Origin of the sequence: Duganella sp. P38 (assembly GCF_050859475.1) — a bacterium.
Lineage (GTDB): Bacteria > Pseudomonadota > Gammaproteobacteria > Burkholderiales > Burkholderiaceae_D > Rugamonas.
Window position 1 is genome coordinate 1,196,678 of sequence record NZ_CP193936.1, and the last position, 223,504, is coordinate 1,420,181.

Here is a 223,504-nt window from a genome sequence, read left to right on the forward strand (position 1 = left end):
GTCAACGCCTACAAGGCGGCCAGCCTGATACCGAGCGCGCTCGGTCTGGTGATGGCGGACAGCCAGCCGTGGCAAATCGTGTTCTGGACCGTGGCGGCCTTCATGCTGCCAGGTTTGCTCTGCACGCTGCTGGCGAAGGAGCCGGTGGTGTACGGCGAGCCGCCGAAAAACCTGCAGGAGGCGGTGGTGCTGCCGTTCCGCGAATTCGTGCTGCGCGACGGCTGGAAGCAGGCCATGTTCATCATCGCCTTCGTCCTGCTGTACAAGATCGGCGACACCATGAGCACCGCGCTGTCGACCAAATTCTTCCTCGACATCGGCTTCTCGACCAAGGACATCGGCCTGGCCGCCAACGCCACCGGCTGGTGGGCCAGCCTGGCCGGCGGCGCCGTGGGCGGCATCTGGATGATCAAACTGGGCATCAACCGCGCGCTGTGGGTGTTCGGCGTGTTGCAGGCGATCGCCATCCTCGGCTTTGCCTGGCTGGCGCAGGTGGGACCGGACAAGCTGTTGCTGAGCGCCGTGTTCGGCTTTGAAGCGTTTGCCAGCCTGGGGCTGGGGTCGGCGGCGCTGGTGGCTTTCATGTCGCGTGCGACCGATCCGCGCTACACCGCCACCCAGTACGCGCTGTTTTCCAGCCTGGCTGCGGTCCCGCGCACATTCATTAATTCTTCGGTAGGGTATATTGTGGCCGAAACCGGGTGGTTCTGGTTCTTTATCGTGTGCTTTATCCTGGCCTTCCCGGCGATGATGATGCTGCCGAAAATCGCTCCATGGAACAGTCCAAATGAAAAAGCTTAAATTGACGAGCGCCGTGCTGGCGCTGCTGCTGTGCGCCGGCGCGATGGCGCAGGACGATGGCATTCCGGTGTCCAAGCTGTCGCGCATGCGCGGCCTGGCCGGCGCCGATGCCGCGCAATTCGATCAACAGTCGAAACTGCAATACAACCAGATGCTGGCCGAGGCGCACAAGAAGGACGCCGTCGCCACCGACAGCAATCCGCAACTGATCCGCCTGCGCGCCATCGCCAAGCGCATCATCCCGTTCACCGCGCGCTGGAATCCGGACGCCGCCAAGTGGGACTGGCAGGTCAACCTGCTGCGCTCCGACACCGTCAACGCCTTCTGCATGCCGGGCGGCCGCATCGCCTTCTACAACGGCATCCTGACCAAGCTGAATCTGACCGACGACGAGGTGGCGATGGTGATGGGCCACGAAATCGCCCACGCGCTGCGCGAGCACGCGCGCGAGCAGGCCGGCAAGAACAACGTCACCTCGCTGCTGGGCCGCGTGGCTGGCGCCGCCGGCGCCGCCTACTTCGGCCTCGACCCGCGCCTCGGCGACGCGGTCGGCAGCGGCGCCGCCAAGGTGGCGTCGCTGAGCTTCTCGCGCACCGATGAAACCGAGGCCGACCTGGTCGGCATGGACCTGGCCGCGCGCGCCGGCTTCGACCCGCGCGCCGGCATCGCGCTGTGGCAGAAAATGGGCGCGATCAACAAGAACCAGCCGATCAGCTTTTTGTCGACCCACCCGGCCGGCAAGGACCGCATCAAGGAAATGAACGCCAATATGCACCTGGTGCTGCCGGTGTACGCGCGCGCCAAGGGACTCGATCCGAACAAGCTGCCGGCCTACCACTCGATTGCCCTGCCGAAGTCCTGATATGTCGCGTCACCCGCTGCCCATGCGCGACGGCGTCGCGCCCAGCTACCTGTATCTGCCGGAGGGCGACTGGCCGGACATGATCACCTTCCTCGCCGCGCGCTTTCCGGACGTATCGGAAACGTCGTGGCGCGAACGCATGGCGCGCAACGACGTGGTGGACGGCGACGGCAAGCCGCTGCTGCCATCGAGCCGCTTCAAGCGCGGCATGCGCATCTTTTACTACCGCGAGCTGGAGGCGCCGGAAACGCCGATCCCGTTCCGGGAAGAGATCCTGCACATGGACGAGCACCTGGTGGTGGTCGACAAGCCGCACTTCCTGCCGGTGATCCCGACCGGCCGCTTCCTGCACGAGACGCTGCTGGTGCGCCTGCGTAAAACGCTGGGCGAAGAGGACCTGGCGCCGATCCACCGGCTGGACCGCGAGACGGCCGGCGTGGTGATCTTCTCGCGCAACGCCGCCAGTCGCGGCACTTATCAATCGATGTTCCAGAAGCGCGTGATCGACAAGGAATACGAAGCGCTGGCGCCGCGCCTGCACGACGTGCAGTTCCCGTTCAGCCATCGCAGCCGCATGGTCGAGGGCGACAAATTCTTCACGATGAAGGAAGTCGAGGGCGAGCCGAATTCGGAAACGCTGATCGACCTGATCGAGCATCGCGGCGAGCTGAGTCTGTACCGCCTGTATCCGCACACGGGGCGCCAGCACCAGTTGCGCGTGCATTTATCGTCGCTCGGCATCCCGATCGTCAACGACGCGTTCTACCCGGTGGCGCTGCCGTGCAAACAGGACGACGTCTCGCAACCGCTGCAACTGCTGGCCCGCGCGATCAGCTTCATCGACCCGATCAGCGGCGAATGGCGCGAGTTCCGCTCGAAGCGTCAACTGTAGCCGCCTGCGCGGCCAGCAAGTCCCGCAGCCACGATTGGGCTGCATGCGTGTCGCTGCGGCGATGCCACATCAGGTCAAACACGATTTCCGGCAGCGCCAGCGGCGGTGGCAATATCGCCAGTTGATGGCTGGCCTGGGCATGTAGCGCCGCGCGCTTGAGTATCGTCGATGTCATGCGCGTTTGCGCGATGATGGGTGGCACCGCGAACATATGCGGCAGCGTCAGCGCCAGCCGGCGTTTCAGGCCTTGCTCAGCCAGCGCCCGATCGACCAGCCCGTACAGGTGGCCTTCGGGTGACACCAGCACATGCTGTAATTCCAGATAGGCCGGCAGATCCAGGCCGGCCCGCGCGGCCGGATGGTCGCTGGCGAGCACCGTCACAAATTCATCGCGCAGCAGCGGGCGCGCCTTGATGCGGCCATCTTCCTCGGCCGCCGGCACGCTGATGGCGGCGTCGATGACACCGGAGTCCAGCAACTCGATGGCGGCATCGCGGCCGTTCACCGCGTGCACATTCAGCGTTACGCCGGGCGCTTGTACCTCCAGTGCGCTCAACAGCGTTGGCAGCAACACGAAGCTTGGATAATCCGGCAGGCCCAGATTAAAGGTCAGCACGGCGTTGGCGGGATCGAAGGCCGGCTTGCTCATCATGGCAGATTCGATCTGGCGTAGTGCCGCAGCCACCGGCCCGGCGAGGTCGCGTGCGCGTTGCGTCGGCAGCAGCCCGTTGGCGCTGCGCAGGAACAATGGGTCGCCCAGCAGCGTGCGCAGGCGGGACAGGGCGGCGCTCATGGCCGGCTGGCTCACGCCGACCCGCGTTGCCGCGCGGGTCACATTACGCTCGCTCGCCAGCGCGTCAAACGCCACCAGCAGATTCAGATCAATGCCATGAAAATCCATAATGCAAATAAAGACATATACAGGTTATTTGTTGGACTGATTTTACTGCGGAGCGCAAACTGAGGCCATCTCAAATCAACACGGAGCAGGTCATGAGCCTCATCGAACAACTGCGCTCGGAGCGCATTGCTGTCGAAACCCTGTATCGCGCCTTCAACGAAAAGAATCCGGACTTGGTGGATGCTGTGCTGGCGCCACAATGGGACGATATCCCGCTCGGGCCCGGCCAGCAGCCAGGCCCGCAAGGTATCAAGCCCATTATTCGCAGCTTTGCCGCCGCGTTCCCGGATGTGCGGATCATCATTCATGACATGGTGCAGGAGCCCGGCAAAATCGGCGTGCGCGCGGAAATCACCGGCACGCACCAGGGAGAGCTGTTCGGCATGGCGCCGACTGGGAAAAAGATCAGTTTCCGCCTGCATGAATTCCACAAGGTCGTGGACGGCAGGCTGGTCACGACCTGGCATATGGAAGACTGGTTCGGCCTGTTTCTCCAGCTGGGCCAGTTCCCGCCGCAGCCCTAAGCGTTACAGCGCGCCGTACTCGATGGTCAGCGGCGCGTGGTCGGAGAACTTTTCTTCCTTGTAGACGGCGACCGTGGTGGCCTTGGCGGCGATGCCCGGGGTGGCGACCTGGTAGTCGATGCGCCAGCCGACGTTCTTGGCGTAGGCCTGGCCGCGGTTGCTCCACCACGTGTATTGCTCTTCGCGCGGGTCGAGGCCGCGGTGCACGTCGACGAAACCCACTTCGTCGAAGATGCGCGTCATCCAGGCGCGTTCTTCCGGCAGGAAGCCGGAGTTCTTTTTATTGCCCTTCCAGTTCTTCAGGTCGATTTCCTTGTGGGCGATGTTCCAGTCGCCGCAGATGACCACTTCGCGGCCCTCGGCGTGCAGCTGTTGCAGGTGCACCAGGAACAGGTCCATGAAGCGGAATTTGGCTTCCTGGCGCTCCGGACCCGACGAGCCCGACGGGCAGTAGACCGAAATCACGGTAAGGTTGCCAAAGTCGCAACGCACGTAGCGGCCTTCGGCGTCGAATTCCGGCGAGCCGAAGCCGATCACCACGCGGTCCGGTTCGATCTTGCTGTAGACGCCGGTGCCCGAATAGCCTTTTTCTCGGCATAGTGGAAGTGGCCATGGTAGCCGCCCGGATTGAGGAATTCCGGCGTCATGTCCGGCGCTTGCGCCTTCAGTTCCTGGACGCAGACGAAGTCGGCATCCTGCTTGGCCAGCCAGGTGAAGAAGCCCTTGGACGCGGCGGAGCGGATGCCGTTGAGGTTGGCGGAGATGATTTTTGGCATAGAAGATTCGGTGCAGAAATAACGGAATGCGCTAGTGTAGCGGTAAAATACCGGCACTTTAAAGAAATGAGGCATCATGGAAAACTTACGTCAGGAATTTATTGCGTTTTCGGTAAAAAGCGGTGTGTTGCGCTTCGGCGAGTTCACCACCAAGGCCGGGCGCCAATCGCCGTACTTCTTCAACGCTGGCCTGTTCCATGACGGCGCGACGCTGGCCCAGGTGGCGCAGTTCTACGCGCAGACGCTGCTGGACTCCGGCGTGCAGTTCGACATGCTGTTCGGCCCCGCCTACAAGGGCATCACGCTGGCCTCGGCCACCGCCGTGGCGCTGGCCGGCAAGGGCCGCAACACCTCGTTCGCCTTCAACCGCAAGGAGGCCAAGGACCATGGCGAAGGCGGCACCATCGTCGGCGCCAAGCTGCAGGGCAAGGTGGTCATCATTGACGACGTGATCTCGGCCGGCACCTCGGTGCGCGAATCGGTGGAAATGATACGCGCCGCCGGCGCCGAGCCATGCGCCGTGCTGATCGCGCTGGACCGCATGGAGCGCGGCGGCAAGGACGGCCAGATTTCCGACCTGTCGGCGGTGCAGGAAGTGATGCAGAAGTATGGCATTCCGGTCATTTCCATCGGCAACCTCGACGACCTGTTCGGCTTCCTCAACGGCGCCGGCGCCGACCCGCAACTGGCGCAGTACAAGGACGCCGTGGCTGCCTACCGCAGCCAGTACGGCATTGTCTGATTGGCTACGTTGCTAGACATTGATATTTCTATGGTGTAACCTTCCTGAAGGTAGGAGACCCATATAAGGTAGACCATGAATATCGCAACATTGAAGGTGCACGGTGACCCGGAAGGCCTGGCGGACGTCCGCGACGGCCTGCCAACCGAGCCGCACGGCGACTGGCAAAAGGGCGACGTCAAGCCCAACGGCCGGGTACGCATCGACTCGGGTTTCTACGTGGCCATCGGCACCGAGCAGAACCCGACCGAGCTGCTGAAGCAAATCCGTTTCTACCTGGGCGAGTGCCGTGCGCGCGGCATTCACTTCGAGCGTTCCGACGTCGACGCCGAGCTGCGCATTTCCTTCCCGTGCGAACAGGGCGCGGACGTCCCGTCACTGGACCTGTCGCTGGCCGACATGGCCATGCTGGTCGAGATGGGCATCAATCTCAGCATCACCGCCTGACCCGCAACATGCGGTTTGGCGAGGACCGGCTGACCGAATTCACCGCAGCGCAGGGCGTTCCGCGCCGCGTGCACGTGTGGGAGCCGGCCGCGCCGCGCGCGGTCATCCTCGCCATCCACGGCGGCATGGCGCACGGCGGCGACTATGTGACGCCGGCGCGCTATTTCCGCCAGCACGGCATTGCCACCGTGGCCTACGACCTGTGCGGCCACCAGGACGCGCGCCGCGTCGACATCCCCAGTTTCCATGTCTTCCTCGACGACAGCCAGTTGTTCCTGCGCTGGGTGAAGCAGCAGTATCCCGGCTTGCCGGTGTACGTGATGGGCCACTCGATGGGCGCGCTGATCGCCACGCACCTGGCGCTGGGCGGCTTCGCCGGCGACGCGGTGGTGAAAGGCTTCATCCTGTCGTCGCCGTATTACGTCAACGCCATCAAGGTGTCGCCGCTGCTGCTGGCGCTGTCCGGCGTGCTGGGCGCGCTGGCGCCGCGCATGAAGGTGCCGCTGGCCTCGCTCACGCACCAGCTGACACACGACCGCGCCATCACCGAACGCCACTATCAGGATGAGCGCGACGGCATCCGCGCCACCGAAATCACGGTCCGTTTCGGCAACGCGCTGACGGCGGCCCAGCAAAGGCTGGACGCGCGCATGCCGCAGTGGACGCAGCCGCTGTTCGCGGTAGTGGCCGGCGACGACAAGCTGGCCGACGCCGACGCGGCCGAGGCGATGCTGAAGTCGGTGCCGGCGCATCTGCTGACCTATCAGCGCCACCCGCAAAACTTCCACGAAAACTTCAACGAGCTCAATCGCGAGCAGATCTTTGCCGACATCCTGGCATGGATCGACCGTTAATCCGTTGGCAAGCCCGCTTATCGCCGCGGGGCCGCAATACTGGCTCCTGTTCAGGGAGCGCTCCCAATGGTATGAAGTCGGTGAGGACAGTAGTACCGGCAAGGCGATACCTCACATCCGCTACGTGGCCGGCGATGGCTCCGCGTTTGGCATGCTGATTGGACATGCAGGCTGAAAACTGCCCGGGCAGGCGCGTGCGCTTTCCGGCCATGATCAAGCCATAAGATGTCAGAACCGGGACGATATGTGGAGGGCGTCGACAGCGTTACCAAGCCGGCGACGTCTGCGGCTGTAAGGTCAGCGGCGACGCAGCCATGTAGCGCTTCCCCACCACGCCGCGGCGGGAAGTAACCAAAGCAGAACCACGGTGTAGATCGGCGGGTTGATGGTGTGTGACGCCAGCAAGATCACCTGCAACAGTACCGTGGCGGCGATGGCGATCGCCATCCACAGTTTGTGCAGCCACGGCGCGCGCGTGATGAAGAGGCTGAGGAGGAATGCGGCCAGCAACACCAGCAGCGGTACCACGCCGAAGCCGAATACGATGCCCACGCCATCCCAGCCGTTGTCCGCGCGCGCGCCGCACAACGGCGTCGCGCTGAGCGTAATGGCATAATACAGCCGGGGTGCAAGGTTCATGACGGGGCGCGATGGATGGACGATGGCTGAGGATAGCACACGGCAGATCTGAGGCGTAGTCCGGGACGTTCGACGGCAAAGTAGAGCAGCGCCGCCGCCGCCAGCGATGCGGCGAGGTAGACGGCGAGGGCGGCCAGCGGCATGTCCTGTCCCAGCGCCGGCAGCAGGCCGTCAAGCCAGGCGTAGACTTGTTTGTGCGTCAGATAGAGGCTGAAGGCAAGCATCGCCAGCGGCCGGGCGCCGGGCACTGGGTGGCGTCCTATCCACGTGGCAGGGCTGATGGCGCCGGCCAGCAGCAGCGCGCATCCGAGGGCAACCAGCGGGAACATCAGGATGGCGCCGGCCGCGCGGTCCAGCGCTATCTGTGTGCAGGCGGCCAGCACGACGACGCCCGCAGCCAGCAGCATGCGGCCATGGCGCAGCAGCGCGTTCCACCACGCGGGTCGGAAGGCGCGGCACGCGGCAAGGCTTACGCCCATCAGCAGGCCGTCGAGCCGCGCATAGGTCGGATTGTAGATCATGCTGATGAAGGCGTGCATCGCCGCGCCGGCGTCATTGGCGAGTAGCGGTTCGACACGCGTGTGCCACAGCCAGCCGCGCAGCAGCATGCCGCCGGCGACCAGCGCCACCGCCAGCATGATCGCGCGGCGCGCGTTGAGGCGGCGTGCCAGCAGCCAGGCGGCCAAAGGGAACAGCAGGTAGAAGTGCTCTTCGACGCACAGCGACCAGGCGTGCGAATACGCTGCGCCCTGGCGCCAGTCCGGCGCGAGATTGAGCGTGAATGTGAGGTACTTCCACAGCGGTTGCAGCGCGCCGCCTTCGGGCGACGGCAGCATTACGTACAGCGCCAGTACTGCGTAGTAGGCTGGCAGGATGCGCAGCGCGCGGTGCACCATGAAGCGGCGCCACTGCGGCTGCTCGCCCTGCGCGTAAGCGCGCAACAACTGCCAGCCGATCAGGTAGCCGCTGAGCACAAAGAACAGGTCGACGCCCATCCAGCCATGTTCCACCAGCGCCGGCATGGGAATGCCATGGCTGCTGACGTGGTACAGCATTACCGCAGCGATGGCGCATGCGCGCAGCAGATCGATTCCCGGAGCGCGTGTCATCGCTGGGTGCCTTGTGTGAAAAAGGACGCCGTAGCGTCCTTGGGGTTTTAGCCGGCCAGCTTGGCCTTCAGCAGCTCGGTGAGCTGCGCCGGGTTGGCTTTGCCGCGCGAGGCCTTCATCGCCTGGCCGATCAGCGCGTTGATCGCTGCTTCCTTGCCGGCGCGGTACTGCTCGACCGACTTGGCGTTATTGGCAATGACCTCGTTGACGATGGCTTCCAGCGCGCCGGTGTCGGAGATCTGCTTCAGGCCTTTCGATTCGATCAGCGCGTCGACCAGGTTGTCGTCATCCGACTTCGCTGCCCACATGTCGCCGAACAGTTCCTTGGCGGTCTTGTTGTTGATGGTGCCGTCGGCGATGCGCTTCAGCATCAGCGCCAATTGCGCAGGTTTTACCGGCGCGTCGGCGATGTCCACGCCCTCGCGGTTCAGCGTCGACGAGACGTCGCCCATCAGCCAGTTGGCGGCGGCTTTCGCGTTGTCCTTGCCGGCGGCGTCCACCACGGCGACGAAGTAGGTGGCCATGGCTTTCGATGCGGTCAGCACCAGCGAGTCATATTCCGGCAGCGCGTATTCGCTGACGAAGCGTTCACGCATCGCGGCCGGCAGTTCCGGCATGGTGCCTTTCACCTGTTCGATCCAGGCGTTGGAGATGACCAGCGGCGGCAGGTCCGGGTCCGGGAAGTAGCGGTAGTCCTGCGCGTCTTCCTTGCTGCGCATTTCGCGCGTCTCTTTGCGATCCGGGTCGTACAGGCGAGTCGCCTGCACCACCTTGCCGCCGTCCTCGATCAGCTCGATCTGGCGGCGCACTTCGACGTGCACGGCCTCCTCGATGAAGCGGAAGGAGTTCAGGTTTTTGATTTCGCAGCGGGTGCCGTATTCCTTCTGGCCTTTCGGACGCACCGAGACGTTGATGTCGCAGCGGAACGAGCCTTCCTGCATATTGCCGTCGCAGACGCCCAGCCACATCACCAGCGAGTGCAGCGCCTTGCAGTAGGCGACCGCTTCGGCGGCGCTGCGGATCTCCGGCTCGGAGACGATTTCCAGCAGCGGCGTGCCGGCGCGATTCAGGTCGATGCCTGACATGCCGGCATAGTCTTCGTGCAGCGATTTGCCGGCGTCTTCTTCCAGGTGGGCGCGCGTCAGGTTGACGGTTTTGGTGACGAATTCGCCGTCCTTGTCGTAGCCGAAGGTGATGGCGCCGCCTTGTACCACCGGGTCTTCGAATTGGCTGATCTGGTAGCCCTTCGGCAGGTCAGGGTAGAAGTAGTTTTTGCGGGCGAAGATCGAGGCTGGCGCGATTTTGGCGCCGACGGCGAGGCCGAAGCGGATTGCGCGGTCTACGGCCTGCTTGTTCATCACCGGCAGCACGCCGGGCAGCGCCAGGTCGACCGGGCTGGCCTGGGTGTTGGCTTCTGCGCCGAAGGTGGTCGGCGAGCCGCTGAAGATTTTAGATGCGGTAGTGAGCTGTACGTGGTTCTCAATACCGATGACGACTTCCCATTCCATATTATTCTCGCTTAGTGTGCCCGTCATTCCCGCGCGGGCGGGAATCCATACTCAGCATGGGTTCCCGCCTGCGCGGGAACGACGGTGGTTGTTCTTAGATGCCGGCCGGAGCGCGGGTGTGCCAGTCGGTCGCTTGCTGATATGCGTGCGCCACGTTGAGCAGCCTGGCCTCGCCAAAGTGCTTGCCGATGATCTGCAGGCCGACCGGGCGGTCCTTGGCGCCGAAGCCGACCGGGATCGACATGCCCGGCAAGCCGGCCAGGCTGGTCGACAGCGTGTAGATGTCGGCCAGGTAGGCGGCCACCGGATCGTCCGACTTGTCGCCCAGGTCCCACGCCACGGTAGGCGCCACCGGTCCCATGATCACGTCGCAGACGGCGTCCGGGCCGTTCAGCACTTTCTCGAAGTCCTGCGCAATCAGGCGGCGGATCTTCTGCGCCTTCAGGTAGTAGGCGTCGTAGTAGCCGTGGCACAGCACATAGGTGCCGACCATGATGCGGCGCTTGACCTCATTGCCGAAGCCCTGGTCGCGGGTCTTGCGGTACATGTCCTGCAGATCCTTGTAACCCTCGGCGCGGAAGCCGTAGCGCACGCCGTCAAAGCGCGACAGGTTGGACGAGGCTTCGGCCGGCGCGATCATGTAGTAGGCCGGGATCGACAGCTTGGTGTTCGGCAGCGAGATATCGACCAGCGTCGCGCCCAGTTCCACGTACTTGGCCAGCGCGGCGCGCACCGCGTCTTCCACGTCTTTCGACAGGCCTTCGCCGAAGTATTCCTTCGGCACGCCGATGCGCAGGCCGGTCAGCGGCTGGCCCAGCTCGCGGGTGTAGTCTTCGTCCACGCCGCCCAGTTCCGGCGTCAGCGAGGTCGAGTCGCGTTCGTCGAAGCCGGCCATGGCGTTCAGCAGCAGCGCGCAGTCTTCGGCGGTCTGCGCCATCGGGCCGCCCTGGTCCAGCGACGAGGCGAAGGCGATCATGCCGAAGCGCGAGACGCGGCCGTAGGTCGGCTTGATGCCGGTGATGCCGCAGAACGAGGCTGGCTGGCGGATCGAGCCGCCGGTGTCGGTGCCGGTGACGCCCGGCGCCAGGCGCGCGGCCACGGCGGCGGCCGAGCCGCCCGACGAGCCGCCCGGCACGGCGCTTTTGTCCCACGGGTTTTTTACCGCGCCGAAGGCCGAGTTTTCGTTGGCCGAGCCCATGGCGAATTCGTCGCAATTGAGCTTGCCCAGCGTGACCATGCCGGCCTGCTGGAACTTTTCAACGACGGTGGCGTCGAACGGGCTGACGTAGTTGGCCAGCATCTTCGAGCCGGCGGTCGAGCGCCAGCCCTTGGTGACGAAAATGTCCTTGTGGGCGATCGGCACGCCGGTCAGCGGCGTGGCGGTGCCGGCGGCGATGCGCGCGTCGGCGGCGGCGGCTTGGGCCAGGGTCAGGTCGCGGTCGACGTGCAGGAAGGCGTTCAGGTCGCTTTTCTCGATGCGGTCGAGGAAGTGCGTGGCCAGTTCGGTGGCGGTGATCGCTTTGCTTTGCAGGAGGGCGGACAGCTCTTTAATGGTTTTGGTGTGCATGGCGTTTCAATTCATTGTTACAGCGTCGTCCCCGCGCAGGCGGGGACCCATAGAACGCTGACTCAGTATGGATTCCCGCCTGCGCGGGAATGACGGCGGCGTGTTATTCGATCACTTTCGGCACCAGGTACAGGCCGTCCTGGGTCTTCGGCGCGACGGCCTGGTAGTCGTCGCGGCGGTTCGGTTCGGCGGCCACGTCTTCGCGCAGGCGCAGCGCGATGTTGTTCATGTGCGCCGCCAGCGGGTGACTCAGCGGGGCGACGCCGTCGGTGTCCACCGCCTGCATCTCTTCGGCCAGCGCGAAGATGCCGTTCAGCTGCTCCAGCGCGGTGGCGCTTTGCTGCTCGTTCATCTCAAGTTGGGCCAGTTTGGCAATGCGGGTTACGTCGGTTAAGGTCAGGGACATGGCGCGGGCTTATTGTGATATTGATAAAAAACTTGAAATTCTGCCTATTGGCCGGCAATTGCCGACGAATGCCGCTTAAATCGCGGTCTCAGGCATCACACTTTTGGGTGGATTTTCGATAAATCGCAGTCAAATTATAAGGTAGAATGGCGGGTTGATGCGTTGTCGGCGCTGAATCATTGCTGCCGCCGCATTTCGGACAGAATTTTTTACTCAACGGTTTACGCGCACGCTGGTGGCGCCACAGGACACTTTAATGTTTGGTTTTTTACGTCGTTACATTTCCTCCGACCTGGCCATTGACTTGGGCACGGCCAATACCCTGATCTACGTTCGCGGCCAAGGCATCGTTCTGGATGAACCTTCGGTGGTGGCGATTCGCCAGGAAGGCGGCCCGAATGGCAAGAAGACCATTCAGGCAGTTGGTAAAGAAGCAAAGCAGATGCTGGGCAAAGTCCCAGGCAACATCGAGGCGATCCGCCCGATGAAAGACGGCGTGATCGCCGACTTCACCGTCACCGAACAAATGCTGAAGCAGTTCATCCGCATGGTGCACGATTCCAAGTTCTTCCGTCCTTCGCCGCGCATCATCATCTGCGTGCCGTGCGGCTCGACCCAGGTGGAGCGCCGCGCGATCCGCGAATCGGCGCTGGGCGCCGGCGCCTCGCAGGTGTACCTGATCGAAGAACCAATGGCGGCGGCCATCGGCGCCGGCCTGCCGGTTTCCGACGCCACCGGCTCGATGGTGGTCGACATCGGCGGCGGCACCACCGAGGTGGGCATCATCTCGCTGGGCGGCATGGTGTACAAGGGTTCGGTGCGCGTGGGCGGCGACAAGTTCGATGAAGCCATCGTCAACTACATCCGCCGCAACTACGGCATGCTGATCGGCGAGCAGACCGCCGAGGCGATCAAGAAGGCCATCGGTTCGGCCTTCCCTGGCTCCGAAGTCAAGGAAATGGAAGTCAAGGGCCGCAACCTGTCCGAGGGTATTCCGCGCTCGTTCACCATCTCGTCGAACGAGATCCTGGAGGCGCTGACCGACCCGCTCAACAACATCGTGTCGGCAGTTAAGAACGCGCTGGAACAAACCCCGCCGGAACTGGGCGCCGACATCGCCGAGAAGGGCATGATGCTGACCGGCGGCGGCGCGCTGCTGCGCGACCTGGACCGGCTGCTGATGGAAGAAACCGGCCTGCCGGTGCTGGTGGCCGAAGATCCGCTGACCTGCGTGGTGCGCGGTTCGGGCATGGCGCTGGAGCGCATGGATCAACTGGGCTCGATCTTCTCCTACGAATGATGTGACTAGACCGGGGCCGCCAAACAGCGGCCCCGGTTCTTTAGGGTGAGTTGACAGTCTCGTTGGCGCGCGAGCGCCGGATTATTTGGAAGTCATGGAATACAGTCCTCCGCCACTTTTCAAGCAAGGCGCTTCGGCCCGCGTCAAGATGATGGTGTTCGCATGCATTTCGATTGCACTGCTGTTGGTCGACTCGCATATGCGCACCCTGGTCATGGTGCGCAAGGTGGCCGCCACCGTACTGTATCCGCTGCAAATGGCGGCTTTGCTGCCGCGCGACGCGATCTACGGCGTCGGCGATTATTTTTCTACCCTGTCGTCGCTGGAAAAGCAGGTGCGCGAGCTGAAGACGCAGCAGATCGCCAATTCGCAAGCCTTGCAGCAGGCGCAGCTCCAGGCCGTCGAAAACGCGCAGCTGCGCCGTCTGTTCGAGGCGCGCCAGCAGGTGCCGGTGAAGTCGATGCTGGCCGAGGTGCTGTACGATGCGCGCGACGTCAATAGCCGCAAGATCGTTCTTGATCGCGGCAGCCGCCATGATGTGGCGCTGGGCCTGCCGGTGATCGATAACCAGGGCGTGGTGGGGCAGGTGACCCGTGTGTTTCCGTTCACGTCCGAGGTGACGCTGCTGTCCGACAAGGAGCAGGCGATTCCGGTGCAGCTGCTTCGCAATGGCTTGCGCAGCGTGGCGTATGGACGCGGCAAGTCGGGCAATCTGGAATTGCGCTTTACCGCACCAAATGCGGATATCCAGGTGGGCGATATCGTGGTTACTTCCGGCCTCGATGGCGTGTATCCGGCCGGCCTGGCAGTGGCGCGCGTGACGCAGGTGGAGAGCAGCGTTAGCGGTTCGTTCGGCGGCGTGATCTGCCAGCCGCTGGCCGGCATTTCTAACAATACCCAGTTGCTGATCTTGATGTCGTTGCCGGAACTGCCTCCGCGTCCGCCGGCCGAGGAGCCGCGCGCGCCGCGCAAGGGCAATAACAAGATGGCGCCGGTCAAGGATACGCCGAAAGAGGGCGAGGGCCAGCCTGCCGCCGCTACACCAACCGGCGCTGCCGCTGCGACAGCCACACCGGCCGCCAACGGCGCCCCCGGCCTGATTCCCGTGCAGCCGCCGCCACCAGCGCCCAAGCCGGCCGTCACCGACGCCGCCGCAACGGCGCCCGCCGCGCAAGCCGCCGGCGCAGCCACGCCGGCCGCGACACACACGTCGCCCGCCGCCGCAACGCCGGCCGCGCAAACCACTGGCGGAGCCAAGCCGGCCGCGCAAGCCACTGGCGCAGCTAAGCCACCCGCCGCCGCAACGCCGGCTGCGGCGCGTACCTCGCCTGCGACTGCCGCAGCCACCGCGCCGGCCGCGCAGGCGCCGGTCCCCGCCAACCAAATTAAGGAGCCGGCACGATGAATCGCCCGCACTACATCCTGCTTCCGGTCAGCCCGCTGTTCATCGCCTTCAGCCTGTTCTGCGCCTTCCTCCTGAACCTGCTGCCCTGGGGCCAGTTCATCGGCGTGCCGGATTTTGTGGCGCTGCTGCTGGTGTTCTGGGGTGTGCACCAGCCGCGCAAGGTCGGCATCGGCACCGCCTTCGTGCTTGGCCTGCTGATGGACGTCCACGACGCCACGCTGCTCGGCGAGAACGCATTGTCCTACACGCTGCTGTCCTACTTCGCCATCATGATCCACCGCCGCATGCTGTGGTTCCCGATCTGGACCCAGGCCATGCACGTCTTCCCGCTGCTGCTGATGGCGCAATCTGGTGCAGCTGCTGGTGCGCTTCTTCGTCTCAGGTAAATTCCCCGGCTGGTTCTACTTCATCGAGAGCGTCGTGGCGTCGGTCCTGTGGCCGGTGATTACCTGGCTGCTGCTGGCGCCTCAGCGCCGCGCGGTGGACCGCGACCACACCCGCCCAATCTAGAACAGCGGCACAGCATGACGGAAATTAAGGACAACCAGCGCGAACTGCAGCAGTTCCGCCTGCGCCTGACGGTGATAGGCGGCCTGGTATTTTTCTGCTTTGGCCTGCTGCTGATGCGCTTCATCTGGCTACAGGTCATCAAGTACAACGACTTCGCCGTCAAGGCCGAAGAGAACCGCATCGCCATCGTGCCGATCGTGCCCAATCGTGGCCTGATCTACGACCGCAACGGCGTGCTCCTGGCGCGCAACTACTCGGCCTACACGCTGGAAGTCACGCCGTCCAAGCTGCATGCCACGCTGGACGAAACCATCGACGAGTTGTCCAAGCTGGTGTCGATCGACGTCAAGGACCGCCGCCGCTTCAAGAAGCTGCTGGACGAATCGAAAAGCTTCGAAGGCGTGCCGCTGCGCACCCGCCTCACCGACGAAGAGGTGGCGCGCTTCAGCGCGCAGCGCTTCCGCTTCCCCGGCGTGGAAGTGCAGGCGCGCCTGTTCCGCCAGTATCCGCTGGGCGAGACGGCGTCGCACGTCATCGGCTACATCGGCCGCATCAACCAGTCCGAAATCAAGGCCATCGACGCGGCAGACGACTCGGCCAACTACAAGGGCACCGACCATATCGGCAAGGAAGGCCTGGAGAAAAGCTACGAGAAGCACCTGCACGGCCAGACCGGCTACGAGGAAGTGGAAGTATCGGCCGGCGGCCGCGCCATCCGCACGCTGTCGCGCACGCCCGCCACGCCGGGCAATAACCTGATTCTGTCGATCGACATCGAATTGCAGAAAGTGGTCGAGGAAGCCTTTGGCGAATGGCGCGGCGCCTTCGTCGCCATCGAACCGGAGACCGGCGACATCCTGGCCTACGTCTCGCGTCCGGGCTACGATCCCAACCTGTTCGTCGACGGCATCGACACGCAAAGCTGGAACGAACTCAATACCTCGCTCGACCGGCCGATGGTCAACCGTCCGCTGTCCGGCGTCTACGCGCCCGGCTCCACCTTCAAGCCGTTCATGGCGCTGGCCGCGCTGGAACTGGGCAAGCGCAACGCCGCCACCGCCTATCCCGACCCGGGCTTCTTCTACCTCGGCGGCCACAAGTTCCGCGACGATAAAGTCGGCGGCCACGGCAACGTCGACCTGCGCCGCTCGATCATCGTCTCCTGCAATACCTACTACTACCAGCTGGGCAACGACATGGGGATCGACTCGATCACCAAGTTCATGGCGCCATTCGGCTTCGGCCAGAAAACCGGCATCGACCTCGATAACGAAAAGGTCGGCGTGCTGCCGTCGAAGGAGTGGAAGGCCAAGCGCTTCAAGGGCAACGCCGGGCGCTGGGTCGGCGGCGACACCATCTCGGTGTCCAACGGTTCCGGCTACAACTCGTACACGCCGCTGCAGATCGCCCACGCCATGGCCAATCTGGCCAATGACGGCGTGGTGATGAAGCCGCACTTGGTCAAGATCATCGAGGACGGCGGCACGCGCGCGCGCAGCCTCACGGTGCCGAAGGAAAGCTATCGCATCCCGCTCAAGCAGGAAAACATCGACATCGTGAAAAGCGCGATGGTCGGCGTGAACAGCGAACCTGGCGGTACCGCCTTCCGCGTGTTCGCCAACGCCGGCTATACCTCGGGCGGCAAGACCGGCACCGCGCAGGTGGTCGGCATCAAGGCCAACGAGAAGTACAACAAGGCGGCGCTGGCCGAGCGCCTGCGCGACAACGCGCTGTACGTCGCCTTCGCGCCGGCGGACAAGCCGAAGATCGCCATCGCCATGGTGGTGGAAAACGCCGGCTGGGGCGCGGAGATCGCCGCGCCGATCGCGCGCAAGGCGCTCGACTTCTACCTGCTGGGCAAGCGCCCGACCGACAAGGAAACCACCAAGGTGCCGAAAGAGGACGCGGCGGAATTCGTGCCGATCGAAGACCCGGAAGCAGCGGAAGCCGCCGCCGCCGCGCGCGAGGCGCAGCAGCCGGCGCCAGCGCCGAACGCGCCACAGACACCACAGACACCGGCCGCCGCGCCGGCGCCGCAGCCGGCCACGCCGGAACGCAAGAAACAATAAGGACACCTGTACCATGCGCATCCACGAAAGACGCTCGCTGTGGCGTCGAATGCGGCCTTACTTTACCGTCTTCGACGTGCCGCTGACCATCATCCTGGTCCTGCTGCTGACGGTCAGCATGATCACGCTGTACTCGGCCAGCATCGGCATTCCGGGCAAGATGGAAGACCACATGCGCAACATCCTGCTGTTCTTCTTCGTGATGTGGGTGGTGTCGAACATCTCGCCGCAGCTGATGATGCGGATCGCGGTGCCGGCCTATACGGCCGGCGTGTTCCTGCTGGTGTGCGTGGCGCTGTTCGGCATCATCAAGCTGGGTGCGCGGCGCTGGCTGCATGTCGGCATCGACATCCAGCCGTCCGAATTCATGAAGATCGTCACGCCGATGATGCTGGCCTGGTACTTCCAGAACCGCTCCGGCCAACTGACCTGGCAGTCGTTCGGCGTGGCGACGCTGCTGCTGGCGGTGCCGGTCGGCCTGATCGTGCGCCAGCCCGACCTGGGCACGGCGCTGCTGGTGGTGGCCGCCGGCTTCAGCGTCATCTTCCTCGCCGGCCTGGCGTGGAAAGCGCTGGTGGCGCTGTTCATCGCCGGCGCCGCCGCGCTGCCGATCATCTGGTCCGTGTTGCACGATTATCAGCGCGAGCGCGTGATGACGCTGATCGATCCGACCACCGACCCGCTGGGCAAGGGCTTCCACATCATCCAGTCGACCATCGCGGTAGGCTCGGGCGGCTTGACCGGCAAGGGCTGGACCCATGGCACGCAGGCCCACCTGGAGTTCATCCCCGAGCGCACCACCGACTTTATCTTCGCCGTGTATTCGGAGGAGTTCGGCCTGGTGGGCAATCTGATCCTGATGGTGCTGTACCTGCTGCTGATCGGCCGTGGCCTGATGATCGCCGGGAACGCGCCCAATCTGTTCACCCGCCTGCTGGCCGGCGCCATGACGATGATTTACTTTGCCTACGCCTTCGTCAACATGGGCATGGTCAGCGGCATCCTGCCGGTGGTCGGCGTGCCGCTGCCGTTCATGAGCTACGGCGGCACCGCGCTGGTGACGCTTGGCCTGGCTGGCGGCATTCTGATGAGCGTCCAGCGGCACCGCAAGCTGGTGCAGACGTGATTGACTGAGCTCACCGACAAGCAGGCCGAGATACGCGCGTTTCGCGTGCGTGTCACGATGCTGGGCGCACTGGTGTTCCTGTGTTTCTCCCTGCTGCTGGCGCGCTTCGTCTGGCTGCAGGTGGTCAAGCACGACGCCTATGCCGTCAAGGCCGAAGAGAACCGCATCTCGCTGGTGCCCATCGTGCCGACCCGCGGCCTGATCACGGACCGCAACGGCGTGGTCCTGGCGCGCAACTACTCGGCCTATACGCTGGAGATCACGCCATCCCGGCTGACCGCATCGCTCGACGACACCATCGCCGAACTCTCCAGGCTGGTGGCGATCGACGCCAGGGACCGCCGGCGCTTCAAGAAGCTGCTGGAAGACGCCAAGGGCTTCGAGAGCGTGCCGCTGCGCACCCGCCTGACCGACGAGGAAGTGGCGCGTTTCAGCGCGCAGCATTTCCGCTTTCCCGGCGTGGAAGTGCAGGCGCGCCTGTTCCGCCAGTACCCGCAGGGCGAGACGGCGTCGCACGTGGTTGGCTATATCGGTCGCATAAGCCGTGCCGAAGCCGATGCGCTGAGCGCCGGCGACGATGCTGCCAACTATCGCGGCACCGACCATATCGGCAAGGAAGGGCTGGAGAAAAGCTACGAAAAACTGCTGCACGGGCAGACCGGCTACGAGGAAGTGGAAAAAACCTCCGGCGGCCGCGCGGTGCGCACGCTGTCGCGCAGCGCCGCCCGTCCGGGCAGCAACCTGGTGCTATCGATCGACATCGAGCTGCAGAAAACCGTCGAGGAAGCCTTTGGCGACAGGCGCGGCGCGCTGGTGGCGATCGAGCCGTCCAGCGGCGACATTCTCGCCTACGTTTCGCGGCCCGGCTATGACCCGAACCTGTTCGTCGATGGCATCGACACGCAAAGCTGGGATGAACTGAATAACTCGCCGGACCGGCCGATGATCAACCGCCCGCTGTCCGGCACCTACGCGCCGGGTTCCACCTTCAAGCCGTTCATGGCGCTGGCCGCGCTGGAACTGGGCAAGCGCACGCCATCGCAGACGACCTACGATCCGGGTTTCTACATGCTGGGCGGGCACCGCTTCAATGACGACGTGCCCGGCGGCCATGGCACGGTGGACATGCGCAGGTCCATCATCGTCTCCTGCAACACCTACTATTATGAGCTGGGCCACGACATGGGCATCCAGGCGATTCACGATTTCATGCGGCCCTTCGGCTTCGGCCAGAAGACCGGCATCGACCTGGAAAACGAGAAGACCGGCGTGCTGCCGTCGCCGGCCTGGAAAAGCGCGCGCTTCAAAGGTGCGGCGGGCCGTTGGGTCGGTGGTGATACTATCTCGGTCAGCAATGGCTCCGGCTACAACGCCTACACGCCGTTGCAGATTGCGCACGCTGTGGCCAATCTGGCAAACAACGGCGTGGTGATGAAGCCGCACCTGGTGAAAACAGTGGAAGACGGCGTGTCGCATGCGCGCCGGCAGACGGTAACGAATGAAAGCTACCGCATCCCGCTCAGGCGGGAGAACATTGATTTCATCAAGCAGGCCATGGTCGGCGTGACCAGCGAGCCGGGTGGCACCGGCTACCGTGTGTTCGCCGGCGCGGGTTACACGGTGGGCGGCAAGACCGGCACCGCGCAGGTGATCACGATCCGCAAGGGCGAGAAGTACAACGCCGCCAGGCTGGCCGAGCGCCTGCGCGACAATGCGCTGTTCACCGCCTTTGCGCCGGTCGACCAGCCACGCATCGTGCTGGCCATGGTGGTGGAAAACGCGGGCAAGGGCGGCGAAGCTGCCGCGCCGATTGCGCGCAAAGCGCTGGATTATTACCTGCTGGGCAAGCGCCCGCAGGAGAAGGACAAGAGTAAAGTGGAAAAACAAGATACGGTGAATGGCAATGCGCCTCCGACGTAACCATCTCCTCAACCTGGGCGCGCTGGCCGCCGCGCTGGCGCTGGTGGGCTGCGGCACGGCGCCGGTGGCGGATCGCACGCCGCGCCCGGTGCAGATTCCGCCGTCGTCGATCAAGCCGCCGACGGTGAAGAAGGTCGATCCCTCGCTGCCGGCGCTGCCGCCGGCCAATTCGGGGCGCGGCGGCTACTACCAGGACGACGGCCCCGGCGACGCGCCGCCGGAGAACCTGATGGACACGCCGGACGCCGATGTGCGCAACGACCCGCTGCTGCCGCGTTCCAACCGCCCGTACAAGGTGTTCGGCAAGACCTACACGCCGATCACCGACGACGAACCGTTCACGCAGATCGGCATCGGCAGCTGGTACGGCAAGAAATTCCATGGCCAGCGCACCTCGTCCGGTGAACTGTACGATATGTACAAGATGACCGCAGCGCATCCGACGCTGCCGATTCCATCCTACGCGCGCCTGACCAATATGGTCAGCGGCGCCACCGTCATCGTGCGCATCAACGACCGCGGACCGTTCCATGCCAACCGCGCCATCGACGTGTCGTACACGGCGGCGCTGAAACTGGGGCTGCTGGGCAAGGGGAGCCACGAGCTGAAAATCGAACGCATCCTGCCGGAGGAAATCGAGCGCATACTGGCCACGCGCGAAGGCTTGTCCGGCACCACCAAGCCGCGCCTGACGCAAGCACCGAAGGAGCGCCTGCCGTCGTCCGAGCCGGGTGCGCCGGCGCCAACGCCGACGGTCACGGCAAAGATGATCGATACGCCGCTGGTGCTGACGCCGACGGCGCCAGCATCGGCGCAGGGCGGCGCGGCCGCCCCGGCCAGCGCGCCGCCGAAGGACATCGAGTCGCTGATGCTGGCCGACCGCGCCCCGGCCGATTATGCCGCGCCGAACTCACCGGCCGCCGCCGGTGGCTTTTACCTGCAACTGGGCGCCTACTCGCGCGCGGAAAACGCGGAGGCGATGCGCAGCAAGCTGGGGGCGAAATTCAACATCATGGAAGTGGTGCAGGGCGGTTCGGTGTTCCGCCTGTTCGGCGGCCCGTTCGCCACGCGCCAGGAGGCGCAGCAGGCGGCGCAAGGGCTGCCGTCGTCGTTGGGCCTCAAGCCCATCGTCGTGCAGCGCTAGTTATTTGCAGTTGCGGATTTCCGCGTTGGGGAACCCGGCGCGGATTTTTTCCAGTTTGGCCTTCAGCTCCGCATCGACGTCGCGGAACTGGAAGCCGAGCTGCTTGCTGCCGCTCAGGCGCGGCGCCACGCGCGCGGTGCGCACACCTTGCTTCATCAGCGCCGCCAGCTGGTTTTGCGCCGCGCTCTCGGTCTTGAACACGCCCAGCGAAATCGCCCAGCGCAGCGGCGTGTTGTCGGACATGATGAAGTAGCTGCTCACGCCCAGGCCGCGTAGCTCGGCGGCCTTCTTGTCGGCGGCCTCCTTGCTGCCCTGCGGCGGAATATAAACGATATAGCTCGATATCTCGGTGCCCGGCATGTTGTGGCGCGACTGGCGGTCGCCCAGGTTCAGCGGCTCCAGCTGCGCCTCGAAGCGGCGCGCGTCGGCCAGCACGAAGCTGGCGATTTCCACGCAGGCCTGCACCGGCGCCGCCGGCTTGGGTTCGGCCATGGCGGCAAGCGTGGCTTCCGCCGCGCGGCTGGCCTTCTCCGCCGAGATGATGGACAGCTTGTCGGCGTTGAGCTGATTGAGCATGCGCTCCGGCTCGCGCTCGTTGCCGCTGAAGTTGCCCAGGTAGCCGCGTCCATACGCGAACAGCGCGGCATTCACGGCCAGCAGGGACCAGAAAATAAACTTCAGCACGAGGCATGTTCCTTCGAGGCGTGTAGACCGGTCAAGACGATGTTTTCAACGCTACGGTACGGCACTTTCAGCATCGGCGCGATGTAGGGCGCGGCGCCGCCGGAGATGATGCATGCCGCGCCGCGGTGCGCGGCGCAGGCATGCTCGATGGCGCCGCTCTGCGCGGCCAGGATGCCGCTCAGGATGGCGTCGTCGGTGTTGTCGGCGAATCCGTCGGGCAGCTTACCGTCTTGCGCGATCTGCGGCAACTGCGCGGTGTTGCGCGCCAGCGAACTGGCCATCAGCCCCAGGCCCGGCAGGATCATCCCGCCCAGGAATACGCCGTCGGCCGTCACCGCGTCGATGGTGGTGGCGGTGCCGCAGTTGACCACCACCACCGGCACGCCGGGCGCCAGCGCGTGGCCGGCGATGGCGGCGGCAAAACGGTCGCAGCCCAGTTGCGCCGGATTGCGGTAGCCGTTGGTGACGCCGGCCAGCGCCGGCAGCGAGGCAAACCACTCGGGCGTGACATCGCCGATGCAGCGCCGCAGCACATACTCCAGCTGCACGCGCAGCGCGTTGCCGGCGACGTTGGCGATCAGGATGCTGTCGATCCGGTTGATGGCCGAGGCCTCGCACCATGCCAGTTCCAGCTGCGGCATGTCGGCGTGGGTGGCGGCGCCGCTGGCGATCCACTGGCCCAGCGGCGCGCCCGGCGCGGCCAGCGCCCATTTGACGCGGGTGTTGCCGGCGTCGATCAGTAACATCATGGTTGTGCTCCGGATAAGCGCAGCGAGACATCGCCGGACAGGATTTCCACGCGCCCGGCATCGGTGTCGAGCAGCAGGCGGCCGATGTCGTCGACGCCGGCGGCGCGGCCCTGCTGCACCACGGCGCCCTGGTCGAGCAGCACCACTTCCTTGCCCTGCCATGCGTGCAGCGCGTTCCAGCGCTCGGCGAACGGGGCGAAGCCGGTGTCGTCGAATTCCGCCAGCACGGCGGCCAGGCGGCTGAGCAGGGCGGCCATCAGCTGGTTGCGGTCCATCTGCGCCAGCCATGGCGCGCTCGCCACTTCGCGGCCAATCTGCGCTTCCAGTTCATCCGGCATCAGCAGGTTGACGCCGCAGCCGATGACGGCCCAGATGGCGTCGTCGGTCTTTTGCGTCTCGACCAGGATGCCGGCCAGCTTGGCGCCGTCGCGCAGCAGGTCGTTGGGCCACTTGATCTGCACCGGCACGCCCAGCGCGGTGATGGTTTCGGCCAGCGCCACGCCTACCGCCATCGGCAGCCCGGTGATCCGGTGCAGCGGTCCTTTGAACGGCCAGGTCAGGGAGAACATCAGCGCGGCGCCGGGTTTGGAAAGCCACGAACGGCCGGCGCGGCCGCGTCCCGCCGTCTGGTTGGCGGCGATGCGCAGCAGCGGGCCAGGCAGGCTGCCGATGCGCGCCAGCAGGTCGGCGTTGGTGGAGCCGGTTTCGTCGACGGTTTCGATGGCCACATGCGTGGCCGAGCTGGCGCAATGCGCGGTGATGGCGGACGCGGACAATTGCGGCGCGGCGGCTGGATTCATGGCGGTACTCATATCAGTGCGCATATCAATGCGGCGCGGCGGCGCCGGCGGACTTGCGGGGTTTGTGCGGCGCCTTGCTGAAGGCCCGGTCGAACACGCTGTTGGGCAGCACCCGCAGCAGCTTGGCGACGACGCCCATCTGCCAAGGAATGACGGCATAGCTGCTGCCGGCGTCGATGACGCGCAGCGCGCGCGCGGCGAATTTTTCTGGCGCCATCAGGAACGGCATCGGATATGGATTTATCTGCGTCATCGGCGTGTCGATGTAGCCGGGGCAGATGGTGACCACGCGGATGTCGTAGCGCTTGACCTCCAGCCGCAGCGCTTCGCAATAGCTGATGACGGCGGCCTTGGAGGCGCTGTAAGCGCCGGCGCCCGGCAGGCCGCGAATGCCGGCCACGCTGCCGATGCCTACCAGCCTGCCCGGCGTTCGCTGCGCGCGCATGGCGGCGATGAAGGGCGCGAAGGTGGCAGCGGTGGCGGTGACGTTGGTGGCGATGATGTCGGCGAAGACCGGCATGTCTTCCGCGTACTCGGTCAGCGTGCCGGCCGAGATGCCGGCGTTGGCGATCACCACATCGACGCCGCCGGCGTGCGCCAGAAAGGCTTGCGCGGCGTCGTCGATGGCGGCGTGGTCGCGCACATCGGCCGGGTAGGCGCGGTGCTGTTGCGGGTTGGGGAGGGTGGCGATCAGCGCGGCAAGCGCTTCGCCGCGGCGGGCCAGCAAGCCGAGGGTGGCGCCTTGCGCGGCGTACTGGCGGGCCAGCGCGGCGCCCAGGCCGCTGGAGGCGCCGGTGATGAAGACGCGCAAAGGCGTCATGCTTACTTCTTCTCTGCCTTGGCCTTGACGACCAGCGCGTCCAGCACGCGCGTGACGTCTTCGTTCAGCTGCGCTTCGGTGGTCGCGTTTGCATTGGCCATCGACGGCGCGGTCTGGTATTTGCCGTCGACGATCAGCAGCGGCCAGAATTCGACCTGGTAGGCGTCCATTTGCGCCAGCGACTTGCGCACCTGGGCGGCCACGCCGAAGCCGCGATAGGTGTCGATGAATTTCTGCTTGTCGACGCCCTGCTTGGCGACGAAATCGAACACCAGCTCATCGCGGTTCATGCGGTTGCGATTGACGTGGATTTCGTTGAAGGCCTTGGTGTGCAGTTCCGGCGTCAGCACGCCCATGGCCTGCAGGGTGTAGAACATGCGCGCCTGCGGCACGTCGCCGCCCTGGCGGCCGATGTGCACACGTTTGAAGACGATGTTGTCGCCCTGTTTCTTGACCCACGCGTTCAGCGTGCCGTCGAACGCGGCGCAGTGCGGGCAGGCGTAGTCGAAGAATTCGATGACTTCGACTTTTTTGCCGGTGTCCACCGGCTGCGGCTTGGCCAAGGTTTTGTATTCCACGCCTTCCTTCGGGTCGGTCGGCGAGGCCGAGGCGGTGAACGCCACGGCGCTCAGGGTGATGGCGGTGAGGAGGAACTTCAGAAAGCGCATGGTGATTCCTTATTTCTGGTTGCGGACGACGGCCACGTCGATACCGTTTTCGGACAGCTTGCTGACGGACTTTGTTCATCGCTTCCACCTGGTTGTAAGGCCCCAGGCGCACGCGGTGCAGCACACCGGTGTCGGTGGTACGGTCAGAGATGTTGGCTTCAAAGCCCAGCAAGGCCAACTTGGCGCGCGCGCTTTCGGCGTCGGCCGTTTCGCGGAAGGCGCCGGCCTGCAGATAGTAGATGTATTTCTCGTCGCCGCCGGCGTCGCTCTTGGCCGCCGGTTGCGGTGTGACGTTGGCGGCATTCGGCGTTGCATGCGCGGCCGCTGGCTTGGCTGGCGCCGCCGGCGTGTTCTGGATCTTGTCGACCATCGCCTGCAACTGATCGGCCGCCGCCGGCGCCGGTGGCGCTGGCGTGGCCGGCGCGGGCGCCGCTTGTTCGCGCCCCAGGTCCTTGGCCGCTTCGCGCGCCGCGTCCTTGTTGCCGTACATAGGCTTGTTTGGATCGGCGACTTGTCCCGCAGTCGGTTCCGTCGCTTTGCCCGGATGGCCCTTGTCCGTGAACGGCGTCGCGCCCTTGGTAATCATCAGCGCCACCACGACGGCGATACTCAGGCCGATGACCAGACCGATGATGATGCCGACGAAGGTGTTGCCCTGCTGTTTGCTGTGCGGAGTAAAGCTGGAACGGAAATTCATTGTGCGGGATGTCCTTCGCGATTACATTTTGTTGGGTGCCGAAACGCCGATCAGCGCCAGGCCGTTGCGCAGCACCTGGCGGGTGGCGACCATCAGCGCGATGCGCGCGGCCTTCAGCGCTTCGTCGTCAACCAGCACGCGCTCGGCAAAGTAGAAGCTGTGCAGGTTGGCGGCCAGGTCGCGCAGGTAGAACGCGATCTGGTGCGGGCCGAGTTCCGCCTGCGCGCGCGCCAGCGCTTCAGGGTAGGCGGCCAGCGTCGCCAGCAGCGCTGCCTCGGTCGGTGCGGTCAGCGGCGACAGGTCGACATTGGCCAGCGACGCTTCGTCGCCGGTCCACTGTTCCAGCATGCGGCAGATGCGCGCGTGGGCGTACTGCACGTAGTAGACCGGATTCTCGTCCGAGGTTTTCAGCGCGACGTCGACGTCGAACACGAATTCGGTGTCGGCCTTGCGCGAGATGAGGAAGAAGCGCACGGCGTCGCGGCCCTTGGTGATGTCGCCGCCGCCCGACCATTCGATCAGGTCGCGCACGGTGACGTAGGAACCGGCGCGCTTGGAAATCTTGACCTCTTCGCCGCCCTTCATCACGGTGACCATCTTGTGCAGCACGTAGTCCGGGAAGCCTTGCGGGATGCCCAGGTTGACGGCCTGCAGGCCGGCGCGCACGCGGGCGATGGTGCCGTGGTGGTCGGAGCCCTGGATGTTGATGGCCTGGTTAAAGCCGCGCTGGAATTTGACGATGTGGTAGGCCACGTCCGGCACGAAGTAGGTGTAGGTGCCGTCCTTCTTGCGCATCACGCGGTTCTTGTCGTCGCCGTAGTCTTCGGTTTTCAGCCACAGCGCGCCTTCTTCCTCGTAGGTCTTGCCGGACTTGTTGAGCAGGTCGACGGCGGCGTCGACCTTGCCGTCCGAGTACAGCGACGATTCCAGGTAGTAGTTGTCGAACTTGACGCCGAAGGCTTGCAGGTCGATGTCCTGCTCGTTGCGCAGGTAGGTCACGGCGAAGGCGCGGATCGATTCGATGTCCTCGATGTCGCCGGAGGCGGTGGCCGGCGAGCCGTCGGAGGCCGACACAGTCTTCTTGGCCAGGAAGTCGGCGGCGATGTCGGCGATGTAGTCGCCGTTGTAGGCCGATTCCGGCCAGGCCGCGTCGCCCGGCTTGTGGCCGCGCAGGCGCGCCTGCACCGAGTTGGCCAGCGTCTGGATCTGCACGCCGGCGTCGTTGTAGTAGAACTCGCGGGTGACGTCGTAGCCTTGCGAGGCGAACAGCGACGACAGCGCGTCGCCCAGCGCCGCCTGGCGGCCGTGGCCCACGTGCAGCGGGCCGGTCGGGTTGGCGGAGACGAATTCGATGATGACTTTTTTGCCGGCGCCGGCGTCGCCGGAACCGAAGGCGGCGCCCTGCGCCAGCACGGCCTTGACCACGGCCTGCTTGGCGGCGGCGCTGACGCGCAGGTTGATGAAGCCCGGGCCGGCGATGTCGGCGCTGTCGATCAGGCCGTTGCGGGCCGGGTTGGCCAACAGCGCGTCGACCAGTTTGGTGGCCAGTTCGCGCGGGTTCATTTTCAGCTGCTTGGCCAGTTGCATGGCGATGTTGCAGGCGACGTCGCCGTGCGACGGGTCGCGCGGACGCTCCAGCACAACGTTGGCGGTGACGTCGGTAGCGGCCAGGATCGGGGCGAGGGCGGCCTGGAACAGGGCCGTGATATCTTGTTTTTGTTGGGCTAGCATGCGCTTAAAAATTCATCAGATAGTGGAAACGGCGGGCGCATGGGCGCCGGCCAAACAGCATTAATTATACTGTGTTGACCGGGCGTGGGGGCGGACTGTGAGGTAGCGGGGTGTTGCTAATGAAGAAACCTTGCCACGGCGAAGGCGATGGTGCCCACGACAGCGGACAGCGTGATGGCGGTGCCGACGAACCATTTGATGAGGCGGGTTTCCATTTGCGCCATCTTGGTTTCCAGTCCCGCGATGTCGGCCTTGGTCGCGTAGTTTGATTTCACCACAGCGAGATCGGTCTCCACACCGGTGAGGCGCGTTTCCACACCGGTCAGGCGCGTTTCCACACCGGTCAGGCGCGTTTCCACCCCTGTCAGGCGTGTCAGAACCTGAACGGTATCGGATTCGTCAAATTTTGGTTGGGTAGCCATGCGTCGATCATACGCCCGCCGGTGGCGGCACGTTTGATCTAAATTAAGCAAATACCGCTGTCGCCTTGCCTGTGGCGCTAATGGATACTGCGCGATCACGGCCGTCACCCACTCTGGAATTAGCATATGAACAAGCGTCCAACGCTCTCTTTGAAGTCTCCCGCCAAGCCGGCCGCGCCGAAACTGCGCGCCAGCCATGCCCGGGAGCTGAAACCGGCGTTGCAGACCCACTTCCAGACCAACCTCAAACCCGACTCGCTGGCCTACAGCCTGATCGGCGCCGCCACTGCCATCGCCCAGGTCAAGACCGGCACCAACCTGCCGCAGGCCTTGGCCCAGGTGTGGGCGAAACAGCCGGACGCCACGCCGCAAGCGCGCGGCGCCATGCAGGACCTCGCCTACCGCGCCATGCGCCAGCTGGGCCAGAGCGAGGCGCTGACCAGCCTGATGGCGCCCAAGGCGCCGGAGCCGCTGGTCTCGGCGCTGCTGTCGTGCGCACTGGCGCTGATGACCGCGCCGGACGAGACGGCGCCGTATGAAGAATTCACCATCGTCGACCAGACCGTCACCGCCGCCGGCGCCCACCCGGACACCGCGCGCGCCAAGGGCATGATCAACGCCGTGCTGCGCCGCTTCCTGCGCGAGCGCCAGGCGCTGCTGGACACCGCGCTGCTGCAGCCGGTGGCCAAATGGAACTACCCGCAATGGTGGATCGATGGCGTGAAAACGGCGTGGCCGCAACAATGGCAGGAAATTCTTGCCTCGGGCAATGCGCCGCCGCCATTGACGCTGCGCGTCAACACGCGCAAGAACACGGTCGAACAGTACCTGGCCAAGCTGCAAGCGGCCGGCATGGCCGCCACCCGCATCGGCCCGTATGCCGTGCGCCTGGAAAAACCGGTCGGCGTGCACCTGATTCCGGGCTTCGCCGACGGCGAGGTGTCGGTGCAGGACGCCGGCGCCCAGCTGGCCGCGCCGCTGCTGGACGTGCAGGCCGGCATGCGCGTGCTGGACGCCTGCGCGGCGCCCGGCGGCAAGACCTGCCACATCCTGGAACTGGCCGACGCCGACGTCACCGCGCTGGACGCCGATCCGAAGCGCCTGGCCCGCGTCGGCGAGAATCTTGATCGCCTGCAACTAAAAGCCGCGCTCAAGCCGGCCGACGCGCAACACCCGGACTGGTGGGACGGCCGGCCGTTCGACCGCATCCTGGCCGACGTGCCGTGCACCGCCTCCGGCATCGTGCGCCGCCATCCGGATATCCGCTGGCTGCGCCGCAAGGCCGACACGCTCCAACTTGCAACACTTTCCGGAAAAATCCTGGACAATCTATGGCAGATGCTGGCACCGGGTGGTAAATTGCTATTCGTGACATGTTCCTTGTGGCCGCAGGAATCCGAGGCGCAGGCGGCCGCTTTTGCTGTTCGTAATCAGGCTGTCCGACTGGATGCGCCCGGTCAATTGCTCCCCGCCGGCGGCTCCGGGCAGGATCACGATGGTTTGTTTTACGCGCTGTTCCAGAAAAATGCGTAACCTCTTGAGCACTTGCCCACCCGTGACGCTACGATTTTTCGACTTCTGATCGCTCCGATACTGCTGATGCTGGCGCTGCTGCCGCAGCCCTCGCACGCGGCCGAAGGCGTGGAGATCCGCCGCGCGCTGGTCGAGGCCACCGAAGACGGCTACCGGCTGTCGGCCACCTATGGCTTCGAACTGAGCCACGAGATGGAGGACGCGCTGCAATACGGGCGCACGCTGTATTTCTATACCGAAATTGAATTCACCCGCCCGCGCTGGTACTGGTTTGACGAAAAAGCCATCACCGCGCGCCAGACCATCAGCCTGTCCTACAACGTGCTGACCCGGCAGTACAACGTCGCCGTCAGCGGCAGCGTGCACCAGAGCTTCTCGTCGCTGGAAGACGCGCTGTTCCTGATCCGCCGGCCGAACCGCTGGATCGTTGCCGGGCGCGACAAGCTGAAGCCCGGCGAGACCTACACGGTCAAGCTGAGCATGGGTCTGGACCCGAACTACGTGCCCAAGCCGCTCAAGGTCAACGCCCTGAATAACAGTGAATGGCGCCTGGCGTCGGACAAGAAAACCTTCCAGTACAGGGCTGAGTAAGTGAAGACGGCCTTGCGGTATTTTGCTGTCGTTGGTGGCGCCATCGTCAGCATCCTGTTGTTCCTGCTGGCCTCGGCCTCCGACAATTCCGGCTTCTTCGACCGCTCCTACGCCTGGCTGCTGGGCCTGAACGCGGCGGTGGCCGCCGGCCTGCTGCTGCTGGTGGCGGTGTCGCTGTTCCGCCTGTATTCCCGCTACAAGGCCGGCAAGTTCGGCTCCCGGCTGATGACCCGGCTGGTGCTGTTGTTCGCCGCCATCGGCGTGCTGCCGGGGCTGGTGATCTTCCTGGTGTCCGTGCAGTTCGTCTCGCACTCGATCGAGTCCTGGTTCAATGTGCCGGTGGAAGAAGCCTTGAATTCCGGCATCAACCTCAGCCGCGCCGGCCTGGACCGCGCCGTCGGCGAACTCAACGCCACCGCCCAGCGCACCGCGCGCGACCTCGCCGAGCGCCCGTTCGGCACCGAGCGCGCCACGCTGGCGGCGCTGGTCAAGAGCGATCCCGGCATGCAGAACGCCATCATCGTCGACGCCGAGGGCGGGCTGGTGGTCAGCGCCCGCGCCAGCCGCAGCGGCAATCTCAGCGCCGACCTGCCGACGCGCGACATGATGGCCAGGGTCAAGCAGGACGCCGCCTATGGCGCACCCGAAGGCGGCAACGAGCTGCATAGCGACCTGGTCAGCGCGCCGGTGACCCCGGTCGACCCGGTCAACCAGCTGCGGCTGCGGGTGGTGATCCCGATCCCGGACCCGGTGCAGCCGAACGGCGCCCACCTGGCGCCGCGCTACCTGCAACTGATCCAGCTGGCGCCGGCGCAGCTGGCGGCCGACGGCGAAACCATCCGCCGCGCTTACGCCGACTACAAGGAGCGCTTCGACGCCCGCGTCGGCCTGCGCAAGATGTATATCGTGACGCTGACGCTGACCTTGCTGCTGGCGGTGTTCGGCGCCATCGCCAGCGCCTTCCTGATCGCCAGCGACCTGGCGCAGCCGCTGCTGCTGCTGGCCGAGGGCACGCGCGCGGTGGCCGAGGGCGACTTGTCGCCGCGGCCGATCGTCGCCACCTCCGACGAGCTGGGCACGCTGACGCAATCGTTCAACACCATGACGCGCCAGTTGTCGGACGCCCGCAGCGCCGTCGAGCGCAACCGCGCGGCGCTGCAAAACGCCAAGGCCCACCTGGAGTCGGTGCTGGCCAATATGTCGGCCGGCGTGATGGTGCTGGACCATGAGTTCCACCTGATCAGCTGCAACGACTCGGTCGAACGCATCCTGCAGCAGGCCGGCGTCACCATGATCGGCCAGAAGCTCGACGAGATCGACGGCTTGCAGGAGTTCGGCGCCGCCATCGTGGCCGGGTTTGCCGCGCAGAACGCGCAGTCGGCGGCCGGCCGCAATCCGGCGCGGCTGCACTGGCAGCGCCAGATCGAGGTGCCGCGCCCGGCCGCCGTCGGCGTCGAGGACAACGACCTGACGCTGCTGACGCGCGGCTCGCGCCTGCCGGTCGAGGGCGGCAGCGGCTACCTGGTGGTGTTCGACGATATCTCCGACGTGATTTCGGCGCAGCGCTCGATCGCCTGGGGCGAGGTGGCGCGCCGGCTGGCGCACGAGATCAAGAACCCGCTGACGCCGATCCAGCTGTCGGCCGAGCGCATGCAGATGAAGCTGGAAGACAAGCTGCTGCCGCCGGACGCCGCGCTGCTCAACAAGGGCACCAGCACCATCGTCAACCAGGTGGCGGCGATGAAGCGCATGGTCGACGATTTCCGCGACTACGCCAAGACCCCGCCGGCGGTGCTGGAAGCGCTGGACCTGAACGCGCTGGTCGACGAAATCCTGCACCTGTACATCAGCGGCGAGGGCAACGACATCATCCACCCGCAGCTGGGCGCCGGCCTGCCGCTGGTGATGGGCGACCCGACCCAGCTGCGCCAGGTGATCCACAACCTGCTGCAGAACGCCCAGGACGCGATGGCCGAACTGCCGGCCGGCGCACCGCAGCCGCGCATTGACGTGATCACCGAAGCGATTCATTATCAGGGCGCGGATGGGAGTTCGCGCACAGCCGTGCGGCTGGCGATTAGCGATAATGGCCCCGGCTTCGCGCCGAAAATCCTGGCGCGCGCGTTTGAACCGTATGTCACGTCGAAGACGCGCGGCACCGGCCTGGGCCTTGCGATGGTGAAAAAAATTATCGAGGAACATGGCGGACGGATCGATATTCAGAACCATGTCGATAGAAGTGGCGCGTCAGTGTTGATTTTGCTGTTAAAGTTAGCACCGGCGTCGCAAAATAGCTAACGGCTATGACTACAAACATCATTGCCGTCCATCGACGGCGAAATGAGGACAAGGGAAGATGGCAAACATTCTGGTAGTTGACGATGAAATGGGTATCCGCGAGTTGCTCTCGGAAATCTTGAGCGACGAGGGACATGCAATACAACTGGCGGAAAACGCCCAGCAGGCCCGCGAAGCGCGCGCCCAGGGCGCGCCGGACCTGGTGCTGCTCGATATCTGGATGCCCGATACCGACGGCGTCACGCTGCTCAAGGAATGGCAACGCGACGGCCTGCTGACCATGCCGGTCATCATGATGTCGGGCCACGCGACTATCGATACGGCAGTCGAGGCGACCCGCATCGGCGCGCTCAATTTCCTGGAAAAGCCGATCGCGCTGCAAAAGCTGCTGAAGGCGGTGCAGGCCGGCCTGACGCGCGCGCAGGAAACCGTGCGGGCGCCGGCGCTGGCGCCGCGTCCGGTGGTGGCGCAGCCGGAAGAGGCGCAAAGCGCGCCCGGCGCCGGCTTTGCCGCGCCCAATCCGGTGGCCGGCATCGCCGTGCGCGGCGGCGCCACCGTGGCCGGCACCGACAACCACATCAGCCTGTCGTTCGACCTGCCGTTGCGCGAGGCGCGCGACGCCTTCGAACGCATGTATTTCGAGCACCACCTGGGCCGCGAAGGCGGCAGCATGACGCGCGTGGCCGAGAAAACCGGCCTTGAACGCACCCACCTGTACCGCAAGCTGAAACAGCTGGGCGTCGAGCCCGGCAAGCTGGCCAAGAAAAACGCCTGATCGTGGCCGCCACACCGGAGCCCGGCGCCGCCCATCACCGGCCGCCGGTGCCGACGTGGCTGGTCACCGGCGCGCGCGCCGGCGCGCGCGAGGCGGCCATCGCCGCCCATCTGCCCAACGACGGCGCCAGCGTCATCATTCTGGAGGGCTTGTCGGACGGCGGTTCGGCCCTGGCCTTCGATCCTGCCGATGGACCGTTTCCCTACGAAAATGTGCCGCAAGTGTTGCGTATCGCACCAGGCTGCCTGCATTGCAGCGGTAATCTGATTTTGCGCGTAACATTGAACCGTGTGCTGCGCCGTCCCCCCGCGCGGCTCTACATCAGCCTGGCCTCGGCCGAGCATCTGGCACAGCTGCGTTCCTGGTTGTCCGAGGCGCCCTACGGAGACTTGCTGGCACTGCAAGACACTCTGGTGGCCTCGCCCCAGCCCGCTGACAGGCCTTGAAAACGGCCGCTTTCAACCCCAGTTGCGGATTGAAAGCGAAAACGCAGGTGTTTCGCCCTTGAGAAAGGAAGCAGAATGAACCTCATCTACAACAGCGAGCAATACAGTGTTGTCGAATTCGGTGCCGACCGCAATCTCGAGGCATTACGCTTCGGCGGCTATGAAATCGTCGACAAAGGCGGCAAGCGCGAGATCTTCATCGCCGGCGTGCTGGCGCAGAATTTCCGCCGCGACGTCAACGAGCTGATCGCCAATGAACCGACGATGGCGGAAATCGATGAATTTTTAGGCAGCTATGATGTGCTGATGAGCCAGCCCGTGCTGCTGCATTAAGTTCTCCCCGGCGCACATGGCGTGGTTATAATCACGCCATGTGCCAACTTCTAGGAATGAACTGCAATGTCCCGACCGACATTGTGTTCAGCTTTACCGGCTTTGCCATGCGTGGCGGCCAGACCGATACCCACCACGACGGCTGGGGCATCGCCTTCTTCGAGGGCGCCGGCGTGCGCCATTTCGTCGATCACCAGGCGGCCATCGCCTCGCCGATTGCCGAGCTGATCAAGCGTTACCCGATCAAGTCCACCAACGTCATCGCCCATATCCGCAAGGCCACGCAGGGCCAGGTGGCGCTGGAGAACTGCCACCCGTTCGTGCGCGAGCTGTGGGGGCAGTACTGGGTGTTCGCCCATAACGGCGACCTGAAGGATTTCCAGCCGCTGCTGAACGGCGCTTTCCGCCCGGTCGGCAGCACCGACAGCGAGCGCGCCTTCTGCTATATCCTGCAACAGCTGCGCGCGCGTTTCGGCGAGCAGCGGCCGGCGCTGGCGGAACTGCGTTCGGTGCTCAGTTCGCTGGTGCACGAGATCGCTACGCACGGCACCTTCAATATGATGTTGTCGGCCGGCGCCGAGCTGTTCGCGCATTGCTCGACCAATCTGTTCTACCTGGTGCGCCAGCATCCGTTCGAGACCGCCAAGCTGTCGGACGAGGATGTTAGTGTGGATTTCTCCAAGGTAACGACACCCAACGACCGCGTGGCCATCATCGTCACCCAGCCGCTGACCACCAACGAGCGCTGGACCGCCTTCCTGCCGGGCGAGCTGAAGCTGTTCATCGACGGCTGCCCGCAGCCATGAGCCCGCAACGGCCGGTGCCGCTGCGCGGATAAATTATCCAAGACACCGCCATTCTTTGCTGTCAGAATAGCTTAGCGCCTTTCATTTTGGACATGCAATGATCGATCTCTCCCTACATGACAGCGGCAGCCAGAGCTTGCGCGTGCGCGAGTTCTATCTGGGACGCCAGCCCATCCTGGACCGCAACCAGGCCCTGTTCGGCTACGAATTGCTGTTCCGCAATGCACCGGTGGGGCCGGCCCATGTCACCAATGATCTGAACGCCACTGCGGCCGTCATCGCCCATGCCTCGCAGCTGGGCCTGGAGAAAACCATCGGCGACGCGCTGGGCTTTGTCAATGTCGGGGACAGCGTGTTGATGAGCGATATCTTTTCCTTTCTGCCGCGCGAGAAGGTGGTGCTGGAAATCATCAACACGATGCAGGCCACGCCGCTGGTGGTCGCCCGCATCCGCGAGCTGCGCGGCCTCGGCTTCAGCTTCGCGCTGGACGACGTCACCGGCGAAACCGAGGCGGTGCAGGCGCTGTTGCCGCTGGTCGATTACGTCAAGATGGACATGCGCAACATGCCGCTGTCGACGCTGAGCAAGCTGGCGCCGCGCTTCCGCCAGGAGAAGAAAAAGCTGGTGGCGGAAAAAGTCGAAACGCGCGAGGAATTCAAGAATTGCCTGGACCTCGGCTTCGACTTTTTCCAGGGCTATTATTTTTCGCGGCCGGTCATCATGAGCGGCAAGAAGCTGTCGCCGTCGCAGCTGGCGGTGATGGAGCTGATGACGCTGGTGACGTCGGACGCCGACAACGCCGACATCGAGCGCGCCATCAAGCGCGACGTTTCGCTGGCGCTGAACCTGCTGCGGCTGGTGAACACGCCGGCGGTCGGCGCGCGCCAGCGCATCGATTCGCTGAGCCAGGCCGTGACCATCCTCGGCCGCCGCCAGTTGCAGCGCTGGCTGCAGATCATGCTGTACGCCGAGCCGGGCAAGCGCGGTCACAGCATGACGCCGCTGCTGATGCTGGCCACCACGCGCGGCCGCCTGCTGGAACTGCTGGCCGGCAAGCTGCGCCAGGGCCAGCGCGAAGCGGCCGACGTTGCCTTCACGGTCGGCATCATGTCGCTGATGGACACGCTGTTCGGCATGTCGATGGCCGAGATCCTGGAGCAGATTCCGGTCGGCGACGAGGTGCGCGCCGCGCTGCTGCATCGCGGCGGCTTCTACGGCGACCTGCTCAAGCTGGTCGAATGCATCGAGCGCATCGAGGACATGGACAACCACATCGTGCCGACGCTGCGCGATCTGGCCATGTCCACCGATGAACTGGTGGAGCTGGAAATGGCCGCCTTCGAGTGGAGCGACAACGTGGTGCGCTACGCGCTGTAAAAGCAGCACGCCATGCACCACGCCATGCGCCGCCTCAGGTGACGTGGCCGGCCCCCGGCCAGTGCTTGACCAGTTCCGGATCGGTGCGCATTTCCCACAACGCCAGCACGGCGACCGCGATGCCGACCACCAGCGAGTTCCACATCAGGTCGGGGTTATCGGCCATGCGCAGCACCCACGGCGACACCGCCACCCAGACGCCCACCAGCAGGTTGAGCACCACGGCCCAGAAGTAGGTTTTGTACAGGTCGAACGCCGCCAGCAGCACCATGACCGCGCCCGAAATGAACGCGGTCCAGGCCTGGACCGACGGCATCGGGTAACCGAACACCCATGGCGTGATGAAGAACCACAGACCCAGCAGCAGGATCACCTGATCCCGCCAGCGCTTGACGGATGGTTTGTTTGCCATATTGCCTCCCTTGGTAGTCAGGCCGCCGGCTGGCGGCGTTCTACTTAGTCCGGCCGGCGGCCGCAAAAGTTCATCCCGGCTTGCCAATTTAATATGGCAGGGCTATGCTGCAAGCCGGTTCGAATCATTCGGAGGCGGCGTGTTACTGAGCGTGCAGCAAATTTCCAAGTCCTACGGCGCGCGCAAGGCGGTCGATGGCGTGTCGTTCCAGGTGCGTCCGGGCCAGACCGTGGGCCTGATCGGGCCGAACGGCGCCGGCAAGTCCACCACCGTCGCCATGATCTGCGGCCTGCTGCGCGCCGATGCCGGCAGCATCACGCTCGACGGCGCGGCGGTCGGCCTGGGCGCCAGCGCCGCCAAGCGCAAGATCGGCTTTGTGCCGCAGGATCTGGCGCTGTACGAGGACTTGTCGGCGCTGGAAAATCTCAAGCTGTTCGGCGGCTTGTACGGCCTCAAGGGCGCGCTGCTGAAGGCCCGCTGCGAGCAGGTGCTGGCGCTGGTCAGGCTGAACGACCGCGCGGCCGACCTGCCATCCAGTTTTTCCGGCGGCATGAAGCGGCGTTTGAATATCGCCGCCGCGCTGCTGCATGAGCCGCAGCTGTTGATTCTCGACGAGCCGACCGTCGGCGTCGATCCGCAAAGCCGCAACGCCATTTTCGATACGCTGGAAGCCTTGCAGGCGCAGGGTCGCTCGCTGATTTACACCAGCCACTACATGGAGGAGGTGGAGCGGCTGGCCGACCATATCGTTATCATCGATCACGGCAAGGTGCTGGCCGACGAGACGCCGGCCGCGCTGTATCAGCGGCTGCCGGCGCAGGCGGCGTTGCATGTCGAGCTGGCGCAGGCGCCGCCGGACACGCTGCTGCGGCAGGTGCGGGCGTTGCCGGGCGTGACCGGTGTCGAGCGTGCCGGCGCCAGGCTCGACATCGGCCTTGGTGACGCCGTTCATGCGGCGCCGGTGCTGGCGTGGTTCAACGCCGAAGGCCTGGCGCTGCTGCATTTTTCGACGGCCCGCACATCGCTGGAAAACATCTTCCTCAACCTTACCGGCCGCAGCCTGCGCGACACCCCACCATGACCGCATTGATCGCCCTGATTCGCAAAGACCTGATCCGCTACCTGCGCGACAAGCGCGCGCTGATGCTGCACCTGCTGATGCCGGTGGTGCTGGCGGCGTTCTTCGGCTCGCTGTTTGGCGGCAGTCCAGATTCCAGCACCAGCAAGATCGATGTCGGCCTGGTGCTGCTGGACCAGTCGGCGGTCGGGCAGAAGATCGCCGCCGGCCTGAGGCAGGATGCGACGCTGCGGATCATCGAACTGGGCGCCGGGGAGGCGCAGGCGCGCGTGCGCGCCGGCAAGTTGCCGGTGGCGGTGGTGATACCGGACGGCTTCGGCCAGAAGGCGTCCGACGCGCTGTTCGGTGGCCGCAACAAGCCGGAGCTGCCGGTGTATTACGATCCGTCGCAATCGACGGTGCTGGCGATGGTGAAGGGACTGCTGACGCAGCATGTGATGCAGCAGACCAGCGCCGCCGTCATGGGCAGCGACGGCGCCGCCACCACGGAGCGCCATCTGGCCGAGCTGCCGCCCGCCGCGCAGCGCACGCCCGCGCAAGCGCAGCTGGGCGAGTTCCTCGGCAGCCTGCAGAAGTTCCAGCAACAGCGCGCCGTCTCCGCAAGCGAGCCGCCGCCAGCCACCGGCGCCGCCACGGCGGCGGCCGAGCCGGACGCCGCGGCGGGCGGCATGAGCATGCCGTTCAGCACCAGCGACCAGGCCTTGAGCAGCGGTCCGAAATACAACGGTTATGCGCACTCGTTTGCCGGCATGGGCGTGCAGTTCATCCTGTTCATGGGCATCGACATGGGCATCGGCGTGCTGCTGGCGCGCCAGCTCGGCATCTGGAACCGCCTGCTGGCCGCGCCGGTATCGCTGACCACGGTGCTGATGGCGCGCGCCATCTCCGGCGCCATCATCGCCACCGCGCTGATGTGCGCCATGTTCGCCTGCGCCATGTTGATCTTCAAGGTGCAGATCGCCAGCATCGGCGGCTTCGTCGGGCTGGTGGTGTGCTTCGGCCTGATGACGGCCGCCTTCGGCCTGTTCATCGCCGCCTTCGGCAAGACGCCGGAAGCGGCGCGCGGCATCGCCGTCTTTGCCACGCTGATCCTGGTGATGCTGGGCGGCGCCTGGGTGCCGTCGTTCGTCTTCCCCGCATGGATGCAGACGCTGACCCTGGTGGTGCCGACCCGCTGGGCCATCGACGGCCTGGACGCCGTCACCTGGCGCGGCCTCGGCGTGGAGGCGGCGCTGCTGCCGATGCTGGTGCAGCTCGGCTTCGCGCTGGTGTTCGGCGGCCTGGCGGTCGCCAGGTTCCTCAGGGATCAGCGCAGCTGAGCGATGAACGCCGCCAGGTCGCGATTGAAGCGCTGCGGCTCCTCCAGGAACGGCGCGTGGCCGGACCGGGCGTAGCGCTTGCTTTGAATGCGCGGGTTCAATGCCACCGCGCGCGCGATGGCCGGCCCGGTGCGCACCAGCGCATCCTGTTCGCCGTACAGCAACAGCAGCGGCACGCGGGCGGCGCGCAAGCCCTCGGCCGCCGGCACCGTCATCGATTGCACGCCGCGCTGCATGTCCCATGACGCCATGGCCGCATTCGCCAGCAGGCGCTCCAGCACCGGCGCCGGCGGCGGTGTCTGGAAGCACAGGCGCAGGAAGGCGTTGATGGCGTCCAGATGCGTGCGCAGATCGCTGGAGATCAGGTCGCGGTAAATGTCCGGATGCGCGGTAATCTGCTCGGGCGCCAGCTCGATCACGCCGTCCACATACACCGCGCCGGCGAGGTCCTGGTCGCCGTAGGCCGCCAGGTAATTGGAAATCACCGCGCCGCCCAGCGACCAGCCGACCAGCACCGGCTTGTGCACCTGCGCCGCCTGCATCACGGCGCGCAGGTCATCGGCCCAGCGGCGGCCGTCGCTGTAGGCCCGCGTGCCGGCCGGCTTGGCGGACAGGCCATGGCCGCGCAAGTCATAGGTAATCAGGCGATAGCCCTGCAATTGCGGACTGGCCAGTTGCTCAGACCAGTTCAGCCGGCTGCCCAGCAGGCCGTGGATGAAGATCACCGGCACGCCGTCCGGGTTGCCGCTTTCCTGCACGGCGAGGGTAACGCCGTCCGGCGCGGTGGCGATGTAGTCGCGCGCCTGCGCGTGCAATGTGACGAGCAGCAGCAGCGCGGCCAGCAGGCGGAATGGATGGATGGTGAACATAAAGGCCCCGTGAATGATATGAGCCTTCAGTGTGGACCCTGACACCGGTGTCAGGGTCAAGCGGAAAAGTGATATGCTGTCCGGCATGGATAAACAAGCACTGACCATCGGCAAGCTGGCCGCCGCCACTGGCGCCAGCGTGCGTTCGATCCGCCATTACGATCAACAGGGCCTGCTGACGTCCATGCGCGGCAGCAATGGCTACCGCATGTTTCCGCCGTCGGCGGTCACGCAGGTGCGGCAGATTCAGCGCATGATCGCCACCGGTTTCAGCCTGGAGGAAATCCGTTCCTTCCCGGATTGCATGCGCATGATCGAGGGCGCGGCCGCGTGCAGCCAGACCAGCGAGGCGCAGCGCAAGCGGCTGGCCTCGATCGAGCAGCAGATCGCCGATCTGGAACGCCGCCGCGCGCGCCTGCTGAAGACGCTGGCGGACGGCGCCGTGCCGCCGCTCGATTAAGACAGGTTGGGCGCCAGCCAGCGTTCCAGCTCTTCCCTGGCGACGCCACGGCGCGCAGCCATGTCGTCGAGCTGGTCGGTGCCGATCTTGCCAACCACGAAGTATTTCGATTCCGGGTGGGCGAAGTAGAAGCCGGACACCGCCGCGCCAGGATACATCGCGAACGAATCGGTCAGCTCCATGCCGATCTCCTCGGCCTGCATGGTGTCGAACATTTCGCGCTTGACGGTGTGCTCGGGGCAGGCCGGGTAGCCGGGCGCCGGGCGGATGCCGATGTATTTCTCGGCGATCAGGTCCTCGTTGCTCAGCGACTCGTTCGACTGGTAGCCCCACAGGTCGGTGCGCACGCGCTCGTGCAGGTATTCGGCGAACGCTTCGGCCAGGCGGTCGGCCAGCGATTTCAGCATGATCGACGAGTAATCGTCGTGCGCGTCCTCGAAGCGCTTCTCGTGCTTCTCGATGCCGAGGCCGGCCGTGACGGCGAACATGCCGATGTAATCCTTGACGCCGCTGTCCTTCGGCGCGATGAAGTCCGACAGGCACTGGTTAGGGCGCTGCACGCCATCGACCACCGGCTTGACGCCTTGCTGGCGCAGGCCGTAATAGGTGAAGCCGACCGTCGTGCGCGTATCGTCGGTGTAGACCTCGATATCGTCGTCGTTGACGGTGTTGGCCGGCAGCAGCGAGATGACGCCGTTGGCGGTCAGCCAGCGGCCGTCGATCAGCTTCTTCAGCATCGCCTGGCCTTCCTCGAACACCTTGGTGGCAGCCTCGCCGACCACTTCATCGGTCAGGATGGCGGGGAAGGGGCCGGCCAGGTCCCAGGTCTGGAAGAACGGGCCCCAGTCGATGTACCTGGCGATGGTGGCCAGGTCGACGTTCCTGAACTCGCGGCGGCCGATGAACTTCGGCTTGACCGGCGCGAACGCCAGCTTCATCTTGTTGGCGCGGGCCTCGGCCAGCGACAGCATCGGCAGCGCCTTCTTGTTGGCGTGCTGCTCGCGGATGCGGGCGTAGTCCTGTTCCAGCTCGTCGATGTACTGCTCGCGCGACTCCGGCGTCAGCAGCGACTGCGCCACCGACACCGAACGCGAGGCGTCCGGCACGTAGACCACCGGGCCGTCGTAGTTGTGGGCGATCTTCACTGCCGTGTGGGCACGGCTGGTGGTGGCGCCGCCGATCAGCAGCGGAATCTTCAGCATGCGGAAGTGCTCGTCGCGCTGCATTTCCTTGGCCACGTGGGCCATCTCTTCCAGCGAGGGCGTAATCAGGCCGGACAGGCCGATGATGTCGGCGTTCTCGACCTTGGCGCGCGCCAGGATTTCCGAGGCCGGCACCATCACGCCCATGTTGACCACTTCGAAGTTATTACATTGCAGCACCACCGAGACGATGTTCTTGCCGATGTCGTGCACGTCGCCCTTGACGGTGGCGATGACGATCTTGCCCTTCGGCTTGGCGACGATGCCGGTGCGTTTTTCTTCGGCCAGCTTTTCCTCTTCGATGAACGGAATCAGGTGCGCCACGGCCTGCTTCATCACGCGCGCCGATTTCACCACCTGCGGCAGGAACATCTTGCCCTGGCCGAACAGGTCGCCGACGATGTTCATGCCATCCATCAGCGGGCCCTCGATCACGTGGATCGGGCGGCCGCCCCTGGCGTCGACGGCGGCGCGCATTTCCTCGGTATCCTCGGTGATCCACTGCGTGATGCCGTGCACCAGCGCGTGCGCCAGGCGCTTTTCGACCGGCGCGTTGCGCCATTCCAGATTGGCGGCGTCCTGCTTGCCGGCGCCGGCCTTGAGCGTGCCGGCGAATTCGATCATGCGCTCGGTGGCGTCTTCGCGGCGGTTCAGCACCACGTCTTCCACGCGCTCGCGCAGTTCCGGCTCCAGGTCGTCGTAGACGCCGACCATGCCGGCGTTGACGATGCCCATGGTCATGCCGGCCTTGATGGCGTGGTACAGGAACACGGTGTGGATCGCCTCGCGCGCCGGGTCGTTGCCGCGGAACGAGAACGAGACGTTGGAGACGCCGCCGGAAATTTTCGCGTGCGGCAGGTTGTCCTTGATCCAGCGGGTGGCGTTGATGAAGTCGACCGCGTAGTTGTTGTGCTCTTCGATGCCGGTGGCGACCGCGAAGATGTTCGGGTCGAAGATGATGTCTTCCGGCGGGAAGCCGACCTTTTCGGTCAGCACCTTATAGGCGCGGCCGCAGATTTCGATCTTGCGCTCGTAGGTGTCGGCCTGGCCGGTTTCGTCGAAGGCCATGACGATGACGGCGGCGCCGTAGCTCAGGCACAGCCTGGCCTGGCGGATGAATTCTTCCTCGCCTTCCTTCATCGAGATGGAGTTGACGATGGACTTGCCCTGCACGCACTTCAGGCCGGCCTCGATCACCGACCACTTGGACGAGTCGATCATGATCGGCACGCGCGAGATGTCCGGCTCGGAGGCGATCAGGTTGAGGAAGCGGGTCATGGCGGCCTGCGAGTCCAGCATCGCCTCGTCCATGTTGATGTCGATGACCTGGGCGCCGTTTTCCACCTGCTGGCGCGCCACGCTCAGCGCCTCGTCGTACTGCTCGTTGAGGATCATGCGCGCGAACGCTTTCGAGCCGGTGACGTTGGTGCGCTCGCCAACGTTGACGAACAGCGAGTCGTCGTCGATGGTGAACGGCTCCAGGCCGGACAGGCGCTGCGCCACCGGCACTTGCGGCACGGCGCGCGGCTTGACGGTGGCGAGGATCTCGCCGATGGCCTGGATGTGGTCGGGCGTGGTGCCGCAGCAGCCGCCGGCAACGTTGATGAAGCCGGCTTCGGCGAATTCCTTCAGCAGCGCCGAGGTGTCGGCCGGCAGCTCGTCGAAGCCGGTGTCGCTCATCGGGTTGGGCAGGCCGGCGTTCGGGTAGATGCAGACGAAGGTGTCGGCGATCTGCGACAGCTCCTCGGCATACGGGCGCATCAGCGCCGCGCCCAGCGCGCAGTTGAGGCCGATGGTCAGCGGCTTGGCGTGGCGCACCGAGTTCCAGAACGCCGGCACGGTCTGGCCGGACAGGATGCGGCCGGAGGCGTCGGTGACGGTGCCGGAGATCATCAGCGGCAGGCGTTCCTGCGCCGGATGGTCTGCGTAGAACTTGTCGATGGCGAACAGCGCGGCCTTGCAGTTCAGCGTGTCGAAGATGGTTTCCACCAGCAGCAGGTCGACGCCGCCTTCGATCAGGCCCTTGGTCTGTTCGTAGTAGGCGTCCACCAGCTGGTCGAAGGTGATGTTGCGCGCGGCCGGGTCGTTGACGTCCGGCGAGATCGACGCGGTTTTCGGCGTCGGGCCGAGGGCGCCGGCGACAAAGCGCGGCTTGTCCGGCGTGCTGTACTTGGCGGTGGCGGCGCGCGCCAGTTTGGCCGCCTCGACGTTCATCTGGTAGGCCAGGTGGCCCATGTAGTAATCGTCCTGGGCGATCCAGGTGGCGCCGAAGGTGTTGGTTTCGATGAGGTCGGCGCCGCCGGCCGGTAGCGCTCGTGGATTTCCTGGATCACGTGCGGCTGGGTCAGCGTCAGCAGCTCGTTGTTGCCCTTGACGAAGAGTTCGCGCGCGCCGGCTTCCGGCGGCGCGGCGAAGTCGATGAATGCACCGTCGGGGCCGCCGCGATAGGCGGTTTCATCCAGCTTGTACTGCTGGATGATGGTGCCCATCGCGCCGTCGAGAATCATGATGCGGCGGGCGAGAATCTCGCGCAGCTGGGCATCGGTCTTGGACATGACGGGACGGGATACGGTGTTATTCATTTGCTATCTCAGGGATCGTGGGCGGGCGCGCCCGAAGCGGCGGGCGGTCTGAGATTATACGGCATACCTGAATATGCTTCAGCCAAGCGCGGCATTGCCGCAACAATCTGCTGTTTCGCCTCCCTGATCTATCTCAACGGCCGCCTTGCGCAGTGGCGCACCATAAACAGTGCGCGTTTGGTCGCTCTCTATACTGAGATGGAGCGGACACGGATTTCGAGTGGGATGAGCGCAAGAATCAAAGCAATATGAAGAAGCATGGCGTGAGCTTTGATGAGGCAGAATGTTCTACGCGGATCAGTATGGTTTTGCATGTCTACATGGAGAGATATCAGGCTAGGTTAGCGACGGTTGGCCAAAGCCAACGCATCGGCTAGGCGGTCGTTGCCCCAATACATGTCGGCGCCGACGAAGAAAGTGGGGGCGCCGAAGATGCGCAGCGCGCGCGCCTCGTCATTGCGGGCGCGCAGGCGGGCTTTGTTGTCGTCGGACTGGGCGGCGGCCAGCAGCGCCGTGGCGTCCAGGCCGATGCTGGTGAGGACTGCGGCGATGACTGCCTCGCTGCCGATGTCTTCGTCGTGCTCGAAGTTGGCCAGCATGACGCGGGCGCAGAACTCCGCCATCCACGGCTGATGCTCGCCCAGCAAGGCCACGCGCGCGGCCAGCAGCGAGCGGCGCGGAAACTCGGACGGCCGGCGCCACGGCAGTTGATACTTGGCGCATTCGCGCGGCATGTCCTGCCACACATAATCCCCCTTGTCCGGTTGCAGCACAAACGGCGAGTTGTCCCAGCCCTGCGCCGCAAAAATCGGCCCCAGCAGGAAGGGCTTCCAGTGCACGATGACGTCGCGTTGCCGCGCCAGCCGCAGCACGCTCAGGTAGCTGTAGTTGCTGGCAAAGTCGAACCAGCAGGCGATTTCAGGTGCGGGCATGGCGATCTCCTTTTATACTGCTTTATTTGCTCAGTTGAGGAAGTGTAGATGAATATCACTTTGACCATGCGATTGCTCTGCGCCGTTGGCGCGCTGGGGCTGGCGTTGAGCGCGCGGGCCGAGAGCATCGCGTCGTCGGCGTCCAGCGCCGGCTCGGCCTCCAGCGGCAGCGTGTCCGATTCGCTGGCCGGTTCCAGCAACAGTTCCAACAACGGCAACAAAGTGGCCGACGCCGATTATCGCATCATCGACATCGCCGCCACGCCCGGGCACGAGGGCCGCGCGCGCATCACCATGCAGACCGAGGACGCGCAGCAGCGCGTGGTGCTGGACCTGCCGCAAACCACATTCGCCCAGCAGCGGCTGGCGGTGGGCGATGCGATGTATGCGCACAACCGCGTCTACGGCATCGAGTTCGGCCGCGCCGACAATCGCCAGCCGTTCTATCTGGTGCTGGCCGATGCGTGGTACGGCGAACTGGCATCGCGTCCGCTGGGCCGTTGAAGCCGCTGCGCGCGCTGGCGCTGGGCCTGCTGCTGGCGGCGGGCGCTGCGCAGGCGTCGTCGTCGCGCTTCTGCGACCGCACACAGGAGCTCACGGCCGCCGAGCAGGACCGCCTGCTGCGCTTTGCCGCCGTGCTGCGCGAGGAACTGGCTTCCAGCGAGGAAAGCGTGGCGCTGGTCAGCCGCTCCGGCCTCGACCTGTCGCGCTTCAACATCCGCTATTCGCACGCGGCGCTGGCCTGGCGTTCCGATGACGGCCTGTGGGCGGCGCGCCAGTTGTACTATGCCTGCGACGAGGGCCGTCCGCGCATCTACGACCAGGGCCTGGCCGGTTTCGCCATGGGCACCGACTCGCCGAAAATCGGCTACCTGAGCATCGTGCGCCTGCCGCCGCAGGCGGTGCTGGCGCTGCGCCCGGCGCTGCTCGACACCTCGCGCGCGCTGCATCTGCTGGCGGCGCAATACAGCGCCAACGCCTATGCCTATGGCTTGCGCTATCAGAACTGCAATCAGTGGCTGGTCGAGATGCTGGCCGCCGGCTGGGGCGATCTGGCCGATGGCGACGATTTACGCGAACGCGCGCAAGGCTGGTTGCGCGAGGCGGGCTATGCGCCGCAGCCGGTCGATGTCGGCTCGCGCTGGTGGCTGCTGGCGTCGTACTTTGTGCCGCTGGTGCACCTGAACGATCATCCGGAGCAGGACCGCGCCGCGCTTCAGCTGCAGGTCAGCCTGCCGACGACGGTGGAGGATTTTGTGCGCGCCCGCTTTCCGCAAAGCGAGCGCGTCGAGCTATGCCACGATGAACAGCGGATCGTCATCCATCGCGGCTGGACGCCGGTCGCCGACGGCTGCATACCGGCCGGCGGCGACCGCGTGCTGTCGCTGCGCGATTAATTCAGTTCGTTGATGAACTGCTCGCGCGGACGGCGCACCTTCTTCAGGTTGACCAGCCAGTCGGTATCGGGCTTGCGGTAGCCCAGCGGCAGGATCACCACGCTGCGCAGCTTGCGCTCGTGCAGCGACAGGATCTGGTCGACGGCTGCCGGGTCGAAACCTTCCATCGGCGTGCTGTCGACGCCTTCGGCGGCGGCTGCCACCAGGCCCACGCCGAGGCCGATGTAGGCCTGGCGCACGGCGGCGTCGAAGTTGGCGGCGTCGCCGCGCGCGGCAACGATGCCTTGCAGCTGCTTGCGGTAGGCTTCCCAGCCTTCGTTCTTGAAGCCGCGCACTTCATTGGTGTAATCGAACATCGCGTCGATGCGTTCCGGCGTGATGTTGTCCCAGGCCGCGAACACCAGCAGATGCGAAGCATCGGTCACTTGCGCCTGGTTCCACGCCACCGCGCGGATCTTCGCGCGCAGCTCTGGATTGTTCACCACGAAGACTTCAAACGGTTGCAGGCCGCTGGAGGTCGGCGCCAGGCGGATCGCTTCGAGGATGCGGTTCAGTTTTTCGTCATCGAGCTTTTTGGCGGCGTCGTAGCTCTTGGTGGCGTAGCGCCAGTTCAGGTGTTGAATCACGTCGGTCATATCGATACTCCTATTTGTAATAACGCCTCTGCAAGCAGGCTCGGGCGGACCATCTTATAATAAGTTTCAAGTCAACTTGAGGGTCAAGCAAAAAATGAAAATCGGTGAACTCGCCCGCAAGTCAGGCATTGCTGCCTCGGCAATCCGTTTCTATGAAGAGCAGGGGTTGCTGGCGCCTGTGTCGCGCACGCCGTCCGGCTACCGCCAGTACGCCAGCAACGCGCCGGACCGGCTGCGCCTGATTCAAGGGGCCAAGCGGCTGGGCTTTTCGCTGGAAGTGATACGCGACATGCTCGATGAAAACGGCAAGTGCTCGGTCGAGAAGACCATGCGCCAGTCGGCCATCCTGCTGCGCCAGGTTGAGGAGCAGCAGGCCGCGCTGGAGCAACGCCGGCAGTCGCTGTTGATATTGCGCGCCAACCTGAACGGCTACGGCAGCGCGGCGCCGTGCCGCGACAGGCTGGCGGTGAACTGATTACGCGAAGGCCAGGCCTTCGAGCGGGAAGCCCTTGATGAACTCGGCCGCGGGCAGGCGCTTGCCGCCGGGCTTTTGCAGCGAGGTCAGACGCAGCGCGCCGCTGCCGCAGGCGACCACGATGCCATGCTGGGCATCGGCCGACAACACCTTGCCGGCGGGGCCGCTGGCGTCGACCAGTTCCGCGCCCCACAGCTTGACCACCACGCCGTTGACCGTGCCGTGCGCGCCGGGGAAGGGATTGAAGGCGCGGATCTTGCGGCCGATGTCTTGCGCCGGCTGGCTGAAGTCCAGTGCCGCTTCTTCCTTGCTGATCTTGCTCGCGTAGCTGACGCCCGCTTCCGGCTGAACCACCGCTTCCAGCTGGTGGTGCTCGTATTTGCGCAGCGCCTCGACAATCATCTTGCCGCCCAGCGCGGCCAGCTTGTCGTGCAGGCTGCCGGTGGTGTCGCTGTCTTCGATGGCGACTTTCTCGATCAGCAGCATCGGGCCGGTGTCCAGGCCTTCCTCCATCTCCATGATGGTGATGCCGGTTTCAGCGTCGCCGGCCTCGATCGCGCGGTGGATCGGCGCGGCGCCGCGCCAGCGCGGCAGCAGCGAGCCGTGGATGTTCAGGCAGGGCTTGATGTCCAGCGTGCTGCGCGGCAGGATCAGGCCGTAGGCGGCCACCACCATCACATCGTACGGTGTCGACAGCAGGCGCTGGTGCGCGGCCGTCGCTTCCTCGGCGCGCTGCGGGTCCTTGCTGTCCATGCGCAGCGACAGCGGTTGCAGCACCTCGATGCCTTTCGACACGGCGTACTGCTTGACCGCCGACGGCTGCAGCTGCATGCCGCGGCCGGCGGGGCGGTCCGGCTGGGTCAGCACCAGCGGGATCTCAAAACCGGCCTCGTGCAGCGATTGCAGGGCCACGGCGGCAAATTCCGGCGTGCCGGCGAAGATGACTTTCATGGGCGCCGGCGATCAGTAGCGGCGGCCCTGGGCGCGCAGCTGGGCTTCGCGCTGCATGCCGCGCTCTTCCTTCTGCAGCTTGGCCTTGATGCGGTTGCGCTTCAGCGGCGACAGGTATTCGACGAAGACCTTGCCTTTCAGGTGGTCCATCTCGTGCTGGATGCACACGGCCAGCAGGCCGTCGGCGTCCACTTCAAACGGCTGGCCCTTGACGTCGAAGGCGCGCACCTTGACTTTCGACGGCCGCTCGACGCCATCGTAGATGCCCGGCACCGACAGGCAGCCTTCGTCATACACCTGCTTGTCGTCGCTGGCCCACAGGATTTCCGGATTGATGTAGGCCACAAGGCCGCTCTTGTCTTCGGTGACGTCGATCACCACCACTTGTTCGTGCACGTCCACCTGCGACGCGGCCAGGCCGACGCCGGGCGCGTCGTACATGGTCTCGGCCATGTCGGCCACCAGTTTTTCCAGACGCTCATCGAATACGGTGACCGGCGCGGCCACTTTGTGCAAACGCGGGTCCGGGTAACGCAGAATATTTAAGATAGCCATGATAACTTTGTGAAAACGGTATGTTTGCGGTAGGTTTGCCCCGCCAATGCAACAAGCGCGCCGGTCAGGTAGCGCGGTTTCGCTTGCTAGTTCAGGGGTTTATGGGCAGAATTTGATTCAAATTGGCAAGCTTTACTGCTTGCTGCCGTGTGCTTGCGGCGCACTTACTGGATCTATTATTGGATCTGTTATGAAAAATTTTAGCACAGTCGGTACATGCTTAGCATGGGCAGCCCTGTTTGCTGCCTCCGGCGCCGGCGCCGCGCCGCCGGAGTGTGCGTTCCGGCCCGACGCGCCCGACCAGCATGTGGTGGTCCGGGGCGACACGCTATGGGAGATTGCCGGCGCCTTCCTGTACCGGCCCTGGTGCTGGCCCACCGTGTGGGACCTGAACCGGGACGAGATCGCCAACCCGCACTGGATTTATCCGGGCCAGATCATCTGGTTCGACCGCGGCGCCGGCCGCCTGCGGCTGGGCCAGCGCCTGCAAGACGGCCTCAACGATCCGGCCACGCAGCGGCTGCAACCGCGCGTGCGTTCCGGCTTGGTGGACCAGAACGCCGTGCCGTCGATCGCGCCGGGCGCCATCGAGCCATTCCTGACCCAGCCGCTGGTGATCGAGAATGACGAGTTCAAGGCCGCGCCGCGCATCGTCGCCACGCGCGAGGGGCGGGTGTTCCTCGGCAAGGGCGACCAGGCCTATGTGCGCGGCGAGCTGGGCGGCCATACGGCGTTCCAGGTGTTCCGCCCCGGCGCGCAGCTGAAAGATCCTGTCACCAGACAAGTTATCGGTCATGAAGCATTTTATTTAGGCACGCTGCGCTTGCAGGCGTCCGCCGCCGCCGGCAGCGACGTGCATACATTCACGGTGGACACGGCCGTGCAGGAAATCGGCGTCGGCGACCAGTTGCGCGCGGTGCCGCCGGCGCCGCTGCGCAACTACGCGCCGCATGCGCCGGCGCAGCCGGTCGAGGCGCGGGTGGTGGCCATCTATGGCGGCGTTACCCATGCCGGCCAGAGCCAGATCGTCAGCCTTAATCGCGGAAAGCTTGACGGACTCGATATCGGCGCCGTGTTGCAGCTGTACCATGCGGGAAGAACTGTGCGCGATTCCACGGCAGAACAAGGCTGGTTCGGGCGCGCGCAGCAGGTCAGGCTGCCGGACGAGGAAGTGGGCAGCCTGTTTATCTTCCGCACGTTCAAGCAGATTTCCTACGGCTTGATCATGCAGGTGACAGCGCCGGTGGCAGTCGGCGACGTTGCCCGATCGCCGGAGTAAGCCGCGCCGTGCAAGCCACGGATACCCCCGCCGAATTGACCAGGCCAGCGCTGGCGGGCTGGCTGCGTCTGCAACAGACCGACGGCGTCGGCCTGATGACCGCGCACAAGCTGCTGGAACGCTTCGGCACGCCGGAAGGCGTCTTTGTCGCCAGCCGCGCACAGCTGCTGGAGGCCGTTTCCGCGCGCCAGGCCGAGGCGCTGCTGGCCGCGCCGCCGGCCACGCTGGCGGCGGCCCTGGACGCCGTGCAGGCTTGGCAGCAGCAGCCGGGCAACCGGCTGCTGGCCTGGGGCGATCCGGCGTATCCTGAATACCTGCGCAACATCAGCGCCGCGCCGCTGCTGCTCTACCTCAAGGGGCGGGCGGGGCTGCTGCCGCAACGCTCGGTGGCGGTGGTCGGCTCGCGCAACGCCAGCCGCCAGGGCGTGCTGAACGCCGAGGCGCTGGCGCAGGCGCTGTCCGCCGCCGGCCTGGTCATCGTGTCCGGGCTGGCGCTGGGCATCGACGCCGCCGCCCATGCCGGCGGCTTGAACGGCCCGGGCGGCACCATCGCCGTGCTCGGCACGGGCATCGACCGTATTTATCCGGCGCGCAACGGCGCGCTGGCGCGCCGCATCGCCGAGGAGGGCTGCATCGTCAGCGAGTACCCGCTCGGCACGCCGCCGTCGCGCGACAATTTTCCTCGCCGCAACCGCATCATCAGCGGGCTGGCGCACGGCGTGCTGGTGGTCGAGGCGGCTGCGCAGTCCGGTTCGTTGATCACCGCGCGGCTGGCCGCCGCCCAGGGGCGCGATGTGTACGCCGTCCCCGGCTCGATTCATGCGACACTGTCCAAAGGCTGCCACCAGCTGCTGCGCGAGGGCGCGCGGCTGGCGGAAAGCGCGGCCGACGTGTTGCAGGCGCTGCACATGGCGGACGCCGCCGCGGCCGGCCCGCGCGCCGGCTTCGACGACAGCTTTGTCGACCGGGTGCTGGCGGCGATGGGTGCGGACCCGGTGCAGGCCGAGGTGCTGGCGCTGCACCTGGGCGAGGCGCCGGGCGTGTTGCAAGGGCAGTTGCTGGCGCTGGAGCTGGCCGGCCTGCTGGAACGCTTGCCAGGCGGCATGTTCCAGCGGCTGCGTGGCTGAGCCGCACAGCCGACTTGTATCGTTTTCGAGTTAACTGATAGAGTAGAGCCATGTTCGACGTCCTTGTTTATCTCTACGAGACTTATTACCGTCCCGATGCCTGCCCGGAACCGGCCGCATTGGCCAAGAAGCTGTCGGCTGTCGGTTTTGACGATGTCGAGATCTCCGAGGCCCTGGTCTGGCTGACCGACCTGACCGCCATGGCCGGCGTGGAGCATGCGCTGACCGCTTCCTCGACCGGCACCCGCTTCTACGTGGAGGAAGAGCAGGACGCCCTGGGCGCCGCTGCCATCGGTTTCATCCAGTTCCTCGAATCGGCCAAGGTGTTGTCGCCGCTGCAACGCGAAATCGTCATCGAGCGCGCGCTGGCGCTGGACGAGATGCCGGTGTCGCTGGGCAAGCTCAAAGTCATCGTGCTGATGCTGCTGTGGAGCCAGGGCAAGGAACCGGACGCGCTGATGTTCGACGACCTGTTCGGTTCCGACGAAGACCAGGCGCCACGCCTGTTGCATTAAGTCTGCCCAGGATTTTCCCTTTAGGCAACAAATGGCGGGCGTGCTTGCGGTGCGCGCGCCTCTCCGCGTATTATTTGCGCTTTGACAAGACTGTGACAGAAATGTGCAGACTGCCGCGCGATCCATGTATGATGCGCATCTGTCCCCCTCAAGTGTTACAAACGAGATACTAAAATATGAGCAAAACCCTCATCATCGCCGAGAAGCCGTCTGTCGCGAACGACATCGCGAAGACGCTTGGCGGCTTTACCAAGCACGATGAGTACTTTGAATCCGACGAGTACGTGTTGTCCTCCGCCGTCGGTCACCTGCTGGAAATCGCCGTCCCCGAAGAGCATGACGTCAAGCGCGGCAAATGGAGCTTCGCGCACCTGCCGATGATTCCGCCTTACTTCGCGCTCAATCCGATCGCCAAGACCGAGGCGCGGCTCAAGGTGCTGAACAAGCTGATCAAGCGCAAGGATGTCACCACCCTGATCAACGCATGTGACGCGGGCCGCGAAGGAGAACTGATCTTCCGCCTGATCGCGCAGAACGCCAAGGCCAAGCAGCCGGTCAAGCGCCTGTGGCTGCAGTCGATGACGCCGGCCGCGATCCGCGACGGCTTCTCGCACCTGCGCAGCGACGACGAAATGATGCCGCTGGCCGACGCCGCGCGTTGCCGCTCGGAAGCGGACTGGCTGATCGGCATCAACGGCACCCGCGCCATGACCGCCTTCAACTCGAAGGAGGGCGGCTTCTACCTGACCACCGTTGGCCGCGTGCAGACGCCGACCCTGTCGATCGTGGTCGAGCGCGAGGAAAAATCCGCAAGTTCAAGCCGCGCGACTACTGGGAAGTGCGCGCCGAATTCGTCTGCGCCGCCGGCGTCTACGAGGGCCGCTGGCTGGACACCAAGTTCAAGAAGGATGAAAGCGATCCGGAAAAACGCGCCGAGCGCCTGTGGAGCAAGGCCGCCGCCGACTCCATCGCGCTGGCCGTGCGCGGCAAGCAGGGCAACGTCACCGAAGAGTCGAAACCGACCACCTCGATGGCGCCGGCGCTGTTCGACCTGACCAGCCTGCAACGCGAGGCCAACTCGCGCTTCGGCTTCTCGGCCAAGAACACGCTGGGCCTGGCGCAGGCGCTGTACGAGAAGCACAAGGTGCTGACCTACCCGCGTACCGATTCGCGCCACCTGCCGGAAGACTACATCGCCACCGTGCAGCAGACGCTGGAGGTGGTGAAGGACAACAATAACTACCACCAGTTCGCCAAGCAGATCCTGGACAAGGGCTGGGTCAAGCCGAACAAGCGCATCTTCGACAACAGCAAGATCTCGGACCACTTTGCGATCATCCCGACCACCATCGCGCCGAAAAACCTGTCCGAGCCGGAACAAAAGCTGTACGACCTGGTGACGCGCCGCTTCATGGCGGTGTTCTTCCCGGCCGCCGAGTTCCAGGTCACCACCCGCTACACCGAAGTGTCGGGCCACACCTTCAAGACCGAAGGCAAGGTCATGACCAATCCGGGCTGGCTGGCGATCTACGGCAAGGAAGCCGACGGCGACGACAAGGAAAAAGAAGGTAGCAACAAGAGCACTGGTGCCCGTGGCCAAGGGCGAGAAAGTGTTGACCGACAAGGTCGACGCCAATGGCCTGGTGACCAAGCCGCCGGCGCGCTACACCGAGGCGACGCTGCTGTCGGCCATGGAAGGCGCCGGCAAGCTGGTGGAAGACGACGAGCTGCGTGACGCCATGGCCGGCAAGGGCCTGGGCACGCCAGCGACGCGCGCGGCCACCATCGAGGGCTTGATTTCGGAGAAGTATTTGCTGCGCGAAGGGCGCGAGCTGATGCCGACCGCCAAGGCGTTCCAGCTGATGACGCTGCTGCGCGGCCTCGGCGTCAACGAGCTGACCGCGCCCGAGCTGACCGGCGAGTGGGAATACAAGCTGTCGCAGATGGAAAAGGGCAAGATCTCACGTGACGAATTCATGCGCGAAATCGCGCAGATGACACAGGTGATCGTCAAGCGCGCCAAGGAATACGACAACGACACCATTCCGGGCGACTACGCGACGCTGACGGCGCCGTGCCCGAACTGCGGCAGCGTGGTCAAGGAAAACTACCGCCGCTTCGCCTGCACCAAGTGCGATTTCTCGATGAGCAAAACGCCGGGCGGGCGCCAGTTTGAAATCGAGGAAGTCGAACAGCTGCTGCGCGACCGCACCATCGGCCCGCTGCAAGGCTTCCGCTCGAAGATGGGCCGTCCGTTCGCCGCCATCCTGCGCATCGTGAAAGACGAAGAAATCAAGAACTACAAGCTGGAGTTCGATTTCGGCCAGAACGACGATTCGGAAGATTCTGAACCGGTCGACTTCACCGGCCAGACGCCGCTCGGACCTTGCCCCAAGTGCAACGGCGGCGTGTACGAGATGGGCCTGGCCTATGTTTGCGAGCACAGCGTGGCGAAGCCGAAGACGTGCGACTTCCGCAGCGGCCGCATCATCCTGCAACAGGAGATCCTGCCGGAACAGATGGCCAAGCTGCTCAACGACGGCAAGACCGACCTGTTGCCGGGCTTTGTATCGCAGCGCACGCGTCGTCCGTTCAAGGCCTTCCTGGTGAAGGGCAAGGACGGCAAGATCAGCTTCGAGTTCGAGGAGCGCAAGGCGAAGGCCCCGGCCGCGAAGTCGGCTGCCAAGGGCAAAACCGCCGCAGCGGCAACGGAAGCGGGCGCCGAAGAGGCGAAAGCGCCGGCGAAAAAAGCGGCGGCGGTGAAGAAGCCGGCCGCGAAAAAGCCGGCGGCCAAAAAGCCCGCCGTCAAGAAGGCGGCGGCCAAGCAGGCTGCCTGAGTCAGAACGGGACACCGCGGTGTCCCGTTTTTTATGCCTGGCGCTTGCGCCGGCGGGCGCAGGCCAGTGCCGCCAGGCCGCCGATGAACAGCGCGTAGGTCGATGGTTCCGGCACGGCCGCGATGCTGCCGCCCTGGATGTCCGAGCTGGTCAGGATGCCGACCTGGCCGTCCAGCGCATAGCCGCCGGAGGTCAGCGTCAGGCTCAGTTGTTTGCTCAGGTTCAGGCCGTCCAGCGTGTTGACGCCGTCGTAGATGGTCGTGTCATACGGCGCGTTCGGGCCGACGTAGGTGGCGTACAGCTGGCTGGCGGCGTTGGCGCTGACCCCGCCGGCGCGGTCGGCATGGATCGCGCCGAGGCCGGAAAACACCACGGTGGTGTTCGGCGTCAGCGTGAAATACCAGGATACGATGGAGGTGGAAGCGACCAGCGGCATGTGGCCGTTGGTGGTGAGCGACTTGGCGGTGGTGCCGTCGAAGCTGGCGGTGGCGCTGCCGCCGCCGCTGGTCACGTGCGCGGTGCCGGGGTTGTTGATGACCTGCTCAGGGCTGGGAACGCCCGAGTTGTCGCGGTAGGCGGCTGCCGAGATGAAGTAATCGGGAAAGCTCATCGTCAGGCCGGCGGTGATGCCGTCATCCGGATCGAGGTCGATCAGCTTGTAGCTGAAGCCGCTTAAGCTGGCGGAGGAGGAGGCCGCCGCATGGCCCGGCGCCGCGATGGCCGCCAGCAGGCTCAGACCTGCTGCGCCGATTACTTGTTTAAAATTCATTTCTCACCTGATTGTTTAGTTGAAATATTGCTAATCCGCGATCTTGGCATATATGTATTTATTTGTCAAAAATGACTCGCCTAATGTTATACGCGTTTTATGAAAGTAGGCGAAAATCTGTGTATCAAATCGTTAGCAGGTGCTTGCCGGCGGCAGGGCGCGTCTACGGCTGAGTAGCTTGCCGGTCACACTCGCGTCATTCAACTACCTTAAAATAGTTGCCGTGTTAAACTATTGATTCCCTTGGGCAATTGCAGTTCCACGCCCGATTTCAACATTGCCTTTAGGGCTACACTCATGAAAAATCTGAAAATTGGCACGCGCCTGGCTGCGGGCTTTGGACTGGTCTTGGCGTTGATGATTTTGATGACCGTGATCGGCATCCGCCACATGCACTCGGTGGCCACCGCCACCAACGCCATGATGCAGCAGCCGCTGGCGAAGGAACGCATGATCAGCGACTGGTATCGCCTGATTCACACCAGCGTGCGCCGCACCTCGGCCATCTCCAAGAGCAGCGATCCGTCGCTGGGCGCGTTCTTCGCCGACGACACCCGGCAGTCGGTGGCCGAGATCAACAAGCTGCAAAAAAATGTCGAAGAACTGCTCGACGGCGACGAGGAAAAACGCTGTACGGCACGCTGATGCAAAACCGCAAGCGCTACGGCGAGTCGCGCGACAAGATCGTCGCGCTGAAAAAGAAGGCAAGCTCGACGAAGCGGCCGAGGAGCTCGAGCAGCGCTTCACGCCGGCCGGCAAGGCCTACCTGGACAACCTGAACGCGCTGCTGGAACACCAGCGCAGGAATATGGACAGCCAGGCCGGCAGGATCGAGGCGCTGTACCAGAGCAACCGCAGCTTCATGGTCGTCTTCGGCCTGGTGGTGCTGGCGCTGGGCGTGCTGTGCGCGTGGCGCCTGACGCGCGGCATCACCGTGCCGCTGGGCCAGGCGGTGAGCATCGCCGAGGCGGTGGCGCAGCGCGACCTGACCTCGCATATCGCGGTCGACAGCACGGACGAAACCGGCCGCCTGCTGCAATCGCTGCAAAAAATGAATGACGGCCTGATCAGCATCGTCACCGAAGTGCGCAACGGCACGGAAAGCATCTCGACGGCGTCGAGCCAGATCGCCGCCGGCAACCTCGACCTGTCGGGCCGCACCGACGAGCAGGCGTCCAGCCTCGAAGAGACGGCCTCGTCGATGGAAGAGCTGACCGCCACCGTCAAGCAAAACGCCGACAACGCGCGCCAGGCCAACCAGTTGGCGGTGAAGGCGTCAGAGGTGGCGCAGCGCGGCGGCGGCGTGGTATCGGAAGTGGTCAGCACGATGGAAGCGATCACCGGCTCGTCGCGCAAGATCGCCGACATCATCAGCGTCATCGACGGCATCGCCTTCCAGACCAACATCCTGGCGCTGAACGCGGCGGTGGAAGCGGCGCGTGCGGGCGAGCAGGGCCGCGGCTTCGCGGTGGTGGCGTCGGAGGTGCGCACGCTGGCGCAGCGGTCGGCGGCGGCCGCCAAGGAAATCAAGGCGCTGATCGACGACTCGCTCAGCAAGGTAGACGCCGGCAGCGCGCTGGTCACCCAGGCCGGCGCGACGATGACGGACGTGGTGGACAGCATCCAGCGCGTCACCGACATCATGGGTGAAATCACCTCGGCCACGCAGGAGCAGAGCAGCGGCATCGAGCAGGTCAACCAGGCGATCGGCCAGATGGACCAGGTAACGCAGCAGAACGCCGCGCTGGTCGAAGAAGCCGCCGCCGCAGCCGCCTCGCTGCACGACCAGGCCGACGCGCTGACAGCCGTCGTCTCGGTCTTCAAGCTGCACTAAAAGGCCGGGGTCAGGTCTGACATTCGCACACGAGCTCAACTGCATTGCAGTTGAGCTCGTGTGCGAATGTCAGACCTGACCCCGGTTTATTGCTGTTCGACGTTGATCATGTTGTCGTCGGGCTTGCGGTCGATGAGCTTGTTGTCGGGGTCGATGCCGGCTTTGGCCGGGCGGCCGCTGACGATGACCGTGTAGCGGTTGTCCTTGCCCTCGATGAGCTTGCGCTCGCGCAGCAGCGCGTTGCCGTCCTTGTCGTCGACGCCGATGTCGATCCAGTCGCGCAGCGGCACATCTTTTTCCTCGCCTTGCTCGCCGGCCCGCACTTTGGCCGCGCTGACCGCGAAGCTGACTTCGTACCTGCCGTCGCCGAGCCGGCGCGCGGTGGCCGATGTGGCGTGGTTTTCATACAGCACGATGTGGTTGAACAGGTCGTCGATCAGGTAGGCCTGGTCGGCCGGCGTGACCCGGCGCAGCGCGTCCACCAGCACGTTGACGCTCGGGTAGGGCCCGGACTTGCGGCCATATTCGGCCAGCATCTGCTTCAGCGCGCCGTTGACCCTGGCTTCGCCGACGATGTCCTGCAACTGGTACATCGCCAGGCTGCCCTTGCGGTACTGGATGTAGTTCTGGTTTTCGTTGTCCGCCAGCGGCAGCTCTTCTTGCGCTCCAGCGCGCGACCGCGCAGGTACTGGTCGAGGTCGTAGTGCAGGAAGCGCCGCATTTTGCCGGCGCCGAAGTTCTTCTTCATCACCATCAGCGCCGAGTATTCGGCCAGCGTTTCGCTCAGCACCGTGCTGCCGCGCGTGTTGCCGCCCACCAGCTGGTGGCCCCACCACTGGTGCGCCACTTCGTGCGCGGTGATGTAGAACGGGTAGTCGATGTCCTTCGGGTTCTTGTCGTTGACCTTGGCGATGAAGCCGACCGCTTCCGAGTACGGAATCGTGTTCGGATACGATTGCGCGAACTGCTGGTAGCGCGGGAATTCGACGATCCGCACCAGCTTGTGCTGGTAGGGCCCGAAGTTGGCCGTGTAGTAGTCCAGCGATTCCTTGATGCCCTTGTCCATCCGCTCCAGGTTGTATTCGTGGCCGGGATGGTAGTACAGCTCGATGCCGACGTCCTGCCACCAGTCGCGCTTGACCAGGTAGCGCGCCGACTGGAAGGCGTACATATTGAGCATCGGCTGCGCCACCTGGTAGTGGAAGTGGCGCCGCCCCTTGCTGCTCCAGTCCTTGACCAGCATGCCCGGCGCGATGGCCGTCTGCTCGGCGCTGGTGCTGACGGTGGCGTCGAACCTGATCCAGTCGGCGTCGTTGCCGGCGAAGTTGTTGGCCAGGCCGGCCGGGTCGTCGCGCGCCAGCATGCGCTCGCGCGCCGCCAGCTGGTGCTTTTTGCGGTCGCGCGCGTCGCTCAGTTCCCATTCCGGCTGGTAGCCGATGTGCGGCATGACGCCGTTGTTGAAGAAACTGCCGTTGGCGATCACCGGCGTGTCGCGGCCGAGGCCGAAAATCCCTTGCGGCGTGTAGCGGATGTCGAACTCCATCGCCAGCCGCTGGCCCGGCGCCAGCGGCTGGACCAGCTTGTAGCTGTGGAAGCCCAGCGCGCCATCCTGGACGCCGTCGCGCACCGGCTGGCTGAAGCGCACGCTGTAGTGCGCCACCGTGTTGTCCTGCGAGACAATGATGTCGCTGACCGGCTGCGCGCCCTGGTTGACCAGCTGGTAGCGGCCCTTGACCAGCAGCGTGCGCTGCTGCGGCCAGATGTCGACGTTCAGCGTCACGTCGGTGATGCGCGGCTGCGCAAGGGCCGCGTATTGCTTGTACTTGCGCTCGTAGTCGGCCTTTTCCGCCTCCTTCTGGTACGACGATTTGTAGCCCTGGGCGAGGTGCTGGTTGTAGAACAGCACGCCGCCGGCGCCGACAAAGATCAGCAGCCCGGCCGCGATCGCGCCCAGCACCGGCGGCGTCAGCGCGTGGCGCGCCAGTTGCAGCCGCTGGCGCCAGTCGTCGTTGGTGCCGCGCGCCCAGAACAGCAGCGACAGCACCACCAGCAGCAAGGCCGCGCCGCCCCAGTAGGCTTCGTACCAGCGCTCGCGCAGCAGGAAGTGGCCGTAGCCGTTCATCGCCGAGTAGGTGATGCCCGGCATGTTGCCGTAGATGAGCATCGGGTTGTCCAGTCCCACCGAGGCGGCCGTGACGCTGATGATGTAGTAGACGATCATCGCGAAGTAGGCGAGGTAGCGCTGGTTGATGATGACTTGCAGCGCGATCGCCAGCACCGCCGTCAGCGCGTAGCCCGGTAGCTGCAACAGGAACAGGTGGCGCAGGTACAGCCCCGGCTCCAGCAGGAAGTAGCCCTGGAACACTTGCACCGCCATGCCGGTCAGCATCACCACCAGCATCAGCAGCGCCTGCAGGCCGATCAGCGCGAACAGCTTGGCCAGCAGCGGCAGCCAGCTGGGGATCGGCAGCGCGTCCAGCATCTGCCCCATGCGCGCTTCGCGCTCGCGCCAGATCAGCTCGCCGGCGTAGAAGGTGGTGATCACCATCATGAACAGCGCGAACGTTTCGCTGACCACGTCCAGCACCTGGTAGGTGACCGGGTAGGTGTTGGTGCCGTACAGCGAGCCCAGGTCCAGCGACGAGGCCAGCATCATCAGCACGCCGGCCAGCACGATCACCAGGAAGTAGATGTTCTTGGTGGTCTCGCGCAGGTTGAGCCAGCTCATCTTGATCAGCAGCCAGCCCAGGCTGCGCGCCTGGAAGTCCGGCTTTTCCTGCGTGTTCGAGGACGCCTGCGACAGGTGTTGCGGCGCGTCGCCCTCGCCGCTGCCGGCGCGGCGGCGGTGGCCGCTGTCGCTGGTGCCGATGAAGTGGAAGCGCCAGTAGCCGACCAGCAGGCCGACCAGCGCCGCCGAGGCCCAGATCGCGCGGTTCAGCAGGTACACGCCTTCCGGGTAGAACATGCGCGTGTTGCGCTCGATGATGGGCCAGTATTCGGTCACCCGCATGACCGCCGTGGTGCCGAACGGGTCGATCAGCGCGGCGAAGGTTTTGTAGTCGAGGTCGCGCGCCAGGCCGGGCGCCACCATGTAGCCGACCAGCATCACCACGCTGCTGATGTAGACCGGCAGCATGCGCCGCGTCAGCGCGGCCAGCGTGAAGAACACCGCGCCGAAGATGAAGATGTTGGGCAGGATGACGACCAGGTAGGGCAGCAGATAGGCCGGCAGCGCCGGCTGTGCCAGCCGCTCGGGATCGACGCCCGGCAGGTAGCGCCCCAGCCAGGCGCCAAGCACGATGCTGGTGAAGATGATCGCCAGCGTCAGGTAGGCGCCGAGGAAGCGGCCGAAGATGTACTGGTGCTTGCGGATCGGCGCGCTGAAGAAGAAGTGCTGCATGTCGTACTCGAAGTCCTGCTGCACCGAGCGCCCCATCATGGCGGCAACGACGATCACGCCCAGCGAGCCGAGGAAGCTGGTGGTGAACATCAGCGAGCGCGGCGAGTCGATCAGCTGGCTGCCGAAGGTGATCGAGGCGCCTTTGAAGACGCCGCCGGCGGCGGCCATCCACAGCAGCGACAGCGCCAGGAAGCCGAGGAAGTAGACCCAGGTCGAGAGCAGCTTGAGGCGCTGGCGCGCTTCAAAGAGGGCGATGGCAAACATGGCGCGGCCTTAGTCGCAGCTGTGCGCGGCGCGGTGGCGGCCGGCGATGGTGGCGAAGTAGACGTCTTCCAGGTCGCCGATGGCTTCCTCGAAGCCGTCGCCGGGATCGCTGTCGCTGTACACATGGATCAGCGTGCGGCCCGACAGCAGGCGCGACGAGATGACCGGGTGGCGCAGCTGGAACGATTGCAGGTCGCGCTTGTCGATGAAGCGGGCCCAGATCTTGTCGCTGACCTCGTGGATCAGCTCCTGCGTCGGCCCGCACAGCAGCAGATGGCCCTTGTTGATGATGGCCATGTTGGCGCACAGGTCGGCCACGTCGGACACGATGTGGGTCGACAGGATGACGGTCTTGTCCTCGCCGATGTCGGACAGCAGGTTGTGGAAGCGCACCCGCTCCTGCGGGTCGAGGCCGGCGGTCGGCTCGTCGACGATGATCAGTTTCGGGTCGCCCAGCAGCGCCTGGGCGATGCCGAAGCGCTGCCGCATGCCGCCCGAGAAGCCGCCGAGGCGCTGGTGGCGCACCTCGAATAAATTGGTTTGCTGCAACAGTCCGTCGACCACCTCGCGCCGGCGCTGGCGGTTGCTCAGGCCCTTGAGCACGGCGAAATGGTCCAGCATCTCGTAGGCGGTCACTTTCGGGTAGACGCCGAAGTCCTGCGGCAGGTAGCCGAGCAGGCGGCGCAGCTCGTCCTTCTCGTCCAGCACGTCCAGCTCGCCGAAGAAGACCGAGCCGGCGTCGCATTCCTGCAAGGTGGCCAGCGTGCGCATCAGCGTCGACTTGCCGGCGCCATTCGGGCCGAGCAAGCCGAACATCCCGGTCGGGATGGTGAGCGAAATATTGTCCAGCGCCACCACGCCGTTGGCGTAGGTCTTGGACAAATTGCTGATGCTTAATTCCATGCTAACTCCTGATTCTGCGTGACAAACCACTTTTCACATGATGGCATTGTATTGAATTTGATCCACAGAGGGGGCGCCATTGCGATGGGCGGCACCATGGCGCGCCAGAGTGCAGAATCGGCGGCACAGCCGGTAACCGTCTTTTGGTAGTTGAATAGACAACTTGTTCAATTCCGAAACAATACCTGCTCGCGGTTGAACCACCAGCGGCACAGGGCCAGCAGCAGGCCGGCGGTGATGGTGGTCGACAGCAGGATCACCGAGAACATGCGGTAGTCCATGGTGCCCTTGACCAGCTCCTTCATGGCCAGCGACACATTGGTTAGCGGCACCAGCGCCCAGCGCCAGTTCAGCTCGACGCCGGGCAGCAGCGCCACCAGCGTCGGCAGGATGGTGACGATGATCAGCGGCGAGATCATGCCGGTGGCCTCCTTGTAGCTTTTGGCGTAGACCGAGATCGACAGCAAAATCGCGGCGAAGATGGCGGCGGTCGGCACCAGCATCAGCGCCACCATGGCCAGGTCGAGCGGGCCGATGGCGCGCACCATCTGCACCAGGTTGCCGCCGATGGCGGGGCCGAAGAAGTAGATCAGCGCCGTTACGCTGACGATCATCAGCAGCGCCGAGGTCAGGCCGACGGTAAAACAGCATCAGGAACTTGGCCAGCACGATGGCGGTGCGCGACACCGGCGCCAGCAGCAGCGTTTCCAGCGTGCCGCGCTCCTTCTCGCCGGCGCCGGTGTCGATCGCCGGGTACATCGCCGCCATCAGGCACACCATCAGCAGGATGTAGGGCAGCATGCCGCCGACGATCGCCCCCATCTGCTCGCGCTGGTTGGCGGTCGAATGGTCTTCCAGCGTCACCGGGTCGAGCGCGAACGCCAGCTGCTGCTTGCTGAGATTGAACGCCGACAGCGCCTGCTCGCGCAGCGCTGCGGTTGTGGGCGTCGATGACGGCCGCCACGCGCTTGCGCGTCAGGTCGATGGCGGCGGCGCTGTTGTAGTGCAGCTCGATATTGGCCTGCTGCTGCGCCGCCAGCCGGGCGCCAGCGTCGGGCGGAATCACCAGCGCGAACTTGATGCGGTCGGCGCCGATGGCGGCCTTGATCTCCGCCGGTCCGGACAGCGCGACTTCCTTGAAGCCTTTTTCCTGCGCAATGCGGGCGGCCAGTTGCGGCGCGTATTCCTTGCCGAACACCGCGTAGGCCATGTCGGCCTTGCTGGCCTGGTTGAACATGCTGGAGGTGACGTAGCCGAAACCCATGAAGATCAGCGGCATGGCAAACACCGGCACGAACACGGTGAACAGGAAAGTGCGGCGGTCGCGCACCAGTTCCAGCAGTTCCTTGAGATAGACGGTCCACATGGCTTACGCGGCGCCCTGGTTGATGACGCCGACAAATGCGTCGTACAAGTCGGCGCTGCCGCCGAGGTGGCGCAGCTCGTCGGTGCTGCCGTGGAAGGCGGTCTTGCCGTGGTTGATGATGCAGACGCGGTCGCACAGCTTTTCCACCTCGTGCAGGTGGTGGGTGGAGAAGATCAGCGGCACGCGCAGCGCGCGGTAGCTGGCGATGAAGTCGAGCAGAATCTTGGCCGACATCACGTCCAGGCCGCTGGTCGGCTCGTCGAGGATGACGATCTGGGGCGCGTGCACCACGGTGCGGGCGATGGCGCATTTCTGCTTCATGCCGGTGGACAGCTGGTCGGCGCGCTTGTTGCCGAACTCGTGCATTTGCAGCAGGTCGAACAGCTCGTCGCAGCGGCGTTTCAGGTGGTCCGCGCGCATGCCGTGCAGGCGGCCGAAGTATTCGATGTTTTCGCGCGCGGTCAGGCGGCCGTACAGGCCGGTGCTGCCGGACAGGAAGCCGATGGCCTGGCGCGCCGCCAGCGGATTGGCCAGCAGGTCGACGCCGTTGGCGCGGATGCTGCCGGCGTCGGGCTTGAGGGCGGTCGACAGCAGGCGCAGCGTGGTGGTCTTGCCGGCGCCGTTGGGACCGAGCAGGCCCAGCACTTCACCGGGCGCGCAACGGAAGCTGACATCGCGCACGGCATGGAACCAGCCGTCGTGGTCGCGCACGTCGCGGGCGGCGGCCTTGCCGCCTCGGGAAGGTAGCCGGAAACGCTTGGCCGGGCTGTTTACCTCGATCATTTTCCGTTGCCCAAAGTAGAAAGTTTCAAGAGTAGCATGTAAAAAAGCCGCAAGCGGGAAAACTCTTGCTATAGTGGCATTCGGGAGAGCAGCGAAATGAATCCTCAACTCAAGGAAAAAATACTGTCGGTGATGCAGAGCGGCGTCGACCGGGAAGAGGCCACCGGCTTCTTCCGCGTCGCGCTGGGACTGTATTACCTGTCCAGCCTGATGACGCAGGAAACGCTGGATTTCAAGAAGCTGGACCGCGAGTTCAACCGCTTCATCTATCAGACCATCGGCAAGGGCCACACCATCACCAGCATCCTGCAATACATGAGCGGCGGCAAGGTGGTCGATGTGGTCGAGTCCAAGCGCTTTCTAAAGGCGTTCGGCGCATGTTGCACCGAGGTGCCGCTGGAAAACATCCCCTTCCTGCTGGGGCTGAACCTGGGCGTGGCCAAGGACATTTCCAAGATCGACGTGCGCGGCCCGGTGGCCGACTACATCGAACGCCAGCGGCAGTTGCGTGAGGACGCAGACGCAAAATAACAGGGTGGTCCCTTATAATGGGCTTTTCCATCCGAACACACGAGTTTGCTCATGGCTGCATATCACCACACTCCCCTGGACCGCTTCATCGCCGGCGCCGACAAGGCGCTGCGCGTCATCAGCGGCGTCTCGTCGGCGTCGCGGCCGAATCCCGGGGCGCGTGCGGATGACGCCGAACTGAGCGAGGCCGAGCGCCGCCACGCGGCCGGGCTGATGCGCGTGAACCATGTGGGCGAGGTGTGCGCGCAGGCGCTGTACAACGCCCAGGCGCGCTTTGCCCGCACGCAGGCGATCCGCGCGCAGTTCGAGCATTCCAGCCGCGAGGAAGAGGACCATCTGGCGTGGACCGCGCAGCGCCTGCAGGAGCTGGGCTCGCACATCAGCATGCTGAACCCGCTGTTCTACGCCGGCTCCTATGCGCTGGGCACGGTCGCGGCGGTGCTGGGCGACGCCCGCAGCCTCGGCTTTGTGGTGGAAACCGAGCGCCAGGTCGAGGCGCACCTGCAAAGCCACCTGGACAAGCTGCCGCCGCAGGACGCCAGATCGCGCGCCATCGTCGACCAGATGCGCATCGACGAAATCGAACACGGCGCGGCCGCCCAGCGCCTCGGCGCCGCCGCCATGCCGGCGCCGGTGCAGGCAGTGATGTCGGCCATGGGCAAGGTGATGACCAGTACCGCTTACTACGTTTAACGTGATAGTATCGAAGCATGATCAAGCAATCGTCCAACATCGGAGCGTGTTCCCGCAGGCCATAGAAGCCTGCTGATCCCCTTTATATCGACAGTTTTTCTATAGGCCACACGAGTTCGCGCTCCTGTGGCCTTTTTCTTTCTGGAGACACCATGGAGTTGATGCTGTACGACACCTACGAGCGCGCGCTGCGTCCTTTCGTTGCGCTGCAATCCGGCGCGGCGGGCCTGTACGCCTGCGGCCCGACGGTCTACGATTACGCCCACATCGGCAACCTGCGCACCTATCTGTTCGGCGACGTGCTGCGCCGCGTGCTGGCGCTGAACGGCCATGCGGTGCGGCACGTGATCTGCATCACCGACGTCGGCCACCTGACCTCGGACGCCGATACCGGCGAGGACAAGATGGAGAAGGGGAGCCGTCGCACCAGCCAGTCCGCGTGGGACATCGCGGCGTTTTACACCGCCGCCTTCCAGCAGGACATCGCCGCGCTGAATATCCTGGCGCCGGCCGTGTGGGCGCGCGCGAGCGAGCATATCCAGGAGCAGATCGACTTCATCGCCGGCATCGAGCGCAATGGCTACACCTACCGCACCGGCGACGGCATTTACTTCGATACGCAAAAGCTGGCGCGCTACGGCCACCTGGCGCGGCTCGATATCGACGGCCTGCGCTCAGGCCACCGCGTCGGCCTCGGCGACAAGCGCGCCGCCACCGATTTCGCGCTGTGGAAATTCAGCGGCGGGCCACAGCGGCAGATGGAGTGGGACAGTCCGTGGGGCCGCGGCTTTCCCGGCTGGCATATCGAATGCTCGGCCATGTCGACCCGCTACCTGGGCGCGCTGTTCGACATCCACATCGGCGGCGAAGACCATATCCCGGTCCACCACAGCAATGAAATCGCCCAGCACGAGGCTTGCCACCACCATCCGCCGGCGCGCTACTGGCTGCACGGCGCGTTTCTGCAAGTGGATGGCGGCGACAAGATGTCGAAGTCGTCCGGCGAATTCCTGCGCCTGGCGACGCTGACGGCGCGCGGCTTCGATCCGCTGGCCTACCGCTATCTGGCGCTGTCCGCCCACTACCGCTCGCCGCTGACGTTCTCGTGGGCGGCGCTGGACGCCGCCCAGACCGCGCTGAACCGCCTGCGCCTGGCCTACCACCGTTTGCCGGACGGCGGCCAGCCGGACGCCGGCTATCAGCGCGCCATGCAGGCCGAGCTGAACCAGGACCTGAACACGCCGCGCGCGCTGGCGCTGATGTGGGAGCTGCTGAAATCGGAGGTGGCGGGCGGCGCGCAAAGGGCCACGCTGGACTGGCTGGACCAGGTCTTCGGACTCGGGCTGGCGGCGTGGGCGCCGCAGGTGCTGGCAGCGCCGCCGGCGGTGCTGGCGCTGGTGGCCGCGCGCGACCAGGCGCGCCACCAAAGGCGCTGGGCCGACGCCGATACGCTGCGCCGCGCCATCGAAGACGCGGGCTATGCCGTGCGCGATACGCCGGCCGGCGCCCGCGTCGAGCGTCAGGCCGCTTCGATGATCTCGAACGAGTGAGTGATCTCGGCGGTTTTGCCCAGCATGATCGATGCGGAGCAGTATTTGTCGTGCGACAGGGTGATGGCGCGTTCGACCTGCTCCGGCTTCAGGCCCTTGCCGGTGACGACGAAGTGGAAATTGATCCTGGTGAAAACTTTAGGCTCGGTGTCGGCGCGCTCGGCTTTCAGCACGCATTCGCAGCCGCGGATGTCGGCGCGGCCTTTTTTCAGGATCAGCACCACGTCGTACGCGGTGCGGCCGCCGGTGCCCAGCAGCACCATTTCCATCGGGCGCGGCGCCAGGTTGTGGCCGCCGCCTTCCGGCGCGCCATCCATCGTCACCAGATGGCCGGAGCCGGTCTGGGCCAGGAAACTCATGCCCGACGGGCCATTCCAGCTAACTTTGCATTCCATCAGATTCTCCGTGTTAAAAACTTTGTCCATATTGTAATGGACGGCGCAGACGCCGTGTTCTCGCGGCGCGGCGGCCCGTCCGGGCTTGACGTGTGGCCGCACGGGCTGTTATGATTGTCGGCTTTCCATTCGCTCAGGAAAGTAAATAAAAAGGCCGAGTCCGCTGATGTTGCTGGCGGAACCACCATATGAGCGGTAATTTCTAATTTAGAAAGTCATCACATGAAAACTTTTTCCGCTAAAGGACATGAAGTCCAGCGCGACTGGTTCGTGATTGACGCGACGGACAAAGTCCTCGGACGTGTTGCCAGCGAAGTGGCACTCCGACTGCGCGGCAAGCACAAGCCTGAGTTCACCCCTCACGTCGATACCGGCGATTTCATCGTCATCATCAACGCAGGCAAACTGCGCGTGACCGGCACCAAAGCAACCGAGAAGACCTACTACCGTCACTCGGGCTACCCAGGTGGCATCTACGAGACCAACTTCCTGAAAATGCAACAGCGTTTCCCAGGTCGCGCTCTGGAAAAAGCCGTCAAGGGCATGCTGCCAAAAGGCCCACTGGGCTACGCAATGATCAAGAAGCTGAAAGTGTACGCCGAAGGTTCGCACCCGCACGCTGCTCAGCAACCTAAAGCACTCGAAATCTAAGGAACTGACATGATCGGTAACTACAATTACGGCACCGGCCGTCGCAAGAGTGCAGTAGCTCGTGTGTTCATCAAAGTTGGCACTGGCCAAATCATCGTTAACGGCAAGCCAGCGTCGGAATACTTCTCGCGCGAAACCGGCCTGATGGTGATCCGCCAGCCTCTGGAACTGACCGGCAACGTAGAACGTTTCGACATCAAAGTCAACGTTCACGGCGGCGGCGAGTCCGGCCAGGCAGGTGCAGTTCGTCACGGCATCACCCGTGCTCTGATCGACTACGATTCGGGCCTGAAAGGTGACCTGGCGCGCGCTGGCTTCGTAACCCGCGATGCACGTGAAGTTGAACGTAAAAAAGTTGGTCTGCGCAAAGCACGTCGCGCAAAGCAATTCTCGAAGCGTTAATTGTTACGCTCTGGCGCGCTGCTTGCGGCGCGTCACCGAAAAAGCCGCCGGCCTTGTGTCGGGCGGCTTTTTTTCCATCTGGCTACGGTCATGCGCCGGTAGTCGTTGCCTGATAAAATGGCACCTCACTCTCATTTCAAGGAAGAACAATGATCAAAGTTGGCATCGTCGGCGGCACCGGCTACACCGGGGTAGAACTGCTGCGTTTGTTGGCAGTCCACCCGGATGTGGAACTGACGGCAATCACCTCGCGCAAAGAGGACGGCTTGCCAGTCGCTGACATGTTCCCTTCGCTGCGCGGCCGCGTGAACCTGAAATTCTCGTCGCCGGAAAACGCCGACCTGAGCAAGTGCGACGTGGTGTTCTTCGCCACCCCGCACGGCGTTGCCATGGCGCAGGCGCCGGAACTGCTGAAGGCCGGCGTCAAGGTGATCGACCTGGCGGCCGACTTCCGCATCAAGGACAAGGCCGTCTTTGAAAAATGGTACAAGATCGAACACAGCTGCCCGGAGCTGCTGGAGCAGGCGGCCTACGGCCTGGCCGAACTGAACCGTGAAGACATCAAAAAAGCCAGCCTGGTCGCCAATCCGGGCTGCTACCCGACCACCATGCAGCTGGGCTACTACCCGCTGCTGAAAGCCGGCGTGATCGACGCCGCCGGCCTGATCGCCGACTGCAAGTCCGGCGTGTCCGGGGCCGGCCGCAAGGCGGAAATCGGCACCCTGTTCTCGGAAGCGTCGGACAACTTCAAGGCCTACGGCGTGGCCGGTCACCGCCATACGCCGGAAACCTCGGCGCAGTTGCAGAAATTCACCGCCGACAAGGTCGGCCTGGTCTTCACCCCGCACCTGGTGCCGATGATCCGTGGCATGCATTCGACGCTGTACGCGCGCCTGACCAAGGACATCAGCAACGAAGAACTGCAACAGTTGTTTGAAGATCAATACAAGGACAGCGCCTTCGTCGACGTCATGCCGTTCGGCTCGCATCCTGAAACCCGCTCGACGCGCGGTTCCAACATGCTGCGCCTGGCGCTGCACCGTCCGGACAACGGCAACACCGTCATCGTGCTGGTGGTGCAGGACAACCTGGTCAAGGGCGCGTCCGGCCAGGCGGTACAGTGCATGAATTTGATGTTCGGCCTGGAAGAAACCACCGGTTTGACGCAAATTGCGCTGTTGCCTTGATCTAGCGCCTTGATTTTGTGCGCTTTATCATCAAATTTGAAGCTGGGCGGAGCAGGAAAATCCGCCAAGGTCTATAATGGCCTCAATTAGTTTTTCTCGTAGGAGTAAGAAATGAATGCTGTTGCTGAAATGCCAGCGCCTATCATCTTCACCGATAGCGCTGCTGAAAAAGTGGCCCAACTGATCGAAGAAGAAGGCAATCCCGACCTGAAACTGCGCGTGTTCGTGCAGGGTGGCGGCTGCTCCGGCTTCCAGTATGGCTTCACCTTCGATGAAATCGTCAACGAAGACGACACCACCATGGTCAAGAACGGCGTTCAGCTGTTGATCGACTCGATGAGCTACCAGTACCTGGTAGGCGCCGAAATCGACTACAAGGACGACCTGGAAGGCGCGCAGTTCGTGATCAAGAATCCAACCGCCACTTCGACCTGCGGCTGCGGTTCGTCGTTCTCGGTATAAGTTTCAGATTTCCCAAAAACGGCGGCCTGCGGGTCGCCGTTTTTTTGTCACGCCGGATAGAGTGCGCCCAGCACGCGCTCGCCGCCGGCGCCGGTGACGGCCGGCAGATTGCCCGCCAGCCGCTCGCTGAAGCGATAGCCGAGCCAGGCGAACGCCAGCGCTTCGACGCAGTTCGGCGCCACGCCCAGCGCCTGCGTCGAGGCCAGCAGCACCTGCTTGCCCAGGGCCTGGCCCAGGGCTTCCATCAGCACGCCGTTGTAGGCGCCGCCGCCGCAGACATACACCGCGTCGGCGCCGCCGCCATTGACCTTGATGGCGTCCGCCAGCGTGACGGCCGTGTATTCGGTCAGCGTGCGCTGCACGTCCTCCGGCGCGGCCGGCGCGTGGACCGCGAGGCGCGCATCCAGCCATTCCAGATGGAACAGGTCGCGCCCGGTGCTCTTCGGCGCCGGGCGCGACAGATAAGCTTCCCTTAGCAGTTCTTCCAGCAGCGCGGGCAGGATCTTGCCAGTGGCAGCCCAGGCGCCGTCGGCGTCGTATTCCTGCTGGCGGTGGCGTTGTATCCAGCCGTCGAGCAGCACATTGCCGGGGCCGGTATCGAAACCGCTGACGCGGCCATCGCCGTACAGTATGCTGATATTCGAGATGCCGCCGATATTCGCCACCACGCGCGGCTGGCCCGGCTTGCCGAACAAGGCCTGGTGGAACGCCGGCACCAGCGGCGCGCCCTGGCCGCCGGCCGCCACGTCGCGGCTGCGGAAATCGGCCACCACATCGATGCCGCACAGTTCGGCCAGCAGCGCCGGGTTGTTGGTCTGGCGCGTAAAGCCCAGTTCGGGGCGATGGCGGATGGTCTGGCCGTGCACGGCCACGGCGCGCACCCCGGCGGCGGCATGGCCGGATTCGCGCAGCAGCGCAGCCACGCAGGCGGCGTAGTGTTGCGCCAGCTGATTGGCGGCCAGCGCCTCGCGTTCGATTTCATTGTCGCCGCTGGCCTGCAATGCGGCCAGATCCGCGCGCAGCGCCGGCGGGAAGGCGACGTAGGCGGTGGCCACGGTGGTGGTGGCGCCGTCGTCGAATTGCGCCAGCGCGCCGTCGACGCCGTCCAGGCTGGTGCCCGACATTAAACCGATATACAAAGCCATAGCGCTCCCTCGAAGATTTTCAAAATTATAGTCGAGGGGCGGCCTGCCGGCAGCGCTGTTGATGCGCTTGCAGGCACTGCTGTAAGTGGCGCGCCACCGTGCCGTCCCGCTTCAGCCTGGCCAGCGCGGCCGCCATTGCCGGCGCCCGGGCGGCGTGCGCGCGGTTGAGGAAGCAGTGGCCGGTGGTCGATAACACCGTGCCCAGCCGGCGGATCGCCGGCGTGCCGGGCAGGCCGTTGCACTGGCGGAAGGCGAGGTAGTCGTCAACCGCCTCCTGCACGTCGAAATACAGGTCGGTGCGGCCCAGTTGCAGCTTGCGCAGTCCCTGGCCGACATCGTCGATCATCGACCAGTCGTCGGCGTCGACGTGGGTCTCGAGCAGCGCTTCGAGCTCCTGGATGCCGCGCCGGCATTCGCAGCGCTGTCGCAGTTGCCGCAGCTTGTCGAGGCCGGCGAAACGCGCGCGCGGGCCGGCGCCGTAGACGCAGAAGTTGACCACGTTATTGGGTTCGCCCAGGCGTATCAGCCCGGGATGGAAATCCTGGTAGTCGAACGTGCGCCCCAGCTCGCCGTCGGCCTGGCCGGCCAGCACCATCGCGGTGGCGCGCCGCGGCGGCACGTCGAGGTACGCGAAGCCGAGGCCGCTCAACGTGCACACGTCGCGGTACACGCGGATCAGCCATTGGGTGCGGGGATTGTCGTACGGGCGGGAGAAGACGAATTTCAGCGTCGCGGCCGGCGCGGCCGTGGCCAGCAAGGGCAGGGCAGAGGCTTGCAGCAGCAATCGTCGAGTGATCATTGGCCTTGTTTCACGCTGCGTGTGCTGTCACACAGAAGAGACCGCCGGGAAAGCGCATCATAATAAAAAAACAGGCCGACTAAGCGGCCTGTTCTTGAAGGTTTATTTCGACGCAACTGACGCCATGCGGGTATTGCCGCCACCCGCCGGTCGCAGCAGCGCGAAGCGGTGCATCATGTCGTTGGCGTAGATTTTGAAGCGGCCCATTTCGGCGGCCGTCAGCGGCGCCTGTGCCTGAACGTTCATCTTGGCCGGGTCCTTGGCTTCGCCGCCGACGCGGAACTCGTAGTGCAAGTGCGCGCCGGTCGACCAGCCGGTGGTGCCGACATAGCCGATGACGTCGCCCTGCGACACCTTGGCGCCTTTTTCATGCCGGCGCCGAAGCGGCTCATGTGGGCATAGGCCGTGGTGTAGTTGCTCCAGTGCTTGATGATGATGAAGTTGCCGTAGCCGTTCATGGTGCCGGCAAATTCGATCGTGCCATCGCCGGCGGCGCGGATCGGCGTGCCGGTCGGGGCCGGGAAGTCGATGCCCTTGTGGGCTTTCCACTGGCCGGAAATCGGATGCACGCGCATCGAGAAGCCGGACGAGATACGCGAAAATTCCACCGGCGATTTCAGGAAGGCTTTCTTCAGCGATTTGCCGTCGAAGCTGTAGTAGCCGCCGCCTTGCTTGCTCTGTGGATCTTCAAACCACACCGACTGGTAGGTCGTGCCCTTGTTGGTCAGTTCGCCCGCCAGCACGCGGCCGGCGCGCACGAACTCGCCATCCTGCCAGAAGGTTTCATACACCACGTTGAAGCTGTCGCCGCGTTTCAGGTCGCCGCGGAAGTCGACGTTGGTCGAGAACATTTCAATGATCTGCTTGACGATGGTGTCCGGCAGCTTGGCGCCGTCTTCGCTCGAATCGGTGGCCGCATACAGCGTCGACTTGATGGTGCGGGCGTGCATTTCGACACGGCGTTCCAGCTTGGCCGGCTCGGCGGTCGCGACAAAGCCGTCGCCCTGGCGGGTGATCTTGATGTTGGTGACCGGATCGTCCTTGCCGTCGACCACGGTGGCGCGCAGCCACTGCAGATTGCCCTCGTCGTCGGTTTGCGCCTGTACGCGCTTGCCCGATTTCAATTGCATCACGCCCTTGGCGATCTTGTCCTTCTTGATGAAGGTCTCGGCCGCGTCGTCATCCACGCCCAGGCGGTGCAGCAGCGTCGCCAGCGTGTCGCCGTTGCGGATTTTCTCTTCGTGAACGAACTGAGCCTTGGAAGATTGCTGGTCGAGCGCGCTGATTTGCGCGCTCAGATCAGGCGTGGCGACTGCTTCCTGTACCGTTTTCACTGGCAGGTCCGACGCGTCAGGCGCGAGCGGAGCTACACCGGCGGCACCAAAAGCACATACTGCGAGAAACAAAGCAGAGACGCTGACGATGCGCGCCTTGCGCGTAGACCCTAGCAGACTGAACAAGCGTGAGCTTGTGAATTTATGTATTTGGTTCATGCAATCAGTTAAAATTTGCCGCTTGAACTATTCAGGAACGTTTTATTTCTTCTAATTATCTATTATGTTCGTTTTCATGCGGCAAGATTGATCGATCGGGGATTATAACAAACTCCTGCGCCTGACTACCTTTTTCTGAAAAATACGCTTAAAAATTATGACTACCTCTTCCTCGATACCGCCGGCTCCCTCTAAAGCGTTGCCCTTATCCGACAACGTTCAGGAGGCCCTCGCCATCACCAAACGCGGTGTCGACGAGTTGCTGATTGAAAGTGAATTCGCCCAGAAGCTGGCGCGCTCGGAACAAAGCGGCGTGCCGCTGCGCATCAAACTGGGCCTGGACCCGACCGCGCCGGACCTGCACCTGGGCCACACCGTGGTGCTGAACAAGATGCGCCAATTGCAGGACCTGGGCCACCAGGTCATCTTCCTGATCGGCGACTTCACTTCGATGATCGGCGACCCGTCCGGCCGTAACGCCACCCGTCCGCCGCTGACCAAGGAGCAGGTCGAGCAAAACGCCATGACCTACTTCAAGCAGGCCTCGCTGGTGCTGGACCCGGCCCGGACCGAAATCCGCTACAACTCCGAGTGGTGCGATCCGCTGGGCGCGCGCGGCATGATCCAGCTGGCGTCGCGCTACACGGTGGCGCGCATGATGGAGCGCGACGACTTCACCAAACGTTTCAAGAACGGCACGCCGATTGCCGTGCATGAATTCCTGTACCCGCTGATGCAGGGCTACGACTCGGTGGCCCTGAAGTCCGACCTGGAACTGGGCGGCACCGACCAGAAGTTCAACCTGCTGGTGGGCCGCGAACTGCAAAAGGACTACGGCCAGGAGCCCCAGTGCATTTTGACCATGCCGCTGCTGGAAGGTTTGGACGGCGTGGAAAAAATGTCCAAGTCGAAGAACAACTACATCGGCATCACCGAGCCGGGCAACACCATGTTCGCCAAGATCATGAGCATCTCCGACGAAATGATGTGGAAATACTACGATCTGCTGTCGTTCCGCTCGATCGCCGACGTCGCCGCGCTGAAGGCCGAAGTGGCCGGCGGCCGCAACCCGCGTGACGCCAAGGTCGCCATCGCGCAGGAAATCGTCGCCCGCTTCCACTCGCAACAGGCGGCGGAAGACGCGCTGGCCGACTTCGTCAACCGTTCCAAGGGCGGCATTCCGGACGATATTCCGGAAGTCGCGCTGGCCGGTGCGCCGCTGGGCGTGGCGCAACTGCTGAAGCAGGCCAATCTGTGCGCCTCGACCTCGGAAGCGATGCGCATGGTCGAGCAGGGCGGCGTGCGCGTCGACGGCACGGTCATCAGCGACAAGGGCCTGCAACTGCAAGCCGGCACTTTCGTGCTGCAAGTCGGCAAGCGCAAGTTCGCGCGCGTGACGCTGTCCGCATGATCGGCCTGCTGCAACGCGTGAGCGGCGCCAGCGTCGTCGTCGATGGCGCTACGATAGGCGCGATCGACGCCGGCCTGCTGGTGCTGGTGTGCGCCGAGCGCAACGATACGGAAAAGGAGGCGGACGCGCTGCTGACCAAGCTGCTGGGTTACCGCGTGTTCGCCGACGATGCCGGCAAGATGAACCGCAGCGTCACCGACACCGGCGGCGGCCTGCTGCTGGTGCCGCAGTTCACGCTGGCGGCCGACACCAAGTCCGGCACCCGTCCATCGTTCACGCCGGCCGCCGCGCCCGCCGATGGCCTGCGCCTGTTTAATTACTTTGTCGAACAGGCGCGCCTGCGGCACGCCCGCGTGCAAACCGGCCAGTTCGGCGCCGACATGAAAGTGTCGCTGACCAACGACGGCCCGGTCACCTTCTGGCTGCAAACCGGCGCGAAGTAAACAATGAAACTCGCCAGCGACAGCTTCCGCGACCGCGCCGCCTTGCCTGCCGCGCTGGCCGGCCGCCATCCACAGCTGCGCTGGAGCGAAGTGCCTGCCGGCAGCGCGTCGCTGGCCTTGCTGTGCCTGGCGGCCGACCAGCCCGGCGGCGATTGCTTTCACTGGAGCGTGGTCGATATTCCGCCGTGGCTATCGTCGCTGGCCGCCGGCGCCTTGCCCGGCGCGGCCGAAGCCGTACTGCAAGGCGTGAGCCTGCGGCAAGGCTTGAACGACTATGGCGGCCACGGCTACGCCGCCCCGGCGCCGGCCGGCGCCCACCACTATATTTTTCGCCTCTACGCGCTGGACGTGGCGCGGCTGGCGCTGCCGGCCGGCTTTGCCGGCGCCGACGTGTTGAAGGCGATTTACGGCCATATCATCGATGAAGCGCAGCTGATCGGCGCTTATCTCCACAAGTAAGCCTACCAATGACTGACACCACCATTTTGCTGATCCGCCACGGCGAGACCGCCTGGAACGCCGTGCGCCGCCTGCAAGGCCATATCGACATTCCGCTGAACGCCCAGGGCGAGCGCCAGGCTATGGCGCTGGGCCGCGCGCTGGCCGCCGAAGCGCTCGACGCCGTCGTCTCCAGCGACCTGCAACGCGCCATGCAGACCGCGCAGGCGGTAGCCGCCCACCATGCCGGCCTCAGCCTGCAAACCGACGCGCAGCTGCGCGAGCGCGCCTATGGCGTGTTTGAAGGCATGCTCTACCAGGACATCCAGGACGAATATCCGGCCGATTTCCAGCTATGGCAGGCGCGCGACATCGACGCCGTGATGCCGCACGGCGAGCGCCTGGCCGAGAGCTTCCGCCATTTTTACCAACGCGTAATCGGCGCGTTGCAAGGCGTCGCCGCCCGCCATCCGGGGCAGACGGTGGCGGTGGTGGCCCATGGCGGCGTGCTGGAATGCGCCTACCGCGCGGCGCGCGGCATGCAGCTCGACAGCCCGCGCGACTTCCAGGTCAAGAACGCCAGCATTAATCGTTTCACCGTCGACCATGGCAAGTTGGCGCTCACTAGCTGGGGCGAGGTGGATCACCTTGTCCTGTCCGCCATGGACGATGTCATTTAATGTCAAGTGCATAACGCCAAAGCTGCACATTTGCCGGAATTATAAAAAATAGTGCTTATTATTTGAGCAGGGCTTCGGTTAAAATAGAAGGTTCCTTCTCCCGACATTCAGGTATTGCACGTGCAAATCGGCCCTCACATACTGCGTAACAACGTTTTCGTCGCCCCGATGGCGGGCGTGACGGATCGCCCCTTCCGCCAGCTGTGCAAGGAGCTGGGCGCGGGCTACGCGGTGTCGGAAATGGCCGCCTCCAACCCGCGCCTGTGGGCGACCGAAAAGAGCTCGCGCCGCACCGACCACACCGGCGAGATGGAGCCGAAGGCGGTACAGATCGCCGGCGCCGATCCGCAGGACCTGGCCGACTGCGCGCGCTTCAATGTCGAGCGCGGTGCGCAGATCATCGACATCAACATGGGCTGCCCGGTCAAGAAGGTGTGCAACGCCTGGTGCGGCTCGGCGCTGCTGCAGGACGAAGTGCTGGTCAGGCAGATCGTCGAGGCCGTGGTGGGCGCCGTCGATGTGCCGGTGACGCTGAAGTTCCGCACCGGCTGGGACCGCGAAAACAGGAACGCGCTGAACATCGCGCGCATCGCCGAGGACGCCGGTATCGCCATGCTGACCCTGCATGGCCGCACCCGCGCCGACGGCTACAAGGGCGACGCCGAGTACGACACCATTGCAGCCGTGAAGAAATCGGTTTCAATTCCAGTGGTGGCCAATGGCGACATCACGTCGCCGGAAAAAGCCCGCTATGTGCTGGACCACACCGGCGCCGACGCCGTCATGGTGGGCCGCGCCGCGCAAGGCCGTCCGTGGATCTTCCGCGAGATCGACCATTACCTGCGCACCGGCAAGCATTTGCCGGCGCCGTATGTGGACGAGGTGCGCGCGCTGATGGATGAGCACCTGCGCGCCCACTATGCCTTCTATGGCGACTATCTCGGCGTGCGCACCGCCCGCAAACACATCGGCTGGTATGTGCGCGACCTGCAGGGAGGCGAGGCGTTCCGGCAGAAAATGAACCTGCTGGAATCCGTTGCAGAACAGTTGCTTGCCGTAGACCAATTCTTTGAATCCCAGTGGCGCTACGGCGAACGGTTACAATACCGCCTCGCTGAAGATTTGCAGGCCGCCTGAGCAGGCCGAGAGAGTACAAAAAAAGTCACATCATCAGAACGGTAAACGCTGCCAGCCACAAGCCGGGGGGCGATTTACCAGCTTAGATTAATTACCGAACGACAAGAAAATGAGCAAAGAAAGTATCCAGGAAGTAGTCCAGAAGAGTCTCGAAGAATACTTCGCCGACCTGGGCGAGCAACAGGCATCGAACATTTACGACATGGTTGTGATGACCGTTGAAAAGCCGGTACTGGAAGTGGTCATGACCCGTGCCGACGGCAACCAGTCGCACGCGGCGCAGATGCTGGGCATCAACCGCAACACCTTGCGCAAGAAACTGCAAGAGCACGGCCTGCTCTAAGCGCCGTCGTTCCATCCGGCATGAGTGGCTGGAACGGCCGCCATGCGGACCGTCTTTATTTAACCACCTCGTCATTCATAGCCATGATCAAACAAGCTCTCATCTCCGTATCCGACAAGACCGGCGTGCTGGACTTCGCGCGCGCGCTGTCCGCCATGGGCGTCAACATCCTGTCGACCGGCGGCACCGCCAAACTGCTGGCCGACAACGGCGTGCCGGTGACCGAAGTTGCCGACTACACCGGGTTCCCGGAGATGCTGGACGGCCGCGTGAAAACGCTGCACCCGAAAGTTCACGGCGGCATCCTGGCCCGCCGCGACTTCCCCGAGCACGTGGCCAAGCTGGAAGAGCACAACATCCCGACCATCGACATGGTGGTGGTCAACCTGTACCCGTTCCAGGCGACGGTTGCCAAGGACACCTGCACGCTGGACGACGCCATCGAGAACATCGACATCGGCGGCCCGGCCATGCTGCGTTCGGCCGCCAAGAACCACAAGGACGTGGTGGTGATCTGCGACCCGGCCGACTACGGCGTGGTGCTGGCGGAAATGAAAACCACCGACAACGCTCCCGGCTACGTCAGCTACGACACCCGCTTCACGCTGGCCACCAAGGTCTACTCGCACACCGCGCAGTACGACGGCGCCATCGCCAACTACCTGACCAGCCTGGACGCGACGCGCGCCCACGGCAGCCGCAGCGCCTATCCGGCCAAGCTGAACGTGGCCTTCGAAAAAGTGCAGGACATGCGCTACGGCGAGAACCCGCACCAGTCGGCCGCCTTTTACCGCGACGTGGCGGCCACCGACGGCGCGCTGGCCAACTACAAGCAGCTGCAAGGCAAGGAACTGTCGTTCAACAACATCGCCGACGCCGATGCGGCGTGGGAATGCGTGAAGAGCATGGGCGGCTTCGACCAGTCGGCCGCCTGCGTGATCGTCAAGCACGCCAACCCGTGCGGCGTGGCGCTCGGCGTCAACGCGGTCGAAGCGTACAAGCGCGCGCTGCAAACTGATCCGACCTCGGCCTTCGGCGGCATCATCGCCTTCAACGTCGAAGTCGACGCGGCCGCCGCGACCGAGCTGGCCAAGCTGTTCGTCGAGGTGCTGATCGCGCCGTCGTTCACCGCCGAGGCCAAGCAGATCCTGTCGGCCAAGCAAAACGTGCGCTTGCTGGAAATCCCGCTGGGCAATGGCGTCAACGCGATGGACTTCAAGCGCGTGGGCGGCGGCCTGCTGGTACAGTCGGCCGATGCGAAAAACGTGCTGCTGGCCGATGTGCGCGTGGTCAGCAAGAAGCAGCCTACCCAGCAAGAGTTGCAGGACATGATGTTCGCGTGGCGCGTGGCCAAGTATGTCAAGTCGAACGCCATTGTGTTCTGCGGCAATAACATGACCTTGGGCGTGGGCGCCGGCCAGATGAGCCGTATCGATTCGGCCCGCATCGCTTCGATCAAGGCGCAGAATGCCGGCCTGTCGCTGGTGAACTCGGTGGTGGCGTCGGATGCCTTCTTCCCGTTCCGCGATGGCCTGGACGTCGTTGTGGACGCTGGCGCGACCTGCGTGATTCACCCGGGCGGCTCGATGCGCGACCAGGAAGTGATCGACGCCGCCGACGAACGCGGCGTGGTGATGGTTCTACACCGGCACCCGCCACTTCCGCCACTAATCCCCCGCCGTCATTCCCGCGCAGGCGGGAATCCATGGAGCACCAACCCGGCCGCTCAGCATGGGCCCCGCCTTCGCGGGGGCGACGTGGAACTAAGCTTGCCGATGCTTGCCTTAGTGCATACAATCCCCTCATGATAATTCTCGGCATCGACCCCGGCTTGCGCACCACCGGCTTTGGCGTCATACAAAAGCATGGCAGCAAGCTGCGCTACATCGCCTCGGGCACCATCAAGAGCGGCGAGGGCGATCTGCCGACCCGGCTCAAGGTGATCCTCGACGGCGTGGGCGAAGTGGCCCGCACCTACGGCCCGGACTGCGCCGCCATCGAACAGGTATTCGTCAACGTCAATCCGCAATCGACGCTGCTGCTGGGCCAGGCCCGCGGCGCGGCCATCTGCGCGCTGGTGACGGCCGAGCTGACGGTGGCCGAGTATTCTCCAACCCAAATCAAACAAGCAGTGGTCGGCACCGGCCGCGCGGTCAAGGCGCAGATGCAGGACATGGTCGCACGCCTGCTGCAACTGCCCGGCCTGCCGGGCACCGATGCCGCCGATGCGCTCGGCATCGCCATCTGCCATGCCCACAGCCGCGAAACGTTGACGCTGATTGCCGGCGGCACCAATGTCGCCGCCACCGGTCCGCTGGCCGGCCTGCGCATGCGTCGCGGCCGGCTGGTCGGCTAACCCCCATTTAAAGGTACAACACGATGATCGGTCGTCTCTCCGGTATTTTGCTTGAAAAAATCCGCCGCAACTGCTGGTGGACGTTGCTGGCGTCGGCTACGAAGTCGATGTGTCGATGAGCACCTTCTACAACCTGCCGGGCGTGGGCGAGAAAGTTGTGCTGTTCACGCACCAGGCCATCCGCGAGGACGCGCACCTGCTGTATGGCTTCGGCAACGCCGAGGAGCGCGCGGTGTTTCGCCAGCTGATCAAGATCACCGGCGTCGGCGCGCGCACCGCGCTGTCCATCCTGTCGGGCATGTCGATCGCCGACCTGGCGCAGGCGGTGACGCTGCAAGAAGCCGGCCGGCTGGTCAAAGTGCCCGGCATCGGCAAGAAGACCGCCGAGCGCCTGCTGCTGGAGCTGAAGGGCAAGCTGGGCGCCGATATCGGCGCCGGCGGCGGCGCTGCCGCGCACGACTCGCAATCGGACATCCTCAACGCCCTGCTGGCGCTGGGCTACTCCGACAAGGAAGCGCTGCTGGCGCTGAAAACCGTGCCGGCCGGGGCCTCCGTCTCGGACGGCATCAAGCAAGCCCTCAAAGCACTGTCCAAAGGCTGAAGCGGAACGCCGAGGCAGGGTAAAATAGCTGTATGAGCATACAGACCGACAATTTTACCGAGCAGCGCATCATCGACGCGGCGCCGTCCTCTCCCAACGAAGAGGCGATCGAACGCGCGTTGCGCCCCAAGCATCTCGATGAATATGTCGGGCAGGCGAAAATCCGCGATCAGCTGGAGATTTTCATCTCCGCCGCCCGCAAGCGCCAGGAAGCGCTCGACCACACGCTGCTGTTCGGCCCGCCGGGCCTGGGCAAGACCACGCTGGCCAACATCATCGCCCGCGAAATGGGCGTCAACCTGCGCCAGACCTCCGGCCCGGTGCTGGAGCGCCCCGGCGACCTGGCCGCCATCCTGACCAACCTGGAAGCCAACGACGTCCTGTTCATCGACGAAATCCACCGCCTGTCGCCGGTGGTCGAAGAAATCCTGTACCCGGCGCTGGAAGACTACCAGATCGACATCATGATCGGCGAGGGCCCGGCCGCGCGCTCGGTCAAGCTCGACCTGCAACCGTTCACGCTGGTCGGCGCCACCACCCGCGCCGGCATGCTGACCAATCCGCTGCGCGACCGCTTCGGCATTGTCGCCCGGCTGGAGTTCTACACCACCGAGGAACTGACCAAGATCGTCAGCCGCAGCGCGGCGCTGCTCAAAGCCCATATCGATGAGGAGGGCGCACGCGAGATCGCGCGCCGCGCGCGCGGCACGCCGCGTATCGCCAACCGTCTGCTGCGTCGCGTGCGCGACTACGCCGAAGTGAAGAGCAACGGTGAAATCACCAAGGCCGTCGCCGACGCCGCGCTGGTCATGCTCGATGTCGATACCGTCGGCTTCGACGTCATGGACCGCAAGCTGCTTGAAGCGGTGCTGTACAAATTCGGCGGCGGCCCGGTCGGCATCGGCAACCTGGCGGCCGCCATCGGCGAAGCGGCCGACACCATTGAAGACGTGCTGGAGCCTTATCTGATCCAGCAAGGCTTCCTGCAACGCACGCCGCGCGGCCGCGTCGCCACCGCCGCCGCCTACAAGCACTTTGGCGTCAACCTGCCGCGCACAAATCCCAACGGCGAGCTGTGGAGCGACCTGTAATGCAGATCTGGGTGGATGCGGACGCCTGTCCCGCCGTCATCAAGGAAATTCTCTACCGCGTGGCCGACCGCGTGCAGATGCCGGTGACGCTGGTGGCCAACCAGCTGCTGCGGGTGCCGCCGTCGCGCTTCATCCGTTCAGTGCAGGTGCCGGCCGGCGCCGATGTGGCCGACAAGGAAATCGTCCGCCTGCTGGCGCCGGGCGACCTGGTGGTCACCGGCGACATCCCGCTGGCCGCCGAGGTGCTGAACAAGGGCGGCCACGCGCTCAATCCGCGCGGCGAGTTCTACACCAACGACAACATCGCGCAAATGCTGACCATGCGCGCCTTCATGGACGAGTTGCGCGGCAGCGGCGTCGACACCGGCGGCCCGGCCGCCTTCAGCCAGTCGGACCGGCAGCACTTCGCCAACAGCCTCGACCGCCATCTGGCCAGACGCAAGCCGGGATGAGCCCGGCCCTGATCCGCGCTGCCGACCAGGCGGGCGGCGGATCACCAGCTGTGGTGGACGTATTGCGCGATGCGCTTGCGGTAGAGGTCGCGCAGCGCGTCCATGGTTTCCGCCGGCAGCGCTGGCAGCGCGCTGGCGCGGCTGTTGGCCTGCGCCTGCGCCGCGTTGCGCGCACCGGGGATGACGGTGCTGACCGCGTCTTCCATCAGAATCCAGCGCAGCGCGAATTCCGCCATGGTGGCGTTGGCCGGCACCAGCTCGCGGATGTCTTCCACCACCGCCAGCGCCACCTCATACGGCACGCCGGAGAAGGTTTCGCCCTTGTCGAACGCCTCGCCGTGGCGGTTGAACGCGCGGTGGTCGTCGGCGGCGAAGGCGGTTGACGCGTTCATCTTGCCGGTCAGCAGGCCGGAGGACAGCGGCACGCGCGCGATCACGCCGACCTGGCGCTTTTTCGCCTCCGCGAAAAACAGCGAGGCAGGGCGCTGGCGGAAGAGGTTGTAGATGATCTGGACCGACAGCACGTTCGGATACTCGATCGCCTTCAGCGCTTCCTCGACCTTTTCCACCGACACGCCGTAGTGCCGGATCTTGCCGGCCGCGACCAGGTCGTCCATGTGGCCGAAGACTTCCTGCTGGTAGTAGACCGCTGGCGGCGGGCAATGCAGCTGCACCAGGTCCAGGCAGTCGGTTTGCAGATTGGCCAGCGAGCGCTCGACGAAGGCATTGATGTTCTGCTTGCTGTAGCCTTCGGCAACGTGCGGCGACAGTCGGCGGCCGAGCTTGGTGGCGACATAAGGCTTATCGCCGCCGCGCTCCTTCAGCACGTCGGCGATCAGTTGTTCCGAACGGCCGTCGCCGTACACATCGGCGGTGTCGATGAAGTTGACGCCGGCATCGAGCGCCGCGTGCAACGCCGCCTTGGCGTCATCCTTGCTGACATCACCCCAGGCGCCGCCGATGGCCCACGCGCCAAAGCCGATTTCCGATACGGTCTTGCCGGTGCGGCCGAAAGTTCTCTGCTTCATAGTTTTGCCCGTTTATTCAAAGACGGTATTTATAGCACCACATGGTAGGATGCGACGATGAGTCATATTCATCGCTGGATTGAACGCTATTCATGTCTATTTTCGACCGCGTAGACCTTACCGATCTCAGGGTCTTCCTGACCATCCTGCGCAGCGGCAGCTTCAAGGGCGCGGCCATCCAGCTGGGACTGACGCCATCGGCGGTGAGCCACGCGATGCGTCGGCTGGAGGAGCGGCTGGCCACCAAGCTGCTGAACCGTTCCAGCCGCGCCATCTCGCCCACCGACGTCGGCCGCGAGCTGGCGCAGCGCATCGAAGAGGGCTTCGACAAGATCGGCGACGCGCTGGCCGGGCTGGACGCACCGGGCAGCGGCCGCTTCGGCGAACTGCGCCTGAACGTGTTTTCCGACGCCGCGCATCTGCTGATCGCGCCGGCGCTGCCGGAGTTTGCGCGCCAGTGCCCGGACGTACGGCTGACGGTGGTGGTGGAGGACCGGCCCATCGACATCGTTGCCGAAGGCTACGACGCCGGCATCCGCTACGGCCACTATGTGCCGGAAGACATGATCGCCGTGCCACTGAGCAAAGCGCAGCGCTGGGTCATTGCCGCCGCGCCGGCCTATCTTGCGGCGCACGCGCCGATCCGTCATCCGGACGAGCTGGCGCACCACACCGGCCTGCAACTGCTGCTGGGCGATAACTCCAGCTACAAATGGGAACTGAGCCGCGGCCGCCGCCTGCGCGTGCCGGGCGCGATCACGATCAACGACACCGCCACCACCATCGCCGCCGCCAAGGCCGGCATGGGCCTGGCCTATCTGCTGGAGCAGCGCATCGCGGCCGAGCTGGCGGACGGCAGCTTGCGGGTGGTGCTGGCGGAGCACGCGGCCAAGGGCGAACCGTTCCACATGTACTACAGCAGCCGTCGCCACAAGCATCCGGCCTTGCGGACGCTGATGAACATCATTCGCCGTCAGCAGGGGATGGCGGAATACGCATGGTCGGCACGAAGCGGGTGAGATAGACGGTCACGCAGATGCCAACCGTGACGATCAGCAGCCGCACCCACAGGTGATCGGTGCGCCAGATCGAATAGCTCATCGAGCCCCACATGAAAATCAAAATCCAGACCTTGCCGCGCAGCGGGATGCCTTTGCCGTTTTCGTAGTCGCGCAGGTATTTGCCGAAGACCTGGTTGGTTTGCAGCCAGTTGTGCATGCGCGGCGAGGCGCGCGCGAAACATGCGGACGCCAGCAGCAAAAAAGGTGTGGTCGGCAACAGCGGCAGGAAGATGCCGAGCACGCCCAGGATCACCGCCAGTATACCTATCGAGTTGAGAACTATTTTCATTTGGCCAAATCGTATCACCTTGGGTTAGACTATGACAAAAATGATAGCGCTAACTTATCTGGAGGAGACTATGAAGAAGAGCCTGCTGGCCGTCGCGGCCGGTTTATGGATGGCGTCCGGCGCCCATGCCGACACCCAGTACAAGATCCTGGTGCTGGCCATGCCCAGCAAATACCACTACGAATACATCCCCATCGCCCGCGACAGCTTCGAACGGCTGGGCAAGCTGCACGCGTTTGAAATGACCTACACCAACAAGCCGGAAGCGTTCGACGGCGACCTCAGGCAGTACGCGGCGGTCATGTTCCTCAACACGCCGCCGGAGGAGCTCAACGAAGCGCGCCGCAAGAAGTTCGAGGACTACATCGCGGCCGGCGGCAACGCCATGCTGGTGCACCGTTCGCTGATCATCCCGCCGAACACCTGGCAGTGGTATGAAAAGCTGGTCGGCCGCCGCACCGGCAACCATCCGATGCTGCAAACCGGCGTGATCGACGTGGCCGACAAAAAATTCCCCGCCACCTATGGCCTGCCGGAGCGCTGGATCTGGAGCGACGAATTCTATGTGTTCGACAATCCTTACCAGGTCAAGATCAACCCGGTGCTGAATGTCGACGAGAGCAGCTATGACCCGACCAGGATCTGGCCGGGGCAGGTGTCGCATGGCATGGGCAAGGAGCATCCGCTCAGCTGGTATCACTATGTCGACAAGAGTCGCGTGTTCGTCACCGCGCTGGGGCATGACGGTAATATGTACAAGGACCCGCAGTACCTGTCGCACCTGATGGGCGGCATCTACTGGACCGCCACCGGCAGGGGCATGCGGCAGTAGGCCAGCGATACGTGCGCCGGGTTCGGCCTTGAATTTCTACAATGCCAGCACATCAACTCGAATGAAGGAGGCAGCATGCTCGGATTACGAATGATCGCGCTGGCGGGCGTATTGGGCGTGTCCGCCCACGTGGCGATGGCTGACGATGGCGTCGGCGAAATCACCACCAACAAGGATCAGATTGCCATCTCCGGCAATGGCTATGTGCGCACCTTCCCGTGTGAAGGGCGGCGCGTGGTGATCGAGGGCACCCAGCACAATATTACGCTGACCGGCACCTGCGCCGGCCTGGAGCTGAACGGCGCGGAAAACAAGGTCGCGCTGACGCTGGCGCCGAAGGCGGTGCTGGCGGTGGCGGGCATTCAGCAGACGGTCGTCTGGCGTTCGTCCGCCGAGCCGCAGCAGCGCATCAGCGGCGTCGGCCACAAAATCCAGCGCGCTAACTAGCGTAGCGCTTTAGTCCTGGCGTACCCAGGTCTGCGAGCGGCCCAGCATCGGCATGCCGATGTAGCCGCGCACGCTGAGCTTCTTGCCGCCGTCGGTCAGGTGCAGCTTGCTCTTGTAGACCTTGCCATTGTTCGGGTCGAGGATTTCGCCGCCGCTATACTCGTCGCCGTCCTTCTTCAGGCCGGACAGGATGGTCATGCCGATGATGGGCTGGTCCTTGCGCGCGCCCTCGCACTTGTCGCACTTGGGATTCTGGTCTTCATTGGCGTCGCGGAACAGCTTTTCGATCTGGCCGCTCAGCACGCCGTTGTTGTCGGTGATGCGGATCAGCGCCTTCGGCTTGCCGGTTTCATCATCGATATTCTTCCACAGGCCGGCTGGCGTGTTGGTGTCGGCAAAGGCTGGCGAGGTGGCCAGGACCGCTGCGGCGATGAATGCGAGAAATTTCATTTATGTCTCCAAGGTTGTTTTTGTGTGGTTCATTATACGAACTGACCGCTCGTGCTAATTAGAGGGTATCGTCCAAAATTCCTACACCGGCACGCGGCCTGGGCCGACGCCGGTGCGCGCCGGCGCCAGCTAAGATGATGTCAAGGAGGAATACATCATGACACAGCACGATCAATCGATAGGCGGCCCGGGCGATGTAGATGGCATCCGTGGCAGCCGTTCCGGCACCGAAGGCGCCACCAGTGGTGCCGGTGTGGACAAAGGCGCGGTGCGTAGCCAGCAAAACGGCAGCCCCGAGCGCAAGCCGGCCCCCGCCCTCGGTGGCAACAGCTCCGACAGCCGCCAGGCCAGCGAGCCCGGCGTCATGCAGACCGAGCCGCGTGAAAACCGCGAAGAACGCAAGCCGGGTCCATAATTACACAAAAAGTCTAAAATGAGATAAGATGTTCAGATGAAAAAACCATCTGAACATCAGAATCTGCTGGCGCAAATGCAGCAGGTCGCGGACGGGCTGGGCAAGACGCTGGCGCCGTTCTGCGAAGTGGTGCTGCACGACCTGACGCAGCCCGAACACGCCATCCTGGCGATCCACAACAATCTGTCCGGCCGCGAAGTTGGCGCGCCGGCGACCGAGCTCGGACTGGCACGGGCGGCCGATCCGGCGTTCGAGCAGGTCATCGCCAACTATCCCAACACCTTTCCCGATGGCCGGCTGGCCAAAAGCACCTCGATCGGCATCAAGGACAGCGAAGGCAAATATGTGGCCGCGCTGTGCCTGAACGTCGACCTGACCGTGTTCCGCAGCCTGAATACCATGCTGACCCAGTTCGGCAGCGTCGACACGGCGGCGGCCGTCAACGAAACCATGGCGCCGGCCGGCGCCGACGCCATCCGCCAGCGCATCGACCAGTTTGCCGCCCGCATCGGCAGCACGCCGCGTGCGCTGAAAGCCGACGAGCGCAAGGCGCTGATGCGCGAACTGAAAGAGTGCGGCCTGAGCGAGGTGCGCCGTGCGATGGACATTGTTGCCGCCTATCTCAACGTCTCCCGCGCCACCGTCTACAACGACGCGCGCTAATCACCACAGGAAAAATCATGAGCGAACTGAAACTGCCTACCTTTGAAGACGTGGTTGCCGCCTCCGAGCGCATCGCCGGCGTGGCGCACCGCACGCCGGTGCTGACCTCGACCACCGCCAATGCCGAGCTGGGCGCGGAAATTTTCTTCAAGTGCGAAAATTACCAGCGCATGGGCGCGTTCAAATTCCGCGGCGGCTATAACGCGCTGTCCAAATTCACGCCGGAGCAGCGCAAGGCGGGCGTGGTGGCGTTCTCGTCGGGCAATCACGCGCAGGCGATCGCCTTGTCCGCGCGGCTGCTGGGCATTCCGGCCACCATCGTCATGCCGCACGACGCCCCTGCGGCCAAGGTGGCCGCCACGCGCGGCTACGGCGCGCAAGTGGTGATCTACGACCGCTACAAGGAAGACCGCGAGCAGATCGGCCGCGACCTGGCCGCCAGGCACGGGCTGACGCTGATCCCGCCATACGACCACGCCGACGTGATCGCCGGGCAGGGCACGGCGGCCAAAGAACTGTTTGAAGAAGCGGGCCGGCTGGACTACGTATTCGCGCCGCTGGGCGGCGGCGGGCTGCTGAGCGGCACGGCGCTGGCAACGCGCGCGTTGTCGCCGTCGGCCAAGCTATTCGGCGTGGAGCCGGAGGCGGGCAACGACGGCCAGCAATCATTCCGCAGCGGCAGCATCGTCCACATCGACACGCCGAAGACGATTGCCGACGGCGCGCAGACCCAGCATCTGGGCAACATCACCTTCCCGATCATCGGGCGCGATGTCGACGACATCCTCACCGCCAGCGACGACGAATTGCGCGCCGCGATGCGCTTCTTCGCCGAGCGCATGAAGATGGTAGTCGAGCCGACCGGCTGCCTCGGCTACGCCGCCGCGCGCCAGCTGAAAGACCAGCTGCAAGGCAAGCGCGTCGGCATCATCATCAGCGGCGGCAACATCGACATCTCGCGCTACGCCGAACTGCTGGCATAAAACCCGGGGTCAGATACCGTCTTGAATAGCAAGCCCTTTTGAAAGGTAATTGGCGTCAAAGGGCTTGCCGGTACGAATGACACCGTAGATGAGATGCACGAGCTTATGCATCACGGCGCCGATCACGGCTTTTTTCGCCATGCCATTATTCGCCAGGCGCTGGGCAAACTGGTGTAGTAGCGGGTTGTGGCGGCTTGCCACCATGCCGGGCATATAAAGCGCGGCGCGCATTGAGGTGCTGCCCTTGCGGCTGATGGTGGTGCGCCCCCGAAGCGAGGTTCCTGAGCTGCGCTGGCGTGGCGTCACGCCGAGAAATGCCGCCAAGGCCTTCGCGTTGCCGAAGCGCCGAATGTCGCCCAACTGGCCCAAGATGCGAGCTGCGGTGGTGTTACCAATGCCTGGAATACTGGTGATGAGCTGCGCGTCGTGCTTGAGGCCGGGATGGCGGTCGATGTGGTCATCCACGTCGTCTTCCAGTTGCTTGATCTCGGTGTCAAACCAGGCAATGAGCAAGCGCGCGTGCTCAGCCACCTCGCCCATGCCGCTGGCCTCATAGCTTTCCAGCCGGTTGCGTTCCTGCTGGCGCATATCCTTCAGAGCCAGTATCCGCTGCGACCACGCACGCAACTGACGTTGCTCCAGCGGAGCGGGCGCCCACGTTGCCGGCGCCATCGCCGCGCAGTAACGTGCGATCAATGCTGCGTCCGCCTTGTCGGTTTTATTGCGCAGGTTCTCGCTCTGGCCAAAGCCCTTGATGCAGCCCGGATTGACTACGCTCACGGCAAGCCCGGCATCATAAAGCGTGGTCGCCACCTCCTCGAAATACACACCGGTCGCTTCCATGCAGACCCGTAATGCCGCCTTGGGTAACTTGGTCTTGTCCAGCCATTCCAAGAGCACCTGATGGCCTGCGGCAGAGTTATCTATGACCTTGCTCTTGATCTTGCCGTTCACTAGCAGGGCCACGTCGAGCTTTTTCTTGCCGACATCGATCCCCACGATTGCTGTTGAGCTATCCATTTTTGACCTCTCTCGTATGCGGGCTTACGCGCGAGGCGATGACCCAAGATACCGTTCGGACTTTTAAAATGAAACAGGCAGGGGCACCAATCTGACCCACGGGCTCAATGGCCCAAATTCTGATCGGCATCACCCTGCCTGACCACCTCCGTCACTTTATCCGATGATGGGGCGGTATGCTCAATATACGAGGTCTGACAAACGCACACGGGCTCAACTGCATAGCAGCTGAGCCCGTGTGCGTTTGTCAGACCTGACCCCGGATTTATCAGGCGGGCAGCTTGGCGATTTGTTCGCGCATTTTGGTCAGCGTGGCCGAGAAGTTGGCGACGCGTTCTTTTTCTTGCGCCACTACCTCTGCCGGCGCGCGGGCGACGAAGCTTTCGTTCGACAGCTTGCCGTTGGCCTTGGCAATCTCGCCTTCCAGGCGTGTGATTTCCTTGGTCAGGCGCTCACGCTCGGCTTTGACGTCGATTTCTACCTTCAGCATCATTTTGGTGGTGCCGACGATGCAGACCGCCGCCGGCGATTCCGGCAGGGCGTCGACGATCTGCACTTCGGCCAGCTTGGCCAGCGCTTGCACGTAGGGCGCGTAGCCTTCCATCGCGGCCTTGTCGGCGGCGTTGCCCGGCTCGACGATCAGCGGCACCCGCAGCGACGGCGCCAGCTGCATTTCGCCACGCAGGTTGCGCGTGGCGTCGGTCAGCGCCTTCAGCTGCTGCATCCACGCTTCGGCCGACTCGTCGATGTGAGCGGTGTTGGCGATCGGGTACGGTTGCAGCATGATCGAGTCGCCGCTCTTGCCGGCCAGCGGCGCGACCGCCTGCCACAACGCTTCGGTCACGAACGGGATCACCGGATGCGCCAGGCGCAGCACCACTTCCAGCACGCGCAGCGGCGTGTGGCGGGTGGCGCGCTGCTGGCCTTCGGTGCCGTTCTGCACCTGCACCTTGGCCACTTCCAGGTACCAGTCGCAGTATTCGTCCCAGACGAATTTGTAGATGGCCGAGGCGATGTTGTCGAAGCGGTAGTCCGCGAAGCCTTTGGCCACTTCCAGCTCGGCCTTTTGCAGCAGCGAGATGATCCACTTGTCGGCCTGCGACAGGTCGGCTTCGGAAGCCGAGCAGTCCTTGCCTTCGGTGTTCATCATCACGAAGCGGGTGGCGTTCCACAGCTTGTTGCAGAAGTTGCGGTAGCCTTCGCAGCGGCCGAGGTCGAAGTTGATGTTGCGGCCCAGCGAGGCGTACGAGGCCATCGTGAAGCGCACGGCGTCGGTGCCATAGGCGGCGATGCCGTTCGGGAATTCCTTGCGCGTGGCCTTGGCGATTTTCTCGGCGTCCTTCGGGTTCATCAGGCCGGTGGTGCGCTTGCTGACCAAGGCTTCGACGTCGATGCCGTCGATCAGGTCGATCGGGTCCAGCGTGTTGCCCTTGGACTTCGACATTTTCTGGCCCTGCGAGTCGCGCACCAGGCCGTGCACGTACACGGTTTCGAACGGTACTTTGCCGGTGAAGTGCGCGGTCATCATGACCATCCGCGCCACCCAGAAGAAGATGATGTCGAAGCCGGTCACCAGCACCGACGATGGCAGGAAGGCCTTGATGTCCGGCGTTTCCTGCGGCCAGCCCAGCGTCGAGAACGGCACCAGCGCGGACGAGAACCAGGTGTCCAGCACGTCGTCGTCGCGGCGCAGCGGCGCGCTGATGCCCTTGGCCGCCGCTTGCGCCTTGGCTTCCTCTTCGGTGCGGGCGACGAAGATGTTGCCGGCGTCGTCGTACCAGGCCGGGATCTGGTGGCCCCACCACAGCTGGCGCGAGATGCACCAGTCCTGGATGTTGTTGAGCCACTGGTTGTAGGTGGTGCTCCAGTTTTCCGGCACGAATTTAATTTCGCCGCTGGCCACTTTTTCCAGCGCCACTTCGGCGATCGATTTGCCCGGGTTGAACGTGCCTTCCGGCGCCGGCTGGCTCATGGCGACGAACCACTGGTCGGTCAGCATCGGCTCGATGACCACGCCGGTGCGGTCGCCGCGCGGCACCATCAGCTTGTGCGGCTTGACATCCTCCAGCAGGCCTTGCGCTTCGAGGTCGGCGACGATCTGCTTGCGCGCGGCAAAGCGGTCCAGGCCGCGATACGCCGCCGGCGCCTCGTCGCTGATTTTCGCGTCCAGCGTCAGGATCGACGGCATCGCCAGCTTGTGGCGCTGGCCGACCGCGTAGTCGTTGAAGTCGTGCGCCGGCGTGATTTTCACGCAGCCGGTGCCGAAGGCCTTGTCGACGTATTCGTCGGCGATGATCGGGATTTCACGGCCGACCAGCGGCAGCTTGAGCAGCTTGCCCACCAGCGGCTGGTAGCGCTCGTCGGTCGGGTCGACCGCCACGGCGACGTCGCCCAGCATGGTTTCAGGACGGGTGGTGGCCACGGTCAGGTGGCCGCTGCCGTCGGCCAGCGGGTACTTGATGTACCACATCGAGCCGTTTTCTTCTTCCGACACCACTTCCAGGTCGGACACGGCGGTGCCCAGCACCGGGTCCCAGTTGACCAGGCGCTTGCCGCGGTAGATCAGGCCCTGCTCGTGCAGCCGCACGAACACGTCGGTGACGACCTTGGAACGCTCGGCGTCCATGGTGAAGTATTCGCGTTGCCAGTCCGGCGAGGCGCCCAGGCGGCGCATCTGGCCGGTGATGGTGGAGCCGGATTTCTCTTTCCACTCCCAGACTTTCTTGATGAATTCCTCGCGGCCGAGATCGTGGCGCGAGATTTTCTGCGCGTCCAGCTGGCGCTCGACCACGATCTGCGTGGCGATGCCGGCGTGGTCGGTGCCGGGAATCCAGGCGGTGTTATGGCCCAGCATGCGGTGATAGCGCGTCAGGCCATCCATGATGGTCTGGTTGAAGGCGTGGCCCATGTGCAGGGTGCCGGTGACGTTCGGCGGCGGCAGCTGGATGCTGAAAGAAGGTTTGCCGGCGTCGAGGGTGGCGGTGTAGTAACCGCGCGTTTCCCACTCGCTGCGCCAGAACTGTTCAATGTCGGCAGGCTCGAAAGACTTGGCTAATTCCATGATAGGGCAGAGGTATGTAGTGAATGCGTTGGCGAAAACAGCCATTATAGATGACGCGGCCCACGCTGCGCAGTATTGTGGCAGTTACAACGTTTCCATTCCGCCCGCCGCCAGCCGCCAGGTGTTGCGCCCGGCCGCCTTGGCGTCGTACAGGGCGACGTCGGCACGCTTGTAGAGCTGTTCGTGGCTGTTGCCGGCGCAGTAGACGGCGGCGCCGATGCTGGCGCTGATCTCGATCACCGCCGCGCCGTGCGGCAGCGGCGCCGCCACATTGGCCAGGATGCGCGCGCACACCGGCTCCAGCGTGGCGCGGTCTGCGGCCTGGCTCAGCAGCACGGCAAACTCGTCGCCGCCGAGGCGGAACGGCCGGTCGGCCTCGCGCACGGCCGCGCGCAGGCGCTCGGCGGTGGCGGCCAGCAAGGCGTCGCCGGCGTCATGGCCCAGCGTGTCGTTGACCGGCTTGAAGCGGTCGAGGTCGATCAGCAGCAGCGTGAACGGTTCGCCGCCGCGCTCGGCCTGCGCCACCATGTGGCGCAGCTCGTCGTTGAATAGGCGGCGGTTGGCCAGCCCGGTCAGCGGATCGCCATAGGCCAGCGTTTCGAGCTGCGCCTGGGTGGCGCGCAGCTCGGCGGTGCGCGCCTCGACCATCGCCTCCAGCTCGCGCTGGCGGCGCCGCAGGTAGGTGGTGCGCGCGTGCAGCAGGCCGGCGCCCAGCAGCAGTGCCAGCGCCGCCATCGCCGCCCGCGCCAGCACATGCTGGTGCCAGGCCGGCAGCACGCGCACCGGCACTTCCAGCGGCGGCGCCCAGTCGCCGTTGCGGTTGGAACCGCGCAGTTGCAACAGGTAGTCGCCCGGCGGCAGGTTGTTGTAGCTGGCGCGGCGCAGGCTGGCCTCGGTGCTGACCCAGTTCGAGTCGAATCCCTTGAGCAGGTAGGTGTAGCGGTTGCGCTCGGGCGCCGTGTAATCGAGCGCGGCGAATTCCAGCGAGAAGCCGCGTTCGCGCGCAGCGGTGGTGACGATGATCGGCGGCGCCTGCTTGCCGCGCCCCTGGTTGTAGGCGGCGAACGGCATGTCTTTGTCGTTGAGCAAAATCCGCGTGACCACCACCGGCGGCACGTAGCGCCACGGCGCCAGCGCGGTCGGCCGCACCACGGTCAGGCCCGACAGGCCGCCGAACACCAGGTCGCCGCTGGCGGTGACGGCGCCGGAGTTGGTCCAGTAGGTCGGCACATGCACGCCTTCGCCGGGGCCGAGCGCGGTGATGGCGTAGTTGCGCGGATCGATGCGCGCCAGGCCGGCGTCGGTGCTGGCCCAGATCATGCCGTCGCGGTCCTGCAGCAGCTTGTTGCCGCCGCTGTCGGGCAGGCCCTGCTGCATGCCGAGCCGGCGGAAGCGCCGCCGGCCGTCGGCGTCGGTGCGCTCCAGGACGACGATGCCGGTGCCGAAATTCGACAGCCACAGCCGGCCTTCGCGGTCCATCAGCAGCGACGACACATAGCCCGGCGGCAGGCGGTCCGGCGTTGCCAGGTCGGCCGGTACCGCCTCCACCTGGCCGGCACCCGGACCGACACGGGCCAGGCCGGTGCGGGTGCCGACCCAGACCGCGTCGCCGACCGGCAGGAGGGCGGTCACGCGCGGGTCGCCCAGCCGCTTGTCCTCGTGCCGCAGCAGGCGCGGCGCGCCGGCCGGCGGCAGCGCCAGCGCCCATACGCCGTCCAGCCCGCCGAGCCACAGCGTGCGGCCGCTGACCGCCAGCGCCCACACCTCGTCTTCCTCGCGCCGTTGCGGCAGTGCCACGCGTTGCGCCCGGCTGCCGTCGGCCGTTGCGCGGAACAAGCCGTTCTGGGTGCCGATATAGACTTCGCCGTCGGGACCGGTGGCGGTGGCCAGCACGCGGCCTTGCGGCAGGCCGTTGGCCGGGCCCAGGCGCCTGACCAGGCCGTGCTGCGGATCGACGATGGCGACGCCGCCGTTGATCATGCCCAGCCACAGCCGGCCGTCGGCCGCCGCCATGGCGCTCGGCACGCTGATGACGCCGCCTTGTCCCGGTTGCAGATAGCGGATGGTGGCGATCGCGCGCGGCTGCGGCGCGTGCTGGCTGATGCCGGCCATGTCGGACGCGTAAATGACGCCGCTGCGCTCGCGGAACATCGCCATGACATCGTTGTCGGCCAGGCTGTCGGTGGCGTCGTCGCGGTGGCGGATGCGGCGCGTGCTGTTGTGCCGCACGTCCACCACCACGATGCCGCCGTTGGAGCCGTTGATGCCGAGCCAGATTTCGCCCGGCGCCGCCTCGACCATGCCGGACACCCGTTCCCGCTGCAGCGCCGGCTGCGCGCCGCTCTCCTGCACCGGCGCGGCCGCCATGTCGCCGGGCGCCATGACGAAGGCGCCGCTGGTGCGGCTGCCGATCCACAGCCGGCCGGCGCTGTCGCGCAACAGCGCGCTGATCGGCATGCCGCTCTTGCCGCCCAGCGCGATCTGGCGCGCCGGCTGCTGGTGACGCAAATGGAACAGGCCGCGCCGCGTGCCGGCCCACAGGCTGCCGTCGGCGTCGCGCAGCAGCGTGTCGATGCCGCCGGCCGGCAGCGCGGCGGCGTCGTAGGCGTCGCCGAGGCGGCTGAACTGGCCGTCCGCCGTCAGATGATCGAGCCCGCTGCCGGTGGCGATCCACAGGCCGCCGGCGCCGTCGTCGGTCATCGCGGCCACGCGCGCGTCGCGCAGGCCGGTCGGGCTGGTGCGGTAGCGAACAAAGTTGTCGTGCTCGGCGTCATAGCGCGCCAGGCCGCCGGAGTTCATGCCGGCCCATAGCCGTCCGCGGCTATCGACGTGCACGCTCATCACGTAGCTGTCGGGCAGGGCGTCGTCGCGCGCGTCGGCCAGGTATTTGACGTGGCGGTTGCCGTCCCAGCGCACCAGGCCGGCCTGGGTGCCGATCCAGATGAAGCCCTGCCGGTCCTGCGTGAAGCACAGGCCGCTGCTGATGTCGTTGTGGACGTAGCGCTTGAACGCGGTGTAGGACATGCCGTCCCAGCGCTCGCCGGAGTCGGCGCGCGCCACCATGCACAGCAAGGAGCAGAGCAGGATGAGGCCGCGCAACAGGCGCACTGGCAGGGCGGGACGAGGTTGAATATTGCTGCGTAGCATGACGGACACTATACCTGAGCGACAGCGCGCTGAATGTAGGATTTTTGCCACTTTGATTACAACATGGGTATAATCGTCGCGCTGCCGCAAGGTGGCAAACGCTAGAGTCCTGCGTCACGCATGTTGAACATGCGTGACGCGGGTGAGAAATACCCTCCGAACCTGATCTGGATAATGCCAGCGAAGGGAAGCTTAGGATGTCTGCCGCGCACGCCCAGTGCGGGGGCGGCCGTCCAACCTCCTTTGCTGGCTCCTGTAGCCCAACAAAGGAGCCAAATGAACGCCAATCCGAAATTCATGTCCGCCACCGCCACGGTGGACGAGGCAGCGATACAGCCGCTTCCGAACTCCCGCAAAATGTATGTGACCGGCAGCCGCGACGACATCCGCGTGCCGATGCGCGAAATCGCCCAGACCGACACGCCGGCGTCGTTCGGCGCCGAGGCCAATCCGCCGGTGACGGTGTACGACACCTCCGGCCCGTACACCGACCCGCAGGCGCAGATCGACATCCGTTCCGGCCTGGCCGAAACGCCACGCCTGCCGTGGATACTGGAGCGCGGCGATACCGAGGAACTGGACGGCCCGACTTCCGAGTACGGCCAGGCGCGCCTGGCCGATCCGGCGCTGGCGGAGCTGCGCTTCAACCTGCACCGGCTGCCGCGCGCGCGCGCGCCGGCCGCAATGTCACGCAGATGCACTACGCGCGCCAGGGCATCATCACGCCGGAGATGGAGTTCGTCGCCATCCGCGAGAACCTGCGCCGCAAGGAGTACGTCGAGAGCCTGAAGGCGGCCGGTCCGAACGGCCAGCGGCTGGCGGAGCTGATGGGGCGCCAGCATCCGGGCCAGGCTTATGGCGCCAGCATCCCCGCCGAGATCACGCCGGAATTCGTGCGCCAGGAGATCGCGCGTGGCCGCGCCATCATCCCGGCCAATATCAACCACCCGGAGGTGGAGCCGATGATCATCGGCCGCAACTTCCTGGTCAAGATCAACGCCAACATCGGCAATTCGGCGGTGACCTCGTCGATCGGCGAAGAGGTCGAGAAGATGACGTGGTCGATCCGCTGGGGCGGCGACACGGTGATGGACCTCTCCACCGGCAAGCATATCCACGAAACGCGCGAATGGATCATCCGCAATTCGCCCGTACCTATCGGCACGGTGCCGATTTATCAGGCGCTGGAAAAGGTCAACGGCAAGGCCGAGGACCTGACGTGGGAGATTTTCCGCGACACGCTGATCGAACAGGCGGAGCAGGGCGTCGATTACTTCACTATCCATGCCGGCGTGCTGCTGCGCTATGTGCCGCTGACGGCCAGCCGCATGACCGGCATCGTTTCGCGCGGCGGCTCGATCATGGCCAAGTGGTGCCTGGCGCATCACAAGGAGTCCTTCCTGTACACGCACTTTGAAGAAATTTGCGAGATCATGAAGGCGTATGACGTGTCGTTCTCGCTGGGCGACGGCTTGCGTCCAGGCTCGATCTACGACGCCAACGACGAGGCGCAGCTGAGCGAGTTGCGCACGCTCGGTGAGCTGACCCAGATCGCCTGGAAGCACGACGTGCAGGTGATGATCGAAGGTCCCGGCCACGTGCCGATGCAGCTGATTAAAGAGAATATGGATTTGCAGCTGGAGCAGTGCCACGAGGCGCCGTTCTACACGCTGGGGCCCTTGACCACCGATATCGCGCCGGGCTACGACCACATTACCTCCGGCATCGGCGCGGCGCAAATCGGCTGGTATGGCACGGCGATGCTGTGCTACGTGACGCCGAAGGAGCACCTTGGCCTGCCGGACAAGAACGATGTCAAGGACGGCATCATCACCTACAAGATCGCGGCGCATGCGGCGGACCTGGCCAAGGGCCATCCGGGCGCGCAGATCCGCGATAACGCGCTGTCCAAGGCGCGCTTCGAGTTCCGCTGGGAAGACCAGTTCAACCTGGGCCTCGACCCGGACAAGGCGCGCGAATTCCACGACGAGACCCTGCCCAAGGATTCGGCCAAGGTGGCGCACTTCTGCTCGATGTGCGGCCCGCATTTCTGCTCAATGAAGATCACGCAGGAGGTGCGCGCGTATGCGGAGGGCGGCATGCAGGTGAAGGCGGTGGAGTTCCTCAAGAACGGCGCGGAACTGTATAGCAAGGCCTGAACCATGATCGAGATTGAGTTGAACGGCGCGCCATACCAGGTGCCGGCGCGCCAGACCTTGAATGAGCTGGTGGACGCGCTGGCGTTGACCGGCCAGGCGCTGGCGCTGGCGGTGAACCGCAATGTGGTGCCGCGCCAGCGCTGGCCGGAACACGTCCTGCAGGCGCAGGATAAAGTGGATATTGTGCGCGCCATCGGCGGCGGTTAATTGGAGATGGATATGAGTGATGTGTTGAAGATTGCTGGCAAAGAGTACAAATCGCGGCTACTGGTTGGCAGCGGCAAGTACAAGGATTTGCAGCAGACCCGCGAGGCGACCGATGCCGCCGGGGCGGAGATTATTACGGTGGCGATCCGCCGCGTGAATATCGGCCAGGACCCGAAGGCGCCGTCGTTGCTGGATGTGCTGCCGCCGTCGCAGTACACGATTCTGCCGAATACGGCGGGCTGCTATACGGCCAGGGATGCGGTGTGATACCTTGCAGATGGCGCGCGAGCTTTTAAACGGCCATAAGCTGGTGAAGCTGGAGGTGCTGGGCGATGAGAAGACCCTGTTCCCCAATATGCCCGAGACGCTGGTGGCCGCGCGCGAGCTGGTGAAGGATGGTTTCGATGTGATGGTGTATTGCAGCGATGACCCGATTCAGGCGCGCATGCTGGAGGATATCGGCTGCGTGGCGGTGATGCCGCTGGCGTCGCTGATCGGTTCCGGCATGGGGATTCTGAATCCGTGGAATCTGTCGCTGATTATCGAGCAGTCGCAGGTGCCGGTGCTGGTGGATGCGGGCGTGGGCACGGCGTCCGATGCGGCGATTGCGATGGAGCTGGGCTGCGATGGGGTGCTGATGAACACCGCCATCGCCGGCGCGCACGACCCGGTGCGCATGGCGCGGGCGATGAGGCTGGGCGTGCAGGCGGGGCGCGAGGCATATCTTGCCGGGCGCATTGCGCGCAGGTTCGCTGCGTCGCCATCGTCGCCGATGGCCGGCCGGCTGGCATGATGCCCGAGGCGCGGCCGTGCGTGCTGGTGTTTGCCGGGCTTGATCCGTCCGGCGGCGCCGGCTTGTCGGCGGATTTGCAGGCGATCGCGGGGCAGGGCGCGCATGCGCTTACTGTCTGTACCGCGCTGACGGTGCAAGACAATGATCGCGTCTATGGCGTGCGGCCGGTGGAGGCGGAACTGGTGCTGCGTCAGGCGCGGGCCTTGGCCGACAAGTTCGTCATCAGCGCGATCAAGATTGGCATCACCGGCAGCGCCGCCAACGCCCAGGCGATCGCCGACTTCATCGTCTGGCTGCGCAGCCGCGCACCGACACTTGGCAGCCAGCCAGCCACCAGCGCTGCCACCGCTTCCACCGCCGCAGCAGCCACCACCACCGTCAGCGCCGCCGCTGGGGGCGTCAGCCCCACCGCTGCCGCCGCTGGCGCTGACGCCATTCCCGGCGCTGGCGTCGCTGACGGCGCGTGGGGGCGGGCGGAGTTGCCGGTCGTGCTCGACCCGGTGCTGGCGAGCGGCCATGGTGACTTGCTGTCGCGCGACGATGCGGCGCAGGCCCTGGCGCCGCTGCTACCGCTGACGACCATCCTCACCCCCAACGGCCCGGAAGCGCAAACGCTGAGCGACGCCACCCAGCCCGAGGCGCAAGCCGACGCGCTGCGCGCACGCGGCTGCCGCCACGTCCTCATCACCGGCGGCCACGGCGACGGCGATCACGTCATCAACCGCTGGTACGGCCCCGGCGCGCCGCGCGAATGGCGCTGGCCCCGTATTGACGGCGCCTTTCACGGCAGCGGCTGCACGCTGGCCGCCGCCATCGCCGGACAACTGGCAGCGGGCTTGCCCACCGCCATCGCGCTGGAACAGGCCCAGCACTACGTCTACCACGCGCTGCGCGATGCCTACGCCATCGCCGCCGGCCAGCGCATCCCCTTACGCTAAACGAAAGAGCACACCATGCAAGGACTCTACCTCGTCACCCCCAACTGGGACGACACCGACCGCCTGCTGCATCTCAGCGAACAGGCCATGCAGGCCGGCCCCATCGCCATGCTGCAATACCGCCACAAGGATGCCGGACCCGCACAGCGCGCCGAACAAGCGGCCGCGCTGCAGGCGCTATGCCGCCGCCACAACGTACCGTTCATCGTCAACGACTTCGTCGACCTGTGCGCACAACTGGACGCCGACGGCGTGCACCTGGGCGGCACCGACGCCGACGTCGCCACCGTCCGCGCCCAGCTCGGCGCCGGCAAAATCATCGGCGCCTCCTGCTACGGCGACATGCCGCGCGCATTGCACGCACAACAGGCCGGCGCCAGCTACGTCGCCTTCGGCGGCTTCTACCCGTCGCGGGTAAAAAATACGCCGTCACCACGCCACCTTCCATCCTCGACCAGGCAAGCGAAGTCATCAATGTGCCCACCGTCGTCATCGGCGGCATGACGCCGGACAACGCCGCGCCCCTGGTGGCGCGTGGCGCGCACATGGTCGCCGCCATCAGCGCCGTCTATCAAGCTGAAAGTGTGGCGCGGGCGGTCAGCCAATTCAACGCGCTTTTCGCGCAGCAATAAAACGCTTGAAGTATCGGCCAGTTTCGGCTTTATAATGGGGTCGTTAGTATTAGCCCAAGGTTGCCGACCCTATGCCTTTATCTTCTATCAGCCAGAAGCGCCTGATTCTCATCGTCGATGACGATCCCCTGCTGCTCGATTTCCTTGGTGAAGTGCTGGGTCACGCCGGCTACGACATTGCCAAGGCATCGTCCGCGGAGCAAGCGTTGCAACTTATCGCTCAGCGCGAGCCGGACCTGGCCCTGCTGGACATCCACATGCCCGGCATGAACGGCCTGGAGCTGGCCAAGCAGTTGCACGCCACCAGCTCGGTGCCGTTCATGTTCCTGTCCGGCCGCGGCGACGCCGACGCCGGCAAGCAGGCCGCCTCCTACGGCGCGGTCGGCTTCCTGGTCAAGCCGGTCGATGAAAAGCAGCTGCTGCCGGCCTTCGCCGCCGGCCTGGCGCGCGCCGACGAAATCCGCCAGCTGCGCCGCACCGAACTGAATCTGAACGCCGCGCTGGCCGCCGGCCGCGAGACGAGCCTGGCGGTGGGCCTGCTGATGTGCAAATTCCAGACCGACCGCAACACCGCCTTCGAAGTGCTGCGCGACCACGCCCGGTCCAATCGGCGCAAGGTCAACGAGGTGGCGGACCAGTTGCTGGCGGCCGAGGAAACCCTCAACAGCTTGCATGCTGCATTCAACAGCCGTCTGAAAAAGTAAACGCCGCAAGCAAAAATACTTGTCGTAAAGCATTTTTGAGCTACACTACTGTCTGAGCGGCGGATACCCATCCGCCCGCCTCAGCAGCAACAGGGCCCCATCTGCGCCTGTTGCCATCATGGCGCCTGCACCCTGCGCCCACGCCCGATTCCTTCGGCCCAACTCCGCCGAGCTTGCATTAGCTTTCCAGCGGAGACAGCCATGACCAATGATTTCCCAAGCAGCACCTATCGTCCGTTCACCGAAGAGTCCGGTGGCGCCATCGGTTTTTCCATCTTTGCCGCCGCCCCGCGCGTGCTGCACATCGACAGCGACCACGACGCGGCGCTGGTGCTGGCGGCCTTGCTGGTGCCGGAAACCCAGGTCACCCACGTGGCCACGCTGGCCGCCGCGCAGGAACTGCTGCGCACGGAAAAGTTCGCACTGGTGGTGCTGGACCCGGACCTGCCGGACGGCGACGGCGTCGACCTGCTGCCCGAGGTGCGCGTGCTGCAGGCCGAGGCGCGCGTGCTGATGTACTCGGCGCGCCACCCGGAGCAGCACAACGCCGGCAGCGCCTTCCTGCCCAAGCCGTGGACCTCGCCGCGCCAGCTGTGGCGCACGGTGTCGGACCTGATGGGCATCGGCCCTGCGATGCCGGTTGAACCGCAATAACGGCATTATTGATAATAAATACAGGGTGACGTCCGTATAACCTTGTTGGCGGGCTGGCCGAGGTGATAGGCTGGCGGATCAACTCAATCAGGACTTACACAGATGACGTCACCTATCAAACTCGCCATCGTCGGCGTGGGCAAAATCGTTTACGACCAACACTTGCCGGCCATTACCGCCAACGGCGATTACGCGCTGGTCGCGACCGCCAGCCGCAACAACACCATCGACAACGTACCGAGCTTCCCGACCATCGAAGCGATGCTGCAAGCCGACCCGGGCATCGAAGCCGTCTCGCTGTGCATGCCGCCGCAGTACCGCTACGCCGCCGCGCGCAAGGCGCTGGCCGCCGGCAAGCACGTGTTCCTGGAAAAGCCGCCGGGCGCCACGCTGTCGGAAGTGGCCGACCTGGAAGCCTTCGCCGCGGCACAAGGCGTCAGCCTGTTCGCCAGCTGGCACTCGCGCTATGCGCCGGGCGTGCAGCCGGCCAAGGCCTACCTGGCCGCCCACGCGCCAACCGCCATGCACGTGATCTGGAAAGAAGACGTGCGCCAGTGGCACCCGAACCAGGACTGGATCTGGCAGGCCGGCGGCCTGGGCGTGTTCGATCCGGGCATCAACGCGCTGTCGATCGTCACCGAAATCCTGCCGTCGGCGGTGTTCCTGACCAAGGCCGCGCTGGAGTTCCCGGAAAACCGCGACGCGCCGATCGGCGCCGAGCTGCACTTCCAGAACGCCGACGGCGTCAAGGTGCACGCCGAGTTCGACTGGCGCCAGACCGGCAAGCAAAGCTGGGACATCGTGGTCACCACCGCCGACGGCGAAGTCAAGCTGGCCGACGGCGGCGCGCGCCTGTGGATCAACGGCGCCGAACAGCCGCTGGCGCCAGAGGCCGAGTACCCGTCGCTGTACCAGCGCTTCGCCGACCTCATCCGTGCCGGCAAGTCCGACGTCGACGTGGCGCCGCTGCGTCACGTGGCCGACGCCTTCATGCTGGGCCAGCGCAAAGTGGTGGACGCTTTCCACGATTGATTTGGTATCAGGAGCAATCAGCGAGGGCTGCTCCCGGCCGGTAACAGCTATTACGTCATTCCCGCGCAAGCGGGAATCCATACTTTGCCTGCATACTGCTGACCCATGGATTCCGGCCTGCGCCGGAATGACGGCAACTGGCTGAGAACAAGGTATCATGATGTTCCCACGCGAAAGGAGCATCATGAAAACCAAAGCAGCCGTAGCCTGGCAGGCGGGCAAGCCCCTGACGATTGAAGAAGTCGAACTGGGCGGCCCGCGCGAAGGCGAAGTGCTGGTGGAAATCAAGGCCACCGGCATCTGCCATACCGATTACTACACGCTGTCCGGCGCCGATCCGGAAGGCATCTTCCCGGCCATCCTCGGCCACGAGGGCGCCGGCATCGTGGTGGACGTCGGCCCCGGCGTCAAGTCGCTGAAAAAGGACGACCACGTCATTCCGCTGTACACGCCGGAATGCCGCCAGTGCAAATTCTGCCTGTCGCAAAAAACCAATCTGTGCCAGTCGATCCGTTCCACGCAAGGCAAGGGCCTGATGCCGGACGCGACCAGCCGCTTCTCGCTCGACGGCAAGCCGATCTACCACTACATGGGCACGTCGACCTTCTCCAACTACATCGTGGTGCCGGAAATCGCGCTGGCCAGGATCCGCGAGGATGCGCCGTTCGACAAGGTGTGCTACATCGGTTGCGGCGTCACCACCGGCGTCGGCGCGGTGCTGTTCACCGCCAAGGTGGAGGCGGGCGCCAACGTGGTAGTGTTCGGCCTCGGCGGCATCGGCCTGAACGTGATCCAGGCGGCCAAAATGGTCGGCGCGGACAAGATCATCGGCGTCGACATCAACCCGGCGCGCGAAGCGATGGCGCGCAAGTTCGGCATGACCCATTTCATCAATCCTAACGAGGTCGACAATGTCGTCGACCACATCATCCAGCTGACCGATGGCGGCGCCGACTACAGCTTCGAGTGCGTCGGCAACACCACGCTGATGCGCCAGGCGCTGGAATGCTGCCACAAGGGCTGGGGCAAGTCGATCATCATCGGCGTGGCGGCGGCGGGGCAGGAAATTTCGACCCGGCCGTTCCAGCTGGTGACCGGGCGCGAATGGAAGGGCTCGGCCTTCGGCGGCGCGCGCGGCCGCACCGATGTGCCGAAGATTGTCGACTGGTATATGGAGGGCAAGCTCAACATCGACGACCTGATCACCCATCGCCTGAAGCTGGAAGACATCAACCAAGGCTTCGACCTGATGAAGAGCGGCGAGTCGATCCGCTCGGTGGTGCTGTACTAAAATCCGCGCCCGCTGGATGTAGAAAAAAGTTCTAGACATCGCAATCTAGATAACTTATTCTACATCCATCGACTTGGAGGGCGGCATGGATATCTCGATCAATTTCACGACGGGCAGCGGCGATGAATAGCATGCTGCCAGCGATGGTGTCCGCCGTTGGCTGGGCGCTGCTGCACTTTATCTGGCAGGGCCTGCTGATAGGCTGGGCGGTCACGCTCGCCATGCACCTGCTGCGCAAGGCGCGTCCGCAGACGCGTTACGTGGTGGCCTGCGGCGGCATGTTGCTGTGCGCGGCGCTGCCGCTGTCGAGCATCCTCATGCAACTGGCCGACCTGCATGCCGGCGCCGGCTTCGCGGCCGTGCAGACGGTGGCCGTGTCCGGCGCGGCCGACGGCGCCGCGTTGCTCGGCGACGGCGCGCTCGACGGCGTCAAAGACCTGCTGCGGCGGCAGCTGCCGTGGGTGGTCGGCCTGTGGCTGGCCGGCGCGGCGCTGATGGCGCTGCGTCTCGCCATCGGCCTCAAATGGGTGGCCGACCGCACCCGGCCGGACCAATACACCACCAATCCTTACTGGCAGCGCCGCTTGTCCGGGCTGGCGCGCCGCTTCGGCATCGACGCCCATGTGCGGCTCGGCGTGGCGGACAAGCTGGACAGCCCGATCACCGCCGGCTGCTTCAAGCCCATCGTCCTGGTGCCGGCCGCGCTGGTCACCGGCATGCCGGCCGACCTGCTGGAAGCGCTGCTGGCGCACGAGCTGGCGCACATCAAGCGCCACGACTATCTGGTCAACCTCATACAAAGCGCGATCGAGATCGTGCTGTTCTATCACCCTAGTGTTTGGGCTATATCGCGCAGGATACGGATCGAGCGGGAACAAATCGCCGACGACCTGGCAGTCGAGATGCTCGGCCAGCCGCACAAGCTGGCGCAAGCCCTGTCGCAACTGGATCGCTTTCAGTTCGACACAACACAACTAGCCCACGCGGCTCATGGAGGAAATCTCATGTCACGTATCAAACGCCTGCTGCGTCCCGATGTGGAACCGGTCAGCTGGAAAATCGCCGCGCCGCTGGCCGGCCTGCTGGCGGCCGGCGCCATGCTGTACGCCCACGCCGCACCGCAGCCGCCTGCCGCACCTGCCGCGGCGATGGCCGCCGAGTTGCCTGTTGCGCCCGCGATGCCGGAAGTTCCCGCCGCACCCGCTGCCCCGGCCGCAGCTGAAGCGGCTGCGGCGGCCGATGCCGCCGATCCGCCGGACGCCATCGAGCCAGCAGACGCCCCGGCGCTGATCGCCCAGGCTGCGCCGGCAGCCCCGGCAGCCCCGGCAGGCGCTGCGGCCCCGGCAACCCCGGCGGCCCCAGCCACCCCAGCGGCTACCGCCGCCGCCGCGCCTGCCGCTGTGGAGCGCCAGGCCTACGCCATCGTCCACGCCGGGCGCGACAACATGACCGTCTCCGCCACCAGGCAGGACATCCGCAAAGTCGCGCAACTGCGCAACAACGTCAAAGGCGACTTCCTCTGGTTCCGGGACGGCGAAAAAACCTATTTGGTCAGCGACCCATCGATCATCGCCCGCCTGGAAGAAGCGTGGACGCCAGCCAACCGCATCAGCACGCAGATGGACGAGCAGGGTAAAAAAATGGACGCCCAAGGCAAGATCATGGGCGCCATCAGCGAGCAGATCGGCACCATCGCCGGCGAGTACGGCAGGAAAGCCGCCCGCGAAGCCCTTGGCGATGAACGTGAAATGGCGCGCCTCGCACGCGCGCAGGAGCGTATCGCCCGCCGTATCGAAGATCTCGCGCGCGACATGGCCGACGACCGTGGCGGCGACAAGCTGCGCGGCCTGCAGGAACAGCAAGCCCGCCTGCAAGCCGAGCTGGCGCCGCTGCAAGCGCAGATGGCCCGGCGCCAGAGCGAGCTGAACGCAAAAATGCGCCAGCTGCACGAGCAGGACGCCCCCTCAAAGCGCTGCACGAAAAGCTGAGCGTGGCCAGTCGTCCGATGGGCGAAATGAGCGCCCGCATGGCCGAGCTCAGCCTCAAACACGCCGACGCCGTCCGCGACGCCGAGCGCGTGTTGAAATCGCTGATGCGGGAAAGCCTGCAAAACGGCAAAGCCACCCCCGCCGGCTGAAAACCGGGGTCAGGTCTGACAAACGCACACGTGCTCTACCGTAGCGTTCCGCTACGGTAGAGCACGTGTGCGTTTGTCAGACCTGACCCCGGACCCCGTATAATCATGGGATGCACAATCTTCTTCACAACCTTAACGAGGAACAGCTCGCCGCTGTGACCTTGCCGGCGCAGAGCGCGCTGATTCTGGCCGGCGCCGGCTCCGGTAAAACCCGCGTTCTGACGACCCGTATCGCCTGGTTGATCCAGACCGGCCAGGTGTCGCCATCGGGCATTCTGGCCGTGACCTTTACCAATAAGGCCGCCAAGGAGATGCTGACCCGCCTGTCCGCCATGTTGCCGATTAATACGCGCGGCATGTGGATCGGTACGTTTCACGGCCTCTGCAACCGCCTGCTGCGTACCCATCACCGCGACGCCGCGCTGCCGCAGACCTTCCAGATCCTCGATTCGCAGGATCAGCTGTCGGCCATCAAGCGCCTGCTGAAGGCGCAAAACGTTGATGATGAGAAGTTCCCGCCGAAGGACATCATGTACTTCATCAACAACGCCAAGGATTCCGGCCTGCGCGCCGACAAGATCGATCCGTATAACGCCGACGAGCGCAAGAAGGTCGAGCTGTATCAGCTGTACGACGACCAGTGCCAGCGCGAGGGCGTGGTCGATTTCGCCGAGCTGCTGCTGCGCACCTACGAGCTGCTGAGCCGCAACCAGCCGCTGCGCGAGCATTACCAGCAACGCTTCCAGCACATCCTGGTCGATGAATTCCAGGATACCAATGACCTGCAATACAAGTGGCTGAAGCTGATTTCCGGCCACGGCACCCAGAACCACAGCGCGCTGTTTGCCGTCGGCGACGATGACCAGTCGATCTACGCCTTCCGCGGCGCCAACGTCGGCAATATGAGCGCCTTCGAGCGCGAATTCCACGTCCGGAATCTGATCAAGCTGGAGCAGAATTACCGCTCGCACGGCCACATCCTCGACGCCGCCAACGTGCTGATCGCCAACAACAGCAAGCGCCTCGGCAAGAACCTGCGCACCGACGCCGGCCACGGCGAGCAGGTGCGCGTCTACGAGGCCAACTCGGACCTGTCCGAAGCGGCGTGGATTATCGAGGAAACCAAGAATCTGATCCACGACGGCGCCTCGCGCAGCGAAATCGCCGTGCTGTACCGCTCGAACGCGCAGTCGCGCGTGATCGAGCATGCGCTGTTCTCGGCCGGCATTCCCTACCATGTGTATGGCGGCCTGCGCTATTTCCAGCGCGCCGAAGTCAAGCACGCCATCGCCTATCTGCAGTTGATGGACAACCCGCACAACGATTCGGCCTTCCTGCGCGTGGTCAACTTCCCGGCGCGCGGCATCGGCGTGCGCTCGATCGAGACCTTGCAGGCCGCCGCCGACCAGTACGGCATTTCGCTGTACGCGGCGGTGCCGTATGTCGCCGGCAAGGCTGGCACTTTGCTTGGCGGCTTCGTCAAGCTGATCGAGGGCACCCGCTTCGAGACGCAGCAGATGGCCTTGCCGGAACTGGTGCGCGTGGTGCTGGAGCAGTCGACACTGCTGACCCACTACGCCACCGAGAAGGAAGGCGCCGACCGCATCGAGAACTTGGAGCAGATGGTCAGCGCCGCCAGCCAGTTCGTCTCGGAAGAGGGCTATGGACAGGGCGCGCCGGCCCATCTCGGCCCGCAGTCGCAGGCCAGCGCCGGCGCCGCCGTGGTCAACGAGGATGGTGTCGAGATCCTCGACGCCGATGCGCCGCTGGCCACCGTGATGTCGCCGCTGTCGGCCTTCCTGTCGCACGCCTCGCTGGAAGCGGGCGACAACCAGGCCACCGTCGGCCAGGAGGCGGTGCAGATGATGACGGTGCATTCGGCCAAGGGCCTGGAGTTCAACAATGTCTTCATCACCGGTCTGGAAGAGGGCTTGTTCCCGCACGAGAGCAGCTCGCGCGAGCACGACGGCGTGGAAGAGGAGCGCCGCCTGATGTATGTGGCGATCACCCGCGCGCGCCAGCGCCTGTACCTGAGCTTTGCGCAGACGCGCATGCTGCACGGCCAGACCCGCTACAACATGAAGTCACGCTTCTTTGACGAGCTGCCGGAAGATGCGCTGAAATGGCTGACGCCGAAGGTGCAGCCGAACTGGTTCGGCGCCAGAAAGTCCGCCTGGGACGAGGCGCCGCTGGTCGGCTCGGATAAGGCGCTGGCGCAGAAGATGATCGCCAGCAAGGCCGTGGGCGCCGGCGCCGGCTGGCGGCTTGGCCAGTCGGTCGCCCACGCCAAGTTCGGCGAGGGCGTGATCGTCAACATTGAGGGCAGCGGCAATAACGCCCGGGCTCAGATCAACTTCGGCGCCGCCGGCATGAAGGTGCTGGACCTGAGCATCGCCAAGCTGGAAAAGCTTTAACGCTTGGCGAGGTCGACCGCCTCCGGCGACGCCGGCGGCGTGCCGAAGAGCTGGCGGTAGGCGACGTACAGCGTGCAGTGCACCAGCACGATCATCAGCAGCACGGTGCTGAACATCAGCGTCAATGCCAGCAGCGGGATGAACGCGGCCAGCAGCGACACCACCAGCACTACCAGCTGGCACAGCAGGTACAGCGTCACGGTGGCGGTGATGAAGGCTTTGAAGTTGCGGCCGACCGTCACCACGCTGAAGAACAGCGCCTTGGCCAGCGTCATCTTTTGCCAGTGGATCAGCGGCGCCGCCGGGCAGCCCAGCAGCCAGCCGCTCAGCGAAATCAGCGCCGAGATCAGAATCGGGAATTGCAGCTTTTCCAGCGTCTCCTTGTCGATGCGCACCGCCTCGGTGGTGTCGATCTGGCTGAACACGTCATCGCCCAGCAGCCGCAGCGCGGTCAGCGCCAGCAGCGCCACCACCAGGTACAAGCCGCCCAGTTGCAGCAGCGGCCGGCGCACCGGTTTCTTGAAGCCGGTGGTCACCAGCAGCGGGAAGGCGCGCTTGCCGTGGTCGACGTCGGCGCACGCCTGCAGCAGCGCGACGCTGAACAGCGGCGCCAGCAGCGACGGCAGCGCCGCCCCAGCAGCGGGATCATGGCGCCGATCAGCGTCAGGAACATGCAGCTGAAGAACAGCGCCATCAGCGCCCCCGGCTGCTTGCGGAACACTTCCAGGCCTTGTTTGACCCATTGCCAGCCTGTGCCTGCGTTAAGCTTTTCCATCAGAACAGTCCTGGCGCCGGTTTGGCGATGCGTTCGCGCAGAATGCGCTCGAAATGGCCCGGGTCGTGCGGCGTCAGCATTTCGGCCTCGCGCGGACGGTAGAAGTCGTACAGGCGCGACAGCCAGAAGCGCAGCGCGCCGGCGCGCAGCATGGCCTGCCAGGCGTGATGCTCGGCCTCGGTGAACGGCCGCACCGCGTGGTAGGCGTCCAGCAGGGCGCGCACGCGGGTTTCGTCCAGCACGCCGCTGTCGAGGTCGATGCACCAGTCGTTGACGGTCACCGCCACATCGAACAGCCAGGTGTCGCAGCCGGCGAAGTAGAAGTCGAAGAAGCCGGTCAGGCGCTCGCCGTCGAACATCACATTGTTGCGGAACAGGTCGGCATGCACCGGCCCCGTTTGCAGCTGCTTGTAGGTCTGGCAGGCAGCGAAGGTTTCCTGGTAGTGCACCTCGGCCTTCAGCAGGTGCGCCTTGTCTTCCGGAATGTACGGCAGCACCAGCGGCGTGGTGTGATGCCACCACTCGAGGCCGCGCAGATTGGGCTGCTTGAGCGGATAGTCCTGGCCTGCCAGGTGCATTTTCGCCAGCATGGCGCCGACGGCGGCGCAATGCACCGGCTGCGGCTGCATCTGCGAGCTGCCTTCGAGCTTGCTGACGATGGACGCCGGCTTGCCGTGCAGCGCGGTGACCAGCTCGCCCTTGTCGTTGGCGATCGGCGCCGGCACCAGCACGCCGCGGTCGGCCAGGTGGCGCATCAGCTGGAGATAAAACGGCAGTTGTTCGAACGACAGGTTCTCGAAGATGGTGAGCACATACTCACCGCGCTCGGTCGTCAGGAAAAAGTTGCTGTTCTCGATGCCGGAACTGATGCCTTTGAGCTCAAGCGCTTTGCCGAGCGGGAATTGGGTGATCCACTGGGAAACGTCGTCCAGCGACACCGGAGTAAAGACTGCCATGTGCGAATGTGGGTGTGATGTTTTAACGGGCAGGCAGCGGCGCCGGCGGTGCGCTGGTGTCGCCCGCTTCTTCGTCCGCCGCTTTCTTTTTCTTCTGGCCGAGGTCGAATTCCATCACCGTCCACTGGGCGCCGCGCAGCGGGCCGGCCGTGCGGTCGCCGGGCAGGGCGGTGCCGGTCGGCTGCTTGTGGCTCAGGGTATAGGTGCTGGGACCGCTTTTGACGGTGGTTTCGACCGGGTTGCCGCTGTTGTCGCGGCGTTCGGTGATCTGCGTATCGGACTTTTGCTGCTGTTTGGAGGTGATGGTGACCGCGTCGTCGGCGACTTCCTCGATTTTTTCCAGTTTGGGCGGCGCCTGGCTCGGCGTCGACTGGGCCAACGCCGCCTGGGCGCTCAGGGTCAGGAGGAGGGCCGGCCAGAGAGGAGAGATGCGCTTCATGATATTGCCTTTAACAGAGAAAAAGCCGCAGAATTTTTGTGTATGATCCATTGTAACACCTGCGATAATGTTGCATTCACGCCTAAGCACCCTCACATCGTACCTATGCAAAATACCCTGTTGTTAGTAGACGGCTCCAGCTATCTTTACCGCGCCTTCCACGCGCTGCCCGACCTGCGCAGCGCCGACGGCCACCCGACCGGCGCCATGCACGGCATGGTCAACATGCTGCGCCGCCTGCGCGCGGATTACCCGGCCGCCTACATCGCCTGCGTGTTCGACGCCAAGGGCAAGACTTTCCGTGATGAAATGTATCCGGAATACAAGGCCACGCGCGCGGCGATGCCGGACGACCTGCGCTTGCAGATCGAGCCGATCCACGAGGCGGTCAAGGCCATGGGCTGGCCGATCCTGATGGTCGAGGGCGTGGAGGCGGACGACGTCATCGGCACGCTGTCGGCGGCGGCGTACCAGGCCGGCATGAATGTGGTGGTGTCCACCGGCGACAAGGACCTGGCCCAGCTGGTCAACGACAAGGTCATGCTGATTAACACCATGACCAACGAGAAGATGGACGAGGCCGGCGTGCTGGCCAAGTTCGGCGTGCCGCCGAACCGCATCATCGACTACCTGACGCTGATCGGCGACACCGTCGACAACGTGCCCGGCGTCAGCAAGTGCGGCCCGAAGACGGCGCTGAAATGGCTGACCGCCTACGGCTCGCTGGACGGCATCATCGCCAACGCCGACCAGATCACCGGCGCGGTCGGCCAGAACCTGCGCGACGCGCTGGCGTGGCTGCCGAAGGGCCGCGAGCTGATTACCGTCAAGCTCGACTGCGACCTCAGCGGCCACATGGTGTCGATCAGCGAATCGCTGGTCGCGCGCGAGGAAGACAAGCCGGCGCTGCTGGACTTCTTCAGCAAATACGGTTTCAAGACGCTGCTGCGCGAACTGGGCGCGGCGACCGGCACGCCCGGCGCGGCGCCGGGCGCCACCGTCAAGGTGTCGCTCGACGCGCCGGTCGGCGGCGCCGCCTCGGCCAACGGCGACCTGTTCGCCGAACCGGTCATCGCCACCTATGAAACGGTGACCACCGACGCGCAGCTGGACCAGTGGATCGCGCGCATCGACGCCGCCGCGCTGACCGCGGTCGATACCGAAACCACCTCGCTGGAGCCGATGCTGGCGCAGCTGGTCGGCATTTCGCTGTCGGTCAAGCCGGGCGAGGCCTGCTACATCCCGGTGGCCCACGCCTACCAGGGCGTGCCGCAGCAGCTGGAACGCGATCATGTGCTGGCCAGGCTGAAGCCGTGGCTGGAAGACGCGAGCAAGCTGAAGGTCGGCCAGAACCTCAAGTACGACAGCCACATCTTCGCCAACCACGGCGTATCGCTGCAGGGCGTTCACCACGACACGCTGCTGGAATCGTATGTGTTTGAATCGCACCGTTCGCACGACATGGACAGCCTGGCGCTGCGCCACCTGAACCACACCACGATTCCGTTCGTGGACGTGTGCGGCAAGGGCGCCAGCATGATCACCTTCGACAAGGTGGACATCGCCCGCGCCACCGAGTACGCGGCGGAAGACGCCGACATCACGCTGCGGCTGCACCAAAACATGATCGGCGAGGTGGAGAAGGACGAGAAGCTGAACTTCATCTACCGCGACATCGAACTGCCGACCGCCGTGGTGCTGCAAAAGATCGAGCGCAACGGCGTGCAGATCGACGCCGGCCTGCTGGCCCAGCAGTCGGCCGAACTGGGCGCGCGCATCGCCGAGCTGGAAGCCAGGGCGCACGAGCTGGCCGAGCAGCCGTTCAACCTCGGCTCGCCGAAGCAGATCGGCGAAATCTTCTTTGAGAAGCTGAAGCTGCCGGTGGTTAAGAAAACCCCGAGCGGCGCGCCGTCGACCGACGAGGAAGTACTGCAAAAGCTGGCCGAGGACTATCCGCTGCCGAAAGTGCTGCTGGAATACCGCAGCCTGTCCAAGCTGAAGTCGACCTACACCGACAAGCTGCCGAAGGGCATCAATCCGCAAACCGGCCGCGTGCATACCAACTATGCGCAGGCGGTGGCGGTGACGGGCCGGCTGGCGTCCAACGATCCCAACCTGCAAAACATTCCGATCCGCACCAAGGAGGGCCGCCGCATCCGCGAGGCCTTCGTGGCGCCGGCCGGTTCGCACATCGTCTCGGCCGACTATTCGCAGATCGAGCTGCGCATCATGGCGCACATCTCGGAAGACGCCAACATGCTGCGCGCGTTCGCCGAGGGCGTGGACATTCACCGCGCCACCGCCGCCGAAATCTTCGGCGTCGAGCCGGAAGCGGTCGAGAGCGAGCAGCGCCGCTACGCCAAGGTGATCAACTTCGGCCTGATCTACGGCATGAGCGCGTTCGGCCTGGCCAGCAACCTGGGCATCGAGCGCGGCGCGGCGCAGAACTATATCGACCGCTACTTCGCGCGCTTCTCGGGTGTGAAACAGTATATGGACGACACCCGCCTGCAAGCGAAAGCGCGCGGCTACGTGGAGACGGTGTTCGGCCGCCGCCTGTGGCTGCCCGAGATCAATTCCCCGAACGGCCCGCGCCGCCAGGGCGCCGAGCGCGCGGCGATCAACGCGCCGATGCAGGGCACGGCGGCCGACCTGATCAAGCTGGCCATGATCGCCGTGCAGCACTGGCTGGAAGCCGAAAAGCTGGGCACGCGCATGATCATGCAGGTGCACGACGAGCTGGTGCTGGAGGTGCCGGACGCCGAGCTGGAACTGATCAAGCAGAAACTGCCGGAGCTGATGGCCGGCGTGGCGCAACTGAAAGTGCCGCTGATTGCCGAAGTGGGCGTTGGCAGCAACTGGGATCAAGCACACTAACCCTGGTCATTCCCGCGCAGGCGGGTATCCATGCTGAGCATGGGTCCCCGCCTGCGCGAGGACGACGTTTGTACGACGATGGAGGATACGGATGGACGATTTAACGCGTGACGCGGAAAGTTTGCTGGCTAAAACACCCTTGTCCGACGGCGTCGACCGCCGCGGCTTCCTGAAGACCGCGCTCGGCACCGGCTTCGCGGCCGCCACGCTGCCGGTCATGGCGCAAAACGTCATCAAGACCGACACCGCCGGCCTCACCGCCGGCACCATCGAGATCAACGTCAACGGCCAGAACGTCCCCGTCTACCGCGCCCAGCCGGAGGGCAAGACCAACCTGCCGGTGATCCTGGTCATCTCGGAAATCTTCGGCGTTCACGAGTACATCGCCGACGTCGCCCGCCGCTTCGCCAGGCAAGGCTACCTGGCGCTGGCGCCGGACCTGTTCGTCCGCCAGGGCGACCCGACCAAGATCAGCTCGATCGCCGAGCTGCAACGCGACATCATCGCCAAAACGCCGGATGCGCAGGTGTTCACCGACCTCGACGCCGTGGTCGCCTGGGCCCAGGCCCATGGTGGCAATGCCGACAAGATTGCCATCACCGGCTTCTGCTGGGGCGGCCGCATCACCTGGCTATATGCCGCACACAATCCCGCCATCAAGGCCGGCGTGGCCTGGTACGGCCGCCTGAAAGGCGACTTGAACGCCAACTTTCCCAGGCACCCGATCGATGTTGCTCGCACTCTGAACGTGCCGGTGCTCGGTCTGTACGGCGCCAAGGACAGCGGCATCCCGCTGGAAACGGTGGACATCATGAAGGCCGAGCTGGCCAAGGGGCCGAACAAGTCCACTTTCGTCATCTATCCGAACTCCGGCCACGCCTTCCACGCCGACTACCGGCCAAGCTATAACGCCGAAGACGCCAAGGACGGCTGGGGCCGCGCACTGGCCTGGCTCAAGCAAAACGGCGTGGTGTGAGCCACCACCGGTCATTCCCGCGAAGGCGGGAATCCATGCACGGCATGCATTCCCTCCGTAGAATGCCTTGGATGCAAACTCAGCATGGATTCCCGCCTTTGCGGGAATGACGGGCAGGGGATTAGGACATTTGAGGGGTTTTTAAGCACAAATGCATGCCGAGGAGTAAAATAACGGCCCGGCATGCGCACGGACGCCCGCCGCTTCAGTACCAGAGGCTATAACATCGATCCCGTACTCGTTTCAATCATATTGGCAACCACCTTGGCTGGCGTAGTGAGCATCACTGCGGCGGCCGTGTTCTCATTTACCTTGCTGTCGAAGGTGGTGGAGCGCATGGTCAGCCTGTCGGTCGGCCTCATGCTGTCGACCTCGCTGCTGCACGCCTTGCCGGAAGCGTTCGAATCGCAGGCCAGTCCGCGCAGCCTGTTCGCCACGCTGCTGGTCGGCCTGCTGGCGTTCTTCCTGCTCGAAAAACTGGCCATCTTGCGCCATTCGCATCATCACGAGCATGACGGCCACCACCACCACCACGGCCATGACAAGCACGAGGCGGGCAAGGCCGGCTGGATGATCCTGGTCGGCGACGGCATGCACAACTTCACCGACGGCATCCTGATCGCGGCCGCCTTCCTGGCCGATCCGCAGCTGGGCCTGATTACCGGCCTGGCCATCATCGCCCACGAGATTCCGCAGGAGATCGGCGACTTCATCGTGCTGCTGAATGCCGGCTTCTCGCGCACGCGGGCGTACATCTACAACCTGCTGTGCAGCCTGCTGGCAATCGCCGGCGGCCTGCTCGGCTACTACATGCTGGACCGCGCCAGCAGCTTGATTCCGTATGTGCTGGTGTTTGCTTCTTCCGGGTTCATCTACATCGCCGTCAGCGACCTGATGCCGCAAATGCAGCGCCGCGCCACCTTGCGCGAATCGATCCCGCAAGTGCTGCTGATCGCGGCGGGCGTGGCCATCGTCGTCTTCCTGGTCGGCGCCCGTCACTAACGCTGGCTTGGGCGCCGGGCACATGATGACGCCTTCACTTCATGCGTAGTCGCAACCGGGATGCTGTTTGCGATGTCTCAACCGCGCGCAGTGATGGCGAGGAGTATGATGGCGCAATGAATTCCCGAGAAAATAAGCAAGCACGAGCGCTAGCGGCCCTGAATGCCGAAGACCGTGTTCGCCTGGAACGCCTGGCCGCGTTGACAGACCTTGCGCCCGACGAAATTTGGCCAGAGGTTTGGCAGTACGGCTTTGATGATGTGGAAGACAGCATAGACGCCAAGCAAGAGGCGGAGGAATACTTTCAGACCAACACTGGCATCGATCATGCCGAGGTGATGGCAAGGGCGCGCGCTTTGGTGGCGGCTTATGGCAGACCAACACGCGAAACCGGGTAGTTTGCACATTCGGTGGTCACCGCGCGCGGAAGCGGCTTACGAAAATTCACTGAAATACATCGCCGCTCAGGATGTCCACGCTGCTGTGCTTGTAACGCAGCGAGTGGAGCGCGCACTCGCTGTAATACAGCGCCACCCTGAAACCGGTACTTTGATGAGCCGCGGACTGAGACGATTCCCGGTGCCAGGCACGGGCTACCTCATCGATTACCACGTCATCAAAGGCGAAATTCGTATTACGCGCTGGGCACGTCATACGCGGAAAGCTTAGCTGACGCCGGTGGCCACCGGGCGGCTCGGGTCGCCCACCCATTCGCTCCACGAGCCTGGATAGAGCGCGGCGCCGGGCAGGCCGGCCACTTCCAGCGCGAGCAGGTTGTGGCAGGCGGTCACGCCGGAGCCGCATTGCATGATGGCTTTCGACGGATCGTCGAACAGCGGCGCGAATTCGGCCTTCAGCTGCGCGGCGTCCTTGAAGCGGCCGTCGGCCGCCAGGTTATCCTTGAAGAAGCGGTTTTTGGCGCCGGGAATATGGCCGCCGACCGGGTCGATCGTCTCGTTCTCGCCACGGAAGCGGTCGGGCGCGCGCGCGTCGACCACCGTGCGCGCTTGCGACGACAGGTTGGCCAGCACCTCGTCCACGCTGGCCGTGGACACCAGCGGCGCGCGCTCGCTGATGGCGCCGGGCGTGCGGCGCCCGGCCTGCGTCACCATCGGCAAGCCGGCCGCCTGCCAGGCCACCAGGCCGCCGTCCAGCACGGCAACGGCCGGATGGCCGACCCAGCGCAGCAGCCACCACAGCCGCGCCGCGAACATGCCGCCGTGCGCGTCGTAAGCCACCACCTGCGTGTCGTCATTGATGCCGAAGCCGCGCAGCGCTTCGATCAGGGCCGCCCGTCCCGGCAGCGGGTGGCGGCCGAGGAACTTGCCATCGGCCCCCGTCTTCGCGCCCGACAGATCCGTATCCACATTGGCGAACTGCGCGCCGGCGATGTGGCCGATGGCGAAGCTGTCGAAGCCAGCCTTCGGATGCATCAGGTCATGGCGGCAATCCAGAATCACCCACTGCGGATCTTCCAGGTGACGGGACAGGGTGACGGCGTCGATCAGGGTGGTGTGCATGGACGGTTTCCTTAGACTTCGCTGGCGATCGGATCGGTTTTCGAAATGGCCTTGCCTTTATCGGTGCTGCGGGTATTGTAGAACGTCGCGGCCATGCCGGACAGCAGAATGATGCCGATGCCGGCCCAGCTGTGCCAGTCGAACACATCGCCGAACACCAGCACGCCCCAGATACTGGAGAACACAATGCCGGTGTATTGCAGATTGGCCACCACCAGCGTATTGCCGAGGCGATAGGCGCGCGTCATGGCGACCTGGGCGCTGGTGGCGCACACGCCGATGGCCAGCAGCAGCAGGCCGCTGCGCACGGACGTGACCGGATGCCATTGCGGCCCGTCGGCGCCGCCGGTCAGGTAGACGCCGGCGATGCCGGCCACCAGGTTCATCACGGTGAAGTAGAACACCACGCGGTTCTCCGGCTCGCCGGCCAGGCCCAGCTTGCGCACCTGCATATAGGCCATGGCCGTCAGCATCGACGAGCCCAGCGCGATCAGCGCCGGCGTCAGCTGGTTGGCGTGGAAGGCCGGGCGCAGCAGCAGCGTCACGCCGACAAAGCTGGCCGCCACCGCCACCATCAGCGGCCATTTGACGTCGCCCCTGGCGTGCCACCAGCCCATGGCGAACAGCCACACGGCGATCCAGATCGGGGACAGATAATTGAGGGTCATCGCCGTGGCCAGTGGCAACTCGCCGATCGAGTAATACCACAGCCACAGCGAAATCACGCCGATGACGCCGCGCCACAGGTGCGCGCCCGGCATCGACGTGCGGAAGGTGCCGCCTTGCAGCTTGATCATGCTGGCGAGGACGATGATGCCGACCACGCCCCGGTACATGACCAATTCGGATGTTGAGAACTCTGCGGAGGCCAGCTTGACGCACACCCCCATGACAGCAAACATAAAACTCGCAAACAACATCCAAAGTGACTGCATCGTACTTTACACCTTATAAATTTTTGCTTCGGTACCACTCATGGAAGTGCTGCATGCCGTCTTCCATCGGTGACTGGTAGGGGCCGCCGTCATTCTCGCCGCGCTCGAGCAGCGCCTTGCGGCCGGCGTCCATGCGCTGGCCGATCTCGTCGTCCTCGATGCAGGTTTCCATGTAGGCGGCGCGTTCGGCCTCGATGAACTCGCGCTCGAACAGCACGATTTCCTCGGGGTAGTAGAACTCCACCACGTTCTTGGTGCGCTGCGGGCCTTCCGGCCACAAGGTCGAGACGATCAGCACGTGCGGATACCACTCGACCATGATGTTCGGGTACAGCGTCAGCCAGATGGCGCCGTATGGCGGCGGTTCGCCGCCGCGGAACTTCAGCACCTGTTCCTGCCAGCGCTTGTAGATTTCCGAGCCGGACTTTTGCAGGCCCTTGTGCACGCCGACCGTCTGCACGCTGTACTCCTTGCCGAATTCCCAGCGCAGATCGTCGCAGGTGACGAAGTTGCCCAGGCCCGGATGGAACGGCTCGACGTGGTAATCCTCCAGGTAGACCTCGATGAAGGTCTTCCAGTTGTAGTCGCAGTGGTGCACTTCCACGTGGTCCAGCATGTAGCCGCTGAAATCCAGGTCCTTGGTGACGGACAAGTCCTTCAGCGTTGCCATGACGTTGTAGCCGTTTTGCTCGAACAGCAGGCCGTTCCAGTTTTGCAGCTGGACCTTCGGCAGGTTCAGGCACGGCGTTTCGGGGAAGTGCGGCGCGCCGATCAGTTCACCCTTGAGGTCATAAGTCCAGCGGTGCAACGGGCAGACGATGTTATTCGTATTGCCACGGCCGTTGAGCATCAGCGCCTGGCGGTGGCGGCAGACGTTGGAGACCAGCTCCACGCCCTGCGCGTTACGCACCAGCATGCGGCCTTCGTTCTCGGAGGCGAGGGTCGCATAGTCGCCGACATTCGGCACCATCAGCTCGTGCCCGACGTAGCGCGGGCCGGCCTTGAAAAGTTGCTGCATTTCACGCTGCAGTAGCGTTTCGTCAAAATAGACGTTAACCGGAAGTTGCGCGGTTGGCCGCGCTAGCTTGGCGTGGGTACCCAGATCGGACATCCAAACCCCCTTAATTAAAAATTCAAACCAAGAAGAGACAGAATCCGTAAAGACGACCCGCATTCGTATGCGTTGAGGTGGTATTTAGGACAGAACCGGCGATTATACCGTGTTTTACTCTCAAGAGGCAGCCTGATCTGCTCGTTCATTGTGCATAAACTTGCAATTCCTGCATGCTTGCACGGCAAATGGGGGCGATTGGGATAAAATCCAGAGCTGGCCGCTAATGTTCCACCGGTTAGGGTGGTTTGCTCTAAAATACCGGGTTACACTGCGCAGGCATTGTTGTGCCAAAGATAATTGAGTGATTATGTCGAAGAAATTAACTGCAGACGCGACTGCCGCCGCCCCCGTCTCGTTTGAAGAAGCGATGGCGGAACTGGCACAACTGGTCGCACAAATGGAAGCCGGACAGCTGCCGCTGGAAGCCACGGTGGCCGCCTACGCGCGCGGCTCGCAGCTGGTGCAGTTCTGCGCCGCCCAGCTGGAAAAGGTCGAATCCCAGGTCAAGGTGCTGGAAGGCGAGATGCTCAAGCCTTTCGTCGCCGCCGGCGAGGGCGAACAATGAACGCCGCTTTCCAGGACTGGATGAAAACCGTGCAGGCGGGATCGGAAAACGATTTATCCGCTTTTCTGCCCGTCGCCGACGTGCTCCCGGCCAGGCTGCACGCGGCGATGCGCTACGCGCTGCTCGGCGGCGGCAAGCGCGTGCGCCCGTTGCTGGTGTACGCCGCCGGCGCGCTGTTCGGCGCCGATGCCGCCACCTTGAGCCGCGCCGCCGCCGCCGTCGAAATGATCCACGCCTACTCGCTGGTGCACGACGACATGCCGTGCATGGACGACGATGCGCTGCGTCGCGGCAAGCCCACCGTGCACATCGCCTACGACGAAGCGACCGCGCTGCTGGTCGGCGACGCGCTGCAATCGCAGGCCTTCGACGTGCTGTCGCAGGCCGACGCCGTGCCGCCGGCGCGCGTGCTGGCGATGGTGCGCCTGCTGGCCAGCGCCTCCGGCTCGGCCGGCATGTGCGGCGGCCAGGCGATCGACCTCGATAGCGTCGGCATCAGCCTGACTCTGGAGCAGCTGGAGCAGATGCACCAGTTGAAGACCGGTGCGCTGCTGCGCGCGTCCGTGGTGCTGGGCGCGCTGGCAGGCAAGGACCTGACGGCGGAAGAATTGAGCGCGCTGAACGTCTATGCGCGCGCCATCGGCCTGGCGTTCCAGGTGGTGGACGATGTGCTCGACGCGACGGCCGATTCGGCCACGCTGGGCAAAACCGCCGGCAAGGACGCCGCCGATAACAAGCCGACCTATGTATCCATACTGGGTCTGGAACCATCGCGCGCGCTGGCGGAACAATTGCGGGTCGAAGCGCATGCAGCGCTCGCACCGTTTGGAGATAAAGCTCTGCGATTACGCGAACTCGCGGATTTGATCGTGCAGCGGAAGGCATAAATGAACTTGCTCGAAAAAATAGATTCCCCGGCCGACGTACGCAAACTGCCGTACAGCCAACTGACGCCGCTGGCGCATGAACTGCGCGCCTACCTGCTCGATTCCGTGTCCAAGACCGGCGGCCACCTGTCGTCCAATCTGGGCACGGTGGAACTGACGGTGGCGCTGCACTACGTGTTCAACACGCCGCACGACCGCATTGTCTGGGACGTCGGCCATCAGACTTACTCGCACAAGATCCTGACCGGTCGCCGCGACCGCATGTCGACGCTGCGCCAGCTGGGCGGCCTGTCGGGCTTCCCGAAGCGCGACGAGTCGGAATACGACACCTTCGGCACGGCGCACTCGTCGACCTCGATCTCGGCGGCGCTGGGCATGGCGCAGGCGGCCAAGATCAAGGGCGAGCATCGCCACGCCATCGCCGTCATCGGCGACGGCTCGATGACCGCCGGCATGGCCTTCGAGGCGCTCAACAACGCCGGCGTGCAGGACGACGTCAACCTGCTGGTGATCCTCAACGATAACGACATGTCGATCTCGCCGCCGGTGGGCGCGCTGAACCGCTACCTGGCGCGCCTGATGTCCGGCCAGTTCTACGCCGCCGCCAAGAACGTCGGCAAGTCGGTGCTGCCCGGCCCCGTGCTGGAACTGGCGAAGAAGCTGGAAGAACATGCCAAGGGCATGGTGGTGCCGGCCACGATGTTCGAGGAATTCGGCTTCAACTACATCGGCCCGATCGACGGCCATGACCTGGACTCGCTGATCCCGACGCTGCAGAACATCCGCAACCTCAAAGGCCCGCAGTTCCTGCACGTGGTGACCAAGAAGGGCCAGGGCTACAAGCTGGCCGAGGCCGAGCCTATCCTGTACCACGGCACCGGCAAGTTCAATCCGGCCGAAGGCATCAAGCCGGCCACCGCGCCGGCCAAGAAAACCTATACCGAAGTCTTCGGCGACTGGCTGTGCGACATGGCCGCCGCCGACCAGAAGCTGGTCGGCATCACGCCGGCCATGCGCGAAGGCTCGGGCATGGTGCGCTTCGACCAGGAATATCCTGATCGTTACTTCGACGTTGGCATCGCCGAGCAGCACTCGGTGACCTTCGGCGCCGGCCTGGCCTGCGAAGGCCTGAAGCCGGTGGTGGCGATCTACTCGACCTTCCTGCAGCGCGCCTACGATCAGCTGATCCACGACGTGGCGCTGCAAAACCTGGACGTGACCTTTGCGCTGGACCGCGCGGGCCTGGTCGGCGCCGACGGCGCTACCCACGCCGGCAACTACGATCTGGCGTACCTGCGCTGCATCCCGAACATGGTGGTGATGGCCGCCTCGGACGAAAACGAGTGCCGCCAGATGCTGACCACCGGCTACCACTACCACGGCCCGGCGGCGATCCGCTATCCTCGCGGCGCCGGCGTCGGCGCGGCGATCAAGCCGGAGCTGACCACCATCGAAATCGGCAAGGGCGAAATCAAGCGCCAGGGCCAGAAGATCGCCATCCTGGCCTTCGGCTCGATGGTCGCGCCTTCGGTGGCCGCGGGCGAAACGCTGGGCGCCACCGTCGCCAATATGCGCTTCGTCAAGCCGCTGGACGTGGCGCTGGTGAAGCAGCTGGCCGCCGACCACGATTACTTCGTGACCGTGGAAGAGGGTTGCATCATGGGCGGCGCCGGCGCCGCCGTGGCGGAGGCGCTGGCGGCGGAAGGCATCGTCAAGCCGGTGCTGATGCTTGGCCTGCCGGACAAGTTCATCGACCATGGCGATCCGGCCAAGCTGCTGGCCGGCGTGGGGCTGGATGCCGCCGGCATTACTGCCTCGATCAAGCAGCGTTATCTCAGCGACGAGCCGCGGCTGGTGGTCAACAACGGCTGATCGCTCACCGTCATTCCCGCGCAGGCGGGAATCCATAGGACGCCTCAAAGGGACGCTCAGCATGGATTCCCGCCTGCGCGGGAATGACGGAGGTGTACAAAAATCTACTTGTGCGACGAGGATTCGTATCCTAACTTGATATAAACAGTTTATTCCGTTTATATCACCATGAACGCCGCCACCTCATTGCTTGCCGTTCTGCTGTTCGCCTGCGCCGCCCACGCCCAGGTGCCGGAAACCGGCCGCGCGCAGGAGCTGCGCTTCAGCGCCGAGGAAGTCGGCGCCAGCATGGAAGACCGCTACATCGACCGCACGGTAGACCTGGCGGCGGCCGGCAAGCTGGATCAGGATCGCCGGCTGCTGGCGCGCCTGCGCTACATCAGCACCGAATTGATACGCGTGGCCAGCGAGCTGCGTCCGGAAGTGGCCGGATGGCGCTGGGAACTGCACACGACCGACGATCCCGAGGTGGACGCGATCTGCATGGCTGGCGGCAAAATCCTGGTCGGCAGCGCTTTCGTGCAGCGGCTGGCGCTGACCGACGGCGAGCTGGCGACGCTGCTGGCGCACGAAGTGGCGCATGCGTTGGCCGAGCATCATCGTGAAACCTTCTCCGAGGCGATGCTGGTCAATCGCCTGCCGGCCGTGCCGCTGGAGGTGGTGATGGCGCGGCTCGACAGCGACATCACGCTGCAAATCCGCCTGTGGAAATTATCGAGCCTGCAGGAGTCCGAGGCCGATCACCTGGGCATGGTGCTGGCGCACCGCGCCGGCTGGGCGGCGGCCGATATCGTCGGCTTCTATCGCAAGCTGGCGGAGAGCGAGCAGGGCGCGCGGGTATCAGGCGCCTATCCTGCCTACGCGTCGCGCCTCAGCATGGCGCAGGGCATGGCGCGGCTGTTCGGCGAGTAGGCGGCTGAAGTACACCTAGCCGCGCTTGCGTTCGTGCTGCCACAGCACGTCGCTGCCGCCGGCGTAGCGGTTCAACACGCGCGACAACACAAACAGCAGATCCGACAGGCGGTTCACATACTGGCGTGGATGCTCGTGGATGGTTTCCGCCTTGCCCAGCGTGACGATGCTGCGCTCCGCGCGGCGGCACACCGTGCGGCAGACGTGCGCCTGCGCGGCCGCGCGCGAGCCGGCCGGCAGGATGAATTCGGTCAGCGGCGGCAGCGTCGCGTTGTACTTGGCCAGCAACTCGTCCAGGCGCTCGACGTGCGCCTCCTTGATCATCTGGTAGCCGGGAATGCACAGCTCTCCGCCCAGGTCGAACAGGTCGTGCTGGATGGTGACCAGTTCATCGCGCAGGTCGGCCGGCATGTCTTCGCACAGCAGCAGGCCCAGATGCGAATTCAGCTCATCCACCTCGCCGATGGCGATGATGCGGACGCTGTCCTTGTCGGTGCGGCTGCCGTCACCGAGGCCTGTGGTGCCGGCGTCGCCGGTGCGGGTGGCGATTTTAGAAAGTCGGTTGCCCATGTCTTATCCTTGAAGCGCCAGATTGGCGCGGCGCGGGTTGTACGGATCGAATCCTGGCGTGTTCCAGAAATCCTTGAGGCCCATAGTTTCGTACAGCGGCACTTCCTCGTCGTACATCGGAAACAGGCCGGCCAGGAAAATCGTGCGGTCGGGCAGAACGAACTTGATCTGCTCATCGTCCAGGTACTGTGGACGGTAGACGAAACAGGCGTTCATCGCGCTGTCGCCGGACATCGGCTTATCCAGCTTGAACGAGGCCTGGTAGTGGAACGCGCTGTCGTTGAAGAACGATTGCGCGATGTAGGCGGCGGCGCTGCCCCAGCCGCTGTCCCTGGTGTGCAGCGTGAAGCTCAGTTCCGGCTTGCCGTTGGCCCAGGATGGATGCGAGGCGTTGGACAGGCCGGCGGTAACGGCGGTCAGCATGCCGCTGGCCGGGAAATTCTCGAAGTAGTAGACCAGCATGCGCGGCCGGTCGTCCAGCGCCACCTGCGCGATCTTGCCCTGCACGCCGAAGCGTTGTTCCAGCGCCAGGAGCCAGGCCTGTTCAAAATTGTGTTCCATAATCCGCTCAAGAGTAGTGTGTTAGCCGCGCTCCGAAGAATACAACAAATCGGCGGCCGATTTCGCCCTGCGGCGGCGTTTGTGCTTACAATGGTCTCATGAACAACGTTCCCGATCACGGTGCTCGCCGCCAGCAGGTGGCTGCGGCGCTGCAGCATGTGCTGCCGGCGCGCGCGGTGCTGTCGGCGGTGGAGGATACCCGTCCGTACGAATGCGACGGGCTGGCGGCGTATCGCCAGCTGCCGATGGTGGTGGTGCTGCCCGACAGCGAGGCGCAGGTGGCGGCGGTGCTGAAGGTGTGCCGCGAGCTGGGCGTGCCGGTGGTGCCGCGCGGCGCCGGCACCGGCTTGTCCGGCGGTGCGATGCCGGTTGCCGACGGCGTGGTGCTGTCGACCGCGCGCCTCAACCGCATCGTGCGCATGGATGCTTATTCGCGCACGGCGGTGGTGCAGCCCGGCGTGCGCAACCTGGCGATTTCGGAGGCGGCCGCGCAGCATGGCCTGTACTATGCGCCCGACCCGTCGTCGCAGATCGCCTGCACCATAGGCGGCAACGTGGCCGAGAATTCCGGCGGTGTGCACTGTCTCAAGTACGGACTGACCGTGCACAACGTGCTGCGCGTGCGGGTGGTGACGATCGATGGCGACGTGGTGGAGCTGGGCAGCGAGGCGCTGGATGCGCCGGGGCTGGATTTGCTGTCGGTGTTCATCGGCTCCGAAGGCATGCTGGGCATCGTCACCGAAGTGACGGTCAAGCTGGTGCCGAAGCCGGCCACGGCGCGCGTGATCATGGCCTCGTTCGACGAGGTGGTGAAGGGCTGTCACGCCGTCGCCGCGCTGATCGCCGCCGGCATCATTCCGGCGGGGCTGGAGATGATGGACCAGACCTCGTCGCGCATGGTGGAGCCGTTCGTCAAGGCGGGCTACGACACCGAGGCCGCCGCCATCCTGCTGTGCGAGGCCGACGGCACGGTCGAAGAGGTGGAAGAAGAAATCACGCGCATGTCGGCGGTGCTGAACTCGGCGGGCGCGATTGCGATAGCGGTATCGCAGACCGAGGCCGAGCGCTTGAAGTTCTGGTCCGGCCGCAAGAACGCGTTTCCGGCGGCGGGCCGCATCTCGCCGGACTACTACTGCATGGACGGCACCATACCGCGCAAGCGCCTCGGCCAGGTGTTGGCCGGCATCGCGGAAATGGAGGTCAAGTACGGCCTGCGCTGCGCGAATGTGTTTCACGCCGGCGATGGCAACCTGCATCCGCTCATTCTGTTCAACGCCAACATCCCGGACGAGTTCCACCGCGCCGAGGCCTTCGGTGCCGAGATCCTGGCGCTCTGCGTGGCGGTGGGCGGCACCATCACCGGCGAGCATGGTGTCGGCATTGAGAAGATCGATTCGATGTGCGTGCAGTTTTCGCCGGCCGAGCTGGAGGCGTTCTTCTCGGTGAAGCGCAGCTTCGATCCACACGGCCTGCTCAATCCGGACAAGGCGATTCCCACGCTGCACCGCTGCGCGGAATTCGGCAGGATGCGCGTGAGTGGCGGCGCGCTGCCGTTTGCCCATCTGGAGCGATTCTGACGATGACGGCCATCGCAGATTTCGCCGACCGTATCCGCGCCGCCAGCGCCGCAGGTACGCCGTTGCGGCTGCGCGGTGGCGGCACCAAGGATTGGTACGGCCAGGCGCTGCATGGCGAGGTGCTCGATACGCGCGCGTATAGCGGCGTCATTTCCTATGAACCCACGGAGCTGGTGGTCACGGCCCGCTGCGGCACGCCGCTGGCGGAGATCGAGGCGCTGCTGGCGCAGCATCATCAGATGCTGGCGTTCGAGCCGCCGCGTTTCGAGGGGGCCACGATAGGAGGCGTGGTGGCGAGCGCGCTGTCCGGCCCGCGCCGGGCCAGCGCCGGCGCGGTGCGCGACTTCGTGCTCGGTGCGGTGCTGATGGATGGGCGTGGCGAGGTGCTGCGCTTCGGCGGCCAGGTGATGAAGAACGTGGCCGGCTACGACGTTTCGCGCCTGCTGGCAGGATCGCTCGGCACACTGGGGCTGATACTGGAAGTGTCGCTGAAGGTGTTGCCGGCGCCGCTGCGCGAGGCCAGCCTGCGCTTCGAGATGAGCGAAATCGATGCGCTGACGCGGCTCAACGAATGGGCCGGGCAGCCGTTGCCGATTTCCGCCAGCAGCTGGCATCGCGGCGTGCTGTCGCTGCGCCTGTCGGGCGCGCAGGCGGCCGTGCAGGCGGCGCAGCGGCGGCTGGGCGGGGAGGCGCTGGCCGACACCGATGCCGGTGCATTCTGGGCCGCGTTGCGCGACCAGATGCACGGGCATTTCGGCGGCGGTGCGGTGTGGCGCATGTCGCTGCCGTCGCATGCCAGCGCGATCATCCTGCACGGCGAACAGCTGATCGAATGGGGCGGAGCGCAGCGCTGGCTGAAGGTGGACGATGCCGCCGACGCCCACGGCATACGCCGCACGGTGGCGGCAAGCGGCGGCCATGCGACCCTGTTCCGTGGCGGCGACAAGCGCGTGGGCGTGTTCCATCCGCTGGCGCCGGCGGTGGCGCAGATCCATCAGCGCTTGAGGCAGTCGTTCGATCCCGCCGGGATCTTCAATCCGGGGCGCATGTATGCAGACTAAGCTGGCGGACTTCATCAGGCATACGCGCGAGGGCGAGGAGGCCGAGGCGATCCTGCGCGCTTGCGTGCATTGCGGCTTTTGCACGGCAACCTGCCCGACCTATCAGCTGCTGGGCGATGAACTGGATGGCCCACGGGGGCGCATCTATCTGATCAAGCAGGTGCTGGAAGGCGCGCCCGTGACGGCCAGCACGCAGCTGCACCTGGACCGGTGCCTCACCTGCCGCAACTGCGAGACGACCTGTCCGTCCGGCGTCAGGTATGGCCGCCTGGTGGACATCGGGCGCAAAGTAGTGGAGGAGCGCGTGGCGCGCCCGCTGGCGGAGCGCATCAAGCGCAAGGTGCTGATCGAAGGACTGACGCGCAAGAAGGTGTTTGGCGCGGCGCTGTGGGCAGGGCAGGCTTTGCGGCCGCTGCTGTCGCCGACGTTGCAGGACAAGATCCCGCAGCGCCAGCACGCGGGCGCCTGGCCGGCGCGCGAACATGCGCGCAAGATGCTGCTGCTGGATGGCTGCGCGCAGCCGGCCATGGCGCCCAATATCAACGCCGCCACCGCACGCGTGCTGGATGCGCTGGGCGTGCAGCTGGTCGTCGCCCCCAAGGCGGGTTGCTGCGGCGCGCTGCGGCACCACATGAACGAGCAGGAAGCCGCGCTCGATGACATGCGCCGCAACATCGACGCGTGGTGGCCGCACATCGCCGCTACCGACGACGCCGGGCTGACAGGCAGCGCCGCGCAGTTGCCGGGCCACGGCGAAGCGGGGCGGGCGGCAGTGGAAGCGATCATCATGACCGCATCGGGTTGCGGGGCGACAGTGAAGGAATACGGCCATCTGCTGGCGCACGATCCGGCCTACGCCGCCAAGGCCGCGCGCATCTCGGCGCTGACGCGCGACCTCAGTGAAATCATGCCGCAGTTCGAGCAGGAACTGGCGCACCTTGTGCGCAATGACCACGCCGGGCGGGTCGCCTACCATCCTCCCTGCACGCTGCAACACGGCCAGCAGATACGCGGCAAAGTCGAAGGCGTGCTGCGCGCCGCCGGCATCGAGGTTGTGCTGTGCGCGGACAGTCATATGTGCTGCGGCTCGGCCGGCAGCTACTCGCTGCTGCAACCGGAACTATCGCTGCAACTGCGCGACCGCAAGCTGGAAAACCTGCACGCCACCGGCGCCAGCGCCATCGTCTCCGCCAACGTCGGTTGCACCGCGCATCTGCAATCGGGCACCGAAACGCCGGTGCTGCACTGGATAGAACTGATCGACCGCGCCTTACGTTAAAGCCGTTTCGTCATGCAGGCTGACGATGGGCGGCAGCGCGGCCGCAGCCTGCCACACGGGCGCCGTATCGAAGCGCGACACCCACGGCAGCACCTCGTCGGCCGGCATCGGCCGCGCAATGCCATAACCCTGCACCAGATCGCAGCCGAGCCGCATCAGCATCGCGCCATGCTCGATGGTTTCCACGCCCTCGGCAATCACGCCCAGCCCGAACGAACGCGCCAGCCCGATCACCGCGCTGACCAGGTGCAGATCATCCCGGTCCACCAGCATATTGCGCACGAAGCTCTGGTCGATCTTCAGCACATCGGCCGGCAAACGCTTCAGGTAGGACATCGACGAATAGCCGGTGCCGAAATCGTCCAGCGCAAAACTGATGCCCAGCGCCTGGCAATCGAGCATGATGCTGCGCACATGCGCGATATCGCTCAGCGCCGACGACTCCAGGATCTCCAGCTCCAGCATATGCGGCGGCACCTCCGGGAACTCGGCCAGGATCGCGGTCAGCCGCTCGACGAAATCGTGGCGCTGGAAATGGCGCGCCGCGATGTTCACGCTGATCACCCAATCGGCATCGAAGCCGCGCCACGACGCCAGCTGGCGCAGCGCCTCGCGCAGCACCCACTCGCCGATATCGACAATCACATCGGTATGCTCGACGATGGGCAGGAAGTCCATCGGCCCCACCACGCCGCGCGCCGGATGGTTCCAGCGCAGCAGCGCCTCCATGCCGACAATGCGGCCCTTGCGCATATCCAGCTTGGGCTGGTAGTACAGCAGCAGCTCATTGGCGCGCACCGCGTTGCGCACCTCGGTGCGGCGGTTGTGGTGCGTGCGCACCTGCTCATCGAGGTCGGCGTCGAAGAAGTGATGGCGGTTGCGGCCCGTGATCTTGGCCTGGTACAGCGCCTGATCCGCGTGCCGCAGCAGGCTGTCGGCGCTGATGTCGTTGCCGGTGTAGACCGCGATGCCGACACTGGCCGACATGCTGACCGCCTTGCCGTCGGCGGCGTAGTCGCGCGCCAGTGCCGCCATCAGCTTGCTCATCGCGTATTCGATGGCGGCGCGGTCGTTCAGCTCCGGCAGCAGCAGCACGAATTCGTCGCCGCCCAGGCGCGCCACGTAGTGGCGCTGGCCGGCAAAGTCGTGCAGGCGGCTGGCCGCCTGTTTCAGAATCTCGTCGCCCACCGCCTGGCCCATGGCCTGGTTGACGTGCTGGAAATGATCCAGGTCGAACAGGCATACCGCCAGCAGATAGTTATGCTCGCGCGCGCGCAGCATCTCCTGCTCGAAGCGCAGCGCCAGCGCCGCGCGGTTCGGCAGGCCGGTGAGGATATCGTGATTGCTCTGCCACGAAATCTGCTGCATCAGCTGGCGGCGCTCGGTCACGTCGCGGAACACCAGCACCGAGCCTTGCACCTCGCCCTGCGGCGTGCGGATGGCGTTGGCCGTGTATTCCACGGTGCAGGTCCGGCCCTGCGCGTCGCGCAGGCTCTGGTTGCCCACCTTGACCACCTCGCCGCCGGCGTAAATCTGCTTCATGGTTTTCAGCAGCGAATGCTGGCCGAAATTATTCGCCAGCACAAACACGTGGTGCAGCTCCATGCCGCGCGCGCGCGATTCCGGCCAGCCGGTCAGCTGCTGCGCCACTTCGTTGATGGTGTCGATCCTGCCGTTCAAATCGGTGGTGATGACGGCGTCGCCGATCGACGCCAGCGTCACCTCGATGCGGTCCTTCTCGACCTGCAGCTGCTGCTGCGCCAGCACGGTGCGCGCCAGCTGCGCGCTCAGGTCGCTCTGGCTCTGCTGCAGCTTGTGCAGCAGCGCCTGCACCCGCTGCGCCATATTGTTGAAGGTGGTGGCCAGCATGCGCGCTTCCAGCGTGCCGCCGACCGGCAGCCGCACGCCGTGCTCGCCGGCCTGGAAGCGGTTGGTGGCGTCGGCCAGGCGGCGCAGCATGCGCTTGTTGGCGAAGATGATCAGGCCCAGCAGCGTGTAGATGATGCCGACGTTGACCGCCGAGATCACCGCCTGCTGGTGCACATTGCGCCACATGCCGTTCAGCGGCAGCACCGGATCAAAGCTCAGCGCCAGCGTGGCCTGGTCGAGCGCGACGGTGCGCTGCATGGCGCCGACCGGCGCCAGGCGCGCGAACCAGGCAGGATATTGCGGCGCGACGGGCTGGCTGCGCCGCGCTTCCAGCTGGCCGCCGGCGTAATCGAGGCGCGCGACGCGCAGGTCGCCGTTCAGCAGCAGCGCGCCGGACAGGGCGGCGTCGAGGCTGGCGCGGTCCGGCGCGGCCAGCAGCGGCAGCATGGTCTTTTGCAAATGCGCGGCCAGCTCGCCGGCATCGTGCTGATAGCGGGCGTTGGCATAGGCGGTCTCGGACTCCAGCAGCAGGTGATACCGCACCCCCACCACCATCGCGATAATCACGAAGATGGGCACAAACAGCCTGGAGTACATTCCCATCCGCAGCCAAGGCGACAGAATTTTTCCGATGAAGGACATAACGACTGATTCGACAGGAAACGACTGAGTCCATTATTACTGAAAAGTCAACCACTGACACGTTTTTCGGAAAACGTTTTCAGTATTTAACTCTTGTACTGGACATTCTGTTGTCGGAATTACTCAGCCAATAGCTTTTCGATATCTGCCATCAATTCCTCCGGCTTGGTGGCCGGGGCGTAGCGGTTGTAGACGGTGCCGTCCTTGCGGATCAGGAACTTGGTGAAATTCCATTTGATGCCCTCGGTGCCGAGGATGCCCGGGGCGTCCTTCTTCAGCTTCTGGAACAGCGGATGAGCGTGGTCGCCGTTGACGTCGATCTTGGCGAACAGCGGGAAGGTGACGCCGTAGTTCTTCTCGCAGAAGGCGCCGATCTCGCCGGCGTCGCCCGGCTCCTGCGCGCCGAACTGGTTGCACGGGAAGCCCAGCACCTCGACGCCGCGCGCCTTGAACTGCTGGTAGACCGCCTCCAGGCCCTTGTACTGCGGCGTGAAGCCGCACTTGCTGGCGGTGTTGACGATCAGCAGCACCTTGCCCTTGTACTGGCCGAGGCTGACCGGTTCGCCGTTCAGGCTGTCGGCGGTGATATCGAAGATAGTGCTCATTAAATGATTCCCAAATGTTCGGTGCCGGCGGACAGGTCGCGGTTTTTCGCGGCCTTGCCGTCCAGCTTGATGGCCAGGCGCAGGTCGTTCACCGAGTCGGCGTTGCGCAGCGCGTCCTCGTAGCTAATCAGGTCGGCCTCGTGCAGGTCGAACAGCGACTGGTCGAAGGTCTGCATGCCGAGTTCGCGCGATTTCTTCATCAGCTCCTTGATCTCGTGCACCTGGCCCTTGAAGATCAGGTCCGAGATCAGCGGCGAGTTGAGCAGGATCTCGATGGCCGCCACGCGGCCCTGGCCGTCTTTTTTCGGAATCAGGCGCTGCGAAATCATGCCCTTGAGGTTGAGCGACAAATCCATCAGCAACTGCTGGCGGCGCTCCTCGGGGAAGAAATTGACGATGCGGTCGAGCGCCTGGTTGGCGCTGTTGGCGTGCAAGGTGGCCAGGCACAGGTGGCCGGTCTCGGCGAAGGCGATCGCGTGGTCCATGGTCGCGCGGTCGCGGATCTCGCCGATCTGGATCACGTCCGGCGCCTGGCGCAGCGTGTTCTTCAGCGCGGTTTCCCAATCGTCGGTATCGACGCCGACCTCGCGCTGGGTGACGATGCAGTTCTTGTGCGGATGGACGAACTCGACCGGGTCCTCGATGGTGATGATGTGGCCGTGGCTATGTTCGTTGCGGTAGCCGACCATGGCCGCCAGCGTGGTCGACTTGCCGGAGCCGGTGGCGCCGACCATGATCACCAGGCCGCGCTTGGCCATCACCACCTCCTGCAGCACCGGGGGCAGGCCGAGCTGGTCGAGCTGCGGGATTTCCGCGGTGATGGTCCGCAGCACCATGCCGACCGAACTCATCTGCACAAACGCCGACACGCGGAAGCGGCCGATATCGCCGGGGCTGATGGCGAAATTGGCCTCCTTGGTCAGCTCGAAGCTGGCGGCCTGCTTATCGCTCATGATGGCGCGCGCCAGTTCCAGCGTATGGGCGGCGGTCAGCGGCTGCGGCGACAGCGGCGTCATCTTGCCATCGATCTTCACGGCCGGCGGGAAGCCGGCGGTAATGAACAGATCCGAGCCCTTCCGGGCCAGCATCAGGCGCAGCAAGTCGAACATGAATTTAGAAGCCTGATCGCGTTCCATCATAAATCCTTAATACGAGCCCATCATTCGGGGTCAGGTCTGACATTGGTACATGAGCCCGTGTGCGAATGTCAGACCTGACCCCCGGGGTTGCCCCCGGGTTAGCCGGGGAAGTTGTCGGGGGTTTTGGCGGCGCTGCGGGCGGTGGCGGCGCTGATGACGTTGCGGCGCACCAGGTCCGTCAGGTTCTGGTCCAGCGTTTGCATGCCGACCCCGCTGCCGGTCTGGATCGCCGAGTACATCTGCGCGACCTTGGCTTCGCGGATCAGGTTGCGGATCGCCGGCGTCGCTACCATGATTTCGTGCGCGGCCACGCGGCCGGCGCCGTCCTTGGTTTTCAGCAGCGTCTGCGAGATCACCGCTTGCAGCGATTCCGACAGCATCGCCCGCACCATTTCCTTTTCGTCGGCCGGGAAGACGTCGACGATGCGGTCGATGGTCTTGGCCGCCGACGAGGTGTGCAGCGTGCCGAACACCAGGTGGCCGGTCTCGGCCGCCGACAAGGCCAGGCGGATGGTTTCCAGGTCGCGCAGCTCGCCGACCAGGATGGCGTCCGGGTCTTCCCGCAGCGCCGAACGCAGCGCGTTGTTGAACGACAGCGTGTGCGGCCCGACTTCGCGCTGGTTGATCAGGCATTTCTTCGATTCGTGGACGAACTCGATCGGGTCTTCGATCGTCAGGATGTGGCCGTATTCGTTTTCGTTGAGGTGGTTGACCATCGCCGCCAGCGTGGTCGATTTGCCGGAGCCGGTCGGGCCGGTCACCAGCACCAGGCCGCGCGGCTTGAGCGCGAACTCGGCGAAGATTTTCGGCGCGTTCAGTTCTTCCAGGCTGAGGATTTTCGACGGGATGGTGCGCAGCACCGCCGAGGCGCCGCGCTCCTGGTTGTAGGCGTTGACGCGGAAGCGCGCCAGGCCGGGGATGGCGAACGAGAAGTCGATCTCCAGCATTTCCTCGTAGAGCTTGCGCTGGCTGTCGTTCATGATGTCGTAGATCATGCCGTGCACGTCCTTGTGCTCCAGCGGCGGCAGGTTGATGCGCCGCACGTCGCCGTGCACCCGTATCATCGGCGGCAGGCCGGCCGACAGGTGCAGGTCCGAGGCCTTGTTCTTGACCGAGAATGCGAGTAGTTCTGCGATGTCCATTTATAATCCCTGTGCCCAGAAGTATATGTGGCCTGTTATAACCACCCTTACTCGATGATTATGTCCCTGATCCGCCAGAACTTGCAAGCCATCACCGCGACAATTATTGCCGCTACCCAAGAATCGGGCCGCGCGCCGGACGCGGTGCAACTGTTGGCCGTGTCCAAGACCTTCGGGCCGGAGGCGGTGCTGGCGGCGGTGGCGGCGGGGCAGCGCGCGTTCGGCGAAAACTATCTGCAAGAAGCGCTGGACAAGATCCGCGCCGTGCAGGCGGCCGGCGCGCCGGACCTGGCGTGGCATTTCATCGGGCCGATCCAGAGTAACAAGACGCGCCCGATCGCCGAGCATTTCGCCTGGGTCCATACGGTGGAACGCGAGAAGATCGCGCAGCGCTTGTCCGAGCAGCGCCCGGCCGGCATGGCGCCGTTGCAGATCTGCCTGCAAGTGAATATCAGCGGCGAAGCCAGCAAGAGCGGCGTCGCCCCGGAAGACGTGGCGGCGCTGGCCCACAAGGTCGCCGCGCTGCCGAACCTGACGTTGCGCGGCCTGATGGCGATCCCGGAGCCGGCCGACGAGTTTGCGCAGCAGCGCGCGGCGTTCGCCCGCCTGCGCGTGTTGTACGAGCAGCTGCGCGCCGACGGGCTGGCGCTCGATACGCTGTCGATGGGCATGTCGGCCGACATGCGCGCGGCGATCGTCGAGGGCGCCACCATCGTGCGCGTCGGCAGCGCGATTTTTGGCGCACGACACTACAACAAGGCTTGAAGACATGAACATTGCATTTATCGGCGGCGGCAATATGGCCGCCGCGCTGATCGCCGGGCTGGCCAATAAGCTGACGGCCGGCGCCCATCTCCACGTGGTCGACCCGAATGCGCAAGCGCTGGCGCGCCTGCAGCAACAATACGGCGTGACCACGGCCGCCGCGGCCGATGCCAGGGTGGCCGCGGCCGACGCCATTGTGCTGGCGGTCAAGCCGCAAAGCATGCGCGAGGTGGCGGCGCAGTTGCTGCCGTTCATCGATACCGCGCGCAAGCCGCTAATCGTGTCGATCGCGGCCGGCATCCGCGGCGCCGACCTGTCGCGCTGGCTCGGCGGCTACGGCGCCATCGTGCGCTGCATGCCGAATACGCCGGCGCTGATCGGCAAGGGCATCACCGGCATGGTCGCCATGCCGGGCGTGGACGCGGCCCAGCGCGAGGCCGCCGACGCTATCCTGCGCGCGGTCGGCCCCACCGTGTGGCTCGATGACGAGGGCAAGATCGATGCCGTGACGGCGGTGTCCGGCAGCGGACCGGCCTATGTGTTTTATTTCATCGAGGCGATGCAGCAGGCTGCCGAGGAAATGGGCCTCAGCGCCGAGCAGGGCAGGCAGCTGGCGCTGGCCACCTTCACCGGCGCGGCGCAACTGGCGCAGCAGTCGAGCGAGCCGGTGGCGCTGCTGCGTGAGCGCGTCACCTCCAAGGGCGGCACCACCTACGCCGCGCTGACCAGCATGGAGGCCGACGGCGTCAAGGCGGCCATCATCGCCGCCATGCGGGCGGCCGCCGCGCGCGGCAAGGAACTCGGCGACGAGCTGGGGGCGGCATAGCGCGCCGCCCACCGCGGCGGCAGGCTTATTTGCGTGAAATCAGCACGCCCAGCAGCAGGCCCACGGTGGCGCCGATGGTGACGGCTTTCCATGGGTTGTCGTGGACATAGGTGTCGACGTTTTGCGCCGCTTCGCGGCTGTGGGCCAGGATGCTGTCTTCCAGCTTGCGCAGGTCGCTGATGGCGGTGCGCAGCGTGTCGTCAAAGCGGGCGCGCGCTTCGGAGGCGGCTTCGCTGACGTCGTCCGCGCTTTCTTCCAGCCATTTTTCCGCGTCGTTGATGGAAGTTCTCAGGCCGTCGACCAGCTTGTCGCGGGTGTTGGCGATGGCGGCTTGGGTGTCGGCGATATCGGTTTGGCTCATGGTGACCTCGTCTATGTTTGTCGGTTGAAACGACAGTATCGGCGAAGTCCCCATTTTTTTGGCGCGCAATTGCGCCGGCTTGATCTAGCGCAGCGCGTAATCGAGCGCCACGCCGGCAAACACCACGCCGCCGAGCCAGTTGTTGTGGCGGAAGGCGTAGAAGCACGGATCGCGCTCGCGGTTGCGGATCAGCGTGTAGTGGTAGCAGGCCATGCCGGCCGCCACCGCCAGCCCCGCGACGAACCACAGCCGCAGGCCCATCTGCCAGCCGCACACCAGCAAGATCGCCAGGTGCATGGCGTAGCAGAACATGATGATGGCCACGTCATAGCGGCCGAAGGTGATGGCCGAGGTCTTGATGCCGATCTTCAGGTCGTCGTCGCGGTCGACCATGGCGTATTCGGTGTCGTAGGCCAGGGTCCAGAACACATTGCCGATCAGCAGCAGCCAGGCCACCGGCGGCACCTGGTTCTGGATGGCGGCAAACGCCATCGGGATGCCGAAGCCGAAGGCGATGCCGAGGTAGGCCTGCGGGATGGCAAAGAAGCGCTTGAAGTAGGGATAGGTGCCGGCCAGCACCACCGCCACCACCGACAGCTGCTTGGTCAGCGCGTTCAGCGGCAGGATCAGGCAGAAAGCGACCAGGGTCAGCACCACGGCGATCGCCACCGCCTCCTTGCCGCTGACGCGGCCGCTGGTGATCGGGCGGTTGACGGTGCGCTTGACGAATTTGTCGATGTCCTGGTCGGCGTAGTCGTTGATGGCGCAGCCGGCCGAGCGCATCAGGAAGGTGCCGAGGATGAAGATGGCCAGCAACTGCCAGTCCGGCACGCCGCCGGCGGCGATCCACATCGCGTACAAGGTCGGCCATAGCAGCAGCACGGTGCCGATCGGTTTGTCCATGCGGATCAGACGAAGGTAGAGCGCCAGCTTGGTCATAGGTCGTTTCGGGATACAGGAAAGCGGTGATTATCGCAAATCCTGGGCCCGGACGTCACTGCTCGGCGCAGAGGGTGGTAATGCCGGGCAGGTTGCACGATGCCACCACCTCGCACACGGCGTCGATGGCCGCCTTGCGGGTGAAGCTTTTACGCCACACGATGACCACGCGGCGCGACGGCGCCGGCTCGTCGAACGGACGGAATTGCAGCATGCCATCCTTGGCATTGAGGTCCGGCACCGAGGCGCGCGGCAGCACGGTCAGGCCGATGCCGCTGGCCACCATGTGGCGGATGGTTTCCAGCGATGAACCCTCGAAGGTGCGCTGCATGCCGTTGCCCGGCGCCGAGAAGCGCGCCATCTCGGGACAGACTTCCAGCACCTGGTCGCGGAAGCAGTGGCCGTTACCGAGCAACAGCATGTTCTCGGTCTTGAGGTCGTCGGCGGGAATGCTCTTGCGCTTGGTCCAAGGATGGGCCGATGGCATCGCCACCACGAACGGCTCGTCATACAACACTTGCATGGCCATACCGTGTTCCGGCAGCGGCAGCGCCATGATGGCGGCGTCCAGCTCGCCCTGGCGCAGCATTTCCAGCAGCTTGACGGTGAAGTTCTCCTGCAGGATCAAGGGCATCTGCGGCACCTTGTCGATCATGCCCTTGACCAGCGGCGGCAGCAGGTAGGGGCCGATGGTGTAGATCACGCCCAGGCGCAGCGGGCCGGCCAGCGGGTCCTTGTTCTGCTTGGCCAGCTCCTTGATGGCGGCGGTCTGTTCGAGCACGCGCTCGGCCTGGGCGACGATTTGCGCGCCCAGCGGCGTGACCGAGATTTCGGCGCCGCCCCGTTCAAACAGCACCACGCCGAGTTCATCTTCGAGTTTCTTAATGGCGACCGAGAGCGTCGGCTGGGCGACGTAACAAGCCTCGGCCGCGTGTCCGAAGTGCTTCGCCCTTGCAACGGCGACAATGTATTTCAGTTCGGTCAGTGTCATGAATGTATTTGAACACAGGCGATGCAGGGATGCAATAATGGAACGCCAAGTTGGGCTATTGTAGCCGAACATGACGCAGCGTAAGCCGGACCGGCATGTATGTCCTCCGCCACAAGCACTGTGCTGCGCGAACTTTATAATAGCGGTTTTACCGGCTGCGACGCAGCGCCCCCAACTGAAGAACTCACCATGCCCGAATTTGAAGACAAGATCTGTACCCGAGACCAACTGGCGGCGCGCGTCGCCGCGCTGCCCAAGCCGGTGGTGCTGACCAACGGCGTATTCGACATCCTGCACCGCGGCCACGTCACCTACCTGGCGCAGGCGCGCGCGCTGGGCGCCGCGCTGGTGGTGGCGGCCAACACCGACGCCTCGGTCAAGCGCCTGGGCAAGGGCGACGACCGCCCGCTCAACACCTGCGCCGACCGCATGGCGGTGCTGGCCGCGCTGGAATCGGTGAGCCTGGTGGTGGACTTCGACGAAGACACGGCGCTGGAAGTGGTGCGGCAGGCGCGTCCGGAAATCTACGCCAAGGGCGGCGACTACCAGATGGACGCGATTCCCGAAGGCCAGGCGGTGATCGCCTACGGCGGCCAGGCGGTCGCCATCGACTTCGAGCACGACCGTTCGACCACCAAACTGCTGACCAGGGTGCGCGCTTTCAAATGAGGATCATCCTGATCCTGGTGGCGGTGCTGGCCTTCCTGCTGGCGCTGTGGGGCCCGCCGCTGATGGTGGCGCGCCACTACTGGCTGCGCGGCAATCCGTGGGCCTTCCGCAACCTGCGTTTCGTGCTGCCGGCGCAGCTGCTGGCGGCGGTGGTGCTGGCGTTTGCCGCCGAGGTGCATGGCATGCCGAATCCGGCCGCGGTGATGGCCGGCTGCACCATCCTGGTCGGGCTATTGGGGGCAGGCCTGCTGGCGCTGCTGGCCAGCTGGGCGGCCCGCCGCTAACCGTCATTCCCGCGCAGGCGGGAATCCATAGGCCGCGTGAATGCACGCTCAGCATGGATTCCCGCCTGCGCGGGAATGACGATTGGCGTACACTGGCACGATGACTTCCACCGAAATCGATCTGCGCAGCTACCACGTTCCGTTCTCGGACGCGCACGATTTTGCCCAGATGGTGCTGCCGTTGCGCGGCAAGCTGACGCTGGATATCAACGGCCAAGGCGCCGTGCTGCATCCGCTGCGCGCCGCCTTCATCGCGCCGGGGCTGGTGCACACGCAGTTCTCCGATCAGTCCAACGCCTCGCTGATCCTCGACTTCGACCTCGACGCCGTAGCGCCGGAGACAGCCGGCCTGCTGGCGCAACGGCCGTTCACCCCGGTCAATCCCGCCGCCGCCAAGCTGATCGACTTCATGGGCCTGCTGCAAGCGCAGGGCGCCGCCAGCGCCGGCGTGCTGGCCCACTGGACGCCGCTGCTGCTGGAGTCGCTGACCAGCCAGCCGGTCCGGCCAGCCTCGCGCTTGCAAGCGGCGCTGAGCCGTTTTGAGGCACAGCCCGGCCATCCCTGGAATACCGCCCGCATGGCCGAGGTCGCCTGCCTGAGCGTCAGCCGCCTGCACCGCGTGTTCCGCGAGGAACTGGACACGACGCCGCAAGCCTGGCTGGGCGCGATGCGGCTGCGCTACGTCTGCCGCCTGCTGGCCGGATCGTCGCTGCCCATCGCGCAACTGGCCACGCAGGCCGGTTACGCCGACCAGAGCGCGCTGACGCACGCCATGCGGCGCGCGCTCGAGACCACGCCGCTGGCCTACCGGCAGCAGAATCAGACAAAAATCCGCTAGTTCCGCACAATCCGCGCCGCGAGCGCGCCGCCACAATGGGCCTTGAAAGGAGGGTCTATGTGGTATGGGATTTTATGTGGCGTCGCGGCCGGCGCTTTCTGGGGCACGATTTTTGTCATGCCGCGCTGGCTGGCGGACTTCTCGCCGCTGGAGCTGGCGCTGGGACGCTACCTGGCGTACGGATTGATCACTCTGCTGCTGCTGGCGCCGCGCCTGGGCGGCCTGCTGCGCCGGCTCACGCGCGACGACTGCAAGGTGCTGCTGCGGCACGCGCTGGCCGGCAACCTGGTCTACTACCTGCTGCTGTCGACCGGCGTGCAACTGGCGGGCGTGGCGGCGGCCTCGCTGATCATTGGCCTGCTGCCATTGAGCGTGACCTTGCTGGGACGGCGCGACCACGGCGCCTTGCCGCTGCGTCAGCTGGCGTGGCCGCTGGCGCTGGTGGCGGCGGGCATCGTCTGCATCAACGTCGATGTGTTCTCGCACGCCGGCGACCACGGCCAGCCATGGCCGGTGGTGGCGCTGGGCATGTTGTGCGCGTCCGGCGCGCTGCTGTGCTGGACGTGGTACGCAGTGGACAACGCGCGCTTCCTCAAGCGCAATCCGCACTACAGCGGCGCCGAATGGTCGGGGCTGTACGGACTCAGCACCGGCATCGTCGCGCTGGCGATGGCGCTGGCCGTGTATGCGTTCGGCGCCGCAGGCGGGCCGGGCGGGGATGGCGTCGCGCGCGACTGGCTGCGCTTCTGGAGCGTGGTGACGCTGGTGGCGCTGGGCGCGTCGGTGATCGGCAATCAGCTATGGAATATCGCCAGCCGGCGCGTGCCGGTGACGCTGTCCGGCCAGTTGCTGCTGTTCGAAATCCTGTTCGGCCTGCTGTACGGCTTTATCTACCTGCGTCAGACGCCGCGCCCGCTGGAGCTGATGGCGATTGTGCTGCTAACCGCCGGCGTGGCCGGTGCGGTGTGGGTGCACGCGCGTCCGCCGTCCGGCGCGCTTCAGGCGCCGCCGGCGTAGCCGTTCTGGCGCCAGGCTTCGAACACCACCACCGCCACCGTGTTGGACAGATTCATGCTGCGGTTGTCGGGGCGCATCGGCAGGCGGATACGTTGCGCTTGCGGGAAACTTTCACGCAGCGCCGGCGGCAGGCCGGCGGTTTCCGAGCCGAACACGAATACGTCGCCCGGCTGGAACCGGCATTGCGCGAACGGCGACGAGCCGTGCGTGGTCATGGCGTACATGCGCGCCGGATCGGGCTGGGTGTCGGCCACGAAGGCTTCCCAGTCCTTGTGGACTTTCATGCGCGCGTATTCGTGGTAGTCGAGGCCGGCGCGCTTGAGCTTGGCGTCTTCCAGCGGGAAGCCGAGCGGTTCGATCAGGTGCAACTGGGCGCCGGTGTTGGCGCACAGGCGGATGACATTGCCGGTGTTCGGCGGAATTTCTGGGTGGACCAGGACGACGTGGAACATTTTTCTTCCTTCTTAAAATCAATGCGGCGGCGTGCGGGCGAAGACGTAGTTGCTCACCCGCGCGGCGCCGTGGCGCTTGAGCGTTGCCGCCAGTTCGTTCAGTGTGCGGCCGCTGGTCATGACGTCGTCGACGACGCCGATGTGGCGGCCTGCCACCAGGGCGGCGTCCGGGATCGCGAAGGCGCCGGCGATGTTGGCCTGGCGTTCGGCGGGCGTGACGCTGCTCTGGGCGGCGGTTTCGTGTACCCGGTGCACCAGCCGGGCCGCCAGCGCGATGCCCAGCCCGCGCGCCAGTGGCCGGGCGATTTCCAGCGCCTGATTGTAGCCGCGCTCGGCCAGCCTGCGCGGGCCCAGCGGGACCGGGCAGAGCAGGGCTGGCACGGCCGCGCTGTCCGGGCGCCGCGCCGCTTCGCGCAGCACCGCGTCCCGCAGCAGCCGCGCGCACAGCGGCGCCAGCGCCAGCCGATGGCCGAATTTCAATTGCAGCACCAACTGGTCGACCGGCAGCACGTAGTCGGCCGCGACCAGCGTGCGGTCGAAGGCCGGCGGCTGGTGCAGGCAGGCGCCGCACAGCAGCGCGTCCTGCACGATGCCGCTGCCAAGCGCCGCGCTGTCCAAGGCGTCGGCCGCCGTCGCGCCGCGCAGCGGGTTGGCGCAGCAGGCGCAGCGGGGGATGGCGGCTGCGGGGCCGAAGAACTGCGCCTCGCAGCCGGGGCAGAGCGCGCCGTCGCTGTCGCCGCCGCACAGGGCGCAGGCGTTCGGCAGCAGCCGGTTCAGCAGCGGGGCCAGCAGCCGGAGCCGCCAGCGATCCGCCAGCCGATGCAGCAAAGCGGCGCCGCCGCGGTCCGCCGGAATCTTGCCATCCATGCCACGCCTCCACTGTGAAAACCTCACCGGCCTCCGTCGCGTATGCGTTCAACCATGTACACTGCCGACATTATCGCATTACAACGACCTATCACCATGCAAGTCCCTGCTAATCCGCCCAAACTGAGCGCGCCGATCGACCTGGAGCGCGTCCGCAAGCTGTTTTCGCGTCCCGAGCGTATCGCCGCCGCCGATTTTCTGCGTCGGGAAATATCATCGCGCATGTTCGATCGCCTGGAATTGATTAAAATAGCGCCTTCGCGCGTATTGGACGCCGGTTGCGGAACCGGCGCCGATCTGCCCTTGTTGCAAAAATCGTATCCCACCGCCCAGATCCTGGGCCTGGACGCCGCCGAAGCCATGCTGCACGCCGCGCAGGGACCGGGCGCCAGGCAATCGTCACTGAATCAGTTGCTGAGCAAGCTGCTGCCGTCGAAAAGCGGCGTCGACCTGCTATGCGGCGATTTTGCCGATTTGCCGCTGGGACCGAACTCTTTGGATCTGGTGTGGTCGAATCTGGCGCTGCACTGGCATCCGCAGCCGGACCGCGTGTTTGCCGAGTGGCGCCGCGTGCTGCGTGTGAACAGCCTGCTGATGTTTTCGACCTTCGGCCCGGATTCGCTGCGCGAACTGCGCGCCGCTTTTGCCGAGGCCGACCTGGCGCCGCACGTGCTGCCCTTCGTCGACATGCACGATTTTGGCGATCAACTGGTCGAAGCCGGTTTTTCGACGCCGGTGCTGGACATGGAAACCATCACGGTAACCTACGATACGGCGCAAGCGTTGTTGTCCGACGTGCGCGCGCTGGGCGGCAATCCGCTCACCACGCTGCGCCGCAGCATGATGGGCAAGGCGGCCTGGCAACGCATGCTGGAGACGCTGGAGCGCGGCCGCCGCAGCGACGGCAAGCTGGGGCTGACCTTGAAGTTATCTACGGCCACGCCTTCCGGCCGGCGCCGAAGCTCACTTCCAAGGGCGAAGCGATCATCCGTTTCGAGCCGCCGCGCAAGCCGCGCTGAAGGCGGGGTTCATGTTGCCTTGCGGCGTAAAGCTGGGGGGCAACAACAATAGTTTATTGCTTGATGTGCCACGTTTTTGTTCTATATAATCAATCACTAACTTTGCCACCATGGCAAACACGGGTTACATCGAGCACGAACGAGCAGTTGCATTAAGCAGAAATCGCGCGCCGGACCATGCCGGCGCGGCGTTGTTGTTTAAGGAGCGTCGCCGGTTCAGTTCACCGATTGCCGGTAAGACGTTAAAAAATATTTTAATTTCTTGGGCAGTTGGGGAAAACATGACATATGCGAAGCGACTTCAAGCGTTGATGCTGGGGCTGGCCATGCTGGCCGCCGGCATGCCAACGTGGGCAGCTGACACCGCAACAGGGACCTACACCGCCGCGACTGGCGGCACCGGCGGGCCCACCGACCGTGCATTGAACCTGCAGCCGCCCGCCACCGAAATCGCTTCCCAAGTCTACGACCTGCACAACTGGATGATGGCGGTGTGCCTGGTCATCTTCGTCGCCGTGTTCGGCGTGATGTTTTATTCCATCTTCAAGCACCGCAAGTCGCTCGGCCACAAGCCGGCCACCTTCCACGAATCCACCGCCGTCGAGGTGGCCTGGACCATCGTGCCCTTCCTGATCGTCATCGGCATGGCGCTGCCGGCCACCCGCACCGTGGTCGGCATGAAGGACACCTCCAACGCCGACATCACCATCAAGGTCACCGGCATGCAGTGGAAGTGGGGCTACGACTACCTGAAGGGCGAGGGCGAGGGCATCAGCTTCCTGTCCAACCTGTCGACGCCGCGTTCGCAGGTGGGCGCGCCGGGCTTCCAGCCGACCGAGGCGCGCGGCGACAACTACCTGATGGAAGTCGATAACGAGGTGGTGGTGCCGGTCAAGCGCAAGATCCGCCTGATCACCACCGCAAACGACGTCATCCACTCGTGGTCGATCCCGGCCTTCGCCGTCAAGCAGGACGCGATTCCCGGCTTCGTGCGCGACACCTGGTTCAAGTCCGAACACACCGGCACCTTCCGCGGCTACTGCTCGGAACTGTGCGGCAAGGAGCACGCCTTCATGCCGATCGTGGTGCGCGTGGTGACCGATGAGGAATACACCGCCTGGGTCAATGCCAAGAAGAAAGAAATGGCCGCGCTGGCCGACGATCCGACCAAGACCTGGACCCTCGACGAGCTGAAAACCAAGGGCGAGAAAGTCTACGCCGCCAACTGCGTGGCCTGCCACCAGGCCAACGGCCGCGGCACGCCGGGCATGTTCGCGCCGCTGGACGGCTCGGCAGTGGTCAACGGGCCTAAGGGTGAACAAATCAACGTGCTGCTGCACGGTAAGAAGAGTGGGAAATATCCTACCGAGATGCCTGGCTGGAAACAACTGTCGGATACGGATATCGCGGCTGTCATCACCTACACCCGCAATAGCTGGACGAACAAAGCCGCCGAAAACATCGTTCAACCAGCCGAAATCGTGGCTGCACGTAAGTAATCAGGAGCATTACAGATGAGCACTACTACTTTGGATCACGGCCACGATCATGATCACGCGCACGACCATCCGCATGGCGCCGCGCGCTGGCTGTTCGCCACCAACCACAAGGATATCGGCACGCTATACCTGTGGTTCTCGTTCACCATGCTGCTGTCCGGCGGCGTGCTGGCGCTGATGATACGCACCGAGCTGTTCAAGCCCGGCCTGCAATTCTTCCAGCCCGAGTTCTTCAACCAGCTGACCACCATGCACGGCCTGGTGATGGTGTTCGGCGCCATCATGCCGGCCTTCGTCGGCTTCGCCAACTGGATGATTCCGCTGCAGATCGGCGCCTCCGACATGGCGTTCGCGCGCATGAACAACTTCTCGTTCTGGCTGCTGCCGCCGGCGGCGATCCTGCTGGCCACCTCGTTCCTGGTGCCGGGCGGCGCCACCGCCGCCGGCTGGACGCTGTACGCGCCGCTGTCGACGCAAATGGGGCCGGGCATGGACATGGCGATCTTCGCCATGCACCTGATGGGCGCGTCGTCGATCATGGGCTCGATCAACATCATCGTCACCATCCTCAATATGCGCGCGCCCGGCATGACGCTGATGAAGATGCCGATGTTCTGCTGGACCTGGCTGATCACCGCCTACCTGCTGATCGCCGTGATGCCGGTGCTGGCCGGCGCCATCACCATGACGCTGACCGACCGCCACTTCGGCACCACCTTCTTCAACGCGGCCGCCGGCGGCGACCCGGTGATGTACCAGCACATCTTCTGGTTCTTCGGCCACCCGGAGGTGTACATCATGATCCTGCCGGCGTTCGGCATCGTCTCGCAGATCCTGCCGGCGTTCGCCCGCAAGCAGCTGTTCGGCTACGCCTCGATGGTGTACGCCACCGCTTCGATCGCCATCCTGTCGTTCATCGTCTGGGCGCACCACATGTTTACCACCGGCATGCCGGTGACCTCGCAGCTGTTCTTCATGTACGCCACCATGCTGATCGCGGTGCCGACCGGCGTCAAGGTGTTCAACTGGATCGCCACCATGTGGCGCGGCTCGATGACGTTTGAAACGCCGATGCTGTTCGCGGTCGGCTTCATCTTCGTGTTCACCATCGGCGGCTTCACCGGCCTGATCCTGGCGGTGACGCCGATCGACATCCAGCTGCAGGACACCTACTACGTGGTGGCGCACTTCCACTACGTGCTGGTGGCCGGCTCGCTGTTCGCGCTGTTTGCCGGCTTCTACTACTGGGCGCCGAAGTGGACCGGCCACATGTACAACGAGACGATGGGCAAGACCCACTTCTGGCTGTCGCTGATCACCTTCAACATTACCTTCTTCCCGATGCACTTCCTCGGGCTGGCCGGCATGCCGCGCCGCTATGCCGACTATTCGGCGCAGTTCACCGACTGGAATACGGTCGCCTCGATCGGCGCCTTCGGTTTCGGCCTGTCGCAGGTGTTCTTCCTGTTCTGCGTGATCCTGCCGACCATCCGCGGCGGCAAGAAGGCCGAGGCCAAGCCATGGGAAGGCGCCGAGGGCCTGGAGTGGACCGTGCCGTCGCCGGCGCCGTTCCACACGTTCGAAACGCCACCGCAGTTCAAATAAGCATGAGCGGCCAACGCAAACCCGGCAACCTGCGCACCGCCCTGATCCTGGGCGCGCTGGTGGTGTTTTTCTTCGCCTCGGTGTTCGTCAAGCGTCTCTGGCTGAGCTGACATGGGCAACCGCACACTGCTCCTCAAGCTGGCCGTGTTCGCGGTGCTGATGTTCGGTTTCGCCTACGCGCTCAACCCGTTCTACCGCCAGATCTGCGAAGTCTTGGGGCTGAACGTGCTGACGCAGAAGGACGGCACTGTCGAGTACGACAAGAACACGCAGGTCGACAAGAGCCGCAGCGTCACCATCGAGTTCGACGGCAACGCCCAGGGTCCATGGCGCTTCCGGCCGACGCAGGCCAGCATGACGGTCCATCCGGGCGAGCTGAACACGGTGATGTACGAAGTGGTCAACACGCAAAAGCGCGAGATGAACGCGCAGGCGATACCGAGCTACGCGCCGCAGAACGCGACGCCGTATTTCATGAAGGTGGAGTGCTTCTGCTTCCAGCAGCAAACGCTGAAGGCCAGCGAGGCGCGGCAGATGCCGGTGGTGTTCTACATCGATCCGAAGCTGCCCAGGGAGGTGAAGACCATCACGCTGTCGTACACCTTCTTTGAAGTCGGCGGCGGCCTGGTCAAGTCGGCGGCGGTGCGGTGATGGCCGACAAGCCCGGCTTCCTGTACTCGCTGAAGGCCGTGCTGTGGTCGTTTGTGGGGCTGCGCCGCAAGCGCGATTTCGACGCCGACAACCAGCAGGGACTGAACCCGCTGCACGTCATCATCGCGGCGCTGCTGGCCGCCGCGGCATTCATCGGATTACTGATAACAATCGTCAAACTGGTAGTAGCCACATAGTGAATAGGGAGATGAAGATGAGTTCAACAGGATCGCATGGCGGCGCCGCGCCGTACTACTTCGTACCGGGCCCGTCGCGCTGGCCGCTGCTGGCCGGCCTGTCGCTGCTGGTGACGATGATCGGCGCCTCGGCCTGGGTCAACGACGTGTCCTGGGGGCCGGCCGCCAACGGCGTCGGCATCGTCGGCACGCTGGTCGTGCTGTACTTCTGGTTCGGCGACGCCATCAAGGAATCCGAGGGCGGCTTGTACAGCCAGCGCATCGACCATTCCTACCGCTGGTCGATGGGCTGGTTCATCTTTTCCGAGGTGATGTTCTTCGGCGCCTTCTTCGGCGCGCTGTTCTACGCGCGCACCATCACGCTGCCGTGGCTGGGCGACCTCGATCATAAATTCATCTGGCCGGATTTCGCCGCGCAATGGGCCGGCGCCAGCCCGGCCGGCACGGTGGAAGAGTTCCGCACCATGGGGCCGTTCCCGATTCCGACCATCAACACGGCGCTGCTGCTGACCTCGGGCGTGACGCTGACCATCGCCCACCACGCGCTGCGCGCCGGCCATCGCGCGCAGACGGCGTTGTGGCTGTTTGCCACGGTGCTGCTGGGGGCGACCTTTATGGGCTTCCAGGGCTATGAGTATTATCACGCCTACACCGACTTGAACCTGAAGCTGACTTCGGGCATCTACGGTTCCACCTTCTTCATGCTGACCGGTTTCCACGGCTTCCACGTGACGATGGGCGCGATCATGCTGTCGGTGGTGCTGTACCGCGTGCTGAAGGGACACTTCACGCCGGACCACCACTTTGCCTTCGAGGGCGCGGCCTGGTATTGGCACTTTGTCGATGTGGTCTGGCTGGGCCTGTACGTGGTGGTGTACTGGATGTAGGCTGGCCCGCATTCCGCCAACGCCGTCATTCCCGCGCAGGCGGGAATCCATACTGAGCTTGCCGCGCACAGCCAGCATGGGTTCCCGCCTGCGCGGGAACGACGGCGGTTTTTTTATCCGTTGCGGATGCCGGTCGGCTGGATGTACCCTAGCTTGTAGGCGAGCAGTATCAGCAAAAACAGCGTGATCGACAGCGCCACGCGCACCGCCAGCGCCCGCACCGTGTTGTTGCTGCGGCCCTTGTCGCGCAGCAGGAAAAAGAATGCCGCCCCGAGGCTGCCGATGATCAGGACAAATGCGATGGCGACGGCAATTTTCATGTCATGTGGAGTGGCGATTTGATTAAGGTTCCATTGTAATGGCGTTCCGCTTTAAATTGATCCCTTTGGTCGCCACGGTGCTGGTGGTGGCGCTCGGTGTACAACTCGGCAACTGGCAATCGCGCCGGGCCGAGGAAAAGACCGCGTTGCAGGACAAATTGTCCCAGGGGGCGCAATCGGCGCCGCTGGTGCTGGACGGCGCGCCGATTGCAGCGGACACTGTCGCCTGGCGCCGCGTCACCGTCAGCGGCGTGTTCGTGCGCGACTGGCCGGTGTATCTCGACAACCGCCCGTACCAGGGGCGGGCCGGATTCTATTTGCTGATGCCGTTTAAAATAGCGGGATCGGACATGCACGTGCTGGTGGCGCGCGGCTGGCTGCCGCGCGACCCGCGGGTACGCGACAAGCTGCCGGCTTACGCCACGCCGGACGGCACGGTCACGCTGCACGGCATCGCCCGCCACAACGCCGGCCACGTGATGGAGCTGGGCACGGCGCCGCCGCTGACGCCCCACGCCATCGTGCAGAACGCCGATCCGCTGCAGCTGGCCAAGGACAGCGGCCTGACCATGCAGCCGTTCGTGCTGGAGCAGGGCGCGCCGGCGCAGCCGTCGGGCGACGACGCGCAGATGGTGCGCGACTGGCCGGCGCCGTCGCTGGGCGTGGAGAAACATCAGGGCTATGCCTTCCAGTGGTATGCACTGTCGGCGATGGCCGTTATCTTTTTTGTGGTGAACGGGTTCAGACGTGGAAAAACCAAATAAACCGGGTCGTGGTCGCTGGAAGCTGCTGGGGGTGCTGGCGGTCTGCGCGGCGCCGCTGATTGCCTCATACTTCACGTATTACGTCATCAAGCCGAAAGGCGGGCAGACCAATTACGGTGCGCTGATCGATCCGCGCGCGTACCCGATTCCGGCCATGGCCAGCACCACGCTGGACGGCAAGCCGGCGCGGCTGGAAGACTACAAGGGCAAGTGGATCATGCTCAAGGTCGGCCCGTCCGACTGCGGCGCCGATTGCCAGGACCAGCTGTTTGCCATGCGCCAGCTGCGCACCATGCAGGGCAAGGAGGCCGACCGCATCGAGCGGGTGTGGATGATCACCGACGATCAGCCGCTGGAAACCATGCTGCTGCGGGTGAACGACGGCACCCGCATGCTGCGCGCGCCGGCCGCCACGCTGGAAAAGTGGCTGCCGCTGGAGCAGGGCGCCGGCGACCGCGCGGCCGACCATGTGTACCTGATCGACCCGCTGGGTAACCTGATGATGCGCTTCCCGAAAGGGGCGGTGTCGAGCGACGTCGAGAAGGTCAAGCGGGTCCACAAGGACATCGCGAAATTGTTGAAGGCTTCCGCCATAGGTTAAACGTATTATGCATCTCACTCTTGCCCAAATGGCCATCACGGCGCTGTTGATCGCGCTGCTGCCGGCCGCCATCGTCTGGACCTCGTCGGACGCCAACAAGTACCGCAAGCTGGTGTGGGTCTGCGTGTTCATCACCTTCGACCTGATCGTGTTTGGCGCGTTCACCCGCCTGACCGATTCCGGCCTCGGCTGCCCGGACTGGCCGGGCTGCTACGGCGCGGCCAACCCCTTCATCGCGCACGAGCAGATTGTTGCGGCCGAGACGCTGATGCCGCACGGCCCGGTGACGGTGTTCAAGGCCTGGGTCGAGATGATCCACCGCTACCTGGCGATGACCATCGGCGTGCTGATCGTGGCGATGATGGCGCAGGCCTGGTACCAGTGGCGCAAGTCGAAGGGCACGCGCGCCGAGTACGCGCCGTGGATGCCGACCGCGCTGTTCTTCTTCGTCTGCCTGCAGGGCGCGTTCGGCGCCTGGACCGTGACGCTGAAGCTGCAACCGGTGATCGTCACCATCCACCTGCTGCTGGGCATGGGCCTGCTGGCGATGCTGGTGTGGTACGGCGGCCGCCAGAACCATCTGATTTCGCCGCGCACCGTGGTCAGCGCCTCGCCGCCGGCGATGCGCAAGATCCGCATCCTGGCGGGCGTGGCGGCGGCGATCGTGCTGGTGCAGCTGGCGCTGGGCGGCTGGGTCAGCACCAATTACGCCACGCTGGCCTGTACCGACTTCCCGCTGTGCAACGGCAAGCTGATACCGGAGATGGACTTCGAGCACGGCTTTACGCTGTGGCGCGAGCTTGGCAAGACGGCCGCCGGCCACTATCTGCCGTTCTCGGCGCTGACGGCCATCCACTGGGTGCACCGCAATTTCGGCCTGCTGGTGGCGGTCGTGGCCGGCTACGCCGCGTGGCGCGCCTGGGGCCACGATGCGCTGCATAAAGTCGCGCGCAATATCGCGCTGGTGCTGGGCGCGCAGATCGTTACCGGGCTGGCGACCATCTACCTGAGCTTCCCGCTGACCATTGCTGTATTGCACAACGCCGGCGCGGCGCTGCTCGTCCTGTTGCTGACCATGTTAAACTACAAGGCTAAGTACCAGTACGACATTGCAAAAAAGGCAGCATCAGGCTCTGCCCATCCTCCGGCGTCGACGGTACGGCATTGATTAAGTTTCTCTCATGACCACGCAAACCGTAAGCAAACCACACCAGAGCCGCGCCGCGCAATTTTGGGCGCTGACCAAGCCGCGCGTCACCATGATGGCCGTGTTCGTTGCCATTATTGGCATGTTCCTCGGCACCCCGGAGGGGCTGCCGTCGCTGGCGCTGGTGTTGTATGCAACGGTGGGGATCTGGCTGCTGACCGGCGCGGCGTTCGCCGTCAATTGCCTGGCCGAGCGCGAGATCGACGCCCGCATGGCGCGCACCGCGCGGCGGCCGATGGCGCTGGCGACATCACCGTCATGCAGACGGTGATGTTTGCGCTGGTGATCGGCGGCGCCGGCATGTGGGTGCTGTACACGCTGGTCAATCCGCTGACCATGTGGCTGACGTTTGTGACCTTCCTCGGCTACGCGATCATCTACACGATGATCCTGAAGCCGGCGACGCCGCAGAACATCGTCATCGGCGGCCTGTCGGGCGCGATGCCGCCGGCCTTGGGCTGGGCGGCGGTGGCCAACGATGTGCCGATGGAGGCGTGGCTGCTGGTGATGATTATCTTTGTCTGGACGCCGCCGCATTTCTGGGCGCTGGCGCTGTACCGCCGCGACGACTATGCGCGCTCCGGCCTGCCGATGCTGCCGGTCACGCACGGCATGCAGTTCACGCAGTTCCACGTCTGGCTGTACTCGATCGCGCTGGCGGCGACCACGCTGCTGCCGTATGCGGTGCAGATGACCGGCCTGATCTACCTGGTCAGCGCGGTGATCCTGAACGCCGTGTTCCTGCACCACTCGTGGAAAATCTACCGCCACTACACCGACCTGATCGCCCGCAAAGCGTTCGCCTGGTCGATCATGTACCTCGGCCTGCTGTTCCTGGCCCTGCTGGTCGACCATTACGTCAAAATCTGAATAGCGTTATTCACGGGCCTCGTTCGATGGCGGTAATGGCGGCGCTGTAGCTTTTGCAACCATGGCCTGTAGCGTAGAGGAGATGCTGAGCCCGATGGGCCGCCGACACCTGCAATGGCGACCAGCTGCATTGTGGTCATAGGCTCGATGGGCAACATGTCAGACCCCGACTTTATTAGCCAGTAAATCCAGCAATCGACTGCGCCAAGGCAGATCTGCGAGGTATTTTTCTCTGGTCGAGAAGACCGACTGTCCCAGCCGGTTGGTATGATAGGCGCGAAGGAAGGAGCCGCTTGTTTCAAGCAAGCTCAACGTGGTCTCCAGCGGGATACCTGTCTCCGTCGCGAGGTCGGAGGCCGTGTGCCAAACCTCTTTTGAATGGCGGATCGCGGCGCGAATCTTTTCTTTGGCGTCACTTTCGTTCATGATTGCCTCTTAAGCAGTATTTAAGCGGTGATAATGGCATCATGCGGGTTAGACCGGCGTGGGCCGAAACAAGTTCAACTGAAAGACCACTCTTGATGAAAAAGTTCTCGCGCTCGCACTGATCGCTGTTTCCCTGTTGTCCGCCTGCGGCGAGAAAGCAGCCGAAGCGCCCAGGCAGGCGTTCCAGAGCACCGACCTGACCGGCGCCACCTTCGCCAGGGACTTCGCGCTCACCGACCACCACGGCAAGCCACGCACCATGGCCGACTTCAGGGGCAAAGTCGTGGTCATGTTCTTCGGCTACACCCAGTGCCCGGACGTCTGCCCGACCACCATGGCCGAAATGTCCGAAGTGATGAAGCAGCTCGGCCCGCAAGCCGAGCAGGTGCAAGTGCTGTTCGTCACCGTCGACCCGCAGCGCGACACGCAACAGCTGCTGGCCGAATACGTGCCGGCCTTCGACAAGCGCTTCCTCGGCCTGTACGGCAGCGCCGAACAAACCGCCGCGGTCGGCAAGGAATTCAAGGTCATCTATAACAAGGTCGAGGGCAGCAGCAAGGACAACTACTCGATCGACCACACCGCCGCCAGCTACGTGTTCGACAAGCAGGGCAAGCTGCGCCTGCTGCTGCGGCCGGGCCAGGGCACGGGACCGGCCGTGCACGACATCAAGCTGCTGCTGTCCTGATCGCCGGGCGGCCGCATGAAACAGCGCTTCCAACCGTTCACCCGCCTGGCCGCCGTGATCCTGCTGGTGATCGGCTGCCTGATCGTGCTGCGGCCGTTCCTGGCGGCGATCCTGTTCGCCGCCGCCATCACCATCTCCAGCTGGCCGCTGTATTTGCGCCTGCTGCCGCGGTTGAAGGGACGCCGCACCATCGCCGCGCTGGTGATGAGCGTCGGCCTGACGCTGCTGATCATCGTGCCGCTGACGCTGGTGACCTGGAACATCGCCGACAACGCCACCTCCTACTACGACCAGATCAAGGCCGGCCTCGGCAGCGGCACGCTGAACGCGCCGGCGTGGCTCCGCGACATCCCGCTGGTCGGCGAGGCCATCGAAACCTATCTGAACACGCTGCTGCACGGCCGCGACGAGCTGCTCGACGCCGCCCGCAACCTGCTGGAGCCGGGACGCCGCCTGCTGCTGGGCGGCGGCATGGTGCTGGGCTCGGGCGTGGCCCAGGTCAGCCTGGCAGTGTTTGTCAGCTTCTTCCTGTACCGCGACGGCCAGGCCATCATTTACGCGCTGGCGTCCGGCATGGACAAGCTGATCGGCGAGCAAAGCGTGATCGTCGCCGACACCGTCAGCCGCACCGTGCGCGGCGTCATGTACGGCATCCTCGGCACCGCGCTGGCGCAGGCGGTGGTGGCCGCCGTCGGCTTCCTGATCGCCGGCGTGCCGGCCGTGACGCTGATGTCGGTGGCGACCTTTTTGTTCTCGCTGATCCCGGTCGGGCCGCCGCTGATCTGGGGCGCGGCCACCATCTGGCTGTTCAACCACGGCGACACCGGCTGGGCCATCTTCATGTTCTTCTGGGGGATGTTCGTCATCAGCGGCGTCGATAACGTGATCAAGCCGCTGCTGATCTCGCGCGGCAGCAGCCTGCCGTTTGCGCTGGTGCTGCTGGGCGTGATGGGCGGCGTGCTGGCGTTCGGCTTCGTCGGCCTGTTCATCGGCCCGACCTTGCTGGCGGTGGGCCTGGGCCTGCTGCGCAAGTGGACCGGCGACGAACTCAAGACCGAGGCCCAGCCCTAGCTTAGTCCTGGTCGGCGTTGTCCTCGGTGTCATCCTTCGGGATGACTTTGACCAGCAGGATGCGCGGGCCGTTCATCTTCTTGGCGACGATGTCGAAGTTGCGGAAGCTGATGCGCTGGCCCTGTTTCGGGATGTCGCCCAGCTTCAGCATGATCAGGCCGCCGACCGATTCGACTTCCTCCATGCCCAGTTCCTCGTTCTCGATATCGATGCCCAGCATGCGCTCCAGCGAGAAGATCGGCAGGCTGGCCTTGCCGATCAGCGTGCCGTCCGGCTGCTTGAGCCAGTCGTTCTCGTTGAGGCGGAACTCGTCGTGGATTTCGCCGACCATCGCGCCCAGCAGGTTGTCGAGGGTGATGAAGCCGACCGGGCGCTTGCCTTTCTCGCCGATCAGCGCGAAGTGCGGCGCGCCGTCGCGGAAGCGGCGGAACTGCTCGAGCGCCGGGGTGCGGGCGGAAATCGTCTCGACCGGGCGCAGGAAGGCCAGCAAGTCGGCGATCGGCCGGCCCGACTGCATGGCGAAGAACAAGTCCTTCAGGTGCACCACGCCCAGCACGGTTTCGCCATCCTTGTCGTAGTACGGATAGCGGCTGAAGCGGTTGCGCAGCATGGTGTCGAGGTTGTCCTTGAGCGAGCGGCCCGCGTGCAGGCTGATCACCTCGTTGATCGGGCGCATCAGGTCGGACACGGCCAGGTCGCTGAAGTCCAGCGAATGGGCCAGGATGTTGCGCTCGTCCTGGTTGAACTTCTCGCCCGGCTGGCTGGTGCGCAGGATCAGTTTCAGCTCTTCCACCGAATAGTGGCTGTCGTGACCGCCTTTGCCGGCCAGGCCCGCCGCGCGCAGCACCATATTGGCGCTGGCGTTGAGCAGGTAGATGAACGGGTACATCAGCCAGTAAAAGCCGTACAGCGGGATCGCGCTCCACAGGCCGATCACTTCCGGCATGCGGATCGCCAGCGACTTCGGCGCCAGCTCGCCGACCACGATGTGCAGGAAGGAAATGACGCCGAAGGCGAAAATAAAGGCGATGCCGTGGATCAATTCCGGCGAGGTGACGCCGATCGCGTGCAGCAGCGGCTCCAGCAGGCTGGCGAAGGCCGGCTCGCCGACCCAGCCCAGGCCCAGCGAGGCCAGCGTGATGCCGAGCTGGCAGGCGGACAGGTAGGCGTCCAGCTCACCGTGGACCTTGCCGAGGATGCGCCCCTTTAATCCTTGCGTTTTGGCGATGGCGCGGACACGCGTTTTTCGCAGAGTGACGATGCCGAACTCGGCAGCGACGAAGAAACCGTTCAAAGCAACCAAAAACAGGGCGAGAACGACAAGCAGGACGTTTTGCATAGGGGCCGAGCGGCGGTATTCCGTAGTTGAAACCACCATCTTAAACGACTGCGGCTGAATCTGCGTGAAACTGGTGCGCTGAAAACCCGATAAATGCGCGGCAGTTTGACGGATTTATTAACTTTTATCGTCCGATGCGCGCTCACGCGAACAAGCCGCTGTGCACCTCGTTGAGGATGGCCTCGATGGCCGGGTGGGTGATTTTGCGGGCGTTGGAGATGGCGTAGAAGTGTTCGCGCAGCTCGGGCACGTCGCCGACCAGCACCGCGCCGAATTGCTCCTCGATGTCCTGCGCCAGCGCCGACGGCGCGAAGAACAGGCCGAGGCCGTTGCGGCCGAAGGTGTTGAGCATGGCGTTGTCCTCGAACTCGGCGACGACCTCGGGCCGCACCTTCTGCTCCAGCAGCCAGGCGTCGATGCGGCCGCGCAGCGCGTTGTTGCGGGTCGGCAGCAGCAGCGGCGCGCCTTGCAGGCTGTGCGGGAAGTGGCGGCGGTATTTGCGCGCCAGCTTCGGCGCGCCGAACAGCTTCATGCCGCTTTCCCCGAGCAGGTGGCTGAACACCTTCAGGCTGCCGCCGGCGCGCACCGTGCGGTCGGTCAGCACCACGTCCAGCTTGCCGAGCGCGAGGTCGGCCAGCAGGTTCTCGAACTCATCCTCCATGCAGACCAGGTGCACGCGCGTGTCCAGCTGCTGCGTCGCCTGCAGCAGGCGGAAGGCGATCAGCTTCGGCAGCGAGTCGGAGATGCCGACGCTGAGCCGCATCTTGCCGGTTTCCGCTTCGTCCAGCGCCTCCTGCAACTTGTCGCCGAGCGCGAAGATCTGGTCGCAATAGCTGAGCGCGAGCCGTCCCGCCTCAGTCGGCACCAGCCGCCGTCCCTGGGGCTCCAGCAGCTGCTTGCCGACCGATTGTTCGAGCGACGCGATCTGCATGCTGACCGTCTGCACCGCCAGCCCCAGCCGCTCGGCGGCACGGGTGACGCCGCCTTCGCGCGCCACCATCCAGAAAAAATACAGGTGCCTGAAATTGAGTCCGCTGGTTTTCATCTTCGGTTTTTATGAAGTAATACTTCAATTATCTTCTATTTTTCAATATGCCGTTTTTCTTTACACTCGCCCACTCAATAACATAACAACGAAAGCACGGGATGCAGCACTTCAGAATCTCTTTCATCGTCAGCTTTATCTGCCTCGGCCTGTCCGCCTGGTGGGGCTACGAACTGGCGGGCGTCGGCGGCGCGCTGTCGGCCTTTGGCATTGCCTTGATCCTGGCGGCGATGGAAGTGTCGCTGTCGTTTGACAACGCGGTGGTCAACGCCTCGGTGCTGAAGAACTGGGATGAATACTGGCAAAAGCTGTTCCTCGGCGTCGGCATCATCATCGCCGTGTTCGGCATGCGGCTGGTGTTCCCGCTGGTGATCGTGGCGGTGGCCGCCGACATCAGCATCGCCCAGGTGTGGACGCTGGCGCTGAACGACCCGCAAACCTACTCGAAGCACCTGACCGACCACCACGCTGAAGTGGCGGCCTTCGGCGGCATGTTCCTGCTGCTGGTGTTCCTCAACTTCCTGCTGGACGAGGACAAGGAAACCCACTGGCTGGGCAACTTCGAGAAGAAACTCGGCTCGCTCGGCAAGGTCTCATCGATCTCGGTGATGATCGCCATCGGCGTGCTGCTCGGCTGCATGGGCCTGGTGGCGGAAGGCCAGAAGCTGGTGGTGCTGATCTCGGGCCTGTGGGGCATCCTGATCTACGTCGGCGTCGACAGCATCAGCACGCTGCTGGAAAAGGAAGAGGAGGGCGGCAGCAATGTCGGCGAGATGGTCAAGCGCGGCGGTATTGGCGGCTTCCTGTACCTGGAAGTGCTCGATGCATCGTTCAGCTTTGACGGCGTGATCGGCGCGTTCGCCATCACCACCGACGTCGTGATCATCATGCTGGGCCTGGCGATCGGCGCGATGTTCGTGCGCTCGATGACGATATACCTGGTGCGCAAGGGCACGCTGGACCAGTTCCTGTACCTGGAGCACGGCGCCCACTACGCGATCGGCATCCTGGCGGCGATCATGCTGGCCAGCATGAAGTTCCATGTGCCCGAGATCTTCACCGGCCTGATCGGCGTGGCCTTCATCGCGGCATCGGTGTGGTCGTCGGTGCGCCACCGCCGCAAGCAGGCCGCGCTGGCCGTGGCGGCATAAAGAATTCGGCGGGCCGTTCATTACGGACAACGGCTCGCCGCCTGCAGGACCAAGTCCGGTTTTCATTGAAGGAGCAATACAAATGGCAATCAGTCTGCAAAAAGGCGGCAACGTCAATCTGAGCAAGGAAGCGCCTGGCCTGAGCAAAATCGTGGTCGGCCTGGGCTGGGATGTGCGCAGCACCGATGGCAGCCCGTTCGACCTGGACGGCTCGGCCTTCCTGCTGAAAGCGGATGGCAAGGTGCGTAACGACCTCGACTTCATCTTCTACAACAACCTGAAATCGACCGACCAGTCGGTGGCCCACTCGGGCGACAACCGCACCGGCGACGGCGCCGGCGACGACGAAACCGTCACCATCGACCTGACCCGCGTGCCGGCCGACGTCGACCGTATCGCCATCTGCGCCACCATCCACGAGGGCGACGCCCGCCGCCAGAACTTCGGCATGGTGCAGAAGGCCTTCATCCGCACCGTCAACGGCGCCACCAACACCGAGATCGCCCGCTACGACCTGTCGGAAGACAGCTCGACCGAGTCGGCCATGATCTTCGGCGAGGTGTACCGCAACGGCGGCGACTGGAAGTTCAAGGCCGTCGGCCAGGGCTTCAAGGGCGGCCTCGGCCCGCTGGCCGGCTCGTTCGGCGTCGGCGTTTAAGCGATCGCAAAGGACTCACAAATCATGCCTGTATTTACGATCACCGGCGACTTCGATCCATTCCTGCATGTGTCGATGCGCCAGGGAGAAAAATCTACTGCGAATCGAACGCCATGGTGATGATGGAAGCGGCGCTCGACCTGAAGGGCAAGATGACCGGCGGCATCGGCGCCGCGCTGATGCGGCGCTTTGCCAACGGCGAGTCCTTCTTCCAGCAGCACATCGAAGCGGTGCGCGGCGACGGCGATTGCCTGCTGGCGCCCACGCTGCCGGGCGCGCTGCAGGTTCTCGACGTCGGCCATCACCAGTACATGCTGAGCGACGGCTGCTTTGTCGCCGCCACCGCCAGCGTCGAGCTGAAGGTGCGCACCCAGGGCGTCGGCAATGCGCTGTTCGCGCAAAGCGGCGGCTTCTTCGTCACCGAAACCAGCGGCGTCGGCCAGGTGGCGGTGTCGGGCTTTGGCGGCATCTCGGAACTGGAGGTGACGCCGGGGCGCGACGTCATCATCGACAACGCCCACGTGGTGGCCTGGGACAGCCGGCTGCAGTACGAGATCTCGATGACCACCGGCGGTGGCGGCGGCTTCCTCAGCAACCTGGTGAACAGCCAGACCAGCGGCGAGGGCATGGTGCTGCGCTTCGCCGGCCAGGGCAAGATCCTGATCTGCTCGCGCAACAGCGCGGCGCTGCAATCGTTGCTGATGCGCCAACCCGCACAGTAAAGTAAAGGAGTAACTATGTCAGTCAATTTGAGCAAGGGCCAGAAAATCTCGCTGGAGAAGGAAGCCGGCGGCGCGCTCGGGCGCGTGACCATGGGCCTGGGCTGGGACGCCATCAAGACCAAGGGCTTCCTCGGCTTCGGCGCCAAGACCGAATCGGTCGACCTGGACGCCTCGTGCGTGCTGTTCGACGAGGGCCACCGTCCGGTGGACGTGATCTTCTTCCGCCAGCTGAGGAGCAAGGACGGCAGCGTGGTCCACACCGGCGACAACCGCACCGGCGCCGGCGATGGCGACGACGAGCAGATCAATGTCGACCTGAACAATGTGCCGGCGCACATCAAGAGCCTGGTGTTCACCGTGAACAGCTTCACCGGCCAGACCTTCTCGCAGGTGGAGAACGCCTATTGCCGGCTGCTGGACGCGGCCAACGGGCGCGAAGTGGCGCGCTTCAACCTGTCGGTGCAGGGACCGCACTCGGCGCAGATCATGGCCAAGCTGTACCGTCACAATGGCGAGTGGAAGATGCACGCCATCGGCGAAAACGGCAATGGCCGCACGTTTGACGACTTGCTGCCGCAAATCGCCCCGCATCTCTAAATTCTAATAAATTTCGGCTGTAGTCTTTGGCGGAGCACTGTACCGGCAGTGCCCCGCCTTTTTTCGCCCGTCGCTCCCGCGCCGGCGGGAACCCATGCCGAGTTTGCCAGTGAGGCGGCGCATGGACTCCCGCCTGCGCGGGAATGGCGATGCTCAGAACGAGTGGCGCAGGCCGAGGCTGACCATGGTGGTGCGGGCGTCGATGTTCTGGCCGGCGCCCGAGAACAGCGGCACTTCCTGCGTGCCCAGCGGGATCAGGATCGCGCCCGGACCGCCCGCCAGCGGCAGCGGCGTGGCGCTCGACACCACCGTCTTGCCGCGGCTGTCCTTGATGCCGCCGGCGCGCAGGTACAGCGCGCTACGCTTGGAGAAGTTGTAGTCGACGCCCAGCATCAGGCCGCGATCCTTGCCCTCGGTGTAGTTGGTGAAGCGGGTGTCGAGGAAGATCGCGCTCAGGTCGAAGGCGCCGATCGGATGCTTGAGCGTCGCGGTCCAGGTGCGCACTTCCGGATCGGTGTTGCCGCGCAGCGCGAACTTGGCGTTGTGGCCGGCCACGGCGATCGAGGTGCCGACGTTCGGGATGGTGTACTTCACCGCGCCCATGTAGGAGGTGAATTTTTCGCCGAAGAACAGCGGCACCAGCGTGGTGCCCGACACCACGCCGATCGGCACGTTGTCGAAGTTGTTGCGGTGGTAGGACGCCAGCGCCACCAGCGATTCGGTGCGGTAGGCCAGCATGGCGCCGGCCGCCTTGCCGCGGCCGCTGGCGGTTTCCGCGCCCGCCGTCAGGCCGCCGATGATCTGGCCGGTGGCGTTGGTGGCCACCGGCGTCGACGAGGTGGCGATCGAGCGCGCCGCGCTGATGCCGCTGCCGATGCCGACGTTGGTTGCGTACGAGACGATGGCGGTGATCGGGCCTTGCTTGATGGCGTAGCTGACCTGATTGTCCTGCCAGGTTTGCGCGGTGTTGACCACCAGGCCGGCGCCGAACAGGTCGGTCGAGCCCAGCGCTTCCGGCGTCACCAGATAGTAGGAGATCAGCATCGGGCTGGCCTGGCGGCCGATCTTGACCTCGCCGCCGGGCGTGGTCAGGCCGACATAGGCCTGGCGCCCGAACAGGCGGTTGTCGTTGGCCTGGCCGCCGTTGTCGATGGTGACGCCGCCCTCCAGCACGAACAGGCCACGCCAGCCGCCGCCGAGGTCTTCCACGCCCTTGAAGCCGATATTGCTCTGGCGCGTGTGCGACGGGCTGACGCGCTGGGTGATGGTCTTCGGCGCGGCGATGCTGTTGGGCACCGGCGTGGCGCCGCTGACGCCGAACAAGGTGCCCTGGACATTGCCCTGGCTCTTCTCGACGCGGTCGAAGCCGACATCGAGCGTGCCGTAGATGGTGACGGAGGATTGGGCGACGGCGTGGCCGGCGAACAAGGCAAGTGCGCTCAGGCACGCTGCGGATGCGGCGGTTCTCTTCATGTGGTTTGTCTCCGATATTTATGGTTGTACTCGGTAGCTCGACTCTATAGCAGTTGCCTTAAAAAGGCACGAGTGTTCGGATAATTCGTGGCTGGAACAACACACTTGCATCGGTGCATCCAAACTTACGTTTTGCAAGCCAGCGCTGGCCCCGCCGGCGGCGGCGCTGCGGCGCCTGGCGCGGTTAGCGGTATAATGTTTCCATGGAAAAACTCAAAGACTTCTCGCAGATCGTCGCCCAGGCTGCACGCGGCGAACTGGTCTTCCCGACCAGCGTGAACGCGGCGCTGCGCCTGCAGATGGCGCTGGCCGACCCCGATTGCGAGATGGACGACGTGATCCGCAAGGTGCTGGGCGAGCCGCTGCTGGCGGCGCGCACCGTGGCGCTGGCCAACGCGGCGGTGTTCAACCGCGGCGGCACGCCGGTCACCAGCGTGCGCGCGGCGGTGCAGCGGGTCGGCTACCGCAATCTGTACACGATGGCGGCGGCCATGGTGGTGCGCCAGTTCGGCGCCCGCATCCAGGACCCGCAACTGCGCGCCCAGGCCGACCAGCTGTGGCGCCACACGGCGCACGTGGCGGCGCTGGCGCATGTGATCGGCCGCAGGCTGACCGCCTCCGATCCCGACACCGCGCTGTTCGCCGGCATCGTCCACGAGGCAGGCGGCTTTTACCTGCTGTCGCGCGCCGACGAAATGCCGGGCCTGCTGGACGACCCGGCCGAGTGGATGGGCGCGGCGCAGGAAATCATCTCGCGCGAGATGATGAAAAAGCTGACCATTCCCGAGCCGGTCAGCCAGGCCATCGTCTCGCTGCGCGGCGCCACGCTGACGCCGCCGCCGCTGGGCCTGCGCGACACGCTGCTGATCGCCAAGCGCTTGGCGCCGGTGCGCTCGCCGTTCGCGCCGGCGCAGGACAGCCCGTCGCTGGAAGGCTTTATCGACGATAACGCGCTGCTCGACCGCATCCTGTGCGAATCGGCCGACGAAGCCGCCTCGATGAGCGCCGCGCTGCTGGTGTAAAGCCGCCAACTGTGGCGGAAATGCCATTCATCGCGCTGCAGACGCCACAACTCTGGCAAGATGCGCATCGTTTTACGCAGCAATGCGTGTATCCTATTAGTCGTCATACAACAGTTGAACCGCCATGAATCAGACCGTATCCGTTCCCGTCGCCGCCGCGCCTGCGCCCGTGCCGAAGAAGAAGCACCGCAACCTCGCGCAGGGCGTGGTCGAGGGCTTCACCGCCAGCATCCAGGCCGGCACGCTGAAACCGGGGAGAAACTGCCGACCGAATCGGTCATCATGGAAATGCACGGCGTCAGCCGCACCGTGGTGCGCGAGGCCATCTCGCACCTGCAGGCCGCCGGCCTGGTGCAGACGCGCCACGGCATCGGCACCTTTGTGCTGGAGCCGCAGCCGGCCAATATCTTCGCCGCCGACACCATCCGCACCATCGGCGATGTGCTGGCCATCCTGGAATTGCGCATCAGCCTGGAAACCGAGGCCGCCTGGCTGGCCGCCAGCCGCCGCAGCGAGGAGCAGGTGGCCCTGATGGACGCGGCGCTCAAGCGCATCGTCGCCGCGCCCAACCGCGCGGTGGCGGTGGAGTCGGACAAGGCGTTCCACCTGCTGATCGCGCAGGCCACCGGTAACCGCTATTTCGTCGATATCCTGAGCGATCTCGGCAACACCATCATTCCGCGCGCGCGGCTGGACTCGGAACACCTGGCGCATGACGAGCCGAAGGCTTACCAGGAACGCGTCAACCGCGAGCATGACGATATTTACCACGCCATCCTGCGCAAGGATGCCGAGGCGGCCCGCGCCGCCATGCGTACCCATCTCAGCAACAGCCGCGAGCGCCTGCGCCGCGCCCAGCAAGAAGCCGCCGCCTGACCACCGTCGTTCCCGCGCAGGCGGGAACCCATGGGACGCCGGCCGGCAAGCGCAGCATGGATTCCCGCCTGCGCCGCGCCCAGCAGGAGCCGCCGCCTGACGCCGTCGTTCCCGCGCAGGCGGGAACCCATGGGACGCGGACCGGCAAGCGCAGCATGGATTCCCGCCTGCGCGGGAATGACGGAATTGACACAGATGCGATTAATCGCTTGCGTCGCCCCGCATCTAGTTGTACGATGTCATACAACACGGCGCGAAAGTGCTTTCCCCACCCCACTAGATGTCAATATTGGAGACTGTAATGCAACCGAATGACCTGAAAAAAATCCTTTCCTCCGGCCTGCTGTCCTTCCCGATCACCGACTTCGACGCCGAAGGCAACTTCCGCAAGTCGACCTATATTGAACGTCTGGAATGGCTGGCCCCATACGGCGCGAGCGCGCTGTTCGCCGCCGGCGGCACCGGCGAGTTCTTCTCGCTGACCCCACAGGAATACCCGGAAATCATCAAGACCGCGGTTGACACCTGCCGCGGCCAGGTGCCGATTCTGGCCGGCGTTGGCGGTCCTACCCGCGTAGCGGCCGCGTACGCCAAGGAAGCCGAGAAAGCCGGCGCCCAAGGCCTGCTGCTGCTGCCGCACTACCTGACCGAAGCGTCGCAGGACGGCCTGATCGAACACGTGGCCGAGGTCTGCAAAGCCACCAACCTGGGCGTGGTGGTCTACAACCGCGCCAACTGCCGCCTGAGCCCGACCTCGCTGGCGATCCTGGCCGACCGTTGCCCGAACCTGATCGGCTTCAAGGACGGCATCGGCGACATCGAACTGATGGTGTCGATCTGGCGCAAAATGGGCGACCGCTTCAGCTACCTGGGCGGCCTGCCAACCGCCGAAGTGTACGCCGCCGCGTACAAGGCGCTGGGCACCCCGGTGTACTCGTCGGCCGTGTTCAACTTCATGCCGAAACTGGCGATGGACTTCTACCACGCGGTGGCGTCGGACAACCATGCCGAGCAGAACCGCATGATCGACGAGTTCTTCCTGCCATACCTGGACATCCGCAACCGCAAGGCCGGTTACGCCGTGTCGATCGTCAAGGCCGGCGCCAAGCTGGCCGGCCACGACGCCGGTCCGGTGCGCGCGCCGCTGACCGACCTGAACGCCGAAGAAATGGACATGCTGCACAAACTGATGCTCAAGCAAGGCGCCCAGTAATCGTATAAGCTAACGGGTAAGCAAAATCAAAGCGCGGCTACGACCGCGCTTTTCACACATTAAGGAGTCAATATGCAAGTAGCAGGCGAAATGATCATCGGCCGCAGCGCGGTCCTGGGCAAAGAGGGCAGCGTCAAGGCTGTCGACCCATCCCGCAACGTCGAAATCGAACCAGCATTCGGCCTGGCCGGCGCTGCCGACCTGCAACGCGCTGTCGAACTGGCCAACGCCGCTTTCGATGTGTACCGCGAGACCAGCCTGGAGGCGCGCGCCAAATTCCTGGAAACCGTGGCTGACCGCATTCTGGACCTGGGCCCGGCCCTGATCGAACGCGCGATGCAGGAAACCGGCCTGCCGCAAGCCCGCCTCGAAGGCGAGCGTGGCCGCACCGTCGGCCAGCTGCGCCTGTTCGCCAAGGTGGTGCGCGATGGCCGCTTCCAGAGCGCGACGCTGGACAGCGCGCTGCCTGAGCGCACCCCGGCGCCACGTCCCGACCTGCGCCTGCGCAAGATCGGCCTGGGCCCGGTCGCCGTGTTCGGCGCCTCGAACTTCCCGCTGGCATTTTCGGTGGCCGGCGGCGATACCGCCTCGGCACTGGCGGCCGGCTGCCCGGTCATCGTCAAGGCCCACTCGGCCCACCTGGGGACCTCGGAACTGGTCGGCAAAGCCGTCGCCAAGGCCGTGGAAGAGTGCGGCCTGCCGGAAGGCGTGTTCTCGATGCTGATCGGCTCGGGCCAGACCATCGGCCAGAACCTGGTGGCCCACCCGTATATCAAGGCCGTCGGCTTCACCGGCTCGCGCGCCGGCGGCGTGGCGCTGATGCACACCGCTGCCGCCCGTAAAGAACCGATCCCGGTCTACGCGGAGATGAGCTCGATCAATCCGGTGTTCCTGCTGCCAGGCGCGCTGGACAATCCTAAACTGCCGCAGGCGTTCGCCGATTCGCTGACGCTGGGCGCCGGCCAGTTCTGCACCAACCCAGGCCTGCTGATCGCGCTGAAATCGGACAAGCTGCAAGCCTTCGTGGCCGCGGCCGCTGGCACCATCGGCGCCAAGCCGGCGCAAACCATGCTGACCCCGGGCATCCACAAGGCCTACACCGGCGGCGTCAAGGGCCTGGCCGGCGTTGACGGCGTGCAGCAGGTTGCCGCCGGCCAGGCCGGCGATCTGCCGTGCGGCGCGCAAGCGTTCCTGTACCAGGTCGACGCCAAGCGCTTCCTGACCGACACCGCGCTGGAAGGCGAAATCTTTGGCCCGACTTCGCTGCTGGTGGTGGCGGAAAACGAAGAAGAACTGCTGGCCGTGGCCGAGCACCTGGAAGGCCAGCTGACCGGCGCCGTGCACGCGACCGCCGACGACAAGGCGCTGGCCACCAAGCTGCTGCCTATCCTGGAGCGCAAAGTGGGCCGTATCCTGTTCAACGGCTTCGGCACCGGCGTGGAAGTGGCGCACGCCATGGTGCACGGCGGCCCGTTCCCGTCGACCTCGGACAGCCGCACCACCTCGGTGGGCGCGTCGGCGATCGACCGCTTCCTGCGTCCGGTGTCGTACCAGGACGTGCCGGCCTACCTGCTGCCTGAGTCGCTGCAAGACGCCAACCCGCAGAAGATCCCGCGCGTGGTGAACGGCGACCTGGTCTGGAACGGCTAAGATGGAGCGCGTAAGCGGCGTCACCTGCACAGTCGGCGAAAGCCCGACGTGGAGCGCTGCCGACAACGCCTGGTTCTGGGTGGATATCCCGGCCAGGCGCGTGTGGCGCATGGATGGCGCGACCGGCGCCACCCGCTATTGGGACAATGCCGAAATGGTTGCCTGCGTGGCGGCCAGGAGCGGCGGCGGCCTGATCGCGGGCATGGAAACCGGCATCTTCAGCCTGGAGCTGGGCGCGGATCACAGCGCGTCCGCCTTCAAGCTGGCGACGCCGGCGTCGGGCCTGAGCGAAGGCATGCGCTTCAACGACGGCCGCTGCGACCGCCAGGGCCGCTTCTGGGCCGGCACCATGTTCATGGACATGGGCGCCGCGCGCGCGGTCGGCCAGTTGTACCGCTACGACGCCGGGCGCGGCATTTCAGCGCCGTTCGTGTCCGAGCTGCTGACGCAGAACGGCACGGCGTTCGCGCCGGACGGGCGCACCATGTACCTGTCGGACTCGCATCCGCAGCGGCGCATGGTGTGGGCCTTCGATTACGACATCGACGATGGCGTGCCGAGCAACCGCCGCGTGTTCGCCGACATGAACGGCGAGGTGGGCCGCCCGGATGGCGCGGCGGTCGACGCCGAGGGCTGCTACTGGGTGTGCGGCAACGACGGCGGCTACATCGCGCGCTTCACGCCGCAGGGCAAGCTGGATCGCCGGGTCGAGGTGCCGATGCTGAAGCCGTCCATGTGCGCCTTCGGCGGCAAGGATCTCGATACGCTGCTGGTCACCTCCATCGTTTCCGGCAAGCCGGAAGATGCGGAGTGGGGCGGGGCGGTGCTGCTGCTGCGCCCGGGCGTGAAAGGCGTTGCCGAAACGCCGTTTGGAGCATGATCATGGGGCGGATACTTTTGCGGTGTCTGCCCTTTTTGTTTGCGGCGCTGTTGGCCGCATGCGCGACGGGGCCGCGCGACTACACCAATCCTGTTCTTCACGCCGACTATTCGGACCCGGATGTGATCCGGGTCGGCGAAACGTACTACCTGGTTTCCTCCAGTTTCAGCAATGCGCCGGGGCTGCCGCTGTTGCAGTCGCCGGACCTGGTCAACTGGACGCTGGTCGGCCACGCGCTGCCGCAGCTGGTGCCGGCCGAGGTGTTCGCCAGGCCGCAGCACGGCAAGGGCGTGTGGGCGCCGTGCCTGCGCTACCACGACGGCAAATTCTGGATTTTCTATCCCGATCCGGATTTCGGCATCTATGTAATTACCGCCAAGGACTTCGCCGGGCCATGGAGCGCGCCGCACCTGCTGGCGCCGGGCAAAGGGCTGATCGATCCGACGCCGCTGTGGGACGACGACGGCCAGGCCTACCTGCTGCATGCGTGGGCCAAGAGCCGCGCCGGTTTCGCCAATGTGCTGACCCTGCGCCGCATGGCGCCGGACGCCAGCCGCCTGCTGGACGACAAGGGCACGGTTATCATCGACGGCAACAAGCTGCCGAAGTACACCACGCTGGAAGGACCGAAGTTCTACAAGCGCGACGGCTACTACTATGTGTTTGCGCCGGCCGGCGGCGTGGAGTTCGGCTGGCAGTCGGTGTTCCGCTCGCGCACCGTCGGCGGGCCGTACGAGGACCGCATCGTGCTGGCGCAGGGTAACTCGCCGGTGAACGGTCCGCACCAGGGCGCATGGGTGCAGACGCCGCAGGGCGAGGACTGGTTCATGCACTTCCAGGACAAGCGCGCCTATGGCCGCATCGTGCATTTGCAGCCGATGGTGTGGCGCGACGGCTGGCCGCTGATCGGCAAGGATGTCGGCGGCAGCGCCGGCGAGCCGGTGGCGCGCTACCGCCTGCCGGTGGCCGGCCAGGCGGCCGCCGCGCCGCCGACCAGCGATGAATTCAATGGCGCCGCGCTGGGGCTGCAATGGCAGTGGAACGCGAACTGGCAGCAGTCGTGGTATTCGGTGGCGGATGGCCGCCTGCGTTTGTTCGGCCAACCGCGCGCGGGCAATTTGTGGGACGTGCCGTCGCTGCTGCTGCAAAAGCTGCCGGCGGAATCGTTTACGGCGACCACCAAGGTCGATGCGTCCGGTCTGGCAGAGGGGGCGTGGCGGGGTTGGTGATGTATGGTTTCGATTACACCTGGCTCGGCACGCGCCGCAGCGACGGCCGCACGACGCTGGCGCTGGTGAGCTGCTTCAAGGCGGAGGCCAACTGCCACGAGCGGCAGGAGGCGGGTGTCGATTTGCCATCGCCGCAGGTGTGGCTGCGCATGCAGGTGCTCGCTGGCGGCGTGACGCAGTTTTCGTACAGCGTGGATGGCGACAAGTACACGCCGATCGGCGCGCAATTCACGGCCAGGATGGGCCGCTGGGTCGGCGCGCAAATGGGCTTGTTCAGCGCCGGCAACGGCGGCCACGCCGACATCGACTACTTCCGCGTCACGCCCTGAGCCGTTTGGCTGGGTTGCCGATCGTGACGTTGGTAATATCTTTTACTTTCCTAACGGCTCCAGGCGGGAGTAGTTATTGCTTCTTCAAAGTCATTGCGAACTGGGTGATCCATTTGTCTTTGAGGTAGATTTCGCTGAAGGCTTCGTAGGCGTCGGCGTTGATGGTCCATTTGACGCGGTAGGGCAGGGCTGTGCCGTCGGCGCCGATGTAGCGGGTTTCGGGGAAGTCGAGGCCGGTCGCGGTCGGCTTCATCGTGCCGTGGCTGTGGCCACCGCCGTTTTCAATGTACAGGTAGGCGACTTGCTTCGCCGCCGCGTCGTAGTAGTACAGCGTTTCGCCCACATAGTCCGGCTTGCCCGGCGCCCGCACGGTGTGGACGTCGCGCAGCGCCTTGCCATCCAGCGCCCATTGGAAGCAATGCTCGTCGGTGCGCTGCCCGCCCGGGAATTCCCCTTTCCAGCAATGCCCCGCCAGGAAGGCCATCGGCTTGAGCACGTCAGGCGGCGCGGCCTGGGCGGCGGCGGGGAGCAGCAACAGCAGGAGCAGTGGACGCATGATGGGCCTCTCGATCTGGTCCGGCCAAGTATATGCCAACGCCCGCGCCGCAAGGTTGCGCCGGCGCGACGGCCGGCGCGGTACACGTCAGCGCGGCGGCGCCCAGCCCAGCACCGATGCCGGATCGCTGTAGTGACGAATCGTCGCCGCGTCGCGCTCCATGGTCAGCTGGCGCGAGGCCGGATGTCGCTGGCTGACGTCCACCGGCGTGCCATCCAGATTGCGGCTGTTGAACTCCCAGAAGCGCACCTGGGAAGTGTCGCCACTGATCGGCCCCCAGCCGGCCGGACTGATGCCGCTGAGCGTGGCGTTGAGCAGCACCGCCTCCGCATGCGGGTAGCCCTTGCCCTTGTTGACCGGTGAACGCGCCAGCTCCGTCTGACCGCCGTCCAGCGTCGTGAAGCGGCAGTTCAAGAACACGTTGCCATGATTGGCCGCCGTATTCCGTATCCACATGAAGGCATGCCTGGAGCGGATATCGCAGCGCTCGAAGAACGCCGGCCCGCGTCCAAGGATGGTGTCGCCGTCGCCGACGATTTCCACATCAGCCAGATAGGTGCTGCCGTTGACCTGCAAAGCGTCGCCAGAGCCGATGATGGTGGTGTTGGCGACGATGTTCTCCGAACCGGTAATCAGCAAGCCTTCGGCCTGGCCTTTGAGCGTGGTTTCCAGCGTCAGGTCGCGCAGGTGCACGCCCTTGACGTTATCGGCCGCAAACGCCGCGCGGCGCGAAGGGAAGGTGCCCGGCACCTCGTTGGTGCTGATGTTCGGCGGGTGAGGATTGAAGACCTCATTGTTCGCGTAGTGTATGCGCACCTTGTCGCGCTGCTCGCCCTGCAGCGTGATGTTGGACTTGTTGCGGAAGTAGACCAGTTCCTCGTAATCGCCATTGCGCACGAAGATGGTCACGCGCCTGGCCGGATGGTCCGGCACATAATCCAGCGCGCCTTGCACGGTGCTGAAATCCCCCGTGCCGTCGGCGCTGACCACCACGCGTCCGGCGTCGGCGGCGGGACCGCGCGGCTTGGTGCTGAACTGCCATTGCAGCGGCATGCCGAATACCTCTGCGTCGACTTGCACGCGATAGCGCTTGCCGTAGTCGAGCAGGTTGTGGTGCGGGTAGATCGTCGCCGTCTTGTCGCGCACGATCACCGGATGGAAGTGGAAGCCGTCCGTAAAGCCGCCGATGATGGTCAGCTGGTAGCGCGTGTCGCCCGGCGCGGCGCCGGCGGAGGGCGTGCCGGCCCGGGTGTTGGCGTTGGTCGCGCGTGGGCCGTTGGCGTAGCCGTAGGGCGTCGCCAGATACGGCGCCTGCGGCAGCGTGGTGCGCTCCGTCGGGCCGGCGGGGATGCTCAGGTCCAACGTATCGACCAGCCGCCCGGTGACGGCGTCATGGATGCGGATCAGGCCAGACTTGCCCAGCACAGGCGGCTGGTCGAAGCGCAGCAGCAGATGCGTATCCGGATTGACCTGCTGCGCGCCGTCGGCCGGTAGCAGGGACGCCAGGCCCGCCGGCATCCCGGTAGGCGCGCTATTCGCCTCGGCTGCAACCGGCGCGGACTCCGACCCGGCGTCCGGCCCCACGCCCCGCGCCGCTGCCGGAGCGCCCGCCAACGCCGCCGCCATGGCGCTGGCGGCAAATAGCATGATGCCCGGCAGGCGCGCGCTCATCGTGGCGCCTCTCAGGCCGACAGCGTGGTGTTGTGCACCTTGTCGCCGATGGTCACATTCTTCAGCGTCAGGCCTTTGACGTTGTAGAGGAACCAGGGCGCCGCCGTGTTCACTGGCGTGCCGAAATCGCAGTCGGTGATGGTGACGTCCGTAACAGGCACCACCGGCGGCATCGGACCGGCGCCGTTGTAGTCGGAGGCCACCGGGCCGAGGATGACAATCGCCTGGTAGCACGACGCCAGCTTGCCATCCTTGGTTTTCACATTGCCAGTCTTGATGTTCGAGATCTGGATGTTGCTGACCACCGGCGGGCGGGTACGCACATTGTCGCTGATCGGCGTGTAATCGCAATCGAAGGTCACAATCGCGCCAGCTGCGGTAGCCACCGTCTTCGACTGGATCGGCGAGCCTGGCAGCGAAGCGTAGAACGACGGCGAGGTCTGCACGCCATTCGGCACCGTGCAATCGCGCACGTAGAAGTTGCGCAGGTAGCCGCCGCGATTCAGATTGGTCTTCATGCGGATCGCGGTGTTCAGCGGATTGGTCTTCCAGTTGGCGTTTTCAAACACCAGCTTCTGCGCAAACACGTTCTGGATGCCGCCCGCCATTTCGCTGCCCAAGGTCACGCCGCCGTGGCCGCTGTGCATGATGCAGTTCTGGATCACGATGTTCTGCGACGGGCCATACTGCGTATCCAGATCCTTGCCGGCCTTGATGGCGATGCAGTCGTCGCCGGTATCGAAGGTGCAGCCTTCCACCAGCACATGGTCGCAGGCTTCCGGATCGAAGCCGTCGCTGTTCGGGCCGTGGCTGTGCGCGTGCACATTGCGGATCACCAGGTTGCGGCAGTGGACCGGGTGGTGCATCCAGAACGGCGTCTGGATCACGTGGTAGCCTTCCAGCAGTACGTTGGTGCAGCCGATAATCTGGATCATCGGCGGCCGCAGATAGTGGCCGACGCCGAACACGCGCTTGGACAGCGGCACGCCGGCCTCCGACAGCGCCGGCAGGTACTGCGCGTCCGCGCGCCAGCGATCGCCTTCGCCCTGGATCAGGATGCGCTCCGCTTCAGTCAGCGCCGGCGCCACGGTCGACAGCGACTCCGCGTTGAGCGGATTGACGGTGTTCTCCGACATCTTGCCGGCCTTGAAGTTGGGCGTGGTGCCCTGGCCGATGGAGTTGATGGTTTTCTGCTTGCCCTTCCAGGTCCACCAGCAATCGCCCTGGTCGTTGAACGGCAGGCCGCCCTGGCCGTCGAGCGTCGCGGTCCAGTCCTCGCCGGTCAGCGCGATATTGTTCTGGCCATAGGCGTAGACCATCGGCGAATAGTTCAGGCAATCGTTGCTCTGCCAGCGGGAGATGGTCAGCTTGCCATGCTTGCCGCAATCGATGTCGCCGTACCTGGCATAGTCGGCCGGGTTGTGCGAGAAGTACACGTGGGCGTTCTTCGCCAGATGCACGTGCACGTTCGACAGCAGCACCATCGGACCGGCGACGAACCAGTCGCCGGCCGGGATGATCACACGGCCGCCGCCGGCGTCGTGGCAGGCCTTGATCGCTGCCTTGATGGCGGCGTAGTTGTCGAACGAGCCGGCCGCCGGGGTGCTGATGTCCTCCTGTTCCTCGTGCGAGATCCAGGCCTTGGCCTTGGCCAGCTTGCATGGCTTGGCGCCGAACCTGGTGATGTTGAAGTCCTCCTTGCGGAACTTCAGCGGCTTGGAGACGTGGTCGATGATGGCCTGGGCTTGCAGCCACGGATCGGGCGCGGTGGCCGCCATCGCTGGAAGACTGAGCGAAACGCCCGCCGCCGGCAGGGCTTTCATCAGGTTGCGGCGCTGGTGATTGAAGGTCATGCTGTATTTCCTTATTCGTCCGAGTTATTGAATTCACCAAGGAAGATATCTGCCGGTGAAGGTGGTTGCGTATAGCCGAGATCCTTGACGGGATCGATGCCGGCGGCGACAAGGTTTTTCCAGTGATCGTCCGAGTTGTACTGCGCCGGACGATAGGAGATGGTGCCTTTCTTATTCCAGTCATGCCATGGCTGCTGGCGATTGATATGCGGTCCGATGCGCGAATTCAGTACCACCATCTTGCCCACCGCCTCCAGCGAGGAACGCGCGATGGTGCCGGTCGGCGCCTTGTAGACATTGACGTCGCCGTAGGTGCAGCGGTAGCCCTCCACCGGCATCGGCGCATACGGCGTGCAGCGCGATCCGGCGAACCATTGGCGCAGCAGATAGAAGCTGCCGTCCTTTTTGCCTTCGTGCGTGAAGCGCACGTGGTCGAACACGAAGCCGTACCGGGTCTTCACGTGGGTGTTCGGCGCGGCCGCGTAGGACACGCCGCGGTCGCCCAGCGTGCGCACCTCGGACTGATAAAAGTAGGCGGTGCTGTCGCCGAAAATGAAATCGACGTCGCCTTCAATATAGGATCGGTTGAAGAAGCTGCGCACCGTGCTGCCCACCAGCGGCGACTTGAGGAACAGCGTGTCCTGGAAGCCGATCAGGCGTATGTTCTCGAACTGCGCCTTGTCCGCGCCATCCACGCTGAGCGCCAGCGCCTGATGGTGGATATTGTTGATGTTGGGGAGCGCCTCTGCGCGGGCGTTGCCGGTGTCTTTGTTATAGCCGTTCTCGAACGTCAGGTTGCGGGCCTGGAAGCCATTGTTCCTGGCCCACACCGTTTGCGTGCCGAAGGTGCCGATCTGCGCACGCTCCCTGACGCTGGCGTACATGGCGTGGATCGCCGCCGGCGCGCTGGCGAATTGCGCGCCGTGCGCGGCGTCATACGCGGCCCCGGTCATCGACGCTTCCAGCCTGGCGGTAATCCGCGTGGCGGCGGCGTCCTTGCCTTCGCCATATAGCGTAATCGGCGCCGCCTCCGCCGGAATGTAGACCAGTTCCGGATACACTCCGGGCTTGAGCAGCACATACTGGCGCTTGCCCGGATGCGCGGCGCTGTCCAGCAACGCCCGGCTGATGGCTTGCTGCACCGTGTGGAAGGTGCGCGCGCCGTCCGCACGCGCTGCCTTGTCGACGATGTAGTCCGGCGTGAACGCCGCCCCCTTGGCCAGCGGGTCGGACAGCGGGTCCCATGGATCGACGCGCTCCTTGCCGGCCTCGCCGACGTACTTCAGCACCTCTCCATACGAAAACTGCTTCGCCTGTTCCGGCGTCAGTTGCGGCCTTTGTGCTTGTGCCACGCCTGCTGCGCCTGCGGCGAGCAGCATCGCCAGCGCGGCCGCCTTCATTGTTCGTTCTCCGGCTTCAACTGGCCGGCCGCTTCCGGCACGGCGCGTTTAAACTCGTCCACCACCATGCGGGCGAAGTAGGTGGCGCCCTTGGCGCCGAGGTGAGTGCGGTCGAAGGCGGTCTTGGCGGCGCCGACGACTTCCACCTTGCCGGCGGCGGCCGGATCGCCATAACCGGCGGGACGCGGCGCCATCGCCAGCGTGTCGGCTTCGTCCTGGCCCATGGCCTGCACGGCGGCGTAGCTGTCGGCGTTCAGTTCCAGCAGCGGCGCCTGCTGCGAGGCGGCGCTGGCGCGGGTGGCGTCGGCCCACGGCGTCAGCGTGTTCTCAAGCACGCCGTCCTTGAAGGTGCGGCGCGTCAGCGGCGTGACCAGCACCGGCACGCCGCCCAGCGCTTTCACCTCGCGCGCGTAGCGCTCCATATTGACCGGGAATTCGGTTTTCAGGTCGGTCGAGCGGCCAGGCTTGCCCGGCTGGTCGTTGTGGCCGAACTGGATCAGCACATAGGTTTTGCTGTAGGCGTCGGCGCCGCGCAGCAGGCCTTCCACTTCGGCCCAGCGGCCTTCGGCGCGGAAGCTGCCGGAGCTGCGCCCGCCCTTGGCGAGATTGATGCAGGTGTTGGCACGGTTGACGCGCGCGCAGAAGGCGTCGCCGTAGCCGCTGTTGCTGGCCATGGTCGAATCGCCGACCAGGATGAAGCGCACCGGCTTGTCCGCCGCATGGGCGCCGCCTGCCAGCAGGGCCAGGGCGGTGGTGCAGGAAATCAGAAGTTTCATGGAACTGTCCTAAAAAAGGGCGCCGGCCGCCATGCGGTCCGGCGCCCGATACTCAGGCGGAGTGACGCTGTTTATGCATCCACGCTTTCATCAGAAAGTGTAGGTCGCACGCACGTTGTAAGCGCGGCCGATCGGGCTGGCGGCGCTGCTCAGGTAACCAAAGCTATACAGGCTGCTGTTGGTTGCCGGCGGTTCGGCGTTGAACAGATTGGTGATGCCGGCGGTGATCTGAATATTCTTGAAGCCGTTGTACGTGGTGGTCAGGTTCCACAGCTTGTAAGAATTGATGTCGCGCCAGTACTGCTTGGCCACCAGGTTCTGGTCGGTGTACTTCGAGTTGTAGTTCTGGGTCAGCGTGCTGTTCCAGTTACCCGAGGCCCAGTTCAGGCGCAGCGTGTGCTTCCAGCGGTAGGTGATGATCGGGAAGCTCGACGTGGTGCCATTGCTGGCCAAACCGAACTGGCCGATGTTGGACACGAACGGGCTGCCATCGAACAGCTGGTTGTCGAACTGCGTCAGGTAAGTACCGTCCAGGAATACCTTGAAGTCGCCGTACGAGGTTTTCGGGAACGCATAGGAACCCGATACGTCGACGCCGGCCGCCTTCTGGCCGCCCAGGTTCATCGTGGTGTTGTTGATGTAGGCGAGGGTGCCGTCGGCGTTACGCACGAAGTAGGCGGCATACTTGGCCGGGTCGAGGAAGTACACCTGCTCCGGCAGGTTGGCCAGCATGTCGGTCATGCGGATGTTCCAGTAGTCGAACGAGATCATCGCGTTCTTCACCGGTTCCATCACCACGCCGAGCGTGAAGCCTTTCGATTTTTCAGGCTTCAGGCCCGAGTTGGAACCGACCTGTTTCGGCAGCTGCACGTTGCAGACGTTGGCGGCGACCTGGCCCGCGACCGGTGTGCCGGTGCCGGCCACGCCTGGCGTGCCGCCTGGGCACAGCAGCGGATCGTCCCACTTGGCCGAGGTCAGGCCGGTGGCGCCAGGCAGGCGGTAACCGTAGGCGTCGAACAGCGTCGGCGCGCGGAAGCCGGTGTTGGCCGAGCCGCGGAACATCAGCTGCTTGCTAGGCTCCCACCGGAAGCTGATTTTCGGATTGACGGTGGTGCCGAAGTCGTTGAAATGGTCGGCGCGCACGGCGCCGTTCAGTTCCAGCGTCTTGGTCACCGGCGCGTTGATCTCGGCGAACAGCGCCGCCACGTTGCGCTGGCCTTCGCCGTGCGACGGGCTGGTGTTGGCGTAGGTGACTTGCGAGACGATCGGCAGCTTGGTGTCTTCGGTGGTGTCGCGGTGCAGGTCGGCGCCCACGGCCAGCGCCAGCGAGCCGCCCGGCAGTTCCATCAGCGCCTTGCTGGCGGTGACATCGACGCCGGTGTAGGTCGATTTGGAGGTGCGGTTCTTGGCGCCGTCGACGCTGATCGAGGCCAGGTAGGCCTTGCCGTCGGCGTCCTGCAGGCCGAATGGATTCAGCGTGCCGTTGCGCAGGCCGTCGATCAGGCCCTGGCCGTTGACGTAGCCGGAGTAGTAGTAGTTGTCGCGTTCCGAAACGCCGATCACCAGGCCGGCCTTGTAATCCCAGCCGCCGATGATGCCTTCATCGCTGATGGCGAGGCGCTGGTTCAGCTGCACGTCCTTGGTGGTGGCGGCGCCGAGGTCGGCCACCGCCCAGGTCACGGTCAGCGGTGCGTTGTTCAGGCCCGCCACGGCAGGCACGCCGCCGCTGCCGCCCGGATACCATTTGCTGGTCGACGGCACGATAGGCTGCACGCCGTTGACGGCCAGCGCATTGGTCGGGTTGCGCGTCGCCTTGATGAATTCCTCGCCGCGCGAGTAGTCGACGGTGACGATATGGTCTTCGCTGATCTTCTTGTTCAGGCGTGCGTAGAAGGTGACCTGCTGATTCGCGTACAGCGCGGTGCCGTACTCGTTGTTGTCGATGACGCAGGTGCCTTTCTGGCCGGCGATCGAGTAGGGCGCCAGGCAGCCGGTGCTGCCGTACGGGTTCTGCGCGGTCTTGTTGGTCGGCGTGGTGAAGTTGGCCGGGGTGGCGTTGCCGCCGGTGCCCAGCGTCGGCGCGCGACCCAGGTTGGTCAGCTTCTCGACGGAGCTCAGATAAGCGCGGTCCGAGGCGGCCAGGCGGCTGCGCTGGTGCGCGTCGACGGTGGCGTAGAAGCTCCAGCCGTCGCGTTCCAGGTTGCCCTTGCCCCAGGTGGCTGTCAGGCGCTGCTCGTCGCCGCCGCCTTTTTCTCCGGCTGCACCGCTTGCGCGGTCAGCTGGGTGCCTTCGAACTGGGTCTTGGTGATGAAGTTGACCACGCCGCCGATGGCGTCCGAACCGTAGATCGATGAGGCGCCGTCGCGCAGCACTTCGACGCGGGCGATGGCGCTCATCGGAATCACGTCCAGGTTGGCGTAGCCGTCGGCGATCGCCTCGTTGGCCAGGCGGCGGCCGTTCAGCAGCACCAGCGTGCGGTTCACGCCCAGGCCGCGCAGGTTGATGTTGGTGCCCGAGCCGGCGTTCGACGGCGCCAGCGAGGCCGATTGCGGCAGCGCCATCATGAAGTCGGCGAGGGTGGTCATGCCTTGCTTGACCAGGTCTTCGGCCTTGACGCTGGTGACTGGCAGCGAGGCCTCGTTGGCGACACGTTTGATGCTCGAACCGGTCACCTCGACGCGGGTCATGGTGGCATCGTCGGACTGCGCGGATGCCTGGTTGGTCAGAGCCATCACAGCCAGGCTGATTGCCGACAGCAGCAGGCGTGGTTGTGCGGAACGGTTCTGGACCGATTGCTGGGACTTCATGGTGGGTCTCCTTCGTCTCTTGAATAAAGTTATACGCAGCGCTGGCGAGCGCCTGCGTGAGTGGAGCACCTCGCGTACTCCGTGCCGCTGTCACGAGGGCCGCCTTGCGTGGGCAAGGGCGGCCGAGGTCCAGCCGGTCGATAACTTATTGCTTTATATTGCGCGGCCGGCATCGAGGCCGGTCCTGCGTTTGATACAGATGCTGCTATCCGCGCGAGAAGGTGCGGGTCACGCGTTCGAGGTGGGCGCGCATGGCCTTGCGCGCCGCCGCCGGATCGTGGGCGGCGATCGCCTCCAGGATGCGGCGGTGGTCCTTCAGCGTTTCCTGGCGCAGTTCCTCGGTCTGGAAGTGTTCTTTGAGCTTGTGCCACAGGCGGCCGCGCTGGTCCCACAGGTAGTTCAGCGATCCGACCAGCGCGCTGTTGCCGGTGGCGCGCGCGATGGCCAGGTGGAAGTTGCGGTCGGCCTGCTCGTTGCTGGAATAGTTGGCGTGGTGTTTTTCCATCTCCACCACCGCTTGCAGGATGGCGTCGACGGCGCTGTCGGTGGCCACGCGGGCGGCGATGGCGGCGATCTCGGATTCGATCAGGCGGCGCGCGGACAGCACTTCAAACGGGCCCGGACCGGCTTCCGGCAGATCGCTCGCTGCCGGCTCGGGCACTTCGCTGACATACACGCCGGAACCGCCGCGCACTTCGATCACGCCGCCCAGTTCCAGCGCGATCAGCGCTTCGCGCAGCGAGGCGCGGCTGACGGCCAGCTTGGTGGCGAGGTCGCGCTCCGACGGGAGACGCTCGCCGGCGGTGATGTTTTCGTTGCGGATGAGTTCCTGGATGCGGTCGGCCACAACGCGATACAGGCGCGGTTCGTGGGCGCTATCCCCGGCAAGCGGAGCGGTTTTTTTCAGCATGATGTCTCGTATAATTTCCGTGGCTTATTAGTTTGCCATCTGGTCAGGCCATTCTAAGGTGGTCAGACCAAATGCGCAATGTGGACTAGCCAAATTAATTTTAAACTGGCATACTCAATTCATGGAGCAGCCCCTGGACCCATTGTTTTCAAGGTGTAACCCCTAGGAAACATGCGGGTTGCGGACTGTGGCTTGCAGGCCACAACCCTGTGTACGGCCAACCAATAACAGAAGTGGTCAGACCACTTTAAGAGACCAAAAAACAACGTAGGAATTCTAGATGACAACTCCGACGAGCGCCAACAATACGCCGCGCTATATCCTCATGCACGACAACGATAACGTCGCGATTGTCGTCAACGACGGCGGCCTGCCCGCCGGCGCAGTTTTCCCCAACGGTTTGAGCCTGCTGGAAGCGGTCCCGCAAGGCCACAAGGTGGCGCTGCGCGACCTCAAGGCCGGCGACCGCGTGATCCGCTACAACGTTACCATCGGCTTCGCGTCGAAGGACCTGCCGGCCGGCAGCTGGCTGGCCGAGCACAATGTCGAGATGCCGGCCGCGCGCGAGCTGGACGGCCTGCCGATTGCCACCGTCAAGCCGCCCGTGATGGAGCCGCTGGAAGGTTACACCTTCCAGGGCTACCGCAATCCGGACGGCAGCGTCGGCACGCGTAACATCCTGGCCATCACCACCACCGTGCAGTGCGTGTCGGGCGTGGTGGAATTCGCCGTCGAGCGCATCAAGAAGGAACTGCTGCCGAAGTACCCGAACGTCGACGACGTGGTGGGCCTGGAGCACACCTACGGCTGCGGCGTGGCGATCGAGGCGCCGGGCGCGCCGATCCCGATCCGCACCATCCGCAATATCGCGCTGAACCCGAACTTCGGCGGCCAGGCGATGGTGGTCAGCCTTGGCTGCGAAAAACTGCAGCCTACGCGCCTGTTCCCGAAAGGCTCGATCCCGATCCAGAACGCCGGCGGCGCCGATCCGGGCCTGGTCTGTCTGCAGGATGCGCAGCACGTCGGCTTCATGTCGATGATCGATTCGATCATGCAGCAGGCTGAGAAAAACCTGGCGGAGCTGAACAAGCGCCAGCGCGAAACCGTGCCGGCCTCGGAGCTGGTGGTCGGCGTGCAATGTGGCGGCAGCGACGCCTTCTCCGGCGTCACGGCGAATCCGGCGGTGGGCTTTGCCACCGACCTGCTGGTGCGCGCCGGCGCCACCGTCATGTTCTCGGAAGTGACCGAGGTACGCGACGGCATCGACCAGCTGACCTCCCGCGCCACCACGCCGGAAGTGGCCGAGGCCATGATCCGCGAGATGGCCTGGTACGACGAATACCTGACGCGCGGCGGCGTTGACCGCAGCGCCAACACCACGCCGGGCAACAAGAAGGGCGGCCTGTCGAACATCGTCGAAAAGGCCATGGGCTCGATCGTCAAATCGGGCAGCGCGCCGATCTCCGGCGTGCTGTCGCCGGGCGAGAAGCTGACGCAGAAAGGCCTGATCTACGCCGCCACGCCGGCCAGCGATTTCATTTGCGGCACGCTGCAACTGGCGGCCGGCATGAATGTGCACATCTTCACCACCGGCCGCGGCACGCCTTACGGCCTGGCCGAGGTGCCGGTGATTAAGGTCGCCACCCGCAACGACCTGGCCAACCGCTGGCACGATCTGATGGATATCAACGCCGGCCGCATTGCCAGCGGCGAGGCGACCATCGCGGAAGTGGGCTGGGAGATGTTCCAGATGCTGCTCGATGTGGCCAGCGGCAAGGAGACGTGGGCGGAGAAATGGAAGCTGCATAACGCGCTGGTGCTGTTCAATCCGGCCCCAGTGACCTGACCGTCGTTCCCGCGCAGGCGGGAACCCATGGAACGTGCGATCATAGTCAGCATGGATTCCCGCCTGCGCGGGAATGACGCAACGACGCGACATATAACAACGGAGACAACATGAGCAAGCCATTCAAACGACTGCTGCTGACCGGCGCCGCCGGCGGCCTCGGTAAAGTGCTGCGCGACCGCATCAAGCCATGGGCCGATGTGGTGGTGCTGTCGGACATCGCCGACCTGGGCGAAGCGCGCGAGGGCGAGGAAATCATCCAGTGCGACCTGGCCGACAAGGCGGCCGTCATGGAGATGATGCAAGGCGTGGACGCGGTGCTGCACTTCGGCGGCATCTCGACCGAAAACACCTTCGAGAACATCATGCACGCCAACATCCTGGGCACCGCCAACATCTACGAGGCGGCGCACAAGCAGGGCGTCAAGCGCATCGTGTTTGCCAGCTCGAACCACACGGTGGGCTTCTACCGCAACACCGACTACATCGACGCCACCGCGCCGACCCGCCCGGACTCGTTCTACGGCATCAGCAAGTGCTTCGGCGAGCAACTGGCCAGCTACTACTGGGACCGCACCGGCCTGGAAACCGTCAGCCTGCGTATCGGCTCCTCGTTCCCCGAGCCGAAGGACCGCCGCATGATGGTCACGTGGTTGAGCTACGACGACCTGGTGGAAGCGCTGCGCCGTTCGCTGTTCGCCACGCGCGTCGGCTTCACCATTTTGTTCGGCATGTCCAACAACGACGTCGCCTGGTGGGACAACAGCAAGGCCTCGCACCTGGGCTACAGGCCGAGGGACAGCTCGTCGCAATTCGACGGCCTGTTCCCGGACAGCGGCGAGTATCCGGACAAGAATGCATCGGTCACTTATCACGGCGGCGCGTTCGCGCTGGCCGAAGTACGCTACAAGGACTGAGACGCCAGTTCGTCTATCCAGTCGATGAACACGCGCAGCCTGGCGCTGACGTGACGGTTCTGCGGATAGGCCAGATGTAAAGGCATGGGGGCGAGCTGCCACTCCTCGAACAGGGGTGTCAGCTCGCCCTTTTTTACGTGCGCGTGCGCCATGTAGCGCGGCACGCACAGCACACCCATGCCGGCCACGCCGGCCGCCACGTAGGCGTTGCCATCGTCCGCCGCCACGGCGTAGCGGCCTTTCACTTCCACCGTTTCCTCGCCGCGCCGCATCGGCATGGCGGCGATGCTGCCGCTGCTGGAGCGCAGGTAGCCGACCACGCGGTGCGCTCCGTCTTCCAGTTCGCGCGGATGCGCCGGCGTGCCCACCGCCTGCAAATACGCGGGCGAGGCGTACACGCCCAGCTGCAAATCGGCCACGCGCCGCGCCACCAGCGACGGCACGGTGATATCGCCGCCACGAATCACGCAGTCGACATTCTCGCCGATGACATCCACGTTGCGATCGCTGACGCCCATGACGATCTGGATGTCCGGGTAGCGCTGGTGGAACGCGGGCAGGGCCGGCATCAGGATCAGGCGCGCGAAGGGGCTGGGAACGTCGATGCGCAGGCGTCCGCGCGGCGCGGCCAGGTCGCCGGCCAGGACGTCGTCCGCATCCTGCAAATCGCCCAGCACGCGGGCGACGCGCTCGTAGTAGGCCGCGCCTTCCGGCGTCACCTTCACCTGGCGCGTGGTTCGGTGGAGGAGCTTGACCTGCAAGCGCGCTTCCAGCTGCTGCACCAGTTGCGATACGGTGGTCTTGCTCATGTGGAGCGTCTGCGCGGCCTTGGTGAAGCTGCCGGCTTCCACCACGCGCACGAAGGCCAGCAGGGTGTCGAATCGGTCCATGAGATTGTATGGGAATGGCAAACAGTCATTGTACGTCTTGCGCGTTTATCGGATCGCGCCGGCGTTTTACAGTGGCTGCTTCATTTGCATAAGGAGTTCTTGATGACTGTACGCGACGTTGTTTTTCCGCCTGGCCGCCAGGCGCTGTATGAGCGCAACCGCTATTCGCCGGCGATCCGCTCGAATGGCCTGCTGTTTGTCTCGGGCCAGGTGGGCAGCCGGCCGGATGGCTCGCCGGAGCCGGAGCTGGAAGCGCAGGTGCGGCTGGCGTTCAAGAACCTGAACGCCATCCTGGCGGAAGCCGGCCTGACGTTTGACGACGTGATCGATGTCACCGTGTTCATGGTCGATCCGGCCAACACCTTCGAGCGCGCCTGGCCCGTCGTGCAGGAGTTCTGGGGCGAGGCGCCGCATCCCACGCTGACCGGTGTTGGCGTGACCTGGCTGTACGGCTTCGACTTCGAGATCAAGGTCATCGCGGCGTTGAAGGACTAAAAACGGCCGCGCAACGCGCTGCTGACGCTGAAGTATCAATTCTGACCTTACAGCCAGAACTGCATCGACAGCACCATGGCGTTGTAGGTGGCGTGGACCAGCATCGGGGCGAGCAGGGTGTTGCTGCGCTCATAGGTCCACGCGGCGCACAGGCCGAGGATGAACACCGGCAGCATCGACAGCGGCGGGTGCACCACGGCGAAGATGGCGGCGCTCATCAGCATTGCCTGCGCCGCGCTCATCGAGCGCCGCAGGCCGCCGTAGATCAGGCCACGGAAGATAAATTCCTCGCACAGCGGCGCGGCGATCACCGCCAGAGCGACGATCCATATGCGCCCGCCTTCCAGCGCCGGCGCGGTCTTGAGCATATCCTCCCACAGCGACGAGTGCTGCAATCCGGCCAGGTAGCCGGTGCCGCAGGCGCAGGCGATGGCGGCGGCGATGGCCGCGGTCCGCAGTGACAATCCGATGTCCGCGCCGCGCAGGATGACCGGCACGCCGGCGGCCTTGCTGCGCCAGTACGCCAGCCGCATCAGCACGTAGACGACGATGCCGGCGACGCCGAAAGCGATGGTGATGGCTTGCAGGCTTACCTTGCCCGAGAAGATCAGCACAATGCCTTGCAGGATGAAGAAGGCGGTGGCGGCGATCAGGCCGTCCGCCGTCGAGACGCGCGCCGGCGGCGCGGCGGCCGGGTCGAGCAGGTAGGGCAGGGCGTCGCGCGCCTTCTGCCACAGGGCCAGCGCCATCGACGCGGTCAGCACCATCACCACCAGCTTCTGCGACCATACGCTGGTGTAGATGGAGTAGGTGTAGAAGCTGGCCAGCAGCATGTAGAGGTACACATAGGTCGGCCGCACGCGCGTGCGCGCATCCACTGCCAGCGGATCGCAGGCGAACACGCCCAGCGAGACGGCGATCATCGAGTAGATCGGAATGCCGGCGATGACCGTCAACACCAGCAGCGCCATGTTCCATTCAAAATGCTCGGTGTACCAGGCGCTGATGCCCAGCACCACGGCGGGATACGCCATCGTCAGCACACCCCATAGCCTGGCCTTTTCCTTCAGCGCGCTTTCGATCGAGCGCGGCACGGTGTACAGCAGCCACAGGACGTGGCCCTCGTTGTTGAGCGTCTGGAAGGCCGACAGCATCAGCACATACACGCCCAGGCCGAAGGCGATGGCGGCGGCGATGGTGTGGTGCTCGCCCAGCTCTTCCAGGCTATTCAGCTTGCCGTTGAAGACCATCTGGCTGACAACGATGATGATGGGCAGCAGCAGCGTCTGGAACAGGAAGTTGCGGTCGCGGCTCAGCAGGCGCAGTTCGCGGCGCTGCAGCGGCGACATGATGACGGCGGCGGCATCGGCCAGCCGTGTGAACGGCCCGCGCGCGGCGGACGGGCGGCCCTCGGCCACCTCGCGCGTCGCCGTGCGCTTGCGCGCGCTCTCGCGGGCGCCGGAGTTGACCACGCCGTGGCGCAGCTGATGCCGCAGCAGCGCCATGCCGGCCCACATCAGCAGCGCGGTTTGCGCCGCCAGCAGTGCGGCCAGCCCGGCCAGCTGCGCCAGGTCGCGCGCCTGTATCGCTTGCAGCACCAGCCCTGGCGGCAGCCAGCTGACCCATGATGGAAACGCGCGCGCCCAGTCCATGGCGAAGCCATTCGCCGCCGGCATGCCGAGCGCCATGACGAAGTAGATCAGCGGCAGGTTAAACAAGCCCGTCACCGCCTGCAGGTTGCGCAGCTGCGAGGCGGGAAGCCACATGCGCAGGCCGGTGTCGGCCAGCGTGTGCAGCAGCGCCGCCGGCGGCAGCAGCACCAGCGCCGCCAGCACGGCGAGCGGCAGCACGCTCCAGGCGTAACCCGAGTGCCAGGCGATGACGCCGAAAGCCGGCACCAGCGCAAACCAGCCGGCGACGTTGCTGGCGCTGCGTTCCAGCACGCGCCCCCATAGCAGCACGCCGCGCTCCACCGGCATCGTCACCAGCCATTCGAGATCCCAGTCCGGCTGCGCCATTTCCTTGTTCCCCAGCGGTAGCAGCACGGCGATTAGGAACAGGATGCTGACTTCCATCGTCAGCCCATGCAGCAGCGGCGCGGCAAATGGTGCGGTGGCCAGTTCCTCCTCCGCCGTGTGCAGGTCGGCATGGCGTTCGCCCTGCTGGTCGACGTAGCGGCATTCGCTGGCCGGGTCGAGGTGGCACTGCATGTTCAGCACCGCGTTGTTGGCGATGCTGATGAACGAGAACGACATCAGCGCCACCATCGCCAGCGTCAGCAGCCACAGGTTGCCGCGCTTGCCGCCGCTGGTGTCGCGCGGCTTTTTCTTCTTGAAGCGGAACAGGTTATTGAACAGCACATTGCGCTGCCGCGTCAGGCGCATGCGCGTCATCAGCCAGATGGTTTGCAGCGCGGTCATTGCGCCGTCTCTTCGGCCGCTTCGTCGGTGATCTTGAGGAACACGTCTTCCAGCGAACCGCTGGCAGAGGAATCGGCGCGGATTTCGTCCAGCGTGCCGGTGGCCACCAGCTCGCCGCGATGGATGATGCCGACGCGGTCGCACAGCTTTTCGGCCATGTCGAGCAAATGGGTGGAAACGAAGATGGTGACGCCGCGCGCGGCCGCCGCCAGCAGGCGTTCCTGCACGTCGCGCGAGGCGCGCGGATCGAGGCCGTTGATCGGCTCATCGAGGATCAGCACCGCCGGCTCGTGGATCAGCGCACAGGCCAGGCCGAGGCGCTTCTTCATCCCCAGCGAATAGTTGACGGCGTAATCCTCGCCGGCCTCCTCCAGGCCGAATTCCGCCAGCAGCCGCTCGCCGCGCCGGGCCGCTTCGGCGCGCGCAAAGCCGTGCATCTCGCCGACAAATTGCAGGATCTCGCGGCCGCGCAGGTAGTCGTAGAAGATCGGCGTGTCGGGCAGGTAGCCGACCCGCCGCTTCACCGCCGCCGGCTCGGCGTGGCAATCCAGGCCGTCGATCAGCACCTGGCCGCCGCTGGGCACCAGGATGCCCATCATCATGCGGATGGTGGTGGTCTTGCCGGCGCCGTTGGGGCCGAGGAAGCCGAACACTTCCCCGCGCCGCACAGTGAGCGTCAGCGGTTTGACGGCATTGAAGCTGCCGTAGACTTTGGACAGGCCTTGAAACTCGATCATGGAGGACACCGGAAATCTTATGAATTTACTACGTCATCATAACACCGCCGCCGCCTCACTCCTTTGGATAGAGGCTCATGCCGAAACGCTCGGTGCGCGGCATCCAGTTGCTGGTGATGTCGGCCGACGCCAGCACGCGTTCGGCGCGGCCGATCAGCAGCGCGCGCGGCACCAGGCCGATGTAGCGCGAGTCCTCGCTGTTGTCGCGGTTATCGCCCAGCATCATGTACTGGCCGGCCGGCACCACGATAGGGCCGAAATCGCGGCGCGCCTGCAACTGCGGCATGAACTGGACCGCGTGGCGCGCATCGCCCAACTGTTCATCGACGCGCACGGCGGCCAGGTCGCCGACGCCACGGATGTTCTCGATGCCATGGCCCAGCGAGGTGTAGCCGGCCGGCTGGCCGTTGATGACCAGCTTCTCGTTGCGCATCTCGACGCGGTCGCCGGGCAGGGCGATGACGCGCTTGATCAGCCGCGTGCCGTTGACCGGCGAAGAGAAAGTGACGATGTCGCCGCGCCGTGGCTCGCCGGTCGGGTGGATCACGATGTCGGTCAGCGGCACCTTGACGTTGTAGGCCAGGCGGTTGACGAACACCACGTCGCCCTCCAGCAGGTTGGGGTGCATGGATGCCGATGGAATCGGGTTCCAGTCGGCGACGGCCGTGCGGAAGATCCCGAACAGCATCAGGAACATCAGGAATCCCTTGTTGGCGCGCACCCAGCTTTTCATGACGTTTCCCCGCTAATGGATACGGGCATCTTGTGAGCAGATTCTTAATCGCGCCTTAGTGGCCGGCGGTTTGCACCAGCGCTGGCGGCGCCGCCCACCGGCAGGCTCACGGCGAGACGATATTGCTCACCTTTAAGCTTACCTGATAATCGGGCGGCTCCTCGTTTTTCGCCGGCGCCTGTTGCGGCGCGAAGCCGGCCAGCGTGAAGGTCAGGCCGTCGCGGCGGACGGTCGGTGTGCCGTTGGGCATGTTATCGGACAGCACGAAGTTGCTGGTCGCACCATCCGGCTGCGTCAGCGTAAAGCTGAAGCTGATGTAGCCGGCCCAGACGCAGACCGCGCCGGTGCGGCAGCGGCTGTCGTTGACGCGTTCCAGCCGCACCACCGGCGCACTGGCCGCGGCGCCGGCGTTGCGTGCGATGGCCGCTGGCGTGATAACGGCGCTGGCGCCCTGGCGCAGCGTGTAGACGGCGGTAAACGCGGCCGGCGTGGCGCGCACGCCGGTGGCGGAGCCGCAGGCGTGCAGCGCGGCCATGACGGCCACGAGCAGCGGCAGCACGATGAGCTGCCGTAATATTGTTTTTTCATGATCAGCCTCTTGCTTCAGTTGGAGGCAAGCTTAACAAAAAGACCATGCGGACGGCGCACGAACGGCATGCAGTCAGCGCTAGCTCAAAGTCGAGGGCGAAAAAATGCCGCCGGCAGGCGCCGGCGGCATTCCGGGAAAAAGCGGCATGGCTTACACGTAGGAGGCCAGGGCGCCCTTCATTTTTTCAGCGCGGCTGCTTCGATCTGGCGGATGCGCTCGGCCGACACGCCGAACTCGTCCGCCAGCGTGTGCAGCGTGGCGCCCGAACCGTCGTCGTTGGCCAGCCAGCGCGCCTCGATGATGCGGCGCGAGCGGGCGTCGAGCTTGCCCAGCGCTTCTTCCAGGCCTTCCGATTGCAGGCGGGTCACCTGTTCGGCTTCCAGCACGCGGGTCGGTTCCGAGGCTTCGGACGACAGGTAGGCGATGGGCGCGAACTTGTCATCTTCGTCATCGGTTGGCGATTCCAGCGCGATGTCGCGGCCGCTCAGGCGGGTTTCCATTTCGATCACTTCCTCGCGCTTGACGTCGAGCGTCTTCGCCAGTTGGTCGATCTGGGCGGGCGTCATCGCGTCCAGGCCGGTCTTGTGGCTGCGCAGGTTGAAGAACAGCTTGCGCTGGGCCTTGGTGGTGGCCACTTTGACCAGGCGCCAGTTCTTCAGGATGTATTCGTGCATCTCGGCCTTGATCCAGTGCATCGCGTACGACACCAGGCGCACGCCCTGGTCGGGGTCGAAGCGTTTCACCGCCTTCATCAGGCCGATATTGCCTTCCTGGATCAGGTCGCCATGCGGCAGGCCATAGCCGAGGTAGCCGCGCGCGATCGACACCACCAGGCGCAGGTGGGACATCACCAGGCGCTCGGCGGCGCCCAAGTCGGCTTGTTCCTTGAGGCGCTTGGCCAGCGAGATTTCTTCGTCGTGCGTCAGCATCGGCAGGCGATTGACAGCCGAAATGTAGGCATCCAGGTTACCCAGGTTGCCACTAAACCCGAGTCCCAGAGCACTGTTTTTCGCAGGTACCACGGACATCATAGTCATTTTCGTTTCCTTCGCTTGTTTGCTTATGAGCACTTTTGCACTCTTTCGAACATATATTAGCACTCTCTATGGTTGAGTGCCAATCATCCGAAATTTATAGGCCTGATAGTAAAAACACTATCGGGTCTTCCGATGTGTTTAGGATGCGCGATGGATCTTAGGACCGGCTTAATGGGATTGGGCCATGGTAAGGGGGCGGGGAGGGTGGTTCCGTGCGTCGCCGCACTTCCACGTCATTCCCGCGCAAGCCCCGGCATTCCCGCGCAAGCCCCGTCATTCCCGCGCAGGCGGGAATCCATGCTGAGTATGGGTTGCCGCCTGCGCGGCAACGACGGAGTATGTATGGGTTGCCGCCTGCGCGGCAACGACGGGGTATGTATGGGTTGCCGCCTGCGCGGCAACGACGGGGAACGGGGCGTCGTCCACCCGGCAACGACGTTAGTTGAGGCGGGCGGTGTGGCGGCGCACCGAGAGGCGGGCGCCGATCAGGCCCAGGGTGGCGGACAGGGCCAGCAGCGCCACCATCATCAGCGGTTGCAGCGGCACCAGCTGGAATTCCGACGCGTACAGCCTTGCGAATTCTGCAATGGCGGTGTTCAGCGGACCCAGCGCCAGCGTCACCGCGCCCAGCGCCAGGCCACCCGCGCACAGGCCCAGCAGCGCGCCGGTGTAGTAGAACGGCCGGTGGATAAAGCTGTCGGTGGCGCCGATCAGCTTGGACACGAGGATTTCCTCGCGCTGCGTCAGCACCTGCAGGCGGATGGTGTTGAAGATGACCGCCACCACCACCGTGCCCAGCGTGGCCGCCAGCAGCAGCAGCGCCAGGCGCAGGATATTGATCAGCGCGGCCAGGCGCTTGACCCAGGCCGAATCGACCTGGACCGTGTCGACGCCGGGCAGTGCGCGGATCTGTTCGGCCAACTGGTCGACGTCGCCGCCGGCCTGGGCGTTGCGGAAGGCGTCCAGCTTCAGCACATAGCTGTCGGGCAGCGGGTTGTCGCCCAGCGTGGCCAGCACGTCGGCCAGGCCGTTTTTGTCCTTCAGCTCGTCCAGCGCCTTTTCGCGCGGCGTGAAAATGATCTTGGCCTGCTTGTCGTGCACGGTCTGGCGCAGTTGCACGGCCAGCGCCTCGGCCTGCTCGCGCGGTGTGTCCTGCTTGAGGAAGACCGAGATTTCCGGATCGACCGACAGCGTTTCCGACATTGGCCGCACGTTGTCGAGCAGGGTCACGCCCATGAAGGGCAGGGCCAGCGCGATCGCCACCACTAATATATTGAACAGGAAACCGCCCGGCGAGCGGCGCAGGTGGACCAGCGCGGCGGCCAGCGCGTAGCGGTGTTGACGGAACCAGTAAGTCATGCCGCCACCTCCAGCTGGCCGTGGTTGAGGTGGATGACGCGCGCGGCGGCGTCCAGCATCACCTCGTCGTGGCTGGAAATCAGGCAGGTGACGCCGACCGAGTTAAACGCTTTCAAGGCGTCCAGGACCTTGTTGGCGGCGGCGCGGTCGAGGTTGGCGGTCGGCTCGTCGGCCAGGATGACCTGCGGGCGGTTGACGATGGCGCGCGCGATCGATACGCGCTGCTGCTCGCCGCCGGACAGGGCCAGCGGTTGGGCGGCGGCGCGGTCGCCGAGGCCGACCTTGTCGAGCGCGGCGCGGGCGCGCTGCTCGGCCTGCGTCTTGGAGGCGCCGGTCACCAGCAGCGGCAGCATGACGTTGGCCAGCACGGTGCGGTCGGTCAGCAGCCGCTGCTGCTGAAAGATCAAGCCGAGGTTGCGGCGCAGGAAGGGCACCGCCACCGGTTTGATGCGGGAAATATCCTGGCCGTTGACAATCACCTGGCCGGCGCTGGGCCGCTCCATGGCCGCGATCATTTTCATCAGGGTGGATTTGCCGGCGCCGGAAGGGCCGGCCAGGAACACCAGTTCGCCTTTTGCTATCGTGAACGAGAACGTCGCGCAGCGCCGTCACATCGGATGAGTATTGTTTGGAGACGTTCCGGAATTCGATCATAGAGGTCTGGTGATTATCCAAGCAGTGCTTCTACAAATTCGGCAGCCACGAACGGCTGCAGGTCTTCGATCTTCTCGCCGACGCCGATGAAGTACACCGGCACCGGGCGCACGCGCGCGATGGCCGCCAGCACGCCGCCCTTGGCGGTGCCGTCGAGCTTGGTGATGATCAGGCCGGTCAGCTTGAGGGCGTCGTCGAAGGCCTTCACCTGCGCCAGCGCATTTTGCCCGGTATTGCCGTCGATCACCAGCAGAGTTTCGTGCGGTGCGCCGTCCATGCCCTTGCCGATGACGCGCTGGACTTTTTCAGCTCTTCCATCAGGTGCAGCTGGGTCGGCAGGCGGCCGGCGGTATCGACCATGACGACGTCGACGCCCTTGGCCTTGCCGGACTGCACCGCGTCAAACGAGACGGCGGCCGGGTCGCCCGAGGCCTGCGAGATGACGGTGATGTTGTTGCGCTGGCCCCAGACCATCAGCTGCTCGCGGGCGGCCGCGCGGAAGGTGTCGCCGGCGGCCAGCAGCACCGACTGCTTGTGCGTCTGCATATGCTTGGCCAGCTTGCCGATGGTGGTGGTCTTGCCGGCGCCGTTGACGCCGGAGATCATCATCACGGTCGGTGTGTGGCGGCCCAGCTCGAACGGGCGCTCCAACGGTGTCAGCAGTTCGAGCAGCAGCTGCTTCAGCGCGGCCTTGACGGCGGCGGCGTCGAGCAGCTTGTCTTCCTTGACCTTGCGCTTGAGCGCGTCGAGCAGATAAGTGGTGGCCTCGACGCCGGCGTCGGACATCAGCAGCGCCGCTTCCAGCTCGTCGTACAGGTCGTCGTCGATCTTGGCGCCGACGAACAGCACCGACAGGTTGTTCGAGGTTTTCGACAGGCCGGCCTTCAGGCGCGCCATCCACGATTGTTTTTCTCCGCCGGTTCTTCGATCGGCAGCAGGTCGGGCAGGTTGGCGGCGGCAGGGGCTGCGGGGACAGGGGCGACGACAGGCGCCGCAGGCGCTTCGGGCGCGACAGGTTTTTTCTTGAAGAAGCTAAACATGGATATGTGTTTGGGTGGTGCTGGCCAGCACGGGAATTTGCTTATTTTACCAGAGCCGCGTGGCGCCCAGCGTTAGCCTGCCGACACAGCCGCGTGACGCGCGCGCCATGCGGTGATGGCGCCGGCCAGGTCGGCCAGCTCGAACACCCGCACGAATGGCGGGCGGCGCCGTTTCAGCGCGGCGTTGCTGCCGCCGGCCCACAGCTCGGCGGCGCCGGCCAGGCGGGTGTGCAGCTCGGCCAGGCCGTCGAGCGCCTGGCGCGGATTCATCGCCACCGAGAACGACAGCGCGATGATGTCGACCCGCTGCGCGCGCGTGGCCTCGACGATGTCCAGCAGCGGCGTTTGCACGCCGAGCGAAATGCAGTGCGCGCCTTCGGCCACGCACATGGCCTCGGCCATCAGCAGGCCCAGGCCGTGACGTTCCTGCGGTAGCGTGGTCAGCAAAATGCGCGGCGCGCTCAGGTGGTTGCCATTGGCCTGCGGCATGGCGAAGATGGCGCTGCGCATCACCACCGTCAGCGACTCGGTATACAAGTGTTCCTCGAACGTGGCCAGCTGGCCGCTGGCCCAGGCGTCGCCGACGAGGGTGGTCAGCGGCGACACCAGGTCGATGACGAAACTTTTCAGTCCCATCATCAGCAGCGCCTGCGACAGCTTGCGGCGCAGCGCCTCCATTTGATGCGTCTTGAGTAAATCGAGGTAAAGCTGCAATTCCGGCGCGGCCGCGGCCGGCACGCCGCCCTTGCCGGCCGCCTTGCCGGTCAGCGCCTGCAATTCGTCGGCGCTGTACTGGATGACTTTGCCGGGACGGAAGCCGAGGTCGATCAGCCGCTTGATCAGGCGCAGCTTGTGCACCTGCTCGATCGGGTAGACGCGCTCGCCGTTGGGGTCGCGCAGGGGCTGCGGAAAGTCGTAGCGGCGCTCCCACACGCGCAGGGTTTCCTTGGCCACGCCGGTATCGCGCTCGACGTCGCTGATCGTGCTGGGCACAGGTTGTGAGGGAACGGTGTTTGTCATGGGTTGTTAGCGTGGCACGGGGGCGGGGTGCAGGCCCTGCATTTTACCTGCGTTTTTGCCGCGCAAGTGGCACGCCGCAAGCCGCCACCGCCGCGCATACGTTACAGGAAAAGCGCTTGTCCACGACACATAGTTGGCATCTAGAACTATTGCACTAAATTGCTGACTTCACTCCCATATGTCCAGGACAAAAATATTGGGCGTCACATGAAAATAATCGTTGCAGCTGTTGCGCACAGCAGAATTTGGCGTCGGCATACTGCGTCAGGCAAAAAATGAATCGATTTCATGCACTAAGATGGTGCGATAGCACAATAAAATGCACTAATTTGTGGCCTCAAAACAACAGGTAGCAATTTCTTACAAAATGGTAACGTAATGCAACTTGGCACTGTTTTTACAAAATTTACTACACAAATAAAGCTGTAATACTAGGAGCAAAGTTGGTTTTCGGCCTATTTCGCTGGATAAAACCGCCGAACAAAGTCCGGACTTGCCAGCTTAATACCATTCGGTAGAGGGAAGTCCGAACGGTGTTCAGTATAAAATGGCGTCAGGAATAGCAATCTAGCTATTTTTACTTGGTCCGACGAAGAAGTGGTTACACACCGTGTTCGTCGTGCGGGAAAACATGCTGGTTCGCTTGATCGGCAGGAAATATTGCGATGCGGTAAAATACCGCTGCTTGGAAAAATCGCAAGTCGCAACACTGTTCTGTATGAATGGTTTTACACTTGCGGAAGTTTCTAGGCATCAGTACAGTGCCGCCTCCGGCGCCCCATGAGGGCGCCGCGATCAAGCCGGCGTAGATTCATCGGCCGCATTTAGTGAACGCATCCCCTTGCGGGGTGCACAGTGGCAGCTGGGGAGTTTGCCCTCACGCACAAAACGGCACAAGCCGAGCAGCATCGAACACGCCGAAACTACTGGCTCATTTTTACAGCAACACAACTGAAGGAAACACGTAATGAAAAAATCCCTTATCGCTATCGCCGTACTGGCAGCTACCAGCTCCGCAGCTTTCGCTCAATCGAACGTAACCATCTACGGTATCGTTGATGCAGGCATCACCGCAGAACGCGGCGGCGCCCAAGGCAACGTGACCAAAGCCACCAGCGGCGCAGCATCGGCTTCGCGCATCGGCTTCAAAGGCACCGAAGATCTGGGTGGCGGTCTGAGCGCGATCTTCAAACTGGAAACCGGCGTGAAAATCGACGACGGCACCCTGGACAACTCGAACAGCGCCCTGTTCAACCGTGAAGCCTATGTTGGCCTGTCGTCGAAAACCGCCGGCACCCTGACCCTGGGCCGTCAGTACACCCCGTACTACGAAACCCTGCGTGACGTAGGTGACCCGTTCGCAATGGGCTACGCTGGTACCGCTAAAAACCTGTTCCCAGTGGCGTCGTACATGACCCGCAACTCGAACGCCGTTGTGTACAAAACCCCTAACCTGTCGGGCTTCACCGGTTCGGTTTCGTACAGCCTGGGCGAGCAAAACGGCGATTCGTCGGCTGCACGTCAAGTTGGCGGCTCGCTGGGCTACAACAACGGTCCTCTGAACGTTGCTGTTGCTTACAACATGAAAAACAACGACACCCAAGCGATCAAAACCGCCGGCGTTGGCCACAACACCCTGGTTGCCGCTAACTACGACTTCAAAGTTGTAAAAGTGTTCGGCGCATGGAGCAAAGATTCGGGCCAGGGTTCGGCTCCGATCAACGGCGCAGCTAGCGCAGCCGCGACCACCAACGCCTTCGGCTACGTGTTCTCGCAGTCGCAAGACAGCCGCGACGCTCTGATCGGTCTGACCGCACCACTGGGCGCATCGGGCACCCTGATGGCTTCGTACATCGACAAAGACGACAAAGAAGTTGCTAACCGTGACGCTTCGCAATGGGCAATCGGCTACAACTACGCTCTGTCGAAACGCACCAGCACCTACGTTGCTTTCGCTAAAATCAAAAACAAAAACGGCGCAGGCTACACCGTTGGTAACAACACCGAAGCTGGTACCGGTGACAAAGCCTTCAACGTGGGCGTGAAACACTCGTTCTAATCTGATTCCTCAGGTTTAGACTCAACAACGGCTGCCCTGGGCAGCCGTTGTTCTTTTCTGAAAGCAGTCATGATGAAGACGACACGACGCGCCGCGTTTGCCGGCGCCATTTTGCTGGCTTCCTGCGCCGTGCTGGCCGCGCCCAAGGGCGGCGGCAAGAAAGCCGGCGGCCTGCCGCGCTACGGCATGCAGGTTTATTCCGACTTGTGCATCCACCCGGACAGCGGCGAATTCGGCGGCCAGCGCATCACGCTGCAACGCTTCGCCGAAGTCGATACGGTGTTATATGAATACACGGCTGGCGGCCTGAGCTGGCCGGTGGTGGCCAGCGACGTCACCATCGATCCGCGCGGCCAGCAGTTTTACTTCACGGTGCAGCCGCCGGACGAGGATGAGCGCGTCATCAACGCCAAGGTGGTCGACGGCGGCAAGGCCATCGTGCTTGACGGCGGCTATTGCGGCGACGAGTCGCTGCCGATGCGCTTGCCGCTGGTGACCGACTTCGGCCGCAAGGCGCACAACTGCCGCGCCTGCCCGGCGCCGAAGATCAAGAAGGAAGCCGAGGAAGACAAGCCGGTGCTGGACGCCGGCTCCACCACCACCGCCGGCCTGTAGGCCGGCCGCAGCTTACTTGCCGGCGCGCGCCGCCGCCGCGTTGCGGCGGATGGTTTCCAGCGTCGCGCCCGGCGTGATCAGGTTGCCGTCGTAGCGCAGCTCGATGACGGCCGGCAGGCGCTGTTCGCGCGTGTAAGCCAGCGCGCGTTCCAGCGCCGGGCCGAACTGCGCCGTCTGCGTCACTACCTCGCCGGCGCCGCCGTAGGCCACCGCCAGCGCGGCGAAGTCCGGATTGTGCAGCGTAGTGCCGGACACGCGTCCCGGATACTCGCGCTCCTGGTGCATGCGGATGGTGCCGAACATGGCGTTATTGAAGACGATGATGATGACGCCGGCCCGGTACTGCACCGCCGTGGCCAGCTCCTGGCCGTTCATCATGTACTCGCCGTCGCCGGCAAAGGTAATCACCGTGCGCGCCGGATCGATGAGCTTGGCCGCCACGCCGGCCGGCACGCTGTAGCCCATGGCGCCGCTGGTCGGCGCCAGCTGCGTGCGCATGCCGCCGTAGCTGTGGAAGCGGTGCGCCCAGGTGGCGTAGTTGCCGGCGCCGTTGGTGATGATGACGTCGTGCGGCGCCAGCCGGTCGATCTGCTGCACCACCTGCCACAGGTCCAGCGGCGCCTTGCCGTCCTGGAAAATCGCCGGCTGCTGCTGCCACGCCTTCAGTTCCGCGCGCGCCTCGGCCACGCTGCCGGCCCATGCCGATGCGTCCAGCGGCGCCATCGCCGCCAGCATTGCAGCCACCTGCGGCATGCCGCTGTTGATCATCAATTCCGCCTGGTAGACGCTGCCCAGCTCCTCGGCGTCGGCGTGGACGTGGACCATGCGCTGCGCCGGCACCGGCGCTTGCAGGATCGAATAGCCGCTGGTGGTCATCTCGCCCAGGCGCGGACCGATGGCCAGGATCAGGTCCGCCTCGCGCACGCGCGCCGCCAGTTTCGGGTTGATGCCGATGCCGACGTCGCCGATGTAGTGCGGGTGTTCGTTGTCGAGCAAGTCCTGGAAGCGGAACGCGCACGACACCGGCAGCTGGTTGGCTTCGGCAAAGCGCTGGATGTCGGCGCAGGCCTGCTCATCCCAGCCGCCGCCACCCAGCAAGACCAGCGGTTTCTTCGCCGCCGCCAGCATGGCGCGCAGCGTATCGATCTGCGCGGCCGAAGGCGCCGCTTGCACCGGCCGGTAGCGGCGCGTGTCGGCCACGGCCGCCTGCGTGGTCAGCATGTCCTCGGGCAGCGCCAGCACCACCGGGCCGGGGCGGCCGCTGGTGGCGATCTGGAAGGCGCGCGCGATGTATTCCGGAATGCGGTCGGCGCGGTCGATCTGCGTCACCCACTTGGCCATCTGGCCGTACATGCGGCGGTAGTCGATTTCCTGGAACGCCTCGCGGTCGATGAAGTCGCTGCCGACCTGGCCGATGAACAAGATCATCGGCGTCGAGTCCTGGAAGGCCGTGTGCACGCCGATCGAGGCGTTGGTCGCGCCCGGCCCGCGCGTGACGAAGCAGATGCCCGGCTGGCCGGTCATCTTGCCGTAGGCGTCGGCCATGAACGCGGCGCCGCCTTCCTGGCGGTTGATGATGAAGCGGATGTCGGAATCGTGCAGCGCGTCGAGCACGTCGAGGTAGCTTTCGCCGGGCACGCCAAAAGCGGTGTCCACGCCGTGGATCTTCAGGGCGTCGACCAGGATCTGGCCGCCGGAGCGGGATGGTTGCGTCATTGTGATGGGCCTCGTGGGTGGATTGTCCAGGCATTCTACGGTGGCGGCGCGGGGCCGGCTTTTGGAATGGCGACACCAAATTTCAGATTTGCAGGCGCGGACTGGTACAATAGCGCCCGAAGCAAGCCAGACAGCCGCTGGTCAGTGCGTAAGGCCTGACGGGAGGAAGGTCCGGACTCCATAGAGCGGGGTGACGGTTAACGGCCGTCCGCTGAAAGCCTTTCACGAGGTATAAGGCGAGGAATAGGGCCACAGAGACGAGCGTATTAAGTTACGGTGAAACGCGGTAACCTCCACCTGGTGCAATTCCAAATAGGCACGCGATGATGTTGCTCGCGGAGCGTGCGGGTAGGAAGCTTGAGCGCTGGAGTAATCCAGCGCCTAGAGGAATGGCTGTCATAGCGCAGGTTCGCCTGTGCCGTAACAAAATCCGGCCTATCGGCTTGCTTCAACTAACAACGATTTTTCGCGGCGGACGCCGGAGCTGAGCGCACGCTGCGCTGGGGACTTCTGCCGATGAAAAAATACATTCTCGCCCTGGACCAGGGCACGACCAGCTCACGCGCCATCCTGTTCGACCACCAGGGCCGGATTTGCGGCTGTGCGGCGCAGGAATTTCCCCAGCATTTCCCGCATCCCGGCTGGGTCGAGCACGACCCGATGGATATCTGGCACAGCCAGTTGGCGGTGGCCCGCAAGGTGCTGGCCGACAATCACGTCGACGCCCACGACGTGCTGGCCATCGGCGTGACCAACCAGCGTGAAACCACGCTGATGTGGGACCGCAAGACCGGCGAGCCGGTCGCTCCCGCCATCGTCTGGCAGGACCGCCGCACGGCCGCCATCTGCGACGCCTTGCGCGCCGACGGCAAGGCCAAGAAAATCACCGACATCTCCGGCCTGGAGCTGGACGCCTATTTCTCCGCCACCAAGCTGAAGTGGCTGCTGGACCACGTGCCGGGCGCGCGCGCCAGGGCGGAGCAGGGCGGGCTGGCCTTCGGCACCGTCGACAGCTGGCTGGTGTACAAGCTGACCGGCAAGCATGTGACCGATGTCAGCAATGCGGCGCGCACCATGCTGTTCAATATCCACCTGATGCGCTGGGACTACGACCTGCTGCACCTGTTCGGCATTCCGGAACAGGTGTTGCCGCAGATCGTCTCGTCCAGCGAGGAGGTCGGCAATGCCCATCACAGCCTGTTCGGCGCGGCGATCCCGGTGGCCGGCATCGCCGGCGACCAGCAGGCGGCCACCTTCGGCCAGGCTTGCCTCCAGCCGGGCATGGTCAAGAATACTTATGGCACCGGCTGCTTCATGCTGATGCATCTGGGTAAGCATCCGGTGGCCTCGCACAACCGCCTGCTGACCACGGTGGGCTGGCGCGTCGACGGCGCCACCGATTATCTGCTGGAAGGCAGCGTGTTCATGGGCGGCGCCACGGTGCAGTGGCTGCGGGACGGGCTCGGCATCATCCAGTCCTCGGCCGAGGTGGAGGCGCTGGCGGCCAGCGTGCCGGACAGCGATGGCGTGTTCATGGTGCCGGCGTTTGTCGGCCTGGGCGCGCCGCATTGGGATGCCTATGCGCGCGGCGCGCTGTTCGGCCTGAGCCGGGGCAGCACCCGCGCCCACATCGCCCGCGCGGCGGTGGAGGCCATCGCCTACCAGAGCGCCGAGTTGATGGCGGCGATGCAGAAGGACGTCGAGGCGTCGCACCGTGCCATGCCGCTGATCGAGGTGCGCGCCGATGGCGGCGCCGCCCGCAACGACCTGCTGATGCAATTCCAGGCCGATTTGCTGGGCGTACCGGTGGTGCGTCCCAAGGTGACGGAAACCACGGCGCTGGGCGCCGCTTACCTGGCTGGGCTGGCGGTCGGCTTCTGGGATTCGCAGGAGGAGATTGCTGCGCAGTGGGTCTGCGAGCGGCGCTTTGAGCCGGCCATGTCCGCTGAGCGCCGCAGCGAGCTGCTGGGCAAATGGTCGCGTGCCGTTGAGCGATCGAAGGCGTGGGAGGAGTGATGCATCCGCCCCGTCATTCCCGCGCAGGCGGGAACCCATGGAGCGCGTCAAAAGCAAGCTCAGTATGGGTTCCCGCCTGCGCGGGAACGACGAGGTGGGGCGTATAATAGTGTTTGGTTTGCTGTAATATTTGTATATACAACTTGCCCGTCCGGCTTGTCGTTGATTTAACATTGGTGCTGGTTTTGTGAAGGTTCCCCATTCCGCCTCAGGTCGCTGCTGATGCGATCCTCTGCGATTTCTCCCGTCCCATCCCCATTTTTCCAATGTTGTCCATTTGCTACCGCAATGTTGGCGGTTTGCAACTTTATACATTTAGATCAATTTTTTGATCCGCTATTTTCCGACCAAAACACATGGGTACAGATGAGGTGTCACCTTCACAACCTTAGCTAAGTACTTAATTTATCGAATTATTTTATTTCAAGCTGGCTTCAAGGAATCGCGCTAAGTCCTTAATTTCATTACTAAAATCGCGGTTTCGATTGGCTGAAAGCGCTTGACCGCTATTCAGCCATCCTCTAAAGTGGGCATCTGTGTGAAAAAGTGTCTTTTTGTGGGAAATTTTGCCTGACTTAGCGGACAGGGAGGATAAAAAACAGGAAGTCATCGGTTCATGCTCCGCTAACCATACTGAGGTAAAAGGTAATCACGTGTTTCAAGGCGCGTCCGCAATCAATCTCGATGCCAAAGGCAGGATGTCCATTCCTGCCAAGCACCGTGACGCGCTGTCGATCCAGTGTGAGGGCCGCCTCACCCTGACGCGCCACCCCGACGGCTGCGTCATGCTGTTCCCCCGTCCCGTGTGGGAGCAACACCGTCAACAGATCGCCGCCTGGCCCATGCAGGCCCGCGCGTGGCAGCGCATTTTCCTCGGTTATGCCACCGACGTGGAAATGGACACCGCCGGCCGCATCCTCATCTCGCCCGAACTCCGCGCCGCCGTCGGCCTGGAAAAAGAGGTCATGATGATGGGCATGGGCTCGCACTTCGAGATCTGGGACGCCGCCAAGATGGCGGAAAAAGAAGCGCAGGCCCTGGAGGCCGGCACTCCCGATGTACTCGCTAATTTCTCCTTCTAAGGCTCCGTCATATGACCACGACAACGGTGCCTGAATTCCAGCATCGCACGGTGCTGCTAGACGAAGCGGTTGACGCGCTGGCGCTGGACGGCGCGCGCGCCGACGGCGTGTTCGTCGACGGCACGTTCGGCCGCGGCGGCCACTCGCGCCTGATCCTGTCGAAGCTGGGCGCCAAGGCGCGCCTGATCGCTTTCGACAAGGACCCGCAGGCCATCGCCACCGCCGGACAAATCAACGATCCACGCTTCACCATCGTCCACGACAGCTTTGCCACCATGCGCGCGGCGCTGGCGGCCGAGGGCGTGGACAAGGTCGACGGCATTCTGCTCGACCTGGGCATCTCGTCGCCGCAGGTGGATGACGCCGCGCGCGGCTTCAGTTTCCGTAACGACGGCCCGCTCGACATGCGCATGGACACCACGCGCGGCATGTCGGCGGCGGAGTGGCTCGCCACTGAAAACGAACAGACACTGGAAAAGGTGATAAAGGAATATGGGGAAGAACGGTTTGCTTTTCAGATTGCAAAGGCGATTGTTGCTCGCCGGGCAGTCGAACCAATTTCAACCACACGACAGCTTGCCGGCATCGTGGCAGGCGCGGTCAAGACTCGGGAAAAGGGCAAGGATCCGGCAACCCGCACATTTCAGGCTATCCGGATTTTCATCAATAAAGAGCTTGAAGACCTCGAAGTCGGTTTGAACCACGCCTACGACAGCCTGGCGCCGGGCGGCATCCTCGCCATCATCAGCTTCCATTCGCTGGAAGACCGCATGGTGAAGCGCTTCTTCGCCTCCAAGGCCAATGTCGAACAGCCGGACCGCCGCCTGCCGATCCGCGCGGTCGACCTGCCGCAGCCGGAACTGAAGCTGCTGTCGAAGATGAAGCCGTCCGAGCAGGAAGTCGACGCCAACCCGCGCGCCCGCTCGGCGGTGATGCGCGTGGCGCGCCGCCTGCCGATTCCTGCGGAGGCGGCATGAGCGGCAAGATCAACCTGGTGCTGACCGCCATCCTGGTGGGCTGCGGCCTGTCGCTGGTGAACGCGCAGTACCAGGCGCGCCACCTGTTCATCGAACTGGAACGCACGCAGTCGCAGGCGCGCCAGCTGGACATCGAATGGGCGCAGCTGCAGCTCGACCAGTCGACGCTGGGCAAGCACGCCCGCATCGAGGAGATCGCGCGCCGCGACCTGAACATGACGCCGCTGACCGCGGCGCGCACCCAGTACCTGACGCCGGAGCACGCGAAATGAGCCGCGGCAGCAATCTGAACACCTCGCGCGTGGCCGCCTCGAAAGGCGTGGCCTTCTCCAAGAGCCCGGTGCTGGCGGTGCGCCTGCCGACCTGGCGCTCGCGCGTTGTGCTGTTCGTATTGTTTGCCGCCTTCGCCGCGCTGGCCGCGCGCGCCCTGTGGCTGCAAGGCCTGTCGACCCAGTTCCTGCAAAAGCAGGGCGAGGCCCGCTACGCGCGCACGCTGACGCTGCCGGCCACGCGCGGCAAGATCACCGACCGCGATGGCCAGGTGCTGGCGTCGTCGGTGCCGGTCAAGGCCATCTGGGCCAACCCGGACGAGGTGCAGGACGCGCCGCCGGAAAAACTCAAGGAGCTGGCGCGGTTGCTCGACATGAGCAACGCCGAGCTGCAGAAAAACTCAACTCGGACCGCAGCTTCGTGTTCCTGAAGCGCCAGGTGGAACTGGACGCGGCCGAGCAGATCGCCAAGCTGGGCATCCCGGGCCTGGGTTCGGAGCGCGAGTACAAGCGCTTCTATCCGCAGGGCGAGGTGACCACCCACGTGGTTGGCTTCACCAATCTGGAAGACGTCGGCCAGGAATCGATGGAGCTGGCGCAGCAGAAAACGCTGCAGGGCATTCCGGGCAGCCGCCGCGTGATCAAGGACCGCCTGGGCCGCATCGTCGAGGATATCGAGTCGGTGCGCGAGCCGCACGACGGCAAGGACCTGACGCTGTCGATCGACAGCAAGATCCAGTACATCGCCTTCACCCAGGTGAAGGAAGCGGTCGAGAAGTTCGGCGCCAAGGCCGGCGCCGCCGTGGTGCTGGACGTGCACACCGGCGAGGTGCTGGCGCTGGCCAACTGGCCGAGCTACAACCCGAACGACCGCTCCAAGCTGACCGGCGAGCAGCTGCGCAACCGCGTGATGACCGACACCTTCGAGCCGGGATCGTCGATGAAGCCGTTCCCGGTGGCGATGGCGCTGGACGCCAAGAAGATCACGCCGCACACCATGTTCGATACCGGCAACGGCTCGATGGTGATCGGCGACCGCGTGATCCACGACACGCACCCGCACTACATGATCGACGTGCAGACCATCATCCAGAAGTCGTCCAACATCGGCACCACCAAGATCGCCTTCGGCATGCCGGCGCAGGACCTGTGGGAGATGTTCACCAAGCTCGGTTTCGGCCAGCAGCCGAAGTGGGGCTTCCCCGGCGCCGTGGCCGGCCGCGTGCGCCCATATAAATCGTGGCGCCCGATCGAACACGCCAACATGAGCTTCGGCCAGGGCATCTCGGTGTCGCTGATCCAGCTGGCCCGTTCCTACCTGGTGCTGGCGCGCGACGGCGACATCATTCCGCTGTCGTTCCAGAAAGTGCACGAGGCGCCGCACGGCACCCAGGTCATCAGCCCGAAGACCGCCGCCGAAATGCGCGAGATGCTGGAAATGGTCACGCTGCCGGGCGGCTCCGCCGTCAAGGCGCAGGTGCCGGGCTATCGCGTGGGCGGCAAGACCGGCACCGCGCAGAAGTTCATCGGCGGCCGCTACTCGCACACCAAATACATTGGTAACTTTGTCGGCATGGCGCCGATGTCGGACCCGCGCTTCATCATCGCCGTCATGATCGACGAGCCAAGTGGCGCGCAACGCTACGGCGGCGACGTCGCCGGCCCGGTGTTCTCCGCGCTGGCGGCGCAAGCGCTGCGCGCCAAGAATATCGCGCCCGACTCGGACCTGACCCATATCATCATTCCTGAATCTGCAGCACAGGGGAACATGTGACGACTTCTATTTTCGACCCATCGGCCGATTTGTCTGCTGTCTCGGCCGCGATCCGCAAGCTGGCGCCGACCGCGCAGCTGGCTTCGGATTCGCGCCGCATCAAGCCGGGCGATGTGTTTTTTGCTTATCCCGGCGACGCCGGCGATGGGCGCAGCTTTATCGACAGCGCCATCGAGCAGGGCGCGGCGCTGGTCGTGATCGATCCCGCCGGCTTTACCTGGAACGACAAGTGGACCGTGCCTTACCTGGCGGTCGAGAACCTGAAGAAGAACGCCGGCGCCATCGCCCACGCCTTCTACCAGCAGCCGGACGCCGGCATGTTTACCGTTGGCGTCACCGGCACCAACGGCAAGACCTCCAGCGCCGTGTGGCTGGGCCAGGCCCTGTCGCGCGGCGGCGAGCCGGCTGCCGTCATCGGCACGCTGGGCGTGGGCGTATTCAAGCCGCGCGGCGAAGTGGAATACGAAGTCACCGGCTACACCACGCCGGACGCGGTGCTGCTGGCGCGCTCGCTGGCCGAGCTGCGCGAAAAGGGCGCCGCCTCGCTGGCGATCGAAGTGTCGTCGATCGGCCTGGAACAGGGCCGCGTATCGGGCATGCACTTCGACGTGGCGCTGTTCACCAACCTGACCCGCGACCACCTGGACTACCACGGCACCATGGAAGCCTACGAGGCGGCCAAGGTCAGGCTGTTCGACTGGCCGGGCCTGAAAACCGCCGTCGTCAATCTGGACGATCCGGCCGGCGTGCGTATCATCGATCATCTGCAAGCCAAGGCTGCGCCGCCGGGCGGCGAAATTCCGCTGATCGGCTACACGCTGCACGACGCCGCCGCGCGCCCGGACATTGACGGCGTGATGATGCTGCGCGCCAGCCAGCTGCGCGCCGGCCGCAGTGGCGGCACCGAATTCCACCTGGACTGCCCGCTGGGCGTGGCGCAGGTGCGCACGCAACTGGTGGGCGCCTTCAATATCAGCAACGCGCTGGGCGTGATGGGCGCCGTGCTGGCCAGGGGCCTGGGCCTGCGCGCCGCCATCGAAGCGGCCGAATCGCTGGAGCCGGCGCCGGGCCGCATGCAGCAGGTGGGCGGCCATGATGCGCCGCTGATCGTCATCGACTACGCGCACACGCCGGACGCGCTGGAGAAAACCCTGGCCGCGCTGCGCCCTGTGGCCAACGACCGTGGCGGCCAGCTGTGGTGCGTGTTCGGCTGCGGCGGCGACCGCGATCCGGGCAAGCGCCCGCAAATGGGCCGGATCGCGCAGGCGGCGGACCATGTGCTGGTCACCAGCGACAACCCGCGCAGCGAGGAGCCGCACGCCATCATCGAACAGATTTTGGCCGGCATGGACCAGAACAACCCGGCATCGACGGTGCAGGCGCTGGACGACCGCGCCGCCGCCATCCTGTCGGCGATCAAGCATGCGGCCAAGCCGGACGTGATTCTGCTGGCCGGTAAAGGCCACGAGCCGTATCAGGAAATCAAGGGCAAGAAGCTGCCATTTTCCGACGCCGACCACGCGCAACTGGCGCTGTCGGCCCGCTTAACCATGATGAGGACGAATTAATGCGCGCAGCAGTCGCACAAATTCTGCCTTCCCTGACCGGCGCACGCTTGGTGAACGCCGGCGATGTTGCTTTTGACGGCGTGTCGACCGACAGCCGTAGCGTTGCCGCGGGCGCGCTGTTCGTCGCGCTGCGCGGTGAAGTATTCGACGCCCACGACTTCCTGCCGCAAGTGGCGCAGAAGGGCGTGGCCGCAGTCGTCGTGGAACAGGTGCCGGAAGGCTTCGCGCTGCCGGCCATCGTGGTGCCCGACACGCTGGTGGCCCTGGGCCAGATCGCCAACTGGTGGCGCAAGCAGTTCAAGGTGCCGGTCATCGGTGTCACCGGCAGCAACGGCAAGACCACGGTGAAAGAAATGATCGCCGCCATTCTGGCCGCCGCCCACGGCGAGGAAGGCCGCCTGGCCACGCGCGGCAACCTAAATAACGAAATCGGCGTGCCACTTACGCTGTTCCGCATGGGCGCGCAGCACCAGGCCGCCGTGATCGAGATGGGCATGAACCATCCGGGTGAAATCGGCCGCCTTGCCGTCATCGCCGGCGCCAATATCGCCATGGTCAATAACGCCCAGCGCGAGCACCAGGAGTTCATGCACACGGTGGAAGCCGTGGCGCGCGAGAACGGCTCGGTGCTGTCGGCGCTGCCGACCGATGGCGTGGCGGTCTTCCCGCATGGCGACGAGTTCACGCCGATCTGGGAAGAACTGTCGGCCGGCCGCCGCATGCTGCGCTTTGGCCTGAGCAAGGACGCGGAAGTCAGCTGCAGCTTCCGCGCCAGCGACTTCGAGAGCGAGATGTTCATCACCATCAGCGAAAGCGAAGGCGATGTGCGCCAGTTCTTCGTGCGCCTGCAAGCGGCCGGCGAACACAATGTGCGCAACGCGCTGGCGGCCGTGGCGTGCACCTACGCCGCCGGCGTGTCGCTGGAGAAGATCAAGCTCGGGCTCGATACGTTTGCGCCGGTCAGCGGCCGCCTGCAGAAGAAGCAGGCCGTCAATGGTGCGGTGGTAATCGACGACACCTACAACGCGAATCCGGATTCGGTGCGCGCCGCCATCGACGTGCTGTCGCAGGCCGCCGCGCCGCGCGTGCTGGTGTTGGGCGACATGGGCGAAGTCGGCACGCAAGGCCGCGAGTTCCACGAAGAGATAGGCGCGTACGCGCAGGATAAGGGCATCGAAACGGTGCTGGTTACGGGCGAACTGGCGGCGCACATCAAGGGCGCCAACGTTCGTCATTTTGAAAACTTTGGCGATTTGCTGACTGCTGTTGAAGCGGCGGTATCGCCTGATGCAACTGTATTAATCAAGGGCTCCCGTTTCATGAAGATGGAGCGGGTCGTGCAGCATTTGATTGGGTCGCAACAAGCTAACAAGGAAAGTCACTAATCATGCTGCTCTGGCTCGCACAATTCTTCCAGGATGACATCGGGTTCCTCCGGGTCTTCAACTTCATCACCTTCCGCGCGGTGTTCGCCACCGCGACGGCGCTGTTCATCGGCCTGGCCGCTGGTCCGTTCGTGATCCGCAAGCTGACCGCGATGAAGTATGGCCAGGCCGTGCGTACCGATGGCCCGCAGACTCACCTGAAAAAACACGGCACGCCAACCATGGGCGGTGTGCTGATCCTGCTGTCGATCGCCATTTCCACGCTGTTGTGGTGCGACCTGTCGAACCGTTTGATCTGGCCGGTGCTGATCGTTACGCTGGGCTTCGGCGCGGTGGGCTGGGTGGATGACTACCGCAAGGTGGTGTACCAGGACCCCGAAGGCATGCGCTCGCGCGAGAAGTATTTCTGGCAGTCGCTGGTGGGCATCGCCGCCGCGCTGTACCTGGCGTTTTCCGTGTCGGCGCCGAACACCAGCAAGGTGTTCGAGCTGTTCTTCGCCTGGGTGCAGTCGGGCTTTTCGATGGACCTGCCGCCGAAGGCCGACCTGATCGTGCCGTTCTTTAAAACGATCAGCTACCCGCTGGGCGTGTGGGGCTTCATTGCGCTGACTTACTGTGTCATCGTAGGTTCGTCCAACGCCGTTAACTTCACCGATGGCCTGGATGGCCTTGCGATCATGCCGACCATTATGGTTGGCTCGGCCCTTGGGCTGTTCGCTTACCTGACCGGTAGCGTGACCTATGCGAAGTACCTGTTCATCCCGCACATTCCTGGCGCGGGCGAGCTGATTATCTTCTGCGGCGCGCTGGCCGGCGCGGGCCTGGCCTTCCTGTGGTTTAACACCCATCCGGCGCAGGTGTTCATGGGCGACGTCGGCGCGTTGGCGCTGGGCGGCGCGCTGGGCACCATCGCGGTGATCGTGCGCCAGGAAATCGTGTTGTTCATCATGGGCGGTATCTTCGTTGCGGAAACGGTGTCGGTGATGATTCAGGTGACGTGGTTCAAGTACACCAAGAAGCGCTATGGCGTTGGCCGTCGCGTGTTCCTGATGGCGCCATTGCATCACCACTTTGAACAAAAAGGCTGGAAAGAGACCCAGGTTGTCGTGCGCTTCTGGATTATCACGATGATTCTGGTACTGGTTGGACTCTCGACGTTGAAACTGCGCTGATGATTTACGAAGGCAAAAACGCACTGGTATTAGGGCTGGGGGAATCCGGCCTGGCGATGGCGCTGTGGCTCGCCCGCAGCGGCGCGCGCGTGCGCGTGGCCGATACGCGTGAGTCGCCTGAACGTTTGCCGGCGTTGCTGGCTGCCGTGCCGTCAGCGGAATTCGTCGCCGGTCCGTTTGGCGCCGCGCTGCTCGACGGCGTGGATTTTGTCGCCGTCAGCCCAGGCCTGGCGCCTGGCCGCGAACTGGCTGAGATTGCGCCTGCCGCCGCTGCCGCCGGCATCGAAGTGTGGGGCGAGATCGAGCTGTTCGCGCAGGCGCTGGAGTGGCTCAGGGAAGCGCGCGGCTACGCGCCGAAGATCATCGCCATCACCGGCACCAATGGCAAGACCACCGTGACCACGCTGGTCGGCCAGTTGTGCGAGCGCGCCGGCAAGACCGTGCGCGTCGCCGGCAACATCAGCCCCGCTGCACTGGACGTGCTGCGCGAAGTGCTCGACGCTTCGTCGCCCGCCGCCGCCAACGCCGCCAACGCCGCCGCCTTAGCCACCGCGTCCGCCGTCACCTCAGCCGCCGTCGCAGCAGCCGTGCCGGGCGTCGCCGATGTCGCTGCGCCGCACGTCGCTGCTGCCGAAGCGCCGGCTTCGCAGGATGCGGGCGCGCGGTCCGCCGCGTCGCCGTCCGCGCTGCCGGATGTCTGGGTGCTGGAGCTGTCCAGCTTCCAATTGCAGACGACGTTCACGCTGGAAGCCGACGCCGCGACTGTGCTGAACGTCACGCAAGACCATCTGGACTGGCACGGCGACATGCCGTCCTACGCCGCCGCCAAGCACCGCATCTTCGCCGCCAACACGGTCCGCGTGCTGAACCGCGACGACGCCACCACCATGCGCATGGCCAGCCCGAACGGCCATAACGTCACCTTCGGCACCGACGCGCCAACCCTGCGCGACGACCTTGGCCTGAACAACGAGCGTGGCGTGCTGTGGCTGGCCACCGCCATCCCGGCCGAGGAGGAGGGCGAACCGAAGAAACGCAAAAAGAACGACCCGCCGCCACCACCGGTGGAATGCGTCGTCAAAAACCTGATGCCGGCCGACGCGCTGCAAATCCGCGGCATCCACAACGCCGCCAACGCGCTGGCCGCGCTGGCCCTGTGCCGCGCCATCGATTTGCCGCTGGCGCCACTGCTGCACGGCCTGCGCGAATATCGCGGCCAGCCGCACCGCGTGGAACTGGTCGGCGCCATCAATGACGTCGAATACTACGACGACAGCAAAGGCACCAACGTTGGCGCCACCGTGGCCGCGCTGAATGGCCTCGGCAAAGCCTTCGCCGGCCAGAACCAGCGCCTGCTGGTCATCCTCGGCGGCGACGGCAAGGGCCAGGACTTCGCGCCGCTGGCGGAGCCAATGCAACACTACGCCCGCGCCGCGTTGCTGATCGGCCGCGACGCCGCGCAAATCCGCGCCGCGCTGGAGCAGGCCGCGCGCGAGCAGGGCGCGGAGCTGCCATACGTGCTGGAAGACTGCGGCACCGACCTGCCGCAAGCCGTCAAGCGCGCCAGCGAACTGGCACAGGCGGGTGACGCCGTGCTGCTGTCGCCTGCCTGCGCCAGCATGGACATGTTTAAAAACTATGCGCATCGCGCCCAGGTGTTCATCGACACCGTGCGTGATATCGCGCTCGACGCTGGACAGGAGATCTGATGGCCATCCAGCTGCCGTTCCGCTTTGGCGCCAAGTCGGCTGAAACGCCGATGGAGAGTCGCGCGCGGCAGTCGAAGATGATGGAATACGACCAGCCGCTGGTCTGGGTCACGCTGCTGCTCATGCTGCTCGGGATGGTGATGGTGTATTCGGCCTCGATCTCGCTGCCGGACTCGCCGAAGTTCGCCAACTACGTGCGCTGGCAAAACACCTACTTCCTGCAACGCCAGGCCATGTTCATCGTGGTTTCGCTGATCGCCGGCCTGTTCGTGTTCCGCGTCCGCATCGCCGATTTGCAAAAGGCCGCGCCGTACCTGTTCATCGGCACACTGGTGCTGCTGGTGCTGGTGCTGATTCCGGGCGTCGGCGTGGTGGTCAACGGCGGCCGCCGCTGGCTGTCGCTGAAGGTATTCAACGTGCAGCCGTCGGAGCTGATGAAAGTCGTCGCCGTGCTGTACGCCGCCGACTACACCGTGCGCAAGCAGCAATACATGCACAAGCTGACCAAGGGCTTCATGCCGATGGCGGCGGCGATCGGCTTCGTCGGCCTGTTGCTGCTGCTGGAGCCTGACCTTGGCGCCTTCGGCGTGATCGTCTGCATCGCCATGGGCATCCTGTTCCTCGGCGGGATCAACGCCATCTGGTTCGGCGGCATCGGCGCCGTGCTGGTCACCATCTTCGGCTCGATCATCGCGCTGTCCAAGTTCCGCCGCGAGCGCTACTTCGCCTACCTCAATCCGTGGGAAGAAGACAATGCGCTGAACAAGGCTTACCAGCTGACCCACTCGCTGATCGCTTTCGGGCGCGGCGAGATTTTTGGCGTTGGCCTTGGCGGCAGCGTCGAAAAACTGCACTACCTGCCGGAAGCGCACACCGACTTCCTGCTGGCGGTGATCGGCGAAGAACTCGGCCTGGTTGGCGTACTGGTGGTGATCGCGCTGTTCTACTGGATCATCAAGCGCGCCTTCGACATCGGCCGCCAGGCCATCGCCATCGACCAGACCTTCGCCGGCCTGACGGCCAAGGGCATCGGCATCTGGATCGGCGTGCAGACGTTTATCAATATGGGTGTGAACCTGGGCTTACTGCCAACCAAGGGCTTGACCCTGCCGCTGATGAGCTATGGCGGCACGGGCGTTGTAATTAACTGCATCGGGCTCGCGATCCTGCTCCGGATCGACTACGAGAACCGGGTTCTGATGCGTGGTGGCAGACTATGAAACGACTGATGATTATGGCGGCCGGCACCGGCGGCCATATTTTCCCCGGCCTGGCGATCGCGCAAACCATGCGCGCGCGCGGCTGGGAAGTGAGCTGGCTGGGTACTTCCACCGGCATGGAGCAGGAGCTGGTCCCGAAGCACGGCATCGCGATGGACAGCATCAACTTCACCGGCATGCGCGGCAAGGGCATCAAGCACTCGCTGGGCGGCGCGCTGAAGATGGTAAAGGCGTTTGCCGACTGCTTCGGCTTTATCGGCCGCCGCAAGCCGGACGTGGTGCTGGGCATGGGCGGCTACGTCACCGTGCCGGGCGGCCTGATGTCGCGCATGCGCGGCACGCCGCTGGTGCTGGTGAACGCCGACGCGGCGCTGCTGCTGTCGAACAAAACGCTGGTACCGTTCGCCGACCGCGTGTGCTTCGGCTTCCCGGCCGATTTCGGCAGCGCCGCCGGCAAGGCCGTGGTGTCGGGGAATCCGGTGCGCAAGGAGATTCTGGACATGGCGTCGCCGGCGCAACGCTTTGAAGGCCGCGAAGGCCCGCTGCGGATTCTGGTGGTGGGCGGCAGTTTGGGCGCGAAAGCGCTGAACGATGCGTTGCCGGCCGCGCTGGCGCTGATCCCCGAAGCACAGCGTCCGCTGGTGACGCACCAGTCGGGCAAGAAGAATATCGACGCGCTGCGGGCCGCGTACCAGCAGGCCGGCGTGACGGCCAATGTGGTCGCGTTCATCGACGACATGGCGGCCGCCTACAGCGCCGCCGATCTGGTGATCTGCCGCGCCGGCGCCATCACGGTGTCCGAGCTGACGGCGGCTGGCGTGGCCAGCGTGCTGGTGCCGTTCATGGCGTCGACCACCAGCCACCAGCGCGACAACGCGCAGTGGATGGCAAAGCAGAAGGCGGCGATCCACATGCCGCAGACGGAATTGAGCGCGCAGAGTGTTGCGGCGCTGTTGGAAACGCTGACCCGCGCATCGTGCCTGGCCATGGCCACGGCCGCGCGCGAGGTCGGCAAGCGCGACGCGAATGACGCAATCGCGCAGGTATTGGAGCAGTTAGCATGAAACACAAGGTACAGAATATCCACTTCGTCGGCATCGGCGGCAGCGGCATGAGCGGCATCGCCGAAGTGCTGCTGACGCTCGGCTACAACGTGTCCGGCTCGGACCTGGGCAGCAATGCCGTTACCCAGCGCCTGGCCGGCATGGGCGCGACCGTGTATCAGGGCCACGCGGCGGAAAACATCGGCAAGGCCGACGCCGTCGTGACCTCGACCGCTGTACAGCAGGACAATCCTGAAGTGGTGGCGGCGCGCAGCCGCAAGGTGCCTATCGTCCCGCGCGCGGTGATGCTGGGCGAGTTGATGCGCCTGAAGCGCGGCATCGCCATCGCCGGCACGCACGGCAAGACCACCACCACCAGCCTGGTGGCCTCGGTGCTGGCGCAGGGCGGCCTCGATCCGACCTTCGTCATCGGCGGCCGCCTGACCAGCGCCGGCGCCAACGCCAAGCTGGGCACCGGCGACTATCTCGTCGCTGAAGCCGACGAGTCGGACGCCTCGTTCCTGAACCTGACGCCGATGATCGAAGTCATTACGAACATCGACGCCGACCACATGGAAACCTACGAGCACGATTTCGAAAAGCTCAAGCAGGCCTTCGTCCACTTCACGCACCGCCTGCCGTTCTACGGCCGCGCCATGCTGTGCATCGACGACCCGCATGTGCGCTCGATCCTGCCGCACGTGACCAAGCCGGTCACCACCTACGGTTTTGCCGAAGACGCCGAAGTGCGCGCCGTGAACGCCCGCGCCGTGGGCGTGGAGATGCACTTCACCGTCAAGCAGGAAGGCTATCCGGACCTGGACGTGGTGCTGAACCAGCCGGGCATGCACAATGTGCAAAACGCCTGCTCGGCCGTCGCCATCGCGCGCGAGATCGGCGTCGCCGACAGCGCGACCCAGGCCGGCCTGGCCGGTTTCGCCGGCGTCGGCCGCCGCTTCACCAAGTACGGCGAGGTCGCCATTCCCGGCGGCGGCAAGTTCACGCTGGTCGACGATTTCGGCCACCACCCGCTGGAAATGGAAGTGACCATGGCCGCCGCGCGCGCCGCCTATCCGGGCCGCCGCCTGGTGCTGGCCTTCCAGCCGCACCGCTACAGCCGCACGCGCGACCTGTTCGAAGATTTCGTCAAGGTTCTCGGCACGCCGGACGTGCTGGTGCTGGGCGAGGTGTACGCCGCCGGCGAAGCGCCGGTGGTGGCTGCCGACGGCCGCGCGCTGTCGCACGCCCTGCGCGCACGCGGCAAGACGGAACCAATTTTTGTGGAGGCCATCGGCGATATGCCGGAGACCATCATGGGCGTGGTGCGCGACGGCGATGTCGTCATGACCATGGGCGCAGGCTCGATCAGCGGCGTCCCGGCCAAACTGACTAATTATCCAAAGGTCTGAATCGTGAGTACCCTGAATTCTCAAGACGCTAAATCGTTCGGCAAAGTCGGCGTGCTGTTCGGCGGCCGTTCGGCCGAGCGCGAAGTGTCGAACATGTCCGGCGCCGGCGTGCTGGCCGCGCTGCAAAGCAAGGGCATCGACGCCCACGCCTTCGATCCGGGCCAGCGTTCGCTGGCGGAACTGGCGGCGGAAAAATTCGACCGCGTGTTCATCGCGCTGCACGGCCGCTACGGCGAGGACGGCAGCCTGCAAGGCGCGCTGGAACTGCTGGGCATTCCCTACACCGGCAGCGGCGTGATGGCCAGCTCGGTGGGCATGGACAAGATCACCACCAAGATCGTGTGGCTGAACGCCGGCCTGCCGACGCCGCGCTACGCGGTGCTGAACGCGCAGTCCGACCTCGCGGCGTGCGCCGCCGATCTGGGCCTGCCGCTGATCGTCAAGCCGCCGCACGAGGGCTCCACCATCGGCATCACCAAGGTCAATGCGGCGGGCGATTTCAAGGCCGCCTACGACACCGCCGCCGCGCTGGACGACGCGGTGCTGGCCGAGGAATTTGTCACCGGCCGCGAATTCACCGTCGCCATCCTCGGCAGCGGCGCCAGCGCGCGCGCGCTGCCGATCGTGGAGATCGTGGCGCCGGAAGGCAATTACGACTATCAGAACAAGTACTTCACGGACGACACCAAATATCACTGCCCGGCCGCGCTGCCTGACGCGCTGGCGGCGGAGATGCAGCGCATCGCCGTGGAGGCCTATCGTGCGCTGGGCTGCGAAGGCTGGGGACGCGTCGACGTGCTGCTGCGCGAGCGTGACCAGAAGCCGTTCCTGCTGGAGGTAAACACCTCGCCGGGCATGACCAGCCACTCGCTGGTGCCGATGGCCGCGCGCGCGGAAGGCATCAGCTACGAGGAGCTGTGCGTGGAAATCCTGCGCGGCGCGCGCCTGAAGATGAAGGGATAAGGAGTCGATGTGGCATGACGTGAAGGCTTTGAATGCTACCGCCAGCGGCTTGTTCGCGCTGACGATACTGGCATGCATAGCGTCCGGCGTGTGGTGGGTGTCGCAGCGGCCGATGTTCAACCTGCGCACCATTCGTATCGAGAACATCGGCAACGATGATCTGAAGCATGTGAATCACCTGACGCTGCGTAACAGCGCGCTGGGACGTATCAAGGGCAATTTCTTCACCACCAACCTGGATACGGTGCGGCAGGTGTTCGAGGCGGTGCCATGGGTACGCCGCGCAACGGTGCGGCGCGAATGGCCGGACCAGTTGATCGTGGCGCTGGAGGAGCACGAGGCGCTGGGCACCTGGGGCGAGGATGGGCGGCTGCTGTCGGTCAAGGGCGATGTGTTCACCGCCAACCTGGCCGAGGCGGAAGAGGACCACGCGCTGCCGGAGTTCGACGGACCGGAAGGAAGCGAGAAGGAAGTGCTGTCGCGGTACGCCGAGTTGCGCAGCTGGTTTGCGCCGCTGAAGCTGATACCGCAGGCGCTGTCGCTGTCCAGCCGCTACGCGTGGACGGTGAGGCTGGATAACGGCATGAGCGTGGCGCTGGGACGGGAACAGACCAGCGCCACATTGAAGGAAAGGGTGGACCGCCTGGTGGGGATTTATCCGCAACTGGTCGAGCATCTACCGAATATAGACACGATAGACATGCGGTATCAGAACGGTTTGGCGCTGAGCGCGCAGGGATTGAAGATTCCGGCGGAAGGCGCCAAGCCAAAACCGAAAAAAACGGCACCAAAGCACAACTAGCAGGCAGAGAATAAATGACTAAAGACGCGAAAAACCTGATCGTCGGCCTCGATATCGGCACCTCCAAGGTGGTGGCCGTGGTGGCCGAGGTGATGGGCGATGGACGCCACGAAGTGATCGGCCTGGGCCAGCACGAATCGCGAGGCCTGAAAAAAGGCGTGGTGGTCAACATCGAGGCGACCGTCGAATCGATCCAGCGCGCGCTGGAAGAGGCGGAGCTGATGGCCGACTGCAAGATCCGCAATGTGTACGCGGGCATCGCCGGCAGTCATATCCGCAGCTTCAATTCGAGCGGCATGGTGGCGATTAAGGACAAGGAAGTGACGGCGACCGACGTAGCGCGCGTCATCGAAACGGCAAAGGCGGTTAACATTCCGACCGATCAGCAATTGCTGCATACGGTGCCTCAGGAATTCATCGTCGACAACCAGGAGGACGTGCGCGAGCCGATCGGCATGAGCGGCATCCGCCTGGAGGTGAAGGTGCACATCGTTACCGGCGCGGTGTCGGCGGTGCAGAACATCGTCAAGTGCGTGCGCCGCTGCGGCCTGGAAGTGTCGGACCTGATCCTGCAGCCGATGGCCTCGGCCGACGCGGTGCTGACCGGCGACGAAAAAGAGCTGGGCGTGGTGCTGATCGATATCGGCGGCGGCACCACCGACGTGGCGGTGTTCTCCGATGGCGCGATCCGCCATACGGCGGTGATCCCGATCGCCGGCGACCAGATCACCAACGACATCGCCATGGCGCTGCGTACGCCAACCGGCGAGGCGGAAGAAATCAAGATCCGCTACGGCGTCGCCAAGCAGGTGCTGGCCGATCCGGGCGAATCGCTGGAGGTGCCGGGCCTGGGCGACCGCGGCCCGCGCAACCTGTCGCGCCAGGCGCTGGCCGCCGTCATCGAGCCGCGCGTGGAAGAGCTGTTCGCGATGGTGCACCAGGTGGTGCGCGAGTCGGGTTATGAAGGCGTGCTGTCCTCGGGCATCGTGCTGACCGGCGGCACCTCGATCATGCCGGGCATGGTCGAAATGGCGGAAGACATTTTCCTCAAGCCGGCGCGTCTAGGCACGCCGGATTATCGTGGCCAGCTGGCCGACGTGGTGCGCAGCCCGCGCTACGCGACCGTGCTTGGCCTGTTGCAGGAAGCGAAGAAGCAGTACCTGCGTGGCCATATCGTCACGCGGCAGGATGGGTCGGTGAAGGCGGTCTGGCAGCGCATGAAGGAATGGTTCTTGGGTAATTTCTGACGGCACGTCGTTCCCGCGCAGGCGGGAACCCATGCTGGGTATAGGTTCCCGCCCGTGCGGGAACGACAAGGGTAAAATTTTTTTATATTAAACCGCAGTTTTCAATCCCCAGTTCTCCTACAATTATGAGGACTGGCGCTTGAAAACCGCATTCTGATAGGGAGTCACATCATGGAGTTCGATATGGTCGATAACGCAGCTTTGGGTACTGTCATCAAGGTCGTCGGGGTCGGCGGTGCGGGTGGCAATGCGGTGCAGCACATGATCAACAAGGGCATGTCCGGCGTGGAATTCATCGCCGCCAATACCGATGCGCAGGCACTGGCCACGTCCAAGGCCAACAACGTTATCCAGATCGGCGACACCGGCCTGGGCGCAGGCATGAAGCCGGACGTCGGCCGTAAGCTGGCGGAAGAATCGCGCGCCCGCATTGAAGACGCGCTGCGCGGCGCGCACATGGTGTTCATCGCCGCCGGCATGGGCGGCGGCACCGGCACCGGCGCCGCCCCTATCGTGGCCGAAGTGGCCAAGGCGCAGGGCGCGCTGACCGTGGCGGTGGTGTCGAAGCCGTTCTCGCACGAAGGCCAGAAGTGCATGGACATCGCCGACGAAGGCCTGGAGCAGCTGTCGGCCAACGTCGACTCGCTGATCGTGATCCTGAACGAGAAGCTGGAAGAGATCTACGAAGACGAATCGCTGATCGAATGGCTGCAACACGCCGACGACGTGCTGAACAACGCCGTTGCCGGTATCGCCGAGATCATCAACGTGCCGGGCCACATCAACGTCGACTTCAACGACGTCAAGACCATCATGGGCGAGCAGGGCAAGGCCATGATGGGCACCGCCACCGCCTCCGGCGTCGACCGCGCGCGCATCGCCGCCGAGCAGGCCGTGGCCTCGCCGCTGCTGGACGGCGTCGACCTGTCGGGCGCACGCGGCGTGCTGGTGAACGTCACCGCCTCGCGCGGCCTGAAAGGTAAAGAGATCAAGGAAGTCATGGCCGCCGTGCGCGCCTTCGCCGCGCCGGACGCGTCGATCGCGCAAGGCATCGCCTACGACGACGACATGGGCGACAGCATCCGCGTGACCGTGGTTGCCACCGGTCTGGGTAAGAACAAGAAGCACGTGCAACTGGTTCCGCAGCAGATGCTGCGCACCGGCACCCACAACAGCCCGATGATGCCATCGGCTGCGATGGGCGGCGCGGCTGCCGCGCAGGGCCTGTCGATGGGCGCCGCCGGCGGCATGGGCGGCGGCGCGGCGCCGGCGTTCGACGGCATGAAGGCGCCGGCGGTATGGCGCCGCGAGTCGGCCTCGGAGCAGGTGCGCGCGATGGAGAAGAACGGCATGGAAACCTACGACATTCCAGCCTTCCTGCGCAAACAGGCCGATTAAGGCATACTTCGGGTTCTACCCAAGGAAAGAGCCGCCCCTGGGCGGCTCTTTTTATATTTACACAGAGGAGTTATCCATGACCATCAAGATCGGCGACAAGCTGCCGGAAGGCGCGCTGTCCGAATTCATCGAAACCGAAACCGAAGGCTGCTCGCTGGGCCCGAACACCTTCAACGTGCAGGATCTGGTCAAGGGCAAAACCATTGCCATCTTCGGCCTGCCGGGCGCCTACACCCCGACCTGCTCGGCCCAGCACGTGCCGGGCTACGTCAAGCACGCCGACGAGCTGAAAGCCAAGGGCGTCGATGAGATCTGGTGCATCTCGGTCAACGACGCCTTCGTCATGGGCGCATGGGGCCGCGACCAGAAAGCCACCGGCATCGTCCGCATGATGGCCGACGGCAATGCCGCGTATTCGAAAGCGCTGGGCCTGGATGCCGACTTCAGCAAGTTCGGCATGGGCACGCGCTCGCAGCGCTATTCGCTGCTGGCGGTGGACGGCGTGGTCAAGCAGCTCAACGTCGAACAGGGCGGCAAGTTCGAAGTGTCGAACGCTGAAACCCTGCTGGGCCAGCTGTAATCTGAAGACGGCGCCGCAGGCGCCGTTTCCATCTGCGCCGGGTAGCTAGCGCCCGGCGTCGATGCGGGCGCGCATGGCCGGCGTCATGTGGACCTGGCGCCGGGCGTCGACCATCAGCACTTGCTTGAGATCGAGCTTGTCTGCCATGGCTTGCCAGCCTTCGGGGCCGGTGATGAACAGCGGCTTGGAGTGGCCGTCCGAACGCAGGCCGGGATCGCGGCCGCCGCCGGCGATGATCGTCACCGAGGCCACCAGGTCGATCGGATAGCCGCTGCGCGGGTCGATGATGTGCGGCCGGCGCTTGCCGTCCTTCATGAAGTAGCGCTCATAGTCGCCGCTGGTGCCGATGGCCTCGTTATCGCGCAGGGCGATCTGCGCCACCGTGCCTTGGCCGCGCGGATCGCGGATGCCGACCTGCCACGGCCGTCCGCCCGGCTGGCCGATGGCGATGACGTTGCCGCCGATGTTGACCAGCGCCGCCTTCACATGCGCCTCGCGCAGTATCATGGCGGCGCGGTCCAGCGCATAGCCTTTGGCGTAGCCGCCCAGATCGATCATCACGGCGTTGTTGACGCTGCGGATGGTATTGCCGTCGTAGCGCAGGTCGGCCAGCGACGGATGCGCATCCACCCAGCGCCTGATCTCGGCCTCATCCGGACCTTGCGCACCGATATCGTTCTTCTGGAAGCCCCACAGCCGTATCAGATGGCCGATGGCCGGATTGAATAGCAGGCCGGAGCGCACGGACAGTTTCTCGGCCGATTTGAGCAGGCTCACCATTTCGGCATCGGCATGGAACGCCTCGCCCCTGGCGATGCTGTCGTTGAGCGCGGTCAGCATGCTGGGTTCCCACGCATGGCATTTGCGGTGCAGGCGGTCGAATTCGCGCAGCACCTCGTCGCCGAGCAGGTCGGCGCGCTGCTGCGAGCCGCCATAAATGGTGACCGCGACCGTGGTGCCGAACACATGGCCCTCGGTTTTGTAAAGATGGTCTTCGCTGGAGCAGGACGACAGCAGACACAGCGCGGCCAGCAGCGCGGCGCCGGCGCGCAGGGCGCGGGTGAACATGGCGATTCTCCTGAGATGGCCGCCTTGGCGGCCGGCGGTTCTTAGTTGCTCTTGGTGATCATGTAGTCGACAATCGCCTTCAGTTCATCATCCTTCAGGCCAGGGTTGCCGCCGCGCGGCGGCATCATTTTCACGCCGTTGATGGCGCTGGTGTACAGCGCCGGCCTGCCCTTGGCGACGCGCGGCTTCCAGGCCGCCTTGTCGCCCACTTTCGGCGCGCCCATGATGCCGGCCGCGTGGCAGGCGGCGCAGGTGGTGGTGTAGGTTTTCTCGATCTTGGCGGCGTCCGGCGCAGCGGCGCTGGCGGCGGTTGCGGCCAGCATGGCCATCAGTGCGAGTAGCTTGTTCATTTGCGTGTCTTTCCTGGTGAGTGAACCGGCGTGGCGCCGGGATTAAAAAAGGACCGTCGCTCCCTGCTGAGGACAACGCCGGCCCAAACCGTTACCGCTTAATGCTCGATGCCGTGCGCCGGCATGCCGCCGCGGCTGCTGTTCAGCATGTCCGGCTTGATCTGTTCGAAGCGCAGCACCTTGCCGCCGTGTTTCTGCACAAACGCATCGGCGTCGGCCTGCTGGCTGAACGGCGCGATCGCCGCGCCCATCGAGCCCTGCGCATCGCTGCCGAAGACGTACAGCGCATCGCGCGCCGCCAGCCAGTGGCCGCGCGGCTGCCGCCAGTCGGCCTTGCCCATGTCCTGCACGTAGAACGCGCTGATGGCGCGGCGCTGTTCCGGCGCCAGCATTTCGCTCAGCAACTCCATCACGTCGCAGAAATATTCGGTCTTGCCATCAGTCAGGCGGACCTGGGCCTTGGGGCCGGGGAAATCGCGCAGCAGCATGCCGTCGAGCGCGCACGCGGCGTCATCGGACGCATTGATGGCCGGCAGCGTGGCCGCCGGGTGGGTACACGCGGCCAGTAGCAGCGCGGCGGCCAGCGCGCTCCAGCGCAGGCGAATGGTTTTCATGTAAATCTCCTGAGTGCGATACAAAACGGTAGAACAATCCAGGCCAGCATCACGCCGGCCAGCAGGCCCGGATGGGTCCAGCCCTCGGGCATGACGGTGGCCAGCCCGTACATGGCTTGCGCCTGATCCGAGCTGAATACGTTCAGCAGGCGGAACACGTCGGCCGGGTTCAACATCAGCAGGGCGGCGAACAGCCCGCTACCGAGCTTGCCCTGGCTGAGCACCATCACGCCCATCAGCAGCAAGTCGAACACCAGCACGAACAGGAACCACAGCGTCAGCGCGATGCCGCTGGCGCGGATGCGGTCGCGCGTGCTGACCGAAACCAGCATGGCGATGCTGAGGAAGGCCAGCCCCATCAGCACGGCGCTGGCGACAAATTGGGTGTAGCGCCAGCCCTCGGACACGGTCAGCTGCGAGAACAGCGGCAGCAGCCCGGCGCCAAAGCCGATGGCGGTAGCGCTGGTGAGCGCCGCCGCCAGCCCCAGATACTTGCCGAGCAGGACCTCCAGCCGCGTCACCGGCATCGACAGCAGCAGTTCCAGCGCCCCGCGCTCGCGCTCGCCGACAATCGCGTCGTAGCCGAGGATCAGCGCGATCAGCGGCACCAGGTAAATGACCAGGCTGGACAGGCTGGCAATCGTGGCGTCGATGCTATGGAAGCCGACCTGTCCCTGCTGCGCCGCGCCGAAGTAAGCGATGGCCAGCGCGAACACGGCAAACGCCAGCGCGACCGCCAGCACCCAGCGGTTGCGCAGGCGGTCGCGCCATTCCTTGGCGGCCAGCACGCCGACCTGGCGCCATTCAATGGGTGCGTGCATGGGCGCCTCCGTAGCCGAGGAATACCTGTTCCAATGTGGATTCCTGAATGGTGATATCGTCGGCGCAGCCCGATAGCTGGCGCAGCACGGCCATCTTGCCGGCGCCGGCGCAGCGGATGCGCAGCTGTTCACCATGGCCTTCCAGTTCCAGCGCCACTGGCGACGCGGCCAGCGCCGCGCGCGTGGCCGCTTGCAGCGGCAACGGCACGGTGGCGGTGATGGTCAGCGCGGCGGGCGTGTCCATGCCGGCGCGCAACTGCGCCAGCGTGCCTTGTACGGCCACTTTGCCGCCCTGCATGATCAGCAACTGATCGACGCGGTGCTGGATTTCCGCCAGGATGTGCGAGGTGATGACGATGGTGGCGCCGCGCCCTTGCACCGTGCGCAGGATGGCGTAGAAATCGGCAATGCCTTGCGGGTCCAGGCCGTTGGTGGGCTCGTCGAGGAAGATGATGTCCGGCTCGCCCAGCAGCGACTGCGCCAGGCCGAGCCGCTGGCGCATGCCTTTGGAGTAAGTCTGCACGGCGCGGCTGGCCGCCTGTGTCAGCCCCACCTGCTCCAGCAGCGCCGCGCAGCCGGCGCGCGGAATGCGCTTCAGGTCGGCGAAGAAGTGCAGCACCTCCCGGCCGCTGAGGTTGTCGTAGGTGACGAAGCTTTCCGGCAGATAGCCGATGCGGCGGCGTGTCTGGCGAAAACCCGCCCCGGCGGCGTTCTGGCCCAGCACATGCAGCGTGCCGGCCGACGGCGTGACCAGCCCGAGCATCAGCTTGAACAGCGTGCTCTTGCCGGCGCCGTTGTGGCCGATCAGGCCGAACATGCCGCCGCGTGCGATGTCGAAGCTGACGTCTTGCAGGGCGGTGAACGCGCCGTAGCGGTGCTGGATGCCGCGCAGGCTGACGGCAGCGTCAGTTGGTGTCGGTGCGAGGTGCGATGTCATTCCATTTTTTCCAATTCTGAGAGAGCGGCCGCATGCGCGGATGGCGGTCCACCACGCTGGGCGCGCGCAGCGGCGGGAACTGGCGCGCGGCAAAGCGCAGCGTTTGCAGCGCCGGACTGGCGCTGAGCAGCTTGAGCAGCGGGTATCGCCAGTTCAGGCGGTCAACCAGGTCGTTGGCTTCGTAGCGGATGTCGCCCTGGCCATCGGCGTTCTGGTCCCAGCCGTTGTAGTTGCTCCAGTAGTTGCCTTGCTGCTTGCCCCATTCGACATCGCGGGCCGCGACGAAGCGCACTTGCTCGCGGTTGCCGATGAAGTCGTTGCCGTCGACTTCATTGTTGGACGAGCCGGCCGACAGGTGGACGCCGGTGCGGTTGTTGATGACCAGGTTGCCGCGCAGGATGTTGTATTCGGCGTCGTAGACGAACAGGCCACGGTCATTGCCGGCTACGATGTTGTCTTCGATTAGCGAGTCTTGAATGGTGCGCAGCATGATGCCGTGGTCGGTGTTGCCCCAGGAGATATTGCGGCGCACGGTCAGGCTGCGCACTTCCATCAGCGCCAGGCCGGCGCGGCTGAGATAGACCTGGTTGTCTTCCCAGATGCTGTGGTTGGTGTTCATATAATGTGTGCCGTAGCGCACGTGGTGGATGCGGTTGTGGCGGAATTCGGCGTCGCGCGAGACATCGACATAGATGCCGTCGCGCGTGGTGCTGATGTGGTTGCCGATGACGCGCACGCCGCGCGTGTCGTACACCTGGATGCCGTTGCCGCGCTGTGCCGATTGCAGGTCGCGGCGGCCGGTGATGGTGTTGTTGAGCAGATGCGCGTCGTCGACCCGTTCGACCCAGATGCCGAACAGGTTGGCGATCAGCTGGCACTCGCTGATGTGGACGCGATGGGCGCCAGGCGATACGTAGATGCCGGCGTTCTGCGCGGTCAGGTTGTCGCCGCTGTCGCGTACCACCAGGCCGGTGAGTTTGACGTCGGCGGCGTTGACGCGGATGGTGTCGCCGTGGCCTTGTGCGCTGATGACGGGGTGGTGCTGGTCTTTGGCTTGCAGAGTGAGTGGTTTATCGATGACCACGCGTTCGTTGTAGGTGCCTGCTTCGATCAGCAGCGTGTCACCGGCGTGGGCGCGGGCGATGGCGGCGTTGATCGATGTGCCGGACGGCACTGACAGCACGGCCGCCAAGGCAGGGCCGGGGCCGGCGCCGGCCAATGTCAACGCCAGCATGAGCGACAGCATCAGCGCCCGCGCCGGCCGGCACGCCAACGGCACCGGCTCGGTCAGCCCCCCAGGCGCCGCCAGCTTCGCCTGCGCCCGATGTGTGGGGTTCTGCATGGCGCTCCACGATGGCGAACACGCGCTGCGTGCGGCTGTCGTCATGGCTGCTCCTTGCCCTTCGACGGCAGCGTCGCGCGCAAGCTGTCGAGCGAGAGGAAATAGCCATCGGCGCCGATGCGGGTCAGTGCCTGCCCGCTGGCTTCGCGCTGCTTGCGCTCTTTCACCAGCGGCGGACAGGCGTGATCGTCGTAATACATGATCATGCAGTCCAGGCACAGCATGCATTCCATCTGGTCGATCTTGCCCTTGCTGTCGATGGCATGCGAGCCGCAGCCGGCGGCGCAGGCGTGGCAGGTGGTGCACTCCGCCTTGCGCTTCAAGCCGAACATGCGGAACCTGCCAGGCAGCGCCAGGCCAGCGCCCATCGGGCACAGGTACTTGCAATAAGGGCGCTCACTGAACAGCGACAGCCCAAGGATGACGCCAATGAAAATCCAGAACGGCCAGCTACGGTTCCACACGCCGACCAGGAAGGTCGTTTTGAACGGCTCGATCTCCGCCAGATGCTCGGCCGTCTCCATCGAGAACAGCGAAACGCCGATCAGCCCGAAGAAAATCGCGTATTTGAGCCAGCGCAGCTTGTCATGAATTTTCTTTGGCAGCAGCTTCTGGAAGCGCTTCAGGCCCATGGCCGAACCCAGCTTCAGCATCAGGTGTTGCAGCGAACCGAAGGGGCACAACCAGCCGCAGAACAGGCCGCGTCCCCATATCAGCACGGTAATGATGATGAACCACCAGAACAGGAAGATAAACGGATCGGACAGGAACAACTCCCAGCGCCACTGATGAATCAGCGAATGCAGCCAGGTCATGATCTGCGTAATGCTCGGCTGCGCCTTCAGATAGAAACCGATGAAGCCGGCGCTAACAAGCCACAGCACCAGGCGCGGCCAGCTAATCAGCGGCTTGTGCTTGCGGTTGGAAGCGCGCACCAGCCGGTCGCGCTGCGAATACAGCGCGGCGGTGAACAGCAGCGTCAGCACAAAGAAACTGATTTGCGGAATGCGGTCGAGCCAGATGCCCTGCCACGCCGGCCGCGCCACCACGACTTCAGGATGGCCGCCTTCGAGATAGCGCGCCGGCAGCCAGTATGGCTCATCGTAGTGGGCGAAGGTCTTGGCGCCTTTGGCGTCCAGCTTGTTGACCAGCAGCGTGAGCGTCCACGGCCACGCCGGGTTGAAATGTTTCGAGCGGACGATGAAGATGCCCGACTCACGGTAGGCCGGCGCATCGGCCGGTTGCAGATGGTAGAGGTTCAGGTAATCGGTATCGCGGAAAGTATACGTCTCCGGTTCCTGCCGCACCTGGATACGATCATAGATGCCGCCGCGCACGAAGCCCGAGCCTTTGAACGAGGTCTGGCCGTTGGCGATGACGAAGATCGCGTGCTCATCCGGCTTGAGGTCGGCCATCAAGCGCTGATAACCGTGCTCGCCGAGCAAGCTGTTACCCAGCGTCGGCGTGTTGAGATAGCCGAAATACAGGTCGATGTAATCGCCGCGCGCGCTGTCGGCGCCGACTTCCTTGGCTGAAATCTTCAAGCGGCCAATCGATCCTTCATCGGCCAGCCGGGCCCAGTTCAGGCGCT

At 64.7% G+C, this 223,504-nt stretch carries 198 protein-coding genes, 1 other RNA gene and 22 pseudogenes (2 of these 221 cut by a window edge); 134 read left to right on the top strand and 87 right to left on the bottom strand.

What is annotated here, in order from left to right:
- The 3 genes in view from ACRQ5J_RS05425 to ACRQ5J_RS05435 are tightly spaced (at most 1 nt apart) and all read left to right on the top strand, a layout consistent with a single transcriptional unit that may run on beyond the window.
- Window positions 1-801, top strand: the 3' portion of a protein-coding gene (locus tag ACRQ5J_RS05425; RefSeq protein WP_432381613.1) for an AmpG family muropeptide MFS transporter. It extends 447 nt beyond the left edge of the window; 801 of the gene's 1,248 nt are visible here — the last part of the coding sequence; its start codon lies off the left edge, out of view; it ends in the stop codon at window positions 799-801.
- Window positions 788-1,663 carry a M48 family metallopeptidase gene (locus ACRQ5J_RS05430; RefSeq protein ID WP_432381615.1) on the top strand — a complete coding sequence of 292 codons (876 nt, stop codon included), beginning with the start codon at window positions 788-790 and terminating at the stop codon, window positions 1,661-1,663. Before ACRQ5J_RS05425 ends, ACRQ5J_RS05430 begins: the two co-directional genes overlap by 14 nt.
- Window position 1,664: 1 nt before the next feature.
- A complete protein-coding gene (locus ACRQ5J_RS05435) occupies window positions 1,665-2,555 on the top strand; it encodes a pseudouridine synthase (RefSeq protein ID WP_432381617.1) in 891 nt (296 codons plus the stop codon).
- On the opposite strand, the gene ACRQ5J_RS05440 is transcribed toward ACRQ5J_RS05435, so the two are convergent.
- A complete protein-coding gene (locus ACRQ5J_RS05440) occupies window positions 2,512-3,456 on the bottom strand; it encodes a LysR family transcriptional regulator (RefSeq protein WP_432381619.1) in 945 nt (314 codons plus the stop codon). The two genes, ACRQ5J_RS05435 and ACRQ5J_RS05440, sit on opposite strands and share 44 nt — an antisense overlap.
- Window positions 3,457-3,548: 92 nt before the next feature.
- On the opposite strand from ACRQ5J_RS05440, the gene ACRQ5J_RS05445 reads away from it, so the two are divergent.
- Window positions 3,549-3,980: an ester cyclase gene (locus ACRQ5J_RS05445; protein ID WP_432381621.1), complete on the top strand. Its 432-nt coding sequence runs from the start codon at window positions 3,549-3,551 to the stop codon at window positions 3,978-3,980.
- Window positions 3,981-3,983: 3 nt separating this feature from the next.
- Here the strand turns inward: ACRQ5J_RS05445 and ACRQ5J_RS05450 are convergent.
- Window positions 3,984-4,756 (bottom strand): annotated as a pseudogene (locus tag ACRQ5J_RS05450) (exodeoxyribonuclease III).
- A gap of 76 nt (window positions 4,757-4,832) precedes the next feature.
- On the opposite strand from ACRQ5J_RS05450, the gene pyrE reads away from it, so the two are divergent.
- The 3 genes from pyrE to ACRQ5J_RS05465 all read left to right on the top strand — a co-directional run bounded on the left by pyrE (window position 4,833) and on the right by ACRQ5J_RS05465 (window position 6,799).
- Complete coding sequence (gene pyrE / locus ACRQ5J_RS05455; protein WP_432381623.1) at window positions 4,833-5,498, top strand: orotate phosphoribosyltransferase; 666 nt, start codon at window positions 4,833-4,835, stop codon at window positions 5,496-5,498.
- 75 nt (window positions 5,499-5,573) lie between these two features.
- The gene (locus ACRQ5J_RS05460) at window positions 5,574-5,945 is read left to right on the top strand and encodes a hypothetical protein (RefSeq protein ID WP_432381625.1); all 372 of its coding nucleotides are present in this window, start codon (window positions 5,574-5,576) and stop codon (window positions 5,943-5,945) included.
- Window positions 5,946-5,953: 8 nt separating this feature from the next.
- Window positions 5,954-6,799 (top strand): alpha/beta fold hydrolase, encoded by an 846-nt coding sequence (locus tag ACRQ5J_RS05465; RefSeq protein ID WP_432381627.1) that lies wholly within the window; start codon window positions 5,954-5,956, stop codon window positions 6,797-6,799.
- A gap of 297 nt (window positions 6,800-7,096) precedes the next feature.
- Here ACRQ5J_RS05465 and ACRQ5J_RS05470 read toward each other — a convergent pair whose 3' ends face one another.
- The 5 genes from ACRQ5J_RS05470 to gatC form a co-directional block, all read right to left on the bottom strand.
- Window positions 7,097-7,438, bottom strand: coding sequence for a hypothetical protein (locus tag ACRQ5J_RS05470; protein WP_432381629.1), 342 nt, complete (start codon window positions 7,436-7,438; stop codon window positions 7,097-7,099).
- On the bottom strand, window positions 7,435-8,547 hold the full coding sequence (locus tag ACRQ5J_RS05475) for an acyltransferase family protein (RefSeq protein ID WP_432381630.1): 1,113 nt from the start codon (window positions 8,545-8,547) through the stop codon (window positions 7,435-7,437). Before ACRQ5J_RS05475 ends, ACRQ5J_RS05470 begins: the two co-directional genes overlap by 4 nt.
- Before the next feature lie 47 nt (window positions 8,548-8,594).
- Entirely contained in the window at window positions 8,595-10,082 is a 1,488-nt protein-coding gene (gatB, locus tag ACRQ5J_RS05480) for an Asp-tRNA(Asn)/Glu-tRNA(Gln) amidotransferase subunit GatB (RefSeq protein WP_432381632.1), read from the bottom strand.
- Between the two features lie 67 nt (window positions 10,083-10,149).
- The gene (gene gatA / locus ACRQ5J_RS05485) at window positions 10,150-11,622 is read right to left on the bottom strand and encodes an Asp-tRNA(Asn)/Glu-tRNA(Gln) amidotransferase subunit GatA (RefSeq protein WP_432381634.1); all 1,473 of its coding nucleotides are present in this window, start codon (window positions 11,620-11,622) and stop codon (window positions 10,150-10,152) included.
- Window positions 11,623-11,725: 103 nt separating this feature from the next.
- Window positions 11,726-12,028 carry an Asp-tRNA(Asn)/Glu-tRNA(Gln) amidotransferase subunit GatC gene (gene gatC / locus ACRQ5J_RS05490; protein ID WP_432381636.1) on the bottom strand — a complete coding sequence of 101 codons (303 nt, stop codon included), beginning with the start codon at window positions 12,026-12,028 and terminating at the stop codon, window positions 11,726-11,728.
- A gap of 256 nt (window positions 12,029-12,284) precedes the next feature.
- Here gatC and ACRQ5J_RS05495 point away from each other — a divergent pair, with 256 nt between their 5' ends.
- The 7 genes and pseudogenes from ACRQ5J_RS05495 to ACRQ5J_RS05525 all read left to right on the top strand — a co-directional run bounded on the left by ACRQ5J_RS05495 (window position 12,285) and on the right by ACRQ5J_RS05525 (window position 21,502).
- The gene (locus ACRQ5J_RS05495) at window positions 12,285-13,328 is read left to right on the top strand and encodes a rod shape-determining protein (RefSeq protein ID WP_072789105.1); all 1,044 of its coding nucleotides are present in this window, start codon (window positions 12,285-12,287) and stop codon (window positions 13,326-13,328) included.
- A gap of 94 nt (window positions 13,329-13,422) precedes the next feature.
- Entirely contained in the window at window positions 13,423-14,733 is a 1,311-nt protein-coding gene (mreC, locus tag ACRQ5J_RS05500) for a rod shape-determining protein MreC (protein ID WP_432381638.1), read from the top strand.
- Window positions 14,730-15,243: pseudogene (gene mreD / locus ACRQ5J_RS05505) on the top strand (rod shape-determining protein MreD). The gene mreC and the pseudogene mreD overlap by 4 nt, the downstream one beginning before the upstream one ends.
- Before the next feature lie 14 nt (window positions 15,244-15,257).
- Window positions 15,258-17,312, top strand: a complete 2,055-nt coding sequence (gene mrdA / locus ACRQ5J_RS05510; protein ID WP_432381640.1) for a penicillin-binding protein 2 — start codon at window positions 15,258-15,260, stop codon at window positions 17,310-17,312.
- Between the two features lie 13 nt (window positions 17,313-17,325).
- The gene (rodA, locus tag ACRQ5J_RS05515; RefSeq protein ID WP_432381642.1) at window positions 17,326-18,438 is read left to right on the top strand and encodes a rod shape-determining protein RodA; all 1,113 of its coding nucleotides are present in this window, start codon (window positions 17,326-17,328) and stop codon (window positions 18,436-18,438) included.
- A gap of 57 nt (window positions 18,439-18,495) precedes the next feature.
- Window positions 18,496-20,358 carry a penicillin-binding protein 2 gene (gene mrdA / locus ACRQ5J_RS05520; RefSeq protein ID WP_432383595.1) on the top strand — a complete coding sequence of 621 codons (1,863 nt, stop codon included), beginning with the start codon at window positions 18,496-18,498 and terminating at the stop codon, window positions 20,356-20,358.
- A complete protein-coding gene (locus ACRQ5J_RS05525) occupies window positions 20,342-21,502 on the top strand; it encodes a septal ring lytic transglycosylase RlpA family protein (protein WP_432381644.1) in 1,161 nt (386 codons plus the stop codon). The genes mrdA (ACRQ5J_RS05520) and ACRQ5J_RS05525 overlap by 17 nt, the downstream gene beginning before the upstream one ends.
- On the opposite strand, the gene ACRQ5J_RS05530 is transcribed toward ACRQ5J_RS05525, so the two are convergent.
- The 8 genes and pseudogenes from ACRQ5J_RS05530 to ACRQ5J_RS05565 form a co-directional block, all read right to left on the bottom strand.
- On the bottom strand, window positions 21,503-22,186 hold the full coding sequence (locus tag ACRQ5J_RS05530) for an SPOR domain-containing protein (RefSeq protein WP_432381646.1): 684 nt from the start codon (window positions 22,184-22,186) through the stop codon (window positions 21,503-21,505). It abuts the gene before it with no gap.
- Window positions 22,180-22,935, bottom strand: coding sequence for a type III pantothenate kinase (locus tag ACRQ5J_RS05535; RefSeq protein WP_432381648.1), 756 nt, complete (start codon window positions 22,933-22,935; stop codon window positions 22,180-22,182). Before ACRQ5J_RS05535 ends, ACRQ5J_RS05530 begins: the two co-directional genes overlap by 7 nt.
- Window positions 22,932-23,735: a biotin--[acetyl-CoA-carboxylase] ligase gene (locus tag ACRQ5J_RS05540; protein WP_432381650.1), complete on the bottom strand. Its 804-nt coding sequence runs from the start codon at window positions 23,733-23,735 to the stop codon at window positions 22,932-22,934. The genes ACRQ5J_RS05535 and ACRQ5J_RS05540 overlap by 4 nt, the downstream gene beginning before the upstream one ends.
- A gap of 25 nt (window positions 23,736-23,760) precedes the next feature.
- Window positions 23,761-24,555, bottom strand: a complete 795-nt coding sequence (locus ACRQ5J_RS05545) for an SDR family oxidoreductase (protein ID WP_432381652.1) — start codon at window positions 24,553-24,555, stop codon at window positions 23,761-23,763.
- A 2-nt stretch (window positions 24,556-24,557) separates the two neighbouring features.
- Entirely contained in the window at window positions 24,558-25,223 is a 666-nt protein-coding gene (locus ACRQ5J_RS05550) for a thiol:disulfide interchange protein DsbA/DsbL (protein ID WP_432381654.1), read from the bottom strand.
- A gap of 9 nt (window positions 25,224-25,232) precedes the next feature.
- Window positions 25,233-25,920: pseudogene (locus tag ACRQ5J_RS05555) on the bottom strand (SPOR domain-containing protein).
- Window positions 25,921-25,941: 21 nt separating this feature from the next.
- On the bottom strand, window positions 25,942-27,651 hold the full coding sequence (gene argS, locus ACRQ5J_RS05560) for an arginine--tRNA ligase (protein ID WP_432381655.1): 1,710 nt from the start codon (window positions 27,649-27,651) through the stop codon (window positions 25,942-25,944).
- Window positions 27,652-27,767: 116 nt separating this feature from the next.
- Complete coding sequence (locus ACRQ5J_RS05565; RefSeq protein WP_432381657.1) at window positions 27,768-28,073, bottom strand: hypothetical protein; 306 nt, start codon at window positions 28,071-28,073, stop codon at window positions 27,768-27,770.
- A gap of 126 nt (window positions 28,074-28,199) precedes the next feature.
- On the opposite strand from ACRQ5J_RS05565, the gene rsmB reads away from it, so the two are divergent.
- From rsmB to ACRQ5J_RS05605, 8 genes are all read left to right on the top strand, one after another.
- Window positions 28,200-29,606: a 16S rRNA (cytosine(967)-C(5))-methyltransferase RsmB gene (gene rsmB, locus ACRQ5J_RS05570; protein WP_432381659.1), complete on the top strand. Its 1,407-nt coding sequence runs from the start codon at window positions 28,200-28,202 to the stop codon at window positions 29,604-29,606.
- Between the two features lie 66 nt (window positions 29,607-29,672).
- The gene (locus tag ACRQ5J_RS05575; RefSeq protein ID WP_432381661.1) at window positions 29,673-30,197 is read left to right on the top strand and encodes a DUF4390 domain-containing protein; all 525 of its coding nucleotides are present in this window, start codon (window positions 29,673-29,675) and stop codon (window positions 30,195-30,197) included.
- Entirely contained in the window at window positions 30,198-32,495 is a 2,298-nt protein-coding gene (locus tag ACRQ5J_RS05580; RefSeq protein WP_432381663.1) for an ATP-binding protein, read from the top strand.
- 58 nt (window positions 32,496-32,553) lie between these two features.
- Window positions 32,554-33,270, top strand: a complete 717-nt coding sequence (locus ACRQ5J_RS05585) for a response regulator (RefSeq protein WP_432381665.1) — start codon at window positions 32,554-32,556, stop codon at window positions 33,268-33,270.
- 2 nt (window positions 33,271-33,272) lie between these two features.
- Window positions 33,273-33,716 carry a GTPase gene (locus ACRQ5J_RS05590; RefSeq protein ID WP_432381667.1) on the top strand — a complete coding sequence of 148 codons (444 nt, stop codon included), beginning with the start codon at window positions 33,273-33,275 and terminating at the stop codon, window positions 33,714-33,716.
- 75 nt (window positions 33,717-33,791) lie between these two features.
- Window positions 33,792-34,049 (top strand): BTH_I0359 family protein, encoded by a 258-nt coding sequence (locus tag ACRQ5J_RS05595; RefSeq protein WP_432381668.1) that lies wholly within the window; start codon window positions 33,792-33,794, stop codon window positions 34,047-34,049.
- Window positions 34,050-34,087: 38 nt separating this feature from the next.
- A complete protein-coding gene (locus ACRQ5J_RS05600; protein WP_432381670.1) occupies window positions 34,088-34,855 on the top strand; it encodes a class II glutamine amidotransferase in 768 nt (255 codons plus the stop codon).
- A gap of 97 nt (window positions 34,856-34,952) precedes the next feature.
- Complete coding sequence (locus ACRQ5J_RS05605; RefSeq protein WP_432381672.1) at window positions 34,953-36,233, top strand: EAL and HDOD domain-containing protein; 1,281 nt, start codon at window positions 34,953-34,955, stop codon at window positions 36,231-36,233.
- Between the two features lie 34 nt (window positions 36,234-36,267).
- On the opposite strand, the gene ACRQ5J_RS05610 is transcribed toward ACRQ5J_RS05605, so the two are convergent.
- Window positions 36,268-36,645 (bottom strand): SPW repeat protein, encoded by a 378-nt coding sequence (locus ACRQ5J_RS05610; RefSeq protein ID WP_432381674.1) that lies wholly within the window; start codon window positions 36,643-36,645, stop codon window positions 36,268-36,270.
- 139 nt (window positions 36,646-36,784) lie between these two features.
- Between ACRQ5J_RS05610 and ACRQ5J_RS05615 the strand changes: the two genes are divergently transcribed.
- Both ACRQ5J_RS05615 and ACRQ5J_RS05620 read left to right on the top strand, forming a co-directional pair.
- Entirely contained in the window at window positions 36,785-37,726 is a 942-nt protein-coding gene (locus ACRQ5J_RS05615; RefSeq protein ID WP_432381675.1) for an ABC transporter ATP-binding protein, read from the top strand.
- A complete protein-coding gene (locus ACRQ5J_RS05620; RefSeq protein ID WP_432381677.1) occupies window positions 37,723-39,042 on the top strand; it encodes an ABC transporter permease in 1,320 nt (439 codons plus the stop codon). The genes ACRQ5J_RS05615 and ACRQ5J_RS05620 overlap by 4 nt, the downstream gene beginning before the upstream one ends.
- On the opposite strand, the gene ACRQ5J_RS05625 is transcribed toward ACRQ5J_RS05620, so the two are convergent.
- Window positions 39,030-39,911: an alpha/beta fold hydrolase gene (locus ACRQ5J_RS05625; RefSeq protein WP_432381679.1), complete on the bottom strand. Its 882-nt coding sequence runs from the start codon at window positions 39,909-39,911 to the stop codon at window positions 39,030-39,032. The two genes, ACRQ5J_RS05620 and ACRQ5J_RS05625, sit on opposite strands and share 13 nt — an antisense overlap.
- 85 nt (window positions 39,912-39,996) lie before the next feature.
- On the opposite strand from ACRQ5J_RS05625, the gene ACRQ5J_RS05630 reads away from it, so the two are divergent.
- On the top strand, window positions 39,997-40,371 hold the full coding sequence (locus tag ACRQ5J_RS05630) for a MerR family transcriptional regulator (protein ID WP_432381681.1): 375 nt from the start codon (window positions 39,997-39,999) through the stop codon (window positions 40,369-40,371).
- Here ACRQ5J_RS05630 and metH read toward each other — a convergent pair.
- Window positions 40,368-44,128 (bottom strand): annotated as a pseudogene (gene metH, locus ACRQ5J_RS05635) (methionine synthase). The gene ACRQ5J_RS05630 and the pseudogene metH overlap by 4 nt on opposite strands.
- Before the next feature lie 275 nt (window positions 44,129-44,403).
- On the opposite strand from metH, the gene ACRQ5J_RS05640 reads away from it, so the two are divergent.
- A complete protein-coding gene (locus ACRQ5J_RS05640) occupies window positions 44,404-44,532 on the top strand; it encodes a hypothetical protein (protein WP_432381683.1) in 129 nt (42 codons plus the stop codon).
- Here the strand turns inward: ACRQ5J_RS05640 and ACRQ5J_RS05645 are convergent.
- Window positions 44,497-45,087 (bottom strand): 2-hydroxychromene-2-carboxylate isomerase, encoded by a 591-nt coding sequence (locus tag ACRQ5J_RS05645; RefSeq protein WP_432381685.1) that lies wholly within the window; start codon window positions 45,085-45,087, stop codon window positions 44,497-44,499. The two genes, ACRQ5J_RS05640 and ACRQ5J_RS05645, sit on opposite strands and share 36 nt — an antisense overlap.
- Window positions 45,088-45,135: 48 nt before the next feature.
- Between ACRQ5J_RS05645 and ACRQ5J_RS05650 the strand changes: the two genes are divergently transcribed.
- Together ACRQ5J_RS05650 and ACRQ5J_RS05655 are read left to right on the top strand one after the other, a co-directional pair.
- Window positions 45,136-45,591, top strand: coding sequence for a hypothetical protein (locus ACRQ5J_RS05650; RefSeq protein ID WP_432381686.1), 456 nt, complete (start codon window positions 45,136-45,138; stop codon window positions 45,589-45,591).
- Complete coding sequence (locus ACRQ5J_RS05655; protein ID WP_432381688.1) at window positions 45,588-46,484, top strand: DUF2145 domain-containing protein; 897 nt, start codon at window positions 45,588-45,590, stop codon at window positions 46,482-46,484. Before ACRQ5J_RS05650 ends, ACRQ5J_RS05655 begins: the two co-directional genes overlap by 4 nt.
- Here the strand turns inward: ACRQ5J_RS05655 and ACRQ5J_RS05660 are convergent.
- Window positions 46,481-47,119, bottom strand: coding sequence for an NAD(P)H-dependent oxidoreductase (locus ACRQ5J_RS05660; RefSeq protein ID WP_432381690.1), 639 nt, complete (start codon window positions 47,117-47,119; stop codon window positions 46,481-46,483). The two genes, ACRQ5J_RS05655 and ACRQ5J_RS05660, sit on opposite strands and share 4 nt — an antisense overlap.
- Window positions 47,120-47,213: 94 nt before the next feature.
- Here ACRQ5J_RS05660 and ACRQ5J_RS05665 point away from each other — a divergent pair, with 94 nt between their 5' ends.
- Window positions 47,214-47,594, top strand: coding sequence for a MerR family transcriptional regulator (locus ACRQ5J_RS05665; protein ID WP_432381692.1), 381 nt, complete (start codon window positions 47,214-47,216; stop codon window positions 47,592-47,594).
- Here the strand turns inward: ACRQ5J_RS05665 and fmt are convergent, their stop codons facing one another.
- Together fmt and def are read right to left on the bottom strand one after the other, a co-directional pair.
- Window positions 47,595-48,545, bottom strand: coding sequence for a methionyl-tRNA formyltransferase (gene fmt / locus ACRQ5J_RS05670; RefSeq protein WP_432381694.1), 951 nt, complete (start codon window positions 48,543-48,545; stop codon window positions 47,595-47,597).
- Window positions 48,546-48,557: 12 nt separating this feature from the next.
- Window positions 48,558-49,100 carry a peptide deformylase gene (gene def, locus ACRQ5J_RS05675; protein ID WP_432381695.1) on the bottom strand — a complete coding sequence of 181 codons (543 nt, stop codon included), beginning with the start codon at window positions 49,098-49,100 and terminating at the stop codon, window positions 48,558-48,560.
- A 190-nt stretch (window positions 49,101-49,290) separates the two neighbouring features.
- Between def and ACRQ5J_RS05680 the strand changes: the two genes are divergently transcribed.
- From ACRQ5J_RS05680 to ACRQ5J_RS05695, 4 genes and pseudogenes are all read left to right on the top strand, one after another.
- Window positions 49,291-50,379 (top strand): LysM peptidoglycan-binding domain-containing protein, encoded by a 1,089-nt coding sequence (locus ACRQ5J_RS05680; protein WP_432381697.1) that lies wholly within the window; start codon window positions 49,291-49,293, stop codon window positions 50,377-50,379.
- Between the two features lie 8 nt (window positions 50,380-50,387).
- Window positions 50,388-51,506, top strand: a complete 1,119-nt coding sequence (gene dprA, locus ACRQ5J_RS05685; RefSeq protein WP_432381699.1) for a DNA-processing protein DprA — start codon at window positions 50,388-50,390, stop codon at window positions 51,504-51,506.
- Between the two features lie 50 nt (window positions 51,507-51,556).
- Entirely contained in the window at window positions 51,557-52,021 is a 465-nt protein-coding gene (locus ACRQ5J_RS05690) for a DUF494 family protein (protein WP_432381701.1), read from the top strand.
- 176 nt (window positions 52,022-52,197) lie between these two features.
- Window positions 52,198-54,858: pseudogene (locus ACRQ5J_RS05695) on the top strand (DNA topoisomerase III).
- Window positions 54,859-54,889: 31 nt separating this feature from the next.
- Here the strand turns inward: ACRQ5J_RS05695 and ACRQ5J_RS05700 are convergent.
- On the bottom strand, window positions 54,890-55,627 hold the full coding sequence (locus ACRQ5J_RS05700; protein WP_432381703.1) for a PEP-CTERM sorting domain-containing protein: 738 nt from the start codon (window positions 55,625-55,627) through the stop codon (window positions 54,890-54,892).
- Between the two features lie 297 nt (window positions 55,628-55,924).
- Here ACRQ5J_RS05700 and ACRQ5J_RS05705 point away from each other — a divergent pair.
- Window positions 55,925-57,461, top strand: a pseudogene (locus ACRQ5J_RS05705) (methyl-accepting chemotaxis protein).
- 86 nt (window positions 57,462-57,547) lie between these two features.
- Here the strand turns inward: ACRQ5J_RS05705 and ACRQ5J_RS05710 are convergent.
- From ACRQ5J_RS05710 to ACRQ5J_RS05735, 6 genes and pseudogenes are all read right to left on the bottom strand, one after another.
- The gene (locus tag ACRQ5J_RS05710) at window positions 57,548-58,054 is read right to left on the bottom strand and encodes a hypothetical protein (protein ID WP_432381704.1); all 507 of its coding nucleotides are present in this window, start codon (window positions 58,052-58,054) and stop codon (window positions 57,548-57,550) included.
- The gene (locus ACRQ5J_RS05715; RefSeq protein WP_432381706.1) at window positions 58,003-61,125 is read right to left on the bottom strand and encodes an ABC transporter permease; all 3,123 of its coding nucleotides are present in this window, start codon (window positions 61,123-61,125) and stop codon (window positions 58,003-58,005) included. Before ACRQ5J_RS05715 ends, ACRQ5J_RS05710 begins: the two co-directional genes overlap by 52 nt.
- Before the next feature lie 9 nt (window positions 61,126-61,134).
- A complete protein-coding gene (locus tag ACRQ5J_RS05720) occupies window positions 61,135-62,028 on the bottom strand; it encodes an ABC transporter ATP-binding protein (protein ID WP_432381708.1) in 894 nt (297 codons plus the stop codon).
- A gap of 167 nt (window positions 62,029-62,195) precedes the next feature.
- Window positions 62,196-62,642 carry a hypothetical protein gene (locus ACRQ5J_RS05725; RefSeq protein WP_432381710.1) on the bottom strand — a complete coding sequence of 149 codons (447 nt, stop codon included), beginning with the start codon at window positions 62,640-62,642 and terminating at the stop codon, window positions 62,196-62,198.
- Between the two features lie 88 nt (window positions 62,643-62,730).
- A pseudogene (locus tag ACRQ5J_RS05730) lies at window positions 62,731-62,892 on the bottom strand (ABC transporter permease); the annotation flags it as partial.
- Between the two features lie 505 nt (window positions 62,893-63,397).
- Window positions 63,398-64,177 carry an ABC transporter ATP-binding protein gene (locus ACRQ5J_RS05735; protein WP_432381712.1) on the bottom strand — a complete coding sequence of 260 codons (780 nt, stop codon included), beginning with the start codon at window positions 64,175-64,177 and terminating at the stop codon, window positions 63,398-63,400.
- A gap of 96 nt (window positions 64,178-64,273) precedes the next feature.
- Here ACRQ5J_RS05735 and ACRQ5J_RS05740 point away from each other — a divergent pair, with 96 nt between their 5' ends.
- The 3 genes from ACRQ5J_RS05740 (at window position 64,274) to cysS (ending at window position 66,951) form a co-directional block, all read left to right on the top strand.
- Window positions 64,274-64,708 (top strand): hypothetical protein, encoded by a 435-nt coding sequence (locus tag ACRQ5J_RS05740; RefSeq protein ID WP_432381714.1) that lies wholly within the window; start codon window positions 64,274-64,276, stop codon window positions 64,706-64,708.
- 51 nt (window positions 64,709-64,759) lie between these two features.
- Entirely contained in the window at window positions 64,760-65,401 is a 642-nt protein-coding gene (coq7, locus tag ACRQ5J_RS05745) for a 2-polyprenyl-3-methyl-6-methoxy-1,4-benzoquinone monooxygenase (RefSeq protein ID WP_432381716.1), read from the top strand.
- Window positions 65,402-65,553: 152 nt separating this feature from the next.
- Window positions 65,554-66,951, top strand: coding sequence for a cysteine--tRNA ligase (cysS, locus tag ACRQ5J_RS05750; protein ID WP_432381718.1), 1,398 nt, complete (start codon window positions 65,554-65,556; stop codon window positions 66,949-66,951).
- Here the strand turns inward: cysS and ACRQ5J_RS05755 are convergent.
- A complete protein-coding gene (locus ACRQ5J_RS05755; protein WP_432381719.1) occupies window positions 66,921-67,346 on the bottom strand; it encodes an OsmC family protein in 426 nt (141 codons plus the stop codon). The two genes, cysS and ACRQ5J_RS05755, sit on opposite strands and share 31 nt — an antisense overlap.
- Before the next feature lie 222 nt (window positions 67,347-67,568).
- Here ACRQ5J_RS05755 and rplM point away from each other — a divergent pair, with 222 nt between their 5' ends.
- The 4 genes from rplM (at window position 67,569) to erpA (ending at window position 70,048) form a co-directional block, all read left to right on the top strand.
- Window positions 67,569-67,997, top strand: coding sequence for a 50S ribosomal protein L13 (gene rplM, locus ACRQ5J_RS05760; protein ID WP_056157909.1), 429 nt, complete (start codon window positions 67,569-67,571; stop codon window positions 67,995-67,997).
- 9 nt (window positions 67,998-68,006) lie between these two features.
- On the top strand, window positions 68,007-68,399 hold the full coding sequence (gene rpsI, locus ACRQ5J_RS05765) for a 30S ribosomal protein S9 (RefSeq protein ID WP_072789011.1): 393 nt from the start codon (window positions 68,007-68,009) through the stop codon (window positions 68,397-68,399).
- A 149-nt stretch (window positions 68,400-68,548) separates the two neighbouring features.
- Window positions 68,549-69,586 (top strand): N-acetyl-gamma-glutamyl-phosphate reductase, encoded by a 1,038-nt coding sequence (gene argC / locus ACRQ5J_RS05770; RefSeq protein ID WP_432381721.1) that lies wholly within the window; start codon window positions 68,549-68,551, stop codon window positions 69,584-69,586.
- A gap of 111 nt (window positions 69,587-69,697) precedes the next feature.
- Window positions 69,698-70,048, top strand: coding sequence for an iron-sulfur cluster insertion protein ErpA (gene erpA, locus ACRQ5J_RS05775; RefSeq protein WP_090186976.1), 351 nt, complete (start codon window positions 69,698-69,700; stop codon window positions 70,046-70,048).
- A 47-nt stretch (window positions 70,049-70,095) separates the two neighbouring features.
- Here the strand turns inward: erpA and ACRQ5J_RS05780 are convergent, their stop codons facing one another.
- The 3 genes and pseudogenes from ACRQ5J_RS05780 to ACRQ5J_RS05790 form a co-directional block, all read right to left on the bottom strand.
- Window positions 70,096-71,193 carry an anhydro-N-acetylmuramic acid kinase gene (locus ACRQ5J_RS05780; RefSeq protein WP_432381723.1) on the bottom strand — a complete coding sequence of 366 codons (1,098 nt, stop codon included), beginning with the start codon at window positions 71,191-71,193 and terminating at the stop codon, window positions 70,096-70,098.
- A 25-nt stretch (window positions 71,194-71,218) separates the two neighbouring features.
- On the bottom strand, window positions 71,219-71,992 hold the full coding sequence (locus ACRQ5J_RS05785; RefSeq protein WP_432381725.1) for a hypothetical protein: 774 nt from the start codon (window positions 71,990-71,992) through the stop codon (window positions 71,219-71,221).
- Window positions 71,993-72,094: 102 nt separating this feature from the next.
- A pseudogene (locus ACRQ5J_RS05790) lies at window positions 72,095-73,485 on the bottom strand (peptidoglycan DD-metalloendopeptidase family protein).
- 157 nt (window positions 73,486-73,642) lie between these two features.
- Between ACRQ5J_RS05790 and tyrS the strand changes: the two are divergent.
- The 11 genes and pseudogenes from tyrS to ACRQ5J_RS05845 all read left to right on the top strand — a co-directional run bounded on the left by tyrS (window position 73,643) and on the right by ACRQ5J_RS05845 (window position 82,437).
- Window positions 73,643-74,896, top strand: coding sequence for a tyrosine--tRNA ligase (tyrS, locus tag ACRQ5J_RS05795; RefSeq protein ID WP_432381727.1), 1,254 nt, complete (start codon window positions 73,643-73,645; stop codon window positions 74,894-74,896).
- Window positions 74,893-75,339 (top strand): D-aminoacyl-tRNA deacylase, encoded by a 447-nt coding sequence (dtd, locus tag ACRQ5J_RS05800; protein ID WP_432381729.1) that lies wholly within the window; start codon window positions 74,893-74,895, stop codon window positions 75,337-75,339. The genes tyrS and dtd overlap by 4 nt, the downstream gene beginning before the upstream one ends.
- A gap of 3 nt (window positions 75,340-75,342) precedes the next feature.
- Window positions 75,343-75,798, top strand: a complete 456-nt coding sequence (locus tag ACRQ5J_RS05805; RefSeq protein ID WP_432381731.1) for a YbhB/YbcL family Raf kinase inhibitor-like protein — start codon at window positions 75,343-75,345, stop codon at window positions 75,796-75,798.
- A gap of 8 nt (window positions 75,799-75,806) precedes the next feature.
- Window positions 75,807-76,457 carry a histidine phosphatase family protein gene (locus ACRQ5J_RS05810; RefSeq protein ID WP_432381733.1) on the top strand — a complete coding sequence of 217 codons (651 nt, stop codon included), beginning with the start codon at window positions 75,807-75,809 and terminating at the stop codon, window positions 76,455-76,457.
- Window positions 76,458-76,577: 120 nt separating this feature from the next.
- Complete coding sequence (gene dusB, locus ACRQ5J_RS05815) at window positions 76,578-77,594, top strand: tRNA dihydrouridine synthase DusB (RefSeq protein ID WP_432381734.1); 1,017 nt, start codon at window positions 76,578-76,580, stop codon at window positions 77,592-77,594.
- Between the two features lie 109 nt (window positions 77,595-77,703).
- On the top strand, window positions 77,704-77,937 hold the full coding sequence (locus ACRQ5J_RS05820; RefSeq protein ID WP_090186901.1) for a helix-turn-helix domain-containing protein: 234 nt from the start codon (window positions 77,704-77,706) through the stop codon (window positions 77,935-77,937).
- Between the two features lie 83 nt (window positions 77,938-78,020).
- Window positions 78,021-79,608, top strand: a pseudogene (gene purH, locus ACRQ5J_RS05825) (bifunctional phosphoribosylaminoimidazolecarboxamide formyltransferase/IMP cyclohydrolase).
- A 133-nt stretch (window positions 79,609-79,741) separates the two neighbouring features.
- Window positions 79,742-80,293, top strand: a complete 552-nt coding sequence (gene ruvC / locus ACRQ5J_RS05830; RefSeq protein ID WP_432381737.1) for a crossover junction endodeoxyribonuclease RuvC — start codon at window positions 79,742-79,744, stop codon at window positions 80,291-80,293.
- Window positions 80,294-80,316: 23 nt separating this feature from the next.
- Window positions 80,317-80,894 (top strand): annotated as a pseudogene (gene ruvA, locus ACRQ5J_RS05835) (Holliday junction branch migration protein RuvA).
- Between the two features lie 32 nt (window positions 80,895-80,926).
- A complete protein-coding gene (gene ruvB / locus ACRQ5J_RS05840) occupies window positions 80,927-81,985 on the top strand; it encodes a Holliday junction branch migration DNA helicase RuvB (RefSeq protein ID WP_432381739.1) in 1,059 nt (352 codons plus the stop codon).
- Window positions 81,985-82,437 carry a YaiI/YqxD family protein gene (locus ACRQ5J_RS05845; RefSeq protein ID WP_432381741.1) on the top strand — a complete coding sequence of 151 codons (453 nt, stop codon included), beginning with the start codon at window positions 81,985-81,987 and terminating at the stop codon, window positions 82,435-82,437. Before ruvB ends, ACRQ5J_RS05845 begins: the two co-directional genes overlap by 1 nt.
- Before the next feature lie 41 nt (window positions 82,438-82,478).
- Here ACRQ5J_RS05845 and ACRQ5J_RS05850 read toward each other — a convergent pair whose 3' ends face one another.
- Window positions 82,479-83,465 (bottom strand): aldo/keto reductase, encoded by a 987-nt coding sequence (locus ACRQ5J_RS05850; RefSeq protein WP_432381743.1) that lies wholly within the window; start codon window positions 83,463-83,465, stop codon window positions 82,479-82,481.
- 92 nt (window positions 83,466-83,557) lie between these two features.
- Between ACRQ5J_RS05850 and ACRQ5J_RS05855 the strand changes: the two genes are divergently transcribed.
- Window positions 83,558-84,484: a LysR family transcriptional regulator gene (locus ACRQ5J_RS05855; protein WP_432381744.1), complete on the top strand. Its 927-nt coding sequence runs from the start codon at window positions 83,558-83,560 to the stop codon at window positions 84,482-84,484.
- On the opposite strand, the gene ACRQ5J_RS05860 is transcribed toward ACRQ5J_RS05855, so the two are convergent.
- Window positions 84,429-84,815, bottom strand: a complete 387-nt coding sequence (locus tag ACRQ5J_RS05860; RefSeq protein WP_432381746.1) for a YbaN family protein — start codon at window positions 84,813-84,815, stop codon at window positions 84,429-84,431. The two genes, ACRQ5J_RS05855 and ACRQ5J_RS05860, sit on opposite strands and share 56 nt — an antisense overlap.
- A gap of 70 nt (window positions 84,816-84,885) precedes the next feature.
- Here ACRQ5J_RS05860 and ACRQ5J_RS05865 point away from each other — a divergent pair, with 70 nt between their 5' ends.
- Window positions 84,886-85,647 (top strand): ThuA domain-containing protein, encoded by a 762-nt coding sequence (locus ACRQ5J_RS05865; RefSeq protein WP_432381748.1) that lies wholly within the window; start codon window positions 84,886-84,888, stop codon window positions 85,645-85,647.
- A gap of 75 nt (window positions 85,648-85,722) precedes the next feature.
- A complete protein-coding gene (locus ACRQ5J_RS05870; RefSeq protein WP_432381750.1) occupies window positions 85,723-86,094 on the top strand; it encodes a DUF3060 domain-containing protein in 372 nt (123 codons plus the stop codon).
- A gap of 9 nt (window positions 86,095-86,103) precedes the next feature.
- Here the strand turns inward: ACRQ5J_RS05870 and ACRQ5J_RS05875 are convergent, their stop codons facing one another.
- Entirely contained in the window at window positions 86,104-86,544 is a 441-nt protein-coding gene (locus ACRQ5J_RS05875; protein ID WP_432381752.1) for a DUF2147 domain-containing protein, read from the bottom strand.
- Between the two features lie 157 nt (window positions 86,545-86,701).
- On the opposite strand from ACRQ5J_RS05875, the gene ACRQ5J_RS05880 reads away from it, so the two are divergent.
- Genes ACRQ5J_RS05880 through ACRQ5J_RS05890 form a run of 3 tightly spaced genes read left to right on the top strand, consistent with a single transcriptional unit; the run spans window position 86,702 to window position 88,605 of the window.
- On the top strand, window positions 86,702-86,959 hold the full coding sequence (locus ACRQ5J_RS05880; RefSeq protein ID WP_432381754.1) for a hypothetical protein: 258 nt from the start codon (window positions 86,702-86,704) through the stop codon (window positions 86,957-86,959).
- A 36-nt stretch (window positions 86,960-86,995) separates the two neighbouring features.
- The gene (locus ACRQ5J_RS05885; RefSeq protein WP_432381755.1) at window positions 86,996-87,622 is read left to right on the top strand and encodes a helix-turn-helix transcriptional regulator; all 627 of its coding nucleotides are present in this window, start codon (window positions 86,996-86,998) and stop codon (window positions 87,620-87,622) included.
- A gap of 17 nt (window positions 87,623-87,639) precedes the next feature.
- Complete coding sequence (locus ACRQ5J_RS05890) at window positions 87,640-88,605, top strand: threo-3-hydroxy-L-aspartate ammonia-lyase (RefSeq protein WP_432381757.1); 966 nt, start codon at window positions 87,640-87,642, stop codon at window positions 88,603-88,605.
- Window positions 88,606-88,614: 9 nt separating this feature from the next.
- Here ACRQ5J_RS05890 and ACRQ5J_RS05895 read toward each other — a convergent pair whose 3' ends face one another.
- The 3 genes from ACRQ5J_RS05895 to ACRQ5J_RS05905 all read right to left on the bottom strand — a co-directional run bounded on the left by ACRQ5J_RS05895 (window position 88,615) and on the right by ACRQ5J_RS05905 (window position 95,833).
- Window positions 88,615-89,625 (bottom strand): IS110 family transposase, encoded by a 1,011-nt coding sequence (locus tag ACRQ5J_RS05895; RefSeq protein ID WP_432378393.1) that lies wholly within the window; start codon window positions 89,623-89,625, stop codon window positions 88,615-88,617.
- 268 nt (window positions 89,626-89,893) lie between these two features.
- Window positions 89,894-92,686: a valine--tRNA ligase gene (locus ACRQ5J_RS05900; protein WP_432381759.1), complete on the bottom strand. Its 2,793-nt coding sequence runs from the start codon at window positions 92,684-92,686 to the stop codon at window positions 89,894-89,896.
- A gap of 84 nt (window positions 92,687-92,770) precedes the next feature.
- The gene (locus ACRQ5J_RS05905) at window positions 92,771-95,833 is read right to left on the bottom strand and encodes a diguanylate cyclase domain-containing protein (RefSeq protein ID WP_432381761.1); all 3,063 of its coding nucleotides are present in this window, start codon (window positions 95,831-95,833) and stop codon (window positions 92,771-92,773) included.
- A gap of 276 nt (window positions 95,834-96,109) precedes the next feature.
- Here ACRQ5J_RS05905 and thiC point away from each other — a divergent pair.
- From thiC to ACRQ5J_RS05965, 12 genes and pseudogenes are all read left to right on the top strand, one after another.
- Window positions 96,110-97,992 (top strand): annotated as a pseudogene (gene thiC, locus ACRQ5J_RS05910) (phosphomethylpyrimidine synthase ThiC).
- A 3-nt stretch (window positions 97,993-97,995) separates the two neighbouring features.
- Window positions 97,996-98,199, top strand: a complete 204-nt coding sequence (thiS, locus tag ACRQ5J_RS05915) for a sulfur carrier protein ThiS (RefSeq protein ID WP_432381763.1) — start codon at window positions 97,996-97,998, stop codon at window positions 98,197-98,199.
- Window positions 98,200-98,205: 6 nt separating this feature from the next.
- Window positions 98,206-98,992: pseudogene (locus ACRQ5J_RS05920) on the top strand (thiazole synthase).
- Window positions 98,989-99,930: a bifunctional hydroxymethylpyrimidine kinase/phosphomethylpyrimidine kinase gene (thiD, locus tag ACRQ5J_RS05925; RefSeq protein ID WP_432381765.1), complete on the top strand. Its 942-nt coding sequence runs from the start codon at window positions 98,989-98,991 to the stop codon at window positions 99,928-99,930. The pseudogene ACRQ5J_RS05920 and the gene thiD overlap by 4 nt, the downstream one beginning before the upstream one ends.
- A 15-nt stretch (window positions 99,931-99,945) precedes the next feature.
- Window positions 99,946-100,562: pseudogene (gene thiE / locus ACRQ5J_RS05930) on the top strand (thiamine phosphate synthase).
- Window positions 100,563-100,633: 71 nt separating this feature from the next.
- Window positions 100,634-101,266 carry an ANTAR domain-containing response regulator gene (locus ACRQ5J_RS05935; protein WP_432381767.1) on the top strand — a complete coding sequence of 211 codons (633 nt, stop codon included), beginning with the start codon at window positions 100,634-100,636 and terminating at the stop codon, window positions 101,264-101,266.
- Between the two features lie 201 nt (window positions 101,267-101,467).
- Complete coding sequence (locus ACRQ5J_RS05940; protein ID WP_432381769.1) at window positions 101,468-101,920, top strand: response regulator; 453 nt, start codon at window positions 101,468-101,470, stop codon at window positions 101,918-101,920.
- A 102-nt stretch (window positions 101,921-102,022) separates the two neighbouring features.
- The gene (locus tag ACRQ5J_RS05945; protein ID WP_432381770.1) at window positions 102,023-102,952 is read left to right on the top strand and encodes a Gfo/Idh/MocA family protein; all 930 of its coding nucleotides are present in this window, start codon (window positions 102,023-102,025) and stop codon (window positions 102,950-102,952) included.
- Between the two features lie 184 nt (window positions 102,953-103,136).
- Window positions 103,137-104,243 (top strand): S-(hydroxymethyl)glutathione dehydrogenase/class III alcohol dehydrogenase, encoded by a 1,107-nt coding sequence (locus tag ACRQ5J_RS05950; RefSeq protein WP_432381772.1) that lies wholly within the window; start codon window positions 103,137-103,139, stop codon window positions 104,241-104,243.
- Window positions 104,244-104,365: 122 nt separating this feature from the next.
- Window positions 104,366-106,231 carry a M56 family metallopeptidase gene (locus ACRQ5J_RS05955; protein ID WP_432381774.1) on the top strand — a complete coding sequence of 622 codons (1,866 nt, stop codon included), beginning with the start codon at window positions 104,366-104,368 and terminating at the stop codon, window positions 106,229-106,231.
- A 2-nt stretch (window positions 106,232-106,233) separates the two neighbouring features.
- The gene (locus ACRQ5J_RS05960) at window positions 106,234-106,380 is read left to right on the top strand and encodes a hypothetical protein (protein ID WP_432381776.1); all 147 of its coding nucleotides are present in this window, start codon (window positions 106,234-106,236) and stop codon (window positions 106,378-106,380) included.
- Window positions 106,381-106,490: 110 nt separating this feature from the next.
- Window positions 106,491-108,794, top strand: coding sequence for a UvrD-helicase domain-containing protein (locus ACRQ5J_RS05965; RefSeq protein ID WP_432381777.1), 2,304 nt, complete (start codon window positions 106,491-106,493; stop codon window positions 108,792-108,794).
- Here ACRQ5J_RS05965 and ACRQ5J_RS05970 read toward each other — a convergent pair.
- The 3 genes from ACRQ5J_RS05970 to ACRQ5J_RS05980 are packed head-to-tail and all read right to left on the bottom strand — an operon-like array spanning window position 108,791 to window position 110,964.
- Entirely contained in the window at window positions 108,791-109,537 is a 747-nt protein-coding gene (locus tag ACRQ5J_RS05970) for a BPSS1780 family membrane protein (protein WP_432381779.1), read from the bottom strand. The two genes, ACRQ5J_RS05965 and ACRQ5J_RS05970, sit on opposite strands and share 4 nt — an antisense overlap.
- A 31-nt stretch (window positions 109,538-109,568) precedes the next feature.
- Window positions 109,569-110,525: a homoserine kinase gene (locus ACRQ5J_RS05975; RefSeq protein WP_432381781.1), complete on the bottom strand. Its 957-nt coding sequence runs from the start codon at window positions 110,523-110,525 to the stop codon at window positions 109,569-109,571.
- 22 nt (window positions 110,526-110,547) lie between these two features.
- Window positions 110,548-110,964: a hypothetical protein gene (locus ACRQ5J_RS05980; protein ID WP_432381783.1), complete on the bottom strand. Its 417-nt coding sequence runs from the start codon at window positions 110,962-110,964 to the stop codon at window positions 110,548-110,550.
- Window positions 110,965-111,069: 105 nt separating this feature from the next.
- Here ACRQ5J_RS05980 and polA point away from each other — a divergent pair, with 105 nt between their 5' ends.
- From polA to ACRQ5J_RS06005, 5 genes are all read left to right on the top strand, one after another.
- Window positions 111,070-113,841, top strand: coding sequence for a DNA polymerase I (gene polA / locus ACRQ5J_RS05985; protein WP_432381785.1), 2,772 nt, complete (start codon window positions 111,070-111,072; stop codon window positions 113,839-113,841).
- A gap of 91 nt (window positions 113,842-113,932) precedes the next feature.
- On the top strand, window positions 113,933-114,817 hold the full coding sequence (locus tag ACRQ5J_RS05990) for a dienelactone hydrolase family protein (protein ID WP_432381787.1): 885 nt from the start codon (window positions 113,933-113,935) through the stop codon (window positions 114,815-114,817).
- Between the two features lie 297 nt (window positions 114,818-115,114).
- Window positions 115,115-115,819, top strand: coding sequence for a ZIP family metal transporter (locus tag ACRQ5J_RS05995; protein WP_432383596.1), 705 nt, complete (start codon window positions 115,115-115,117; stop codon window positions 115,817-115,819).
- A gap of 41 nt (window positions 115,820-115,860) precedes the next feature.
- On the top strand, window positions 115,861-116,217 hold the full coding sequence (locus ACRQ5J_RS06000; protein WP_432381789.1) for a hypothetical protein: 357 nt from the start codon (window positions 115,861-115,863) through the stop codon (window positions 116,215-116,217).
- Window positions 116,189-116,488: a type II toxin-antitoxin system RelE/ParE family toxin gene (locus ACRQ5J_RS06005; protein ID WP_432381790.1), complete on the top strand. Its 300-nt coding sequence runs from the start codon at window positions 116,189-116,191 to the stop codon at window positions 116,486-116,488. The genes ACRQ5J_RS06000 and ACRQ5J_RS06005 overlap by 29 nt, the downstream gene beginning before the upstream one ends.
- Here the strand turns inward: ACRQ5J_RS06005 and ACRQ5J_RS06010 are convergent.
- Genes ACRQ5J_RS06010 through ACRQ5J_RS06020 form a run of 3 tightly spaced genes read right to left on the bottom strand, consistent with a single transcriptional unit; the run spans window position 116,485 to window position 119,385 of the window.
- Window positions 116,485-117,339, bottom strand: a complete 855-nt coding sequence (locus tag ACRQ5J_RS06010; RefSeq protein WP_432381792.1) for a sulfurtransferase — start codon at window positions 117,337-117,339, stop codon at window positions 116,485-116,487. The two genes, ACRQ5J_RS06005 and ACRQ5J_RS06010, sit on opposite strands and share 4 nt — an antisense overlap.
- Before the next feature lie 11 nt (window positions 117,340-117,350).
- Window positions 117,351-118,274, bottom strand: coding sequence for a DMT family transporter (locus tag ACRQ5J_RS06015; RefSeq protein WP_432381794.1), 924 nt, complete (start codon window positions 118,272-118,274; stop codon window positions 117,351-117,353).
- A 13-nt stretch (window positions 118,275-118,287) separates the two neighbouring features.
- Complete coding sequence (locus ACRQ5J_RS06020; protein ID WP_432381796.1) at window positions 118,288-119,385, bottom strand: aromatic ring-hydroxylating oxygenase subunit alpha; 1,098 nt, start codon at window positions 119,383-119,385, stop codon at window positions 118,288-118,290.
- Between the two features lie 310 nt (window positions 119,386-119,695).
- On the opposite strand from ACRQ5J_RS06020, the gene ACRQ5J_RS06025 reads away from it, so the two are divergent.
- The 4 genes from ACRQ5J_RS06025 (at window position 119,696) to ACRQ5J_RS06040 (ending at window position 123,624) form a co-directional block, all read left to right on the top strand.
- On the top strand, window positions 119,696-119,953 hold the full coding sequence (locus ACRQ5J_RS06025) for an exodeoxyribonuclease VII small subunit (protein ID WP_432381798.1): 258 nt from the start codon (window positions 119,696-119,698) through the stop codon (window positions 119,951-119,953).
- Window positions 119,950-120,840 (top strand): polyprenyl synthetase family protein, encoded by an 891-nt coding sequence (locus ACRQ5J_RS06030; protein WP_432381800.1) that lies wholly within the window; start codon window positions 119,950-119,952, stop codon window positions 120,838-120,840. Before ACRQ5J_RS06025 ends, ACRQ5J_RS06030 begins: the two co-directional genes overlap by 4 nt.
- Window positions 120,841-122,712 (top strand): 1-deoxy-D-xylulose-5-phosphate synthase, encoded by a 1,872-nt coding sequence (gene dxs, locus ACRQ5J_RS06035; protein ID WP_432381801.1) that lies wholly within the window; start codon window positions 120,841-120,843, stop codon window positions 122,710-122,712.
- Between the two features lie 168 nt (window positions 122,713-122,880).
- Window positions 122,881-123,624 carry a M48 family metalloprotease gene (locus tag ACRQ5J_RS06040; protein WP_432381802.1) on the top strand — a complete coding sequence of 248 codons (744 nt, stop codon included), beginning with the start codon at window positions 122,881-122,883 and terminating at the stop codon, window positions 123,622-123,624.
- Between the two features lie 15 nt (window positions 123,625-123,639).
- On the opposite strand, the gene ACRQ5J_RS06045 is transcribed toward ACRQ5J_RS06040, so the two are convergent.
- Window positions 123,640-124,194: a cob(I)yrinic acid a,c-diamide adenosyltransferase gene (locus ACRQ5J_RS06045; RefSeq protein ID WP_432381804.1), complete on the bottom strand. Its 555-nt coding sequence runs from the start codon at window positions 124,192-124,194 to the stop codon at window positions 123,640-123,642.
- A 3-nt stretch (window positions 124,195-124,197) separates the two neighbouring features.
- On the bottom strand, window positions 124,198-124,755 hold the full coding sequence (locus ACRQ5J_RS06050) for a suppressor of fused domain protein (protein WP_432381806.1): 558 nt from the start codon (window positions 124,753-124,755) through the stop codon (window positions 124,198-124,200).
- A gap of 98 nt (window positions 124,756-124,853) precedes the next feature.
- On the opposite strand from ACRQ5J_RS06050, the gene ACRQ5J_RS06055 reads away from it, so the two are divergent.
- From ACRQ5J_RS06055 to glcF, 3 genes are read left to right on the top strand one after another with little or no spacing between them, the layout of a single operon-like run.
- Window positions 124,854-126,332 (top strand): FAD-linked oxidase C-terminal domain-containing protein, encoded by a 1,479-nt coding sequence (locus ACRQ5J_RS06055; protein WP_432381808.1) that lies wholly within the window; start codon window positions 124,854-124,856, stop codon window positions 126,330-126,332.
- Between the two features lie 2 nt (window positions 126,333-126,334).
- Window positions 126,335-127,393, top strand: a complete 1,059-nt coding sequence (gene glcE / locus ACRQ5J_RS06060) for a glycolate oxidase subunit GlcE (RefSeq protein WP_432381810.1) — start codon at window positions 126,335-126,337, stop codon at window positions 127,391-127,393.
- Window positions 127,383-128,672, top strand: a complete 1,290-nt coding sequence (gene glcF / locus ACRQ5J_RS06065; protein ID WP_432381812.1) for a glycolate oxidase subunit GlcF — start codon at window positions 127,383-127,385, stop codon at window positions 128,670-128,672. The genes glcE and glcF overlap by 11 nt, the downstream gene beginning before the upstream one ends.
- Here glcF and ACRQ5J_RS06070 read toward each other — a convergent pair.
- The 4 genes from ACRQ5J_RS06070 to ACRQ5J_RS06085 form a co-directional block, all read right to left on the bottom strand.
- Entirely contained in the window at window positions 128,664-131,138 is a 2,475-nt protein-coding gene (locus ACRQ5J_RS06070; protein WP_432381814.1) for a putative bifunctional diguanylate cyclase/phosphodiesterase, read from the bottom strand. The genes glcF and ACRQ5J_RS06070 overlap by 9 nt on opposite strands.
- Window positions 131,139-131,302: 164 nt before the next feature.
- Window positions 131,303-131,788: a glutathione peroxidase gene (locus ACRQ5J_RS06075; protein WP_432381816.1), complete on the bottom strand. Its 486-nt coding sequence runs from the start codon at window positions 131,786-131,788 to the stop codon at window positions 131,303-131,305.
- Window positions 131,788-132,924, bottom strand: a complete 1,137-nt coding sequence (locus ACRQ5J_RS06080; RefSeq protein WP_432381818.1) for a PilT/PilU family type 4a pilus ATPase — start codon at window positions 132,922-132,924, stop codon at window positions 131,788-131,790. The genes ACRQ5J_RS06075 and ACRQ5J_RS06080 overlap by 1 nt, the downstream gene beginning before the upstream one ends.
- A 101-nt stretch (window positions 132,925-133,025) precedes the next feature.
- The gene (locus ACRQ5J_RS06085; RefSeq protein WP_432381819.1) at window positions 133,026-134,069 is read right to left on the bottom strand and encodes a type IV pilus twitching motility protein PilT; all 1,044 of its coding nucleotides are present in this window, start codon (window positions 134,067-134,069) and stop codon (window positions 133,026-133,028) included.
- Window positions 134,070-134,129: 60 nt separating this feature from the next.
- On the opposite strand from ACRQ5J_RS06085, the gene ACRQ5J_RS06090 reads away from it, so the two are divergent.
- Window positions 134,130-134,834: a YggS family pyridoxal phosphate-dependent enzyme gene (locus ACRQ5J_RS06090; protein WP_432383597.1), complete on the top strand. Its 705-nt coding sequence runs from the start codon at window positions 134,130-134,132 to the stop codon at window positions 134,832-134,834.
- Window positions 134,835-134,838: 4 nt separating this feature from the next.
- The gene (gene proC / locus ACRQ5J_RS06095) at window positions 134,839-135,660 is read left to right on the top strand and encodes a pyrroline-5-carboxylate reductase (RefSeq protein ID WP_432381821.1); all 822 of its coding nucleotides are present in this window, start codon (window positions 134,839-134,841) and stop codon (window positions 135,658-135,660) included.
- A 25-nt stretch (window positions 135,661-135,685) separates the two neighbouring features.
- On the opposite strand, the gene ACRQ5J_RS06100 is transcribed toward proC, so the two are convergent.
- The 3 genes from ACRQ5J_RS06100 to ACRQ5J_RS06110 form a co-directional block, all read right to left on the bottom strand.
- Window positions 135,686-136,021 carry a DUF883 family protein gene (locus ACRQ5J_RS06100; protein ID WP_432381823.1) on the bottom strand — a complete coding sequence of 112 codons (336 nt, stop codon included), beginning with the start codon at window positions 136,019-136,021 and terminating at the stop codon, window positions 135,686-135,688.
- Between the two features lie 84 nt (window positions 136,022-136,105).
- Window positions 136,106-136,960, bottom strand: a complete 855-nt coding sequence (gene ubiA / locus ACRQ5J_RS06105) for a 4-hydroxybenzoate octaprenyltransferase (protein ID WP_432381825.1) — start codon at window positions 136,958-136,960, stop codon at window positions 136,106-136,108.
- A gap of 55 nt (window positions 136,961-137,015) precedes the next feature.
- Window positions 137,016-137,951, bottom strand: a complete 936-nt coding sequence (locus ACRQ5J_RS06110) for a hydrogen peroxide-inducible genes activator (RefSeq protein WP_432381827.1) — start codon at window positions 137,949-137,951, stop codon at window positions 137,016-137,018.
- Between the two features lie 189 nt (window positions 137,952-138,140).
- Between ACRQ5J_RS06110 and rfaE2 the strand changes: the two genes are divergently transcribed.
- The 4 genes from rfaE2 to ACRQ5J_RS06130 all read left to right on the top strand — a co-directional run bounded on the left by rfaE2 (window position 138,141) and on the right by ACRQ5J_RS06130 (window position 140,759).
- On the top strand, window positions 138,141-138,620 hold the full coding sequence (gene rfaE2 / locus ACRQ5J_RS06115; RefSeq protein WP_432381829.1) for a D-glycero-beta-D-manno-heptose 1-phosphate adenylyltransferase: 480 nt from the start codon (window positions 138,141-138,143) through the stop codon (window positions 138,618-138,620).
- Window positions 138,617-138,904 carry a hypothetical protein gene (locus ACRQ5J_RS06120; RefSeq protein ID WP_432381831.1) on the top strand — a complete coding sequence of 96 codons (288 nt, stop codon included), beginning with the start codon at window positions 138,617-138,619 and terminating at the stop codon, window positions 138,902-138,904. Before rfaE2 ends, ACRQ5J_RS06120 begins: the two co-directional genes overlap by 4 nt.
- A 100-nt stretch (window positions 138,905-139,004) precedes the next feature.
- Window positions 139,005-139,742, top strand: a complete 738-nt coding sequence (locus ACRQ5J_RS06125; protein WP_432381833.1) for a helix-turn-helix domain-containing protein — start codon at window positions 139,005-139,007, stop codon at window positions 139,740-139,742.
- 57 nt (window positions 139,743-139,799) lie between these two features.
- On the top strand, window positions 139,800-140,759 hold the full coding sequence (locus ACRQ5J_RS06130; RefSeq protein WP_432381835.1) for a DMT family transporter: 960 nt from the start codon (window positions 139,800-139,802) through the stop codon (window positions 140,757-140,759).
- On the opposite strand, the gene trmL is transcribed toward ACRQ5J_RS06130, so the two are convergent.
- Entirely contained in the window at window positions 140,741-141,211 is a 471-nt protein-coding gene (gene trmL / locus ACRQ5J_RS06135; RefSeq protein WP_432381837.1) for a tRNA (uridine(34)/cytosine(34)/5-carboxymethylaminomethyluridine(34)-2'-O)-methyltransferase TrmL, read from the bottom strand. The genes ACRQ5J_RS06130 and trmL overlap by 19 nt on opposite strands.
- A gap of 18 nt (window positions 141,212-141,229) precedes the next feature.
- Window positions 141,230-142,078 (bottom strand): phosphoribosyltransferase family protein, encoded by an 849-nt coding sequence (locus tag ACRQ5J_RS06140; protein WP_432381839.1) that lies wholly within the window; start codon window positions 142,076-142,078, stop codon window positions 141,230-141,232.
- 96 nt (window positions 142,079-142,174) lie between these two features.
- Here ACRQ5J_RS06140 and ACRQ5J_RS06145 point away from each other — a divergent pair.
- The 7 genes and pseudogenes from ACRQ5J_RS06145 (at window position 142,175) to ACRQ5J_RS06175 (ending at window position 147,936) form a co-directional block, all read left to right on the top strand.
- A pseudogene (locus ACRQ5J_RS06145) lies at window positions 142,175-143,097 on the top strand (methyltransferase domain-containing protein).
- A 281-nt stretch (window positions 143,098-143,378) separates the two neighbouring features.
- Window positions 143,379-144,596 (top strand): cytochrome c oxidase subunit II, encoded by a 1,218-nt coding sequence (gene coxB, locus ACRQ5J_RS06150; RefSeq protein ID WP_432381841.1) that lies wholly within the window; start codon window positions 143,379-143,381, stop codon window positions 144,594-144,596.
- 15 nt (window positions 144,597-144,611) lie between these two features.
- Window positions 144,612-146,201 carry a cytochrome c oxidase subunit I gene (gene ctaD, locus ACRQ5J_RS06155; RefSeq protein WP_432381843.1) on the top strand — a complete coding sequence of 530 codons (1,590 nt, stop codon included), beginning with the start codon at window positions 144,612-144,614 and terminating at the stop codon, window positions 146,199-146,201.
- Between the two features lie 2 nt (window positions 146,202-146,203).
- Window positions 146,204-146,311: a cytochrome oxidase small assembly protein gene (locus ACRQ5J_RS06160; RefSeq protein WP_432381845.1), complete on the top strand. Its 108-nt coding sequence runs from the start codon at window positions 146,204-146,206 to the stop codon at window positions 146,309-146,311.
- Between the two features lies 1 nt (window position 146,312).
- Window positions 146,313-146,852 carry a cytochrome c oxidase assembly protein gene (locus ACRQ5J_RS06165; protein WP_432381847.1) on the top strand — a complete coding sequence of 180 codons (540 nt, stop codon included), beginning with the start codon at window positions 146,313-146,315 and terminating at the stop codon, window positions 146,850-146,852.
- Complete coding sequence (locus tag ACRQ5J_RS06170; protein WP_432381848.1) at window positions 146,852-147,049, top strand: DUF2970 domain-containing protein; 198 nt, start codon at window positions 146,852-146,854, stop codon at window positions 147,047-147,049. The genes ACRQ5J_RS06165 and ACRQ5J_RS06170 overlap by 1 nt, the downstream gene beginning before the upstream one ends.
- A gap of 11 nt (window positions 147,050-147,060) precedes the next feature.
- Window positions 147,061-147,936 carry a cytochrome c oxidase subunit 3 gene (locus ACRQ5J_RS06175; RefSeq protein ID WP_432381850.1) on the top strand — a complete coding sequence of 292 codons (876 nt, stop codon included), beginning with the start codon at window positions 147,061-147,063 and terminating at the stop codon, window positions 147,934-147,936.
- Window positions 147,937-148,049: 113 nt separating this feature from the next.
- Here ACRQ5J_RS06175 and ACRQ5J_RS06180 read toward each other — a convergent pair whose 3' ends face one another.
- Window positions 148,050-148,256: a twin transmembrane helix small protein gene (locus tag ACRQ5J_RS06180; protein ID WP_432381852.1), complete on the bottom strand. Its 207-nt coding sequence runs from the start codon at window positions 148,254-148,256 to the stop codon at window positions 148,050-148,052.
- A 32-nt stretch (window positions 148,257-148,288) separates the two neighbouring features.
- Here ACRQ5J_RS06180 and ACRQ5J_RS06185 point away from each other — a divergent pair, with 32 nt between their 5' ends.
- The 4 genes and pseudogenes from ACRQ5J_RS06185 to cyoE all read left to right on the top strand — a co-directional run bounded on the left by ACRQ5J_RS06185 (window position 148,289) and on the right by cyoE (window position 151,698).
- On the top strand, window positions 148,289-149,020 hold the full coding sequence (locus ACRQ5J_RS06185; protein ID WP_432383598.1) for an SURF1 family protein: 732 nt from the start codon (window positions 148,289-148,291) through the stop codon (window positions 149,018-149,020).
- Window positions 149,004-149,621: an SCO family protein gene (locus tag ACRQ5J_RS06190; protein WP_432381853.1), complete on the top strand. Its 618-nt coding sequence runs from the start codon at window positions 149,004-149,006 to the stop codon at window positions 149,619-149,621. Before ACRQ5J_RS06185 ends, ACRQ5J_RS06190 begins: the two co-directional genes overlap by 17 nt.
- A gap of 7 nt (window positions 149,622-149,628) precedes the next feature.
- The gene (locus ACRQ5J_RS06195; protein ID WP_432381855.1) at window positions 149,629-150,789 is read left to right on the top strand and encodes a COX15/CtaA family protein; all 1,161 of its coding nucleotides are present in this window, start codon (window positions 149,629-149,631) and stop codon (window positions 150,787-150,789) included.
- Window positions 150,790-150,910: 121 nt separating this feature from the next.
- Window positions 150,911-151,698, top strand: a pseudogene (gene cyoE, locus ACRQ5J_RS06200) (heme o synthase).
- A gap of 159 nt (window positions 151,699-151,857) precedes the next feature.
- Here the strand turns inward: cyoE and ACRQ5J_RS06205 are convergent.
- Window positions 151,858-152,124 carry a hypothetical protein gene (locus ACRQ5J_RS06205; protein WP_432381856.1) on the bottom strand — a complete coding sequence of 89 codons (267 nt, stop codon included), beginning with the start codon at window positions 152,122-152,124 and terminating at the stop codon, window positions 151,858-151,860.
- 136 nt (window positions 152,125-152,260) lie between these two features.
- On the opposite strand from ACRQ5J_RS06205, the gene ACRQ5J_RS06210 reads away from it, so the two are divergent.
- Together ACRQ5J_RS06210 and ACRQ5J_RS06215 are read left to right on the top strand one after the other, a co-directional pair.
- Window positions 152,261-152,812 carry an SCO family protein gene (locus ACRQ5J_RS06210; protein ID WP_432381858.1) on the top strand — a complete coding sequence of 184 codons (552 nt, stop codon included), beginning with the start codon at window positions 152,261-152,263 and terminating at the stop codon, window positions 152,810-152,812.
- 15 nt (window positions 152,813-152,827) lie between these two features.
- Window positions 152,828-153,883: an AI-2E family transporter gene (locus ACRQ5J_RS06215; RefSeq protein ID WP_432381860.1), complete on the top strand. Its 1,056-nt coding sequence runs from the start codon at window positions 152,828-152,830 to the stop codon at window positions 153,881-153,883.
- A gap of 1 nt (window position 153,884) precedes the next feature.
- On the opposite strand, the gene ACRQ5J_RS06220 is transcribed toward ACRQ5J_RS06215, so the two are convergent.
- The gene (locus ACRQ5J_RS06220; RefSeq protein WP_432381862.1) at window positions 153,885-155,222 is read right to left on the bottom strand and encodes a hemolysin family protein; all 1,338 of its coding nucleotides are present in this window, start codon (window positions 155,220-155,222) and stop codon (window positions 153,885-153,887) included.
- A 142-nt stretch (window positions 155,223-155,364) separates the two neighbouring features.
- Window positions 155,365-156,267: a transcriptional activator NhaR gene (nhaR, locus tag ACRQ5J_RS06225; protein WP_432381864.1), complete on the bottom strand. Its 903-nt coding sequence runs from the start codon at window positions 156,265-156,267 to the stop codon at window positions 155,365-155,367.
- A 101-nt stretch (window positions 156,268-156,368) separates the two neighbouring features.
- Between nhaR and ACRQ5J_RS06230 the strand changes: the two genes are divergently transcribed.
- From ACRQ5J_RS06230 to ACRQ5J_RS06245, 4 genes and pseudogenes are all read left to right on the top strand, one after another.
- Complete coding sequence (locus ACRQ5J_RS06230; RefSeq protein WP_432381865.1) at window positions 156,369-157,418, top strand: DUF475 domain-containing protein; 1,050 nt, start codon at window positions 156,369-156,371, stop codon at window positions 157,416-157,418.
- Window positions 157,419-157,500: 82 nt separating this feature from the next.
- Window positions 157,501-158,076: a TerD family protein gene (locus tag ACRQ5J_RS06235; protein WP_432381866.1), complete on the top strand. Its 576-nt coding sequence runs from the start codon at window positions 157,501-157,503 to the stop codon at window positions 158,074-158,076.
- 24 nt (window positions 158,077-158,100) lie between these two features.
- A pseudogene (locus tag ACRQ5J_RS06240) lies at window positions 158,101-158,798 on the top strand (TIGR00266 family protein).
- 15 nt (window positions 158,799-158,813) lie between these two features.
- Window positions 158,814-159,395 carry a TerD family protein gene (locus ACRQ5J_RS06245; protein ID WP_432381868.1) on the top strand — a complete coding sequence of 194 codons (582 nt, stop codon included), beginning with the start codon at window positions 158,814-158,816 and terminating at the stop codon, window positions 159,393-159,395.
- 153 nt (window positions 159,396-159,548) lie between these two features.
- On the opposite strand, the gene ACRQ5J_RS06250 is transcribed toward ACRQ5J_RS06245, so the two are convergent.
- Window positions 159,549-160,868: a porin gene (locus tag ACRQ5J_RS06250; RefSeq protein WP_432381869.1), complete on the bottom strand. Its 1,320-nt coding sequence runs from the start codon at window positions 160,866-160,868 to the stop codon at window positions 159,549-159,551.
- A 203-nt stretch (window positions 160,869-161,071) separates the two neighbouring features.
- Here ACRQ5J_RS06250 and ACRQ5J_RS06255 point away from each other — a divergent pair, with 203 nt between their 5' ends.
- The 6 genes and pseudogenes from ACRQ5J_RS06255 to ACRQ5J_RS06280 all read left to right on the top strand — a co-directional run bounded on the left by ACRQ5J_RS06255 (window position 161,072) and on the right by ACRQ5J_RS06280 (window position 168,067).
- Window positions 161,072-161,890 (top strand): HDOD domain-containing protein, encoded by an 819-nt coding sequence (locus ACRQ5J_RS06255; RefSeq protein ID WP_432381870.1) that lies wholly within the window; start codon window positions 161,072-161,074, stop codon window positions 161,888-161,890.
- A gap of 124 nt (window positions 161,891-162,014) precedes the next feature.
- Window positions 162,015-162,766 (top strand): annotated as a pseudogene (locus ACRQ5J_RS06260) (FadR/GntR family transcriptional regulator).
- Window positions 162,767-163,067: 301 nt separating this feature from the next.
- A complete protein-coding gene (gene kdgD, locus ACRQ5J_RS06265; RefSeq protein ID WP_432381871.1) occupies window positions 163,068-163,979 on the top strand; it encodes a 5-dehydro-4-deoxyglucarate dehydratase in 912 nt (303 codons plus the stop codon).
- A gap of 72 nt (window positions 163,980-164,051) precedes the next feature.
- The gene (locus tag ACRQ5J_RS06270; RefSeq protein WP_432381873.1) at window positions 164,052-165,629 is read left to right on the top strand and encodes an aldehyde dehydrogenase (NADP(+)); all 1,578 of its coding nucleotides are present in this window, start codon (window positions 164,052-164,054) and stop codon (window positions 165,627-165,629) included.
- A gap of 1 nt (window position 165,630) precedes the next feature.
- On the top strand, window positions 165,631-166,509 hold the full coding sequence (locus ACRQ5J_RS06275; protein ID WP_432381875.1) for an SMP-30/gluconolactonase/LRE family protein: 879 nt from the start codon (window positions 165,631-165,633) through the stop codon (window positions 166,507-166,509).
- Between the two features lie 2 nt (window positions 166,510-166,511).
- A pseudogene (locus tag ACRQ5J_RS06280) lies at window positions 166,512-168,067 on the top strand (glycoside hydrolase family 43 protein).
- Between the two features lie 73 nt (window positions 168,068-168,140).
- Here the strand turns inward: ACRQ5J_RS06280 and ACRQ5J_RS06285 are convergent.
- The 8 genes from ACRQ5J_RS06285 to ACRQ5J_RS06320 form a co-directional block, all read right to left on the bottom strand.
- On the bottom strand, window positions 168,141-168,623 hold the full coding sequence (locus ACRQ5J_RS06285; RefSeq protein WP_432381877.1) for a hypothetical protein: 483 nt from the start codon (window positions 168,621-168,623) through the stop codon (window positions 168,141-168,143).
- Between the two features lie 87 nt (window positions 168,624-168,710).
- A complete protein-coding gene (locus tag ACRQ5J_RS06290; RefSeq protein ID WP_432381879.1) occupies window positions 168,711-170,294 on the bottom strand; it encodes a pectinesterase family protein in 1,584 nt (527 codons plus the stop codon).
- An 11-nt stretch (window positions 170,295-170,305) separates the two neighbouring features.
- The gene (locus tag ACRQ5J_RS06295) at window positions 170,306-172,147 is read right to left on the bottom strand and encodes a glycoside hydrolase family 28 protein (RefSeq protein WP_432381881.1); all 1,842 of its coding nucleotides are present in this window, start codon (window positions 172,145-172,147) and stop codon (window positions 170,306-170,308) included.
- Window positions 172,148-172,158: 11 nt separating this feature from the next.
- A complete protein-coding gene (locus ACRQ5J_RS06300) occupies window positions 172,159-173,547 on the bottom strand; it encodes a pectinesterase family protein (protein ID WP_432381883.1) in 1,389 nt (462 codons plus the stop codon).
- On the bottom strand, window positions 173,544-174,323 hold the full coding sequence (locus ACRQ5J_RS06305; RefSeq protein ID WP_432381885.1) for a rhamnogalacturonan acetylesterase: 780 nt from the start codon (window positions 174,321-174,323) through the stop codon (window positions 173,544-173,546). The genes ACRQ5J_RS06300 and ACRQ5J_RS06305 overlap by 4 nt, the downstream gene beginning before the upstream one ends.
- A gap of 90 nt (window positions 174,324-174,413) precedes the next feature.
- Window positions 174,414-176,096 carry a TonB-dependent receptor domain-containing protein gene (locus ACRQ5J_RS06310; protein ID WP_432381887.1) on the bottom strand — a complete coding sequence of 561 codons (1,683 nt, stop codon included), beginning with the start codon at window positions 176,094-176,096 and terminating at the stop codon, window positions 174,414-174,416.
- A 449-nt stretch (window positions 176,097-176,545) separates the two neighbouring features.
- The gene (locus ACRQ5J_RS06315; RefSeq protein ID WP_432381889.1) at window positions 176,546-177,130 is read right to left on the bottom strand and encodes a TonB-dependent receptor plug domain-containing protein; all 585 of its coding nucleotides are present in this window, start codon (window positions 177,128-177,130) and stop codon (window positions 176,546-176,548) included.
- Window positions 177,131-177,335: 205 nt separating this feature from the next.
- On the bottom strand, window positions 177,336-178,040 hold the full coding sequence (locus ACRQ5J_RS06320; protein WP_432381891.1) for a FadR/GntR family transcriptional regulator: 705 nt from the start codon (window positions 178,038-178,040) through the stop codon (window positions 177,336-177,338).
- Window positions 178,041-178,320: 280 nt separating this feature from the next.
- Here ACRQ5J_RS06320 and garD point away from each other — a divergent pair, with 280 nt between their 5' ends.
- Window positions 178,321-179,886 (top strand): galactarate dehydratase, encoded by a 1,566-nt coding sequence (garD, locus tag ACRQ5J_RS06325; RefSeq protein WP_432381893.1) that lies wholly within the window; start codon window positions 178,321-178,323, stop codon window positions 179,884-179,886.
- A 110-nt stretch (window positions 179,887-179,996) separates the two neighbouring features.
- Window positions 179,997-180,803 carry an NAD-dependent epimerase/dehydratase family protein gene (locus ACRQ5J_RS06330; RefSeq protein WP_432381895.1) on the top strand — a complete coding sequence of 269 codons (807 nt, stop codon included), beginning with the start codon at window positions 179,997-179,999 and terminating at the stop codon, window positions 180,801-180,803.
- Here ACRQ5J_RS06330 and ACRQ5J_RS06335 read toward each other — a convergent pair.
- Entirely contained in the window at window positions 180,791-181,693 is a 903-nt protein-coding gene (locus tag ACRQ5J_RS06335) for a LysR substrate-binding domain-containing protein (RefSeq protein ID WP_432381898.1), read from the bottom strand. The two genes, ACRQ5J_RS06330 and ACRQ5J_RS06335, sit on opposite strands and share 13 nt — an antisense overlap.
- A gap of 102 nt (window positions 181,694-181,795) precedes the next feature.
- On the opposite strand from ACRQ5J_RS06335, the gene ACRQ5J_RS06340 reads away from it, so the two are divergent.
- The gene (locus ACRQ5J_RS06340; protein ID WP_432381900.1) at window positions 181,796-182,188 is read left to right on the top strand and encodes a RidA family protein; all 393 of its coding nucleotides are present in this window, start codon (window positions 181,796-181,798) and stop codon (window positions 182,186-182,188) included.
- Window positions 182,189-182,235: 47 nt separating this feature from the next.
- On the opposite strand, the gene ACRQ5J_RS06345 is transcribed toward ACRQ5J_RS06340, so the two are convergent.
- The 9 genes and pseudogenes from ACRQ5J_RS06345 to ACRQ5J_RS06385 all read right to left on the bottom strand — a co-directional run bounded on the left by ACRQ5J_RS06345 (window position 182,236) and on the right by ACRQ5J_RS06385 (window position 191,750).
- Window positions 182,236-184,608 carry a CPBP family intramembrane glutamic endopeptidase gene (locus ACRQ5J_RS06345; RefSeq protein ID WP_432381902.1) on the bottom strand — a complete coding sequence of 791 codons (2,373 nt, stop codon included), beginning with the start codon at window positions 184,606-184,608 and terminating at the stop codon, window positions 182,236-182,238.
- Complete coding sequence (locus ACRQ5J_RS06350) at window positions 184,605-185,345, bottom strand: ABC transporter ATP-binding protein (protein WP_432381905.1); 741 nt, start codon at window positions 185,343-185,345, stop codon at window positions 184,605-184,607. The genes ACRQ5J_RS06345 and ACRQ5J_RS06350 overlap by 4 nt, the downstream gene beginning before the upstream one ends.
- Window positions 185,346-185,400: 55 nt before the next feature.
- Window positions 185,401-186,078, bottom strand: coding sequence for a signal peptidase I (gene lepB / locus ACRQ5J_RS06355; RefSeq protein ID WP_432381907.1), 678 nt, complete (start codon window positions 186,076-186,078; stop codon window positions 185,401-185,403).
- Between the two features lie 106 nt (window positions 186,079-186,184).
- Entirely contained in the window at window positions 186,185-186,637 is a 453-nt protein-coding gene (locus ACRQ5J_RS06360; RefSeq protein ID WP_432381908.1) for a hypothetical protein, read from the bottom strand.
- 180 nt (window positions 186,638-186,817) lie between these two features.
- A pseudogene (gene rpoH, locus ACRQ5J_RS06365) lies at window positions 186,818-187,704 on the bottom strand (RNA polymerase sigma factor RpoH).
- Window positions 187,705-188,142: 438 nt separating this feature from the next.
- A complete protein-coding gene (gene ftsX, locus ACRQ5J_RS06370) occupies window positions 188,143-189,063 on the bottom strand; it encodes a permease-like cell division protein FtsX (protein ID WP_432381909.1) in 921 nt (306 codons plus the stop codon).
- A pseudogene (ftsE, locus tag ACRQ5J_RS06375) lies at window positions 189,060-189,717 on the bottom strand (cell division ATP-binding protein FtsE). Before ftsE ends, ftsX begins: the two are co-directional and overlap by 4 nt.
- Window positions 189,718-189,730: 13 nt before the next feature.
- A pseudogene (ftsY, locus tag ACRQ5J_RS06380) lies at window positions 189,731-190,757 on the bottom strand (signal recognition particle-docking protein FtsY).
- A 72-nt stretch (window positions 190,758-190,829) separates the two neighbouring features.
- On the bottom strand, window positions 190,830-191,750 hold the full coding sequence (locus ACRQ5J_RS06385; RefSeq protein WP_432381911.1) for a MerR family transcriptional regulator: 921 nt from the start codon (window positions 191,748-191,750) through the stop codon (window positions 190,830-190,832).
- Between the two features lie 994 nt (window positions 191,751-192,744).
- On the opposite strand from ACRQ5J_RS06385, the gene ACRQ5J_RS06390 reads away from it, so the two are divergent.
- Together ACRQ5J_RS06390 and ACRQ5J_RS06395 are read left to right on the top strand one after the other, a co-directional pair.
- On the top strand, window positions 192,745-193,836 hold the full coding sequence (locus tag ACRQ5J_RS06390; protein WP_432381913.1) for a porin: 1,092 nt from the start codon (window positions 192,745-192,747) through the stop codon (window positions 193,834-193,836).
- 72 nt (window positions 193,837-193,908) lie between these two features.
- On the top strand, window positions 193,909-194,451 hold the full coding sequence (locus tag ACRQ5J_RS06395; RefSeq protein WP_432381915.1) for a hypothetical protein: 543 nt from the start codon (window positions 193,909-193,911) through the stop codon (window positions 194,449-194,451).
- Window positions 194,452-194,463: 12 nt separating this feature from the next.
- On the opposite strand, the gene ACRQ5J_RS06400 is transcribed toward ACRQ5J_RS06395, so the two are convergent.
- Window positions 194,464-196,167: a thiamine pyrophosphate-binding protein gene (locus ACRQ5J_RS06400; protein ID WP_432381916.1), complete on the bottom strand. Its 1,704-nt coding sequence runs from the start codon at window positions 196,165-196,167 to the stop codon at window positions 194,464-194,466.
- Window positions 196,168-196,285: 118 nt separating this feature from the next.
- On the opposite strand from ACRQ5J_RS06400, the gene rnpB reads away from it, so the two are divergent.
- The 18 genes and pseudogenes from rnpB (at window position 196,286) to ACRQ5J_RS06490 (ending at window position 216,781) form a co-directional block, all read left to right on the top strand.
- Window positions 196,286-196,621: RNase P RNA component class A (rnpB, locus tag ACRQ5J_RS06405), an RNA gene on the top strand.
- Window positions 196,622-196,683: 62 nt separating this feature from the next.
- Window positions 196,684-198,183, top strand: coding sequence for a glycerol kinase GlpK (glpK, locus tag ACRQ5J_RS06410; protein ID WP_432381918.1), 1,500 nt, complete (start codon window positions 196,684-196,686; stop codon window positions 198,181-198,183).
- Window positions 198,184-198,836: 653 nt separating this feature from the next.
- The gene (gene mraZ / locus ACRQ5J_RS06415; RefSeq protein WP_432383599.1) at window positions 198,837-199,265 is read left to right on the top strand and encodes a division/cell wall cluster transcriptional repressor MraZ; all 429 of its coding nucleotides are present in this window, start codon (window positions 198,837-198,839) and stop codon (window positions 199,263-199,265) included.
- A gap of 11 nt (window positions 199,266-199,276) precedes the next feature.
- Window positions 199,277-200,242, top strand: coding sequence for a 16S rRNA (cytosine(1402)-N(4))-methyltransferase RsmH (gene rsmH, locus ACRQ5J_RS06420; RefSeq protein ID WP_432381919.1), 966 nt, complete (start codon window positions 199,277-199,279; stop codon window positions 200,240-200,242).
- A complete protein-coding gene (gene ftsL, locus ACRQ5J_RS06425) occupies window positions 200,239-200,514 on the top strand; it encodes a cell division protein FtsL (protein WP_432381921.1) in 276 nt (91 codons plus the stop codon). Before rsmH ends, ftsL begins: the two co-directional genes overlap by 4 nt.
- Window positions 200,511-202,285: pseudogene (locus tag ACRQ5J_RS06430) on the top strand (peptidoglycan D,D-transpeptidase FtsI family protein). The gene ftsL and the pseudogene ACRQ5J_RS06430 overlap by 4 nt, the downstream one beginning before the upstream one ends.
- Window positions 202,282-203,853, top strand: a complete 1,572-nt coding sequence (locus ACRQ5J_RS06435; protein ID WP_432381922.1) for a UDP-N-acetylmuramoyl-L-alanyl-D-glutamate--2,6-diaminopimelate ligase — start codon at window positions 202,282-202,284, stop codon at window positions 203,851-203,853. Before ACRQ5J_RS06430 ends, ACRQ5J_RS06435 begins: the two are co-directional and overlap by 4 nt.
- Entirely contained in the window at window positions 203,853-205,238 is a 1,386-nt protein-coding gene (locus ACRQ5J_RS06440) for a UDP-N-acetylmuramoyl-tripeptide--D-alanyl-D-alanine ligase (RefSeq protein WP_432381924.1), read from the top strand. The genes ACRQ5J_RS06435 and ACRQ5J_RS06440 overlap by 1 nt, the downstream gene beginning before the upstream one ends.
- A gap of 2 nt (window positions 205,239-205,240) precedes the next feature.
- Window positions 205,241-206,410, top strand: coding sequence for a phospho-N-acetylmuramoyl-pentapeptide-transferase (gene mraY / locus ACRQ5J_RS06445; protein WP_432381926.1), 1,170 nt, complete (start codon window positions 205,241-205,243; stop codon window positions 206,408-206,410).
- Complete coding sequence (gene murD, locus ACRQ5J_RS06450) at window positions 206,410-208,119, top strand: UDP-N-acetylmuramoyl-L-alanine--D-glutamate ligase (RefSeq protein ID WP_432381927.1); 1,710 nt, start codon at window positions 206,410-206,412, stop codon at window positions 208,117-208,119. Before mraY ends, murD begins: the two co-directional genes overlap by 1 nt.
- Window positions 208,119-209,339 carry a putative lipid II flippase FtsW gene (gene ftsW, locus ACRQ5J_RS06455; protein ID WP_432381928.1) on the top strand — a complete coding sequence of 407 codons (1,221 nt, stop codon included), beginning with the start codon at window positions 208,119-208,121 and terminating at the stop codon, window positions 209,337-209,339. The genes murD and ftsW overlap by 1 nt, the downstream gene beginning before the upstream one ends.
- On the top strand, window positions 209,336-210,403 hold the full coding sequence (murG, locus tag ACRQ5J_RS06460) for an undecaprenyldiphospho-muramoylpentapeptide beta-N-acetylglucosaminyltransferase (RefSeq protein WP_432381930.1): 1,068 nt from the start codon (window positions 209,336-209,338) through the stop codon (window positions 210,401-210,403). The genes ftsW and murG overlap by 4 nt, the downstream gene beginning before the upstream one ends.
- Window positions 210,400-211,791, top strand: a complete 1,392-nt coding sequence (gene murC / locus ACRQ5J_RS06465) for a UDP-N-acetylmuramate--L-alanine ligase (RefSeq protein WP_432381931.1) — start codon at window positions 210,400-210,402, stop codon at window positions 211,789-211,791. The genes murG and murC overlap by 4 nt, the downstream gene beginning before the upstream one ends.
- A 3-nt stretch (window positions 211,792-211,794) precedes the next feature.
- Window positions 211,795-212,754: a D-alanine--D-alanine ligase gene (locus tag ACRQ5J_RS06470; protein WP_432381933.1), complete on the top strand. Its 960-nt coding sequence runs from the start codon at window positions 211,795-211,797 to the stop codon at window positions 212,752-212,754.
- 7 nt (window positions 212,755-212,761) lie between these two features.
- Window positions 212,762-213,556, top strand: coding sequence for a cell division protein FtsQ/DivIB (locus tag ACRQ5J_RS06475; RefSeq protein WP_432381934.1), 795 nt, complete (start codon window positions 212,762-212,764; stop codon window positions 213,554-213,556).
- Window positions 213,557-213,570: 14 nt separating this feature from the next.
- Complete coding sequence (gene ftsA / locus ACRQ5J_RS06480; protein ID WP_432381936.1) at window positions 213,571-214,803, top strand: cell division protein FtsA; 1,233 nt, start codon at window positions 213,571-213,573, stop codon at window positions 214,801-214,803.
- A gap of 171 nt (window positions 214,804-214,974) precedes the next feature.
- On the top strand, window positions 214,975-216,201 hold the full coding sequence (gene ftsZ, locus ACRQ5J_RS06485; protein ID WP_432381937.1) for a cell division protein FtsZ: 1,227 nt from the start codon (window positions 214,975-214,977) through the stop codon (window positions 216,199-216,201).
- 76 nt (window positions 216,202-216,277) lie between these two features.
- Entirely contained in the window at window positions 216,278-216,781 is a 504-nt protein-coding gene (locus ACRQ5J_RS06490; RefSeq protein ID WP_432381939.1) for a peroxiredoxin, read from the top strand.
- Window positions 216,782-216,826: 45 nt separating this feature from the next.
- On the opposite strand, the gene ACRQ5J_RS06495 is transcribed toward ACRQ5J_RS06490, so the two are convergent.
- The 7 genes from ACRQ5J_RS06495 to ACRQ5J_RS06525 form a co-directional block, all read right to left on the bottom strand.
- On the bottom strand, window positions 216,827-217,849 hold the full coding sequence (locus ACRQ5J_RS06495; protein ID WP_432381940.1) for an FAD:protein FMN transferase: 1,023 nt from the start codon (window positions 217,847-217,849) through the stop codon (window positions 216,827-216,829).
- A 41-nt stretch (window positions 217,850-217,890) separates the two neighbouring features.
- Entirely contained in the window at window positions 217,891-218,199 is a 309-nt protein-coding gene (locus tag ACRQ5J_RS06500) for a c-type cytochrome (RefSeq protein ID WP_432381942.1), read from the bottom strand.
- Window positions 218,200-218,297: 98 nt separating this feature from the next.
- Complete coding sequence (locus tag ACRQ5J_RS06505; protein ID WP_432381944.1) at window positions 218,298-218,813, bottom strand: nitrous oxide reductase accessory protein NosL; 516 nt, start codon at window positions 218,811-218,813, stop codon at window positions 218,298-218,300.
- A complete protein-coding gene (locus ACRQ5J_RS06510; RefSeq protein ID WP_432381946.1) occupies window positions 218,810-219,634 on the bottom strand; it encodes an ABC transporter permease in 825 nt (274 codons plus the stop codon). The genes ACRQ5J_RS06505 and ACRQ5J_RS06510 overlap by 4 nt, the downstream gene beginning before the upstream one ends.
- Window positions 219,618-220,571: an ABC transporter ATP-binding protein gene (locus ACRQ5J_RS06515; protein WP_432381948.1), complete on the bottom strand. Its 954-nt coding sequence runs from the start codon at window positions 220,569-220,571 to the stop codon at window positions 219,618-219,620. The genes ACRQ5J_RS06510 and ACRQ5J_RS06515 overlap by 17 nt, the downstream gene beginning before the upstream one ends.
- Complete coding sequence (locus ACRQ5J_RS06520; RefSeq protein WP_432383600.1) at window positions 220,540-221,817, bottom strand: nitrous oxide reductase family maturation protein NosD; 1,278 nt, start codon at window positions 221,815-221,817, stop codon at window positions 220,540-220,542. The genes ACRQ5J_RS06515 and ACRQ5J_RS06520 overlap by 32 nt, the downstream gene beginning before the upstream one ends.
- Before the next feature lie 137 nt (window positions 221,818-221,954).
- Window positions 221,955-223,504 carry the 3' portion of a 4Fe-4S binding protein gene (locus ACRQ5J_RS06525; protein WP_432381949.1) on the bottom strand. Its footprint extends 580 nt past the window's final position, so the window shows 1,550 of its 2,130 coding nt (coding positions 581-2,130); the start codon falls outside the window, past its right edge; it ends in the stop codon at window positions 221,955-221,957.

Excerpts from the sequence above, each read along its gene's own strand:
- ACRQ5J_RS05980 (WP_432381783.1), bottom strand. The coding sequence starts at position 110,964 with ATGAAGCGCATCTCTCCTCTCTGGCCGGCCCTCCTCCTGACCCTGAGC.
- ACRQ5J_RS06235 (WP_432381866.1), top strand. The coding sequence starts at position 157,501 with ATGGCAATCAGTCTGCAAAAAGGCGGCAACGTCAATCTGAGCAAGGAA.
- ACRQ5J_RS05620 (WP_432381677.1), top strand. The coding sequence starts at position 37,723 with ATGACCGCATTGATCGCCCTGATTCGCAAAGACCTGATCCGCTACCTG.
- ACRQ5J_RS05625 (WP_432381679.1), bottom strand. The coding sequence starts at position 39,911 with ATGTTCACCATCCATCCATTCCGCCTGCTGGCCGCGCTGCTGCTGCTC.
- ACRQ5J_RS05855 (WP_432381744.1), top strand. The coding sequence starts at position 83,558 with ATGTCTATTTTCGACCGCGTAGACCTTACCGATCTCAGGGTCTTCCTG.
- ACRQ5J_RS05715 (WP_432381706.1), bottom strand. The coding sequence starts at position 61,125 with ATGTTTGCCATCGCCCTCTTTGAAGCGCGCCAGCGCCTCAAGCTGCTC.
- ACRQ5J_RS05860 (WP_432381746.1), bottom strand. The coding sequence starts at position 84,815 with ATGAAAATAGTTCTCAACTCGATAGGTATACTGGCGGTGATCCTGGGC.
- ACRQ5J_RS05755 (WP_432381719.1), bottom strand. The coding sequence starts at position 67,346 with ATGGAATGCAAAGTTAGCTGGAATGGCCCGTCGGGCATGAGTTTCCTG.
- ACRQ5J_RS06140 (WP_432381839.1), bottom strand. The coding sequence starts at position 142,078 with ATGGATGGCAAGATTCCGGCGGACCGCGGCGGCGCCGCTTTGCTGCAT.
- gatA (WP_432381634.1), bottom strand. The coding sequence starts at position 11,622 with ATGCACACCAAAACCATTAAAGAGCTGTCCGCCCTCCTGCAAAGCAAA.
- ACRQ5J_RS06165 (WP_432381847.1), top strand. The coding sequence starts at position 146,313 with ATGGGCAACCGCACACTGCTCCTCAAGCTGGCCGTGTTCGCGGTGCTG.
- ACRQ5J_RS06305 (WP_432381885.1), bottom strand. The coding sequence starts at position 174,323 with ATGAAACTTCTGATTTCCTGCACCACCGCCCTGGCCCTGCTGGCAGGC.
- ACRQ5J_RS05805 (WP_432381731.1), top strand. The coding sequence starts at position 75,343 with ATGAAACTCGCCAGCGACAGCTTCCGCGACCGCGCCGCCTTGCCTGCC.
- ACRQ5J_RS06075 (WP_432381816.1), bottom strand. The coding sequence starts at position 131,788 with ATGAGCACTATCTTCGATATCACCGCCGACAGCCTGAACGGCGAACCG.
- glpK (WP_432381918.1), top strand. The coding sequence starts at position 196,684 with ATGAAAAAATACATTCTCGCCCTGGACCAGGGCACGACCAGCTCACGC.
- ACRQ5J_RS05680 (WP_432381697.1), top strand. The coding sequence starts at position 49,291 with ATGAAAAATTTTAGCACAGTCGGTACATGCTTAGCATGGGCAGCCCTG.
- rsmH (WP_432381919.1), top strand. The coding sequence starts at position 199,277 with ATGACCACGACAACGGTGCCTGAATTCCAGCATCGCACGGTGCTGCTA.
- ACRQ5J_RS05475 (WP_432381630.1), bottom strand. The coding sequence starts at position 8,547 with ATGACACGCGCTCCGGGAATCGATCTGCTGCGCGCATGCGCCATCGCT.
- ACRQ5J_RS06025 (WP_432381798.1), top strand. The coding sequence starts at position 119,696 with ATGTCGAAGAAATTAACTGCAGACGCGACTGCCGCCGCCCCCGTCTCG.
- ACRQ5J_RS05740 (WP_432381714.1), top strand. The coding sequence starts at position 64,274 with ATGAATCCTCAACTCAAGGAAAAAATACTGTCGGTGATGCAGAGCGGC.
- ACRQ5J_RS06020 (WP_432381796.1), bottom strand. The coding sequence starts at position 119,385 with ATGTCCGATCTGGGTACCCACGCCAAGCTAGCGCGGCCAACCGCGCAA.
- ACRQ5J_RS06040 (WP_432381802.1), top strand. The coding sequence starts at position 122,881 with ATGAACGCCGCCACCTCATTGCTTGCCGTTCTGCTGTTCGCCTGCGCC.
- cysS (WP_432381718.1), top strand. The coding sequence starts at position 65,554 with ATGGAGTTGATGCTGTACGACACCTACGAGCGCGCGCTGCGTCCTTTC.
- trmL (WP_432381837.1), bottom strand. The coding sequence starts at position 141,211 with ATGTTCCACGTCGTCCTGGTCCACCCAGAAATTCCGCCGAACACCGGC.
- ACRQ5J_RS06045 (WP_432381804.1), bottom strand. The coding sequence starts at position 124,194 with ATGGGCAACCGACTTTCTAAAATCGCCACCCGCACCGGCGACGCCGGC.
- garD (WP_432381893.1), top strand. The coding sequence starts at position 178,321 with ATGACAACTCCGACGAGCGCCAACAATACGCCGCGCTATATCCTCATG.
- ACRQ5J_RS05725 (WP_432381710.1), bottom strand. The coding sequence starts at position 62,642 with ATGATCGTCAGCGTAACGGCGCTGATCTACTTCTTCGGCCCCGCCATC.
- ACRQ5J_RS06330 (WP_432381895.1), top strand. The coding sequence starts at position 179,997 with ATGAGCAAGCCATTCAAACGACTGCTGCTGACCGGCGCCGCCGGCGGC.
- ACRQ5J_RS05470 (WP_432381629.1), bottom strand. The coding sequence starts at position 7,438 with ATGAACCTTGCACCCCGGCTGTATTATGCCATTACGCTCAGCGCGACG.
- coxB (WP_432381841.1), top strand. The coding sequence starts at position 143,379 with ATGACATATGCGAAGCGACTTCAAGCGTTGATGCTGGGGCTGGCCATG.
- argS (WP_432381655.1), bottom strand. The coding sequence starts at position 27,651 with ATGCTAGCCCAACAAAAACAAGATATCACGGCCCTGTTCCAGGCCGCC.
- tyrS (WP_432381727.1), top strand. The coding sequence starts at position 73,643 with ATGACTACCTCTTCCTCGATACCGCCGGCTCCCTCTAAAGCGTTGCCC.
- ftsX (WP_432381909.1), bottom strand. The coding sequence starts at position 189,063 with ATGACTTACTGGTTCCGTCAACACCGCTACGCGCTGGCCGCCGCGCTG.
- argC (WP_432381721.1), top strand. The coding sequence starts at position 68,549 with ATGATCAAAGTTGGCATCGTCGGCGGCACCGGCTACACCGGGGTAGAA.
- ACRQ5J_RS06295 (WP_432381881.1), bottom strand. The coding sequence starts at position 172,147 with ATGACCTTCAATCACCAGCGCCGCAACCTGATGAAAGCCCTGCCGGCG.
- ACRQ5J_RS06215 (WP_432381860.1), top strand. The coding sequence starts at position 152,828 with ATGAAACAGCGCTTCCAACCGTTCACCCGCCTGGCCGCCGTGATCCTG.
- ruvB (WP_432381739.1), top strand. The coding sequence starts at position 80,927 with ATGAGCATACAGACCGACAATTTTACCGAGCAGCGCATCATCGACGCG.
- ACRQ5J_RS05700 (WP_432381703.1), bottom strand. The coding sequence starts at position 55,627 with ATGAATTTTAAACAAGTAATCGGCGCAGCAGGTCTGAGCCTGCTGGCG.
- ACRQ5J_RS05535 (WP_432381648.1), bottom strand. The coding sequence starts at position 22,935 with ATGATGTTACTGATCGACGCCGGCAACACCCGCGTCAAATGGGCGCTG.
- ACRQ5J_RS05970 (WP_432381779.1), bottom strand. The coding sequence starts at position 109,537 with ATGGGTCAAACAAGGCCTGGAAGTGTTCCGCAAGCAGCCGGGGGCGCT.
- ACRQ5J_RS05650 (WP_432381686.1), top strand. The coding sequence starts at position 45,136 with ATGAATATCACTTTGACCATGCGATTGCTCTGCGCCGTTGGCGCGCTG.
- ACRQ5J_RS05780 (WP_432381723.1), bottom strand. The coding sequence starts at position 71,193 with ATGGCTTTGTATATCGGTTTAATGTCGGGCACCAGCCTGGACGGCGTC.
- rplM (WP_056157909.1), top strand. The coding sequence starts at position 67,569 with ATGAAAACTTTTTCCGCTAAAGGACATGAAGTCCAGCGCGACTGGTTC.
- ftsL (WP_432381921.1), top strand. The coding sequence starts at position 200,239 with ATGAGCGGCAAGATCAACCTGGTGCTGACCGCCATCCTGGTGGGCTGC.
- ACRQ5J_RS05460 (WP_432381625.1), top strand. The coding sequence starts at position 5,574 with ATGAATATCGCAACATTGAAGGTGCACGGTGACCCGGAAGGCCTGGCG.
- ACRQ5J_RS06390 (WP_432381913.1), top strand. The coding sequence starts at position 192,745 with ATGAAAAAATCCCTTATCGCTATCGCCGTACTGGCAGCTACCAGCTCC.
- ACRQ5J_RS06230 (WP_432381865.1), top strand. The coding sequence starts at position 156,369 with ATGCAGCACTTCAGAATCTCTTTCATCGTCAGCTTTATCTGCCTCGGC.
- murD (WP_432381927.1), top strand. The coding sequence starts at position 206,410 with ATGATTTACGAAGGCAAAAACGCACTGGTATTAGGGCTGGGGGAATCC.
- ACRQ5J_RS05430 (WP_432381615.1), top strand. The coding sequence starts at position 788 with ATGAAAAAGCTTAAATTGACGAGCGCCGTGCTGGCGCTGCTGCTGTGC.
- ACRQ5J_RS06285 (WP_432381877.1), bottom strand. The coding sequence starts at position 168,623 with ATGCGTCCACTGCTCCTGCTGTTGCTGCTCCCCGCCGCCGCCCAGGCC.
- rpsI (WP_072789011.1), top strand. The coding sequence starts at position 68,007 with ATGATCGGTAACTACAATTACGGCACCGGCCGTCGCAAGAGTGCAGTA.
- mrdA (WP_432383595.1), top strand. The coding sequence starts at position 18,496 with ATGCTGGGCGCACTGGTGTTCCTGTGTTTCTCCCTGCTGCTGGCGCGC.
- ACRQ5J_RS06245 (WP_432381868.1), top strand. The coding sequence starts at position 158,814 with ATGTCAGTCAATTTGAGCAAGGGCCAGAAAATCTCGCTGGAGAAGGAA.
- ftsZ (WP_432381937.1), top strand. The coding sequence starts at position 214,975 with ATGGAGTTCGATATGGTCGATAACGCAGCTTTGGGTACTGTCATCAAG.
- ACRQ5J_RS05550 (WP_432381654.1), bottom strand. The coding sequence starts at position 25,223 with ATGCGCTTTCTGAAGTTCCTCCTCACCGCCATCACCCTGAGCGCCGTG.
- ACRQ5J_RS06175 (WP_432381850.1), top strand. The coding sequence starts at position 147,061 with ATGAAGATGAGTTCAACAGGATCGCATGGCGGCGCCGCGCCGTACTAC.
- murC (WP_432381931.1), top strand. The coding sequence starts at position 210,400 with ATGAAACACAAGGTACAGAATATCCACTTCGTCGGCATCGGCGGCAGC.
- ACRQ5J_RS06055 (WP_432381808.1), top strand. The coding sequence starts at position 124,854 with ATGAACAACGTTCCCGATCACGGTGCTCGCCGCCAGCAGGTGGCTGCG.
- rodA (WP_432381642.1), top strand. The coding sequence starts at position 17,326 with ATGCGCATCCACGAAAGACGCTCGCTGTGGCGTCGAATGCGGCCTTAC.
- ACRQ5J_RS05605 (WP_432381672.1), top strand. The coding sequence starts at position 34,953 with ATGATCGATCTCTCCCTACATGACAGCGGCAGCCAGAGCTTGCGCGTG.
- ACRQ5J_RS05600 (WP_432381670.1), top strand. The coding sequence starts at position 34,088 with ATGTGCCAACTTCTAGGAATGAACTGCAATGTCCCGACCGACATTGTG.
- ACRQ5J_RS06070 (WP_432381814.1), bottom strand. The coding sequence starts at position 131,138 with ATGTACTCCAGGCTGTTTGTGCCCATCTTCGTGATTATCGCGATGGTG.
- ACRQ5J_RS05630 (WP_432381681.1), top strand. The coding sequence starts at position 39,997 with ATGGATAAACAAGCACTGACCATCGGCAAGCTGGCCGCCGCCACTGGC.
- kdgD (WP_432381871.1), top strand. The coding sequence starts at position 163,068 with ATGCAACCGAATGACCTGAAAAAAATCCTTTCCTCCGGCCTGCTGTCC.
- ACRQ5J_RS05440 (WP_432381619.1), bottom strand. The coding sequence starts at position 3,456 with ATGGATTTTCATGGCATTGATCTGAATCTGCTGGTGGCGTTTGACGCG.
- ACRQ5J_RS05545 (WP_432381652.1), bottom strand. The coding sequence starts at position 24,555 with ATGACGCCTTTGCGCGTCTTCATCACCGGCGCCTCCAGCGGCCTGGGC.
- ACRQ5J_RS05900 (WP_432381759.1), bottom strand. The coding sequence starts at position 92,686 with ATGGAATTAGCCAAGTCTTTCGAGCCTGCCGACATTGAACAGTTCTGG.
- ctaD (WP_432381843.1), top strand. The coding sequence starts at position 144,612 with ATGAGCACTACTACTTTGGATCACGGCCACGATCATGATCACGCGCAC.
- ACRQ5J_RS05445 (WP_432381621.1), top strand. The coding sequence starts at position 3,549 with ATGAGCCTCATCGAACAACTGCGCTCGGAGCGCATTGCTGTCGAAACC.
- ACRQ5J_RS06510 (WP_432381946.1), bottom strand. The coding sequence starts at position 219,634 with ATGCACGCACCCATTGAATGGCGCCAGGTCGGCGTGCTGGCCGCCAAG.
- ACRQ5J_RS06250 (WP_432381869.1), bottom strand. The coding sequence starts at position 160,868 with ATGAAGAGAACCGCCGCATCCGCAGCGTGCCTGAGCGCACTTGCCTTG.
- erpA (WP_090186976.1), top strand. The coding sequence starts at position 69,698 with ATGAATGCTGTTGCTGAAATGCCAGCGCCTATCATCTTCACCGATAGC.
- ACRQ5J_RS05885 (WP_432381755.1), top strand. The coding sequence starts at position 86,996 with ATGAAAAAACCATCTGAACATCAGAATCTGCTGGCGCAAATGCAGCAG.
- ACRQ5J_RS05810 (WP_432381733.1), top strand. The coding sequence starts at position 75,807 with ATGACTGACACCACCATTTTGCTGATCCGCCACGGCGAGACCGCCTGG.
- ACRQ5J_RS06350 (WP_432381905.1), bottom strand. The coding sequence starts at position 185,345 with ATGATCGAGTTTCAAGGCCTGTCCAAAGTCTACGGCAGCTTCAATGCC.
- ACRQ5J_RS05435 (WP_432381617.1), top strand. The coding sequence starts at position 1,665 with ATGTCGCGTCACCCGCTGCCCATGCGCGACGGCGTCGCGCCCAGCTAC.
- ACRQ5J_RS05940 (WP_432381769.1), top strand. The coding sequence starts at position 101,468 with ATGACCAATGATTTCCCAAGCAGCACCTATCGTCCGTTCACCGAAGAG.
- thiS (WP_432381763.1), top strand. The coding sequence starts at position 97,996 with ATGATCGAGATTGAGTTGAACGGCGCGCCATACCAGGTGCCGGCGCGC.
- ACRQ5J_RS06290 (WP_432381879.1), bottom strand. The coding sequence starts at position 170,294 with ATGAGCGCGCGCCTGCCGGGCATCATGCTATTTGCCGCCAGCGCCATG.
- fmt (WP_432381694.1), bottom strand. The coding sequence starts at position 48,545 with ATGAAAGTCATCTTCGCCGGCACGCCGGAATTTGCCGCCGTGGCCCTG.
- ACRQ5J_RS06395 (WP_432381915.1), top strand. The coding sequence starts at position 193,909 with ATGAAGACGACACGACGCGCCGCGTTTGCCGGCGCCATTTTGCTGGCT.
- ACRQ5J_RS05495 (WP_072789105.1), top strand. The coding sequence starts at position 12,285 with ATGTTTGGTTTTTTACGTCGTTACATTTCCTCCGACCTGGCCATTGAC.
- glcF (WP_432381812.1), top strand. The coding sequence starts at position 127,383 with ATGCAGACTAAGCTGGCGGACTTCATCAGGCATACGCGCGAGGGCGAG.
- ruvC (WP_432381737.1), top strand. The coding sequence starts at position 79,742 with ATGATAATTCTCGGCATCGACCCCGGCTTGCGCACCACCGGCTTTGGC.
- ACRQ5J_RS06255 (WP_432381870.1), top strand. The coding sequence starts at position 161,072 with ATGGAAAAACTCAAAGACTTCTCGCAGATCGTCGCCCAGGCTGCACGC.
- ACRQ5J_RS06015 (WP_432381794.1), bottom strand. The coding sequence starts at position 118,274 with ATGCAGTCACTTTGGATGTTGTTTGCGAGTTTTATGTTTGCTGTCATG.
- ACRQ5J_RS05890 (WP_432381757.1), top strand. The coding sequence starts at position 87,640 with ATGAGCGAACTGAAACTGCCTACCTTTGAAGACGTGGTTGCCGCCTCC.
- ACRQ5J_RS06490 (WP_432381939.1), top strand. The coding sequence starts at position 216,278 with ATGACCATCAAGATCGGCGACAAGCTGCCGGAAGGCGCGCTGTCCGAA.
- ACRQ5J_RS06495 (WP_432381940.1), bottom strand. The coding sequence starts at position 217,849 with ATGTTCACCCGCGCCCTGCGCGCCGGCGCCGCGCTGCTGGCCGCGCTG.
- ACRQ5J_RS06440 (WP_432381924.1), top strand. The coding sequence starts at position 203,853 with ATGCGCGCAGCAGTCGCACAAATTCTGCCTTCCCTGACCGGCGCACGC.
- dtd (WP_432381729.1), top strand. The coding sequence starts at position 74,893 with ATGATCGGCCTGCTGCAACGCGTGAGCGGCGCCAGCGTCGTCGTCGAT.
- pyrE (WP_432381623.1), top strand. The coding sequence starts at position 4,833 with ATGGAAAACTTACGTCAGGAATTTATTGCGTTTTCGGTAAAAAGCGGT.
- coq7 (WP_432381716.1), top strand. The coding sequence starts at position 64,760 with ATGGCTGCATATCACCACACTCCCCTGGACCGCTTCATCGCCGGCGCC.
- ACRQ5J_RS06320 (WP_432381891.1), bottom strand. The coding sequence starts at position 178,040 with ATGCTGAAAAAAACCGCTCCGCTTGCCGGGGATAGCGCCCACGAACCG.
- ACRQ5J_RS06505 (WP_432381944.1), bottom strand. The coding sequence starts at position 218,813 with ATGAAAACCATTCGCCTGCGCTGGAGCGCGCTGGCCGCCGCGCTGCTA.
- proC (WP_432381821.1), top strand. The coding sequence starts at position 134,839 with ATGAACATTGCATTTATCGGCGGCGGCAATATGGCCGCCGCGCTGATC.
- ACRQ5J_RS05975 (WP_432381781.1), bottom strand. The coding sequence starts at position 110,525 with ATGGCAGTCTTTACTCCGGTGTCGCTGGACGACGTTTCCCAGTGGATC.
- ACRQ5J_RS05665 (WP_432381692.1), top strand. The coding sequence starts at position 47,214 with ATGAAAATCGGTGAACTCGCCCGCAAGTCAGGCATTGCTGCCTCGGCA.
- ACRQ5J_RS05610 (WP_432381674.1), bottom strand. The coding sequence starts at position 36,645 with ATGGCAAACAAACCATCCGTCAAGCGCTGGCGGGATCAGGTGATCCTG.
- ACRQ5J_RS05645 (WP_432381685.1), bottom strand. The coding sequence starts at position 45,087 with ATGCCCGCACCTGAAATCGCCTGCTGGTTCGACTTTGCCAGCAACTAC.
- ACRQ5J_RS05935 (WP_432381767.1), top strand. The coding sequence starts at position 100,634 with ATGCCTTTATCTTCTATCAGCCAGAAGCGCCTGATTCTCATCGTCGAT.
- ACRQ5J_RS06130 (WP_432381835.1), top strand. The coding sequence starts at position 139,800 with ATGTGGTATGGGATTTTATGTGGCGTCGCGGCCGGCGCTTTCTGGGGC.
- ACRQ5J_RS05735 (WP_432381712.1), bottom strand. The coding sequence starts at position 64,177 with ATGATCGAGGTAAACAGCCCGGCCAAGCGTTTCCGGCTACCTTCCCGA.
- ACRQ5J_RS06090 (WP_432383597.1), top strand. The coding sequence starts at position 134,130 with ATGTCCCTGATCCGCCAGAACTTGCAAGCCATCACCGCGACAATTATT.
- ACRQ5J_RS06000 (WP_432381789.1), top strand. The coding sequence starts at position 115,861 with ATGCGTAGTCGCAACCGGGATGCTGTTTGCGATGTCTCAACCGCGCGC.
- ACRQ5J_RS06220 (WP_432381862.1), bottom strand. The coding sequence starts at position 155,222 with ATGCAAAACGTCCTGCTTGTCGTTCTCGCCCTGTTTTTGGTTGCTTTG.
- ACRQ5J_RS05585 (WP_432381665.1), top strand. The coding sequence starts at position 32,554 with ATGGCAAACATTCTGGTAGTTGACGATGAAATGGGTATCCGCGAGTTG.
- ACRQ5J_RS06085 (WP_432381819.1), bottom strand. The coding sequence starts at position 134,069 with ATGGACATCGCAGAACTACTCGCATTCTCGGTCAAGAACAAGGCCTCG.
- ACRQ5J_RS06030 (WP_432381800.1), top strand. The coding sequence starts at position 119,950 with ATGAACGCCGCTTTCCAGGACTGGATGAAAACCGTGCAGGCGGGATCG.
- mrdA (WP_432381640.1), top strand. The coding sequence starts at position 15,258 with ATGACGGAAATTAAGGACAACCAGCGCGAACTGCAGCAGTTCCGCCTG.
- ACRQ5J_RS05660 (WP_432381690.1), bottom strand. The coding sequence starts at position 47,119 with ATGACCGACGTGATTCAACACCTGAACTGGCGCTACGCCACCAAGAGC.
- gatB (WP_432381632.1), bottom strand. The coding sequence starts at position 10,082 with ATGACGGGCACACTAAGCGAGAATAATATGGAATGGGAAGTCGTCATC.
- rfaE2 (WP_432381829.1), top strand. The coding sequence starts at position 138,141 with ATGCCCGAATTTGAAGACAAGATCTGTACCCGAGACCAACTGGCGGCG.
- ACRQ5J_RS06010 (WP_432381792.1), bottom strand. The coding sequence starts at position 117,339 with ATGCACACCACCCTGATCGACGCCGTCACCCTGTCCCGTCACCTGGAA.
- ACRQ5J_RS05895 (WP_432378393.1), bottom strand. The coding sequence starts at position 89,625 with ATGGATAGCTCAACAGCAATCGTGGGGATCGATGTCGGCAAGAAAAAG.
- ACRQ5J_RS06345 (WP_432381902.1), bottom strand. The coding sequence starts at position 184,608 with ATGACCGCGCTGCAAACCATCTGGCTGATGACGCGCATGCGCCTGACG.
- ACRQ5J_RS05950 (WP_432381772.1), top strand. The coding sequence starts at position 103,137 with ATGAAAACCAAAGCAGCCGTAGCCTGGCAGGCGGGCAAGCCCCTGACG.
- ACRQ5J_RS06050 (WP_432381806.1), bottom strand. The coding sequence starts at position 124,755 with ATGGAACACAATTTTGAACAGGCCTGGCTCCTGGCGCTGGAACAACGC.
- ACRQ5J_RS05565 (WP_432381657.1), bottom strand. The coding sequence starts at position 28,073 with ATGGCTACCCAACCAAAATTTGACGAATCCGATACCGTTCAGGTTCTG.
- ACRQ5J_RS06205 (WP_432381856.1), bottom strand. The coding sequence starts at position 152,124 with ATGAACGAAAGTGACGCCAAAGAAAAGATTCGCGCCGCGATCCGCCAT.
- ACRQ5J_RS06500 (WP_432381942.1), bottom strand. The coding sequence starts at position 218,199 with ATGAACAAGCTACTCGCACTGATGGCCATGCTGGCCGCAACCGCCGCC.
- ACRQ5J_RS05845 (WP_432381741.1), top strand. The coding sequence starts at position 81,985 with ATGCAGATCTGGGTGGATGCGGACGCCTGTCCCGCCGTCATCAAGGAA.
- ubiA (WP_432381825.1), bottom strand. The coding sequence starts at position 136,960 with ATGACCAAGCTGGCGCTCTACCTTCGTCTGATCCGCATGGACAAACCG.
- dxs (WP_432381801.1), top strand. The coding sequence starts at position 120,841 with ATGAACTTGCTCGAAAAAATAGATTCCCCGGCCGACGTACGCAAACTG.
- ACRQ5J_RS06005 (WP_432381790.1), top strand. The coding sequence starts at position 116,189 with ATGGCAGACCAACACGCGAAACCGGGTAGTTTGCACATTCGGTGGTCA.
- glcE (WP_432381810.1), top strand. The coding sequence starts at position 126,335 with ATGACGGCCATCGCAGATTTCGCCGACCGTATCCGCGCCGCCAGCGCC.
- ACRQ5J_RS05945 (WP_432381770.1), top strand. The coding sequence starts at position 102,023 with ATGACGTCACCTATCAAACTCGCCATCGTCGGCGTGGGCAAAATCGTT.
- def (WP_432381695.1), bottom strand. The coding sequence starts at position 49,100 with ATGGCTATCTTAAATATTCTGCGTTACCCGGACCCGCGTTTGCACAAA.
- ACRQ5J_RS06315 (WP_432381889.1), bottom strand. The coding sequence starts at position 177,130 with ATGAAGTCCCAGCAATCGGTCCAGAACCGTTCCGCACAACCACGCCTG.
- ACRQ5J_RS05850 (WP_432381743.1), bottom strand. The coding sequence starts at position 83,465 with ATGAAGCAGAGAACTTTCGGCCGCACCGGCAAGACCGTATCGGAAATC.
- ACRQ5J_RS05465 (WP_432381627.1), top strand. The coding sequence starts at position 5,954 with ATGCGGTTTGGCGAGGACCGGCTGACCGAATTCACCGCAGCGCAGGGC.
- lepB (WP_432381907.1), bottom strand. The coding sequence starts at position 186,078 with ATGAAAAGCTGGGTGCGCGCCAACAAGGGATTCCTGATGTTCCTGATG.
- ACRQ5J_RS06195 (WP_432381855.1), top strand. The coding sequence starts at position 149,629 with ATGCATCTCACTCTTGCCCAAATGGCCATCACGGCGCTGTTGATCGCG.
- gatC (WP_432381636.1), bottom strand. The coding sequence starts at position 12,028 with ATGTCCCTGACCTTAACCGACGTAACCCGCATTGCCAAACTGGCCCAA.
- ACRQ5J_RS05575 (WP_432381661.1), top strand. The coding sequence starts at position 29,673 with ATGCTGGCGCTGCTGCCGCAGCCCTCGCACGCGGCCGAAGGCGTGGAG.
- ACRQ5J_RS05820 (WP_090186901.1), top strand. The coding sequence starts at position 77,704 with ATGAGCAAAGAAAGTATCCAGGAAGTAGTCCAGAAGAGTCTCGAAGAA.
- ACRQ5J_RS05640 (WP_432381683.1), top strand. The coding sequence starts at position 44,404 with ATGAAGAAGCATGGCGTGAGCTTTGATGAGGCAGAATGTTCTACGCGG.
- mreC (WP_432381638.1), top strand. The coding sequence starts at position 13,423 with ATGGAATACAGTCCTCCGCCACTTTTCAAGCAAGGCGCTTCGGCCCGC.
- ACRQ5J_RS06120 (WP_432381831.1), top strand. The coding sequence starts at position 138,617 with ATGAGGATCATCCTGATCCTGGTGGCGGTGCTGGCCTTCCTGCTGGCG.
- thiD (WP_432381765.1), top strand. The coding sequence starts at position 98,989 with ATGATGCCCGAGGCGCGGCCGTGCGTGCTGGTGTTTGCCGGGCTTGAT.
- rsmB (WP_432381659.1), top strand. The coding sequence starts at position 28,200 with ATGAACAAGCGTCCAACGCTCTCTTTGAAGTCTCCCGCCAAGCCGGCC.
- ACRQ5J_RS05710 (WP_432381704.1), bottom strand. The coding sequence starts at position 58,054 with ATGTACCAGTTGCAGGACATCGTCGGCGAAGCCAGGGTCAACGGCGCG.
- ACRQ5J_RS06300 (WP_432381883.1), bottom strand. The coding sequence starts at position 173,547 with ATGAAGGCGGCCGCGCTGGCGATGCTGCTCGCCGCAGGCGCAGCAGGC.
- ACRQ5J_RS06125 (WP_432381833.1), top strand. The coding sequence starts at position 139,005 with ATGACTTCCACCGAAATCGATCTGCGCAGCTACCACGTTCCGTTCTCG.
- ACRQ5J_RS05690 (WP_432381701.1), top strand. The coding sequence starts at position 51,557 with ATGTTCGACGTCCTTGTTTATCTCTACGAGACTTATTACCGTCCCGAT.
- ACRQ5J_RS06520 (WP_432383600.1), bottom strand. The coding sequence starts at position 221,817 with ATGCTGTCGCTCATGCTGGCGTTGACATTGGCCGGCGCCGGCCCCGGC.
- ACRQ5J_RS05870 (WP_432381750.1), top strand. The coding sequence starts at position 85,723 with ATGCTCGGATTACGAATGATCGCGCTGGCGGGCGTATTGGGCGTGTCC.
- ACRQ5J_RS05720 (WP_432381708.1), bottom strand. The coding sequence starts at position 62,028 with ATGGAATTAAGCATCAGCAATTTGTCCAAGACCTACGCCAACGGCGTG.
- ftsW (WP_432381928.1), top strand. The coding sequence starts at position 208,119 with ATGGCCATCCAGCTGCCGTTCCGCTTTGGCGCCAAGTCGGCTGAAACG.
- ftsA (WP_432381936.1), top strand. The coding sequence starts at position 213,571 with ATGACTAAAGACGCGAAAAACCTGATCGTCGGCCTCGATATCGGCACC.
- ACRQ5J_RS05880 (WP_432381754.1), top strand. The coding sequence starts at position 86,702 with ATGACACAGCACGATCAATCGATAGGCGGCCCGGGCGATGTAGATGGC.
- ACRQ5J_RS05955 (WP_432381774.1), top strand. The coding sequence starts at position 104,366 with ATGAATAGCATGCTGCCAGCGATGGTGTCCGCCGTTGGCTGGGCGCTG.
- ACRQ5J_RS05525 (WP_432381644.1), top strand. The coding sequence starts at position 20,342 with ATGCGCCTCCGACGTAACCATCTCCTCAACCTGGGCGCGCTGGCCGCC.
- ACRQ5J_RS05785 (WP_432381725.1), bottom strand. The coding sequence starts at position 71,992 with ATGATCACTCGACGATTGCTGCTGCAAGCCTCTGCCCTGCCCTTGCTG.
- ACRQ5J_RS06160 (WP_432381845.1), top strand. The coding sequence starts at position 146,204 with ATGAGCGGCCAACGCAAACCCGGCAACCTGCGCACCGCCCTGATCCTG.
- ACRQ5J_RS05990 (WP_432381787.1), top strand. The coding sequence starts at position 113,933 with ATGGACGATTTAACGCGTGACGCGGAAAGTTTGCTGGCTAAAACACCC.
- ACRQ5J_RS06400 (WP_432381916.1), bottom strand. The coding sequence starts at position 196,167 with ATGACGCAACCATCCCGCTCCGGCGGCCAGATCCTGGTCGACGCCCTG.
- ACRQ5J_RS05965 (WP_432381777.1), top strand. The coding sequence starts at position 106,491 with ATGCACAATCTTCTTCACAACCTTAACGAGGAACAGCTCGCCGCTGTG.
- ACRQ5J_RS06340 (WP_432381900.1), top strand. The coding sequence starts at position 181,796 with ATGACTGTACGCGACGTTGTTTTTCCGCCTGGCCGCCAGGCGCTGTAT.
- nhaR (WP_432381864.1), bottom strand. The coding sequence starts at position 156,267 with ATGAAAACCAGCGGACTCAATTTCAGGCACCTGTATTTTTTCTGGATG.
- ACRQ5J_RS06170 (WP_432381848.1), top strand. The coding sequence starts at position 146,852 with ATGGCCGACAAGCCCGGCTTCCTGTACTCGCTGAAGGCCGTGCTGTGG.
- ACRQ5J_RS06515 (WP_432381948.1), bottom strand. The coding sequence starts at position 220,571 with ATGACATCGCACCTCGCACCGACACCAACTGACGCTGCCGTCAGCCTG.
- ACRQ5J_RS06080 (WP_432381818.1), bottom strand. The coding sequence starts at position 132,924 with ATGGAACGCGATCAGGCTTCTAAATTCATGTTCGACTTGCTGCGCCTG.
- ACRQ5J_RS06110 (WP_432381827.1), bottom strand. The coding sequence starts at position 137,951 with ATGACACTGACCGAACTGAAATACATTGTCGCCGTTGCAAGGGCGAAG.
- ACRQ5J_RS06475 (WP_432381934.1), top strand. The coding sequence starts at position 212,762 with ATGTGGCATGACGTGAAGGCTTTGAATGCTACCGCCAGCGGCTTGTTC.
- ACRQ5J_RS06180 (WP_432381852.1), bottom strand. The coding sequence starts at position 148,256 with ATGAAAATTGCCGTCGCCATCGCATTTGTCCTGATCATCGGCAGCCTC.
- ACRQ5J_RS06100 (WP_432381823.1), bottom strand. The coding sequence starts at position 136,021 with ATGAGCCAAACCGATATCGCCGACACCCAAGCCGCCATCGCCAACACC.
- ACRQ5J_RS05865 (WP_432381748.1), top strand. The coding sequence starts at position 84,886 with ATGAAGAAGAGCCTGCTGGCCGTCGCGGCCGGTTTATGGATGGCGTCC.
- mraY (WP_432381926.1), top strand. The coding sequence starts at position 205,241 with ATGCTGCTCTGGCTCGCACAATTCTTCCAGGATGACATCGGGTTCCTC.
- polA (WP_432381785.1), top strand. The coding sequence starts at position 111,070 with ATGCAAAATACCCTGTTGTTAGTAGACGGCTCCAGCTATCTTTACCGC.
- ACRQ5J_RS05875 (WP_432381752.1), bottom strand. The coding sequence starts at position 86,544 with ATGAAATTTCTCGCATTCATCGCCGCAGCGGTCCTGGCCACCTCGCCA.
- ACRQ5J_RS05595 (WP_432381668.1), top strand. The coding sequence starts at position 33,792 with ATGAACCTCATCTACAACAGCGAGCAATACAGTGTTGTCGAATTCGGT.
- murG (WP_432381930.1), top strand. The coding sequence starts at position 209,336 with ATGAAACGACTGATGATTATGGCGGCCGGCACCGGCGGCCATATTTTC.
- ACRQ5J_RS05905 (WP_432381761.1), bottom strand. The coding sequence starts at position 95,833 with ATGCTACGCAGCAATATTCAACCTCGTCCCGCCCTGCCAGTGCGCCTG.
- ACRQ5J_RS06270 (WP_432381873.1), top strand. The coding sequence starts at position 164,052 with ATGCAAGTAGCAGGCGAAATGATCATCGGCCGCAGCGCGGTCCTGGGC.
- ACRQ5J_RS05540 (WP_432381650.1), bottom strand. The coding sequence starts at position 23,735 with ATGAATCCAGCCGCCGCGCCGCAATTGTCCGCGTCCGCCATCACCGCG.
- ACRQ5J_RS06275 (WP_432381875.1), top strand. The coding sequence starts at position 165,631 with ATGGAGCGCGTAAGCGGCGTCACCTGCACAGTCGGCGAAAGCCCGACG.
- ACRQ5J_RS06335 (WP_432381898.1), bottom strand. The coding sequence starts at position 181,693 with ATGGACCGATTCGACACCCTGCTGGCCTTCGTGCGCGTGGTGGAAGCC.